The organism is Novosphingobium ginsenosidimutans, from assembly GCF_007954425.1.
Classification (GTDB): domain Bacteria; phylum Pseudomonadota; class Alphaproteobacteria; order Sphingomonadales; family Sphingomonadaceae; genus Novosphingobium; species Novosphingobium ginsenosidimutans.
In genome coordinates this window covers 666,619-885,113 of sequence record NZ_CP042345.1, presented here as the reverse complement: position 1 = coordinate 885,113, position 218,495 = coordinate 666,619, and the positions used below count along the sequence as shown (strand labels likewise).

221 protein-coding genes, 6 tRNA genes and 1 pseudogene (2 of these 228 only partly in view) are annotated in these 218,495 nt (G+C 65.3%); 130 read left to right on the top strand and 98 right to left on the bottom strand.

Annotation, left to right across the window (positions count from 1 at the left end; genetic code table 11):
- The 4 genes from ald to FRF71_RS04450 form a co-directional block, all read right to left on the bottom strand.
- Positions 1–359, bottom strand: the beginning of a protein-coding gene (gene ald, locus FRF71_RS04465) for an alanine dehydrogenase (protein ID WP_147089427.1). Its footprint begins 757 nt before the window's first position; 359 of the gene's 1,116 nt are visible here — the first part of the coding sequence; it begins with the start codon at positions 357–359; the stop codon falls past the left edge of the window.
- Between the two features lie 76 nt (positions 360–435).
- On the bottom strand, positions 436–1,305 hold the full coding sequence (locus FRF71_RS04460) for an MBL fold metallo-hydrolase (protein ID WP_147089426.1): 870 nt from the start codon (positions 1,303–1,305) through the stop codon (positions 436–438).
- 79 nt (positions 1,306–1,384) lie between these two features.
- A complete protein-coding gene (locus FRF71_RS04455) occupies positions 1,385–2,539 on the bottom strand; it encodes a BaiN/RdsA family NAD(P)/FAD-dependent oxidoreductase (RefSeq protein ID WP_147089425.1) in 1,155 nt (384 codons plus the stop codon).
- A complete protein-coding gene (locus tag FRF71_RS04450) occupies positions 2,536–4,146 on the bottom strand; it encodes an NAD(P)/FAD-dependent oxidoreductase (protein ID WP_147089424.1) in 1,611 nt (536 codons plus the stop codon). Before FRF71_RS04450 ends, FRF71_RS04455 begins: the two co-directional genes overlap by 4 nt.
- A gap of 376 nt (positions 4,147–4,522) precedes the next feature.
- Here FRF71_RS04450 and FRF71_RS04445 point away from each other — a divergent pair, with 376 nt between their 5' ends.
- Entirely contained in the window at positions 4,523–4,729 is a 207-nt protein-coding gene (locus FRF71_RS04445; protein ID WP_147089423.1) for a cold-shock protein, read from the top strand.
- Between the two features lie 4 nt (positions 4,730–4,733).
- Positions 4,734–5,000 carry a translation initiation factor IF-1 gene (gene infA / locus FRF71_RS04440; RefSeq protein WP_147089422.1) on the top strand — a complete coding sequence of 89 codons (267 nt, stop codon included), beginning with the start codon at positions 4,734–4,736 and terminating at the stop codon, positions 4,998–5,000.
- Between the two features lie 93 nt (positions 5,001–5,093).
- On the opposite strand, the gene FRF71_RS15405 is transcribed toward infA, so the two are convergent.
- On the bottom strand, positions 5,094–5,237 hold the full coding sequence (locus tag FRF71_RS15405; RefSeq protein WP_161597877.1) for a hypothetical protein: 144 nt from the start codon (positions 5,235–5,237) through the stop codon (positions 5,094–5,096).
- Here FRF71_RS15405 and FRF71_RS04430 point away from each other — a divergent pair.
- Complete coding sequence (locus FRF71_RS04430) at positions 5,236–5,448, top strand: hypothetical protein (RefSeq protein WP_147089420.1); 213 nt, start codon at positions 5,236–5,238, stop codon at positions 5,446–5,448. The two genes, FRF71_RS15405 and FRF71_RS04430, sit on opposite strands and share 2 nt — an antisense overlap.
- A gap of 7 nt (positions 5,449–5,455) precedes the next feature.
- Here the strand turns inward: FRF71_RS04430 and FRF71_RS04425 are convergent, their stop codons facing one another.
- Together FRF71_RS04425 and FRF71_RS04420 are read right to left on the bottom strand one after the other, a co-directional pair.
- Positions 5,456–7,804: a DNA translocase FtsK gene (locus FRF71_RS04425; RefSeq protein ID WP_147089419.1), complete on the bottom strand. Its 2,349-nt coding sequence runs from the start codon at positions 7,802–7,804 to the stop codon at positions 5,456–5,458.
- 82 nt (positions 7,805–7,886) lie between these two features.
- Positions 7,887–8,420 (bottom strand): thiamine phosphate synthase, encoded by a 534-nt coding sequence (locus FRF71_RS04420; RefSeq protein WP_147089418.1) that lies wholly within the window; start codon positions 8,418–8,420, stop codon positions 7,887–7,889.
- On the opposite strand from FRF71_RS04420, the gene FRF71_RS04415 reads away from it, so the two are divergent.
- Complete coding sequence (locus tag FRF71_RS04415; protein ID WP_147089417.1) at positions 8,419–9,081, top strand: YggS family pyridoxal phosphate-dependent enzyme; 663 nt, start codon at positions 8,419–8,421, stop codon at positions 9,079–9,081. The genes FRF71_RS04420 and FRF71_RS04415 overlap by 2 nt on opposite strands.
- Positions 9,082–9,126: 45 nt before the next feature.
- Entirely contained in the window at positions 9,127–10,875 is a 1,749-nt protein-coding gene (locus tag FRF71_RS04410) for a class I adenylate-forming enzyme family protein (protein ID WP_147089416.1), read from the top strand.
- A gap of 9 nt (positions 10,876–10,884) precedes the next feature.
- Here FRF71_RS04410 and pyk read toward each other — a convergent pair whose 3' ends face one another.
- On the bottom strand, positions 10,885–12,342 hold the full coding sequence (gene pyk / locus FRF71_RS04405; protein WP_147089415.1) for a pyruvate kinase: 1,458 nt from the start codon (positions 12,340–12,342) through the stop codon (positions 10,885–10,887).
- A gap of 174 nt (positions 12,343–12,516) precedes the next feature.
- Between pyk and FRF71_RS04400 the strand changes: the two genes are divergently transcribed.
- From FRF71_RS04400 to ruvB, 8 genes are all read left to right on the top strand, one after another.
- A complete protein-coding gene (locus tag FRF71_RS04400; RefSeq protein WP_147089414.1) occupies positions 12,517–12,852 on the top strand; it encodes a DUF1244 domain-containing protein in 336 nt (111 codons plus the stop codon).
- A 45-nt stretch (positions 12,853–12,897) separates the two neighbouring features.
- Complete coding sequence (locus tag FRF71_RS04395) at positions 12,898–13,134, top strand: DUF2312 domain-containing protein (RefSeq protein ID WP_147089413.1); 237 nt, start codon at positions 12,898–12,900, stop codon at positions 13,132–13,134.
- A 66-nt stretch (positions 13,135–13,200) separates the two neighbouring features.
- Positions 13,201–13,518, top strand: a complete 318-nt coding sequence (locus FRF71_RS04390) for a heavy metal-binding domain-containing protein (RefSeq protein ID WP_147089412.1) — start codon at positions 13,201–13,203, stop codon at positions 13,516–13,518.
- Between the two features lie 59 nt (positions 13,519–13,577).
- Positions 13,578–14,321 carry a YebC/PmpR family DNA-binding transcriptional regulator gene (locus tag FRF71_RS04385; protein ID WP_147089411.1) on the top strand — a complete coding sequence of 248 codons (744 nt, stop codon included), beginning with the start codon at positions 13,578–13,580 and terminating at the stop codon, positions 14,319–14,321.
- Positions 14,318–14,788 carry a crossover junction endodeoxyribonuclease RuvC gene (gene ruvC / locus FRF71_RS04380; RefSeq protein WP_147089410.1) on the top strand — a complete coding sequence of 157 codons (471 nt, stop codon included), beginning with the start codon at positions 14,318–14,320 and terminating at the stop codon, positions 14,786–14,788. The genes FRF71_RS04385 and ruvC overlap by 4 nt, the downstream gene beginning before the upstream one ends.
- Before the next feature lie 61 nt (positions 14,789–14,849).
- Positions 14,850–15,188 (top strand): hypothetical protein, encoded by a 339-nt coding sequence (locus tag FRF71_RS04375; protein ID WP_147089409.1) that lies wholly within the window; start codon positions 14,850–14,852, stop codon positions 15,186–15,188.
- A gap of 66 nt (positions 15,189–15,254) precedes the next feature.
- On the top strand, positions 15,255–15,854 hold the full coding sequence (gene ruvA / locus FRF71_RS04370; protein WP_147089408.1) for a Holliday junction branch migration protein RuvA: 600 nt from the start codon (positions 15,255–15,257) through the stop codon (positions 15,852–15,854).
- A 73-nt stretch (positions 15,855–15,927) separates the two neighbouring features.
- Positions 15,928–16,968, top strand: coding sequence for a Holliday junction branch migration DNA helicase RuvB (ruvB, locus tag FRF71_RS04365; RefSeq protein ID WP_147089407.1), 1,041 nt, complete (start codon positions 15,928–15,930; stop codon positions 16,966–16,968).
- 140 nt (positions 16,969–17,108) lie between these two features.
- Here the strand turns inward: ruvB and FRF71_RS15400 are convergent, their stop codons facing one another.
- The 3 genes from FRF71_RS15400 to FRF71_RS04350 form a co-directional block, all read right to left on the bottom strand.
- Complete coding sequence (locus FRF71_RS15400) at positions 17,109–17,942, bottom strand: hypothetical protein (RefSeq protein WP_161597876.1); 834 nt, start codon at positions 17,940–17,942, stop codon at positions 17,109–17,111.
- Between the two features lie 321 nt (positions 17,943–18,263).
- A complete protein-coding gene (gene acnA / locus FRF71_RS04355; protein ID WP_147089405.1) occupies positions 18,264–20,939 on the bottom strand; it encodes an aconitate hydratase AcnA in 2,676 nt (891 codons plus the stop codon).
- A gap of 139 nt (positions 20,940–21,078) precedes the next feature.
- A complete protein-coding gene (locus tag FRF71_RS04350) occupies positions 21,079–21,984 on the bottom strand; it encodes a DMT family transporter (protein ID WP_238339420.1) in 906 nt (301 codons plus the stop codon).
- A 115-nt stretch (positions 21,985–22,099) separates the two neighbouring features.
- On the opposite strand from FRF71_RS04350, the gene FRF71_RS04345 reads away from it, so the two are divergent.
- Both FRF71_RS04345 and FRF71_RS04340 read left to right on the top strand, forming a co-directional pair.
- Positions 22,100–22,867, top strand: a complete 768-nt coding sequence (locus FRF71_RS04345) for a cytochrome b/b6 domain-containing protein (protein WP_147089403.1) — start codon at positions 22,100–22,102, stop codon at positions 22,865–22,867.
- On the top strand, positions 22,864–23,619 hold the full coding sequence (locus tag FRF71_RS04340) for a molybdopterin-dependent oxidoreductase (protein ID WP_147089402.1): 756 nt from the start codon (positions 22,864–22,866) through the stop codon (positions 23,617–23,619). Before FRF71_RS04345 ends, FRF71_RS04340 begins: the two co-directional genes overlap by 4 nt.
- A gap of 16 nt (positions 23,620–23,635) precedes the next feature.
- Here FRF71_RS04340 and FRF71_RS04335 read toward each other — a convergent pair whose 3' ends face one another.
- Positions 23,636–23,938, bottom strand: a complete 303-nt coding sequence (locus FRF71_RS04335) for a putative quinol monooxygenase (RefSeq protein WP_147089401.1) — start codon at positions 23,936–23,938, stop codon at positions 23,636–23,638.
- A gap of 167 nt (positions 23,939–24,105) precedes the next feature.
- Here FRF71_RS04335 and FRF71_RS04330 point away from each other — a divergent pair, with 167 nt between their 5' ends.
- The gene (locus FRF71_RS04330) at positions 24,106–24,639 is read left to right on the top strand and encodes an FxDxF family PEP-CTERM protein (protein ID WP_147089400.1); all 534 of its coding nucleotides are present in this window, start codon (positions 24,106–24,108) and stop codon (positions 24,637–24,639) included.
- A gap of 207 nt (positions 24,640–24,846) precedes the next feature.
- Positions 24,847–25,383 (top strand): FxDxF family PEP-CTERM protein, encoded by a 537-nt coding sequence (locus FRF71_RS04325; protein WP_147089399.1) that lies wholly within the window; start codon positions 24,847–24,849, stop codon positions 25,381–25,383.
- 69 nt (positions 25,384–25,452) lie between these two features.
- Here the strand turns inward: FRF71_RS04325 and FRF71_RS04320 are convergent, their stop codons facing one another.
- Positions 25,453–25,833 carry a thermonuclease family protein gene (locus tag FRF71_RS04320; protein ID WP_147089398.1) on the bottom strand — a complete coding sequence of 127 codons (381 nt, stop codon included), beginning with the start codon at positions 25,831–25,833 and terminating at the stop codon, positions 25,453–25,455.
- Positions 25,834–25,928: 95 nt separating this feature from the next.
- Positions 25,929–27,161 carry a NupC/NupG family nucleoside CNT transporter gene (locus FRF71_RS04315; protein WP_147089397.1) on the bottom strand — a complete coding sequence of 411 codons (1,233 nt, stop codon included), beginning with the start codon at positions 27,159–27,161 and terminating at the stop codon, positions 25,929–25,931.
- Between the two features lie 116 nt (positions 27,162–27,277).
- On the opposite strand from FRF71_RS04315, the gene FRF71_RS04310 reads away from it, so the two are divergent.
- The 6 genes from FRF71_RS04310 to FRF71_RS04285 all read left to right on the top strand — a co-directional run bounded on the left by FRF71_RS04310 (position 27,278) and on the right by FRF71_RS04285 (position 31,424).
- The gene (locus tag FRF71_RS04310; RefSeq protein ID WP_147089396.1) at positions 27,278–27,925 is read left to right on the top strand and encodes a queuosine precursor transporter; all 648 of its coding nucleotides are present in this window, start codon (positions 27,278–27,280) and stop codon (positions 27,923–27,925) included.
- Between the two features lie 65 nt (positions 27,926–27,990).
- Positions 27,991–28,887 carry an acetylglutamate kinase gene (gene argB, locus FRF71_RS04305; RefSeq protein ID WP_147089395.1) on the top strand — a complete coding sequence of 299 codons (897 nt, stop codon included), beginning with the start codon at positions 27,991–27,993 and terminating at the stop codon, positions 28,885–28,887.
- Between the two features lie 29 nt (positions 28,888–28,916).
- Positions 28,917–29,210: a YggT family protein gene (locus FRF71_RS04300; protein WP_147089394.1), complete on the top strand. Its 294-nt coding sequence runs from the start codon at positions 28,917–28,919 to the stop codon at positions 29,208–29,210.
- Complete coding sequence (gene folD / locus FRF71_RS04295) at positions 29,207–30,106, top strand: bifunctional methylenetetrahydrofolate dehydrogenase/methenyltetrahydrofolate cyclohydrolase FolD (RefSeq protein ID WP_147089393.1); 900 nt, start codon at positions 29,207–29,209, stop codon at positions 30,104–30,106. Before FRF71_RS04300 ends, folD begins: the two co-directional genes overlap by 4 nt.
- 10 nt (positions 30,107–30,116) lie before the next feature.
- Positions 30,117–30,800: a hypothetical protein gene (locus tag FRF71_RS04290; protein WP_192900031.1), complete on the top strand. Its 684-nt coding sequence runs from the start codon at positions 30,117–30,119 to the stop codon at positions 30,798–30,800.
- A 3-nt stretch (positions 30,801–30,803) separates the two neighbouring features.
- Entirely contained in the window at positions 30,804–31,424 is a 621-nt protein-coding gene (locus FRF71_RS04285) for a MarC family protein (RefSeq protein WP_147089392.1), read from the top strand.
- A 6-nt stretch (positions 31,425–31,430) separates the two neighbouring features.
- On the opposite strand, the gene FRF71_RS04280 is transcribed toward FRF71_RS04285, so the two are convergent.
- Both FRF71_RS04280 and FRF71_RS04275 read right to left on the bottom strand, forming a co-directional pair.
- Positions 31,431–32,036 carry an LON peptidase substrate-binding domain-containing protein gene (locus FRF71_RS04280; RefSeq protein WP_147091521.1) on the bottom strand — a complete coding sequence of 202 codons (606 nt, stop codon included), beginning with the start codon at positions 32,034–32,036 and terminating at the stop codon, positions 31,431–31,433.
- Between the two features lie 8 nt (positions 32,037–32,044).
- Positions 32,045–32,941, bottom strand: coding sequence for a tetratricopeptide repeat protein (locus tag FRF71_RS04275; protein WP_147091520.1), 897 nt, complete (start codon positions 32,939–32,941; stop codon positions 32,045–32,047).
- Between the two features lie 191 nt (positions 32,942–33,132).
- Between FRF71_RS04275 and FRF71_RS04270 the strand changes: the two genes are divergently transcribed.
- The 5 genes from FRF71_RS04270 to FRF71_RS04250 all read left to right on the top strand — a co-directional run bounded on the left by FRF71_RS04270 (position 33,133) and on the right by FRF71_RS04250 (position 35,509).
- A tRNA-Gly gene (locus FRF71_RS04270) sits at positions 33,133–33,207 on the top strand.
- A 65-nt stretch (positions 33,208–33,272) separates the two neighbouring features.
- Complete coding sequence (locus tag FRF71_RS04265; RefSeq protein ID WP_147089391.1) at positions 33,273–33,824, top strand: hypothetical protein; 552 nt, start codon at positions 33,273–33,275, stop codon at positions 33,822–33,824.
- Between the two features lie 94 nt (positions 33,825–33,918).
- On the top strand, positions 33,919–34,377 hold the full coding sequence (locus tag FRF71_RS04260; protein WP_147089390.1) for a Dps family protein: 459 nt from the start codon (positions 33,919–33,921) through the stop codon (positions 34,375–34,377).
- Between the two features lie 38 nt (positions 34,378–34,415).
- Positions 34,416–35,036, top strand: coding sequence for a 6-phosphogluconolactonase (locus tag FRF71_RS04255; RefSeq protein WP_147089389.1), 621 nt, complete (start codon positions 34,416–34,418; stop codon positions 35,034–35,036).
- A complete protein-coding gene (locus FRF71_RS04250; protein ID WP_147089388.1) occupies positions 35,024–35,509 on the top strand; it encodes an NUDIX domain-containing protein in 486 nt (161 codons plus the stop codon). Before FRF71_RS04255 ends, FRF71_RS04250 begins: the two co-directional genes overlap by 13 nt.
- On the opposite strand, the gene dinB is transcribed toward FRF71_RS04250, so the two are convergent.
- Entirely contained in the window at positions 35,478–36,608 is a 1,131-nt protein-coding gene (gene dinB, locus FRF71_RS04245) for a DNA polymerase IV (RefSeq protein WP_147089387.1), read from the bottom strand. The two genes, FRF71_RS04250 and dinB, sit on opposite strands and share 32 nt — an antisense overlap.
- 66 nt (positions 36,609–36,674) lie before the next feature.
- Here dinB and FRF71_RS04240 point away from each other — a divergent pair, with 66 nt between their 5' ends.
- Positions 36,675–37,943 (top strand): multidrug effflux MFS transporter, encoded by a 1,269-nt coding sequence (locus FRF71_RS04240; protein ID WP_147089386.1) that lies wholly within the window; start codon positions 36,675–36,677, stop codon positions 37,941–37,943.
- 6 nt (positions 37,944–37,949) lie between these two features.
- On the top strand, positions 37,950–39,413 hold the full coding sequence (locus FRF71_RS04235; protein WP_147089385.1) for a glycerol-3-phosphate dehydrogenase: 1,464 nt from the start codon (positions 37,950–37,952) through the stop codon (positions 39,411–39,413).
- Here FRF71_RS04235 and FRF71_RS04230 read toward each other — a convergent pair.
- Positions 39,398–40,963, bottom strand: a complete 1,566-nt coding sequence (locus tag FRF71_RS04230; protein ID WP_147089384.1) for an acyl-CoA carboxylase subunit beta — start codon at positions 40,961–40,963, stop codon at positions 39,398–39,400. The genes FRF71_RS04235 and FRF71_RS04230 overlap by 16 nt on opposite strands.
- A 157-nt stretch (positions 40,964–41,120) precedes the next feature.
- On the opposite strand from FRF71_RS04230, the gene FRF71_RS04225 reads away from it, so the two are divergent.
- Positions 41,121–41,756, top strand: a complete 636-nt coding sequence (locus FRF71_RS04225; protein ID WP_147089383.1) for a c-type cytochrome — start codon at positions 41,121–41,123, stop codon at positions 41,754–41,756.
- Between the two features lie 61 nt (positions 41,757–41,817).
- Here FRF71_RS04225 and FRF71_RS04220 read toward each other — a convergent pair whose 3' ends face one another.
- Both FRF71_RS04220 and FRF71_RS04215 read right to left on the bottom strand, forming a co-directional pair.
- On the bottom strand, positions 41,818–42,477 hold the full coding sequence (locus FRF71_RS04220; protein ID WP_147089382.1) for an RlmE family RNA methyltransferase: 660 nt from the start codon (positions 42,475–42,477) through the stop codon (positions 41,818–41,820).
- The gene (locus FRF71_RS04215) at positions 42,474–43,685 is read right to left on the bottom strand and encodes a Ppx/GppA phosphatase family protein (RefSeq protein WP_147089381.1); all 1,212 of its coding nucleotides are present in this window, start codon (positions 43,683–43,685) and stop codon (positions 42,474–42,476) included. The genes FRF71_RS04220 and FRF71_RS04215 overlap by 4 nt, the downstream gene beginning before the upstream one ends.
- 130 nt (positions 43,686–43,815) lie before the next feature.
- Here FRF71_RS04215 and FRF71_RS04210 point away from each other — a divergent pair.
- Positions 43,816–43,889, top strand: a tRNA-Gln gene (locus FRF71_RS04210).
- A 99-nt stretch (positions 43,890–43,988) separates the two neighbouring features.
- The gene (locus FRF71_RS04205) at positions 43,989–44,861 is read left to right on the top strand and encodes an LOG family protein (protein WP_147089380.1); all 873 of its coding nucleotides are present in this window, start codon (positions 43,989–43,991) and stop codon (positions 44,859–44,861) included.
- On the opposite strand, the gene thiD is transcribed toward FRF71_RS04205, so the two are convergent.
- Genes thiD through glmM form a run of 3 tightly spaced genes read right to left on the bottom strand, consistent with a single transcriptional unit; the run spans position 44,846 to position 47,173 of the window.
- On the bottom strand, positions 44,846–45,601 hold the full coding sequence (gene thiD / locus FRF71_RS04200; RefSeq protein ID WP_147089379.1) for a bifunctional hydroxymethylpyrimidine kinase/phosphomethylpyrimidine kinase: 756 nt from the start codon (positions 45,599–45,601) through the stop codon (positions 44,846–44,848). The genes FRF71_RS04205 and thiD overlap by 16 nt on opposite strands.
- Complete coding sequence (locus FRF71_RS04195) at positions 45,598–45,822, bottom strand: DUF1272 domain-containing protein (RefSeq protein WP_147089378.1); 225 nt, start codon at positions 45,820–45,822, stop codon at positions 45,598–45,600. Before FRF71_RS04195 ends, thiD begins: the two co-directional genes overlap by 4 nt.
- Complete coding sequence (glmM, locus tag FRF71_RS04190; RefSeq protein WP_147089377.1) at positions 45,815–47,173, bottom strand: phosphoglucosamine mutase; 1,359 nt, start codon at positions 47,171–47,173, stop codon at positions 45,815–45,817. Before glmM ends, FRF71_RS04195 begins: the two co-directional genes overlap by 8 nt.
- Before the next feature lie 95 nt (positions 47,174–47,268).
- Here glmM and FRF71_RS04185 point away from each other — a divergent pair, with 95 nt between their 5' ends.
- The gene (locus FRF71_RS04185) at positions 47,269–48,528 is read left to right on the top strand and encodes a dicarboxylate/amino acid:cation symporter (protein ID WP_147089376.1); all 1,260 of its coding nucleotides are present in this window, start codon (positions 47,269–47,271) and stop codon (positions 48,526–48,528) included.
- On the opposite strand, the gene FRF71_RS04180 is transcribed toward FRF71_RS04185, so the two are convergent.
- Positions 48,525–49,691, bottom strand: coding sequence for an N-acetyltransferase (locus tag FRF71_RS04180; protein WP_147089375.1), 1,167 nt, complete (start codon positions 49,689–49,691; stop codon positions 48,525–48,527). The genes FRF71_RS04185 and FRF71_RS04180 overlap by 4 nt on opposite strands.
- Before the next feature lie 100 nt (positions 49,692–49,791).
- Here FRF71_RS04180 and FRF71_RS04175 point away from each other — a divergent pair, with 100 nt between their 5' ends.
- Positions 49,792–50,865 (top strand): fatty acid desaturase family protein, encoded by a 1,074-nt coding sequence (locus FRF71_RS04175; protein ID WP_147089374.1) that lies wholly within the window; start codon positions 49,792–49,794, stop codon positions 50,863–50,865.
- 4 nt (positions 50,866–50,869) lie between these two features.
- On the opposite strand, the gene lptG is transcribed toward FRF71_RS04175, so the two are convergent.
- Both lptG and FRF71_RS04165 read right to left on the bottom strand, forming a co-directional pair.
- Positions 50,870–51,967 (bottom strand): LPS export ABC transporter permease LptG, encoded by a 1,098-nt coding sequence (gene lptG, locus FRF71_RS04170; RefSeq protein ID WP_147089373.1) that lies wholly within the window; start codon positions 51,965–51,967, stop codon positions 50,870–50,872.
- Entirely contained in the window at positions 51,967–53,178 is a 1,212-nt protein-coding gene (locus FRF71_RS04165; protein ID WP_147089372.1) for an LptF/LptG family permease, read from the bottom strand. The genes lptG and FRF71_RS04165 overlap by 1 nt, the downstream gene beginning before the upstream one ends.
- Before the next feature lie 157 nt (positions 53,179–53,335).
- Between FRF71_RS04165 and FRF71_RS04160 the strand changes: the two genes are divergently transcribed.
- Positions 53,336–54,040: a VIT1/CCC1 transporter family protein gene (locus tag FRF71_RS04160; protein WP_202878094.1), complete on the top strand. Its 705-nt coding sequence runs from the start codon at positions 53,336–53,338 to the stop codon at positions 54,038–54,040.
- Between the two features lie 77 nt (positions 54,041–54,117).
- On the opposite strand, the gene clpS is transcribed toward FRF71_RS04160, so the two are convergent.
- The 3 genes from clpS to FRF71_RS04145 form a co-directional block, all read right to left on the bottom strand.
- Complete coding sequence (gene clpS, locus FRF71_RS04155) at positions 54,118–54,477, bottom strand: ATP-dependent Clp protease adapter ClpS (RefSeq protein WP_238339418.1); 360 nt, start codon at positions 54,475–54,477, stop codon at positions 54,118–54,120.
- Positions 54,478–54,690: 213 nt separating this feature from the next.
- On the bottom strand, positions 54,691–55,413 hold the full coding sequence (locus tag FRF71_RS04150) for a phasin family protein (protein ID WP_147089371.1): 723 nt from the start codon (positions 55,411–55,413) through the stop codon (positions 54,691–54,693).
- 139 nt (positions 55,414–55,552) lie between these two features.
- The gene (locus tag FRF71_RS04145) at positions 55,553–57,397 is read right to left on the bottom strand and encodes a PHA/PHB synthase family protein (RefSeq protein ID WP_147089370.1); all 1,845 of its coding nucleotides are present in this window, start codon (positions 57,395–57,397) and stop codon (positions 55,553–55,555) included.
- 116 nt (positions 57,398–57,513) lie between these two features.
- Between FRF71_RS04145 and FRF71_RS04140 the strand changes: the two genes are divergently transcribed.
- The 10 genes from FRF71_RS04140 (at position 57,514) to FRF71_RS04095 (ending at position 68,324) form a co-directional block, all read left to right on the top strand.
- Complete coding sequence (locus tag FRF71_RS04140) at positions 57,514–58,713, top strand: LL-diaminopimelate aminotransferase (RefSeq protein ID WP_147089369.1); 1,200 nt, start codon at positions 57,514–57,516, stop codon at positions 58,711–58,713.
- Between the two features lie 90 nt (positions 58,714–58,803).
- Positions 58,804–59,568: a helix-turn-helix domain-containing protein gene (locus FRF71_RS15590; RefSeq protein WP_238339416.1), complete on the top strand. Its 765-nt coding sequence runs from the start codon at positions 58,804–58,806 to the stop codon at positions 59,566–59,568.
- On the top strand, positions 59,556–60,365 hold the full coding sequence (locus tag FRF71_RS04130; RefSeq protein WP_147089368.1) for a crotonase/enoyl-CoA hydratase family protein: 810 nt from the start codon (positions 59,556–59,558) through the stop codon (positions 60,363–60,365). Before FRF71_RS15590 ends, FRF71_RS04130 begins: the two co-directional genes overlap by 13 nt.
- Before the next feature lie 144 nt (positions 60,366–60,509).
- Positions 60,510–63,236: a TonB-dependent receptor gene (locus FRF71_RS04125; RefSeq protein ID WP_147089367.1), complete on the top strand. Its 2,727-nt coding sequence runs from the start codon at positions 60,510–60,512 to the stop codon at positions 63,234–63,236.
- Between the two features lie 98 nt (positions 63,237–63,334).
- A complete protein-coding gene (locus tag FRF71_RS04120; protein WP_238339414.1) occupies positions 63,335–64,714 on the top strand; it encodes an RNB domain-containing ribonuclease in 1,380 nt (459 codons plus the stop codon).
- 83 nt (positions 64,715–64,797) lie between these two features.
- Positions 64,798–64,871: transfer RNA gene (locus FRF71_RS04115), tRNA-Cys, on the top strand.
- Positions 64,872–64,889: 18 nt separating this feature from the next.
- A tRNA-Thr gene (locus FRF71_RS04110) sits at positions 64,890–64,965 on the top strand.
- Entirely contained in the window at positions 64,940–66,955 is a 2,016-nt protein-coding gene (locus FRF71_RS04105; RefSeq protein WP_147089365.1) for a TonB-dependent receptor, read from the top strand. Before FRF71_RS04110 ends, FRF71_RS04105 begins: the two co-directional genes overlap by 26 nt.
- A gap of 48 nt (positions 66,956–67,003) precedes the next feature.
- Complete coding sequence (locus FRF71_RS04100) at positions 67,004–67,777, top strand: class II aldolase/adducin family protein (protein ID WP_147089364.1); 774 nt, start codon at positions 67,004–67,006, stop codon at positions 67,775–67,777.
- 10 nt (positions 67,778–67,787) lie between these two features.
- Positions 67,788–68,324 (top strand): (2Fe-2S)-binding protein, encoded by a 537-nt coding sequence (locus FRF71_RS04095; RefSeq protein ID WP_147089363.1) that lies wholly within the window; start codon positions 67,788–67,790, stop codon positions 68,322–68,324.
- A 432-nt stretch (positions 68,325–68,756) separates the two neighbouring features.
- Here the strand turns inward: FRF71_RS04095 and FRF71_RS04090 are convergent, their stop codons facing one another.
- Positions 68,757–70,850, bottom strand: coding sequence for a TonB-dependent receptor (locus FRF71_RS04090; protein WP_147089362.1), 2,094 nt, complete (start codon positions 70,848–70,850; stop codon positions 68,757–68,759).
- A 132-nt stretch (positions 70,851–70,982) separates the two neighbouring features.
- On the opposite strand from FRF71_RS04090, the gene FRF71_RS04085 reads away from it, so the two are divergent.
- Positions 70,983–71,327 carry an arsenate reductase family protein gene (locus FRF71_RS04085; RefSeq protein WP_147089361.1) on the top strand — a complete coding sequence of 115 codons (345 nt, stop codon included), beginning with the start codon at positions 70,983–70,985 and terminating at the stop codon, positions 71,325–71,327.
- Here the strand turns inward: FRF71_RS04085 and FRF71_RS04080 are convergent.
- Entirely contained in the window at positions 71,324–72,676 is a 1,353-nt protein-coding gene (locus FRF71_RS04080; RefSeq protein WP_192900030.1) for an MFS transporter, read from the bottom strand. The two genes, FRF71_RS04085 and FRF71_RS04080, sit on opposite strands and share 4 nt — an antisense overlap.
- A 99-nt stretch (positions 72,677–72,775) precedes the next feature.
- On the opposite strand from FRF71_RS04080, the gene FRF71_RS04075 reads away from it, so the two are divergent.
- The gene (locus tag FRF71_RS04075) at positions 72,776–73,402 is read left to right on the top strand and encodes a class I SAM-dependent methyltransferase (RefSeq protein WP_147089360.1); all 627 of its coding nucleotides are present in this window, start codon (positions 72,776–72,778) and stop codon (positions 73,400–73,402) included.
- Between the two features lies 1 nt (position 73,403).
- Here the strand turns inward: FRF71_RS04075 and FRF71_RS04070 are convergent, their stop codons facing one another.
- Entirely contained in the window at positions 73,404–74,219 is an 816-nt protein-coding gene (locus FRF71_RS04070) for a DUF7847 domain-containing protein (protein ID WP_147089359.1), read from the bottom strand.
- Positions 74,220–74,282: 63 nt separating this feature from the next.
- Here FRF71_RS04070 and lipB point away from each other — a divergent pair, with 63 nt between their 5' ends.
- A complete protein-coding gene (lipB, locus tag FRF71_RS04065) occupies positions 74,283–74,951 on the top strand; it encodes a lipoyl(octanoyl) transferase LipB (RefSeq protein WP_147089358.1) in 669 nt (222 codons plus the stop codon).
- Complete coding sequence (locus tag FRF71_RS04060) at positions 74,952–75,242, top strand: hypothetical protein (protein WP_147089357.1); 291 nt, start codon at positions 74,952–74,954, stop codon at positions 75,240–75,242.
- Here the strand turns inward: FRF71_RS04060 and FRF71_RS04055 are convergent.
- Complete coding sequence (locus FRF71_RS04055; RefSeq protein WP_238339410.1) at positions 75,239–76,156, bottom strand: DMT family transporter; 918 nt, start codon at positions 76,154–76,156, stop codon at positions 75,239–75,241. The two genes, FRF71_RS04060 and FRF71_RS04055, sit on opposite strands and share 4 nt — an antisense overlap.
- A gap of 68 nt (positions 76,157–76,224) precedes the next feature.
- On the opposite strand from FRF71_RS04055, the gene FRF71_RS04050 reads away from it, so the two are divergent.
- Both FRF71_RS04050 and FRF71_RS04045 read left to right on the top strand, forming a co-directional pair.
- Positions 76,225–77,325, top strand: coding sequence for an alkene reductase (locus FRF71_RS04050; RefSeq protein WP_147089356.1), 1,101 nt, complete (start codon positions 76,225–76,227; stop codon positions 77,323–77,325).
- Between the two features lie 19 nt (positions 77,326–77,344).
- Positions 77,345–78,217, top strand: coding sequence for an HpcH/HpaI aldolase/citrate lyase family protein (locus tag FRF71_RS04045; RefSeq protein WP_147089355.1), 873 nt, complete (start codon positions 77,345–77,347; stop codon positions 78,215–78,217).
- 3 nt (positions 78,218–78,220) lie between these two features.
- Here FRF71_RS04045 and nadA read toward each other — a convergent pair whose 3' ends face one another.
- The 4 genes from nadA to FRF71_RS04025 all read right to left on the bottom strand — a co-directional run bounded on the left by nadA (position 78,221) and on the right by FRF71_RS04025 (position 81,740).
- Entirely contained in the window at positions 78,221–79,207 is a 987-nt protein-coding gene (gene nadA, locus FRF71_RS04040; RefSeq protein ID WP_147089354.1) for a quinolinate synthase NadA, read from the bottom strand.
- Between the two features lie 6 nt (positions 79,208–79,213).
- Complete coding sequence (locus tag FRF71_RS04035) at positions 79,214–80,014, bottom strand: hypothetical protein (RefSeq protein ID WP_192900029.1); 801 nt, start codon at positions 80,012–80,014, stop codon at positions 79,214–79,216.
- 179 nt (positions 80,015–80,193) lie between these two features.
- Positions 80,194–80,835, bottom strand: a complete 642-nt coding sequence (locus FRF71_RS04030; protein ID WP_147089353.1) for a DUF4230 domain-containing protein — start codon at positions 80,833–80,835, stop codon at positions 80,194–80,196.
- Positions 80,817–81,740, bottom strand: a complete 924-nt coding sequence (locus FRF71_RS04025; protein ID WP_147089352.1) for an MBL fold metallo-hydrolase — start codon at positions 81,738–81,740, stop codon at positions 80,817–80,819. The genes FRF71_RS04030 and FRF71_RS04025 overlap by 19 nt, the downstream gene beginning before the upstream one ends.
- 163 nt (positions 81,741–81,903) lie before the next feature.
- Here FRF71_RS04025 and glpK point away from each other — a divergent pair, with 163 nt between their 5' ends.
- A complete protein-coding gene (gene glpK / locus FRF71_RS04020) occupies positions 81,904–83,367 on the top strand; it encodes a glycerol kinase GlpK (RefSeq protein WP_147089351.1) in 1,464 nt (487 codons plus the stop codon).
- A gap of 1 nt (position 83,368) precedes the next feature.
- Here the strand turns inward: glpK and FRF71_RS04015 are convergent, their stop codons facing one another.
- Both FRF71_RS04015 and FRF71_RS04010 read right to left on the bottom strand, forming a co-directional pair.
- On the bottom strand, positions 83,369–83,830 hold the full coding sequence (locus FRF71_RS04015) for a DUF1465 family protein (protein ID WP_147089350.1): 462 nt from the start codon (positions 83,828–83,830) through the stop codon (positions 83,369–83,371).
- 111 nt (positions 83,831–83,941) lie between these two features.
- Positions 83,942–84,139 carry a YdcH family protein gene (locus FRF71_RS04010; protein ID WP_147089349.1) on the bottom strand — a complete coding sequence of 66 codons (198 nt, stop codon included), beginning with the start codon at positions 84,137–84,139 and terminating at the stop codon, positions 83,942–83,944.
- A gap of 195 nt (positions 84,140–84,334) precedes the next feature.
- On the opposite strand from FRF71_RS04010, the gene FRF71_RS04005 reads away from it, so the two are divergent.
- From FRF71_RS04005 to tilS, 5 genes are all read left to right on the top strand, one after another.
- On the top strand, positions 84,335–84,490 hold the full coding sequence (locus tag FRF71_RS04005) for a YdcH family protein (protein WP_147089348.1): 156 nt from the start codon (positions 84,335–84,337) through the stop codon (positions 84,488–84,490).
- Between the two features lie 210 nt (positions 84,491–84,700).
- Entirely contained in the window at positions 84,701–86,974 is a 2,274-nt protein-coding gene (gene ptsP / locus FRF71_RS04000) for a phosphoenolpyruvate--protein phosphotransferase (RefSeq protein ID WP_147089347.1), read from the top strand.
- A 154-nt stretch (positions 86,975–87,128) separates the two neighbouring features.
- Positions 87,129–88,088: a helix-turn-helix domain-containing protein gene (locus tag FRF71_RS03995; protein ID WP_147089346.1), complete on the top strand. Its 960-nt coding sequence runs from the start codon at positions 87,129–87,131 to the stop codon at positions 88,086–88,088.
- 101 nt (positions 88,089–88,189) lie between these two features.
- Positions 88,190–89,248 (top strand): tetratricopeptide repeat protein, encoded by a 1,059-nt coding sequence (locus FRF71_RS03990; protein WP_147089345.1) that lies wholly within the window; start codon positions 88,190–88,192, stop codon positions 89,246–89,248.
- Positions 89,217–90,191: a tRNA lysidine(34) synthetase TilS gene (gene tilS / locus FRF71_RS03985; protein WP_147089344.1), complete on the top strand. Its 975-nt coding sequence runs from the start codon at positions 89,217–89,219 to the stop codon at positions 90,189–90,191. The genes FRF71_RS03990 and tilS overlap by 32 nt, the downstream gene beginning before the upstream one ends.
- Here the strand turns inward: tilS and FRF71_RS03980 are convergent.
- Both FRF71_RS03980 and FRF71_RS03975 read right to left on the bottom strand, forming a co-directional pair.
- Positions 90,188–90,838: a 2-hydroxychromene-2-carboxylate isomerase gene (locus FRF71_RS03980; protein ID WP_147089343.1), complete on the bottom strand. Its 651-nt coding sequence runs from the start codon at positions 90,836–90,838 to the stop codon at positions 90,188–90,190. The two genes, tilS and FRF71_RS03980, sit on opposite strands and share 4 nt — an antisense overlap.
- Entirely contained in the window at positions 90,835–91,878 is a 1,044-nt protein-coding gene (locus FRF71_RS03975) for an NAD(P)-dependent alcohol dehydrogenase (protein ID WP_147089342.1), read from the bottom strand. Before FRF71_RS03975 ends, FRF71_RS03980 begins: the two co-directional genes overlap by 4 nt.
- A gap of 93 nt (positions 91,879–91,971) precedes the next feature.
- On the opposite strand from FRF71_RS03975, the gene FRF71_RS03970 reads away from it, so the two are divergent.
- The gene (locus tag FRF71_RS03970) at positions 91,972–92,754 is read left to right on the top strand and encodes an SDR family NAD(P)-dependent oxidoreductase (RefSeq protein WP_147089341.1); all 783 of its coding nucleotides are present in this window, start codon (positions 91,972–91,974) and stop codon (positions 92,752–92,754) included.
- A 12-nt stretch (positions 92,755–92,766) separates the two neighbouring features.
- Positions 92,767–93,564, top strand: a complete 798-nt coding sequence (locus FRF71_RS03965; RefSeq protein ID WP_147089340.1) for an SDR family oxidoreductase — start codon at positions 92,767–92,769, stop codon at positions 93,562–93,564.
- 3 nt (positions 93,565–93,567) lie between these two features.
- Here the strand turns inward: FRF71_RS03965 and FRF71_RS03960 are convergent, their stop codons facing one another.
- Together FRF71_RS03960 and FRF71_RS03955 are read right to left on the bottom strand one after the other, a co-directional pair.
- Positions 93,568–94,233 carry a L,D-transpeptidase family protein gene (locus FRF71_RS03960; RefSeq protein ID WP_147089339.1) on the bottom strand — a complete coding sequence of 222 codons (666 nt, stop codon included), beginning with the start codon at positions 94,231–94,233 and terminating at the stop codon, positions 93,568–93,570.
- Between the two features lie 116 nt (positions 94,234–94,349).
- The gene (locus tag FRF71_RS03955) at positions 94,350–95,576 is read right to left on the bottom strand and encodes a glycosyltransferase (protein WP_147089338.1); all 1,227 of its coding nucleotides are present in this window, start codon (positions 95,574–95,576) and stop codon (positions 94,350–94,352) included.
- 68 nt (positions 95,577–95,644) lie between these two features.
- Here FRF71_RS03955 and FRF71_RS03950 point away from each other — a divergent pair, with 68 nt between their 5' ends.
- On the top strand, positions 95,645–96,775 hold the full coding sequence (locus FRF71_RS03950) for a phospholipase D-like domain-containing protein (protein WP_147089337.1): 1,131 nt from the start codon (positions 95,645–95,647) through the stop codon (positions 96,773–96,775).
- Positions 96,776–96,825: 50 nt separating this feature from the next.
- Complete coding sequence (locus FRF71_RS03945; RefSeq protein ID WP_147089336.1) at positions 96,826–98,223, top strand: M20/M25/M40 family metallo-hydrolase; 1,398 nt, start codon at positions 96,826–96,828, stop codon at positions 98,221–98,223.
- Here the strand turns inward: FRF71_RS03945 and FRF71_RS03940 are convergent.
- Positions 98,195–98,833 (bottom strand): TetR/AcrR family transcriptional regulator, encoded by a 639-nt coding sequence (locus tag FRF71_RS03940; protein ID WP_147089335.1) that lies wholly within the window; start codon positions 98,831–98,833, stop codon positions 98,195–98,197. The genes FRF71_RS03945 and FRF71_RS03940 overlap by 29 nt on opposite strands.
- 49 nt (positions 98,834–98,882) lie before the next feature.
- Between FRF71_RS03940 and FRF71_RS03935 the strand changes: the two genes are divergently transcribed.
- Both FRF71_RS03935 and FRF71_RS03930 read left to right on the top strand, forming a co-directional pair.
- Positions 98,883–100,073, top strand: coding sequence for an aromatic ring-hydroxylating oxygenase subunit alpha (locus tag FRF71_RS03935; protein WP_420359392.1), 1,191 nt, complete (start codon positions 98,883–98,885; stop codon positions 100,071–100,073).
- A 107-nt stretch (positions 100,074–100,180) separates the two neighbouring features.
- The gene (locus FRF71_RS03930) at positions 100,181–101,779 is read left to right on the top strand and encodes a phytoene desaturase family protein (protein WP_147089334.1); all 1,599 of its coding nucleotides are present in this window, start codon (positions 100,181–100,183) and stop codon (positions 101,777–101,779) included.
- Positions 101,780–101,930: 151 nt separating this feature from the next.
- Here FRF71_RS03930 and FRF71_RS03925 read toward each other — a convergent pair whose 3' ends face one another.
- Positions 101,931–103,229: an amino acid permease gene (locus FRF71_RS03925; protein WP_238339405.1), complete on the bottom strand. Its 1,299-nt coding sequence runs from the start codon at positions 103,227–103,229 to the stop codon at positions 101,931–101,933.
- A 70-nt stretch (positions 103,230–103,299) separates the two neighbouring features.
- Between FRF71_RS03925 and FRF71_RS03920 the strand changes: the two genes are divergently transcribed.
- A complete protein-coding gene (locus FRF71_RS03920; protein ID WP_192900028.1) occupies positions 103,300–104,910 on the top strand; it encodes a tetratricopeptide repeat-containing sulfotransferase family protein in 1,611 nt (536 codons plus the stop codon).
- 106 nt (positions 104,911–105,016) lie between these two features.
- Complete coding sequence (locus FRF71_RS03915) at positions 105,017–107,488, top strand: TonB-dependent receptor (protein WP_147089332.1); 2,472 nt, start codon at positions 105,017–105,019, stop codon at positions 107,486–107,488.
- 87 nt (positions 107,489–107,575) lie between these two features.
- On the opposite strand, the gene FRF71_RS03910 is transcribed toward FRF71_RS03915, so the two are convergent.
- The 5 genes from FRF71_RS03910 to FRF71_RS03890 all read right to left on the bottom strand — a co-directional run bounded on the left by FRF71_RS03910 (position 107,576) and on the right by FRF71_RS03890 (position 111,378).
- On the bottom strand, positions 107,576–108,043 hold the full coding sequence (locus FRF71_RS03910) for a YbaK/EbsC family protein (protein ID WP_147089331.1): 468 nt from the start codon (positions 108,041–108,043) through the stop codon (positions 107,576–107,578).
- Positions 108,040–108,504 (bottom strand): low molecular weight protein-tyrosine-phosphatase, encoded by a 465-nt coding sequence (locus tag FRF71_RS03905; protein WP_147089330.1) that lies wholly within the window; start codon positions 108,502–108,504, stop codon positions 108,040–108,042. The genes FRF71_RS03910 and FRF71_RS03905 overlap by 4 nt, the downstream gene beginning before the upstream one ends.
- Before the next feature lie 107 nt (positions 108,505–108,611).
- Complete coding sequence (locus tag FRF71_RS03900) at positions 108,612–108,890, bottom strand: hypothetical protein (protein ID WP_147089329.1); 279 nt, start codon at positions 108,888–108,890, stop codon at positions 108,612–108,614.
- A gap of 4 nt (positions 108,891–108,894) precedes the next feature.
- Positions 108,895–110,451 (bottom strand): 2-polyprenylphenol 6-hydroxylase, encoded by a 1,557-nt coding sequence (ubiB, locus tag FRF71_RS03895; RefSeq protein ID WP_147089328.1) that lies wholly within the window; start codon positions 110,449–110,451, stop codon positions 108,895–108,897.
- Positions 110,452–110,646: 195 nt separating this feature from the next.
- Positions 110,647–111,378: a class I SAM-dependent methyltransferase gene (locus FRF71_RS03890; RefSeq protein ID WP_147089327.1), complete on the bottom strand. Its 732-nt coding sequence runs from the start codon at positions 111,376–111,378 to the stop codon at positions 110,647–110,649.
- Positions 111,379–111,578: 200 nt separating this feature from the next.
- On the opposite strand from FRF71_RS03890, the gene mutM reads away from it, so the two are divergent.
- From mutM to dnaA, 3 genes are all read left to right on the top strand, one after another.
- Positions 111,579–112,394 (top strand): bifunctional DNA-formamidopyrimidine glycosylase/DNA-(apurinic or apyrimidinic site) lyase, encoded by an 816-nt coding sequence (mutM, locus tag FRF71_RS03880; protein WP_147089326.1) that lies wholly within the window; start codon positions 111,579–111,581, stop codon positions 112,392–112,394.
- Between the two features lie 192 nt (positions 112,395–112,586).
- Positions 112,587–112,847 carry a 30S ribosomal protein S20 gene (gene rpsT, locus FRF71_RS03875; RefSeq protein ID WP_147089325.1) on the top strand — a complete coding sequence of 87 codons (261 nt, stop codon included), beginning with the start codon at positions 112,587–112,589 and terminating at the stop codon, positions 112,845–112,847.
- A 491-nt stretch (positions 112,848–113,338) separates the two neighbouring features.
- A complete protein-coding gene (dnaA, locus tag FRF71_RS03870) occupies positions 113,339–114,766 on the top strand; it encodes a chromosomal replication initiator protein DnaA (RefSeq protein ID WP_147091511.1) in 1,428 nt (475 codons plus the stop codon).
- 85 nt (positions 114,767–114,851) lie between these two features.
- On the opposite strand, the gene FRF71_RS03865 is transcribed toward dnaA, so the two are convergent.
- Positions 114,852–115,406, bottom strand: a complete 555-nt coding sequence (locus FRF71_RS03865) for a TetR/AcrR family transcriptional regulator (RefSeq protein ID WP_147089324.1) — start codon at positions 115,404–115,406, stop codon at positions 114,852–114,854.
- Positions 115,407–115,472: 66 nt separating this feature from the next.
- Here FRF71_RS03865 and FRF71_RS03860 point away from each other — a divergent pair, with 66 nt between their 5' ends.
- Both FRF71_RS03860 and FRF71_RS03855 read left to right on the top strand, forming a co-directional pair.
- On the top strand, positions 115,473–115,853 hold the full coding sequence (locus FRF71_RS03860; protein WP_147089323.1) for a hypothetical protein: 381 nt from the start codon (positions 115,473–115,475) through the stop codon (positions 115,851–115,853).
- 12 nt (positions 115,854–115,865) lie between these two features.
- Positions 115,866–116,213 (top strand): hypothetical protein, encoded by a 348-nt coding sequence (locus FRF71_RS03855; protein WP_147089322.1) that lies wholly within the window; start codon positions 115,866–115,868, stop codon positions 116,211–116,213.
- Between the two features lie 27 nt (positions 116,214–116,240).
- Here FRF71_RS03855 and FRF71_RS03850 read toward each other — a convergent pair whose 3' ends face one another.
- The 3 genes from FRF71_RS03850 to FRF71_RS03840 all read right to left on the bottom strand — a co-directional run bounded on the left by FRF71_RS03850 (position 116,241) and on the right by FRF71_RS03840 (position 120,078).
- Entirely contained in the window at positions 116,241–117,512 is a 1,272-nt protein-coding gene (locus FRF71_RS03850) for a hypothetical protein (RefSeq protein ID WP_147089321.1), read from the bottom strand.
- Between the two features lie 101 nt (positions 117,513–117,613).
- The gene (locus FRF71_RS03845) at positions 117,614–118,384 is read right to left on the bottom strand and encodes an SDR family NAD(P)-dependent oxidoreductase (RefSeq protein ID WP_147089320.1); all 771 of its coding nucleotides are present in this window, start codon (positions 118,382–118,384) and stop codon (positions 117,614–117,616) included.
- Between the two features lie 2 nt (positions 118,385–118,386).
- The gene (locus tag FRF71_RS03840; RefSeq protein WP_147089319.1) at positions 118,387–120,078 is read right to left on the bottom strand and encodes a class I adenylate-forming enzyme family protein; all 1,692 of its coding nucleotides are present in this window, start codon (positions 120,076–120,078) and stop codon (positions 118,387–118,389) included.
- Positions 120,079–120,186: 108 nt separating this feature from the next.
- Here FRF71_RS03840 and FRF71_RS03835 point away from each other — a divergent pair, with 108 nt between their 5' ends.
- Positions 120,187–120,957 (top strand): HesA/MoeB/ThiF family protein, encoded by a 771-nt coding sequence (locus tag FRF71_RS03835; protein ID WP_147089318.1) that lies wholly within the window; start codon positions 120,187–120,189, stop codon positions 120,955–120,957.
- Here FRF71_RS03835 and FRF71_RS03830 read toward each other — a convergent pair.
- Together FRF71_RS03830 and FRF71_RS03825 are read right to left on the bottom strand one after the other, a co-directional pair.
- On the bottom strand, positions 120,954–121,292 hold the full coding sequence (locus FRF71_RS03830; RefSeq protein WP_147089317.1) for a GFA family protein: 339 nt from the start codon (positions 121,290–121,292) through the stop codon (positions 120,954–120,956). The genes FRF71_RS03835 and FRF71_RS03830 overlap by 4 nt on opposite strands.
- Entirely contained in the window at positions 121,289–121,987 is a 699-nt protein-coding gene (locus FRF71_RS03825; protein ID WP_147089316.1) for an NAD-dependent deacylase, read from the bottom strand. Before FRF71_RS03825 ends, FRF71_RS03830 begins: the two co-directional genes overlap by 4 nt.
- Positions 121,988–122,022: 35 nt before the next feature.
- Here FRF71_RS03825 and dapB point away from each other — a divergent pair, with 35 nt between their 5' ends.
- From dapB to nth, 4 genes are all read left to right on the top strand, one after another.
- Complete coding sequence (dapB, locus tag FRF71_RS03820; RefSeq protein WP_147089315.1) at positions 122,023–122,751, top strand: 4-hydroxy-tetrahydrodipicolinate reductase; 729 nt, start codon at positions 122,023–122,025, stop codon at positions 122,749–122,751.
- A gap of 65 nt (positions 122,752–122,816) precedes the next feature.
- Positions 122,817–123,731: a M48 family metalloprotease gene (locus FRF71_RS03815; RefSeq protein WP_272949958.1), complete on the top strand. Its 915-nt coding sequence runs from the start codon at positions 122,817–122,819 to the stop codon at positions 123,729–123,731.
- Complete coding sequence (locus FRF71_RS15685; protein WP_272949957.1) at positions 123,722–123,997, top strand: M48 family metallopeptidase; 276 nt, start codon at positions 123,722–123,724, stop codon at positions 123,995–123,997. Before FRF71_RS03815 ends, FRF71_RS15685 begins: the two co-directional genes overlap by 10 nt.
- The gene (nth, locus tag FRF71_RS03810; RefSeq protein WP_147089314.1) at positions 123,994–124,653 is read left to right on the top strand and encodes an endonuclease III; all 660 of its coding nucleotides are present in this window, start codon (positions 123,994–123,996) and stop codon (positions 124,651–124,653) included. Before FRF71_RS15685 ends, nth begins: the two co-directional genes overlap by 4 nt.
- Here the strand turns inward: nth and FRF71_RS03805 are convergent.
- Both FRF71_RS03805 and dapE read right to left on the bottom strand, forming a co-directional pair.
- Entirely contained in the window at positions 124,650–125,978 is a 1,329-nt protein-coding gene (locus tag FRF71_RS03805; protein ID WP_147089313.1) for a dicarboxylate/amino acid:cation symporter, read from the bottom strand. The genes nth and FRF71_RS03805 overlap by 4 nt on opposite strands.
- Before the next feature lie 66 nt (positions 125,979–126,044).
- On the bottom strand, positions 126,045–127,184 hold the full coding sequence (gene dapE / locus FRF71_RS03800) for a succinyl-diaminopimelate desuccinylase (RefSeq protein WP_147089312.1): 1,140 nt from the start codon (positions 127,182–127,184) through the stop codon (positions 126,045–126,047).
- Between the two features lie 53 nt (positions 127,185–127,237).
- Between dapE and FRF71_RS03795 the strand changes: the two genes are divergently transcribed.
- Positions 127,238–127,684, top strand: a complete 447-nt coding sequence (locus FRF71_RS03795) for a cupin domain-containing protein (protein WP_147089311.1) — start codon at positions 127,238–127,240, stop codon at positions 127,682–127,684.
- Here the strand turns inward: FRF71_RS03795 and FRF71_RS03790 are convergent.
- Together FRF71_RS03790 and FRF71_RS03785 are read right to left on the bottom strand one after the other, a co-directional pair.
- Positions 127,681–128,529 carry a S1/P1 nuclease gene (locus FRF71_RS03790; protein WP_147089310.1) on the bottom strand — a complete coding sequence of 283 codons (849 nt, stop codon included), beginning with the start codon at positions 128,527–128,529 and terminating at the stop codon, positions 127,681–127,683. The two genes, FRF71_RS03795 and FRF71_RS03790, sit on opposite strands and share 4 nt — an antisense overlap.
- A complete protein-coding gene (locus FRF71_RS03785) occupies positions 128,529–129,209 on the bottom strand; it encodes a glutathione S-transferase family protein (RefSeq protein ID WP_147089309.1) in 681 nt (226 codons plus the stop codon). Before FRF71_RS03785 ends, FRF71_RS03790 begins: the two co-directional genes overlap by 1 nt.
- Positions 129,210–129,267: 58 nt before the next feature.
- On the opposite strand from FRF71_RS03785, the gene trhO reads away from it, so the two are divergent.
- The 4 genes from trhO (at position 129,268) to FRF71_RS03765 (ending at position 134,895) form a co-directional block, all read left to right on the top strand.
- Positions 129,268–130,221 (top strand): oxygen-dependent tRNA uridine(34) hydroxylase TrhO, encoded by a 954-nt coding sequence (gene trhO, locus FRF71_RS03780; RefSeq protein ID WP_147089308.1) that lies wholly within the window; start codon positions 129,268–129,270, stop codon positions 130,219–130,221.
- Positions 130,218–130,640, top strand: a complete 423-nt coding sequence (locus FRF71_RS03775; protein WP_147089307.1) for a VOC family protein — start codon at positions 130,218–130,220, stop codon at positions 130,638–130,640. Before trhO ends, FRF71_RS03775 begins: the two co-directional genes overlap by 4 nt.
- A 65-nt stretch (positions 130,641–130,705) precedes the next feature.
- Positions 130,706–133,561 carry a DUF2339 domain-containing protein gene (locus FRF71_RS03770; protein ID WP_147089306.1) on the top strand — a complete coding sequence of 952 codons (2,856 nt, stop codon included), beginning with the start codon at positions 130,706–130,708 and terminating at the stop codon, positions 133,559–133,561.
- Positions 133,558–134,895, top strand: coding sequence for a DUF3999 family protein (locus tag FRF71_RS03765; RefSeq protein ID WP_147089305.1), 1,338 nt, complete (start codon positions 133,558–133,560; stop codon positions 134,893–134,895). The genes FRF71_RS03770 and FRF71_RS03765 overlap by 4 nt, the downstream gene beginning before the upstream one ends.
- Here FRF71_RS03765 and yihA read toward each other — a convergent pair.
- The 6 genes from yihA to FRF71_RS03735 form a co-directional block, all read right to left on the bottom strand.
- Positions 134,887–135,525 (bottom strand): ribosome biogenesis GTP-binding protein YihA/YsxC, encoded by a 639-nt coding sequence (gene yihA, locus FRF71_RS03760; RefSeq protein ID WP_147089304.1) that lies wholly within the window; start codon positions 135,523–135,525, stop codon positions 134,887–134,889. The two genes, FRF71_RS03765 and yihA, sit on opposite strands and share 9 nt — an antisense overlap.
- 4 nt (positions 135,526–135,529) lie before the next feature.
- Positions 135,530–137,305, bottom strand: coding sequence for a membrane protein insertase YidC (yidC, locus tag FRF71_RS03755; RefSeq protein WP_147089303.1), 1,776 nt, complete (start codon positions 137,303–137,305; stop codon positions 135,530–135,532).
- 56 nt (positions 137,306–137,361) lie between these two features.
- A complete protein-coding gene (gene yidD / locus FRF71_RS03750) occupies positions 137,362–137,571 on the bottom strand; it encodes a membrane protein insertion efficiency factor YidD (RefSeq protein ID WP_147089302.1) in 210 nt (69 codons plus the stop codon).
- Entirely contained in the window at positions 137,568–137,918 is a 351-nt protein-coding gene (rnpA, locus tag FRF71_RS03745) for a ribonuclease P protein component (RefSeq protein WP_147089301.1), read from the bottom strand. Before rnpA ends, yidD begins: the two co-directional genes overlap by 4 nt.
- A gap of 14 nt (positions 137,919–137,932) precedes the next feature.
- Positions 137,933–138,067, bottom strand: coding sequence for a 50S ribosomal protein L34 (rpmH, locus tag FRF71_RS03740; RefSeq protein ID WP_039336437.1), 135 nt, complete (start codon positions 138,065–138,067; stop codon positions 137,933–137,935).
- Positions 138,068–138,169: 102 nt separating this feature from the next.
- Complete coding sequence (locus FRF71_RS03735; protein WP_192900026.1) at positions 138,170–138,850, bottom strand: alpha/beta hydrolase; 681 nt, start codon at positions 138,848–138,850, stop codon at positions 138,170–138,172.
- Between the two features lie 139 nt (positions 138,851–138,989).
- Here FRF71_RS03735 and FRF71_RS03730 point away from each other — a divergent pair, with 139 nt between their 5' ends.
- The gene (locus FRF71_RS03730) at positions 138,990–140,498 is read left to right on the top strand and encodes a YifB family Mg chelatase-like AAA ATPase (RefSeq protein WP_147089300.1); all 1,509 of its coding nucleotides are present in this window, start codon (positions 138,990–138,992) and stop codon (positions 140,496–140,498) included.
- Here FRF71_RS03730 and FRF71_RS03725 read toward each other — a convergent pair.
- Entirely contained in the window at positions 140,495–140,998 is a 504-nt protein-coding gene (locus tag FRF71_RS03725; protein ID WP_420359391.1) for a winged helix-turn-helix transcriptional regulator, read from the bottom strand. The two genes, FRF71_RS03730 and FRF71_RS03725, sit on opposite strands and share 4 nt — an antisense overlap.
- A gap of 211 nt (positions 140,999–141,209) precedes the next feature.
- Here FRF71_RS03725 and FRF71_RS03720 point away from each other — a divergent pair, with 211 nt between their 5' ends.
- A complete protein-coding gene (locus FRF71_RS03720) occupies positions 141,210–141,551 on the top strand; it encodes a DUF8200 family protein (RefSeq protein WP_147089299.1) in 342 nt (113 codons plus the stop codon).
- Positions 141,552–141,656: 105 nt separating this feature from the next.
- Here FRF71_RS03720 and FRF71_RS03715 read toward each other — a convergent pair whose 3' ends face one another.
- From FRF71_RS03715 to galE, 4 genes are all read right to left on the bottom strand, one after another.
- Positions 141,657–142,268 (bottom strand): HAD family hydrolase, encoded by a 612-nt coding sequence (locus FRF71_RS03715; protein WP_147089298.1) that lies wholly within the window; start codon positions 142,266–142,268, stop codon positions 141,657–141,659.
- A 99-nt stretch (positions 142,269–142,367) separates the two neighbouring features.
- Positions 142,368–142,493, bottom strand: a complete 126-nt coding sequence (gene ykgO, locus FRF71_RS03710) for a type B 50S ribosomal protein L36 (protein ID WP_003046794.1) — start codon at positions 142,491–142,493, stop codon at positions 142,368–142,370.
- 95 nt (positions 142,494–142,588) lie between these two features.
- Positions 142,589–144,205 (bottom strand): M20/M25/M40 family metallo-hydrolase, encoded by a 1,617-nt coding sequence (locus FRF71_RS03705; RefSeq protein WP_238339403.1) that lies wholly within the window; start codon positions 144,203–144,205, stop codon positions 142,589–142,591.
- A 73-nt stretch (positions 144,206–144,278) separates the two neighbouring features.
- Positions 144,279–145,283, bottom strand: coding sequence for a UDP-glucose 4-epimerase GalE (gene galE / locus FRF71_RS03700; protein WP_147089297.1), 1,005 nt, complete (start codon positions 145,281–145,283; stop codon positions 144,279–144,281).
- 133 nt (positions 145,284–145,416) lie between these two features.
- On the opposite strand from galE, the gene FRF71_RS03695 reads away from it, so the two are divergent.
- From FRF71_RS03695 to FRF71_RS03685, 3 genes are read left to right on the top strand one after another with little or no spacing between them, the layout of a single operon-like run.
- A complete protein-coding gene (locus FRF71_RS03695; RefSeq protein WP_147089296.1) occupies positions 145,417–146,133 on the top strand; it encodes a DUF4136 domain-containing protein in 717 nt (238 codons plus the stop codon).
- A gap of 55 nt (positions 146,134–146,188) precedes the next feature.
- The gene (locus FRF71_RS03690; protein ID WP_147089295.1) at positions 146,189–146,782 is read left to right on the top strand and encodes a DUF4136 domain-containing protein; all 594 of its coding nucleotides are present in this window, start codon (positions 146,189–146,191) and stop codon (positions 146,780–146,782) included.
- On the top strand, positions 146,779–147,915 hold the full coding sequence (locus tag FRF71_RS03685) for a M14 family metallopeptidase (protein WP_147089294.1): 1,137 nt from the start codon (positions 146,779–146,781) through the stop codon (positions 147,913–147,915). Before FRF71_RS03690 ends, FRF71_RS03685 begins: the two co-directional genes overlap by 4 nt.
- Here FRF71_RS03685 and FRF71_RS03680 read toward each other — a convergent pair.
- Genes FRF71_RS03680 through FRF71_RS03670 form a run of 3 tightly spaced genes read right to left on the bottom strand, consistent with a single transcriptional unit; the run spans position 147,912 to position 149,560 of the window.
- Positions 147,912–148,334, bottom strand: a complete 423-nt coding sequence (locus FRF71_RS03680) for a cytidine deaminase (protein ID WP_147089293.1) — start codon at positions 148,332–148,334, stop codon at positions 147,912–147,914. The genes FRF71_RS03685 and FRF71_RS03680 overlap by 4 nt on opposite strands.
- A 19-nt stretch (positions 148,335–148,353) precedes the next feature.
- A complete protein-coding gene (locus tag FRF71_RS03675; protein WP_147089292.1) occupies positions 148,354–149,052 on the bottom strand; it encodes a glycoside hydrolase family 25 protein in 699 nt (232 codons plus the stop codon).
- A 25-nt stretch (positions 149,053–149,077) separates the two neighbouring features.
- On the bottom strand, positions 149,078–149,560 hold the full coding sequence (locus tag FRF71_RS03670; RefSeq protein ID WP_147089291.1) for a UPF0262 family protein: 483 nt from the start codon (positions 149,558–149,560) through the stop codon (positions 149,078–149,080).
- Positions 149,561–149,676: 116 nt separating this feature from the next.
- Here FRF71_RS03670 and FRF71_RS03665 point away from each other — a divergent pair, with 116 nt between their 5' ends.
- A complete protein-coding gene (locus tag FRF71_RS03665) occupies positions 149,677–151,185 on the top strand; it encodes a replicative DNA helicase (protein ID WP_147089290.1) in 1,509 nt (502 codons plus the stop codon).
- Between the two features lie 100 nt (positions 151,186–151,285).
- Positions 151,286–151,630, top strand: coding sequence for a DNA-directed RNA polymerase subunit omega (rpoZ, locus tag FRF71_RS03660; protein WP_147089289.1), 345 nt, complete (start codon positions 151,286–151,288; stop codon positions 151,628–151,630).
- Positions 151,631–151,699: 69 nt separating this feature from the next.
- Here rpoZ and FRF71_RS03655 read toward each other — a convergent pair whose 3' ends face one another.
- Complete coding sequence (locus FRF71_RS03655; RefSeq protein ID WP_147089288.1) at positions 151,700–152,065, bottom strand: hypothetical protein; 366 nt, start codon at positions 152,063–152,065, stop codon at positions 151,700–151,702.
- Positions 152,066–152,152: 87 nt separating this feature from the next.
- On the opposite strand from FRF71_RS03655, the gene FRF71_RS03650 reads away from it, so the two are divergent.
- Positions 152,153–153,226, top strand: a complete 1,074-nt coding sequence (locus FRF71_RS03650) for a DUF3667 domain-containing protein (RefSeq protein ID WP_147089287.1) — start codon at positions 152,153–152,155, stop codon at positions 153,224–153,226.
- A 22-nt stretch (positions 153,227–153,248) separates the two neighbouring features.
- On the opposite strand, the gene ftsH is transcribed toward FRF71_RS03650, so the two are convergent.
- Both ftsH and FRF71_RS03640 read right to left on the bottom strand, forming a co-directional pair.
- Positions 153,249–155,186, bottom strand: coding sequence for an ATP-dependent zinc metalloprotease FtsH (ftsH, locus tag FRF71_RS03645; protein WP_147089286.1), 1,938 nt, complete (start codon positions 155,184–155,186; stop codon positions 153,249–153,251).
- Between the two features lie 125 nt (positions 155,187–155,311).
- On the bottom strand, positions 155,312–155,479 hold the full coding sequence (locus FRF71_RS03640; protein WP_147089285.1) for a DUF1674 domain-containing protein: 168 nt from the start codon (positions 155,477–155,479) through the stop codon (positions 155,312–155,314).
- A 47-nt stretch (positions 155,480–155,526) separates the two neighbouring features.
- Between FRF71_RS03640 and FRF71_RS03635 the strand changes: the two genes are divergently transcribed.
- Both FRF71_RS03635 and FRF71_RS03630 read left to right on the top strand, forming a co-directional pair.
- A complete protein-coding gene (locus FRF71_RS03635) occupies positions 155,527–156,756 on the top strand; it encodes an RsmB/NOP family class I SAM-dependent RNA methyltransferase (protein WP_147089284.1) in 1,230 nt (409 codons plus the stop codon).
- 146 nt (positions 156,757–156,902) lie between these two features.
- The gene (locus tag FRF71_RS03630) at positions 156,903–157,409 is read left to right on the top strand and encodes a winged helix DNA-binding protein (protein ID WP_147089283.1); all 507 of its coding nucleotides are present in this window, start codon (positions 156,903–156,905) and stop codon (positions 157,407–157,409) included.
- On the opposite strand, the gene msrA is transcribed toward FRF71_RS03630, so the two are convergent.
- A complete protein-coding gene (msrA, locus tag FRF71_RS03625) occupies positions 157,406–157,936 on the bottom strand; it encodes a peptide-methionine (S)-S-oxide reductase MsrA (protein WP_147089282.1) in 531 nt (176 codons plus the stop codon). The genes FRF71_RS03630 and msrA overlap by 4 nt on opposite strands.
- A gap of 110 nt (positions 157,937–158,046) precedes the next feature.
- Here msrA and FRF71_RS03620 point away from each other — a divergent pair, with 110 nt between their 5' ends.
- From FRF71_RS03620 to FRF71_RS03605, 4 genes are all read left to right on the top strand, one after another.
- Entirely contained in the window at positions 158,047–158,898 is an 852-nt protein-coding gene (locus FRF71_RS03620; protein WP_147089281.1) for a class I SAM-dependent methyltransferase, read from the top strand.
- 32 nt (positions 158,899–158,930) lie between these two features.
- Positions 158,931–159,782 (top strand): N-carbamoylputrescine amidase, encoded by an 852-nt coding sequence (gene aguB / locus FRF71_RS03615; RefSeq protein WP_147089280.1) that lies wholly within the window; start codon positions 158,931–158,933, stop codon positions 159,780–159,782.
- Positions 159,783–159,785: 3 nt separating this feature from the next.
- Positions 159,786–160,280 carry a 2-amino-4-hydroxy-6-hydroxymethyldihydropteridine diphosphokinase gene (folK, locus tag FRF71_RS03610; RefSeq protein ID WP_147089279.1) on the top strand — a complete coding sequence of 165 codons (495 nt, stop codon included), beginning with the start codon at positions 159,786–159,788 and terminating at the stop codon, positions 160,278–160,280.
- A 25-nt stretch (positions 160,281–160,305) separates the two neighbouring features.
- Positions 160,306–160,381 (top strand) — tRNA-Lys (locus FRF71_RS03605).
- A gap of 165 nt (positions 160,382–160,546) precedes the next feature.
- Here FRF71_RS03605 and FRF71_RS03600 read toward each other — a convergent pair.
- The 5 genes from FRF71_RS03600 to FRF71_RS03580 all read right to left on the bottom strand — a co-directional run bounded on the left by FRF71_RS03600 (position 160,547) and on the right by FRF71_RS03580 (position 166,028).
- Positions 160,547–161,536: a class I SAM-dependent methyltransferase gene (locus FRF71_RS03600; RefSeq protein WP_147089278.1), complete on the bottom strand. Its 990-nt coding sequence runs from the start codon at positions 161,534–161,536 to the stop codon at positions 160,547–160,549.
- A gap of 433 nt (positions 161,537–161,969) precedes the next feature.
- Entirely contained in the window at positions 161,970–162,404 is a 435-nt protein-coding gene (locus tag FRF71_RS03595) for a response regulator (RefSeq protein ID WP_192900025.1), read from the bottom strand.
- Positions 162,401–164,335: a sensor histidine kinase gene (locus FRF71_RS03590; RefSeq protein WP_147089277.1), complete on the bottom strand. Its 1,935-nt coding sequence runs from the start codon at positions 164,333–164,335 to the stop codon at positions 162,401–162,403. The genes FRF71_RS03595 and FRF71_RS03590 overlap by 4 nt, the downstream gene beginning before the upstream one ends.
- A gap of 8 nt (positions 164,336–164,343) precedes the next feature.
- Entirely contained in the window at positions 164,344–164,979 is a 636-nt protein-coding gene (locus FRF71_RS03585; RefSeq protein WP_147089276.1) for a sigma-70 family RNA polymerase sigma factor, read from the bottom strand.
- 2 nt (positions 164,980–164,981) lie between these two features.
- Positions 164,982–166,028, bottom strand: a complete 1,047-nt coding sequence (locus FRF71_RS03580; RefSeq protein ID WP_147089275.1) for a sensor histidine kinase — start codon at positions 166,026–166,028, stop codon at positions 164,982–164,984.
- Between the two features lie 177 nt (positions 166,029–166,205).
- Here FRF71_RS03580 and FRF71_RS03575 point away from each other — a divergent pair, with 177 nt between their 5' ends.
- The 15 genes from FRF71_RS03575 (at position 166,206) to FRF71_RS03505 (ending at position 186,537) form a co-directional block, all read left to right on the top strand.
- Positions 166,206–166,802 carry a phosphoribosyl-AMP cyclohydrolase gene (locus FRF71_RS03575; RefSeq protein WP_147089274.1) on the top strand — a complete coding sequence of 199 codons (597 nt, stop codon included), beginning with the start codon at positions 166,206–166,208 and terminating at the stop codon, positions 166,800–166,802.
- A 130-nt stretch (positions 166,803–166,932) separates the two neighbouring features.
- On the top strand, positions 166,933–167,607 hold the full coding sequence (locus FRF71_RS03570) for an OmpW family outer membrane protein (protein ID WP_147089273.1): 675 nt from the start codon (positions 166,933–166,935) through the stop codon (positions 167,605–167,607).
- 175 nt (positions 167,608–167,782) lie between these two features.
- Complete coding sequence (locus FRF71_RS03565) at positions 167,783–169,726, top strand: hypothetical protein (RefSeq protein WP_147089272.1); 1,944 nt, start codon at positions 167,783–167,785, stop codon at positions 169,724–169,726.
- A gap of 165 nt (positions 169,727–169,891) precedes the next feature.
- The gene (gene zwf / locus FRF71_RS03560; RefSeq protein ID WP_147089271.1) at positions 169,892–171,331 is read left to right on the top strand and encodes a glucose-6-phosphate dehydrogenase; all 1,440 of its coding nucleotides are present in this window, start codon (positions 169,892–169,894) and stop codon (positions 171,329–171,331) included.
- Positions 171,324–173,138 (top strand): phosphogluconate dehydratase, encoded by a 1,815-nt coding sequence (gene edd / locus FRF71_RS03555; protein WP_147089270.1) that lies wholly within the window; start codon positions 171,324–171,326, stop codon positions 173,136–173,138. The genes zwf and edd overlap by 8 nt, the downstream gene beginning before the upstream one ends.
- Positions 173,138–174,109, top strand: coding sequence for a glucokinase (gene glk, locus FRF71_RS03550; RefSeq protein WP_147089269.1), 972 nt, complete (start codon positions 173,138–173,140; stop codon positions 174,107–174,109). The genes edd and glk overlap by 1 nt, the downstream gene beginning before the upstream one ends.
- Positions 174,106–174,720 carry a bifunctional 4-hydroxy-2-oxoglutarate aldolase/2-dehydro-3-deoxy-phosphogluconate aldolase gene (eda, locus tag FRF71_RS03545; RefSeq protein ID WP_147089268.1) on the top strand — a complete coding sequence of 205 codons (615 nt, stop codon included), beginning with the start codon at positions 174,106–174,108 and terminating at the stop codon, positions 174,718–174,720. The genes glk and eda overlap by 4 nt, the downstream gene beginning before the upstream one ends.
- The gene (locus tag FRF71_RS03540) at positions 174,717–177,491 is read left to right on the top strand and encodes a phosphoenolpyruvate carboxylase (protein ID WP_147089267.1); all 2,775 of its coding nucleotides are present in this window, start codon (positions 174,717–174,719) and stop codon (positions 177,489–177,491) included. The genes eda and FRF71_RS03540 overlap by 4 nt, the downstream gene beginning before the upstream one ends.
- 9 nt (positions 177,492–177,500) lie before the next feature.
- A complete protein-coding gene (locus tag FRF71_RS03535; RefSeq protein WP_147089266.1) occupies positions 177,501–178,748 on the top strand; it encodes a cation:proton antiporter in 1,248 nt (415 codons plus the stop codon).
- A gap of 95 nt (positions 178,749–178,843) precedes the next feature.
- Positions 178,844–180,208: an MFS transporter gene (locus FRF71_RS03530; protein WP_238339400.1), complete on the top strand. Its 1,365-nt coding sequence runs from the start codon at positions 178,844–178,846 to the stop codon at positions 180,206–180,208.
- Entirely contained in the window at positions 180,192–182,225 is a 2,034-nt protein-coding gene (locus FRF71_RS03525) for an alpha-galactosidase (protein WP_202878092.1), read from the top strand. The genes FRF71_RS03530 and FRF71_RS03525 overlap by 17 nt, the downstream gene beginning before the upstream one ends.
- The gene (locus tag FRF71_RS03520) at positions 182,222–183,250 is read left to right on the top strand and encodes a UDP-glucose--hexose-1-phosphate uridylyltransferase (RefSeq protein ID WP_147089265.1); all 1,029 of its coding nucleotides are present in this window, start codon (positions 182,222–182,224) and stop codon (positions 183,248–183,250) included. The genes FRF71_RS03525 and FRF71_RS03520 overlap by 4 nt, the downstream gene beginning before the upstream one ends.
- The gene (gene galK / locus FRF71_RS03515; RefSeq protein WP_147089264.1) at positions 183,247–184,383 is read left to right on the top strand and encodes a galactokinase; all 1,137 of its coding nucleotides are present in this window, start codon (positions 183,247–183,249) and stop codon (positions 184,381–184,383) included. The genes FRF71_RS03520 and galK overlap by 4 nt, the downstream gene beginning before the upstream one ends.
- Positions 184,384–184,507: 124 nt before the next feature.
- Positions 184,508–185,668, top strand: coding sequence for a glycoside hydrolase family 68 protein (locus FRF71_RS03510; protein WP_238339398.1), 1,161 nt, complete (start codon positions 184,508–184,510; stop codon positions 185,666–185,668).
- Positions 185,665–186,537 carry an ROK family protein gene (locus FRF71_RS03505; RefSeq protein WP_147089262.1) on the top strand — a complete coding sequence of 291 codons (873 nt, stop codon included), beginning with the start codon at positions 185,665–185,667 and terminating at the stop codon, positions 186,535–186,537. The genes FRF71_RS03510 and FRF71_RS03505 overlap by 4 nt, the downstream gene beginning before the upstream one ends.
- On the opposite strand, the gene FRF71_RS03500 is transcribed toward FRF71_RS03505, so the two are convergent.
- The gene (locus FRF71_RS03500) at positions 186,530–187,543 is read right to left on the bottom strand and encodes a LacI family DNA-binding transcriptional regulator (protein WP_147089261.1); all 1,014 of its coding nucleotides are present in this window, start codon (positions 187,541–187,543) and stop codon (positions 186,530–186,532) included. The two genes, FRF71_RS03505 and FRF71_RS03500, sit on opposite strands and share 8 nt — an antisense overlap.
- 187 nt (positions 187,544–187,730) lie before the next feature.
- Between FRF71_RS03500 and FRF71_RS03495 the strand changes: the two genes are divergently transcribed.
- From FRF71_RS03495 to acs, 5 genes are all read left to right on the top strand, one after another.
- Positions 187,731–190,202, top strand: a complete 2,472-nt coding sequence (locus FRF71_RS03495; protein WP_147089260.1) for a TonB-dependent receptor — start codon at positions 187,731–187,733, stop codon at positions 190,200–190,202.
- A gap of 108 nt (positions 190,203–190,310) precedes the next feature.
- Positions 190,311–191,807 (top strand): tryptophan halogenase family protein, encoded by a 1,497-nt coding sequence (locus tag FRF71_RS03490; protein ID WP_147089259.1) that lies wholly within the window; start codon positions 190,311–190,313, stop codon positions 191,805–191,807.
- Complete coding sequence (locus FRF71_RS03485) at positions 191,804–193,162, top strand: putative 2OG-Fe(II) oxygenase (RefSeq protein ID WP_147089258.1); 1,359 nt, start codon at positions 191,804–191,806, stop codon at positions 193,160–193,162. Before FRF71_RS03490 ends, FRF71_RS03485 begins: the two co-directional genes overlap by 4 nt.
- Positions 193,163–193,200: 38 nt before the next feature.
- Entirely contained in the window at positions 193,201–193,920 is a 720-nt protein-coding gene (locus FRF71_RS03480) for an energy transducer TonB (protein ID WP_147089257.1), read from the top strand.
- Positions 193,921–193,976: 56 nt separating this feature from the next.
- Positions 193,977–195,917: an acetate--CoA ligase gene (gene acs / locus FRF71_RS03475; RefSeq protein ID WP_147089256.1), complete on the top strand. Its 1,941-nt coding sequence runs from the start codon at positions 193,977–193,979 to the stop codon at positions 195,915–195,917.
- A 10-nt stretch (positions 195,918–195,927) separates the two neighbouring features.
- On the opposite strand, the gene FRF71_RS03470 is transcribed toward acs, so the two are convergent.
- Positions 195,928–196,482 carry a lipocalin family protein gene (locus tag FRF71_RS03470; RefSeq protein WP_147089255.1) on the bottom strand — a complete coding sequence of 185 codons (555 nt, stop codon included), beginning with the start codon at positions 196,480–196,482 and terminating at the stop codon, positions 195,928–195,930.
- A gap of 69 nt (positions 196,483–196,551) precedes the next feature.
- On the opposite strand from FRF71_RS03470, the gene FRF71_RS03465 reads away from it, so the two are divergent.
- The gene (locus tag FRF71_RS03465; protein ID WP_147089254.1) at positions 196,552–196,992 is read left to right on the top strand and encodes a DUF2721 domain-containing protein; all 441 of its coding nucleotides are present in this window, start codon (positions 196,552–196,554) and stop codon (positions 196,990–196,992) included.
- Here the strand turns inward: FRF71_RS03465 and FRF71_RS03460 are convergent.
- The 5 genes from FRF71_RS03460 to FRF71_RS03440 all read right to left on the bottom strand — a co-directional run bounded on the left by FRF71_RS03460 (position 196,989) and on the right by FRF71_RS03440 (position 201,516).
- The gene (locus FRF71_RS03460) at positions 196,989–197,282 is read right to left on the bottom strand and encodes a polyhydroxyalkanoic acid system family protein (protein WP_147089253.1); all 294 of its coding nucleotides are present in this window, start codon (positions 197,280–197,282) and stop codon (positions 196,989–196,991) included. The two genes, FRF71_RS03465 and FRF71_RS03460, sit on opposite strands and share 4 nt — an antisense overlap.
- Positions 197,279–198,019: a hypothetical protein gene (locus FRF71_RS03455; RefSeq protein ID WP_147089252.1), complete on the bottom strand. Its 741-nt coding sequence runs from the start codon at positions 198,017–198,019 to the stop codon at positions 197,279–197,281. The genes FRF71_RS03460 and FRF71_RS03455 overlap by 4 nt, the downstream gene beginning before the upstream one ends.
- A 1-nt stretch (position 198,020) precedes the next feature.
- Complete coding sequence (locus tag FRF71_RS03450; protein WP_147089251.1) at positions 198,021–199,232, bottom strand: toxic anion resistance protein; 1,212 nt, start codon at positions 199,230–199,232, stop codon at positions 198,021–198,023.
- A gap of 124 nt (positions 199,233–199,356) precedes the next feature.
- Entirely contained in the window at positions 199,357–199,614 is a 258-nt protein-coding gene (locus tag FRF71_RS03445) for a hypothetical protein (RefSeq protein WP_147089250.1), read from the bottom strand.
- 123 nt (positions 199,615–199,737) lie between these two features.
- Positions 199,738–201,516: a fatty acyl-AMP ligase gene (locus FRF71_RS03440; protein WP_147089249.1), complete on the bottom strand. Its 1,779-nt coding sequence runs from the start codon at positions 201,514–201,516 to the stop codon at positions 199,738–199,740.
- Positions 201,517–201,648: 132 nt separating this feature from the next.
- Between FRF71_RS03440 and FRF71_RS03435 the strand changes: the two genes are divergently transcribed.
- The 4 genes and pseudogenes from FRF71_RS03435 to FRF71_RS03420 form a co-directional block, all read left to right on the top strand.
- Complete coding sequence (locus FRF71_RS03435; protein ID WP_147089248.1) at positions 201,649–202,218, top strand: regulatory protein RecX; 570 nt, start codon at positions 201,649–201,651, stop codon at positions 202,216–202,218.
- Positions 202,218–202,691: a DUF192 domain-containing protein gene (locus FRF71_RS03430; RefSeq protein ID WP_147089247.1), complete on the top strand. Its 474-nt coding sequence runs from the start codon at positions 202,218–202,220 to the stop codon at positions 202,689–202,691. Before FRF71_RS03435 ends, FRF71_RS03430 begins: the two co-directional genes overlap by 1 nt.
- Positions 202,692–202,729: 38 nt before the next feature.
- On the top strand, positions 202,730–203,140 hold the full coding sequence (locus FRF71_RS03425) for an NADH:ubiquinone oxidoreductase subunit NDUFA12 (protein ID WP_147089246.1): 411 nt from the start codon (positions 202,730–202,732) through the stop codon (positions 203,138–203,140).
- Between the two features lie 2 nt (positions 203,141–203,142).
- Positions 203,143–203,538, top strand: a pseudogene (locus tag FRF71_RS03420) (DUF2155 domain-containing protein); the annotation flags it as partial.
- A gap of 35 nt (positions 203,539–203,573) precedes the next feature.
- Here the strand turns inward: FRF71_RS03420 and aat are convergent.
- Positions 203,574–204,353, bottom strand: coding sequence for a leucyl/phenylalanyl-tRNA--protein transferase (gene aat, locus FRF71_RS03415; RefSeq protein WP_147091505.1), 780 nt, complete (start codon positions 204,351–204,353; stop codon positions 203,574–203,576).
- Between the two features lie 86 nt (positions 204,354–204,439).
- Between aat and FRF71_RS03410 the strand changes: the two genes are divergently transcribed.
- The 4 genes from FRF71_RS03410 (at position 204,440) to nusG (ending at position 206,937) form a co-directional block, all read left to right on the top strand.
- Positions 204,440–204,515 (top strand) — tRNA-Trp (locus tag FRF71_RS03410).
- 36 nt (positions 204,516–204,551) lie between these two features.
- Entirely contained in the window at positions 204,552–206,054 is a 1,503-nt protein-coding gene (locus FRF71_RS03405; protein ID WP_147089245.1) for a hypothetical protein, read from the top strand.
- Positions 206,055–206,173: 119 nt separating this feature from the next.
- On the top strand, positions 206,174–206,368 hold the full coding sequence (gene secE, locus FRF71_RS03400) for a preprotein translocase subunit SecE (protein WP_147089244.1): 195 nt from the start codon (positions 206,174–206,176) through the stop codon (positions 206,366–206,368).
- A 32-nt stretch (positions 206,369–206,400) separates the two neighbouring features.
- Positions 206,401–206,937: a transcription termination/antitermination protein NusG gene (nusG, locus tag FRF71_RS03395; RefSeq protein ID WP_147089243.1), complete on the top strand. Its 537-nt coding sequence runs from the start codon at positions 206,401–206,403 to the stop codon at positions 206,935–206,937.
- Between the two features lie 21 nt (positions 206,938–206,958).
- Here nusG and FRF71_RS03390 read toward each other — a convergent pair whose 3' ends face one another.
- Together FRF71_RS03390 and FRF71_RS03385 are read right to left on the bottom strand one after the other, a co-directional pair.
- Entirely contained in the window at positions 206,959–208,014 is a 1,056-nt protein-coding gene (locus FRF71_RS03390; protein WP_147089242.1) for an aspartyl protease family protein, read from the bottom strand.
- A 95-nt stretch (positions 208,015–208,109) separates the two neighbouring features.
- The gene (locus tag FRF71_RS03385; protein ID WP_147089241.1) at positions 208,110–208,826 is read right to left on the bottom strand and encodes a CPBP family intramembrane glutamic endopeptidase; all 717 of its coding nucleotides are present in this window, start codon (positions 208,824–208,826) and stop codon (positions 208,110–208,112) included.
- A gap of 242 nt (positions 208,827–209,068) precedes the next feature.
- Between FRF71_RS03385 and rplK the strand changes: the two genes are divergently transcribed.
- The 3 genes from rplK (at position 209,069) to FRF71_RS03370 (ending at position 210,679) form a co-directional block, all read left to right on the top strand.
- Positions 209,069–209,500 (top strand): 50S ribosomal protein L11, encoded by a 432-nt coding sequence (rplK, locus tag FRF71_RS03380; protein WP_147089240.1) that lies wholly within the window; start codon positions 209,069–209,071, stop codon positions 209,498–209,500.
- Between the two features lie 4 nt (positions 209,501–209,504).
- Positions 209,505–210,203 carry a 50S ribosomal protein L1 gene (gene rplA, locus FRF71_RS03375; RefSeq protein WP_147089239.1) on the top strand — a complete coding sequence of 233 codons (699 nt, stop codon included), beginning with the start codon at positions 209,505–209,507 and terminating at the stop codon, positions 210,201–210,203.
- Positions 210,204–210,301: 98 nt separating this feature from the next.
- Entirely contained in the window at positions 210,302–210,679 is a 378-nt protein-coding gene (locus FRF71_RS03370) for a cupin domain-containing protein (protein ID WP_147089238.1), read from the top strand.
- 7 nt (positions 210,680–210,686) lie between these two features.
- Here FRF71_RS03370 and FRF71_RS03365 read toward each other — a convergent pair whose 3' ends face one another.
- From FRF71_RS03365 to FRF71_RS03350, 4 genes are all read right to left on the bottom strand, one after another.
- Entirely contained in the window at positions 210,687–211,448 is a 762-nt protein-coding gene (locus FRF71_RS03365; protein ID WP_147089237.1) for a hypothetical protein, read from the bottom strand.
- Positions 211,449–211,587: 139 nt separating this feature from the next.
- On the bottom strand, positions 211,588–212,133 hold the full coding sequence (locus FRF71_RS03360; RefSeq protein ID WP_147089236.1) for a hypothetical protein: 546 nt from the start codon (positions 212,131–212,133) through the stop codon (positions 211,588–211,590).
- Between the two features lie 7 nt (positions 212,134–212,140).
- On the bottom strand, positions 212,141–212,902 hold the full coding sequence (locus FRF71_RS03355; RefSeq protein WP_147089235.1) for a competence/damage-inducible protein A: 762 nt from the start codon (positions 212,900–212,902) through the stop codon (positions 212,141–212,143).
- 52 nt (positions 212,903–212,954) lie between these two features.
- Complete coding sequence (locus tag FRF71_RS03350; protein WP_147091504.1) at positions 212,955–214,439, bottom strand: flavin-containing monooxygenase; 1,485 nt, start codon at positions 214,437–214,439, stop codon at positions 212,955–212,957.
- A gap of 115 nt (positions 214,440–214,554) precedes the next feature.
- On the opposite strand from FRF71_RS03350, the gene FRF71_RS03345 reads away from it, so the two are divergent.
- The 3 genes from FRF71_RS03345 (at position 214,555) to FRF71_RS03335 (ending at position 217,303) form a co-directional block, all read left to right on the top strand.
- Positions 214,555–215,526 carry a magnesium and cobalt transport protein CorA gene (locus FRF71_RS03345; protein ID WP_147089234.1) on the top strand — a complete coding sequence of 324 codons (972 nt, stop codon included), beginning with the start codon at positions 214,555–214,557 and terminating at the stop codon, positions 215,524–215,526.
- Positions 215,527–215,633: 107 nt separating this feature from the next.
- Positions 215,634–216,281, top strand: coding sequence for a DUF47 domain-containing protein (locus tag FRF71_RS03340; RefSeq protein WP_147089233.1), 648 nt, complete (start codon positions 215,634–215,636; stop codon positions 216,279–216,281).
- Between the two features lie 23 nt (positions 216,282–216,304).
- Positions 216,305–217,303 (top strand): inorganic phosphate transporter, encoded by a 999-nt coding sequence (locus tag FRF71_RS03335; protein WP_147089232.1) that lies wholly within the window; start codon positions 216,305–216,307, stop codon positions 217,301–217,303.
- Here the strand turns inward: FRF71_RS03335 and FRF71_RS03330 are convergent.
- Positions 217,300–218,495, bottom strand: partial view of an alanine racemase gene (locus FRF71_RS03330; RefSeq protein WP_147089231.1) — the 3' portion only. 49 nt of this gene lie beyond the right edge of the window; 1,196 of the gene's 1,245 nt are visible here — the last part of the coding sequence; its start codon lies off the right edge, out of view; it ends in the stop codon at positions 217,300–217,302. The genes FRF71_RS03335 and FRF71_RS03330 overlap by 4 nt on opposite strands.

Below are 218,495 nucleotides of genomic sequence, written 5' to 3'. Positions count from 1 at the left end.
ACGGTTTCATAGGCGATTGCGGTGACGCCGGACTTGACCAGATCGGCGGTCTGTTCCGGATCGGGCGCAAGGTGGAGGTAGGTGTAGAGGATCTGCCCTTCGCGCAGCATGGCGCGCTCCCCGGCTTGCGGTTCCTTGACCTTCACGATCATCTCGCAGCCATCGAACACGGTCTTCGCGTCGGGCTTGATGCTCGCGCCAGCGGCGGAATAGGCCGCATCCTCGGCACCGATCCCAAGGCCCGCGCCGCTCTCCACCCAGACCTCATGACCATGGCTCACCAGCTCGCGGACCGATTCCGGGGTCAGGCCGACGCGGTATTCGTGGTTCTTGATTTCCTTGACGGTGCCGACGCGCATGGGGGCTCTCCTTTGCGCAAGTCGTTACAGATGTAACCGGTTAGAGGCAAGCACCCGGCTGATGGCGCGGCGCTCTTTAGACCTCGAACCGGAACACATCACCCTCACGCCGCACGTGGCCGGCGGTTGGCCCAGCGTAATGGGTGCCGATCACCAGCAGCTGCGCATCGGCCCATTCGCCGAACAGCCGCGCCCGGGTCTGCGCGGCGGCACCAGGGTCGCTGTCGAACAGCGGGGACCAGTCGGGATGGGCCAGTTGGCAGGGATGGTGCGTCATATCGCCGGTGATGACCGCGCGCTGCCCTTCGGATTCGATCCCGATGCTGACGTGCCCCGGGGTGTGGCCGGTAGTGGGAATCAGCTGCACCTCGTCCGAAATGCGGTGATCGAGCTCAACCAGTTCGGCCAGTCCGGCATCGAGGATCGGCTGGATCGAATCGGCCATGATTTGGCGCTGGTTGTCTTCCTCGAAGGCGTTCCAGTGGTCGAACTCGATCCGGCCAAACAGGTAGCGCGCCTTGGGGAAAGTCGGCACCCAGGCATCGCCCTCACGCATCGTATTCCAGCCGACATGATCGACGTGGAGGTGCGTGCAGACGACGGCATCGACACTGTCGCGGCTCCAGCCAGCCTCGGCCATCCGCTCAAGGAACGGTGTCGCCAGCCCGCGGCCGCCAAGCAGTGCGCGCGGCTTGTCGTTGCCGATGCAGGTATCGACCACCAACCGCAGCCCCGGTGCCTCGACCAAGAGGGCATGGATCGACAGCAGCATCTTGTCCTCGGCGCTGACGAAGTGCGGATAGAGCCAGGGCAGTTTGCGCAGTTCGGCGGCGGTCGCCTGGGGCAGAAAGGAATTGTCGGGTCCGGCTTCGACCGGCAGGATCGTCTCGACGATCCGGGTCACCTTGACTGCGCCGATCTGCCAGCTGAGCGGTGCCTGTTCCATCCTGCTGTACCTCCCTGTCGCCGCCTGTCAGGCTAGCCGCCCGCGCGCCGCGCGCAACTGCTATCGCTAGCGACAGCTGCTAAAACGCCGATCCCGCGGCGTGGGCGCTGGCCCAGGCCCACTGAAAATTGTAGCCGCCGAGCCAGCCGGTCACGTCGACCGCCTCGCCGATGGCGTAGAGACCGGGGACCATCTTGGCTTCCATGGTCTGGCTGGAAAGCTCCGCCGTGCTTATCCCGCCGGCGGTGACCTCGGCCTTGGCATAGCCCTCGCTGCCGTTGGGCGCGAAGTGCCAGTCATGCAGCTGCGCTTCGGCCGCGCGCAGCACCTTATCGGACTGGTTGCCAAGCTCGCCCGCCACACCAAGCCGCCAGGCCAGGGTCGTCGCCAGCCGCTCAGGCAGCGGCAGAACCTTGCGCAATGCGCTGCGCGGTTGGCTGCGCTTGGCCTCCAGCAACCAGCCTGGCGGTTGGTCGGGCAGGTAATCGATCCGCACGTCCTCGCCGCGCTGCCAGTAGGAGCTGACCTGCAGGATGGCCGGACCGCTGAGGCCGCGATGGGTAAACAGCGCTGCCTCGCGGAACGCGGCCTTGCCGCAGCGCGCCACCACGTCGGTCGCGACGCCCGTCAGCTCGGTAAACAGCGCATCCTCGCCGCTCAGCGTGAGCGGCACGAGCGCCGGGCGCGGCTGGACGACCTTGAGACCGAACTGGCGGGCCAGCTCATAGGCGAGGGTGGTTGCGCCTAGCTTGGGGATCGAAGGGCCGCCAGTGGCGATCACCAGTGCCGGTGCACTGGCACCCGCAACATGGAACTGCCCGTCACGATGCTCGGCCATGCCGGTTTCGCTGCCAAGCCGGACCGTGACACCGCCGCGCTCGCACTCCTCCAGCAGCATGGCAACGATCTGCCTTGCCGAGCCATCGCAGAACAGTTGCCCCAGCGTCTTTTCGTGCCAGGCAATGCCATAGCTATCGACCAGCTTGATGAAGTCCGCCGGGGTGTAGCGGGCCAGGGCCGACTTGGCGAAATGCGGGTTGGCCGAGAGGTAGCGATCGGGCGCGGTGTGGACATTCGTGAAGTTGCAGCGCCCGCCGCCCGAGATCAGGATCTTGCGGCCAACTTCATCATTGTGATCGAGCAGCAGCACCCGCTTGCCGCGCTGCCCGGCGGTAGCGGCGCAGAACAGCCCGGCCGCGCCAGCGCCCAGAACGATGGCGTCGAATTCGCTCAACCCGCGGCGACCAGCTTGGCCGCCAGCGCCTCGGCCACCTTGATCCCGTCAACCGCGGCCGAAAGGATGCCCCCGGCATAGCCCGCGCCTTCGCCAGCCGGGTAAAGCCCCACGGTGTTGATCGACTGGAAGTCCGCGCCCCGGCGGATCCGGATCGGGCTGGAGGTGCGGGTTTCGACCCCGGTCATTACCGCGTCGGGATGGTCGTAGCCCGGTACTTGCCGGCCAAATACAGGGAGGGCTTCGCGCAGCGCAGTAATCACGAAATCGGGCAGGACTTCGGCCAGATCAGTCGGCTTGACGCCCGGCTTGTAGCTCGGCTCAACCACGCCGAACCCGGTCGACGGCCGCCCTGCGAGCAGGTCTTCGACCCGCTGTCCCGGCGCATGGTAATTGGACCCGCCCGCAACAAAAGCCTGCTCTTCCAGCTGCCGCTGGAGCCGCACTCCGGCCAGTGGATCGCCGGGGAAGTCACGCTCGGGATTGATGTCGACCACCAGCCCTGAATTGGCGTTGAACTCGGCGCGCGAGTACTGGCTCATCCCGTTGGTGACGACCCGGCCTTCCTCGCTGGTCGCCGCGACCACGCGGCCGCCTGGGCACATGCAGAACGAATAGACCGCGCGGCCATTGCTGGCCTGGTGCGAGATCGCATAGGCCGCTGCCCCAAGGATCGGGTTGCCGGCATTGGGGCCAAAGCGCGCCTTGTCGATCCAGCTTTGCGGGTGTTCGATCCGCACGCCAATCGCGAAGGGCTTGGCCTCAACATAGACCCCGCGCTCGTGAAGCTTGAAGAAGGTGTCGCGGGCTGAATGGCCGACCGCGAGGATGACATGCTCAGCCGGCAGGAACTCCCCGGTCGAGAGGGTCAGGCCTTTGAGCTGCCCGTCCTCGACCGCGAAATCCTCGACCCGCGTGCCAAAGCGGTATTCGCCGCCCAGCTTCTCGATCGTCTCGCGGATCGACATAACCATGGTGACTAGCCGGAAGGTGCCGACGTGGGGGTGGGCCTCGGTCAGGATGTCCTCGGGCGCCCCGGCCTTGACGAATTCGGTCAGCACCTTGCGTCCCAGGTGGCGCGGGTCCTTGATCCGCGAATAGAGCTTGCCGTCCGAGAAAGTGCCCGCCCCGCCTTCGCCGAACTGGGCATTGGATTCGGTTTCCAGAACAGCCCGGCGCCACAGCCCCCAGGTGTCCTTGGTCCGCTCACGCACGGCCTTGCCGCGTTCGATGATGATCGGTTTGAGGCCCATCTCCGCCAGGATCAGCGCCGCCATCAGCCCGCAGGGGCCAGCGCCAATCACGACCGGGCGCGGGCCGCTCCACCCCTCGGGCGCCATGACCGGGAACTTGTAGGACAGGTCCGGCGCCAGCTTCACATGCGGATCGCCGTGGTGCCGTTCCAGCACCTTGGCTTCTTCACGAACCACGGCATCGATCGTGTAGATCAGCTTGATCGCGGTCTTCTTGCGGGCATCGTTACCGCGCCGGAACACGCTGAAGCGGACCAGTTCCTCTTGCGCAATGCCAAGCTTGGCCAGCACCGCCGCTTCCAGCGCGGGGGCTTCATGGTCAAGCGGCAAGGCCAGGTCGGTCAGGCGGATCATGGAGCTGCCTTTCGCCGGGTCGGCGCGCGATGGCAAGCGTTCAGAGGGAATGCGCACGGCGGTGATCCGCACCTTTCAGGCCGCCGGCACGTGCAATTGGTGACTGCGCAGGTGCTGCATCATCTAGGCTCAGGCGATTCGGCAGATCGCTTGGTGCTGCGGCTGGAAAGCCAACGCCCCCGCGGCCCAAACGGCCCCCGATTTGCGTCCCGACGCGGCAAAGTTTGCTATTTCCGCCGGGAAAGCGCATAGGGTTCGGGCTACGTCGCCTGCGACGGGACTTTCGGCAGTCGATGCCCCAACTCCCCTTACACGCCACATTGCCTCAGGTGCACGTTGTGCCTGGGTCCTGCAGGTTTCGTGAAAGGACCGCATTATGACTACTGGAACCGTAAAATTCTTCAATACCGACAAGGGCTTCGGCTTTATTGCGCCTGATGGCGGCGGCACGGACAGCTTTGTCCACATCACTGCCGTTCAGGCTGCTGGCATGTCGACCCTCGACAAGGATCAGCGCATCAATTTCGATCTGGAAACCGATCAGCGCGGCCGCACTTCGGCCGTGAACCTTTCGGCGGCCTGATCGAATGGCCAAAGAGGAGTTAATGACCCTCGACGGCCAGATCGATGATATCCTCCCCGACGGCCGGTTCGGTGTGTTGCTCGAAAACGGACACCACATCGTTGCCTATACTTCCGGCAAGATGCGTAAATTCCGCATCCGCTCGGTCGTCGGGGATCGGGTCAAGGTCGAAATGACGGCCTACGATCTCAGCAAGGGCCGGATCGTGTTTCGCGATCGCGGCCCGGGCTTCACCACCGGGGCACCGCCGCGGCGTCAACAGCGCCGCTAGGGGGCAACACCGAAGGATAAGCCGATGTCCGCTTCGACCCAGTTCTACCTCGACCAGGCCGCCGAGTGCGGCCGCAATGCCCAGTCGGCTACCCTACAGAACCAGCGCGAGGTCCTGCTCAAGGCCCAGGCTGCCTGGCAGGCCATGGCCGACCGTGCCATCCGCACCGCTACCGAGCGCGACCGTCGTGAAGACGAACGCCGCGAGCTGGCGCTGCTCACACAGGGAACACCGCATGTCCAGAGACCTGATCCGCCCCTTCCTGATTAGCCGCGATGCCGAAGGCAACGTCCGCCTTTCGGTGCGCGACGTGCGCTATAATTCGCAGGGCTACCCGCTCGTCACCGACGTGATGCAGGATACCCTGTTTGCAACAGTCAGCGCGGCGCGCAGCTTTGCCCGCCTGCATTTCAAGGCATTGGCCGGCCAGTACGAGCTGCGGGCCTGACCCAGCCTCAGAGCGGGTTGCCGTCACGGTCGCGATAGATGTCGCGGCGGCCGACGTGGTTGGCGGGGCCGACAAAGCCGTCGGCCTCCATCCGCTCGACCCACTTGGCGGCCGTGTTATAGCCCACGCCAAGCTGGCGCTGCAGCCAAGAGGCTGAAGCCTTCTGACTTTCGAACACGATCTGGCAGGCCTGGCGGTACTTGCGCTCTTCGGGGCTGTCAGAGGCCGTAACGTCAAGATCGTCGAAGCCGAAGCCGCCGTCCTCCGGCTCCTCGGTGACCGAATCGACATATTCCGGCTTGCCCTGGCTGCGCCAGAAATCGGCCAGCCGTTCCACTTCCTCGTCCGAAACGAAGGGGCCGTGCACGCGGCGGATCGGGTCGGTGTTGGGCTTGTAGAGCATGTCGCCCTTGCCCAGGAGCTGCTCCGCGCCCTGCTCGCCCAGGATGGTCCGGCTGTCGATCCGGCTGGTCACGGCAAAGCTGATGCGGGTCGGCAGGTTGGCCTTGATCACCCCGGTGATGACGTCGACCGAAGGCCGCTGCGTCGCCATGATCAGGTGGATGCCGGCCGCGCGGCTCTTCTGGCTGAGCCGCTGGATCAGCACTTCGACTTCCTTGCCGACCGTAACCATCAGGTCGGCCAGTTCGTCGACGATCACCACAATCTGCGGGAGCACCGGGTAGTCGAGCTGGTGCTCTTCATACAGCTCCTCGCCGGTTTCCGGATCGAAGCCGATCTGGATGCGGCGACCAAGCGGCCTGCCCTTGGCAATCGCGGTCTTCACCTTATCGTTGAAACCGGCAAGGTTGCGGACCGAAATCTCGCTCATCATCCGGTAGCGGCGTTCCATTTCCTCGACCGCCCACTTGAGCGCGCGAACGGCCTTGGCCGGCTCGGTCACCACGGGCGAGAGCAGGTGCGGGATGTCGTCGTAGGACTTCAGTTCCAGCACCTTGGGATCGACCAAGATCAGGCGGCACTGCGCCGGGGTCAGCCGGTAGAGCAGCGAAAGCAGGATCGTGTTGAGCCCGACTGACTTGCCCGAACCGGTCGTCCCCGCGACCAGCAGGTGCGGCATGGTGGCAAGGTCCGCCACGACTGGCTCCCCGGCGATGTCCTTGCCCAGGATGATCGGCAGCATGCCTTTCGATCCCGCGAAGGCCTCACTCGCGACCATTTCCTTGAAGCTGACCATCTGCCGGTCGGCATTGGGCAGTTCGATGCCCATTACCGTGCGGCCTGGGATCGAAGAGACGCGGGCCGAGATCGCGCTCATGTTGCGGGCGATGTCGTCGGCCAGGCCGATCACGCGGCTGGCCTTGATCCCCGGGGCCGGTTCCAGTTCGTACATGGTGACGACCGGACCGGTGCGGACTGCGGTGATCTCACCCTTGACGTTGAAATCGTCGAGCACGGTTTCGAGCAGCCGGGCGTTGCGCTCAAGCGCCAGCTTGTCGATCTTTTGCTTCGAATGCGGCGGCGGATCATTGAGCAGTTCTAGCGACGGCAGCTCGTAGCTGTCGAACAGGTCACCCTGCTTGCCCGAAGTCGCCAGCTGGGCGGGCTTGGCTGGGCGGGTCGGATCAGAGATGACCGGCGGCTTGCGCGGTTCGCTGGCGGTGAGCGGGGCCGGGCGCTGGTCCGCGGCAGGCTTGGCCAGGGGTTTGACACTGATCACGCGGTCGGTGTCGATCGACCGGTCGCGGCGCAGGAAGGCAGGCAGGGTCAGCAGGCTGCCCCAGTCGATCGCGAACACCCGTGCCGCGAGAATCGATCCGCCGGCGAGGCAGGCAAGCCCCGCGCCCAGGATCGCCCAGAAGCGGCTGGCTTCGGGCAGCAGACCCGCCAAGGCATCGATCACGCGGGCGCCCAACAGGCCGCTGATTCCACCCATCCCGGCTGGGAGCGAGCCGCCCGGGCCGGTGAAAACCAGCGTCATGACCGTGCCAAGCAGGGCCATGGCGAACAGCAGCACCCCGATCGGCCGCCACCAGGCATGGTTGGCGTGGGGCAGGTCACCGTCTTCCTCTTCGACCAAGCGCCATAGTTTGCGCGCGCCGACATAGAGCAACGGCAGGAACAGGACCGAGACGGGTCCAAACAGGAACAGGGCACGTTCGGCAATCCAGGCACCGGGCGTGCCCATCCAGTTAGCCGGCGGACCTCCGGCAGCGGTCGAGGCCGACGGATCGGTCTGGTGGTAGCTGATCAAGGCGAGCGCCAGGAAGACCATCCCCGCCAGCAGCAAGCCGGCTCCGCCGATCTCGGCGGCGCGGCGCGCGGCGCGGCGCAGGGTAGCGCGCCAGTTGACCTGCGCGCCGCGGGTTCCCGCGCTGACTGCCCGTGTTGCCATGGATGCTTCCCTTCGTTCGGCGCGCATAATGCGCCTGCCGGTGACTCCGCGTCAAGAATCCTTGGGAATCTAACGATTCGCTTCAGCGCAAAAAGGCGTCGATCCCGGCCCAGCGCGGCCATTTGAGCCGCCGCGCGCGGCCCGCATTCATCCCGCCGAGTGCAATGACCGGCACGGGCGAGCGGTGTGCCAGCAGCCGGAAGCGCAGCGGCCCCAGCGCCTTTCCGCCGGGATGCGAGCGGGTTGGAAAGACCGGCGAGAGCAGCACCGCCTCTGCCCGGTGGGCGCGGCCCAGTTCGTGCAGGGAGTGCGCCGCCGCCAGAGTGGCACCGGGGTGCACCCCATAGGATCCGTCCGCACCCCAGCGTCGCGCCATGGCCGGGCTGCCGGACAGCACCGCGCTGACCCCGCGTGACCGGGCCAGGCGAGCGAGCGTGTTCCAACGCCTGCGCCGCTGCTCTTCAGGCAGGTGGTAGTGTCGGAACACGAACCCGCTGCCACGTGGCAGCCGCTTCAGCGCGCGTTCCAGCACGGCATCGTTGCGCGCATCGCTCAGCAGCCAGATTTCGGGGAGGGGCTTCTTTCGCGGCACGGCATCGCTATAGCACCGCGCCATGACCGATCCAGCCACCGCGCTCGCCGACATCACCGCCCGCATTGCCCGCACCGCGCAGATCGCGGGGCGCAAGGCCGACGAGGTGACCCTGGTGGCGATCAGCAAGACCCATCCGGCCGAGCGGATTGCCCCACTGATCGCCGCCGGCCAGCGTGTCTTTGGCGAGAACCGCGTGCAGGAGGCGGCGGAAAAGTGGCCGGCACTGCGCGACACTAATCCTGACATCGCACTGCACCTCGTCGGCCAGTTGCAATCCAACAAGGCCGACGAAGCTGTGCGGCTGTTTGATTGTATCCACGCGCTTGACCGGCCCTCGCTTGTCAGCGCACTCGGCAAGGCGATGGACAAGGCGGGTCGGCAGGTGCCCTGCTTCGTCCAGGTCAATATTGGCGCCGAAGAGCAGAAGGGCGGCTGCGCGATTGCCGATCTGCCCGCCCTGCTGGATGAGGTCCGGACCGCGCAGATCCCGGTGATCGGTCTGATGTGCGTGCCGCCGCTGGGGATTGAACCAGCCCCGTTCTTCGCCCTGCTCGACAAGCTGGCGACCGACAATGGGCTTGCCGGACGCTCGATGGGGATGAGCGACGATTTCGAAACCGCGATCATGCTGGGTGCAACGCACGTCCGCGTCGGTTCCGCCTTGTTCGGCGCGCGCGGCTGACCTAGCCTGTCCGCCAAGGCGGCCTAGCGACCGCCGCGGAGGATCATGGGCGAAGTCAGCAGCGAACATCTTGGCGACAGTTTCAGGGAGTGGATTCCGGCCGGCTGGCCGGCGCGCAGCCTGGAGGAGTGCGAGGCGATCCTCTGCGCGCCGGGCGCGCGGTTCGAATATGAGACCATCGATATCCGCGGCGTGCCGACCCGTGTATGGAAGAATGCACCGGAGAACCTGGCGGTGCTGGCCCGGATCGGCCGCAGCCATGGCGATGCGACCTTCCTGATCTATGAGGAGGAACGGGTTTCTTACGAAGCCTGGTTCCGCGCGGTTGCCGCTTTTGGCCGGCACCTCCAGTCGCTGGGCGTGCAGAAGGGCGACCGGGTGGCCCTGGCCATGCGCAATCTGCCTGAATGGCCGGTCGCGTTCTTCGCAGCGGTCACCATCGGTGCGATCTGTGTACCGCTCAACGCCTGGTGGACCGGGCCGGAGCTGGCCTATGGCCTGGCCCACTCGGGCGCCAAGGTGCTGGTCTGCGATGGCGAGCGGCTGGACCGGGTCTTGCCGCACCGCGCCGAACTGCCGGACCTGGCCCATGTCATCGTTTCGCGCCGCGATGATCTGCCGGCCGGCGTGACCACGCTGGAAAGCGTGATCGGAGCCTCGTCAAACTGGGGTGCCTTGCCCGATCAGGATCTGCCGGATGTTGTCATTGCTGCCGATGACGATGCAACGATCCTCTACACCTCGGGCACCACCGGCAATCCCAAGGGCGCACTGGGGACGCACCGCAACTTCGTCACCAACATCTTCTCCAGCGCCTATGGCGCCGCGCGGCAGGTGCTGCGACGGGGCGAAGCTCTGCCTGACCCGGCGCGCAAGGTGCTGCTGACGGTCATCCCGCTGTTCCACGCGACCGCCTGTTCGGCGACGATGATGGGGGCGATCGCGGCCGGTCACACGATGATCTTCATGTACAAGTGGGAGCCGGAAAAGGCCTTCCAGATCATCGAGCGCGAGAAGGTCAATTCGACCGGCGGCGTGCCCACCATCGCCTGGCAATTGCTGGAGCATCCGGCGCGCGAGAAGTACGATCTCTCCTCGCTTGAAGCGATCGGTTATGGCGGCGCGCCTTCGGCGCCCGACCTGGTCCGCAAGATCCGCGAAGTGTTCGGCGCGTTGCCTGCCAATGGCTGGGGCATGACCGAGACCACTGCGACCGTCACCGGCCTATCCGCCGAGGACTATCTCAACCGCCCGACCAGCTGCGGCCCGCCCGTCGCGGTCGCGCAGCTCAAGGTGCTGGATGAGGAAGGCAACCCGCTGCCTCCCGGCCAGATCGGCGAGCTCTATGCCAATGGGCCGATGATCGTGAAGGGCTACTGGAACAACCCCGAAGCGACCGCGGCGACCTTCATCGACGGCTGGGTGCGGACCGGTGACCTCGCCTGGATCGACGAGGAAGGCTTCTGTTACATCGCCGACCGGGCCAAGGACATCGTCATCCGCGGCGGGGAGAACATCTACTCGTCCGAGGTCGAGAACGTCCTCTACGATCACCCGGCGGTGATGGACGCGGCGGTGGTCGGCATTCCGCACCGCACCCTGGGCGAGGAACCGGCTGCCGTGGTGCACCTGACACCAGGCCAGTCCGCGACCGAGGTCGAGCTGCAGGACTGGGTCCGCGCCCGCCTCGCCGCGTTCAAGGTGCCGGTGCGGATCCTGTTCTTGACTGAAACCCTGCCGCGCAACGCCAATGGCAAGATCCTCAAGAAGGACCTCAAGGCGCTGTTCGACTAGCCGCCGAAATCAACCTTTGTGCCGGTCCAGCTCGTCGCCTTGCAAGGTGACGACATGGAGCAGGTTGGTCGAACCCGGCGTGCCGAAGGGCACACCCGCCAGCGCGATCAGCTTTGACCCGGCCGTGCCGAAGCCATGCCGCAGCGCCATGCGCTTACCCTTGGCGATCATTTCCTCAAAGCTGCCGATGTCCTTAGTGGTCACGGCGTGCGCCCCCCACAGCAGGGCGAGCTTGCGGGCGATCTTCTGCGAAGGCGTCAGCACCAGCATCGGCGCGGCCGGGCGCTCACGTGCAACGCGTCGGGCGGTGCTGCCCGAACCGGTGAACACGATCACGCCCGAGATCGGCAGCGATTCCGCGATTGAGGCGCAAGCGTGGGCCAGCGCATCGGCCGTGGTGCGATCGGGCAGAACATCGGCAAAGCTGACCTGCTGGCGATAGCCGGGATCGCGCTCCACTTGCCCGGCGATGCGATGCATGATCGTTACTGCTTCGACCGGCCAGGCGCCGCTGGCAGTTTCGGCCGAAAGCATGACCGCATCGGCCCCGTCATAGACCGCATTGGCCACGTCCGAGACTTCCGCGCGGGTCGGGGCCGGGCTTTCGATCATCGATTCGAGCATCTGCGTGGCAACGACCACCGGCTTGCCCGAGCGGCGGGTCGCGGCGACGATCCGCTTCTGGATCGGCGGCACTTCCTCCGGATTGAGCTCAACCCCCAGGTCGCCGCGGGCGACCATGATCCCGTCGGCCAGCTCGATGATCTCGGCCAGCCGGTCAATCGCGGCGGGCTTTTCAATCTTGGCCATCAGCGAGGTGGCCGATCCGCCCATCAGCTTGCGCGCTTCGGCCACGTCCTCGGGCCGCTGGACGAAGGACAGGGCGATCCAGTCTGCCCCCTGTTCCAGCGCGAAAGACAGATCGCGGCGGTCCTTTTCGGTGAGCGCAGGCACCGGGACGACGGCATCGGGCACGTTCACGCCCTTGCGGTCCATGATTACCCCGCCAACCTCGGCCGAGCAGAGTATTGCATCCTGGCTTGCCTCGATCACTTTCAGCCGCAGTTTGCCGTCGTCGATCAGCAGGCGCTGACCCTTCTTGAGCACGGCGAACAGTTCGGGATGCGGCAGGCAGACACGGGTTTCGTCACCCAGCTCGGGATTGCGATCAAGCGTGAAGTGCCCCGAATGGCGGATCACCGCCTTGCCGTCCTTGAACTGGCCGACGCGCAGCTTGGGGCCCTGCAGGTCGCACAGGATCGCGACCGGCCGGTGCAGGTCCTTTTCGACCGCGCGGATCGCCGCAATAGTCTGGGCGTGGGTTTCGTGATCGCCGTGGCTCATGTTGACGCGGAAGGCGTCGGCCCCGGCAAGCAGAAGCTTCTCGATCATTTCAGGGCTGCGGCTGGCAGGCCCCAGTGTCGCTAGAATCTTGATCTTGCGCCCGCGCGGATCGAACTTAGCCATTGTGTGCCCTTTAAAATGCGATTGCATCACCGGCCCACGCCCCCGGCCCAACCACCCGATGAGGGTACCCTTGGGGCGGTTGGGCCGGGGGCGTGGGCCGGTGATGCTCTCCACGTTAGTGGAGAAATCCTGCAACCTATGGCAAAGGCGTCACCAAAACCCAAGGGTATGCCCATGAGCTGTTCCGAAAATACGAATGCGAACCCCGCAGATCCCCTCGAATCGCTCGACGATGCGGTTGCCGCGGCTGCTTTCCGGCGGCTGGTACGGCATCTGCGCCACCGCAGCGATGCCCAGAACCTCGACCTGATGGTCCTTGCCGGTTTCTGCCGCAATTGCCTGGCCGACTGGATCCGCGATGGCGGTGCGCCTTACGACAAGGAAGGCGCGCGCGAAGTGATCCACGGGATGCCGACGGCCGAATGGAAGGAACGTTTCCACAGGGAAGCGACGCCCGACCAGCTCGAAGCCATGGCGGAGAGCTTGAAGAAGAACGCCCCCGCCCCCTAAGAGCCGGTCAACCGATTCACCCTGTTACCGGAGCTACCCCCAAAGATGGCCGCAACCACCGACGACCGCCTGCGCCTGCTGATCGAGCGCGTGGAGCGCCTGGAAGAAGAGAAGAAGGGCATCGCCGATGACATCCGCGATGTCTATGCTGAGGCCAAGGCCGTGGGCTATGACGCCAAGATCATGCGCCAGATCGTCCGCCTGCGGAAGATGAAGCCCGATGACCGCGCCGAGATGGAAGCAATTCTGGATACTTACAAGGCTGCGCTCGGCCTCGGGTAAGCGCTTGATCGGCGGGCCTCATCACCTATCTCTGGTGCATCACCACCGGGAACAGGAGAGCCCCGCATGATCGTTACCACCACCCCCACGGTCGAGGGCCGTCCAGTCCAGCAGTATCTGGGCGTCGTTACCGGCGAAGTTATCGTTGGCGCCAACATGTTTCGCGACCTGTTCGCCAGCATCCGCGACATCGTCGGCGGGCGTTCGGGTTCCTATGAAGATGTGCTGGCTCGTGCCCGGATGCAGGCGCTGGATGAGATGAAGCAGTTTGCCGCTGGTATGGGCGGCAATGCCGTAGTCGGGGTCGATCTCGATTACGAGGTGCTTGGCGCCAATGGCTCGATGCTGATGGTCAGCGCCACTGGCACAGCCGTGGTTGTCTGATCGCGACCGGTCGGCTAGGGGGCGGCACGTTTTCCAAACCCTAGCTGACGGCGTATCCCATGGCAGGCCATTCCAAATTCAAGAATATCATGCACCGCAAGGGTGCGCAGGATAAGAAGCGCGCCGCGCAGTTCTCCAAGCTGAGCCGCGAAATCACCGTTGCGGCCAAGATGGGCATGCCCGATCCGGACATGAACCCGCGCCTGCGCGCCGCAGTCAACGCTGCCAAGGCGCAGTCGATGCCCAAGGACAATATCCAGCGGGCGATCGACAAGGCCAGCCGCGGCGATGCCGAGAACTATGAAGAGATTCGCTACGAAGGCTATGGCCCGGGCGGCGTCGCGCTGATTGTCGAGGCGCTGACGGATAACCGCAACCGCACCGCCACCAATGTCCGCACGGCCTTTGCTAAGAACGGCGGCAACCTGGGCGCATCAGGCGCGGTGAGCCACGGGTTCGAGCGGCTGGGCCTGATCGAGTATCCGGGCAGCGTCGGCGATGCCGACAAGGTGTTCGAAGCCGCGCTTGAAGCCGGGGCCGACGATGTCGAAAGCGACGAAGAGGCCCACGCGATCTGGGTGGCGGTGGAAAATCTCCACCCCGTCGCCCGCGAGCTGGAAAAGGTGCTGGGTGAGGCCGAGGGCGTGAAGCTCGCCTGGAAGCCCAATCTCAAGACCGAAGTCAGCGCCGAAGATGCGGCAACCCTGCTCAAGCTGATCGACGTGCTTGACGACGATGACGATGTCCAGACCGTCTGGGGCAACTACGAGATCCCGGATGCAGTGATGGAGAAGTTGGGCTGATCATAATCGGCCTCGATCCCTCGCTCAGCTGCACCGGCTGGGGGATCGTTGCGAAAAGCGGCAGCCGGTTGAGCCACATCGCCAATGGTCAGGTGAAGACAGATCCCAAGGCCCCACTGGCCGAACGGCTGGTTGTGCTTGATCGCGAACTGACCGACGTGCTGCTGCACTACCGGCCCGAAAGTGCTGCGGTCGAGGAAGTGTTCGTCAACAAGAACGCCCAGTCTACGCTCAAGCTGGGCCAGGCGCGCGGCGTCTGCCTGCTGGCGCTCGCCCGCGCCGGGCTGCCGGTGGCGGAATATGCCACCCGGTTGGTCAAGAAAGCGATAGTCGGAACCGGCGGGGCGGAAAAGACGCAGGTCCAGGCCATGCTCGGCGTGCTGCTGCCGGGGGTGAAACTGGCCGGAGCCGACGCGGCCGATGCGCTGGCCGTGGCGATCACGCATGCGCATCTGAACCGAGGATAGCAATCGGGGGTTAAGGCGTGGGGTCACACCATGCTGCTTTGGCAGCCAGAGGAGCTTCCCGATGCCTCTCAACCGAACCATTGCCTTCGCCGCGCTCACGGGTCTGGCCCTCTCGGGCTGCACGGCCAGCCGCTATCAGATCTCCGATGCCTTGCAGCGCTATGGCCTGAGCGAAAACCAGGCGAGCTGCGCCGCGGAATTCCTGCGTGGGCACCTTTCGACGAGCCAGGTCAGCCGCCTGACCAAGGCCGCGCGCTACTACGATCGCGACGGACCGCTGACCTTTGGTGACCTGGTGCGTGTCGCCGGCCGGGTCGATGATCGCGAAGTGCTGTTCCAGGTTGGCGCGGCGGCGCTCGCCTGCCGGGTTGCGGCGGATATCCCGATCCCGCGCTTCTAGTTCATAACTGTTCGCCACTTGTTCCTTTCGCTTGCCGAGTGCGCTGCAGCGGGTTAACCCGCGTGCATGATCGCCCGCCTGTCCGGCCTGCTTGACGATTTCGGTCCCGACTGGGCCGTGATTGACGTGAATGGCGTGGGCTACCTTGTCCATTGCAGTGCCCGCACGCTCGATGCCCTGGGCCTGAGGGGTGACCGGGTAACGGTCCACACCGAGCTGCAGGTTTCCGAAAACGATATGCGCCTGATTGGCTTTGCCAGCGGCGGCGAGCGGGAATGGTTTCGTTTGCTCACCGGGATCCAGGGTGTCGGGTCCAAGATGGCACTGGCGGTGCTGTCGGCGCTGACCGTCGACGAACTCCAGCGCGCCTGCGCTGGCGGCGATGCGGCGATGGTCGCGCGCGCGCAAGGCGTGGGGCCCAAGCTCGCCAGCCGGATCGTGAACGAGCTGAAGGACAAGGCCGGCGGCCTGCCTTCGGTCGCGGGGTCTGCAGTGTCCGCTGCCCCGCGCGGCTCGGCCAGCCAGGATGCGGTCTCGGCACTTCAGAACCTTGGCTTCAAACCCAATGTTGCGACCGAAGCCGTGGCGCGGGCGCTGGAGGAACTCGGTGAGGGCGCGGGGCTGAACGATCTGGTGCGGGTTGCGTTGAAAAGGGCGGCGGGATGAGTAAGTCCGCCGCGCCTTTTAGCCGTCATCCCGAGCTTGTTTCCCTATCCATCGGGCGGCAAGGCTTGTCGCAATGACCGACAACCCGCTCCTCTCCTCCACCCGCCAGGTTGAAGACGCCGACGCGGCGCTTCGGCCGAAGTCACTTGATGAGTTCGTGGGGCAGGCGGCGGCGAAGGATAACCTGCGGGTGTTCATCGAATCTGCGCGGCAACGGCGTGAGGCGATGGACCATGTGTTGTTCTTCGGCCCGCCCGGCCTCGGCAAGACGACGCTGGCGCAGATCGTGGCGCGCGAGCTGGGCGTGGGTTTCCGCGCGACCTCCGGCCCAGTGATCGCCAAGGCGGGCGATCTGGCGGCGCTGCTGACCAACCTGGAAGAGGGCGACGTCCTCTTCATTGACGAGATTCACCGGCTCAATCCGCAGGTCGAGGAAGTGCTTTATCCGGCGATGGAGGACCGCGCGCTGGATCTGATCATTGGCGAGGGGCCCTCGGCGCGCTCGGTGCGGATCGACCTGCCGCCCTTCACGCTGGTTGGCGCGACCACCCGGCAGGGGTTGCTGACCACACCGCTGCGCGACCGTTTCGGGATCCCGGTACGGCTGAACTTCTATACCGAACAGGAGCTGGAGCGGGTCGTGACGCGCGGCGCAGGCTTGCTCGGGATCGGCATTGAGCCGGCCGGCGCGCGCGAGATTGCGCGGCGATCGCGTGGGACGCCGCGGATCGCCGGGCGGCTGCTGCGCCGGGTGCGCGACTTTGCCCATGTCGAGGGTCATGCCGCGATCACGCAGAGCCAGGCTGACTCAGCGTTGACCCGGCTGGAGGTCGATAACCTCGGGCTTGACGCGATGGACCGGCGTTACCTCACCATGATTGCCGAATTCTACAATGGCGGGCCGGTCGGCGTGGAAACGCTGGCGGCCGGCTTGTCCGAACCGCGCGACACGATCGAGGATGTGATCGAACCCTATCTGATCCAGCTTGGACTGGTCGCGCGGACGGCGCGCGGACGTTGCCTCAATGCGCGGGCCTGGCAGCACCTTGGCCTGGCGCCACCTGCAGGGAACCAGGGCGGCCTGTTCGATTCCGCTGATCCGACAGACAAATAGCCTGCGTCCAACAGCTGACTGTTAGTACTTTTAGCTACATTCGGTTCCAGATTGGGACAGGTACCTTTCCCTGCTTGGGCCTTTTTGCCAATTCTTGCTCTGGGCTTGTCCGAAACAGGGTTAACACGATTGTCCCTTAATCATTCGTCTGCGCTTCTCTGCCTATAGGGGCATGATGGCGGCCACGGCGCCAGTTTTCCACCCCAGCCAGTGGCAAAGAGAGCAGAGCTTATGTCGGTACGGATGGCCCTTGTGAAATTGTCCGCCATTGCTGCGGGCGGTGCCGTCGTCGGAGGCGGAGCGGTGCATGTTGCCGAGGCTCCAGCGGCCCAAGTCCAGTACGTCAAGCATGCCAAGCCCAAGGCTATGAAGCGCAAGATCGCGCGCACCGCTCCGGCTGCGCCGCGAATGAAGAAGATCCGCCGCGTGGTGACCAAGTCGGTCGCCTGTGCCGCACCGGCTCCGCAGCAGCTGGCCATGATGCCGATGCCGCTCCCGCCGCTTCCGCCGATGCCGACCCCGCAGGGCGGTGGCAGCGAAGTGACCGTGATCGGCGGATCGGGCGGTTTCGGCTTTGGCGGCGGCTTCTTCGGCGGCTTCTTCGGCGGCGGCTCAGGCGGCGGCGGCAGCGTCGTTGTTTCAACCACCACTTCGGGCGGATCGACCTCGACCTCCACTTCCAGCGGCGGTTCTTCTTCCTCGACCTCGGGCGGCAGCACCTCCAGTTCGACCGGCGGCCTGACCAGCACGACCACCACGGGCGGCATTTCGTCGAGCTCGACCACTTCTACGGGTGGCTTGTCGACCTCGACTTCGACTTCATCGGGTAATGTCACCTCAACCAGTTCGTCGTCGGGCAACGTTTCGACCAGCACCTCAAGCTCGGGCAATGTTTCGACCAGCACGTCAAGTTCAACGTCTGGGAATGTAACGTCGTCGAGCTCGACCAGCACTTCAACTTCGAGCTCAGGCAATATCTCGTCCTCGACGACTACTACGAGTGGAGGCTTTCCACCCTCGCCGCCGCCGACTTCCACTTCAACCGGGGGCGATTTTCCGCCTCCGCCTCCTCCGCCACCTCCTCCCACTTCCACGGGTGGCACCGAAGTCCCCGCGCCGCCCATGCTGCTGCTGTTCGGCGCGGCCGCTGCGGCTCTGGTCGGGCGTCGTCGCCTCGCCGCCAGGCCGGCCTAGGATCGCGATTCAGTTGGAAGGGGGGAGGGCGGCCATGGTGCCGCCCTTCTTCGTTCAGGTGTGGAATTGGTCGGCCGTCCAATGAACGGCCGACCAATGGATCAGGCGGCCAGCTTGCGCAGTACGTAGTGCAGGATGCCGCCGTTCATGAAGTATTCGACCTCATTGGCGGTATCGATCCGGCACAGCGCGGTGAAGCTGAACTGGCTGCCATCCTTGCGGGTGACTTCCACCGTCACGTCCTGACGCGGAGTCAGGCTGGCAACACCCTTGATGGTGTAGGTGCAATCGCCGTCAAGGCCCAGCGTTTCGCGGGTTTCGCCGTCCTTGAACTGCAGCGGTAGCACGCCCATGCCAACCAGGTTCGAGCGGTGAATGCGCTCAAAGCTCTCAACAATCACTGCGCGCACGCCCAGCAGATTGGTGCCCTTGGCAGCCCAGTCACGGCTGGAACCGGTGCCGTATTCCTTGCCGGCGACGACCACCATCGGCGTGCCATCGGCCTTGTGCTTCATCGCGGCATCGTAAACCGGCATGACTTCGCCGTTGTACTTGCTCATCCCGCCTTCGATGCCGGGGACCATCTCGTTCTTGATGCGGATATTGGCAAAGGTACCGCGCATCATCACTTCATGGTGGCCGCGGCGCGCGCCATAGGAGTTGAAGTCAGCCTTCGCGACCTGGTGCTCCATCAGCCACTGGCCAGCCGGGCTGTCAGCCTTGATGTTGCCGGCCGGGCTGATGTGGTCGGTCGTGATCGAATCGCCGAGGATCAGCAGCGGCTTGGCTTCGATGATGTCCTGCACCGGGGCCGGGGTCATCGACATGCCTTCGAAGTAGGGCGGGTTGGCAACATAGGTGCTGCCAGCGCGCCACTGGTAGGTTTCCGAGCCGGTCACATTGATCGCCTGCCAGTGCTCGTCGCCCTTGTAGACGTCGGCATAGCGGGCCTGGAACATCTCGCGCGTCACGCAGGCGTTCATGGTTTCGGCGACTTCGAGGTTGGTCGGCCAGATGTCCTTCAGGAACACGTCCTGGCCATCCTTGCCGGTGCCGATCGGGGTGGTGACGAAATCATCGATCACCGTGCCCTTGAGCGCATAGGCCACGACCAGCGGCGGGCTGGCGAGGAAGTTGGCCCGCACGTCCGGTGAGACGCGGCCTTCGAAGTTGCGGTTGCCCGAGATCACGGCGGCGGCGACCAGCCCGTTATCGTTGATCGCCTTGCTGATCGGTTCAGCGAGCGGGCCCGAGTTGCCGATGCAGGTGGTGCAGCCATAGCCGACCAGGTTGAAGCCGATATTGTCGAGGTGGCTCTGCAGCCCGGCCTTGATCAGGTAGTCGGTGACGACTTGCGATCCTGGAGCAAGGCTGGTCTTGACCCAGGGCTTGGGCTTCAGGCCCAGCTCGTCGGCCTTCTTGGCGACAAGGCCGGCGGCAACCAGTACGCCTGGGTTCGAGGTGTTGGTGCAACTGGTGATCGCGGCGATCATCACGTCGCCATCGCCGATATCGAAATCCTTGCCCTCAACCGGCACGCGGGCGTTGGTCTTCTTGTAGGTTTCAGCCATGTCCTTGGCGAAGACATCGTCGACATCTTCCAGGTTGACGCGGTCCTGCGGGCGCTTCGGCCCGGCGAGGCTGGGGACTACGGTGCCCATGTCGAGTTCGAGCGTCGAGGAAAAAATCGGATCGGTGGCGGCCGGATCGATCCAGAAGCCCTGTTCCTTGGCATAGGCTTCGACCAGGGCAATCTGGCTTTCCTCGCGGCCGGTCAGGCGCAGGTAATCGAGCGTCTTGTCGTCGATCCCGAAGAAGCCGCAGGTCGCGCCATATTCCGGCGCCATGTTGGCCAGCGTCGCACGGTCAGCCAGGCTGAGCGAGGCGAGGCCGGGGCCATAGTATTCGACGAAACGGCCGACCACGCCGTGCTTGCGCAGCAGGTTGGTGCAGGTCAGCACCAGGTCGGTCGCGGTCACGCCTTCGCGCAGAGCCCCGGTCAGCTTGAAGCCGACCACTTCGGGGATCAGCATCGAAACCGGCTGACCGAGCATAGCCGCTTCGGCTTCGATCCCGCCGACGCCCCAGCCCAGCACGCCCAGGCCGTTGATCATCGTGGTGTGGCTGTCGGTGCCGACGCAGGTGTCCGGATAGGCCACGGTCGCGCCGCTCTGGTCCTGGCTGGTCCACACCGTCTTGGCGATGTTTTCCAGGTTCACCTGGTGGCAGATGCCGGTGCCGGGCGGCACGGCGTAGAAGTTGTTGAGCGACTTCGATCCCCACTTCAGGAAGTCATAGCGCTCCATGTTGCGGTGATATTCGATCTCGACGTTTTCCTGGAACGCCTTGGGATGGCCGAACTCGTCGACCATGACCGAGTGGTCGATCACCAGGTTGACTGGGACCAGCGGATTGATCTTGCTGGTATCCCCGCCCAGCTTGGCAATCGCATCGCGCATCGCGGCAAGGTCAACCACGCAGGGCACGCCGGTGAAGTCCTGCAGCAGCACGCGGGCGGGGCGGTACTGGATTTCCTCGGCCGATTCCTTAGGGTTCTTCTGCCAGTCGATCACCGCCTTGACGTGATCGGTCGAAACGGTGAAGCCGCCGTCTTCAAAGCGGAGCAGGTTTTCCAGCAGGACCTTCATCGAGAACGGCAGGCGGCTGATATCGCCCAGCTTGGCCGCGGCCTTCTTGAGCGAATAATAGGCATAGTCCTTGCCGCCGACGGTCAGCGTGCTGCGCGTCCCGAGCGTGTCCTGTCCGACCTGGGTCATCCCGCAAATACTCCTGTTGGTGGTGCCCGCCTGCGCGCACGCCCCTTTCGCGGGTGCAGCCGAGCCATATCGGCGCCGCCGATGCGCGGGTTTGGGCGGCGCGTCAAGTAGCTGGACCGGGAAACCGGCCCGGAGCGAACTAAAGCGTGGTCTGCTCGGTATGGGCGGGCACAGCCTTGCGCGCGGCGATCCAGCAGCCGATCACGATCAGCGCCACCCCGGCCAGCGTTTCGACCGTCACCGGCTCGGCAAAGACCAGCCAGCCCAGCAGCGCGGCCCAGATGAACGCGGTATACTCGATCGGCAGCAGCACTTGCGCCTCGGCCCGGGCATAGGCCCAGCTCAGCAGCATCAGTGAAATCGCGGCCAGCACTGCCCCGGTCGCGATTTCGCCCAGGACCGGCAGGCTTGGCGTTACCGCCAGCCAGGGGGCGGCCAGCGCCAGGAACAGGCCGGCAAAGCCCATCTGGAACAGCGCCACTTCCTGCGGGCTGGCGAGCTGCGCCTGCTTGCGCTGGAAAATCAGGTTGAAGGCATAAAGGACGGCCGAAAGCAGCACTGAAGCGATGCCCCATAAGGCATCCTCGCTCAGTGCCTCGCGTCCGAGCCGGCCTGCACCGATCACCAGCACCCCGGCAAAGCCCAGCAGCGAAGCGATCACGGCACCCCGGCCGATTTTCTCGCCCAGCATGACGGCGGCAAGGTACAGCGCGATCAGCGGGGCGATGAAGGACAGGGCGATCGCCTCGGCCAGCGGCAAGCGGATCAGGCCCCAGAAGAAGCTGGTGGCAAGGCCCGCGCTGATTGCACCGCGCAGCGCGTGCAGGCGCAGCGCCGGACCTTCCGGCCAGCGCCCGCCCGTCGCGCGCCACAGCGGCAGCATCAGCAGCACGCCGAAGCCTGAGCGAAACAGCATGGCGTTATAGGCGCCGACCTGCAGGCTGGCGCTTTTCATCACGGCATCCATCACGCTGAACAGCGCGATCCCGCTGGCGGCCAGCAGGAAGGGCAGAACAGGATGATGGCGTTGCTGGCCCGGCGGCACGAATTCTCTCCCCTTGCCTGCCGGGTAAGGGAGGGCGGCGGGGGTGGCAAGCTGCGGCTGGCTTTTTTGTATGAGGCTTGTAACCTTTTGCCTGTGCCCGCCGAAAAGGGATTTGATGGACCAGTATTCTCCGCCTGCTGATGACCTGTCGCAGCCCCGGGGCGGCGATTTCGTCCGCCGCCATGCGCTGGCCACCCGGCTGTGGCACTGGACCAATGCCCTGTGCATCCTGGTCATGCTGATGAGCGGGCTGATGATCCTCAATGCCCATCCCCGCCTATACTGGGGACATTACGGTTCGGAACACGACAAGGCCTGGCTGGTCTTGGCCGCGCTGGAAGATACCGCCTTTCCCGGCTGGATGACGATCCCGTCAGACTACAGCCTGGCCGATGCGCGGATTTGGCATTTTGCCTTTGCCTGGTTGCTGGTGCTGGCTTTCACCGGTTACCTGATCTGGGGCCTGGTGCGCGGCCATATTCGGCGGCGGTTGCACATCACGCGGACGGAATGGAACCCGCGTTACATCCTGCATGACCTGGCCGAGCACGCCAGGCTGCGCTTTCCGACCGGGCCAGAAGCGATCAACTACAACGTCCTGCAGAAGCTGGCCTATGGCAGCGTTCTGTTCGTGCTGCTGCCGGCGATCATTCTATCCGGTCTGGCCATGTCACCGGCGCTTGATGCCGCCTGGCCCTGGCTGGTTGACCTATTCGGCGGGCGGCAATCGGCCCGTTCGATCCATTTCCTGGCCGCATCGGGGTTGGTGCTGTTTTTCTTGGTTCACATTGCGATGGTGGTGCTGGCCGGACCAATCAACGAGGTGCGCTCGATGCTGACTGGCTGGTACCGCTTGCCGCAGGACAAGGAGGACCCGGCATGATCTTCACCCGCCGCAAGGCGCTGCAGGTTGGCGCGGCTGGTGCGGGCGGCCTGTTGCTGTCAGGCTGCGATGCCCTCAACGATAGCCAGTCGTTCAAGGATGGGCTTGCCGGCGTCGGCCGTCTGCATGAACTGACCCAGCGCACGATCATCGGCGACAGCCTGGCGCGCGAGTTTACCGAGGCCGACATGTCGCCGGTGTTCAAGGCCAATGGCAGCCTGCGGGTTGCCGATCCGGCCTATCGTGCGCTGCTGGTCGGCGGATTTGCGCAGTGGGCCTTGCGGGTCGATGGCCTGGTCCACCGCCCCCTGGCCCTGCCCCTCACCGCACTTCAGGCCATGCCGCAGCGCACCCAGATCACCCGTCATGACTGCGTCGAGGGGTGGAGCGCGATCGGCAAGTGGCAGGGGCCGCAGCTTGGTGCGATTCTGTCACAAGCGGGGCTGATGCCGGGCGCGCGTTATGTGGTGTTCCACTGCGCCGACAAGTTGGAAGGCAAGCCGTTTTACGAGTCGATTGATCTGGTCGAGGCTTTCCACCCCCAGACCATCCTGGCCTGGCGGATGAACGACGCGCCCTTGACCGAGCCGCACGGCGCCCCGATCCGGCTGCGGGTCGAACGGCAATTGGGTTACAAGCAGGCCAAGTACATCATGCGCATCGAACTGCGCGAAAGCCTGGCCGGGCTATACGGCGGCCGCGGCGGCTTCTGGGAAGACAATCGCGGCTATCAGTGGTGGGCCGGGATCTAGGACCCCGGCCGTATAGTCACATGATCCGGCGGACCGCTTCCCCGGAATAGAGCCACAGTTCCGCGCCTTCGCGCTTCACGCCGCCCATTGCCTTGTTGAAGGCGGCCATGTGGGCGCTCTGGCCGTGGGCGGCGAGCGCTTCGGCGGTTTCCCAGCGTTCGGCAATGCGGATCAGGTCCGGGTCGTTGATATCGCGGGAAAAAGCATAGGTCAGGCAGCCTTCTTCCTTGACCGTCTCAGCGACCATGGTGCGGGCAGCATCGACAACCTTGTCGAACTCACCCGTTGCCAGCTTCAACCAGCCTTCGATTATCAGCATTGCCGTCTCCAATTTTTTCGCAGTTTCCGGGAACTTTTTTGATTTTTCAGCCCGTATCAGAGGGGCCACGGACTGCCGCTCTGACGTTGTTAGAGCAAGCCGTGCGTCATAGAAACCCACGACCTGATCAGAGCCCCCAACCCGTCTGGAATCAGGAGATACGTCAAATGAGAAAATATGCCCTCATGCTCGGAGGGGCGTTAGCCCTTGCCTGCAGTTCGAATGCCAATGCCGCGTTGGTGGTCCTGGTCGGCGGCGATTCTGCCGGCACGTTCCGCAACACCGATGTGGTTTGCACGCCGGCACCGGCGCCCTGTACCTTCAGCGATACGGCAACTTTCATCACGCCGAAGGACTTTACGACGCTTAGCGCCACGATCTCTTCGATCCTGACCGGTGGTAACCTGGCCACCAACATCGATTTCACTTCGGTCATGATCAATGGCGTGGAATTCGCGATCGGTGCGACTGGCAACACCGAATTCCGGTTCCTGGCCGATTTGCTGCTTGGTCCCGGCAAGACTAACACCCTTACAATCACGGGCACGACTGGCGGTGACGCATCCTACAGCGGGACCCTGTCATTTGCTGGCGCGTCGGGCGTTCCGGAACCGTCGACCTGGCTGATGATGATCCTGGGCATCGGCTTTGCAGGGCTGGCGCTGCGCCGCCGTCAGACCGTTCGCGTGTCCTATAGCTAGTTGAACGGGCCGAAACAGAGAGCCCCGGCCTGCATGGTCGGGGCTTTTTGTTCCATGCAACTCAGCCTGATGCTCATTCTGTCCCATTGCGGGAAAGACTAAAATTTACCTTACACAATGACGGTTAATCTCTTTGCAACCACCTGCGAATCGACGTAGGTAGGCTCCACGGTAATTCCGGGTGGGAATCGGTTCAGGAGATAGAGAATGAAGAAGTTTTTGCTGGCGGCGACTGGGGCTGCGGCTCTTGCATGTAGCGCCAACGCTAACGCCGCGCTCGTTGTCAACATTTCCGGCTCGTCCGGTAGCTTCGGTAATGCCAGCGTAACGTGCGCGCCGCTCACCGCACCTTGCGTGTTCAAGGACGTTGTCAGTTTTGTCACCCCGGCTGGATATCGCTTGGTTTCGGCAACGATCACGACTGCGTGGACTGGCTCGACCCTGGCTGCCCAAAACCTGACAAACATCGATTTCACCTCGGTCAAGCTGAACGGCAACGCTTTCACTTTGAGCCCCACCGGTCGCAAGGAAGACGGGTACTTGTTCGACCTGCTTATTACGCCGGGCGGTAACAACACCTTGGAAGTGTCAGGCCTGTCAGGCGGTGGCGCTTCTTATGGCGGTCAGCTTTCGTTTGCTGCTGTGCCTGAGCCTTCGACCTGGCTCATGATGATCCTGGGCGTGGGTATTGCTGGCGCCGCGCTGCGTCGCCGCCGCCAGACCGTCAAGGTCAGCTACGCCTGATCCTAGCTGATCAAGCCCACTGAACCGCTTAAAGCCCCGGCATTGCCGGGGCTTTTTGTTTGTGAGCCATCAGTTGGCTGCTGCGCACCAGCTAGATGGCTGCCCGCGCCAAGGCTCCGCCAGCCCTTCCGCCACAAGTTGGCTGCCAAGGCTTTTGCCGCCGCGCAAGACCACGGCGAGCCGGCGGCCATAGCGATCGCGACTGCGGGGATCGTCCAGCAGTTCGACCGGACCCTGGTTGAGCAGGTCAAGCAGCCGCAGCTTCGCCGCCTCGCCGCGCAGGCGTTCGCTGGGGCATTGGGCCTGGCTGGTCTCGGGCGCATTGATATCGGCGATCCGCACCTTCTCCCCCGCCAGCCAGAAGGTATCGCCGTCAACCACGCAGGTCTGGCGCGGAGCGGCCCCGCAGAGTGTGAAGACAAGGGCGGCGGAGAAGGCGAGCGCGGGCATGGCCCGATAATTGCTTCGCCCAGCATTGGTCCGCTATCCGGACAAACCCGTGGTTTCCCTCGAAATCCGAGGGATTAGCGACCGGAAGATGAGCCCTAAAGGCTCAGGAACAGCCCGGCGAGCGCCGCGCTCATCAGGTTGGAGAGGCTGCCGGCGATCAGCGCCTTCAGCCCCAGCCGCGCGATCACCGGGCGCTGTTCGGGCGCAAGGCTGCCGGTAACTGCCATCTGGATCGCGATCGAGCTGAAGTTGGCAAAGCCGCACAGGGCAAAGGTCACCACCGCGACGGTCCGTTCCGACAGTCCCTGGACCTGGCCCAGGTCAATGAAGGCGACGAATTCGTTGAGCACCACTTTGGTGCCGAAAAATCCGCCCGCACGCAGGGCTTCAGCCCAGTCCGGTGCAGCCAGCAGCCAGAAGACCGGCGCAAAGACGTGGCCCAGCAGCATCTGGAACGACAGTTCGGGGTAGCCGAACCAGCCGCCGATGCCGCCCAGGATGCCGTTGGCCAGGGCCACAAGCGCGACGAAGGCCAGCACCATGGCACCTACCGCCACGGCCAGCTTCACCCCGGTCTGTGCCCCCTGCGATGCGGCCATAATGATGTTGGCCGGGGCTTCATCTTCAAGCCCCGCCACCTTGACTTCATCGGGTTCGACGATCTTCTCGCCCTTGGGGTCGGGCATGATGATCTTGGCCATCAGGATGCCGCCCGGCGCCGACATGAAGGCCGCGGCAACCAGGTAATCGATCCGGATGCCCATGCTGGCATAGGCGGCGAGGATCGTACCCGCGACCCCGGCCATGCCGACCGTCATCAGGCAGAACAGCTGGCTGGGGGTCAGCGCGGCAAGATAGGGCCGGATCACCAGCGGGCTTTCTGACTGGCCAACGAAGATGTTGCTGGCAGCGCCCAGGCTTTCGACCTTGCTGACCCCGGTAACTTTCTCCAGCGCGCCGCCGATCCATTTGATCACCAGCTGCATGATGCCGAGGTAATAGAGGATCGAGATCAGCGCGGCGAAGAAGATGATCACTGGAAGGGCGGCAATGGCAAAGCTGGTGCCGCCGATCTCGGGCTTGGCGAGCGGGCCAAACAGGAACTCGACCCCGGCATGGGCATAGCCGAGCAACGCGCTGACCCCATCCGAAGCGCCTTTGAGCATGTGCTTGCCGAAGGGGACATAGAGCACCAGTGCGGCGAGCCCGGCCTGGAGCGCAAAGGCCGCGCCAACCACGCGCAGCCGGATCGCCTTGCGATCGGAGGACAGCAGAATGGCCAGGCCCAGGATCAGCACGATCCCGATCAGGCTGTTGACGATCAGCATGGCAATGGCGCTCCCCCAGGTACTTCGGGGGCGAGTGGTAACGGGCATCGCGGCCTGCGCCTAGCCGTATTTGCCGGGCCTTCCACAAGCGTGGGAAGGTCGCTAAGCCTCTGCCGATGCAGACTGTCGCCATGCCCCGCTCGCTCTTTGTCTATTCGCTGCTTTACGGGGGGCTGTGCGTCCTGGCCGGGGTCATGGGGGTCAAGCTGGCCTCGCTGGGCACCTGGCCGGTGCTGGGCGAACTCGCGGTGGAAAGCGGGATCTTTGCCTTTCTGTTCCTGGTGATCATTTCGAGCGCCGTGGCAGAACTGTTTGGGCAGGACCGCGCGAACCAGTTGGTCCGCTTCGGCTTCGTGCCACTGATCGTCTCGATGGTGATGCTGACAGTGGTTATCCGCCTGGTGCCGCCAGCACCCTTCTGGGGCGATCAGGAAGCCTTCGCCAAGCTGCTGGGTCAGGGCGTGCGGATGCAGTTTGCCGGGCTTATCTCCTATGGCACTTCGCAGACGCTCAACGTCTATCTGTTCAGCCGGATCGCCGGCGGACAAGGCAAGGCGCTGGTCTTCCGGGCCTGGATTGCCAGCCTGCTGTCGCAGATTGTCGATACGATCCTGTTCATCACGATCAGCTTCTATGGCCAGGACATGCCCTTGGGGCAGATTATGGAAGGCCAGATCATCTCGAAGCTGGTGCTCTCGACCATCATGGTCCCGCCGCTGATCGTGGTCTTCGTCAAGCTGGGGCGCTGGCTTGACCGGGGCTGAGCCAGCCTGCCGCCTGCGACAAAAGGCTTCAATTCCGTGGCCAGCAGGCTAAAGGCCGCACCATCATGACCCAGTCCCACGATCCTCAGATGCTTACCAAGGCCGAAACGCTGGTCGAGGCGCTGCCCTATCTGCAGCGCTATGCCGGGCGGACCTTTGTGGTGAAGTACGGCGGCCATGCCATGGGCGATCCCGAACTGGCGCGCGATTTTGCCGAGGACGTCGTGCTGCTGAAGGCGGTGGGGATCAACCCGGTTGTGGTTCACGGTGGCGGTCCGCAGATCGGCGCCATGCTCAAGAAGCTTGGGGTTGAGAGCAAGTTCGTCGATGGCCTGCGGGTGACTGACAAGGCCACAGCGGAAATCGCCGAAATGGTTCTCTCCGGCGCGATCAACAAGGAACTGGTCGGCTGGATCGCCGGAGCCGGCGGCAAGGCGCTGGGCATTTCGGGGAAGGACGGTGGGCTCGTGATCGCCACCAAGGTGGAACGCACCACCAAGGACCCCGAAAGCAATATCGAGCAGGCCGTTGACCTGGGCTTTGTCGGTGAGCCGACCGCGGTCGACGTGACCCTGATCGAAACCGCCAGCGCTGCCGGCATGATCCCGGTCATCGCGCCGATTGCGCCGGGGGTCGATGGCGAGACCTACAATATCAACGCCGATACCATGGCTGGCGCGATTGCTGCGGCGCTGGGCGCGGCGCGGCTGTTCCTGCTGACCGATGTGGCCGGCGTGCTCGACAAGCAGGGCAACCTGCTGACCGACCTGACTCCGGCCGACATCACCAAGCTGCAAGACGATGGCACGATCAGCGGCGGGATGATCCCCAAGCTTGAAACCTGCATCCACGCGGTTGAGGCCGGGTGCGAGGCCGCGGTCGTGCTCGACGGGCGCGTCCCGCATGCCATGCTGATTGAAATCTTTACCTCGCGCGGGGCAGGCACCCTGATCCGCCGCTAACGGCCCTTTCTTTTCCAAGGACCAACCCGATGATCAACGAAGTGCTCGTCCCGATCCTGGTGCTGTTTGCCAACGTGATCACCACGGCGGTGATCGTGCAGTTCATCCTGGGGCTGCTGATCAGCTTCAACGTGGTGAACTATCATAACCAGCTGGTTTCGGCGCTGTGGACCGCGCTCAACGCGATCCTCGATCCGATCCTGGCGCCGATCAAGCGCCGCATGCCCAACACTGGCGGGATCGATTTCTCGCCGATCGTGCTGTTGCTGCTGATCCAAGTGGCGATCATCATCCTTTCCTACGTTGGGCGCCAGGTCGGATGAGCCAAGCCGAAGTAATCGACGGCAAGGCCTTTGCAGCTGGCCTGCGCGAGCGCGTAGGCGTGGCTGCCGCCGCGTTTGCGGCCAAGGCAGGGCGCAAGGCAGGCCTCGCCGTGGTGCTGGTCGGCGATGATCCGGCCAGCCAGGTTTATGTTCGCAGCAAGGGCAAGCAGACGGTTGAGGCGGGCATGGCCAGCTTCGAGCACAAGCTGCCCGCCGCGACCACCCAGGCCGATCTGATTGCGCTGGTCGAACAGCTCAATGCCGACCCGGCGGTCGATGGCATTCTGGTCCAGCTGCCACTCCCCAAGCATCTCGACGAACAGGCGGTGGTCGAGCGGATCAGTCCGAACAAGGATGTCGACGGCCTGACGCCGACCAGCACGGGCCGGCTGGCTCTTGGTCTGCCAGGGCTGGTGCCATGCACCCCGCTTGGTTGCCTGATGTTGCTCAAGGACAAGCTGGGTAGCCTTTCGGGCAAGGATGCCGTGGTAATCGGGCGTTCGATCCTGGTCGGCAAGCCGATGGCGCAGCTGCTGCTGGCCGAAAGCTGCACGGTGACCATCGCTCACAGCCGCACGCAAAACCTGCCAGACGTGGTGCGCCGCGCCGATATCGTGGTCGCCGCTGTCGGCCGACCGGAAATGGTCAAGGGTGACTGGATCAAGCCCGGCGCGACGGTGATCGATGTCGGAATCAACCGCCTCCCGGCGCTGGAAGGCGAGAATCGCGGCCGGCTGGTCGGCGATGTCGACTATGAGGACGTGCTGCCAGTCGCTGGTGCGATTACTCCAGTCCCCGGCGGGGTCGGTCCGATGACCATCGCGGTCCTGCTGCGCAACACGCTGGTCGCCGCGCATCGCAATGCAGGGGTGGCGCTGGAGGACCAAGCGCTTTAGGCTGCTGCCCATGAAGCGTTTCCTGGTCGCCGCCGCATTTTCGCTCGCTCTTGCCGCTTGTGCTTCCGGGCCAAGCCGGCCGCGCTATGGCCCGCCGCTGAAGCCGGTCGCCAATCCCAGCGAAGTGATCGCAGCCGAGCTCGCTTTTGCCCGGCTGGCGCAGGAGAAGGGTCAGTGGGCTGCCTTCCGCGCCACCGCGGCCGAGGGTGCGGAGATGTTTGTGCCGCAGCGTGTCAAGGCGGCGGACTGGCTGAAGGGCCGGGCCGAACCCGCCGTCGCCGTTACCTGGCAACCCCATGCCGTTTGGTCGAGCTGCGACGGCTCCTACGCCGTGACGCGCGGCGGCTGGCAAAGCCCCAACGCCAGCGGCACTTTCGCGACGATCTGGCAGCGGCAGAAGAATGGTGAGCTCAAGTGGATCGCCGACATGAGCCTGACCTCGGACGGTGCCTCGGCAGCGCCGGAAATGATCGCCGCGCGTGTGGCCGAATGCAAGGTCCGCCCGGTCCAGCCGCCCCTGATCGCGGTAGCCGATAGTGACTGGCAGACGGGCGCGTCGGTGGACGGTACCCTGCGGTGGGGCACTGGCGTGGGCCGTCTGGGTGGACGCACGGTGCGCGTCTCGCTGTGGAACGGGACGACCTTCGAAACCGTCCTCGAACAGACTGTCCCGGCCCCAGCTGCGGTGCGTTAGACCATGCTCGAGCTGTTCCTCTCCGCCTTTATCGCGCTGTTCGTGGTGATCGATCCGCCCGGCTGCGCGCCGATCTATGCTGGCCTGACCAGCGGAGCCAGCCACGCCCAGGCACGGACAATGGCGCTGCGGGCCTGCTTCATCGCCACGATTATCCTGCTGATCTTCGCCGTGTTCGGGGAAGATCTGCTCGGCGCGCTGCACATCGAGCTCGATTCCTTCCGGATTGCGGGCGGGATCATGCTGTTCCTCATCGCGCTCGATATGGTGTTCGAAAAGCGCACCCAGCGCCGTGAGGAACGCGCGGAGAAGATCAAGGGCACGCCCGAGATCGAGGATGTCTCGGTCTTCCCGATGGCCATGCCGATGATCGCCGGTCCGGGCTCGATCGCCACGATCATGCTGCTGACGGCGCGGGCCAATGGCACGAACGAAACGCTGGTCGTACTGGGCGCGCTAGCGGCAGTCATGCTGCTGACCTTGCTGGCGCTGGTCGCCGCCGGCCCGCTGATGAAGCTGCTCGGCGCGCGGGTGGAAGCGGTCATCACCCGCCTGCTCGGCGTGCTGCTGGCGGCGCTTGCGGCGCAGTATGTGATCGATGGCCTGAAGGCCACGCTGGCCTAGACCAGGCTATTGCAGCGTAACCCGGCCTTCGTCGCTGTCACGGCGGCCGAAGAACTGCATCAGCTGGACCAGCAGCTCGCACCGCGCGGCAAGGTTTGGTGCCTCAAGCAGCGCTTGCTTCGCCGCCGCATCGAACGGGGCGATCTGGCTGACCCCGTCGATCAGCGAACAGTCGTCCAGCGTTGTCACTGCTTCCCAGTCGACCCGGTAGCCCTGGGCCTCGGCAAAGCGCCGCGCCTCGCGCTCAAACCCGGCACGCTCGATCGGCGAGAGCGCCTGAAAGGGCGGCTCCTCGAGCAGCTCGACCTCGACCTGGCGGAAGGGGGTGATGACATCAAGTTCGCGCAGCAACCGAAAGCGCGATTCGCCTTCCAGCACCAGGTTGAAACGCCCGTCCTCCAGGGCCTCGACATCGGCGATCTTGCCAACGCAGCCGACGGTGAAGAGCGGCGCGTCATCTTCCGGGCGCTGGGGCTGGATCATGCCGATCCGGCGATCGCGGGCCAGGGCATCGGTTACCATTGCCCGGTAACGCGGCTCAAAGATGTGCAGCGGCAGTTGCAGCCCGGGGTAAAGCAGGGCACCGGTCAGCGGGAAGATCGACAGGCGCACGGGGCTGCTCACCCGAACAGGACCAGCGACAGCTTGCGGCGCGTGGCGGCGACCCACGGGTCTTCCAAACCGACGGCTTCAAAGATCTGCAGCAGCTTGGCCCTTGCGGCGCCTTCGTTCCATTCGCGGTCGGCAGCAATCATGGCGAGCAAAGTCTCTGCCGCCGCATCGCGTTCCCCGGCGGCGAAGGCAGCCGTGGCATAGGCCAGCTGGCCGTCGGGATTGTCTGCCGTCGCGCCAGCGCGGAGCGCGGCCAACTCATCGTCGGCCGGCCGGTCCTTGGCCAGATCGAGCGCGGCGCGGGCCCGGGCCACCTCGGCATCCTTGGCCAGGGCCTCGGGCAGTTCGGCCAGCACGGCCTCGGCTTCGGCAAGGTGCCCCGCCGCAATCAGTGCACGCAGCAAGCCGCCCTGGGCTGCGCCATTGTCGGGTGCGATTTCGGCGATCTGCATGAATATGTTGGCAGCCCGCTCGGCATCGCCGCCGGCCAGCGCATCCTCGCCCATGGCGATCAGCGGGCCGACATCCTGCGCCGGCGCGGCGCCGCCCGGCTGAACCGGCAGCTTGGCCAGCAACTGGTCAAGAATGCCCTTCAGCTGCGATTCGCTGCGGGCGTTGGTCAGGTCCGCCACCGGCTGACCCTGGAACATGGCATAGACCGTGGGGATCGGGCGGACCTGGAATTGCGCGGCGATGAACTGTTCCTCGTCGACATTGACCTTGGCCAGGACCACGCCCTTGTCGGCATAGTCCGCCGCGACCTTTTCCAGCATCGGGGTCAGCGCTTTGCATGGACCGCACCATTCGGCCCAGAAATCGAGGATGACGAGACTGGTCATCGACGGTTCAACCACGTCCTTGCGGAACCGGTCGACCGCCTTCTGCTCGTCGAGGCTAAGGCCCATGCTTGCCAAGGGTAAACTCCAGATGGATTTGCGCTTAGCCCCCAATGTGGGCTTTCGGGGGCATTTGTGAAGTCACAAAGCGCTGCTTTCACATTCTGCGCATTTTCCCCTTGGCAAGCCGGAAGGCCGATGCTAACCGCGCGCCTCTCCCCGGCCCCTGCCGCACTGGCACAGGGCTTTGGACGTTCAGAGCGGGCGTAGCTCAGGGGTAGAGCACAACCTTGCCAAGGTTGGGGTCGAGGGTTCGAATCCCTTCGCCCGCTCCAGAAACATCATTCAGAAACCATCGAACCGTCGTGGCCTTCGGCCTGCATGTTGCTATGCGTCATGCATGACCGGCTTGCTCTTCGCCCTCCTTGCCACGCTGCTCGTCGGGGTTGGCGCGCGCGACCAGGTGCTGGTGGCGCAGCTGGCCGAGCGGCAGGGCGCACGGCCCAGCTTGTTGCTGGTGGCAAGCGTTAGCGGCATGGCGGCAGCAGGGCTGGCGGCCTGGGGCGGGGCGCAGGTGGCTGGCTTGATGGTTGGCAATGCGCGCTGGTTTCTGGTTGCCCTGGCGCTGGGATTGGCAGGGCTCGAACTGATCGTGCTGGCTCCGCGCGCCGCCCCAACGGAGCCGACTCATTCGCTGGGCGCATTTGCCATCGTGATCTTCGCCATGCAGCTGACCGATGCAGCGCGCTTTCTGGTTTTCGCGCTGGCTGCGCTTACCCGGGCGCCACTGACAACCGGCCTGGGCGGCGCTGTGGGGGCGGCGCTGGTGGTCGGGGCGGGCTGGATGGTAATCGGTCAGCTCCCCTGGCTGGGCCGGGTACGGAGGGCGTTTGGCGCGGGACTGCTGCTGCTGGCAGCGGGTCTGGGGTTGCAGGCCAGTGGCCTGGTCTGATCCCAATGTCCGATCACACAGTCCAGATTATCCGGTTTTGTCGATTAGAGCGGCGGCGGTAGTAAGCCCTCATTCCAACCGAGGGGAACCGCCAATGACCCGTACCGACAATTCCCGTGCCGCGCTTGTCGCCAGCCTCAATGCCTTGCTGGCCGATTGCTTCGCGCTCTATCTCAAGACCAAGAACTTCCACTGGCACGTCGCCGGCCCGCAGTTCCGCGATCTGCACCTGCTGTTCGACGAACAGGCGACCGAGATTTTTGCCCTGACCGATCTGATCGCCGAACGCGTCCGCAAGAATGGTGCCGATACGCTGACATCGATCGGGGCAATCGCGCGCTCCAGCCGGATTGTCGATCAGGATGCGACTACGCAAGGCTCGGAAGCGATGATCGCCGAGCTCAAGGCCGATAACGAAGCCCTGATCCTGGCGCTGCGCGAAACCAAGGCGGCGGCCGGCGCAGCCGGTGACAATGCCACCGACGGCGTGATCGACGACTGGACCGACCAGGCGGAACAGCGCGTCTGGTTCCTGGGCCAGTTGCTCAAATAATCGCTCGCGGGTGAGGGCAGCGATGCTATGCGCTGGGCATGACCTCCCCGCGCATTGTTTCTGCCGCCACCGATAGCCAGATCGCCGACTGGCTGTTCGAACACTTGTCCGCCGCGCTGGCCGGAACCGGCGGCCCGGTTGCGATTACCGTGCCTGGCGGTTCGACCCCCTTCCCGATCCTGGCCGAACTGGCGCAGCGACCGCTCGATTGGAGCCGGATCGCCGTCTGGCCGGGTGATGACCGGATCGTCCCCGAGGATCATCCCGCCAGCAATGTCGGCCGGATCCGGGCCTTGCTGGAACCAGTGGGAGCCAAGGTCGTGGCGCTGACCGAGCACGCCGTGCCGCCGCACTTTGCCGTGGCCTGGCTGGGCATGGGCGGGGATGGGCACATTGCCAGCCTGTTCCCCAATACCGATCCCCAAGCTGACGATCCTCTGTCGCTGCGCCGCCTGACCCCTGATCCGCTCCCGCCCGAGGCGCCGTTTGACCGGCTCAGCCTGACCATCCCGGCACTGCTCGATGCCGATCAGGTGATCTTCGTGATCCGCGGGACGGACAAGGTCGCACTGTTCGAGGCGGCCACGCGCGGCGAGCATGACCTGCCGGTCGCGCGCCTGCTCCGCGCCGCCCGTCAGCCGGTGACATGCTTCGCCTGATTCCTCGGCCGCTACACCGGGTGCTGCTGGTCCAGGCGCACCGGGTGCGGCTGGTCTGGTGGCGGATCCGAAAGCCGCTCTTGCTCGGATGCCGGGTCCTGGCCTTCGACGATGAAGGGCGCGTGCTACTGGTCCGCCACTCCTATGGCAGCGGGCGCTGGATGTTACCCGGTGGCGGAATTGGCCGGGATGAATCGCCGGTGATTGCCGCGCTACGCGAACTGGCCGAGGAAACCGCCTGCGCGCTGGAAGACCCGCGCGAGCTGGCGATGATCGAGGAGCCGCTGGCCGGCACGGTCAACCGCGTCCATGTCATCACCGGCCGCGCGCGCGGCGTGCCGCAAGGCGACGGGCGCGAGATCGTGGCGGCGGAGTTTTTCGCCCCGGATGCCTTGCCCCCCAACCTGGCAGAGCAATTGCAGCGCAACCTGGCGGAGTGGATCAGAACAGCGAGAGTTGGCTCGCCGACCTGACCAAGGCGGGTGCTTCAGGCTCGTCCTCGATCAGTTGCGACAGCGTCAGCCCCATCAGCCGGACGGGCTGCGGCAAGGGCAGCAGTTCCTCGAGCAGGGCATGCCCGATCTCGGCAAATTGGTTGCGGTCCCGCACCGGCTTGGGGAGCGAGCGGGCGCGGGTCAGGCCGGTGAAGTCCTTGAGCTTGAGCTTCAGGGTCACGGTTCGGCCTTCGGACCGGCTGCGCTCGATCCGGTCCCAAGTCAGGCCGACGATCCGCTCAAGCTGTTCGCGCAGCGCTGCGCCAGAGGAAATGTCGTGATCGAAAGTCCGCTCGGCCCCGACCGACTTGCGTGCCCGGTCGGCCTTGACCTGGCGCAGGTCGATCCCGCGGGCGGCGCGGTAAAGGTAATCGGCCTGGCTGCCGAAATGCTCGCGCAGGAAGTAGATGTCCTTGGCGGCCAGGTCAGCGCCGGTCTCGATCCCCAGCTGCTTCATCCGCTCGGCGCCGCGCGGGCCGATGCCATGAAAACGCTTGACCGGCATGGCGGCAACAAAGGCTGCACCTTCACCGGGGCGGACTACGCAGATACCGTCTGGCTTGTTCTGATCGCTCGCCAGCTTGGCGATGAACTTGTTGTAGGAGACGCCTGCGCTGGCGGTCAGTCCGGTCTCGGCCTTGATCCGGGCGCGGATCAGCTCGGCAATGCGAGTGGCCGAGCCGATGCCCTTCACATCGGCGGTGACATCCAGATAGGCTTCATCCAGCGATAACGGCTCGACCAGCGGGGTATAGTCACGGAAGATGTCACGGATCTGGTGCGAGACGGCGGTGTAAACGGGAAAGCGCGGGCGCACGAAAATCAGCTGCGGGCAGAGCCGTTTGGCAGTGACCGAGGGCATGGCCGAGCGGCAGCCGAACTTGCGCGCCTCGTAGGAACAGGTGGTCAGCACGCCGCGCGGCCCATCGCCGCCGACCGCCACGGGCTTGCCGCGTAGCGCGGGGTCGTCGCGCTGTTCGACGCTGGCATAGAAGGCGTCCATGTCGACATGGATGATCTTGCGCAGCCCCTGTCCGGGCGCATCGTCAAAATCAGCCTCGTCGGCGGGTTCGGCCATGCTGGCAGCTTTACCCATGCGAATTCAGTCTGGCCAGCGCAGGCGGAACAGGCCAAGGGCAGGCGCATGCCATCCGTGAGTCCCCCTGCACCAGGCGCGAGCCTGGGTGAGCGCGAATTCGTCGCGCTGATGGCGATGATCATGGCGCTGCAGGCGCTGTGCATCGATTCGATGCTGCCCGCCCTGGGCATCACGGCCGAGGACCTGGGGGTGCGCGATCCCAACCAGCGGCAGCTGATCGTCGGCGTCTACCTGATCGCTGCCGGGGTAGGTGCGCTGTTCCCGGGCGCCCTGGCCGACCGGTTTGGCCGCCGTCCGGTGCTGTTTGTCAGCCTGGCGGCCTATGTCGCGCTGTCGCTGGCTTGCGCGCTGGTGACGGATTTTACCGTCATGCTGGTGCTGCGCGCCGCCCAGGCGGTGACCAGCGCCGGCCTTTCGGTTCTGCCCAACGCGATCATCCGTGACCGCTTTGCGGGCGACCGGATGGCACGGGCGCAATCGACCGTGGCGGTGATCTTCATGATCGTGCCGATGGCCGCGCCGAGCTTTGGCCAGGCCATTCTTGCGGTGGCGAGCTGGCGCTGGATTTTCGGCGGCATGGCGCTGCTGGGGCTGGCAGTCTGGCTATGGGCCTGGATTCGGCTGCCGGAAACGCTCGATCCGGCCAATCGCCAGTCGATCGCCCCGCGCGCAATCGTGGCCAATATGTGGACCGCCGCGAGCAACCGTGCCTCGATGGGTTATGTCATCGGCGCTGCGCTGTTGGTCTCCGGCCTGTTCGGCTATATCAATTCCGCCCAGCAGCTGGTGGCGGAACACTTTGGGGCCGGCGCGACCTTCCCGCTGATCTTTGCCGTGATGGCGGGCGGCATGGCCGTGGCCAACTTCTTCAACTCGCGGATCGTCGAGCGCTTCGGGGCGCGGCGAGTATCGCATACCGCCTTGCTGGCCTTTATCGTGGTCAGCTCGGTGCAGGTCTGGCTGGCGCATCAGCCGCATCAGACGCTGTGGCAGTTTGTACCGGTGATGGGCCTCAACATGTGCCTGATGGGCTTTCTCGGCGCCAACTTCGGTTCGATTGCCCTGCAGCCTTTCGCCCGGATTGCCGGTGCGGCCAGTTCGTTCCAGATGTTCGTGCGGATGGCCGTGGCGGCCAGTCTCGGCGCGATGATCGGCCAGGCTTACGATGGCACCGCGCGGCCCCTGGCCTGGGCGCTGCTGGCGGGAGGGATCGCCGCACTGGTGCTGGTGCTGTACAGCGAGCAGGGCCGCCTGTTCCGCCGCCTCACCCCGCCGGGGGTTGTGCGGCCCGTCCCGAACCCGGATGTGAGATAGAGCCACATGCAGTTTGACCTGGCAGTGATCGGTGGCGGTGTGAACGGCGCGGGGATTGCGCGCGACGCGGCCGGACGCGGCGCAAGGGTGCTGCTGCTCGAAGCGGGTGACCTGGCGCAGGGCACATCGTCGGCTTCGACCAAGCTGGTGCACGGCGGCCTCCGCTATCTTGAGCATTACGAGTTTGCCCTGGTGCGTGAGAGCCTGACCGAGCGCGAGGCGCTGTGGGCAATCGCCCCGCACATCATCCATCCGCTGCGCTTTGTCCTGCCGCACGTGAAGGGCCTGCGCCCGCGTTGGCTGCTGCGGCTCGGGCTGTTCCTTTATGACCATATCGGTGGGCGCAAGCACCTGCCGGCGACCCGCTCGATCAACCTGCACCGCCATCCGGCCGGCGCGCCGCTCAAGGGCGAGTTCGGCCCGGCTTTCGAGTATTCGGACGGCTGGGTCGATGATGCGCGGTTGGTCGTGCTGAACGCCCTCGATGCGGTGGCGCACGGCGCAGAGGTCCACCCGCGCACGCCGCTGACGGCTGCCCGGCGCGTTGACGGGGGGTGGGAGCTAGAGACCCCGCATGGCCGTTTCACCGCCGCCGCGTTGGTCAACGCGGCTGGACCGGCCGTGCTCAAGGTCGATGGCCTGCTGGGCGAGGCGCCCGAATATGGCATGCGGTTGGTGCGCGGCTCGCACATCGTGGTCCGCAAGCTGTTCGATCATCCTTACGCCTACTTCTTCCAGCTCGCCGATGGCCGGATCTTCTTCGCGATTCCTTATGAGCGCGATTTCACGCTGATCGGCACGACCGACCGCGACCACACGGTGGGCGAACCGATTGTCGCCAGTGAAGAAGAAATCGCCTACCTTTGCGAAGGGGCGAGCAATTACTTCAAGACGCCGATTACCCCGGCGGACGTGGTCTGGACCTATTCGGGGGTGCGCCCGCTGGTCGACGATGGCTCGGGCAAGCCTGAATCGGCGACGCGCGGCTACCGGCTCGACCTCTCGGATAAGGACGCCGGTGCGCCCTTGCTCAGTGTCTATGGCGGCAAGATCACCACCTATCGCCACCTGGCTGAGGAAGCGGTCGATCTGATGGCCGCGCGCCTGCCAGCCCTGACGGGCAAGGCCTGGACCCGGTCGCGGCCGCTGCCCGGCGGCGACTTCCCGCTCGACGGGCTCGAACCGCTTAAGGCCACGCTAACCGCGCGCTATCCGTTCCTTGATGCCGGCACGGTCGACCGGATCGCGCGCGCCTATGGCACCCGGGCGGAGCGTTGGCTGAATGGCGCCGAAGGCTGGCAGGCGCTGGGCAAGAGCTTCGGCGCCGGGCTGACTGCGGCCGAGGTCGATTTCCTCCGCCAAGAGGAATGGGCGGCAAGCGCCGAAGATATCCTCTGGCGCCGGACCAAGCTGGGTCTGCGGCTCAGCGCGGCGGAGCAGAAAGCGCTCGCGGACTATCTCGGCGGTTGATCCGCCCCCAAGCGCCGCCAGGCCAGTTCGGCAAATTCGCACAGCAAGGGCCGGGTATCGCGCGGGTCGATGATGTCCTCGACATTGAAGCGCTCGGCGCTGCGGAAGGGTGAGGTGACCTTTGCCAGCCGCGCGCGGATCGCTTCCAGCTCGGCCGCCGGGTCCTCGGCGGCCTCGATCTCCGACTTGTAGGCCACTTCCAGTCCGCCCGCGATCGGCAGACTGCCCCAGTCGCCCGAAGGCCAGCAATAGCGGTACTGGTAGGTATCGGCATTCGACATCGCGCTGCCAGCAATGCCATAGGCCCGGCGCAAGACCACTGAGGCCAGCGGCACGGTCGCCTTGTAGATCGCGTTCATCGCCTGGACGCCATAGCGGATCGTCCCGGCAATCTCGGCCTCGCGCCCGATCATGAAGCCGGGGTTGTCGACCAGGTGGACGATCGGCAGGCGGAACAGGTCAGCCAGCTTGACGAAGCGTTCCACCTTCTCGCTGGTCTTGGCGTCCCACGATCCGCCCAGGAAGCTGGGATCGCTGGCCAGGACCATCACCGGCCAGCCATCGAGCCGCGCCAGCGCGGTGATCGCGGCGCGGCCCCAGGCCCGCCCGATTTCGAACACGGTGCCCCGATCAAACACCAGGTCCATGGCCCGGCGCATCGAGTAGACTTCCTTGTCGCCGCGTGGGACCAGGCTGAGCAGCGCCTCCTCGCGCCGGCCCGCGGGATCGCCGCTTTCGATTCGGCGGGCAGGGGCCCCGACATATTCGGGCATGAAGCCCAGGAAGTGCCGCGCACGGGCAAAGGCCTCGGCCTCGCTGGCCACTTCGTCATCGACCACGCCGTTGCGGGTGTGGATCGCAGAGCCGCCTAGTGCTTCCTTGGCTTCCTCGTGGTTGACCGAGCCTTCGTCTTTCCAGGCCGTGCCCATTGCATCGACCACGGCCGGACCGGCGGCGAAAATCTGGGACAGGCCGCGCACCATCACCGAATAGTGGCTGGCCGCGATCCGGGCCGCGCCAAGGCCTGCCGTCGGGCCCAGCGCCAGCGCCACGACCGGCACGGTATCGAGATTTTTCACCACCTCGCCCCACATGTGGACGGCGGGAATGTAAGTGGCGCCGATCATCTCGAGCGTCTTGACCGAGCCTCCCCCGCCGGTGCCATCGATCATCCGCACGATCGGGAGCTTCAGCTCGTGGGCCATCTTCTCAGCCTGTTCCATCTTGCGGCCGATCCCGGCATCTGCCGCCCCGCCCCGGATGGTGAAATCGTCGGCTGTCGCCACCACTGGGCGGCCATTGATCGTGGCCTTGCCGAACAGAAACGGGGCGGGCAGCACGCCGGTCAGGTTGCCTTCCGCGTCGTAGGAGCCCTTACCGGCGATCTTGCCGATTTCGCGGAAGCTTCCTGGATCGACCAGCGCCGCCAGCCGGGCGCGGGCATCCATCTTTCCGCGGCCGTGCTGGCGCGCAACCTTGTCTGGTCCGCCCATGGCTTCGGCCAGCGCCTCGCGGGCGCGCAATTCCTCAAGTTCCCTGGCCCAGCTCATGTCAGATCGTGCCTCTCCTCGGCCGCATGGCGGGCCGACATCCCGCTCCATCGCTAAGCCCTGTGCGCGGGCGCTGCAATGCCCCTTGCGCTTGCCCCGCGCCGACACTAGAGCGACCCGCAATTCTCCTAGCCACATATCCCACGGGGCACGATTAATGGACGACCGTTTCAACACCATTGCCGGTTGGACGCTGTTTTCGGGCGTTGTTGCGCTTGGTCTCGCTTCGCTGAGCAGCCACTACTTCCGCGCGACCAAGGAAAACCGCCCTGAGAAGATGGGCTATGCGATCGAAGGCGTGGTCCAGGAAGGTGAAGGCGGCGCCGCTGCCGTGCCGCTGGAAACCCTGCTCGCCAGCGCCGATGCGGCCAAGGGTGAAGCCACTTTCAAGAAGTGCGCCTCGTGCCACACGATCACCCCGGGCGGTGCCAACGGCATCGGTCCGAACCTGCACGCCGTGATGGGTGAAGGCGTGGCCCAGGGCCGCGGCGGTTTTGCCTTCTCTGATGCGCTGAAGTCGCATGGCGGCAAGTGGGACTGGGCGACGATGGACGCCTGGCTCAAGAACCCCAAGGCCTTCGCCGCCGGCACCAAGATGAGCTTCGCCGGGATTGGCGATGCGGCTGAGCGCGCCAACCTGCTGGTCTATCTCAACGCCCAGGGTTCGAACCTGCCGCTGCCGGCCGCTCCGGCTGCCCCGGCCGCCGATGCTGCCGCCGCGCCGGCCGATGCCGCTGCGGCCCCGGCCGAAGGCGCTGCTGCCGCTCCGGCTGCGGAACCCGCCAAGAAGTAAGCTTTACCCGCAAGGGGGGAAAAGAGGGCGGCGGTCTGCGGACCTGCCGCCCTTCTTCGTTTCAGCCCTTGAAGCCCTGGGCGATCACGTACCACTCGGACGAATCCTTGCGGCTCGCCGGCGGCTTGGCGTGCTTCACCGTCGTGAAGTGGCGCTTGAGCAGGGCCAGCAGCTCGGTATCCGTGCCGCCCGCCAGGACCTTGGCGATGAAGGCCCCGCCAAGTGCAAGGTTTTCTATCGCAAAGTGCGCGGCGGTCTCGACCAGGCCCATGGTCCGCAGGTGGTCGGTGGCCTTGTGGCCAACGGTATTGGCGGCCATGTCCGAGATCACCAGGTCCGGCGCGCCGCCCAGCGCCTCTACCAGCAGGGCGGGCGCGGCATCGTCCATGAAGTCCATCTGGAACAGGGTCACGCCTTCCAGCGGCTCGGTTTCCAACAGATCGATCCCAACCACTGCAGCTTTGGGGGCCTGCTTGCGCACCACCTGGCTCCACCCGCCGGGGGCCACGCCGAGATCGACCACCCGATGGGCGTTCTTGAGCAGGGCAAACTTCTGGTCGAGCTCGATCAGCTTGAAGGCGGCGCGGCTGCGCCAGCCGGCATCCTTGGAGGCTTTCACATAGGGATCGTTGAGTTGGCGGGTCAGCCAGCGGGTCGAGCTGGCGGTCCGCCCTTTGCCGGTCTTGAGCCGTTCACCGGCAGGGCGGCCCGAACGGCTCATCGACTTGCTCCTTCACGCTTGCTGCGGCGCATGGCCGCGCGGGTCCGTTCCGCCATCCCTTCCGAAGCCATCAGGCTGCGCAGGATCCCTTCGCGGATGCCGCGATCTGCAACGCCCAGCCGGTCAGCCGGCCACAGATCGAGGATCGTCTCGAGGATCGCGCAGCCCGCTACCACCAGGTCGGCGCGCTCGCGGCCGATGCAGGCCAGCTCGCGCCGTGCCGGGATGGGCATTGAGGACAGGCGCGCGGAAATACCGCGCATCGCCTCGGCCGGCACGATCAGACCGTCGACCGCGCGGCGATCATATTGCGGCAGATCAAGATGAAGGCTGGCCAGCGTCGTGACCGTGCCGCTGGTGCCAAGCAGGCGCAGCGCCGTCTTGCCTTCGTGCTGTTCAAGCATGGCTGCCAGCCGGTCGGCAAAGGGGGCAAGGCTTTCGCGCACCCGGCGGCGCATGTCGGCATAGCGGGCAGCGCGGCCATCGGCGTCGATCGGTTCGACCCCGCAGGTCTCGGTCAGCGAGACGACGCCCCAGGGCACGCTCATCCAGTCGACAATCCGCGGCAGCGGAGCATCGCCCTGTTCGACCAGCACCAGCTCGGTCGAACCGCCGCCGATGTCGAAGATGATCGCCGGGCCATCGCCCTGTTCCAGCAGGATGTGACAACCCAGGACCGCCAGCCGCGCCTCTTCCTTGGCGCTGATAATGTCCAGCGCGATCCCGGTTTCCCGCCGGACGCGTTCGATAAAATCGGGGCCGTTCTCGGCCCGCCGGCAGGCTTCAGTCGCCACCGAGCGGGCAAGGTGGACGCGCCGCCGCTTGAGCTTTTCGGCGCAGACGTGGAGCGCCCCCAGGGCCCGGTCCATCGCCGCATCGCTGAGCCGACCAGACCCGGCCAGACCTTCACCCAGCCGGACCACGCGGCTGAACGCATCGACCACGACAAAGTTCTCACCCTGCGGGCGGGCAATCAGCAAGCGGCAATTGTTGGTGCCAAGATCAATCGCAGCAAAGCTTTGCCGCGGGTGGACCAAGGAATCGCGCCCGCCGCCCTGCGGGTCGATTCGTCCGGGTCGGCCGTCCGGCTGGCGGTTGGGCATAGCGGGGCTGATTTCGGAAGGGCTGGGCGCACCGCGCTGGTCCTGTCCGGGTTCGAACCCCTGTCCTGCCTCCTCGCGCATGGCCGGCGGAGTATTTTCCGCCATGACAATCACACTCTTATGTTTATCCCGCACGTGTGGCGGGTACCTGGGGCCATGGTAGCGGCCCCCCGCCGCAAGGGCAAGTCCAGCGGCTTGACGCGGGCGCAACCTGGGCCTAGAGGACCGCCCTCGTTGCCCGATCCTCTAATGGTAAGAGAGCGGACTCTGACTCCGTCAATCAAGGTTCGAATCCTTGTCGGGCATCCAACTCCTCGCTGAACGTAATGGCCCGTACTCGGCAACCGAGTGGCGGGCCGAACTGTTTTTGGGGGTTGGCAAGCAATTCGCCGCAAAGGAAAAGGCCTGATGACCGAACCGACCGAAAAGCGGCTAAGCCGCCGCCGCTTCTACAAGGCCGAGCAGGAAGCCTCCTTCGTCGAATCGCACCTGGCGTCTACCCCGCAGACCCGCAGCCCGGCCTACAAGCTGGCCTTCCGCGACACCGATTTTCTGCTGCGCGAGGAGCTGCGCCCGGTCCGCTTCCAGCTGGAATTGCTGAAATGCGAGATGATGCTGGATGAGGCGCGGATCGGTTCGACCCTGGTCTGCTATGGCTCGGCCCGCATTCCGGCGCCCGAAGAGGCCGAAGCGGCGCTGGCAACCGCGACCACCCCCGAACGCAAGGCTGTGGTTGAACGGCTGGTCGCCAAGTCGAAATATTATGACGAGGCGCGCCAGCTCGGCCGGATCGCCAGTGAATGCGGCGTGGTTGAAAAGGGCATGCGCCAGTTCGTGGTCTGCTCGGGCGGCGGCCCTTCGATCATGGAAGCGGCCAACCGCGGCGCGGCCGATGCCGGGGCGGATACGATCGGTCTCAACATCGTCTTGCCGCATGAGCAGGCGCCCAACCAGTACGTCACGCCGGACCTGGCCTTCCAGTTCCACTACTTCGCGCTGCGCAAGATGCACTTCCTGCTCCGCGCCCGCGCGGTTGCCGTCTTCCCGGGCGGGTTCGGCACACTCGACGAGTTTATGGAGCTGCTCACCCTGATCCAGACCGGCAAGATGAAGCCGATCCCGATCCTGCTGTTTGGCCAGGAGTTCTGGAACAAGGTCATCAATTTCCAGGCCCTGGCCGAGGAAGGCGTGATCAATTTCGAGGACCTCAACCTGTTCCACTGGGTGGAAACCGCCGAGGAAGCCTGGTCAAAGATCGCCGCGTTCTACGAACTCGATTGAACCGCCTGATGGCCCAGCGGGCCGCTGCCTGAACCGAAGCCGGGGGCGGCCTCAAGCGCAGCGCGAACGAAACGGCGGCCCTGTTCGATGGCGGCAACCAGGTCCAGTCCGGCGCCGAGGCCAGTGGCGATCGCGCTCGACAGGGTGCAGCCGGTGCCGTGGGTGTGGCGGGTGATGATGCGCGGCGCCGACCAGACCTGCGGCTCGGCGCCGGGCACAACCAGCACGTCCTCCACTGTCGGCCCCTCGGCGTCGCCACCCTTGGCGAGATAGGCAATGCCGCGTGCTGCCATGCCTTCTGGCCCGCCAAGGGCCTGAAGCTCCGGAACGTTCGGCGTGGTGAGCGCCGCCAGCTTCATCAGCCGTTCGAACCCGGCGATTGTTGCGGCATCGGCAAGGACCGAGCCGCTGGTCGCGATCATCACGGGATCGAACACCACCGGCACGTCCAGCAATTCCAGCCGCTCAGCCACCACGGCGGCGATCTGGGGCGAGCCCAGCATCCCGATCTTGACCGCATCGACGCCCACATCGCTGACGCAGGCATCGATTTGTGCGCCCACCATCTCGGGCGAGAGAGCTTCGACCATGGTCACACCCAGCGTGTTCTGCGCCGTCACCGCTGTGATCGCGGTCATGGCAAATCCGCCCAGCATCGTAATGGTCTTGATGTCGGCCTGGATCCCCGCGCCGCCGGATGAATCCGAACCGGCAATGGAGAGGATGCGGGGGGGCTTCACCCCTTGAACTTCCGCTCAGTCGAGGGCGGATACTTGGCCTGCAGCGGTTTGGCACGGGTCGGCCGGTCCATCAGTTCCCCGCCGCAGTTGGGGCAGCGCTCGTCCAGATCATCGGCGCATTCGGTGCAAAAGGTGCATTCGAAGCTGCAGATGAAGGCGCCAGGGAGTTCGGCCGGCAAGTCCGCGCCGCACTTCTCGCAATCGGGGCGCATCTCAAGCACTGGCCGCCTCCTTCACCGCATTGCAGATCGCATCGACGACCTGTTCGACTTCGCCGGCATCGTCGCCTTCGGCCATGACGCGGATCACCGGTTCGGTGCCCGAGGGGCGGATCACCAAGCGGCCCCGGCCGGAAAGCTGGGCCTCAGCTTCGGCGATCACCGCCTTGACGCGGGCATCGTCCAGCGGCCCCTTTGAAGATTTCTGGCCGCCAGCAAAGCGCACATTCTTGAGCAATTGCGGCACCGGATCGAACAGGTGCATCAGCTCGCTGGCCCGCTTGCCACTCTTGACCAGCGCGGCAAGCACCTGGAGCGCGGCAATCGTGCCATCGCCGGTGGTGGCGTGATCGAGCATGATCATGTGGCCCGACTGTTCGCCACCAACGTTGTAGCCGCCAGCCTTCATCGCCTCGAGCACATAGCGATCGCCCACCTTGGCGCGGACCAGGCTGAGGCCCTTGCCATCGAGGAAGCGCTCTAGCCCCAGGTTCGACATGACTGTCGCGACCACTCCGCCGCCGCGCAGCTCCCCGCGCGCGGCGAGCTGGCTGCCGATCAGGGCCATGATCTGGTCACCATCGACCGTCTGGCCCTTTTCATCGACCACGATCAGCCGGTCGGCATCGCCATCCAAGGCAATGCCGATATCTGCACCGCTGGCGACGACGCTTTCCTTGACGAGATCGAGATGGGTCGAGCCGCACTTGTCATTGATGTTGGTGCCATTGGGCGAAACACCGACTGCAACCACTTCGGCGCCCAGTTCCCAGACCGCCGAAGGGGCGACCTGGTAAGCCGCGCCATTCGCGCAATCGACCACGATCTTCAGGCCATCGAGGCGGATGTCATCGGGCAGCGAGGCCTTGACCGCGTGGATATAGCGGCCGCGGGCATCGTCGATCCGGCGCGCCCGGCCGATCTGCGGCGAGGGGGCGAGCGCCATGTCCTGTTCCAGCATGGCCTCAATCGCGGCCTCATCGGCATCGGAGAGCTTGAAGCCGTCCGGGCCGAACAGCTTGATACCGTTGTCCTCGTAAGGATTGTGGCTGGCCGAGATCATCACGCCGACATCGGCGCGCAGCTCGCGCGTCAGCAGGGCAACTGCCGGGGTCGGCATAGGGCCCAGCAGGATCACGTCCATGCCCACGCTGGTGAAGCCCGCAACCAGCGCGTTCTCCAGCATATAGCCCGACAGGCGCGTGTCCTTGCCGATCACCACGCGGTGCTTGTGGCTGCCGCGCAGGAAGCGGGTGCCCGCCGCCTGGCCGACCTTCATTGCCGTTGCCGCCGTCATCACGCCGGCATTGGTGCGCCCGCGGATCCCGTCCGTACCGAAATAGTTGCGTCCCATCACTTACCCTGTAGCACGCTAGACCTTGAAGAAATGCTATGTCGCGCGGCACAAGCAAAGTCACGCGGACATTGACCAGACCGGGGAGCCCCAGAATGCAGCACCAGTCCAGCGCGAGCGGCTTTCCCGAGATCAAGGTACCTGCGCTGCTGACCTTTCTGGCGCTGCTGCTGGGCTTTGTGATCGGCACGGTGTTTCGCGGACAGACCGGGTTCGCGCCGATTGAGGCTGCGGCCGGGGAACTGGGCAGCCTCTGGCTCAAGCTGCTGCAACTCACGATCCTGCCGCTGGTGATCGGGCTGGTGGTGACGGGTATTTCGCAGACCTTGGCCGCAGCTGGTGGCGGCCGATTGGCGCGGCGTGCGGTGCTGATGTTCGTCGCCGTGCTGCTGTTCGCGGGCACCATGTCGGCCGTTCTGGTCCCGCTGCTGCTTGAACTGTTTCCGATCCCGGCCGGTGCGGTTGCGGCGCTGAGTGGCGGCGGGGCAACTGATCCGGGCAAGGTTCCAGGCTTTGCCGAGATCCTTGAAGCGATGGTCCCCAGCAACATCTTCTCCGCCGCTGCCAATGGCGCGATGCTGCCAGTGGTGATCTTTGCCGCGCTGTTCGCACTCGCCTGCACCCGCATTGCCGAAGCGCCGCGCCGCTCGCTGCTGACCTTCTTCGAAGGGCTGGCCATGGCGATGATGGTGATCGTCGGCTGGGTGCTGATGCTCGCCCCGATCGGCGTGCTGGGCCTGGCGATTTCGCTCGGTGCAAAGACCGGGGCCGACGCGATCGGAGGGCTGGCGCACTACATCGTGATCGTCAGCGCAGCCGGGCTGGTCGTGCTGCTGGCTTCGGTGGCCATCGCCCTTGTGATTGGTCGCCGCCCGCTGGGGGCCTTCGCCAAAGCCATGCTGCCGGTCTATGCCGTGGCCATCTCGACCCAGTCCTCGCTGGCCAGCCTGCCCGCGATGCTGGCCGCTTCGCGCAAGCTGGGCGTGCGCGAATCGACGGCTGATTTCGTCCTGCCGCTGGCCGTGGCGATCTTTCGCGGGACCAGCCCGGCGATGAACATGGGGGTGGCGATCTATGCCGCCTACCTTACCGGCACGCCGCTATCGCCCTGGGCGCTGGGGGCAGGGGTGCTGGTGGCCTTCCTGGTATCGCTCAGCTCGGTTTCGCTGCCGGGTACGCTCAGCTTCGTGGTCTCGGTCGGGCCGATCGCCATGGCCATGGGCGTGCCGATCGAACCGCTCGCCCTGCTGGTCGCGGTCGAGATGCTGCCCGATATCATGCGCACCCTGGGCAATGTTACCGCCGACGTCGCGGTGACGGCGGCGGTTGACAAGCGGGGTGAGGCGGAGGCCTAGAGCCCCTTGCCGTAAACCATGTATTCCTTGTTCACGGTGGCATCGATCGCCTCGGCAATCGCGTTCATCCCCTGGTTGTCGTCCAGGATCCAGCCGATCTCACCGCGCTTGCCCTGGTAGCGGGTGACCGAGGCCTGGCGGATCGTCTCGATCATCATGAAGGCCAGCTGGCTGGCCATCCGGCTCGATTGCAGGCGCTTGACCACGCCCATCAGCGGCACGCGCATGTCGGCCGGCTTGGTCCGCAGCATCCACAGCCCTAGCTTGATCCAGCCAAGGATTGACGGCTTGCCGTTGCGGCCAACCGCTTTCAGCTGGATCTGGTTGGCATCGGGCAGGGTGATCATGAAGGCGACCGGCTCGCCATCGTACTCGGCGATCCGCACCAGGTCCGGCTTGACCAGCGGCTTCATCTTCTTGGCGGTATAGGCGATTTCGGTGGGGGTGAAGGGCACGAAGCCCCAGTTTTCCGACCAGGCATCGTTCAGGATCGCGCAGATGATCTCAACCTCGCGGTCGAAGTTCTTGAGGTCCACATCGCGGATGCGGATTCGCGCGTTCTTCTCACCCGATTGCACAATCCGCTGGATCAGCGGCGGGAAGGGCTTGGTGATATCGAGGTCAAAGGTCGCCAGCTTCTTGGCCGGGGCATAGCCGGCGCCTTCGATCCAGCCCTGCTGCTCGGGCGAGTTGTGGCCCATCATGATCATCGGCGGATGATCGAAGCCCTTGACCAGCAGGCCCGGCTCTTCCCAGACCGAAAGGGTCATTGGTGCCAGCACGCGGGACATCCCCTGGTCGCGCAGCCACTGTTCGGCCCGGTGGATCAGGGTCGCTGCCACTTCGCCGTCCTCGGCCTGGAGCGCCCCCCACATGCCGGTGCCGGGCCCCATCCCCTGCTCGGCTGGCTGGGCCAGCGCCAGCTCGTCGATATGGGCCGCGATCCGGCCGACCACCTGGCCACCGCGATTGGCCAGGAACAGCTGGCAACGCGCATGCTCGAAATAGGGATTGCCGCCGGGGGTATAGCGCTCAATCTCCTCAGCCCGCAGCTGCGGCACGAAATTGGGATCGGCGGCATTGAGCCGGTACTGGACATCGACAAAGGCCTCGCGCCCGGCCTTATCGCTGACTTCTGTGATCACAATTTCCGACTGGGCCACGATCTTGCCTTTGTTTTATAGCATTGGCCCCCACCTATGCCGCGCACGGCCCGGTAAGCCAAGCATGGCGGGCCACGGACAAGTGAATTACGGAACCAGCATGACTGCCTACGAAGCCATCACCGATACCACCAAGGGCGCCGCCCGGGGCGTGGGCATTCCCGATGACATGGCGATGCTGCGCGCTGCAGTTGAGCAGACGCGCGACATTTCGGCCGCCAAGGGCAGCATCTACTGGCCCGACATGCTGATTTCGGCCGCGATCGGCTATGCCGGGCTGGCCGGCGCGATCCTGCTGGACGTTACCTGGCAGGCGGTGCTGGCCGGGGCGGTCTCCGCGCTCGCCTTCTACCGCGCGCTGCTGTTCATTCACGAGCTGACCCACATTCACCGCGATGCCCTGCCGGGCTTCCGGTTCGGCTGGAACCTGCTGGTGGGCGTGCCGATGATGATGCCCTCGCTGATGTACGAAAACGTCCATACCCTGCACCATGCCCGCACCCGCTATGGCACGGTCGAGGATCCGGAGTACCTGCCGCTGGCGCTGATGAAGCCGTGGTCACTGCCGATGTTCATCCTGGTGGCGCTGCTGCTGCCGATCGGTCTGCTGATCCGCTCGGCGGTGCTGGTGCCGCTGGGCGTGATCATCCCGCCGCTGCGCCGACTGGTGTGGGAACGCGCCTCGGCCCTGTCGATCAACCCCGAATTCCGCCGCCGCCCGGCCGAGGGTGAGTTTGCGCGCCAGGTCTTCTGGCAGGAACTGGGCGCCTCGGTCTGGGCGCTATTCCTGGTCTGGTATGCGGCAACGCAAGACTGGCGGCCGCTGGCGATCGGCCTGGCGGTGATCTCGGCCACGGCGGTACTCAATCAGGTCCGCACGCTGGTTGCGCACCTTTGGCAGAATGAGGGCGAGCCGATGACGGTGACCGCGCAATACCTCGATTCCGTCAATGTCCCGCCGCCGGGCCTGCTGGCCGAGCTGTGGGCTCCGGTCGGGTTGCGCTATCACGCGCTGCACCACCTACTGCCCAGCCTGCCCTATCATTCGCTGCCCGAGGCGCACCGGCGCCTGCACGGCTTGCTTGGCCGGGAATCGACCTATGCCAAGGCGAACTATCCGGGGCTGCTGCCGCTGGTCGGCTATCTGGCCAAGAGCACGATGAAGCCGCGCTAAAGCGCTATTCCTCGGTCCGGACCAGCACGGTCTCGCCAACCAGTGCGAACAGCAGGAACGGCGCCCAGGCCGCGATAAGCGGCGGGTAGCCGCCGAAGTTGCCCATGGCGAGCGCGGCATTGTCGATCACGAAATAGGCAAAGCCCAGCGCCATGCCGATGATCGCGCGGATCAGTAGCTGACCTGAGCGTGCCAGGCCAAAGGCGGCCACGGCACCCAGCAGCGGCATCAGCAGCGCGGCGAGCGGACCGGAAAACTTGTGCCACCACTTGCCCTCCAGCTCGCTGGTGCGGCGGCCTTGCGCCTTGAGCGCCTGGATCGAATGGTAAAGCTCGATCACGTTCTGAGCATCGGGATCGACCTTGCTGATCGCGACCTGCGCCGGCGTGATACCCTGGGCGACGACCGTCGGCGCCAGTTCGACCCGGCGGGTCCCGGCCACATCGAAGCTGACCGGCTTGTCGAGCCGCCAGCCAGGGTTGGCATAGGTCGCGTGCGGCGCGCGAATCTGTTCGAGCACCATGCCGGCCCCATCGCGGCGATACCAGGTGACATTGTCCATCCGGGTCAGCTTGCCCGTGCCGCTGACCTGCCCGGCGGCCAGGATATGCGGCCCGTCGGGCAGGTAGACGTTGGGGCGAACCTTGGCATCGGGCGGGATCGGGCGGAACTCCGCCGCGGTCCAGGCCTTGAGCGTCGCGGTTGAACGCGTCACCACCCGCTCGTTGAAGGCAAAGCTGATGACTGAAATCACCGCCGCAGTCAGCAACAGCGGGGCCAGCACCTGGTGGGCCGAGAGGCCGGCGGCCTTCATCGCCACGACCTCGCTGTTCTGGTTGAGTGTCGCCAGGGTGATGATTGTCGCCAGCAGCACCGAGTAGGGCAGGAACCGCGCGATCAGCTGCGGGATGCGTAGCGAGACATACTGCCACAGCTGCGCCTCGCCATTGCCGGGCACGCCCAGGATCTTGCCGCTTTCGGACAGGAGGTCGAGCGTCTGGAGCACGAGCACCAGCATGACCAGCACTGCCAGGATGCGCACCACGAACAGCTTGGCGAGATAGCGCGTCAGCGAGGGCGAGGGGAAGAATTCGAGCTGCATCAGGCCCCTGCGATCCGGTTGCGATTGAACCGCGCCGCCAGCTTGCGACCCCACTTGCCAAGGTTATCGGCCAGCCGTTCGAGCGCGCCGATGGGCTGGCCGCCAGGGACATAGGCGATCCGCCAGTACATCCACAGGATCAGCGCCGAAAACAGCACGAACGGCCCCCACAGCGCCAGCAGCGGCGAAACCCGGCCCAGCGCGGAAACCGCCATGCCGTACTCATTCACCTTGTGATAGGCGACCACCATCACGATCGAGAGGAACAGCCCGAGCGCCGAGGTCGAGCGCTTGGGCGGGATCGCCAGCGCCACCGCGAGCAGCGGCAGCAGCAGCATCATCGCCACTTCAACCAGACGGAAATTCAGGCTGGCGCTGCTTTCGTTCTTCAGCTTCTCGCTCGCCCGGTCGCTCCAGGTGATCCGGAGCAGTTCGGGCAGGAAGTATTCGCGCTCCTTGCCGCCGCGCTGGCGAAACTCCTCGACCGCCGGAAGGTCGATCGGCAGGTCGTGGCGGGTGAAGCTCAGCACGCGCGGCGCCTGGCCGGGCGCGTCCTGCACGATCTGGCCGTCGGTCAGCCGCAGGATGATCGTGTCCGGGCTGTCCTTCAAGGCGAGGAACCGCCCCTCGCGGGCCGAGATCGAGAGGATCTGGCCCTTGGGTGAGGCTACACGGGCGAAGATGCCGATCAGCTGGCGCCCTTCTTCTCTGCTCTGCTCAATCCTGAGAGCCATCTTGTCCTGCAAAGTGGTGAACTCACCCACCTTGATCGAGGCGCCGAGGGCACCGGAACGGAGCTCAAACTGAAGCTGTTCGTAGTAGTAGCGCGATAGCGGCTGAAGGTAGCTGACGATCACCAGATTAAGCGCCGCCAGCACCAGCGTGATCATGTAGGGCACCCGCAGCAGCCGGGTATAGCTCAGCCCGACCGCGCGCATGGTGTCCAGCTCGCTGGTCGTCGCCAATTTGCGGAAGGCCAGCAGAATGCCCAGCAGCAGCCCCAGCGGGATCGCCAGGCTGGCATATTCGGGCAGCAGGTTGGCCAGCATCCGGAACACCACCGACACCGGTCCGCCCTCGGTCGCCACGAAATCGAACAGCTTGAGCATCTTGTCGAGCACGAGCAGCGAGGCGGCGATCACGAAGACGCCGCACATCGGCATCAGCACGAGCCGGAAGATATAGCGGTCAATGGCGGGAAGGGACTTCACGAAACGGCCAGCACTGATCCTTTTGGGCGTCCTGGTTCCTATCGGGGCCGCCGGGTAGGACTGTTCCATAGCCGGGGCGCGGCGGGGCTGAAAGCGGGAATTGCTTTGCGGGCCAAACCGGCACAGGGTGCGCTATGAAAAGGCAGGAGCAGCACCGATGTCGATGATTTCACACCATCCCGAAAAGCATGTGGTGGAACGGATCGGCTGGCTGCGCGCGGCGGTGCTCGGCGCGAACGACGGGATCGTATCGACCGCCAGCCTGATCGTCGGCGTCGCCGCCAGCAGCGCTGATAAGGGCCCGATCCTGGTTGCCGGCATGGCTGGCCTGGTTGCCGGGGCCATGTCGATGGCGGCGGGGGAATATGTCTCGGTCTCAAGCCAGGCCGATACCGAGAACGCCGACCTGGCCCGCGAACGGCGTGAGCTGGCCGAGGACCCGGAATTCGAGCACGAGGAACTGGCGGCGATCTATCGCGGTCGCGGCCTTGATGCGGAGCTGGCCGATCAGGTCTCAGCCGCGCTGATGGCGCACGATGCGCTGGGGGCCCATGCCCGCGACGAACTGGGCCTTGCCGAGATCACGCGCGCCCGTCCGGTCCAGGCGGCGCTGACATCGGCCGCGACCTTTGCGGTCGGTGCCGCCCTGCCGCTGGTGGCGGCCACAGTCCTGCCGCTTGCGCAGTTGGTGATCGGTGTGTCGGTCTCCGCCCTGCTGTTCCTGATGCTGCTTGGCGCAGTGGGCGCGCGGGCGGGCGGGGCACCAATCGGGCGCGGGGTCCTGCGCGTGGCCTTCTGGGGGGCGGCGGCGATGGCCGCGACCTGGGCGATCGGGCGGCTCTTCGGGACAGCGGTGGCTTAGTTTCCCTGGGCCAAGGAGAGCTCAGCCCCGGGATCAAGGCCGGACTGACAATTGACGGCTAGCGCAGGATCAGGCCTTCAAGCCTTCTCCAATGTGCACTGCAGCGGGTGCTGATTCTGGCGGGCGAAGTCCATCACCTGGTTAACTTTGGTTTCCGCCACTTCGTAGGTGAAGATCCCGCAAACACCGACGCCCTTTTGGTGGACGTGGAGCATTACCCGAGTCGCCTGTTCCAGATCCATGCTGAAGAAGCGCTTGAGGACCAGCACGACGAATTCCATCGGCGTGTAATCGTCGTTCAGCATCAGCACCTTGAACTGGCTGGGTTTCTTCGGTTTTGCGCGGGTTTTGGTGGCGACGCCAACCTGGTTCTGCCCGCCGGCATCACCATCGCCATCCTCCGCGGCGGCGCGGATGGCAAAAGCGGTGAAGGGCATGGGCTGAACCATCGGACAAATATCGCACTGTGGGTGGGGCAGGACAAGTCTCTGCGGGCCGAGCGCTTACCAAAAAGCGAAGGATTGCGCAAAAGCTGAAACGGCTGGCCGAAAAGCAGACGGGCCAGACAGCGCAGCGGCTGTCCGGCCCGTCAAATTCGGCTCACGGTCCGGTGGGGAGAGGGATCACCGCACCGTGAGGAACGGCCGCGCTCAGGCGGCCTGCTTGACCTTTTCGATCGCGATGCTGACGCGGTTCTGGACCGGCGCGAAAGCTTCGTTGGCCAGCTTGACCAGGGCTTCCGAGCGCTTCGAACCAGTCGCCATGGCGGTATCGAAGTTGCGACGCAGGATTTCACCCTGCAGCTTGAAGAAGTCAGCCGGCGACTTGACGGCGGCGAGTTCCTTGACGTCGGCGGTCATGGTTTCGAAGCCGGTCTTGGCGTCTTCGACATAGACCTTGCCGAGGTCCTGCAGGCCAGCGGCCAGGACCTTGCCCGATTCAACCAGGGCTTCAACGTTGCCCTTGGTGAATTCACCGGCATCGGCGAACACGGCAGTGCTCTTTTCCATGGCGGTCTTGGCGCGATCCTGAAGATCGGCAACGGCGTCCTTCACCTTGGCGGTGAAGTCTTCGGCAGCTTGCTGGGTCTTGGCCATGATGGTGGTGTCCTTCGACTTGAGGGGGGCAGCCTTCGCGACCTTCTTGGCGGCGGGCTTGGCAACAGTTTTGGGGGCAACAGTCTTCTTCACCGCGACCTTCTTAGCCGGGGCGACGGCCTTCTTGGCAGCCGGCTTCTTCGCAGCGGCAACCTTCTTCACGGGGGCGGCCGGAGCAGCCTTCGCTTCAGGGGCCGCAGCAGCGGCGGCATAAGCCTTCTCGGCCAGAACTTCGGCCTTGGCTTCGTCAATCTTGTTCACGGTGGCGTCGGCCATCGGTTTAATCCTTCGCAGGGTGCTGGAAACCCGATTCCAGCCTCATGTTGCAGTGCACAAAATAGATATTGCACCTGCGAAGTCAAGAGCTTTATGTTGCAGCGCAGCAAAAAACTGCAATCACGCCGAAAATGGCGGTTTAGCGCGCCTTCACGTAGCTGCCGGGGGCATCTTCGACCACCTTGTCGCCCTTTTCGCCCGGCACGCGCTTGCCCTTGGCGGGGACTTCAGCGCTGTCCTGGCCGCGCAGCCATGCGATCCAGTGCGGCCACCACGAACCCGGCGTTTCAGTCGCACCGGCGATGAATTCGGCCAGGCTTTCGGCCTCGGCCGGTCCGGTCCAGTACTGGTACTTCTTGGCCGCTGGCGGATTGACCACACCGGCTATATGTCCCGAGCCGGCGAGTAGGAAAGTCCTTTCGCCGCGCAGGTGATGCATGATCTGCCAGACGCTGGCGGCCGGGGCGATATGGTCCTCGCGCCCGGCCTGGATATAGGCCGGGGTCTGGATCCGGGTCAGGTCGATCGGGGTGCCATCAGCGGAAAGCGCATCGGGCACGACCAGCTTGTTGTCACGGTAGAGCTCGGTCAGGTACTGGCGGTGCCACTTGGCCGGCAGGTTGGTGACATCGCCGTTCCAGTGCAGCAGGTCGAAGGCCGGATAGTCGTCGCCCAGCAGGTAGTTCTTGACGACGTAGTTCCAGATCAGGTCGTTGCCGCGCAGCAAGTTGAAGGTTGTCGCCATATAGCGCCCGTCAAGATAGCCGTGCTCCTCGGCCAGCTTTTCGACCACCTGCAACTGCTGGTCATCGATGAAGACCTTGAGCTCGCCCGCCTGTTCGAAATCGACCTGGGCGGTGAAAAAGGTCGCGCTCTTGACCTTGTCCGCCTCGCCGCGCCGGGCCAGCACGGCCAGCGTCGCCGCCAGGGTCGTGCCCGCAACGCAATAGCCGATGGTATGGACGGCCTTGACCCCCAGCCGCTCGCGCACGGTGTCGATCGCCTCGATCTGGGCGCGGATGTAATCGTCCCAGGTCAGGTCGACCATGGTCTCGTCGGCGCTCTTCCAAGAAACGACGAAGACGGTGACGCCTTGCTCCACCGCCCAGCGGATGAAGCTTTTCTCCGGGCTGAGGTCGAGGATGTAGAACCGGTTGATCCACGGCGGGAAGATCACCAGCGGCGTTTCGAGGACCTTGTCGGTGGTCGGGCTGTACTGGATCAGCTGGAACAGCGGGGTCTGGTAGACGACCTTACCGGGCGTGGTCGCCAGGTTCTCGCCCAGCCGGAAGGCCTGCGGGTCGACGTGGGTCAGCTGCCCCTTCTTGAGATCGGCCAGCAGGTGCTGCATCCCCTTGGCCAGGCTCTGCCCTTTGGTGGCAATGGCGCGTTCGAGCACCAGCGGGTTGGTGACCGGGAAATGCGCGGGGCTGAGCGCCTCGACCAGGGTGCGGGCGGCGAAGCGCAATTGGTCCTGCTGATGCGGATCGACTCCCTCGACACTGTCGGCCAGCGCCAGGACCTGTTCGGCCAGCATCAGGTAGGTTTGGTGGACCAGGGCGAAAAACGGCTGCTCGCGCCACTTGGGATCGGCAAAGCGGCGGTCCTTGCGCGGCAGCTCCGGCGCCTCGCCCGCAGGCTTGCCGTCGATGCCGTATTGGCCCAGCACGGTCTGCCACAGCGCCATGCCATCGGCCCACAGCTTCTGCTGCACTTCGGGCCGGGTCAGCGGCAGGGCGCGGACCCAGCCTTCGTAGATGCCCAGCCAGTTGCCCGGATCGGTCAGCATGGCCGGGGCCTTGCCCGCCAGCGTGGCGGCCTGATCCTGCGCGAATTCCAGCCACAGCGCCTGCATGGTCTGCAGCGCGGCGGCCCATTCGCCCAGTTCGCCCTGCTTGACACCGCTTGGCACCAGTTGGTCCCACAGCTTGAGCGGTTCGGCGAACATGGCGTCGAAGGTGTTGGTCAGATCGTCGTCGCGCATGAAGGGTTCCCGATTCACCGGCTGGCTGCTTGCACCCTAACCCAATTGCGGGCAGGGCTTAAGCGTCTTACAGACGAACTCGCGACAATTCCGCCGCATTCAACGAAGTCGAGGTCATGGAAGAAGAGTTCTACCGCATCAAGCGCCTGCCGCCCTACGTCATCGCCGAAGTCAACGGCATGCGGGCCGCAGCACGCGCCGCCGGTAGGGACATCATTGATCTTGGCATGGGCAACCCGGACCTGCCGCCCCCCGCCCACGTGATCGACAAGCTGTGCGAAGTGGCGCAAAAGGCCGATGCCCACGGCTATTCCGCCTCGTCCGGTATCCCCGGCCTGCGCAAGGCCCAGGCCAATTACTATGGCCGCCGCTTTGGCGTGGAGGTCGATCCCGAGACCGAAGTGGTGATGACCATGGGTTCGAAGGAGGGCCTCGCCAGCCTTGCCACCGCAATCACCGCGCCGGGCGATGTGGTGCTGGCCCCTAACCCCAGCTACCCGATCCACACTTTCGGCTTCATCATCGCCGGGGCTACGATCCGCTCGGTTCCGACCACACCGGATGAGCGTTACTGGGAATCGCTGGAGCGGGCGATGGCCTATACCGTACCGCGCCCTTCGATCCTGATCGTGAACTATCCGTCCAACCCGACTGCCGAGACGGTTGATCTCGCTTTCTATGAGCGGCTGGTCGCCTGGGCGAAGGAGAACAAGGTCTGGGTAATCTCTGACCTGGCCTATTCTGAGCTCTATTACGACGGCAATCCGACTGTTTCGATCCTGCAGGTGCCGGGGGCCAAGGACGTCGCGATCGAGTTCACCTCGATGTCGAAGACCTTTTCGATGGCCGGCTGGCGGGTCGGTTTCGCGGTCGGCAATCCGCGCCTGATCGCAGCGCTGAAGCGGGTCAAGAGCTACCTCGATTATGGCGCCTTTACCCCGATCCAGGCGGCGGCCTGCGCGGCCCTGAACGGTCCGCAGGACATCGTCGAGATGAACCGCAACCTTTACCAGAAGCGCCGCGACGTGCTGGTCGAAAGCTTTGGCCGCGCCGGGTGGGAAATCCCCAGCCCCAAGGCCTCGATGTTCGCCTGGGCCCCGCTGCCGCCGGCGCTGAAGGACATGGGCAGCCTGGAGTTTTCCAAGCAGCTGCTGACCCACGCCGAAGTCGCGGTCGCGCCCGGCGTCGGTTATGGCGAAGAGGGTGAGGGCTTCGTCCGCATCGCCCTGGTTGAGAACGAGCAGCGCCTCCGTCAGGCCGCGCGCAACATCAAGCGCTACCTAGCCAGCATGGGGGTCAATTCCTCGGCGGCCTGAGCGTAGCGCGGTCCGGTCTTCGATCGGGCTTGCAGGACAGGTCGCAGTGCTGTCAGTCTGCCCCCGAAGGGTTTGTTTCGGGAGCAACTCTTGCTCGAGTTCCAATGGTTTGCGACGGGTCCGGTCCCGGACGGGTGCGATCTGCGCCGGCTGGGCTGGACCCTCGTCGAACCCGGGATCGAGCCACCCCAGGCCGAGGCGCCGCCGCTGATCGCCATGCCGCACCGCGCGGTGGTGAGTGACTGGGTGATGCTGGTGGGGGCCAGCGCCAAGCGCCGGCAGCGGGTTCTGGCAGTCGGGGTCGACGATGCCCGGGAGCGGGCAAGATTGCTGCGGCTTGGCTTTGGCGATGCGATCGGCGGAACAACCGATCTGGAAGAGATCGAAAGCCGCGCCTTGCGAATCAACACGGCGATGCGCGCGCTGCCGCGCGAACGCACACTGGGGCTGCTCAAGCTTGATCTCTTGCTGCGCGATGCCTTCGTGGCCGGGCGCGGGGCGGGGCTCCACCCGCGCGAGTTCCTGCTGCTGTGGCGGCTGGCCGAGGAGCCGGGCGTGACCGTGCCGCCTAGCGAACTGCGCAGCGATGTCTGGCGGCTGGCCTTCCGTCCCGAAACCAATAGTCTGGCGGTCCACGTCAGTCGCCTGCGCGCTAAGCTGCGGGTCGCGGGGCTGGACGGGCTGATCGAAACCCGGGCCGACGGCGGCTATCGCCTGGCCGATGAAATGCTCCGCCCCGCGCTGAACCTTACCGACGATCCGGCAATGGCAAATGGAGGACTGGACGCGCACCTGCGTTTGGGCAAGGAAGCGGCCAAGACCAACCAGCAGGACAATGAGCAATGCGCGAGCTGAAGCCCAACGATCGAGTCAGCATTTCGATGGATGCCGATGGCGTGGCCCAGGTGCGAATGATCCGGGCCGACAAGATGAATGCGCTCGATCCGGCAATGTTCGACACGCTGCTTGAAGCGGGCGAGGTACTTTATGCCATGCCTGGCCTGCGCGCGGTGGTGCTGGCGGGCGAAGGGCGCAGTTTCTGCGCCGGTCTTGATCTCACTTCGATGGCGCAGACCGATCGCCACGATGCCGTGCCGCTGACGGAGCGGACCCACGGCAATGCCAACCGGCCGCAGCAAGTGGCGATGCAGTGGCGCAAGCTGCCGGTGCCGGTGATCGCCGCGGTGCACGGCGTCTGCTTCGGCGGCGGCCTGCAGGTGGCCAGCGGTGCGGACATCCGGGTGGTTGCGCCCGATGCGCGGCTGGCGGTGATGGAAATGAAGTGGGGCTTGGTTCCCGACATGGCCGGTTATGCGCTGTGGAAGGGCATGGTCCGCGACGACGTGCTGCGCGAACTGACCTATACCAACCGCGAGTTCACGGGTGAACAGGCTGGCGAATATGGCTTTGCGACGATTGTCGACGCCAATCCGGTCGCCCGCGCCACAGCGATCGCGGCCGAGATCGCCAACCGCAACCCCCATGCCCAGCGCGCTGCCAAGCGGCTGTTCAACCGCTATCTTGAAAGCACCACCGACGAGATCCTGATGGCCGAAAGCGTCGAGCAGACCGCACTGATCGGCAGCCGCAACCAGATTGAGGCGGTGCGCAGCCAAATGGAGAAGCGCAAAGGCGAATTCGTCGACCCCTGAACCCAGGTCGGGCTTGTGGCGAAAGCGCCACAGCCTTCGACGAATGGCCATCTGGCCGTATTGTGAAACCGCATAGGTATGCGTATCTGCGCCCCATCGGGCGGCGCCCCCCTTGCCGTTCGTATTCACAGGGAGTGGATTTTCATGAAAACTTTCCGCCGCTCGTTCGGCCGTACCTTGCTGCGCTCTTCGGCCCTTGGCGTATCGCTCGCCATCGTTGCCTCGGCTGCCCCGGCTTTTGCCCAGGACGCCCCGCAGGCCGATGAAGCCGTTGACGAGGCTGAGATCATCGTCACCGCCACCCGCCGCAGCGAAGCGCTGTCGGACGTGCCGATCGCTGTTTCGGCCGTCACCGGTGAAACGCTGGCCAAGACCGGCGCCACCGACGTGCGCCAGCTCAACCAGGTTGCCCCTTCGCTGCTCGTTTCGGGCGCAACCAGCGAAGTGAACTTCACCGCGCGGATCCGCGGGATTGGCACCGTGGGCGAGAACGCCGGCCTTGAAAGCTCGGTCGGCCTGTTCATCGACGGCGTCTATCGCAGCCGCACCGGCGTCGGCCTGTCCGAACTGGGCGAGATCGAGCGCGTCGAAGTGCTGCGCGGGCCCCAGGGCACGCTGTTCGGCCGCAACTCGACCGCCGGCCTGATCAACATCGTCACCAAGGGCCCGAGCCTGTCGGACGGGTTCTCGGGCAATGCCTCGGCCACCTATGGCAATTACAATTTCTGGCGCCTTGATGGCGCGGTCAACGTGCCGCTTGGCAGCACCGCCGCTGCCCGCATCGATGCCGTTTGGCAGCAGCGCGACGGCTTCATCGAGAACGTCACCCCCGGTGAGCCCGACATCAACGACCGCGACCGCTGGCTGGTGCGCGGCCAGATCGCCTGGGAACCGACCGACGACATCAAGCTGCGCCTGATCGCCGACTATTCGAAGAAAGCGGAAAACTGCTGCGGCGGCGTGCTGCTGAACCCGGTTCGCAACCTCAGCCGCGGCACTGACGGTTTCCCCGTTGCCAGCGCCAACACGCTGCTCCCGCTGCTCCAGGCCTTTGGTGCCAACTTCCAGGTTGCCCCGGCCAACGAACCCTTCGTCCGCCGCCAGTCGACCACCCCGGGCGTGACCTATCGCACCGACAGCAAGGACTGGGGCCTCTCGGGTGAACTGACCTGGGATCTGGGCGGCGCCACGCTGACCTCGATCACAGCCTATCGCGATTACCTGAACGAGCAGGGCCAGGACGGCGATTTCCAGGCGATGGACATCCTGAAGCGGTTCGATCTCGATCGCCACTTCAAGCTGTTCACTCAGGAAGTCCGCCTGCAGGGCGAAGCGCTTGACGGCCGGCTCGACTGGTTGGTTGGCGGCTATTACGCCAACGAAAAGCTCTTCGTCGATGACGACATCGTCTACGGCGCGGACTACGAGCGTTACGCCAACTGCCTGGCGGCGACGGCAATCTCGGCGGCCAACGTCAACCCGGCCTCGGCCACCTGCTCTAACCTGCCGACCACGATCTTCCCGGGCTTCCAGGGCCTGGCGGCGGCAACCGGTTCGGCCCGCCTCAATGGCACCGGCAACAATGGCGCCAGCTTTGATCAGCGCAGCAACAACTGGGCGCTGTTCACGCACAACACCTTCGACATCGTCGAAGACAAGGTCAAGCTGACCGTGGGCGCGCGTTATACCCACGAAAGCAAGACGCTGGCTGCCGATGCCCGCTTTACCAACACGCTGTGCCCGGCAATCCTCAACACGCCGCTGCAGTCGCTGGCCTCGCTGGCCTGCGTCATCAACGGTTCGGCGCCTTCGTTCGCGCGTGGTGCCCCGGGTACCGAGTTCAGCGAGGGTCAGTGGACCGGTACCGCCGTGCTCAGCGTCAAGCCGTTCGATGACCTGATGGTCTATGCCTCGGCCTCAAAGGGCTACAAGGCGGGTGGCTTCAACCTGGACTTCTCGGCACTCGACCGGGTCTGCAATACCACGTTTGACGCAGCCTGCGCCGGCCGTTTGGCCCGCCCGGTCAACACCCAGGGTAACGGCCGCCCCGAAGCGACCGACCTGCAGTTCGCCAGCGAGAAGGTTGACGCCTTCGAAGTGGGCTTCAAGTACGATGGCGACGGGATCGACGTGAACTTCGCGGCGTTCTACCAGCGCTATTCGAACTATCAGCTCAACACCTTCAACGGGGTGAACTTCGAAGTCACCAATATCCAGGCCTGCCAGGACAGCCTGGGCGGTGCCGACAAGGATGGTTCGGCCACGACCGGTTCCTGCGCCGCCGATCGCCTGAAGCCAGGTGTGACCTCGAAGGGCTTCGAACTTGAAGCCTTCCTGCGTCCGGCCCGTCACTTCACGGTCAATGCCGGCCTGACCTATGTCGATACCAAGTATGCCAAGGACCTGGTCGGCACAGGCGGTCGTCCGCTCTCGCCGGTGCTGTTCCAGCTGCCGGGTAACGCCGTGTCGAACGCGCCGCAGTATGCGGTGACTGCGGGCCTCAGCTGGTCGCCGCCGATCGGTGACAGCGGCATGAGCGCGCTGTTCTATGTCGACACCCGTCTGCAGAGCGACACCAACACCGGCTCGGACCTTGACCTTGAAAAGGTCCAGGACAGCTTCGTGACGGTCAACGGCCGCATCGGTCTTTACGGTGCCGATCGCAAGTGGGGCATCGAAGTCTGGGCGCAGAACCTGCTCAACAAGACGTACTACATGATCGGTGCGGACATGCCGCTGCAGGGCAGCGGGACGTTCCGTGCGGTTGCCTCGCCGGCCTCGACTGGTCTGGCTGGGACTGCCAACCAGCTGTTCGTCGGCTTCCCTGGCGAACCGCGCACCTTCGGCGTGACGCTGCGCGGCAAGTTCTAAGCCGCTCGCGTTAAGCCAGACTGTCAGAAGGCCTCTCCGGGTAACCGGGGAGGCCTTTTGCTTTGCCAACTCAACCCGGCTAGCCTGACCGAATGCGGATGTTGCGTGATCCCGATTGCTTGCTGGCCGAGGGGCTGGCGACCCTGCGCACGCAGTTCCAGGTGCCCGGCAGCTTCCCGGCACCGGTCCTGGCGGCGGCCGAAGCGGCGGCGCGGCGCGCGCCGAGCGACCATGCCGACTGGACCGCGCGGCCGTTTGTAACGCTCGATCCGGCGGAATCGACCGACCTGGACCAGGCCTTTGCGATCGAGGCAGCGGGGGCGGACTGGTTGCTGCACTATGCCATTGCCGATGTCGGCTGGTTCGTCGCGCCGGGCGATCCGCTTGATGCCGAAGCCTGGGCCCGCGGGGTCACAACCTATCTGCCGGGCGGTAAGGCCGGGCTCTATCCACCGGTCTTGGCCGAAGGGGCGGCCAGCCTGCTGCCCGATGGTCCGCGCCCCGCCGTGGTCTTCACCGTCCGGGTCGATTCCGCTGGCGAGACCGTGCTCGATCGCGTGACCCGCGCGGTGATCCGCAGCCGCGCCAAGCTGGCCTATGAGAGCGTGCGCGATGCCGACTTGCCGCCGGGCTTTCTGGAGATTGCCGAGCGGATCGAGCTGGCCGAGGCGCGGCGCGGGGCGGCCCGGGTCGATCCGCCCGAGCAGCAGGTCGAGCGCGGCGCCGATGGCAAGTTCGCGCTCCGCTTCCGCCCGCTGCTGCCATCCGAAACGCGCAATGCCGCGCTCTCGCTGGCCTGCAACCTGGCCGTGGCGAAGCTGCTGCTGGAGCATCAGACGGGGCTGTTCCGCGTCATGGCCGGGCCCGATCCGCGCGCCGAAGCGCGGCTGCGCCAGACCGCGCGGGCCTTTGGCCTGACCTGGCCGGATGCCGCCCCGCTGGCCCAGTTCGAAAAGCTGCTCGATCCCGCCGATCCCCGCCACGCCGCCTTCATGCTGGCGGTCCGCCGCGCCGGGCAGGGGGCGAGCTACGCGCCCTATGCGCCGGGCAATCCGCCCTGGCACGCCGCGATCGCCGCGCCCTATGCCCATGCCACGGCCCCGCTGCGGCGGCTGGCTGATCGCTATGTGATCGAGGCCGCGCTGGCGCTGGCCAATGGCCGGCCAGTGCCTGATGCCATCGCCGCCGCCTTCCCGCTGCTCCCCGCCGCAATGCAGCGCGGCGATGCCCGTGCCGGACAGATCGAGCGCGCGGTGGTGGACCTGGCCGAAACGGCGATCCTGGCGGGCCGCGAAGGCGAACTGTTCGATGCGGTTGTTACGGACCTCGGCGAACAAGGCGCGCGGATCCAGCTGTGCGACCTGCCGGTGGTTGCGCGGACCACCGCGCGCGAGGTGGTTCCGGGTGACCGGGTGCGGGTCAAACTGGAGAGCGCCGATCCCGCAACCCGCCGGTTGGCCTTCCAGCGGGTGCAGTAAAGTGCGCCCGATGAATCGGTTGCACTGATCGGCCCGCTCGGCTAGTGGCGCGGCTCCCGGAGGGTTCGCCCAAGGGGATGGATGGCCCGATGGCGGAGTGGTTACGCACCGGACTGCAAATCCGTTTACGCCGGTTCGATTCCGGCTCGGGCCTCCACACACCACAAGGTGCAGCGCCGCTTTAGCTCAGTTGGTAGAGCACATCATTCGTAATGATGGGGTCACGTGTTCGAGTCACGTAAGCGGCACCACTTTTCCGCCCTCGCGCTGCTGGCCCTGGCTGGCCCGGCGCTGGCGGATACGCCCGATCCTGAAACGATTATCGTCACCGGCAAGGCGCTGGACCTCCCGGCTGGTCAGCGCGCCTTTGCCGGCGATGTTCTGACGGCGGAGGACGTCCGCACGCTCGCCTCGGGCCGGATCGAGGACTTGCTTGGCCGCGCGCCGGGGATCCAGCAGTTCCGCCGCTCGGACAGCCGCTCCTCCAATCCCTCGGCCCAGGGCATCACCCTGCGCGGGCTCGGCGGCAATGCCTCCAGCCGGACGCTGGTGCTGCTTGATGGCGTGCCGCTGGTCGATCCCTTCTTCGGCTACGTTCCGCTTGCCGCCCTGCCGCCTGAGCGGCTGGATTCGGTCCGCGTGCTGCGCGGCGGCGGGGCCGGGGGATTTGCCGCTGGCGCCGTGGCGGGGACCATCGACCTCACCTCGGCCGGGCCAGACACGCTGGGCCTGCTGTCTGCCTCGGCCCTGGTCAATGACCGGGGTGAGAGCGAGCTGTCCGCATCGCTCGCCCCGCGGCTCGGCAGCGGCTTTGCGGTGGTTTCGGGCCGCTGGGACCGGGGGCAGGGGTTCTGGACCACACCGCAAAACCAGCGGGTTCCGGCATCGGTCCGGGCGCGGTTCGATTCATGGTCGACCGGCCTGCGCGCCGCCGCGCCGCTGACACCGGACATTGAGCTTCAGGCCCGCGCGCTGCTGTTCGATGACCAGCGCACGCTGCGCTTTGCCGGGGCCGATACCGGGGCGAGCGGGCAGGATGCTAGCCTGCGTCTGGTCGGCCGGGGGGCCTGGCAGTTCGAGGCGCTCGGCTATGTCCAGGCGCGCGATTTCTCCAACGTGGTCATTTCCGCGACTTCGTTCCGCAAGACGCTCGACCAGCGGCGCACCCCGGCTACCGGCCTGGGCGCGAAGCTCGAGCTTCGCCCACCGATGGGCGACGGACAGACGCTGCGGCTGGGGATCGACTGGCGGCGCCAGCGCGGCGAGATGCAGGAAGAGGCCTATAGCGCTGTCACCGGCCTGGTCACCGCGCGGCGCAAGGCCGGCGGGGTCAATTCCGACCTCGGGCTCTATGCCGAACATGACTGGCGCTTTGGTCCGGCACTGCTGACGCTGAGCGCGCGGGCTGATCGCTGGACGGTGGCGGAAGGCTTCTTCCGTGAGGCCAATGCCGCTGGCACCGTCACCACCGACCGCCGCTTTGCCGACCGCTCCGGCTGGCAGGAAAGCCTGCGCGGCGGGCTGCTGGTTGAAGCGGCACCGGCGCTGTCGCTGCGCGCCGCCGCCTATACCGGGCTGCGCCAGCCGACGCTCAATGAACTCTACCGGCCCTTCACGGTCTTCCCGGTCACCACCCGCGCCAATGCCGCGCTCGAGAATGAGCGTCTGGAGGGCTTCGAGGGCGGGCTGGACTGGACCCCGCTGCCCGACCTGACGCTGCGCCTGACCGGCTTCGACAACCGGGTGAAGGGCGCGATCGCCAATGTCACGATCGGCCCGAACTTGCGCGAACGCCGCAATGTCGATGCCGTCCATTCGCGCGGGATCGAGGCTTCGCTTGCGGCCAAGCTGGGCGCGGTCAGCCTTGATGCGGCACTCTCTTGGCTTTCGGCCCGGGTCGAGGCGAGCGGGGCTTCGGCCGCGCTCGCTGGCAAGCGCCCGGCCCAGGTCCCGCGCCTGACCGCCAGCACGACCCTCGCCTGGCGACCGGCCGAACGCTGGCTCTTCGCCGCCAGCCTGCGCCACACCGGCGCGCAGTGGGAAGATGACCTTGAGACCGACCGCCTGCCCGCCGCGACCACGCTCGATGCAGTCGCCGAAGTGCCGCTGACCCAGCACCTGCTGCTGGTGCTGCGGGCCGAGAACCTGACCGACGCGCAGATCATCACCCGCAACCAGGCGGGCAGCATCGACCTTGGCGCGCCGCGCACCGTCTGGGCCGGTTTCCGCATTTCCATGTGAGCCAGCTTGGCTTAGGAAAGCCGCGCAAAGCACAACCGGAGGGATCAGATGGCCACCCCGATCAAGAACGCGCATGCCCGCAACCTCGATTGCAGCGAGGCCGAATGGGCGGCGCGGCAGGAACTGGCGGCCTGCTACCGCGTGTTCGACCATCTGGGCTGGAGCGAATCGATCTACAACCACATCTCGCTCAAGGTGCCGGGCGAAGACGGGGCCTTCCTGATCAACCCCTATGGCCTGCACTATTCGGAAGTCTGTGCCAGCAACCTGGTCAAGATCGACATTGACGGAAACACGCTCGACGGCAGTCCCTTTCCGGTCAACAAGGCCGGCTTCACCCAGCACGCCTACTTCCACCGCCATGTCGATTGGGCCCATGCGATCTGCCACACCCACACCACGGCGACGATGGCGGTGTGCTCGATGGAAGGTGGGCTCCAGCCGGTGAACTTCTATGCCTGCAACTTCATCGGCAAGCTCAGCTATCACGATTTCGAGGGCGTGACGGTGCGCGAGGAAGAGGGTGAGCGGCTGCTTGCCAACCTGGGCAACAACCGCATCCTGATGCTGCGCAACCACGGCCCGGTGATCCTGGGCCGCTCGATTGGTGAGATCTTTATCCAGCACTGGTCGCTGCAGCGCGCCTGCGAGATTCAGCTGGCGACGATGGCGGCGGGCAAGCCGGTCATGATTCCCGATGAGGTCGTGGCCGTGCACCAGCGCGATGTCGGCCAGGTCCGCCTGCCGGGCGGGCCGGGCAAGGCCGACTTCGATGCCTGGGTGCGGATCATCGACCGGACCGACCGCAGCTGGCGCGACTGATCCCGCCGCAATGCCCAGCCTGACAGTCAACGAACGGCCGCTGGCCTTCGACATGGACCCACAGACCCCGCTGCTGTGGGCGCTGCGCGATGCGGCCAACCTCACTGGAACCAAATATGGCTGCGGGGTGGGCGATTGCGGCGCTTGCATGGTCCTGGTCGATGGCGAGGCCAAGATGTCTTGCCAGATGAGCCTGGCCGAGGCCGAGGGCCGGGTGGTGACGACGATTGAGGGGCTTTCGCCCGATCGCTCGCACCCGGTGCAGCAGGCGCTGGTGGCGCAGCAGGCGATCCAGTGCGGGTTCTGCACGCCGGGCATCGCCATTGCCGCCGCAGCGCTGCTGGCGCGCAATGCCGACCCTTCGCCTGAAGACATCAGGGCGGCAGTGCCGAACCTGTGCCGCTGCGGGGTCTATCCCCGGCTGGTCGCGGCGATCCAGCAAGCGGGGCGCGTGCTGCGGCGGCTCGAAACGATTGACCCGGTGCCGGCCCCCGGCACCTCGGCCGAGGATGCGGCGCGGGCGGTGCCGGCGATTAAGGCGACTTGAGCGCCGGAACGGCGCGCACCACAGCGCCCGCCGGGTTGCGGCGGGGTTGCGTTGACGGGCAAGCGGACGACGGATGCGGCCGGTGCGAATGTACCCGTGAAGCCGATCGGGCGGGGCTTGCAGCCAATCGTTGCGAACGGCGGATGGGGTCGCTGCCAAGAACCATCCACTCGGCCCTGCGGTCAGTGGCGCTGGCGGGACGGGCTCGCTCCCCTGCCGCCTGGCGTTCAGGACCGTAAAGGTCCAGTTCCACGATCCGGGATCGGTGCCTTATCGCACCGGCCACTGCACGGAAGCAGGCGGCACGCGTAACCCGTCCGGCATCCGTCGGTGCGTCTATGAACCAAAACGGTTCATTTGTCAAGTTTGAACTAACCAGAACCCGTCATCACCGCGAGAGCGGGAATGACGGAAGGGGGGCAAACTGGCTGATCAGAACCGCAGCTTCACCCCCAGCCGCGCATTGAGCGGAGCGCCGGTGCTGATGTTGTTGTCGGTGTGGGCATTGGGGAAATAGTCGGTGTCGGTCAGGTTCTCGACATTGAGCTGGAGCTGCACCGCGTCCGAAACCTTGTAAAACAACGCCGCGTCGATCCGGGTGAAGCCGGGCAGGCGCACGGCATTGCTGATCGTGGCGAACTGCTGGCTCTGCCGCACCGCGCCCACGGCCACGCCGAAGCGATCCGTGAAGTCATAGCGGCCCCAGGCCGAGAACTGATGCCGCGGCACCTGGGCCAGGGTCCGCCCGGCCGGGGCCGCAGCCGTGGTGGAGACGATATCGCCATCCTGCAGCGCATAGCCCAGCGTTACCTGCAGGCCCTTGGTCAGCTGGCCGACCATGGCCAGTTCGAAGCCTTTGGTGCGGCTCTTGCCGGTCAGCACGGCCACGCCGGTGACCGGATCGTTGGCGCGGGTGTTGGTGCGATCGATCTGGAACAGTGCGGCGGTGAAGGCGAGACGCTCGGTCAGGTCCCACTTCACCCCGGCTTCGAGGTTGCGGAACTCTTCCGGGGCGAGCGTGGCCGTGGTCGCGTCAAGGACGGTGAACTGATCGCCCGACTGCGGCAGGAAGCTCTTGGCATAGCTCGCATAGAGCGAGACATTTTCGCGCGGCTTGATGATCAGGCCCGCGCGCGGACTCCACTTGCCGTCGCTGCGGCTGGCGGCAAAGCCATTGACCCGGTTGGTCGAGCTGATGCGGAAATCGTCATAGCGCAGACCCAGCACCACCTTGACGATCTCACCCAGGTCGATCTGATCCTGGACATAGGCCGAGACTGCGCGAACCTTGGACCGGCTGGAGCGGCTGCTGGCGCCGAAGGTGACGGTCGGCAGAGTCAGGCGTTCTGCAAGAGGCACCGTGATCCGGCTCGCCGCTGTCGCACCGAAGGCGGCCTCGCTGCGCTTGGCATCGGTCAGCTGGTCGCTGGCCTCGAAGCCGAGCAGCAGCTGGTGGCCGATCCCGGCGGTCTCGCCCTTCCAGACCAGGTTGCCCTGGATCATCCAGTTCTCGCGGATCGTATCGCTGTTGTACCCTTCCAGCTCGACCGTGGTCGCGGTGGCGGCGGAGCGCGCGTACACGTTGCCATAGTACTTGTCGTAATGGGCATACTGGCCGGTCAGGTTGACGCTCAGCGCATCGCTGAAATCGTGATCGAGCCGGGCGCGGGCGATGTGGGCCTGGACCGAGCTTTCGTTGGCGGTCGGGCTGCCGAACAGCGCATCGTCATAACCCTTGAGCGGGGTGCCGGCGAAGGAGGGTACTCCGCGGTCGGTGACGCGCTGATCGTCGGCATATTCATAGCCCAGCACCAGCCGGGTCGCTTCGCCCAGCTTCCAGCCCAGGGTCGGGGCGATCCCGACAAAGTGGCCGTCATAGAAGTCGCGGTGATTGGCGAAGTCTTCGTACGTGGCGTTGAGACGCGCGGCAAAGCTTTCACCCAGCGGCTGATCAAGGTCGGCGGCCAGCGACCAGCCGCCGAAGCTGTCGACGCCGCCAGCAAAGTCAGTGCGGGCCTTGGTGAATTCCGGTGCCTTGGAGACGCGGTTGATCACCCCGCCGCCACCCCCGCGCCCGAAGATCAGCGCATTGGCCCCCTTCAGTACCTCGATCCGGTCGATATTGTAGAGCGAGCGATAGTACTGCGCGTCGTCGCGCAGGCCATCGAGAAAAAAGTCTGCCGTGGTGCTCTGGCCGCGCAGGGTGATCTGGTCACGGTGGCCTTCGCCCTGGCCCAGCACTACCCCCGGGACATAGCGCAGCGCGTCGTTGAGCGATTCGACGCCCTGATCGTCGAGCTGTTCGCGGCTCAGGACCGTTACGGTCTGCGGAACGTCGATCAGCGGGGTCTCGGTCTTGGTGGCCGAGCGGGTCTTTTCGATGTCGTAGCCATCCGGCACGCCATAGACGATGATCGCCGGAGCATCGGCGGCTTCAGCTGCCAGCTCTGCCTGCGCCGGCGCCGCCAGCGTGAAAGCGGGCATGACGGTGGAAGCGAGCAGAGAAAGGCGCGCGGTAGTATTCATCAGATCCCCATCTTGCGAATGATTTGCAATAACGAGAATGCCGCTAATGCGAATCGCTCGCATTGACAAGGATCAAATTGCTCGGCTCGTCGTATTCGCTATGGAGCCGGGTGAACGCAAAGGACCCCGACCATGAAGGCAACGATCTGGCACAACCCGGCCTGCGGCACGTCGCGCAAGACGCTGGCGATCCTGCAAGAGACGCCGGGTGTGGAAGTGACTGTGGTGGAGTACCTGGTAAATCCGCCGACCGCCGCCAAGCTCGCCCAGCTCTACCGCGATGCCGGGATTACCCCGCAACAGGGCCTGCGGCTGCGCGGCACCGATGCGGAAGAGCGCGGCTTGCCATCGGCCGATGCTGACACCGTTCTGGCGGCGATGGCCGCAGCGCCCAGGCTGATCGAGCGACCTTTGGTGGAGACCGACAAGGGCGTGCGCCTGTGCCGTCCGCAGGACAAGGTGCTGGAAATCCTTTAGCGCCGCTCGATCAGGTCTTCGTCGCGGCCAAGGCCCTTGATGCCGAGTACCAGCACGGTCAAGCACAGCAGCTCGATCACCGCAAAGCCGATCCACGACGAGTGGCCATAGAGCCAGACCCCGATCGCTGGCGCGACGATATAGGCGGCACCATTGACCGAGGCGACGATGCCCGCCGACTGGCCCTGCTCTGCCCGGCTGACGGCCAGCGAGGCGCCAGCCGTGAAACCGGGGCGAAACAGGCCAAAGCCCAGGCAGGCGATGGCCGTGCCAAGGGTGATGGCGTGAAGGTCCTGCGCTACGGCCAGCAGGGCGACGCCCATTGCGGCGAGGCTCACGCCCCACAGCGCCGAAGCGCGCGGACCAAGTTTCCACAGCGGGATGATCCCCCACTGGGCCAGCAGCGTGGCAATTGCGCCCGACATCAGCACCAGGCCGGTTGGCCCGGCCCCCGCCATTGGCGTTGCGCGCAGGCCCAACCGGTCAAGGATCAGGAAACCGACGATCCCCATCACCATGGCCTGGGCGTGTCCGCCAAGCAGCCCGGCGATCAGCCAGGGGCGGAGCCGGCGGTCGGTCCACTTGAGGTCGGGGACTTCGGGCGGCAGCGTGCCGTCATCGGTCTCATCGTTCTCGCCGCGCATGCGCGAATCCGAATTGGCGCTGAACGGCGCGGCCAGCACCTCGCCGCGCGCGGCATAGGCCGGGGCGTCGTCGGGCAGCCGCAGTCGCAATGTCACCAGCACGATCACGGCGATCAGGGTGAAGGCAAAGAACGGGCTGACCAGGCCCAGGCCGGGCAGGATAAGCAGCGGCGCCAGCGCCGGGCCCAGCACCGTGCCGAGCCCAAAACTGGAGGAGATCAGCGAGAGCGCCTGGGTCCGCTCGGCCCGGCTGGTGCGGCTGGCGACATAGGCCTGGACCGCCGGCGGAGCAGCCGAACCGAACCCACCGTAAAGCGAGCGGCAGGCGGCAAACAACAGCAAGGTGCCCAGCGCGCCGAGATAGCCGTTGAGCCCCAGCCACAGCGCCATGCCGCACAGCCCGAAGCTGGAAATGAAGCCGGTCAGCCCCAGTGCCATCATCGCCTTGCGGCCGCGCCGGTCGCTGCGCCGCGCCCAGAACGGCGCGCACAGCATCCACAGCAATGCCGACCAGGTGTAGGCCAGGCTGATCCAGAAATCGTGGACCTTCAGCGCCGTGCCGATCGAGGGCATGACCGACTGCATCGCCGTATTGCCGGCCGCGGTCACCAGCATGACCGTGAACAGCAGCGCCACGCGGCCGCGCGGCAGGCTTGCCGTGACGGCGTCGGTGGGACTGGTCGGGGGCGTTGCGGGGGTGGTCATCGCCTTCTCCCCCTATGTTGGTCGCAACCGCCTTGCAATGGCCGGGCAAATTTGTGAAAGCGGTGTCCTATCCGGACAAGACAGGATTTCGTCCCGCGCATGACTTCGACCGAGCTTGCTCGCCAGCCGCTTACCGCCCGCATCAAGCGTCGCATCAAGCGCGCGATGGGCCCCTGGGGGGTCTTCTTGCAAGGCTTTATCGAGCATCCGGTGATGGTCGGTTCGATCATCCCCTCGTCGCGCTTTACCATCGCGCGGATGCTTGGCCCGGTAAAATGGGATGAGTGCAAGCTGTTCGTCGAATACGGCCCCGGCGTCGGCACCTTTTGCCGGCCCGTGCTGGACCGACTGCCCCGCGACGGGCGGCTGATCGTGATCGATACCAACCCGCTCTATATCGATTACCTGAAGGCCACGATTGCCGACAGTCGCTTCATCCCGGTGCTGGGATCGGCGGCCGACGTGGAGGATATCGTCCACGCCCACGGCTTCGATCATGCCGACTATGTTCTTTCGGGCTTGCCGTTCTCGACCCTGCCCGATGGCGTTGGCCCGGCGATTGCAGCCGCCACTCACCGCGTGCTGCGGCCGGGCGGGGCCTTCCTGGTCTATCAGTTCAGCGCCAAGGCGCGCGACTTCATGGCGCGGCACTTCACCCGGATCGACGCCGATTTCGAGCCGCTGAACGTGCTGCCCTGCAAGCTGTTCTGGGGTTGGAAGGACTAACCTATTCGATCGGGATGACCGCCGCCGGTGCTTCCGGGCGGGCGAGCTGGCGGTGGGTCGAAGCGTAGACCGCCATGAAGAAGATCGCCATCACGGCCTGCAAAGCCGCCGAGATCAGCGTGCCCAGCGCCGTGCCCAATTCCATCCCCAGCACCAGCCGCAGCAGCAGGTCGGCCAGCCCGCCGACCAGCAGGATCACGATGCCGAAGCCGATCAGCAGCAGAGCATAGAACAGCAGCAGCCGTCCGGCATTGCCGCGGGTGAGGGCCCACGAGCGCTTCAGCGCGATAACGGGATTGCGCTCCCCATCGACCATCACGACCGGGGCAACGAGCGAGATGCGCACGATCACATAGATCAATGCCACCAGGCACAGCGTAAGCGTCAGCCCCGCGAAAGCCTGGGAACCGGTCATCGCGGCAAGCGAGATCAGCACCAGCGCGACCCCGGCAAAGGCCATGCCTGCCAGGATCTGCGCCAGGATCACGGGCAGCGCACCGCGCAGCGCCAGCTTCAGTGCCTCGGCGACGGTGGGGCGGGTGCGGTCGGTGTATAGTGCCAACATCGCCAGCGTACCGATCACCTGGCACACCGCCATGCCCAGCAGCCACGGCCAGGCGCTGTTGTAATAGGCGGAGAGCATGGCCATCAGCTTGTCGCTGTCCACCCCGGCAGGAGGTTCAGGCGGCGGGGCGAGGATCCCGACGGCAAAGCTGGGCAGGACCAGGAAGACCCCGGCCAGTGCCCAGAGCACGTCACGGTTGGCCGATACCAGCGCAGTGGCCTCTTGCCAGGCCCGGTTGCTGTCAAACCGCATCGCTTGCTCTCCTTGGTTGTTGCCCCTTGATAACAGCAGCGATTGCCGCCACGCAACTTGGCGATGATTCAGGACCTCCCTGCCTCGATCGAATGGCGCCGCGATGAGGCGCAGGTGCCCTATCGCCACGCGCTCGATTTCATGACCGCGCGCAACGCCGCGATTGCCGAAGGCACTGCGGACGAACTGGTCTGGCTGCTCGAACATCCGCCGGTCTACACCGCCGGCACCAGCGCCGCAGCGGACGAACTGCTCGATCCGCGCTTCGAAGTGGTCGAGGCCGGGCGCGGCGGGCGTTATACCTATCACGGTCCAGGGCAGCGGGTCGGCTATGTCCTGCTCGACCTCAAGCGCCGGGCGCGCGACGTGCGCGGCTTTGTCCACGCGATGGAAGGCTGGGTCATCGCGACCCTGGCAGACTTTGGCGTGGAGTCCTGGCGCAGCGAAGGCCGGATCGGCATCTGGACCCGCGATATCGACGGGCGCGAGGCCAAGATCGGCGCGATCGGCGTCCGCATCCGGCGCTGGGTCACGATGCACGGCTTTTCGGTCAACCTGGACCCGGACCTGTCGCACTTTGGCGGGATCGTGCCCTGCGGGATCGAAGAGTTCGGCGTCACCAGCCTTGCGCGGCTGGGCCATGCGGTGGATATGCCGACTTGGGATGCGGCGCTGCTCGCCCGCGCCCCGGAATTCCTGGCCGCGCTCGAACGGCCTTGTCCGCAGGAGTGAATGGCCATGCGTAACCTGCCGATCCTGGTCCTGGCCCTGGCGCTGGCCGCCTGCGGTTCGGGCAAGAAGGACGAAGGTGCGGGCAAGGCCGCGGGCGAGATCCTGCCGGCCAGCGCCAGCGACGCGATGATCCCGCTCGATACGGTTCGCAGCCAGGCCCCGCTGGCCCCCAGGCCCGAGGGGGATGGCAAGGCCAAGGCCGCTGATCCGACCGCGACCGAAGCCGCCGCAGTGCCCACTGCCGAAGCGCCGGCCACCGCACCGGAACCGGCTGAAACGCCCGCGGGCTAAGGGCGCTCTTCGCCCTCGAGCGGCGGGGCAGCAGGGCGTTCCGCCACCCGCGCCAGCACCAGCCCGGCGGCAACCAACGCCATGCCGAGCAGATCAAGCGGCCCCAGCACCTCGTTGAACCAGATCCACCCGATCGCGACGGAAACCGTCGGCTGGGTCAGCAGAGCGAGGCCGATCACCAGCGGCGGGAAATGGCGCAGGGCATAGACCAGCAGCCCCTGCCCGATCAGCTGGCTGGTGATGGAAAGGGCGATGACCGGGCCCCAATTGGTCGGCCAGAACGGCTCACCCAGCAGCAGCGCGCCTGCCGCCATCACCGGCAGGCCGATCAGGCTGGACCAGAACAGCAGCGCCCAGCTGCCCAGCACCGCCCGTCCGCGCTGTGCGAGCAGGATGTAGAAGGTGTAGAGGAAGCCCGCCAGCAGGCAGAGCAGATCGCCGATCAGGGTGGTGTGATCGATCTGCAGGCTGCGCCCCAGCAGCACGGCCGAACCGATGATCGCCGCGGCAAAGGCCAGCCATTCGGGTGTGTGCGGCCAGCGGCGCAGCGCGATCAGGCCCCAGGCGGCGATCAGGATCGATCCGGCATTGCCGAACAGCGTCGCATTGCCGAGGCGGGTCAGCTCGATCCCCAGGTGCCAGCTTGAAAGGTCGAGCGCGAAGAACACCCCGCCGGCCAGCACGCCCCACAGTACAGCGCGCGGCGCACCGGTCAGCGGCTGGCGGTTCATGCGGGCGAGCAGGACGAAGAACGGCACGGCGAGCGCCAGCCGCCAGAACCCGGCCGAAACCGGGCCGCTATCGGCCAGCCGCACCCACAGCGGCCCCAGCGCCAGCGCGACATTGCCGCCAAGCAGGGCGGCAAAATGCCAGACCTTCGTGCTCCCGGTTGCCGCGCCCATTGCCTTGCTCATCGGGATGCCTTAGCCGCTCGGTTAAGAATGCAAAACGAAATGGTGCCAAATTCCCGCGGAGGATTCTAATGCACGACGCTCTGTTCCAGCCGGTTTCGCTCGGCGCGATTCAATGCCCCAATCGCATCCTGATGGCCCCGCTGACGCGCGGCCGCTCGGACCCGGGCTCGGTCCCCAATGCACTGATCGCTGAGTACTACCGCCAGCGCGCCGGCGCCGGCCTGATCATTTCCGAAGCGACCGGCATTTCGGTCGAGGGGCTGGGTTGGCCCGCCGCGCCCGGCGTATGGAGCGAAGCCCAGACCGAGGGCTGGAAGCTGACGACTGAGGCCGTGCACAAGGCTGGCGGACGGATCATCCTGCAGCTGTGGCACATGGGCCGGCTGGTCCACCCGGATTTCCTCGGCGGGCAGCCGCCGGTCTCGGCCTCGGCCACCACGGCGCCGGACCATGCGCATACCCCGACCGGTCGCAAGCCCTATGAACAGGCCCGCGCCGCGACGCTCGATGACATCGCCCGGATCGTCGATGACTATGGCAAGGCTGCGGCCAATGCCAAGGCCGCCGGGTTTGACGGGGTCCAACTCCACGGCGCCAATGGCTACCTGATCGACCAGTTCATCCGCAGCTCGTCCAACCTGCGCGAGGATGATTACGGTGGCTCGCCTGAAAATCGCGTGCGGCTGATGCGCGAAGTGCTGGAGCGGCTGATCGATGTCTGGGGCGCAGGCCGTGTTTCGATCCGGCTTTCGCCCAATGGCGAGACGCAAGGGTGTGACGATGCCACGCCGGCTGAGACCTTCGGCGCGGCGGCCAAGGTGCTGCAGGACCTGGACGTGGGCTTCCTCGAGCTGCGCCAGCCGGGGCCGGATGGGACCTTCGGCGCGACCGAAGTGCCCAAGCAGGGCGCGCACCTGCGCACGATCTACAAGGGGCCGATGGTGCTCAATAGCGATTACACCGCCGCCAGCGCCGCCGCCGAAGTGGCGAGCGGGGTCTGCGACGCGATCAGCTTTGGCCGGCCCTATATCTCCAACCCGGATCTGGCCGAACGCATCCGGGTCGGGGCCGAATGGGCGCCCAATGTCGATGTGCCCAAGTCGTGGTACCTGCCCGGACCGGCCGGCTACACGGACTATCCGACGCTGGCAGAAGCTGCGGCGGCCTGAGCCGGAAAGGGACGCAACCATGCAGCAAAGGTCGTGGCTGTTCGTTCCGGGTGACAGCGAGAAGAAGCTGGGCAAGGCGGCCGATACCGGGGCCGACGTGATTATCGTCGATCTTGAGGACTCGGTCGCCATCGCCAACAAGAACCAGGCCCGGCAGCTGGCCTGCGCCTGGTTTGCCCGCCAGCGGCACGTGGCCCCATTCGGGCGCTGGGTGCGGATCAACGCGCTCGACAGCCAGATGTGGCGCGATGATCTGGCCGCGGTCATGCCCGGGGCGCCGGACGGCATCATGCTGCCCAAGTCGGCCGGGCCGGAATCGATCCAGACCCTTGCGGCAGAACTCTACGAGCTTGAGGGGCGCTGCGGCATCGCTTCTGGCTCGACCCGAATCCTGGCCTTGGTCAGCGAGACAGCTGAAGCCGCGATCACAATTCCCAGCTATGCCACGGCATCGCTGCCGCGCCTCCACGGGCTGGTCTGGGGCGGAGAAGACCTCTCCGCCGCGATCGGTGCTGCGCGCAAGTATGATGCTGCTGGCCGCTGGACCGATGCCTTCCGCTATGTCCGTGTCCAGACGCTGCTGACGGCCCACGCCAAGGGCGTGCTGCCGCTCGATACGCTCCACGCCGATTTTGCCGACCTCGAAGGCCTCAAGCGCCTGGCCGAGGAAGCCCGCGCCGATGGCTTTGGCGGGATGCTGGCGATCCACCCGGCGCAGGTCCCGGTGATCAACGCCGCCTTCACGCCGAGCGAGGAAGAGCTGGTCCACGCCCGCGCGGTGATCGCCGCCTTTGCCGCCCAGCCCAATGCCGGGACGCTGCAGATCGACGGCAAAATGATCGACCGCCCGCACCTAGTGCTGGCGAAGCGGCTGCTCGGGATAACGGATTAGGGGTCAGGCGGGCCCCAGATCGCCCTTGCCCACAGTGCCGCTGGCCATCGCCAGCATGGCGTCGAGGCTCTTCTTGGCGGCGAGGCGCAAGGACTCTTCGATCTCGATCTGCGGCTGGAGGTCGCGCAGGGCGACGTAGAGCTTCTCGAGCGTATTGAGCGCCATGTAGGGGCAGATGTTGCAGTTGCAGTTCCCGTCGGCCCCAGGGGCGCCGATGAAGGTCTTTTCGGGGATCGCCAGCTGCATCTGGTGGATGATGTGCGGCTCGGTCGCGACGATCAGGGTATCGCCGGGGAAGGTCTTGGCGAACTGCAGGATGCCGCTGGTCGAACCGACATAGTCAGCGTGGTCAACGATGGTCGGTGGGCATTCGGGGTGGGCGGCAATCGGCGCACCGGGGTGCTGGGCCTTGAGCTTGAGCAGCTCGGTTTCGCTGAATGCCTCATGGACGATGCAGACCCCCGGCCAGAGCAGCATATCGCGCCCGAACTTGCGATTGAGATAGCCGCCAAGGTGCCGGTCCGGCCCGAAGATGATCTTCTGCTCGGGCGGAATCTGGGCAAGGATCGTTTCGGCGCTGGAACTGGTGACGATCACGTCGGACAGCGCCTTCACCTCGGTCGAGCAGTTGATATAGGTCAGCGCAATGTGATCGGGGTGCGCCTCGCGGAAAGCCTTGAACTTCTCGGGCGGGCACGAATCCTCAAGAGAGCATCCGGCGTCGAGATCGGGCAGGATCACGATCTTCTGCGGGCTCAGGATCTTGGCCGTATCGGCCATGAACTTGACCCCGCAGAAGGCGATCACATCGGCATCGGTTGCCGCAGCCTTTTTCGACAGCTCCAGGCTGTCCCCCACGAAGTCCGCCAGGTCCTGGATTTCAGGCTTCTGGTAATAATGCGCCAGGATCACCGCGTTGCGCTCCTTGCGCAGGCGTTCGATTTCGGCGCGGACGTCGATTCCGGCGAGGTTCGTGGGCTGTGCTGTCATACCCGCCTAAGTGGCGGGTCCGCGCCCCGTGCGCAAGGTGCTATCCGGCGGCGGCGGGAATTCCAGCCCGGCGACATGTTCGCCCGGATAGCCCGCGACAACCGCTTCATAGACTGCGTTGCCGATCGCCGAGTGGGCCAGCAGCTGGGCGCCGACCAGATTGACGGCGAGGCCGGCAAAGCCGAACCACCAGGCCGGGTGGATTGCCTTGCTGACCCGCCAATCGCGGATCATGCCGGCAATCAGGAACACGGTAGTCGCCAGGCCTGCCGCTTCGAAGGCATAGGGAATCAGCAGCGGCATCGGCAGCAGGCGGCCAAAGGCCGGTCCGGTCAGCAGGGTCATGGCGCAGATGTGCAGGCGCGCGTGCCAGTCCGTCTCGCGGCGCTTGCTTACTGCGAAGGCCGTCAGCGCGATAAAGCAGATCAGCGTCAGCGGATCGGCGAAGAGGAAGTGCTGCGGCTGAAAGAAGAACGGCACAGTGGCGTTGCGGGTCATGGCCACGATCACCACCATCGCCGCCGCCATCATCGCCGCGATCCAGAACAGCGCCAGCCAGCCAAGTGTGCGGTGCAGGGCGATTGGCCCGCGTGTGGCGAGCCAGCTTTGCGTGACGAAGATTGCCACCCAGCCCATGAACAGGACAGCGTGGGCGTGGACTCTGAGCGGCGAGGCAAAGGTCGATCGTCCGGCCAGGAACTGAACCGAAAAGCCCAGCACCACGGTCAGCGCCATGATGATCGCCAGGGTACTGAAGAAGCGTTCGCCCTTCGCGGGCTCGTCATATGTTGCGGCAGCAGTAGCCATGGAATTCTCCCCATCCATGTCGCGCGACCAACTGCGGGGCAGTTTGCCACGGAATGGCAGGAGGGGGAAGAGGCCCTACAAGGCGTCGTCACCCCGGACTTGATCCGGGGTCCCGCTTTTTTGCTCGCTCGGGAAGGTCAGCGGGACCCCGGGTCAAGCCCGGGGTGACGGGTGTGAGTTTACTGCTGCGCTTCGCCTGCAAACCGCACGACGACCGTTGCCGCTGGGTGACCGCTGACTTGCAAGGGCGCCGAAAGGTTCTGCCGCACGGCATCCTTGGCGGCGGCGCGGGCCAGGTTCATCAGCACCGGGTTGGCCGCCTGCTGGACCGCCTGCTGCTCAGCCAGTTTGGTGTTGGCGCGGGTCAGGTCATCCTGGGCGGTGCGGGTGATCCACACGCCTTCGCGCAGGTACTGGGCGCGGCCTTCATCGAGGTTGGGGCGCGAGACGGTGAGCGGCGGCAGGGTGACGGTCAGCCGCTGAGCGGCCTCGTCCCAGGCCATGCTGGCGCGGGTCATTTTGGAGAGGTCGAGCGTGTAGTCGACCCTGGCCGGGATCACCGCGATCTGGCGGCTGGTAAGCAGGCCCAGCAGGCGCTCGTCGTCCGACGCGACCACCGGGGCAAGCTGCGCCGAAAACACCGTCAAGCGGTTGGCTTTCTCGAATGCAGCCAAGCTGGTTGCCAGCGGATCGCCATAGGGCGAGGGTCCGAATGCGCGCCACAGCAGCCATGCACCAAGCGCCAAGTTCGCGAGGATCAACCCCAGCGGCAGCCAGGACGGGGTCTTGCGCGCCAGTTCGGTCAGCTCGCCATCCGCCATGTCTCGTCCTCGCAAGTAACGCGCCCCTGCCGCTCCAGATCGACCAGGTGTGCCAGGACCGAGCGGCCCGCCGCGCCGGTCAGCCGCGGGTCGAGCCCCTTGTACATCACCGCAACCATCGCCGGGATCTGCTGCGGTCCGGTGGCCAGCAGCTTTACGATCTGCGCTTCGCGGCTGCGGCGGTGGCCCAGCATCCCGCGCACCAGCTGGCGCGGCTTGTCGACTGCCGGACCATGCGCCGGGTAAAGCCGCGTGTCATCGCGGTCATAGAGCTTCTGCAGGCTCGCCATATAGGCGCTCATATCGCCATCGGGCGGCGAGACCACGCTGGTCGACCAGGCCATGACATGATCGCCGGTGAACAGCGCCCTGCTTTCTACCAGGCTGTAGCACAGGTGGTTGCTGGTATGGCCGGGGGTGGCCACCGCCTCGATCGTCCAGTCGGGGCCGCTGATCCGCTCGCCATCGGCAAGGATGCGGTCGGGCGCATAGCTATGATCGAATGCAGAGTCGGCACGCGGTCCGTCATCGTTGAGGCTCAGCGGCGCACAGCCGATGATCGGCGCGCCGGTCAGCGCCTTGAGCGGAGCGGCGGCGGGGGAATGGTCGCGGTGGGTGTGGGTGCAAAGGATCGCGGTGATCTTTGCTGCGCCAACGGCCGCCAGGATCGCTTCGACATGACCGACGCCGTTAGTGTCCGCTCCCTTGAACGGGCTCGGCTCGCTGCCGATGCTGCCATCGGCCGGGCCGGGATCGATCACAGCCACCTCGCTGCCCGCGCCGACGATATAGGTCTGCGTACCGGTGAAGGTATAGGGCGAAGGGTTGGGCGCTAGCACGCGCCGCACCAGCGGTTCGCATTGCTCCGAAAGGCCGGTCGGCCAAGGCTTGGCGGGAATGTCCATCGTGGGGGATATGGGCATTCGACCCGCAGGTGTCGACCCTTGTTCTCCCCTCCCGCTTGCGGGAGGGGTCGGGGGAGGGCATGTTAGGCAAGCAGGAGGGCACACCTGACAGACCCTCCCCTGACCCCTCCCGCAGGCGGGAGGGGGATTTGTGTGAGAGAGCATGACCGATCTGATCCTTGTCCTCGACGCCGGCACCACTTCGACCCGCGCAATGCTGTTCAGCCCAGATGGGGCGCTCAAGGGCGTCGCGCAGCAGGAGCTGACCCAGTACTATCCGCAGCCGGGGTGGGTCGAACATGACGCCGCCGAGATCTGGGACAAGACCCTGGCCTGCGCGCGCCAGGTGGTCGAGGCGGCCGGTGGGGCCGCCCACGTCGCCGCGATCGGAATCACCAACCAGCGCGAAACGGTCGTGGCCTGGGACAAGACCACGGGCCAGCCGCTGCACAATGCGCTGGTCTGGCAGGATCGCCGCACTGCCGATTTCTGCGCAAACCTGCGTGATGCCGGGCAGGAACCGGTGGTCCAGGCGGCGACCGGGCTGCTGCTCGATCCCTATTTCTCGGGCACCAAGATGCGCTGGGTGGTCCAGCATGTACCGGCCGTGGCGGAAGCAGCAGCAGCCGGGCGGCTGGCGCTGGGGACGGTCGAATCCTGGCTGACCTGGAAGCTGTCGGGCGGCGCCCACGTTACCGACGCCAGCAACGCCAGCCGCACGCTGTTGCTGCCGCTCGCGGGAAGCACTTGGGACGCGGGCCTCTGCGACCTGTTCGGTGTGCCGCAAGCCGCGCTGCCCGAGGTGGTCGACAACGCCGGGCGGTTTGCGGCCACCACCCGCGACCTGTTCGGCGCGGCGATCCCGATTGCCGGCCTGGTTGGCGATCAGCAGAGTGCGACGATCGGCCAGGGTTGCCTCAACCCCGGCGAGACCAAGGCGACTTATGGCACCGGGGCTTTCGTCCTGGCCAACATGGGGCAGGAAGTGCCGCGCTCGGGCCACCGGCTGCTCGGCACCGTGCTGTGCCAGCTCGGCGGCACTCGGACCTATGCGCTCGAAGGCTCGGTTTTCGTCGCCGGCAGCCTGGTCCAGTGGCTGCGCGACAGCCTGGGCATCATTGCCTCGGCGCCCGAGACCGAGGCGCTGGCGCGTTCCGTGCCGGACAGCGGCGGGGTGACGATCGTGCCGGCGCTATCCGGCCTTGGCGCCCCGCACTGGCGGCCAGATGCCCGTGCGGCGATCACCGGCATGAGCTTTTCGACCACCCGGGCCCATGTTGCCCGCGCGGCGCTGGAAGCCATGGCGATGCAGACGGCGGACCTTGCCGCAGCCTTCGCTGCCGATGGCGCCGGTTGGACCGCACTCAGGATCGATGGCGGGATGAGCGCCAACGACTGGATGGCGCAGGACCTGGCCGACGTGCTGCGCGTGCCGGTCGAGCGGCCGGAATTTGTCGAGACGACGGCATTGGGGGCGGCAATGCTGGCAGCGGTCGGGGTTGGCCTGCATGGCTCGTTGGGCGATGCCGCCGCGGCCATGCGCGGCGCGATTCAGCGGTTCATGCCGGGGAATGAGCCCGGTGCGGAGCGGCGCGCTGCCTGGGACCGCGCGTTGCTGGCAACTTGATTTAGCCCCGCGCGCTGCGGGTCAGGCGCTCGCGCAGCGCGGCAACCGCGCTGGGGGCATTGGGATCGCGTTCGCGCCAGCTCGCGTCGATCCGCTTCAGGCGCGCATGGAACCGTTCGGTCGCCTCGATCAGCGACCGCGTTTCAGGTTCGATCAGGGCCAGCCGGGCCGGATCGCTTTCGGGATGGTCGACCAGCTTGCCATAGCGATGAAGCTGGAATTCCGAGAGCTCGCCATTGAAAAAGGCACGATGGTTCAGCAGCCAGGCGACCGAATGCATCATCCTGGTGGTCGTGCGCAATGCCTCACACGACAGGGCGATGGTCGCGGCATCTTCGTAGCCGCTGACAGCCTCAAGCCGGCCCGACAGGCTAAAGGCTTGGCGCACCTCGTCCGACAGAACCAGAGCCTCGCAGTACAGGCCTTCCACGATCCGCGGGTTTATGTTCGTTGGCGAACCCATGACTGCCCGCGTAACTCCGGTGTCTCGCGTTTGTCACCGTCAATTAATATCGTTTTGGTGCGCAATTCTGCACTGTCCCGACGGGGGACGCTTTCGTTTGCTGGCGACGGGTCACGCAATGATGTCGGGGATCAGGTAATCCTCCAGCATCGCGATCTGGTCCTTGAGGCGCAGCTTGCGCTTCTTGAGGCGCGCGATCTGGAGCTGGTCGGTGCCGCCGGCGCTGCTTAGCGCATCGATCGCCGCGTCCAAGTCGCGGTGCTCGATCCGCAGCATTTCCAGCCGCTTCTTCAGCTCCTCTTCGCTCACCAATACCTCCCTTTACCCGGCCAGGCGCGGCGGGGATGCGCCCTGCCGCAAGTGCCTCAACTGAGTGCTTCGCAAGATAGGCTTAATATGCTTCCATGACAATTGCAGTGACCCCCGACGGCTACCGAGTCGGGAAAGCGATCTCGGTCCGGAAGATGGTCCTGCCCCCTGGGGGCATACGGAGGAGTATCGCCAATGGAAACGTCGCATGTCAGTGCCTTGCAGCTCAAGCACGCCGGCCTTGAACGGCAGATCCAGGATGAGCTGAACCGACCCTTGCCTGACCTTGCGATGATCCAGCAACTCAAGCGTCGCAAGCTGCGCATCAAGGAAGAGCTGGCGCACATCTAGCCCAATCTGCCCTCGCACGCGATCGGTGGCGGTTTGGCCCGCCGCCGGTCAGCGTGGCCGGAAAGAAGCCCGGTGGGCCAGCGGAACGCGATCAATGTGCCGCAACTGTTGCCAGCGACAGCATGGCTGAATGGGCCTGTTCGCAGGAAATACGGTTGCGGGACATCGCCGCGCGTTTGCTTGGCGTGCAGTTTGGGCTAGCACTGCGTCATGCCTGCTTCCGCCGCCTCGGCCGCCCGCACGATCCTGACGCGCCTGCACGATGTCATGGCGTCGCGCAGCCATGCCCAGGCGAAGCTCAACACCGTGGTCGAAGTGATCGGCGAGGGCCTCGATAGCGAGGTCTGCTCGGTCTACCTGCTGCGCGAAGGGATGCTGGAACTGTTCGCCACGCGCGGCCTGGCGCAAGAGGCGGTCCATGTCACCCGCATGGCCGTGGGGGAAGGACTGGTCGGCACGATCGCCCAGAACACCGAGATGCTCAACCTGGCCGAAGCGACGGCCCACCCGGACTTCTCCTATCGCCCCGAAACGGGCGAGGAAAAGTTCCACTCCTTTGCGGGGGTGCCGATCGTCCGGCGCGAGCGGGCAGTGGGCGTGCTCTGCGTCCAGCATGCCGAGCCGCGCCGTTATGAAGAGGTCGAGATCGAGGCGCTCCAGACCGTCGCGATGGTGCTGTCCGAAGTGATCGCCAACGCCGGCCTGGTTGACGAGGAAGAGGCCCTGCTCAGCCCGGCACTGACCGGGCCGCAACGCCTGCCCGGCCTGGCGCTGGTCAAAGGGCTGGCAATCGGCGCGGCAGTGTTCCACCAGCCGCGGATCACGATCGAACATGTCATGGCCGAGGACCGCGATGCCGAGCTGAGCCGCGTCTACCTCGCCTTTGACAAGATGCGCGAACAGATTGACCGGATGGCCAGCCAGGCCGAATTCGGCGTGGGCGGCGAGCACGAGGAAGTGCTCGAGACCTACAAGATGTTCGCTTACGACGAAGGCTGGAGCCGCCGGATCATCGAGGCGATTGACAGCGGGCTGACCGCCGAGGCCGCGATCGAGCGGGTTCAGCAGCGCACCCGGATGCGGATGCGGCAGATCGACGATCCGCTGCTGGCCGACCGGATGCACGACCTGGAGGATCTCTCCAACCGCCTGCTGCGGATTGTCTCGGGCCAGATGGGCACGGCGGCGACCATGGGACTGAAGCAGGACGCGATCCTGATCGCCCGCAATCTTGGTCCGGCTGAGCTGCTTGAATATGACAAGCGCCGCCTGAAGGGCGTGGTGCTGGAGGAAGGCTCGCTCACCGCGCACGTGGTGATCGTGGCGCGGGCGATGGGTATTCCGGTGCTGGGCCGGGTGCGATCGCTGCGCGGCGCGATCCGCGAGGGCGATCTGCTGCTGCTCGATGCCGATGCCGGGCACGTCACGGCGCGGCCGCAACCGGCCGTGGTCGATGCCTTCGAAGCGCGCTTTGCCAAAAGCAAGGAGCGCCAGGCAGCCTATGCCAAGCTGCGCGACGTGGAGCCCTTCACCCGCTGTGGCACGCGCATCACGGTGATGATGAATGCCGGCCTGCGCGACGATATGCCGGGGCTGGCGCTGACTGGCGCCGACGGGATCGGGCTGTTCCGTACCGAGTTCCAGTTCCTGGTTTCCGCCACCCTGCCCGCGCGCGAACGCCAGACCCGGCTCTATCGCGACGTGCTGGACGCGGCTGGCGACAAGCCGGTGGTATTCCGCACGGTCGACATCGGCGGCGATAAGGTCCTTCCGTACCTGCGCCACAACGACGGCGAGAGCGAAGAGAACCCGGCGATGGGCTGGCGCGCGCTGCGCGTAGCGCTGGAACGCGGCGGGCTGCTCAAGGTCCAGGCGCGTTCGCTGCTCGAAGCGGCCGGGGGGCGGACGCTTAACGTCATGTTCCCGATGGTCACCGAACCCTGGGAGTTCGATGCCGCGCGCGAGGTGTTCGAAAGCCAGCTGGCCTACCTCAAGACCCAGAAGAAGCTGCTGCCCGAAGCGATCCGCTATGGCGCGATGCTGGAAGTGCCGGCGCTGGCCGAACAGCTTGACGTGCTGGCCCCCAAGCTGTCGTTCCTCTCGATCGGCACCAATGACCTGACCCAGTTCCTATTCGCCGCCGATCGCGCCAATCCCAAGCTGGCCGAGCGCTATGACTGGCTGAGCCCGGCGATCCTGCGCTTCCTGAAGCGCGTGATCCAGGGTGTGGCCGGGCACAGTGTCGACGTTACCGTCTGCGGCGAAATGGGCGGGCGCCGGCTCGAGGCGCTGGCTCTGCTCGGGATCGGCATCCGCCGCCTCTCGATCACCCCGGCGAGCGTCGGCCCGATCAAGGAGCTGGTCCGCAAGATTGATCTGGACGAGATCGGCAAGGCGATGAACGGCTGGCTGATGGCCCCACCGCCTTCACTGCGCCAGGCGCTGGTCGATTGGGCCCAGCAGCGCGGTATTGACTGTGACTAGGGCAGCGCTGTCCCCGGCTTGCCGCAGATAGCCGCCAGACTGTCGCTCTCTTTATTCCGGGCCAAGCAATTTCCGTTGACTTGGGGCAGCAAAGCGGGATGGTCCCCTTCGCGGGGCACAGATCGCAAAAGACAGTACTGCTGCCGGGGTCGTAATGATTGATGATGAACAGCAAGAGGCTGAATTGCCTCTGGAAAGCGCCGGAGCGCAGCTGACACGCGCGCGCCAGGCGGCGGGCAAGTCGCTGGCCGATATCTCCAAGGTCACCAAGATCTCCGAACGGCAGCTCGCGGCGATCGAGGCGGGCAATTTTGCCGCGCTGCCATCGCGCGCCTATGCAGTTGGCTTTACCCGGACTTACGCCAAGGCGGTTGGCCTCGACAGCGCGGCCGTGATCGATCTGGTGCGCGAAGAACTGGCCCGGCTCGACCCCGATCATGCCCGCCGGACCGTGCCAGCCTTCGAACCCGGCGATCCTGCACGCCTGCCCGGCCGGCGGGTGGCCTGGTATGCCGCAGCCGGTCTGGCGGTGGTCATGCTGGTCGGGTTCCTGGTCTGGCCCAATCTCTATGCCCCGGGCGGCTCGCTGCCTTCGATCCTGCCAAGCGCAACGCCCAGCGCCGCCGCGCCGGTGGCGGCACCGGCTCCAGCGCCGGCCAACGGTCCGGTGGTATTCACTGCAACGCGCGATCAGGTCTGGGTGCGCTTTGCCGATGGCAACGGTCAGCAACTGCTGCAAAAGGTCCTGGCGCTGGGTGAAAGCTGGACCGTGCCGGAGAATGCCGGGGCAGTCACCCTGACCACGGCCCGACCCGATGGTCTGGCGGTGACCATTGCCGGCCGCATCGTGCCCCCGTTGTCGGATCGCGAACAGACCATGCGCGACGTGCCCGTAACTGCTGCTGCCCTGCTGGCGCGAGGGACCGGGCCAGTGGCGGCTCCGCTTGCGAGCCCGGCACCGGTAACCACCAGCGCGGCCAACCCGCCGCGGCGCGAGAGCCGCCCGGTCGCCGAACCGCGGACCGAGGCGCCGGGTGCCGCTGTCGCCAACCCGGTTGCTGCGCCGGCTTCAGCTCCGCCAGCAGGCACCGGAACTGCGGATACTCAGGGCTGACGCCCTCGACAGGGTTAATTCAGCACGGCTATGCAAATCGAACCCACCGGCAGAAATGCCGGCTTTTGTCGCAAAGCCGCTCGTTTGATGGGAAGAGGTACATGAAGACCTTCGCCGCGATGCACCGCCCGCTGTTGGCCGCACTCGCCGTTGCACTTGCCGCGCCAGTTATCGCGCAAAGCAATGCTACTGATCCCAACGCCGAGGCGCGGATCCGCAAGTTGGAAGCCGAAGTGCGCGCGCTGCAGCGGCAGGTGTTCCCCGGCGGCGATGGCAAGTTCTTTGCGCCGCTGACACAGCCCGGTCAGCCGACCACGGCCGCTAGCGGCACTCCGGCCTCAACCCCGGTGGCCGATCTGCTGGTCCGCGTCGATGCGATCGAGGCGCAGCTTGCCCGCCTGACCGCCCAGCAAGAGGAAGGCGGCAACAAATTGGCTCAGCTGGAGGCCAAGGTTGCAGCGCTGACCCCGGCAGCACCGGCTTCGGTCGCGGCCGTGCCGGCGGAGGTTTCCTCAGCGCCTGCAGCTGTAACCGCCACCAATGGTGCGACCACCAGCGGCAACCTGGCAGCGATGACTGGCGGCGCCTCGGCCCCCAAGCCGACTGTTGCAGTGCCGACTGCCACCGTGCCGACTGCAGCCGCCACCCCAACGCCAAAGCCGGCCGCGACCAAGCCGGCTGCGACCAAGCCGACCGCCACTGCAAAGCCGGCCGTGCCATCGGCTGCGCGACTTGCCGCTGTCCGCGCGATCGAAAAGCCCAAGACTGCCGACGTGGGGGATGACGAATACTCCTATGGCTTCCGCCTGTGGGAAGCCAAGTTCTATCCCGAGGCGCAGCAGCAACTTAAGCTGTTCCTGGAAAAGTACCCGCGTCACCAGCGCCGCTCGTTCGCGCGCAACCTGCTGGGACGCGCGCTCCTTGACGAAGGCAAGCCGGATGAGGCGCAGAAGTGGTTCCTGGAAAACTACAAGGATAAGCAGTTCCGCGACCGCGCGGCTGACAGCGTGCTGTTCTTGGCCGAGGCGACCAAGCGCCAGAAGGACACCGCGCGTGCCTGCATCGCGCTGGCCCAGTTCGTTGACGAGTTCCCCAACGAAGCCGCTGGCCGCCTGAAAGGGCAGTATGATGCCACCCGCGCCGGGCTCAAGTGCGATTGAGCTGTCAGTCAGCCTGACCGCCCGTTTCGCGTCGGACATTGCTCCGCTGTGGCCGGGCGAGGGGACCCTGGGCCTCGCCGTTTCCGGCGGGCCTGACAGTATCGCGCTGCTGCTTCTGGCCCATGCTGCACTGCCCGGGCGGATCGCCGTGGCCACCGTCGATCATGGGCTGCGCCCTGCCAATGCCGATGAGGCCGCGATGGTCGCGGCCTTGTGCACTCGGCTGGGCGTGCCGCATGCGACTTTGCCGGTGACCCTGGCTGAAGGCAATATCCAGGCCGAGGCCCGCGCCGCGCGCTATGCCGCGCTCGCGGAGTGGATGGGGCTGCAGTCGATCGCCACGCTGGCGACGGCGCACCATGCCGATGATCAGGCAGAAACGCTGCTGCTGCGGCTAAACCGGGGCAGCGGGGTGGCGGGGCTCGCCGGCGTCCGGGCGCGCGGCCAGGTCCCGGGGACACGGCTGCCGCTGGTGCGCCCGCTGCTCGGCTGGCGGCGTTTTGAATTGAGCCAGGTGGTTATGGCAGCGGGCCTGGTTGCGGCGGATGACCCCTCGAACCGCGATGACCGGTTCGATCGGGTGCGGCTGCGCAAGGCGCTGGTCGAGGCCGATTGGATCGATGTCCCGGCCCTGGCCGCCAGCGCCGCGCATCTTGCCGATGCCGATGCCGCGCTGGACTGGGCCACCGTTCGCGAATGGCAGGACTGCGTGACCCGCGCGCCGCTAGGGCTGGTCTATCGTCCGCAGGCCCCGCGCGCGATCGCGCTCAGGGTGATGGCCCGGATCATCACCGAACTGGATGGCGAGATCCCGCGCGGCAGCGCTGTGGCCCGGCTGTTCGAGCGCCTGGTGGCGCGTCAGCCGGCCTCGATCGGCAACCTTGTGGCACGGCCCTTGCCCGAGGGCTGGAGCTTTTCCCGCGCCCCGGCGCGGCGGGCCTAGCGCCGCGCCATCCCCTGCTGCTCCATCCGCCAGACCAGCTGGTCATAGCGGTCCTGGCCGAAGAAAGGTTCACCCTGATAGACCATCAGCGGCACACCATAGTGTCCGCCCAGTCGCTGGTCGGCCTCGTTCTGCTTGATCACTGCGTCAAGCCGCTCGGCCTCCGCTTCCTGCGCTGCATCCATCTCGGCCAGATCGCAGCCGGCGCTGGCCAGGGCCTTGGCAAGGTGGTCACCTTCGTGCCAGCCGTCGGTCTCACCCGACCAGATCAGGTGGCTGATTGCCCGCAGCACCGGCAGGCCCTTGCCCCGTTCCGCCGCCAGCACGCCAAGGCGGGTCAGGCGGTGGATATAGGGCTGCTCCTTGGGATAGGTCCGCGTGGCATAGTCCATGACAACCGGATCAGGCCGCGGCCAGCGCAGGGTCAGCCCGGCAAATTCGGCGCTGCGCACGCAGTCGCGCATCAGGTAGCTGAACCACAGCGGGTCAGCCTGGGCGAAAAAGTCCGGCTGGCGCACGGCAATGGGCAGGACGGGGCGAACATTGACCTGCGCGTCCCAGTCGCGCTCCAGCTCGATCAGCTTGGGCACAACGATATAGGAGTAAGGCGAACGGAACGACCAGTAGAGGTCAACAGTGTGGGTCATAGCGTGCTCATGTCGATAACGAAGCGGTACTTTACGTCGGCCTTTTCCATCCGCTCATAGGCGCGGTTGATCTCGGCGATCGGGATCACCTCGATCTCCGCCAGGATGCCCTTCTCGGCGCAGAGATCGAGCATTTCCTGGGTCTGGGCGATCCCGCCGACGCCCGATCCGGCAACGGCCTTCTGCCCGCCCAGCAGCAGGCCGGAATGGAACGGTTCGACCGGCTCGATCATGCCGACGATACACAGTGTGCCCTTGCGGTCGAGCAGGAACAGGTAGCGGGTCAGGTCGTGCTTGACCGGGATCGTATCGAGCAGGAAATCAAACGAGCGGGCGGCTGCGCGCATCGCCTCCTTGTCGGTCGATACCAGCACGTGATCGGCCCCCAGCTTCTTCGCGTCCTCGCCCTTGGCCGGACTGGTGGTGATCATCGTCACCTCCGCCCCCAGCGCCTTGGCGAACTTCACGCCCATATGGCCAAGGCCGCCGAGGCCGATCACGCCGACCCGGCTACCGGGGCCGACGTTCCAGTTCTTCAGCGGACTATAGGTGGTGATCCCGGCGCATAGCAGCGGGGCGGCGGCGGCCATGTCGAGGCTTTCGGGCAGGCGCAGGACATAGGGTTCGGCCACGACGATATTGGCCGAATAGCCGCCATAGGTCGGGGTGCCGTCGATCCGGTCGTGGCTGTTGTAAGTGCCAGTGGTCCCCTCGCGGCAATAGTTCTCCTCGCCATCGTGGCAGGCATCGCACTTGCGGCAGGAATCGACCACGGTGCCGACGGCGACCCGGTCCCCCACCTTGAAGCGGGTGACGCCAGCGCCGACCGCGCTGACCGTGCCGACAATCTCGTGCCCGGGTACGAAGGGATAGGTCGTCCGGCCCCAATCGTTGCGCGCGACGTGGAGATCGGAATGGCAAACCCCGCAGAAGGCAATGTCGATCGCCACGTCCTCGTCGCGCAGCGCCCGGCGATCGATGGTCAGGGCGTTGATACCGGAATCGGGGGCAGTCGCGCCCCAGGCTGCTGTGGCTGTCATCGTCGCTCTCCTGGCAAGCCGTCTGGTCTTTTTGTGGGGGTTGCCGCCCACCTGCTCTCCCGGCATTAATCGACCGATTAAAGGGAGAGTCAAATGAAGATCGATTCGAGCATTGCCGCCGTCGTAACCGGCGGCGCATCGGGTCTGGGCCGGGCTACTGCCGAAGCTCTGGCAGCAGCCGGTGCAAAGGTCGCGATTTTCGACGTGAACAGCGAAAAGGGTGAGGAAGTCGCCCAGGCGATCGGCGGGCTGTTCTGCCATGTCGACATCACTTTGGAGGATTCGGTCGTCGCCGGCTTTGCCAAGGCACGCGCGGCGCACGGGCAAGAGCGGATCACGGTGCACTGCGCCATGACCAGCCGCCGCGGCAAGACGCTGGCCTTCGACAAGGAAGCCGGCAAGCTCAAGCGCTTGCCGACCGAAGACTATGAATACGGGGTCCAGGGCATCCTCGTCGCCTCTTACCGCATCGCCTCAATCTCGGCTGAAGGGATGGCCGGGCTGGAGCCGCTCGAAGATGGTGAGCGGGGCTGCATTACGCTGACCGCTTCGGTCGCTGCCCAGGACGGGCAGATCGGCCAGGTGATCTATGGTTCGGCCAAGGCCGGGGTGAACGGGCTCGTGTTGCCGATGGCGCGCGACCTGTCGGACCTTGGCATTCGCGTCAACTCGATCATGCCCGGGATCTTCGCCACCCCGCTGATGCTGGGGGCCAAGCCGCAAGTGCTCGAAAGCCTGGCGGCCTCGGTGCCCTTCCCCAAGCGGCTCGGCAAGCCGGAGGAATTCGGCAGCCTTGCGCTCGAACTTGCCCGCAACACCTATTTCAACGCCCAGTGCATCCGCCTCGACGGCGCGATCCGCATGGCCCCGCGCTAAGGAGTGACCGATATGACCCAATCACCGTTCCGTGACGGCATCCTTGACGGCAAGGTCGCCTTCGTCGCCGGGGGCACTTCCGGCATCAACCTGGGCATCGCCAAGCGCTTTGCCGAACTCGGGGCCAAGGTCGCGGTCTGCGGCCGCAACCCGGAAAAGGCGGCCAATGCCGCCGCCGAAATTGGGCATGGCGCGATCGGCCTGTCCGCCGATGTGCGCGACTATGGCGCGATCCGTGCGGCCATGGAGCACGTTCGCAATGAGTTCGGGCTGATGGACATCGTCGTCTCCGGCGCGGCGGGGAACTTCCTTGCCCCGGCCCTGGGGATGAGCGCCAATGCCTTCAAGACTGTGGTCGATATCGACCTGCTTGGCACCTTCAACGTGTTTCGCGGCTGCCACGATTTGCTCAACGTGCCCGGCGCCTCGCTGATCGCCATCACGGCCGGCCAGGCTGTCAATGCCGTGCAGCTTCAGGCCCACGCCTGTGCGGCCAAGGCCGGGATCAACCAGCTGGTCCGCGTGCTCGCGCTCGAATGGGGTTCGGACGTGCGGGTCAACGGCATCTCGCCGGGGCCGATCGCCAATACGGAAGGCATGGCCCGGCTCGCGCCTGATGCGGATACCCGCCAGAAGCATTACGACCGGATCGCGATGAAGCGCTGGGGCGAGATCGAGGAAATCGCCGAAGGCGCAGTGTTCCTCTGCTCGAACGCGGCGCGATATATCACCGGGACGATCCTGGACATTGATGGCGGCAGCCAGCTGGGCGACGCCACCCCGCGCAACCTGGAAAAGGGGCTGGCCTGACGGTCAGCCTCCGACGAGGGAGTCGCCCTTGCCGATCCGCTTGCCGCGGGTGATGTAGACCACGTCCCCCACCTTGGTGACGGCGAACAGCTTACGGCCAAAGTCGTTCGGCACGCCGATGCAGCCGTGGCTGGCATAGCCTTTTTCCACCTTGGTCCCGTGGATCGCCACGCCATCGTTGGTCAGGCGGTGGGTAAAGGGCATCGGGGCGCCGTCATAGGTGCTGGAATAGTGATCGGCCTTCTTCCAGATCACCGGAAACTTGCCCAGCGGAGTCGGCTTTTCGGTGGTCCCGAGGAGTACCGCAGTCGCGCCGATCTCATAACCGCCGCGGAAGACTGAGAGGACCCGCGCGTCAAGATCGACCGTCATCACCAGTGGGCCGTCGGCGGGCACGCCCGTTTCGTCCCAGTGCCATTCGCCGTACTTGATCGGGCCGGTGATCGGCAGGATCCGCTTGATCACAAAACGCTCGTCGCGCGGCTTGGCGGCCGGGGAGGCGGTTGGCTGCGCGGCGGGCTTGGCAAAATCGGCTCCGGCGACCGGCTTGCTCGATTGTTCGGCAACGCCTTTGGCGCGGTGTGCCGGGTCCTGCACCAACAGGTAGCCAGCCGCGCCGACCAGCGCGACGAAGGCCGCCACCATCCCTGTCAAGGCATTGAACTTCATTGACCTTTTGCGCCTTTGCTCGCCAAATCCGCAGCCTGCGTGTTAGCCAAAACGCCGTCCAGCGCCAGCGGGCTGAAATGGCTGTTTTCCGTTCGAGACCGGATAGCGCAAAAGGGTTAACGCGCTGGAACCGGGGCGAATTCCTCGAACAGGGTGGCGTACTGCTCGACCATCTCGTCTATCGCGAAGCGTTGGACCCGGGCAAAGCCGGCTTCGCGCAGCGCGGCACGGCGCTCGGGCGCGGCGATCAGATCTGCCATCCCGCGCGCCAGGGCATCGACATCGTCGACTGGAACCAGCTCGCCAGAAACGCCGGGTTCGATCACGTCGCGCGGGCCAAACTTGCAGTCGGTCAGCAGCAACGGCGCGCCGCAGGCCAGTGCTTCGGCCGCGACAGTCGGGAAGCCTTCCCAGCGCGATGGCAGGACGAACAGGTCGGCCTTGGCCATCCAGGCATAGGGGTTGGCGACAAAGCCGATGAAACGGACATGCTCGCCGATGCCAAGCTGCGCGGCCAGACGGTGGAGCTCGTTCAGACGGCTGCCCTTGCCCAGGATCACCAGGGCGTGGCTGCGCCACAAACCGCTCTGCGCAAAGGCTCGCAACAGCACTTCGTGGGCCTTCTGGTACTCCAGCCGCCCGGCGGTGATGATGTAGGGCCGCTTCGGCGCCCCCGGAACCGACTGATCCTTGGCAGCGGTGATCGTGCCGAGATCGATCGGATTGTTGATCATCCGCATTTTTGCGCGGCTCAGCGACAGATCGGCGATCAGGGTTTCGGCCATGTCGGTGGCATTGGCCAGGACCGCATCGGCGCGGTTATAGGCGCGGCTGGTGAGGCCAAGCGAGACCTTGCGGACGAATTCGTTGGGCGCTTCCTCGTTCACCACGGCCAACACGTTGTTGCCCTCGCGCGCGATCCAGCGCGGGCGGTGGCGGCCCAGGCCCATCAGCGAAAGCCAGGCGAGCAGGTTGGTACCCTTAAGGAAGCTCATCACCACGTCGGGCTGGGTTTCCTTGACCATTTGCCGGAAGGCGAGCGGCGCCCGCACCGCGCTGCTGACCAGCTTGCCGGGGGCATACTGGTCCGAGTTCGGACCATCATAGTTGAAGTGCGTCTCACCGTCGGGGGCAACCAGCAGCCGGCTCTCGTCCTCGACCAGGTTCACATAGGGTCCGGCCTTGCGCAGCAGGCCCATCCGCGCATCGATCCGGCTGGGATCAAGGCCGTTGAGCAGGTGCACGGCGACCCGCTCTGCCCCGCCGCCATGGAGCGAGGAGAGCAGCAGCAGCACCTTGAGCGGACGACCGATCGCAAGGTGCGGAGGAGCTGGAGCGTGCATATACCACCTTCCTCGCGACCGGGGCTGGCCTTGCCATTGTCATTCCCGACTGGCAAGGCCTTGTCGCCATGGGCAATCCTCCCTTGCCGAAAGATGAACCGTTGGTGGCCGAATTGCTGGTCGGTTCGGCCGCGTTCTGGGGGCGCTGCCGGACGGACATCCTGGGCGCCCAGCGCCGCGTGCTGATCCAGGCAATGACGTTTGAGGGTGATGCCGCCGGGCTCTCAGTGGCCGAAGCGATCGGCCACAGCCACGCACCGGACCGCCGGGTGCTGGTCGATGACTATACCCGCCAAGTCATCAACGACACCTTCCTAGCGCTTACCCGCAAGCCCGCAATCCATGCCGAGGCGCGCGCCACGGCGGCCATGTTTGGCCGCCTGCTGCGCCAGGGTGCGGGGGTGCGGGTGACCAATCCGATCGGCCGCAATCCGCTGCGCTACGCCTTGCGCAACCACAAGAAGCTACTGGTGATCGATGATGTCGCCTGGCTTGGCGGGATCAACTTCTCCGATCACAACTTTGCCTGGCACGATATGATGGTGCGGGTCGAACATCCGGGCCTGGCCGATTGGCTGGCCGGGGAATTCCACCGCGATTGGCTTGGGCAAGGCGGCAGCGCTTCAGCCGAGATCGGCGGGGCCACCGTGCTGAGCATGGACGGGGCCGATAATCCCGCCGGTTTCGCCCCGCTGATCGATGCTTTTGCCGGGGCGCGTCAATCGCTCGAAGTGGTCAGCGCCTATCCGACCTTTCCCTTTGTCGAGGCGATGGGCCGGGCCGCGCGGGCCGGGGCAGAGGTTACGCTCTATACCCCGCGCCCCAACAACAAACCGATCATCCGCGACTATCTGCTGGGCGTGGCCGATGCGGCGGGCATTCGCATTCGCCTGACCCCGATGATGACCCACGCCAAGGCCGCACTGATCGATGGCGAAGCGCTGGTGGTGGGATCGAGCAATTTCGATTTCGTCTCCTACCGCGCCAATGCCGAATATGTCGCCGTGCTGCGCGATGCCGCGCTGATCGAAGAGTTCCGCGAACACGTGCTGTTTCCGTTGCAGGCCGGGAGCACCGCGCCGATGGCCAGCGACCGTTCGGCCTTTCGGTCGTGGGGCGCGCGAATGGCGCTGGGTGCGGCGGATCGCGCGATTGCGCTGCTCAGCCACGGTCCGCGCATCGCCGACTGGGCAGACTAGTTTGCAAATCCGGATCGTTGCTCTAGGCAGCGGTCCAAAGGAGAACCCCCATGCGCCGCTCTGCCCTGCTGCTTGCCGCCACTCTTGCCGTCCCCGCCATGGCCGCCCCGCCCAAGGTGCCGAGTGCCACGGCCGAAGCCCAGGTGCTGGAGCTGTCCAAGCAGTCGATCGCGCTGCGGTCGGTCCAGGGTGGGGGCAACCGTACGATCGACGTTGCCAAGCTCTACAAGACCGCGCTGCTCGGCGCCGGTTGGGCGGAGAAGGATATCGAGATCACCCCGGTTGATGACACGGCCTATCTGGTCGCGACCTGGCAGGGCAGCGATCCCAAGCTCAAGCCGCTGATCATCTCGGGCCACATGGATGTGGTTGAGGCCAATCCCAAGGACTGGACTCGCGATCCCTTCACCCCGGTGGTTGAGAACGGCTACCTCTATGGCCGCGGCGCGAGCGACCAGAAGTTTTCAGAGATCCTGGCGATGGTCGGGCTGATGGAACTGCGCAAGGGCGGCTTCAAGCCCAAGCGCACCATCATCATCGCTTTCTCGGGCGACGAGGAAACCACGATGAAGACCGGCCGGATCCTGGCCGATCGCTTTGCCGATGCCGACATGGTGCTCAATACCGACGGTTCAGGCGGCGCGCTCGACGAGGCGACCGGCAAGCCGCTGTACTGGACCTGGGACGGGGCGGAGAAGACCTATGTCGATATCCAGCTCGAAGTGACCAATGCCGGCGGCCACAGCTCGGCTCCGCGCGCCGAGAATGCGATTGCCCAGCTCTCACAGGCCCTGGCCAGGATTGGCGACTATCGCTTCAAGGCCGAGCAGAACCCCTTGACCAAGGCCTATTTCGAAAAGGCCGCGCAGTTCGAAAGCGATCCCAAGCTGGCCGCCGCGATGCGTGCCTTTGCCGCGAACGTGAATGACGAAGCGGCCGTTGCCACCTTGCGCACCAGCACTGGCTATGTCGGCAAGGTAGGCACGACCTGCGTGCCGACCATGGTCCACGGCGGCCACGCCGTGAACGCGCTGCCGCAGCGCGCGACGGCCAATGTGAACTGCCGCGTATTCCCCGGCCACACCCGCGCTCAGATCATCGCCGAGCTGGAAAAGGTGGCGGGCGTGCCGGAGGTGAAGTTCACCGACGTGACCGGCGAAACGGCAACCGAAAGCAATGCCTCGCCGATGCGGCCGGATTACCTGGCAGCGGTGGACAAGGCGATGGCGGCGGCCTGGCCCAAGGTGCCGGTGATCCCGGCGCAAAGCTCGGGCGCATCGGATTCGATGTGGTACCGCGCCAAGGGCGTGCCGAGCTATGGGATCAGCCCGATCTTCATCAAGGACAGCGACGATTTCTCGCACGGCCTCAATGAGCGGGTCGAGCTGCGCAATATCCGTCCCGGCCTGATCTATTACTTCAGCCTGCTGCCGGCGCTGTCCAAGTAAGTGCTGTCGAAGTAAGCGCGGCCAACGCATCGCGGGCAATGGCGGCGGCTTCGTCTGCCGCCAGCTCGCGGGGTGAGAGGCATAGCTCCAGCCACAGCCCATCGACCAGCGCAGTGATGGCGATGGCTGTGCGGCGCAGCGCCGTGGCGGGCAGGCCGCAATCGGCCAGCAGCCCTTCCAGCTGGCCGCGGAAGCCGCCGTACTGCTCGTCATGCAGCGCGGCGATCTCTGGCCGGGCGCGAACCAGGCTCCAGAAGGCGATCCAGGTCGCCAGCAGCTCGGGATCGGCGATCGGCGCGGCGAAGCTGGCAGTGACGAAGGCTTCCAGCCGCGCGCGCGGGTCCTCACCCGCCGCTCTAACCGCCGCCTCCAGCGCCGCGTCAACCCGCGCGCCGGTATGGGCATAGGTCGCCGCGATCAGCGCATCGACGCCTGCGAAGTAATGCCCGACCAGCCCGGCCGACACGCCCGCCTCGACTGCGATGGTCCGCACGCTCGCCCCGGCGATCCCCTCGCGCGCCAGCACGCGGGCGCAGGCCTCGATCAGGCTCAGGCGGCGCGCATCGGGTTCTGACCGGCGGAAGGCGGGCTGGGTGGTCACTTGCGGCATCCTAGCACTTGTTGTACGAGCGTCCAACAAGGTTTGAGGGAGTCGTGACTTGGGCAAGCTGGAAGCCATCGTCGCCGAGATCGACGGGCCCGAGGTCGATCCCGATGCCGATTTCAGCCTGCCCGGCTGGATCTATCACGACCGCGAGTTCTTCGACCTTGAGATGGAACGGGTGATCCGCCCGTCGTGGCAGATCGTCTGCCACGTCAACGAGATCCCAAGCCCCGGCGATTACCAGACGATCGATTACCTGGGCGAAAGCGTGGTGGTGATCCGGGGTGACGACGGCGGGGTGCGCGCCTTCACCAATGTCTGCCGTCACCGCGCGATGCGGCTGGTCGAAGGGCCGATGGGCTGCGCCAGGAAGCTGGTCTGCCCTTATCACGCCTGGGCCTATGAGACCGATGGGCGCCTTTCGGGCGTGCCGATGAAGAGCGAATATCCGGCGCTGAAGCTGGAAGAAAATGGGCTGGTGCCGGTCGCGACCGAGGTCTGGCACGGCTTCATCTTCGTCAACCTGGCCCCCGGCGGCTTCCCGACCGTGACCGAGATGATGGCGCCGTTCGAGGGCGAAGTCAGCCAGTACCGCTTTGAAGAGATGGAGCGGATGGCCCCGGTCCGGCTGCGCCCGCGCGGGGTCAACTGGAAGAACGTGGGCGACAACTATTCGGACAACCTGCACATCCCGGTCGCGCATGACGGCCTGACCCGGCTGGTCGGCAAGACCTATCGGATCGAGGCCCACGGCTGGGCCGACCGGCTCTATGGCGACGTGGTCAAGAACGAGAAGCAGAACTTCTGGGAGCGCTTCTATCGCAGCCACCTGCCGCGCGTGGAGCACCTGCCCGAGGAAGCCCACGGCCGCTGGCTCTATTACAAGCTGTGGCCGAACATGGCCTTCGACATCTACGCCGACCAGATCGACTTCATGCAGTGGCTGCCGATTTCGCCGACCGAGTGCCTGCTGCGCGAAGTGGCCTATGCCCTGCCAGACAGCCGGCGTGAGATGAAGCTGGCGCGCTATGCCAACTGGCGGATCAACCGGGTGGTCAATGCCGAGGATACCTGGCTGATCACCCGCGTCCAGCAGGGCATGCAGAGCAAGACCTACGGCAACGGCCCGATCGGCAAGAGCGAGGTTTGCCTGCGCAGCTTTGCCCGCAAGATCCGGGCGCTGATCCCGGAGGCGCGCCAACCGTTCCAACCGGCGCCGGGATGGAGCAAGACGAAGCACAACTAGCAGGTCCCGTCACCCCGGGCTCGACCCGGGGTCCCGCTTCTTCCTGAGGCGGAGTGGCAGCGGGACCCCGGATCGAGTCCGGGGTGACGAAACTGGGGAAGAACGAAGTGACCAAGACTTACGACGCACTGATCATCGGCGGCGGCCACAACGGCCTGACCTGTGCCTTCTACCTTGCTCGCGCGGGGATGCGAGTGCGGGTGCTGGAGCGGCGCCACATCGTCGGCGGGGCGGCGGTAACCGAGGAGTTCCATCCCGGCTTCCGCAATTCGACCGCCAGCTACACGGTCAGCCTGCTGCGGCCGAAGGTAATCGCCGACATGCGACTGCACGATTACGGCTACCGCGTGATCGAGCGGACGATCAGCAACTTCTTCCCGTTCGAGAACGATTACGTGAAGCTGGGTGGCGGCCCCGGCCGGACCGAGGCGGAGTTCGCGCGCTTCTCCAAGCACGACGCCAAAGCCTATCCCAAGTACGATGCGGCATTGGAAAAGGTCGCCAACGTGCTGCGTGACCTGTCCTTGCAGATCCCGCCCAACGTCGGCGGGGGCCTGGCCTCGCTGGTCGCGGCGGCCAAGCAAGGCTGGCCGATGGCCAACCTTGACCTGTCGGTCCAGCGCGACCTGCTCGACATCTTCACCAAGTCGGCCCGCCAGTTCCTCGATGGCTGGTTCGAGCATGACTATGTCCAGTCCGCCTTCGCCTTCGATGCCGTAGTCGGCAACTATGCTGGCGTCTCGACGCCGGGTTCGGCCTATGTCCTGCTGCACCACGTGTTCGGCGAAGTGAACGGCAAGCTGGGTGCCTGGGGCCACTCGGTCGGCGGGATGGGCGCGATCACTCAGGCCATGGCCCGCGCCTGCGAAGACCAGGGCGTCGAGATCAGCCTTGAGGCACCCGTTGCACAGGTCCTGGTCAACAACGGCAAGGTCCAGGGCGTGAAGCTGGAAAGCGGTGAAGAGCTGATCGCGCCGATCGTCGCCTCCAATGCCGGCCCCGCGCTCCTCTATCGCCAGCTGGTTGACCAGAGCGATCTGGATGAGGACTTCCAGCGCCGGATCAAGGGCTTCAAGACCTGCTCGGGCACCTTCCGGATGAACGTGGCGCTGTCCGAACTGCCCGACTTCTCAGTGCTGCCAGGCAAGGAGCAGGCCGAGCATCACACCGCCGGGATCATCATCGCCCCGGGCATGGATTACATGGACCAGGCCTTCATCGATGCCCAGCAGCATGGCTGGTCAAAGAAGCCGATTGTCGAGATCAAGATCCCCTCGACCGTGGACGACAGCCTCGCCCCGCCGGGTTGCCACGTCGCTTCGCTGTTCTGCCAGCAATTCGATCCGACGGTCGATTGGGATGCCAATCGCGAGAAGGTGGCGGACCTGATCATCGACACGGTCAACGATCACGCGCCGAACTTCAGGAAAAGCGTGATCGCCACGCAGATTCACTCGCCGTGGGATCTTGAGCGCAAGTTCGGGCTGATCGGCGGCGATATCATGCACGGCACGATGGGGATCGACCAACTGTGGGCGGCGCGCCCGGTGCTGGGGCATGGCGACTATCGCGGGCCCATCAAGGGCCTCTACATGTGCGGCGCGGGCACCCATCCCGGCGGCGGCGTGACCGGCGCGCCCGGCCACAACGCGGCCCATGCCATCCTGGCCGACCGCCCGCTGATCAGGAAGCTCTTGCGTTCCTGACCCTTCCCCCTTGATGGGGGAAGGATACGCAGACTTGCGAGCTTGCTCGCTAGTCGTAGTTGGATGGGGGTGTGTTCACCCGCAGCGTAATGGTTAGCGGCAAGATCACCCCCACCCAAGCTGCGATAGTCTGCCATGCAGCCAAGCTTCGCTATCCCTCCCCCATCGAGGGGGAGGAGGCTAGCTGGCGGTTCTTTTGCACTGCCCAGTACACCGGCAGACCCGCGCCGATCAGCAGCGCGGCATAGGTGATCGCCTCGCCGCCCAGGCCATATTCGGCCCAGCAGAAGAAGGCGACCGCGACCAAAGCGGCCAGCAGCGTCAGCGTGTTGTCGCGCGCCAGCCGCAGCGCGGCCAGCGCGGCCATCAGGTAGGCGACGAGGCCAGCCGAAAGACTGACCGAGGCGATAAAGCCGAACAGGTCGGTCATACCCTTCTGGTAATTGAGCAGGGTGATGCCGCTGAGCAGTCCGCTTGACACCAGATGCGAGCGGACCGGGGTGCCGTGCTTGCCTTCCACCCCGAACCAGGCCGGGAAAACCCCGCCTTTGGCCATGGCCCAGGGCATCTCGGCCTGGACCAGCACCCAGCCGTTGAGCGTGCCGAAGGCGCTGATCGCGGCGAATAGCGCGACTGCAATCGCCACGTCGCTGCCCAGGTACCTGCCCAGGAAGCTGGCAATCGGGGCCGGGCTGGCGGCGGCCTCGCTCACCGGCATGAAGAGGGCAAAGGCGAAGGAAATGCCGAAGTAGACCAGGCCGGTCAGGATGACGCCCATCACGGTGGCGCGGGCGATATTGCGGCCGGGGTTCTCGACCTTGTCGGCGGGAACCGTGGCTGCCTCAAGGCCAAGAAAACCCCAGAAGGTCAGGCCTGCGGCCAGCGCGACATTGTCCGCAGTGAAGGGCACGCCGGGATCGGGTGCACGCGGCGAACCGGTCAGCCACAGCCACACCGCGATGCCGATCAGCGCGACCAGCGGCAGCAGCTTCAGCACCACGGTCACTTCCTGCAACCGTCCCGCCTCGCGCACGCCGCGGATATTTATGAAGGTAACGATCCAGACACAGCCAACCGCCAGCAAGGCAGGCGCGCCGGTCGTCGTGCCGAGCGCCGGGAAGATCAATGACAGGGCGCTGACCACGGCGACGGCGACGGCGGCATTGCCGACCCAGCTCATCACCCAATAGGCCCAGGCCGTGGTGAAGCCGGCCAGCGGTCCGAAAGCCGCCGTGGCATAGGCATAGGGTCCGCCAGCGAGTGGCAACCGCGCGCCGAGCGACGCAAAAACCCGCGCCAGGGCCAGCGCGCCGACGATCGTGATACCCCAGCCGGCGAATTGGTTCCAGCCGAGCGGGGCAAGCTGCGCGGGCAGGATATAGATCCCCGATCCCACCATGTTACCGATGACGAGCGCCAGCAGCGCCCAATACCCCAACTTGCGTTCCATCGGCCTTATCCCCTTCGCCGGGCAACCTATCGCTTGATCGCGCCGCGTCACCATGTTTCTTGGGCGCTGCATGAGCACGCAGATCAATCAATCCTGGCTGGCCCGCGCTGGCCGCTATCATCCGCGGCTGATCCAGGCCGCGATGGCGATGAACGAGAACGATCTGCCGGTTGCCGAGCCGTTGCTGCGCGCGCACCTGAAAGAGGATCCGCTCGACGTTTTCGCGATCCGGCTCTTCGCCGAACTCGCCGGGCGGATCGGGCGCTATGGCGATGCGGAAAACCTGCTGCGCCGCGCGTTGGAACTGGCCCCGGCCTTCACCCCCGCGCGCGCCAACCTGGCGCTTGTGCTCTATCGCCAGAACCGCCCGGCCGAGGCGATTGCCGAGCTGAACCGGGTGACCGAGGAAGAGCCCGATAATCCCGGCCATGCCAACCTGCAGGCGGCGGCGCTTGGCCGGATCGGTGAGTTTGACGAGGCAATCACGCTGTATGACCGCGTTCTGGCCCAGGCGCCCAACCAGCCGCGCGTCTGGATGAGCTTTGGCCATATGCTCAAGACAGTGGGGCGGCTGGATGACGGGATCGGCGCCTATCGCAAGGCGATCGAACTGATGCCCACCCTTGGCGAAGCCTGGTGGAGCCTGGCCAATCTCAAGACCGTCAAGTTCACCGAAGCCGATATCGCCGCGATGGAAGCGGCGCTCGAGCAGGGCGGGGTGGCCAAGGAAGACCGCTTCCACCTCGATTTCGCGCTGGGCAAGGCGCTTGAGGATCGGGGCGAGGCCGAGGCGAGCTTTGCGCATTACGCGGCCGGCAATGCCCTGCGCCGGACTGAACTGGATTATGACGCGGATGAGACCACCCGCTTTGTCGATCGGCTGATCGAACTGGCGACTCCGGAATTCTTTGCCGCGCGCGCCGGGCAGGGCTGCGATGCGCCGGACCCGATCTTCGTGCTTGGCATGCCGCGCGCCGGTTCGACCCTGGTTGAACAGATCCTGTCGAGCCACAGCCAGGTCGAAGGGACAACCGAATTGCCCGACATCCCGGCGCTGGCCCGGCGCGAGGGCAATTATCCACTGAGCCTGCCCGAACTCAGTCACGAGCAATTGGCCCGGCGCGGCGAGGAGTTCCTGCGGCGCACCCGCATCCAGCGCAAGACCGAGCGGCCGTTCTTCATCGACAAGCTGCCCAACAACTGGATGCACGTCGTGTTCATCATGCTGGTGCTGCCGAACGCGAAGATCATCGATGCGCGGCGGCACCCGCTGGGCTGCTGCTTTTCCAACTTCAAGCAGCACTTCGCCCGGGGCCAGGCCTTCAGCTACAGCCTGGAGGATATGGGGCGGTACTATCGCGACTATGTTCGGCTGATGGCACATCTGGACCGTGTCGAGCCGGGCCGCGTGCACCGCGTGATCTACGAGAGCATGGTTGACGACACCGAGGCCGAGGTCCGCGCGCTGCTCGACTATTGCGGCCTGCCGTTCGAGCAGGCCTGCCTGGAATTCCACCGCACCGAACGGGCTGTGCGCACCCCCAGCTCGGAACAGGTCCGCCGCCCGATCTTCCGTGAAGGGACCGAGGCGCATTTGCCTTATGAGCCCTGGCTGGGTCCGCTCAAGGCCGCGCTCGGGCCGGTGCTCGCGGCCTATCCGGCGGTTCCCGAAGCGTTGTAATTCTGCCACGCGGCGGACCTGATCGACGAACGTCTAGGTGGCCCCGCTTGACCTGCGCCGCGTACGGAATCAGACAGTCCGGATTGCAATGTTGGATGGGGTATCGATGACGTTTTCTGTTCGCCGCACCGCTGGTGCGCTGTTGCTTGCTTCCACCGCCCTTACCGCCATGCCGGCGCTGGCCCAGGAAGCGGAAGAGGCCGATGGCAACGAAATCGTGGTGACCGCGCAGAAGCGCTCGGAAAACCTTCAGAACGTTCCGATCTCGATCCAGGCGCTCGGCACCGCCAAGCTTGAGCAGCTCAACATCTCGGACTTCAAGGGCTATGCCCAGCAGCTCCCCTCGGTCTCGTTCCAGTCGGGCGGCACTCCGGGCACCAACGTGGTCTACATGCGCGGCGTCGCATCGGGCGGGGACGGCAACCACTCGGGCTCGCTGCCTTCGGTCGGCGTTTATCTCGACGAACAGCCGGTGACGACGATCGGCGGCAACCTTGACGTCCACATCTATGACATCGCCCGGATTGAGAGCCTGTCGGGCCCGCAGGGCACGCTTTACGGCGCCTCGTCGCAGGCCGGCACGATCCGCATTATCACCAACAAGCCCAGCACTGCCGGGTTCGAAGGCTCGCTCGATGGTGAGATCAACACCGTCAAGGGCGGCGCGATCGGCGGCAAGTTCGATGGCATGATCAACGCGCCGATCAATGACATGATGGCCCTGCGCGTGGTCGCCTTCTACCAGCGCGATGCCGGCTATATCGACAATGTCGCGGGCAGCCGCTGCTTCCTGCCCCAGCCGGGCGGAATCTGCGTCAACAACAACGCTTTTGTCGAAGAAAACTACAACGAGACCGAAACCTTCGGTGCCCGCGCGGCGCTGAAGATCGACCTTGACGATAACTGGACGGTGACCCCGGCGGTTACCTACCAGAAGATGCTCAGCCAGGGCTCCTATGCCTATGATCCCAGCGTCGGCGATCTCAAGCTGCAGCGCTTTGCGCCGGAATACCTCAACGACAAGTGGATCCAGGCCGCGCTGACGATCGAAGGCAAGTTGGGCAGCTGGGACGTGACCTATGCCGGTGCCTACCTCGACCGCAAGCGTGACAGCTCGAGCGACTACACCGACTATTCGGAAGCCTATGACCAGCTCTACGCTTCGGTTGGCGGCCTGGCTTCGTACTTCTACTTCCTCGATTCGGTCGGCAACACGATCGATCCGCGCCAGAAGGTGATCGGCAGCGATCACTTTAAGAAGCTCAGCCAGGAACTGCGCATCGCTTCGCCGGCCGACAAGCCGCTGCGCTTCGTGGGCGGCGTGTTCTACCAGCGCCAGTCGAACGACATCTATCAGGACTACAAGGTTGCAAACCTCGGGCCGCTCGTCTCGGTCAACGGTTCGCCCGGCACGCTGTGGCTGACCAAGCAGGAACGCGTTGACCGCGACTATGCCGCCTTTGGCGAACTCAGCTACGATCTGCTCCAGAACGTCACGCTGACCGCCGGGGTGCGCGCTTACAAGTTCGACAATACGCTGATCGGCTTCTTCGGCTTTGGCCGCAATCCCAACGGCAACTACTCTGACACGCCCTACAATGGCGCCGGTTCCTCGCGCACCGGCGTGGCTGGCTGCTTCACCACCACCGGTTCGCGCCTGCGCCCCGTGGCCGGCACGCCCGGCGTCACGCTGGCTCCGGGCGTGGTCGATGGCACGCCCTGCACCAACCTTGGCGTCTGGAACGGCTCGGGCGTCGATCCAGTTCGGGTGAAGGACGATGGCTTCACCTGGCGCTTCAACCTGTCGTGGAAGGCCACCAGCGACCTGATGGTCTATGCCACAGCCTCGAAGGGCTTCCGTCCGGGCGGCGTCAACCGCCGCGCCGACGTCGGTCCGTACGATGCCGACTTCCTGATCAATTATGAAGTGGGCTGGAAGTCGACTCTCGCGCGGGGCCTGCGCTTCAACGGCGCGATCTATCAGCAGAACTGGAATGATTTCCAGTACTCCTACCTTGGCGCCAACAGCTTCACCGAGATCAAGAACGGCCCCGATGCCCGCATTCGCGGCGTCGATGCCGATCTGAGCTACAACGGTGGCGGCCTGTTCCTGCAGGTGGCCGCGGCTTACACCGATGCCAAGACCACCAAGAACCTCTGTGCGATCGCCGATCCGACCTTCACTTGTGCCGGGGCGGGTAACTCGATCCAGTCGCCCACGGGCACCCGCCTGCCGATCACGCCGAAGTTCAAGGCCTCGGGCACGATGCGCTACACGGCCGACATGGGTGACAAGAAGCCCTATGGCCAGATCAACGTGGCATACCAGGGTTCGGCCAGTGGCGACGTTCGCGCTGCCCAGGCTGCCCAGCTGGGCGAGCTGCCGGACTTCACCACGGTGAACCTGGCGCTCGGGATCGAGTGGGACAGCTTCAATATCGAACTGTACGCCTCGAACCTGCTGGATGAACGGGGCCAGTCCTCGCGCTTTGTCCAGTGCGGCCAGTGCTATCAGCGGCCCTACATCGTGCCGATCACCCCGCGCACGATCGGTCTGCGCGCCGGCACCAAGTTCTAGAGTTGGAGAGGAGGCCCCGGGAGCCGACAGGCTCCGGAGAAGGCTGACTTGATGGAGGGCGGTAGGGGCAACCTTGCCGCCCTCTTTTCATTCGGGAAGCTTGCAGATCTCGACCCAGCGCGCTCCGACCAGATTGACGAGGCGCTGGGGTTCCAGTTCAACCGAAGAGGTGCGCGATCCAGCGGCCGGGAAGACGGTCGGATAGGCCAGTAGCGAGCGGTCAGCCAGGATCGGCAATTCCGTCGCCAGGCCAAAGGGGCAGACCCCGCCCACGGCGTGGCCGGTCAGCGCCAGCGTCTCATCGGGATCGAGCATGCGCGGCCGTCCGCCCAGTTCGGCCTTGCAGCGCGCATTATCCAGCCGCGCATCGCCGCGTGTCACCAAGAGGTAAGGCATATCGCCCACCCGGAAGGCCAGAGTCTTGGCTATTCGGCCCGGTTCGACCCCCAGGGTCGCTGCGGCTTCAGCCACGGTGGCGGTTGACTGGGCCTGGTCGATCAGCCGGATGTCCGGCGCGTGCTGCGCCAGCCAGGCGACAACACTTTCGTGACTCATCGTCGCAGCGCCTCGACCAATGCGGCTGCTGCCTGGCTGACATCGGCCCAGGTGTCCTCGAAATGCTCCTCGCCGCCGTAATAGGGATCGGCCACTGCTGCGCCTGCGCGGCCCGGCACCAGATCAAGCAGCAACTGCGGCTGCGTAATTGCATCGTCCGGCACGATCGCCTGGGCGTTGGCGAGGTTGGAATGGTCCATCACCAGCACGTGGGTGAAGCGGCGGAAGTCCTCGGCGACAAGTTGCCGTCCGCGCAGGCCGCCGATCTCGGCCCCATATTTGCGCGCCGTTTCCTGCGCGCGGGGATCGGGTGGATCGCCAACGTGATAGGCGGCGGTCCCGGCGCTATCGATGCGGATGTTCAGGCCGGCTGCCGCGGCGGCGGCGCGAAAGGCGCCCTCTGCCATTGGCGAGCGGCAGATATTGCCCAGGCAGACAAACAGCACGGCTGGTTCAGTCATCGATCACCCCTCCCGCTTGCGGGAGGGGCCGGGGGTGGGCCCTTCCCGCTACAATAACAGGGCCCACCCCTAACCCCTCCCGCAGGCGGGAGGGGGACAGGAAGCGCCTAAGCTTCTTCATCCCCATGGCGCTCCATGCGGAAAGCGGCTTTGAGGTAGTCCTCCGCGGCAGCCTTCAGCAGCGGTTCCTGGGCAAAAGCCTCGGCCGGCAGCGGCGCCACGCCCAGCGCCTCCATTAGCGTCCACAGCGCAAACTTGCGGCCTGGTTCGCGCTCAACCCCAAAGCCGATCTTCAGCTTTTCCAGCGCCCGGTCATAATCCGCCTCGGTCAGTTCGGCCGGGTCTTCGGTCCCGAAGAAGTGCAGGATCAGGGCGTCGAGGTCCATGGCCTCAGAGCCAGCCCGCGAGGCCTGCGCCCCAGACCGCCGCACCGCCCGCCAGCAGCGCCAGCAGATAGCCGCCCCAGCCGCGCCCTGCGCTTGCCTGCCGGCGGTCCCAGACCAGTTCGATGTCGGGCAGCGGCGGTTGTTCGGGGGCACCGCCCTTCGGCGGGAACTGCTCCTCCAGCCGGCGGAGCAGGCCGGGCAGCCGCAACAGGGTTTCGCCGTCTTCCTTGAGCCGGTCGGCCAGTGCTGCCTCGGGGCCCAGCTCGTCGCGGATCCAGTTCTTTACGAAGGGGCCGGACGTGTCCCACATGTTGATGCCAGGGTGCAGCGCCGTGGCCAGACCTTCAACCATCACCATGGTCTTCTGCAGCAGCAGCAAATGCGGCTGGGTCTGCATGTCGAAATCGCGGGTGATCGCGAAGAGGCCGTCCAGCATCTGCCCGACCGACAGTTCGCTCACCGGCTTGCCGCGCATGGGTTCGCCGACGGCGCGCAGCGCGGTCGCAAACTCGTCGACCGAATGATAGCTCGGCACGTATTGCGCCTCGAAATGGATTTCGGCGACGCGGCGGTAATTGCCCGTGGTCAGGCCATAGAGGATCTCAGCCAGCCAGTAGCGTGCGCGTCGGTCGATCCGGCCCATGATGCCAAAGTCGATCGCGGCGATGGTCCCGTCCGGCTGTACGAACAGGTTGCCCTGGTGCATGTCGGCATGGAAGTAGCCATAGCTGATCGCCTGGGTCAGAAAGGCGATAACGAGGCGGCTAGCGAGTTCCGGCAGGTCCACCCCGCTGGCCTCCAGCGCCGCGCGGTCACTGATTTTGATCCCGTCGATCCACTCGATCGTCATGACCCGGCCGTTGGTCCGATCCCAATCGATCGCGGGAATGCGATAGCCTTCGAAGCCCTTCATCGCATCGGCGAGTTCGGAGGCGGAGGCCGCCTCGCGCCGCAGGTCCAGCTCGCGCATGGTCCAGCGCTTGAGGTTGGCAATGACCAGGCGCGGGCGCAGGCGTGCAGCTTCGCCGCCCAATGCCTCGAGATGGGCTGCGGCCCATTCGTAGGTCTCGATATCGGCGGCGAATTTCTCACGGATGCCGGGGCGCAGCACCTTGATGGCGACGGTGCGGCCATCGGTGGTGACGCCCTTGTGGACCTGTGCAATCGAAGCCGCCCCCACCGGGACCGGGTCGATGCTGGCGAACAGGGCATCCAGCGGCTTGCCGAAGCTGGCCTCGATCTCCGCGCTGATCGAGGCGAAGGGCACCGGCGGCAGGCTGTCCTGCAGGCTCAGCAGGTTATAGGCGGCTTCCTCGCCGACCAGGTCGGGCCGGGTCGCCAGCGTTTGGCCCAGCTTGATCGCTGCCGGGCCGATCGCCTGAAACGCCCCGGCATAGTCCGGTACGCGCGGCTGGAACGTACCGAGCCGGGCCAGACGGAACAGCCGCTTGACCGGCGGCGGCGTATTGCGGTCCTGCTCGATCCCGCGCAGCGCGCCGTGGCGGGCCAGGGTTCGGCCCCAGCGCAGCAATCGCAGCAAATGAGTCGCCGGACGGGTCATATCTTTGCCCGCCTCACGGCGGGAGCATCACCGGCCCGCTCCCCCACCCAGCCACCCATAGGGTAACCTAGGTTTTGGGAGGCCGGCCCCTTCGGCGAAAATGTCCCCCGGACATTTTCTTGCACCTCGGACGGGAGCGGGCCGGTGATGCGCGGGCGCACAGCTTTGCTGGGCGCGATCATCGCATAATCCACGTCAAATCTTCCAGCCGCTGTGAATGGCTACCAGGCCGCCCAGGATCGGTTCAACCTTGGTGCGGGTAAAGCCGGCCGCGCGGATCATTTGCTCGAATTCGGGCATGGTTGGGAAGCGGCGGATCGATTCGATCAGGTAGCGATAGGAATCGGCATCGCCGGCAATCGCCTCACCGATCTTCGGCACCAGCTTGTGCGAATAGAGGTCATAGACCTCCTTGAAGCCGGGCCATTCGGTGGTCGAGAATTCCAGGCAGTAGAACCGCCCGCCATGCTTCAGCACGCGGTGCGCCTCGGCCAGAGCGTGATCGATCCGGGTGACATTCCGGATGCCGAAGGCAATGGTATAGGCATCGAAGAAACGGCTGGGGAAGCTCAGTTCCTCGGCGTTCTGGCGCGACCAGACCAGGCCATCAAGGCCGCGCTCCATGGCGCGCTCTATGCCAACGTCCAGCATGTCCTGGTTGATGTCGGAAACGGTGACCTGCGCACCCTGGGCTGCCAAGCGGAAGGCGATGTCACCCGTGCCGCCTGCCATGTCGAGGATCTGCTCACCCGGGCGGGGCTTCACGCGGCGGACGAACTTGTCTTTCCACAGCCGGTGCATCCCAACCGACATGGCATCGTTCATCACGTCGTATTTCTTGGCGACGCTAGAAAACACCGCACCGACGCGCTCGGTCTTCTCCTCGGGAGAGACCTCTTCGTAGCCAAAGGAAACCTGTTCGCTCATGGGCTGGCCCTTAGGGTAGTTTCGGCGCGGCGGAAAGGATGTATGCAGCGACTTGTCCGCCTCACGGCGGATGCATCGCCAGCCCGCTCCCCCACCCGGCCTCCCAGAACCTAGGGTATCCTATGGGAGGCCGGGTGGGGGAGCGGGCTGGTGATGCCAAGCCCATGACGGATGTCATGGGCGCACTCGCAAGGAAACCAATGCCTGAATTACCTGAAGTTGAAACCACGGTTCGCGGCCTGGCGCGTTATCTCGACGGCGCGCGGCTGGTGCGGGTTGAACCACGCCGGGCGGACCTGCGCAGGCCCTTTCCGACTGACCTGGTCCAGGCGCTGACCGGAGCCACGGTCAGTGGGATGGGACGCCGGGCCAAGTACGGCTTGATCCATACCGATCGCGGACGGAGCCTCGTGTTCCACCTTGGCATGTCGGGGCGGTGGCGGATCGACCCAGAGGATATCGGTGCGCACGATCACCTCGTGCTGGAAACGGCCTCAGGCCATGTGCTTGCGCTCAACGACCCGCGCCGGTTCGGTTCGGTTGACCTCGTAGATGAAGGGGCTCTGGAGGAATGGCCGACTTTCGCCGCGATGGGGCCAGAGCCGCTGGGTGAAGAACTTACTGCGGCGCACCTCAAGTCGGCCCTGGCGGGGCGTAGTGCGGCGATCAAGCTGATGCTGCTCGATCAGCGGATCGTCGCTGGATTGGGCAACATCTATGTCTGCGAGGCGCTGTTCCGCGCCGGAATCGACCCGCGCAAGGCCGCAGGCCGGGTCAGCGGACCCGCGCTGACCCGACTGGTACCCGCCATCAAAGCGGTAATTGCCGAGGCGATCGAGGCAGGCGGATCGACCCTGCGCGACTATGCGCAGCCGGATGGACAACTCGGCTATTTCTCCAAGCAATTCGATGTCTACGACCGGGCGGGAGAGGATTGCACGCGGTGTGGGGCCCCGGTGCAACGCTTTCCGCAGGGCGGTCGCAGCACCTGGCACTGCGCCAAGTGCCAAAAGTAGGGTTTTGTCCGCATGACAGCGGGCGGTGATGCACGGGCCTGGTCTACGTCGGTCACTCTCTTCGGTTGACGATTCGGCTTTGCCCGGTTAAGGGCCGCGCTTTCCGCGGGCATGACTCGTTCAGGCCCCGCGATTTTGTGCGAAATTCTAACCAGAATCGGGCTGCGCCTGGCAGCCACAAGAAGGACTGACATGGCCAATACGCCGCAAGCCAAGAAGCGCATCCGTCGCAACGAGAAGCGCGCAGAAATCAACGGCAACCGTCTGGGCCGTATCCGCACCTTTGTGAAGAAGGTCGAAGCCGCCCTTGCCGGTGGTGACAAGGCAGCCGCAGCCGAAGCGCTGAAGGCGGCCCAGCCGGAACTGCAGCGCGGTGTGGCCCGCGGCGTGCTCCACAAGAACACCGCTGCCCGCAAGTTTGCCCGCCTGACGAAGCGCGTTTCGGCGCTCTGATTCGGGCCGCCGATTCGCGGATCGGCAGCACGAAATAGGAACAACCTCGCAAAGGGGCCGGTGGTTCAGCCACCGGCCCTTTTGCTTTGTGTCAAAGCAAGATTTTGCGGCAGCGCAACAATCGGCGGATTCCCGCGATTCGCACTAAGCTCCGAAAAATTACTTATTCTTAACAAAAACTTAGCATCATCCTGCGGGATTGCCCCGAGCATTGCTGAGTCAAGGCCATTTATTTCAGTTTTTTTGCAATCCGCGCCTTGCTCTGTGCGGTGAGCGGGGCATAACAGCACCCAAGCCCAGCGCAGATTCTGCAACGGGCCTTGCACACAGATTAAGCGACCTAGCCGGTTTTTGGGGGCCGGTAATGGGCGAACGTTGCCCTCGGTTGAGGCGCGCGGCGGGGATGTATTTTCGGGGGTCTAGGGGTGTCGGGACCAAACATTGGCAATTCGCGCGGCCCGGCCGCGCAGGGCGGAGCTGACGCAGAGCGCATGATGGAAGAACAGGAAGCGCTCGATCTCGCTGCCGACTGGGCTGATATCAGCCGCGGTCTACGCAAGGATCTGGGCAATCAGCTATACAGCCAGTGGATCAAGCCGATCCAGCTCGGCTCGCTCTGCAAGCAGAGCGGGACGCTCGACCTCTATCTGCCGAACGAGTTCGCGGCCAACTGGGTGTCGGACCGGTTCGCCGATCGGCTCTCGCTCGCGTGGAAGATCGCCCGGCCCGATATCCGCACCGTCAAGATCTCGGTCTTGCCAGGCCGCCGCGCAATGCCCGGCCTGCGGCTCGGCCGCGAGGATGGCCGCCGCGCTGCCAACGATGGCGCGCCGATTACTCAACCTGGCGATGCCCTGGGCATGGGCGCGGCCGAACTGGGTGCCCTCGGCCAGGGCCCGATCGGGCTCGATCCTTCGCTGACTTTCGCCAGCTTCGTGACCGGTGCCGCGAACATCCTTGCCAGCAATGCCGCCCAGCGCATGGCTGCAACCGAAACGCCGCAGTTCGCCCCGCTCTATCTCAAGGCGGCGACTGGCCAGGGCAAGACCCACCTGCTTCACGCGATCGGCCATGCCTATCTGGCCAATCACCAGCGCGCGCGGATCTTCTACTGCTCGGCTGAGCGCTTCATGGTCGAATTCGTCCAGGCGCTGCGCCAGAACCAGACGATCGAGTTCAAGGCGCGGCTGCGCGGGTTCGATCTGCTGCTGGTCGATGACATCCAGTTCATTATCGGCAAGGCCTCGGCCCAGGAAGAACTGCTCTACACGATCGATGCGCTGCTTGCCGAAGGCAAGCGGCTGGTCTTCGCCGCCGACCGCGCCCCACAGGCGCTGGACGGGGTTGAGCAGCGGCTTCTCTCGCGCCTGTCGATGGGCTTGGTTGCCGATATCCAGCCGGCTGACATCGAACTGCGCCGCTCGATCCTGGAGCATCGGCTCCAGCGCTTTTCGCCCAGCCATGTTCCGGGCGACGTGGTCGAGTTCCTCGCCCGCACGATCAACCGCAATGTTCGCGAACTGGTCGGCGGGCTCAACAAGCTGATTGCCTATGCCCAGCTGACCGGCCAGGCCGTGTCACTGCAGTTGGCCGAGGAACAGCTGACCGATATTCTCTCGGCCAATCGCCGCCGCATCACGATCGACGAGATCCAGCGCACCGTATGCCAGTTCTACCGGGTCGATCGGACCGAAATGGCCAGCAAGCGCCGCGCCCGCGCGGTGGTTCGCCCGCGCCAGGTGGCGATGTATCTCGCCAAGGTGCTGACGCCGCGCTCCTATCCCGAAATCGGCCGCAAGTTTGGCGGGCGCGATCACTCGACCGTGATCCACGCCGTGCGCCTGATAGAAGACCTGCGTACCCGCGATGCCGACATGGATGGCGATGTGCGCAGCCTGCTGCGCCAGCTGGAAAGTTGAGCATCTTCCACCGCTGATTGGCATTGTTTCAACGCCCCTTGCACAGACTTGTGCACAGGGTGATGCACTGCCATTGCGCGCGGCGTTATTCGGCGAGCAGGGCTGACAATGCCGCGGCCATGCGCGGGGTAATCTCATCGTCGCTGCAGATGTCGACCAGGGCGAGGCCGTCGATCACGGCGATGATTGCCGCGGCCGTGCCCTCGCGATCAGCGCCCGGGGGCAGGTCCAGCCGCGAATCGACCCACAGCCTAAATCCGGCCATGACCTGTGACACGATGGCCGGGAAGGGCACCTCTCCGCGGGCGGCAGCGGCGACAACCTCGACCCACAATCCCATGAAGCGCCGCATTTCCGGCCCCGTGGTAAAGGCTGCGGCGCGGCGCACCAGTTCGGCCGGCCGCAGCGGCGCACCATCGGGAATCGCTTCCGCCAGGCGCAGCGAAAGCTCGCCTGCCACGCGCGCCATGACGGCGGCCAGCACCTCGGCTTTGTCGGCAAAGTAATAGAGCAGCATCCGGTCGCTCACGCCGGCAGCCTGGGCCAGCTGGCGCAGGCTGGTCCGGGCGAGGCCGTGCGCGAGCAGATGCCCGGCCAGCCGTTCGATCACCGCTTCGCGCTGTGCGTCCCTGATGCTCATCTTGCCTCTTGTAGCACTCGTTACATTCGGATACCATGTAGCAGTTGCTACAAGGAGTCGTTCACCATGGACGCGCTATATCCGGTCCTACCGATCGCTGCACTGGTGCTGTTTCTATTGACAACGATCCGCGAAGGCCTGCGCGCCTCGAATGGCTGGCAATTTGCGGCGCTGGTCTGCGGGGTGTTTCTGGTCTGGTCGCTTTACACCGTAGCCGCCGAGGGGCCGCTGGGCTTTTGGCCCAATCACACCCAAGACGCCTGGGGCAACCAGGTCTGGTTCGATCTGCTGATTGCCATTGCGATTGGCTGGACCTTGCTGCTGCCGCGCGCTCGCGCTGCCGGCATGCGCCCCTGGCCCTGGCTCGCCTTGATCTGCGCCACGGGCTGCATTGGCCTCGCCGCAATGTTCGCCCGCTGCCGCTACCTTGAAACTCGCACCCTCTGAGGGAGATCGATCATGACCCTGTTACGCCTGTTTCTGCTCACCTGCCTGATCGTGATTGCCAGCTACACCAGCGTGACGATCGCAAATCATGGCTGGAACCTGCTGCCCGTGTTCCTCGGTGACATGGCCGAAATGGGCTGGCCCGGTCAGTTCAATCTCGATTTCATGTGCTTCCTCGCGCTCTCCGCGCTGTGGGTCTCTTGGCGCCACCAGTTCAGCGCCGGCGGGCTGGCGCTGGGGCTGATCGCCTTCTTTGGCGGAATGCTGTTCCTGTCGATCTACCTGCTGGTCCACACCGGCCGTGCGCGCGGCGACATGAAGGTGCTGCTGCTTGGCGAAGGGCGGACTAAGGCGGGCTAATCAGCATACTCGCCGCAAGTTCCAGTCTCATTGCAAGACTAGCCGGGATTCCATGCCTGGCTCCCACGCTTCGAAGTGGGTAGCCGCTTTGGCATCTCGCGTTGTCACCAGATAGTCGAAGCCGAGCAGCATGAACCGCGCGAACTCGGGTAGCTCACGGCGGACCTTGCCGCTCATCCGCTGGCGGATCGGTTCGAGCGGGATCAGGGCGAGGCCTTGCGCGGGCAGGCTGTCGAGCTCGATCCCTGCGCCGGCGAGCAGTTTTGCCACAACGTCCTCATCATAGGCTGAAACCTTGGTCAGGCCCTGCGGACCCGGTGCGATCGCGCGCACCTGACCCGCAATTGGGACGACTGCGATGTGCAGCGAACGCTTGCCCGAGGCCGCCGCAAGGCCCGGCAGCAGCGAACCGAGATCGAAGATCGAAGTCGGGGTGATCCCGCGCCCCAGGTGATAGGCGCCCATCTTGAAAAGCACCCGCGGAGGCGGGCCCTTGGCGGCGCGGTAGCGGGCGAGAAAATAGGCCGCCATCAGCTTGCCGCGCTCGTCGTTGTTCTCGAAATAGCGCTCGACGTCGTTGTACTGATAGATTCGCGCGCTCTCGGCCAGCGCATCGACCATTTGCAGCGCCTCCGGATCGTCGCTGAAACCCTGCCGTAGCCGCGCGAAGTCAGCCCGGGCGAGCGAACTAAGCGAGACCTTGTCGAACTGCCCCGCAGCCAGCGCGGCGCGGTCGGAATCGCGCCAGGCGCCCAGCGTCCGGCGCAGTTCAGGATCGTGGGCGCGCGCGGCGAGCAGGGCGTAGAGCATCGGTCCCGAGCCTATGAATTCCTGGTCGATCCCCCACAGTCGCCCGGCGCGGGCATAGGGCAGCGCCAGCGAAGCGTCGTCGAGATTGGCAAGGAACGGCATGATCGACGGCTGGTCGTCAACGATCGCGTCGAGCCCGACGAGGCCTTCTGCACGCAGTACGTTGGCGACTTTGTCGACCGTGTGCGGTCCGACTTCCACCGCGTGATGGACCGGGGCGCCCTTCGTTTGGGCAAGCTCCTGCCCCAGCGCGGCGGCCAGTCGCGGCGGCTCGGCAAAGCCATGATCCTCGCCCACCGCCACGAATTGGACATCGCTCAGCTCACTGCGCAGCCGCTCCCCGCCCGCGCCGCCGAGGCCTTCGATGGTGATCTCCAGCGGCAAGACCTCTACTGGCGCCTGCGGTGGCAGCATCGGCTCCGCGCCTGCCGGCTGGGCGAGGCCGAGCACCAGCCCGAACATCGCACCGTAGAATCTCCGTCCTGCCATAGCTCATGACCTCCTGGCGTAAGCAGCCAGGTGACATAGATATGTAATACAGTCAACAGCGGCGCGTCGAGCGCCCGCGCCGCTCTTCCCGCTTCTGGAGCCTAGGACGTCATCCCGCCGTCGACGATCAGTTCGCTGCCGGTGGTGAAGGCCGCGCGGTCGCTTGCCAAGAATACCACCGCATCGGCCACATTCTGCGGCTCGCCCAGGTGGCCAAGCGGATGCAGCGCCGAGACCGCCGCAAGGCTTTCATTGTTGCCGACGCCTTGCGCCCCGGCGAAATCGTCAATCAGCTTGCGGCCCATATCGGTATCGATCACGCCCGGATGGACCGAATTGACGCGGACCCGCGCCGCTGCCAGTTCCCGGGCGCAGCCCTTGGTGAAGAGCCGGACGGCGCCCTTGGTGCTGTTGTAGCAGGTTCCGCCGGCTGCCCCTTCGATCCCGGCGACCGACGAGAGATTCACGATCGCCGTGCCGCCGCGCCACAGGTGGGCGCGTTCGGCCAGAAGCGGGATCGCCGCGCGGGTGCCGAGGAAAACGCCTTCGACATTGACCGCATGAAGCCTGCGCCAGTCATCCAGCGTGGTTTCGAGGATCGGCTTGAACAGCCAGAGGCCGGCGTTGTTGACGAGCACGTCCAGGCCGCCAAGCTCGGCCTTGATCCAGTCCATTGTCGCGGCCCAGTCGGACTCGCTGGTCACGTCCTGCGCGCGGGCGATCCCGCCGATCTCGGCGGCGAGGTCTTCGGGCGCAGACAAGTCCGTCACCGCCACCTTGGCGCCAGCCGCCGCCAGAGCCCGCGCCGTTGCCGCGCCAAGCCCGCGCGAGGCACCAGTGACCATAGCGATCCGTCCGTCGAGGTCACCCATGATCAGGCCTCCTCGGCCTGGCGTGACAACTCGTCGCGCAGTTCACGCCGCAGGAACTTGCCGTTGGCGTTACGGGGCAGGGCCTCGTCGCGGAACCAGACGAAGCGCGGCACCTTGTGCTTGGCCATGACCGCCAGGCAGTGCGTGCGCAGCCCTTCAGAATCAAGCGACTCGCCAGGCTTCAGCACGACGGCGACGCCCACTTCCTCGCCCAGCCGCTCGTCCGGCACGCCGAACACGCAGCACTCGGCCACGGCCGGGTGGCGGTAGATGCCAGCCTCAACTTCGGTACAATAGACGTTCTCCCCGCCGCGCAGGACCATGTCCTTCTTGCGGTCGACGATATAGATGAAGCCGTCCTCGTCGATCCGGGCGACGTCGCCGGTGTGGAGCCAGCCATCGGTGAACGAGGCTTCGTTTGCATCGGGCCGATTGAGGTAGCCCTTGATCACCGAGGAGCCCTTGACCCAGAGCTCTCCCACTTCGCCCTGCGGCACGGTGTTGCCGTCATCATCGACACACTTCACCTCGAAGTTGGGCATGGCCGGGCCGGCGCTGTTCGGGCGGTCGACGAAGAAATCCCCGCCGACTGAGGTGATGATCCCGCAGGTCTCGGTCATGCCATAGCCGGTTGAGGGGCGGGCCGAAGGGATCTTCCGGTCAATCGCGCCGACCTGATCCGGCGGCACCTGTGCCCCGCCGCCCGACATGTTGAGCAGGCTGGAGGTATCGTACTTGTCGAAATCCGGGTGGTTGATCAGCTCGCGCGCCATCACCGGTACGCCTGAGAGGCCGTTGCAGCGCTCGGCCTCGATCAGCTTGAGCGCTTCACCGGCGTCCCAGCGGTACATCAGCACCATCTTCCCGCCCTGGGCCGTTGCGGCATAGGCGGCGCAGTTATTGGCGGTGACGTGGAACAGCGGGGTGGTGACCAGGGTCGCCGGGATCGGCGGTTCGGCCGGGATTGCCGCGCCGCCGCCGCGCTCGGTCGCCATGCCGCTCGAAGCGCCGGCGTAGAGCAAGTTCATCAGGTTGGAAATGCAGCCGCGATGGGTCAGCTGCGCACCCTTGGGATGGCCGGTCGTGCCGCTGGTGTAGAAGATGCAGGCATCGCTATCGGGATCAACCGTCACCGCTGGCATGGCGCCGGGGTGGGCGATCACATCCTCCCACGGGACTGTGCCGGACCCCTGGGCGCGAACCGCGACGGTGGTGACCTTTGCCGCATCCCCCGTGCATTCGGCCAGCCGCGCCAGCCGCTCGGCATCGGCGAAGATCACCTTCGGGGCCGAATCGGCCAGCGCATAGTCAAGCTCTTCGGGCGTCCACCAGGCATTGGTGCCAACCGCGGCGACACCAATGCACAGGCAGGCCCAGTAGATCAGCATCCATTCGGGATAGTTGCGCATGGCGATGGCAACCCGGTCACCAGGACGGACGCCCTGCTCCCAGAGCCAAGCTGTCACGGCCCGGACCTGGTCGTGCGCCCGGGCGTAAGTCAGCCGTTCACCTTGATAGACAATGTAGTCGCGCGGGCCAAAGGCAGCGGTGGAGAGCCAGAACTCGCGGCCCGAGGGCGGCGCATTCTTGTAGACCTTCATCTTGTGGCCCAGCACCTGGGCTTCGACGATTTCAAAGGGGCCACCCGGCCCGGTCAGCTCCTCGCGCACCTGGCGCAATTGTGCGTAATGCATTCCTCGTCCCGTAATCGTTTTAATTGATCGATTAGGTGCCGCATCGATGCGGACGGGGCAAGAGACTTCCTTTGCGACGCGGGCCAATCGACCCTAAGGAACGCCGGTATGACGCTCGCCCCCAAACGCCTGGACCGCTTTGCCCGCCATATCGTGTTGCCTGAACTTGGCGGGGCCGGGCAGGTCGCCCTGAGCCAGGCGCATGTCGTGCTGGTGGGCTGCGGCGGAATTGGCTCGCCGGCGCTGCAATACCTTGCCGGAGCGGGTGTAGGGCGGCTGACGCTGATCGACGATGACGTGGTCGACCTTACCAACCTGCAACGCCAGACGATCTTCACCGAGGCAGATCTGAACCGCCCCAAGGCCGAAGTCGCTGCAGACTGGGTCCGGCGGTTCGACAGTGCCATCGAGGTGCGCGCGATCGCAGGGAGGTTGGGGGGGCTAAACGCCGCGCCGCTCCTCGAAGGCGCTACCCTTGTGCTCGACGGGTGTGACAACTTCGCGACTCGCCTGGCCGTGTCGGATGCCTGTGTAAAGCTGGGCGTGCCACTGACCAGCGCGGCGCTGGGCCGTTTCCAGGGGCAGGTGGCAAACTTTGCCGGGCACCTGGAGGGCCACAGCTGCTACCGCTGTTTCGTGGGAGATGCCTTCGATGCCGAGGATTGCGACACTTGCGCTGCCGATGGCGTATTGGGGGCGATGGCCGGCTGGGTCGGTACCTTTGCGGCGATGCATGCGGTGCGTGTGCTAACCAGCGGCCACGCCGCCATGGGCGATCCGCAATGGGGCAAGGTCCACTTGCTTGATGGTCTGGCCCCGGCGCTGCGGACCATGCGGATCGTCAAGGATCCGGAGTGCCGCGGCTGCTCAGCCGCTTAGTAGCTGGCGCTGTCGATCATTTTGCGCGGAAGGTCCTGCCACAGCGCCGGATCGAACAGCCGCAGGTTTACCCCGACCCTGGGGTAGTCCGGATCGAAAGCAGTCCAGTGCGTAACATTGCCGCAATTGGCGCAGCGCCAGGTGGTCAGCGTCCGGTCACCCTGGACATAGCCAGCCAGGTCACCGGTCACCCGAAGCTGCGACGGCGGGCAATAGTGCCAGAGCGCGGCGACGCGGCGGCACAGCGAGCAATTGCATTCCGCGGCATTTTCCGGCTCGCTATCAAGCGCCAGCCGAACTGCGCCGCAATGACACGACCCGGAATGGATGGTCACTGGATCATTTCCGCCACCCAGGCCGGCACCACTTCGGTCGCCGGGCCAAGCCTGGTTTCATGGAACAGCGCGGATCCTTGCGACCGCTCAAGGTTGAGCTCCAGCGTCTGCACGCCCAGCTCACGCGCATTCTGCACGAAGCCCGCAGCGGGATAGACTGCACCCGAAGTGCCGATTGAAACAAACAGGTCCGCCTCGCGCAGTGCGCCATAGATCTCACCCATGCGATAGGGCATCTCGCCGAACCAGACCACGTCGGGACGCAGGGTGCGGGCCTGGCACACCGGGCAGGGCGGGCGATCAAGCAGCGTTCCGCGCCAGTGCGAGCGGACATCGCACGAAGTGCACCAGGCCTTCAGATGCTCGCCATGCATGTGCAGCACGCGGCGCGCGCCGCCACGCTCGTGCAGGTCATCAACGTTTTGGGTGACGATCAGCAGGTTGCCCTGCCACTTGGCGTCGAGCTCGGCGAGGGCGAAGTGGGCGGCGTTAGGCAGCTTCTCCTGGATTGCCTCGCGCCGCATGTCATAGAACCGCAGCACCAGATTGGGATCTCGGGCGAAGGCTTCTGGCGTGGCCACATCCTCCACGCGGTGCTGCTCCCACAGTCCGCCGCCGCCGCGAAAGGTGTCGATGCCGCTTTCGGCGCTGATCCCGGCGCCGGTCAGGATCACGATGTTGCGGATTTGGCTCATGTCGCCCATGAAGCACGCCTCGAGTGGGGACGGCAATGGCAAGAATCGGGATTATCGGCAGCGCGGGGCGCATGGGTCAGGCACTGGCTGACGCGATCGCGGCGGCGGGCCAGGAACTGGCTGGCGGGGTCGACAAGGGGGGCGATGTCGCGGCGCTGGCGGCGCAGAGCGACGTGCTGGTCGATTTCTCGGCTCCGGCTGCACTCGAGGGTAATCTCGACGCAGCAATGGCGGCTGGCGTACCGATCGTGGTTGGCACTACTGGTCTGGAAGAGCGCCACCACTGGCTCTGCGACAATGCCGCCGGGCAGATCGCCGTGCTTCAGACCGGCAATACCTCGCTGGGCGTCACCTTGCTGGCGCATCTGGTGCGGGAGGCGGCAAGCCGGCTGGGCGAAGACTGGGACATCGAGATTTCTGAAACGCACCACCGCATGAAGGTCGATGCGCCCTCCGGCACGGCCCTGCTGCTGGGCGAGGCTGCTGCTGCTGGGCGCGGGCTTGATCTGGCGGGCCACAGCGCGCGCGGACGTGACGGCGTCACCGGAGCGCGCCAGTCCGGCGAGATCGGCTTTGCGAGCCTGCGGGGCGGATCCGTCGCTGGCGATCACACGGTCCACTTCCTCGGCGCGGATGAGCGCATTTCGCTGACGCATCTGGCCGAAAACCGCACGATCTTCGCCAAGGGTGCGGTGCGCGCGGCGCAATGGCTCGTCGGTAAGCCAGCGGGCCGTTATCGGATGGGCGAAGTGCTGGACCTCTGATCTTGTGTGCTTTCCGGCTTTCTGTATTGTCCGATTAACACAGTCTCATGGGGGGAGAGCCGATCATGACCGTTACCCTTTCGCCGGCCGCTGAGACTGCCCGCTATATCGACAGCCTCGGGCCTGAGGCACTGGCCAAGGCCCATGCCTATACCACCGGCAATCACTGGCTCTTGCTGGCCGGTCTTTGCGTCTCGCTGTTGGTCGTCTGGCTGATCGTCCGTTCGCGGCTGCTCGACCGGCTGACGGACCGGCTCTCTGGACGCAGCTGGGCGCTCATGACCTTCACGGTCAGCGCTGCTGCCTTTGCCCTGGGCGACCTGATCGCTCTGCCCTGGACCATTTATACCGACTGGCAGCGGCAGCACGCCTATGACCTGTCGAAGCAGCCGCTGGGCGATTTTCTGGGGCAATGGGCGCTTAGCGAGGCGATCTCAGTCCTCCTGGCTGGCCTGTTCATGCTCGGCATCTATGCTCTGATCCGCAAGACCGGTGCACGCTGGTGGATGTGGGGTGGCGGGTTGGCGGCGGTCAGCATGGCGCTGATGGTCATGGCCGCGCCGAGCGTGATCGAGCCGATGTTCAACGATTACAAGCCGGTCCCGCCCGGCCCGGTTCGCACTGCGCTGGAACAGATTGCCGACGATGTTGGCATCCCGCACGACCGGATCTTCATGTACGACGGCTCGCGTCAATCCGAACGGTTTACCGCCAATGTTTCCGGCATCGGCCCGACTGCGCGGATCGCGATCAGCGATGTCGCCTTGAAGGAAGCTTCGCTGGCCGAGGTCCGGGCCGTCACCGGGCACGAGGCCGGCCATTACAAGCTGGGCCATATCTGGCGCTACGTGGTGATCTTCCCGTTACTGGCGATGATCATGTTTTTCCTGCTTAACCGCCTGTTCCCCCCGCCGCCCGGTTGCTGGGCAGCGATGCACAACTGGGCGAAGCACGCGGTCTGCCGGTGTTCATGGCGGTAACCGCCGTGCTGTCCCTTCTGGCACAGCCGCTTACCAACAGCCTGACCAGGATCGGCGAAAGCGAGGCCGATGCTTACTCGCTCGCGACGGTGCGCGAACCTGATGCCCTCGCCAGTGCCCTGGTCAAGACGGCAGAGTACCGCTACCCGCGCCCGACCCGGCTTCAAGAGATGCTGTTCTACACCCATCCGTCGGTTGAAAATCGGGTCCGCGCGGCAATGGAGTGGAAGGCGGCGAACCAGGGCGCTAAGCCACCGGCGCAATGAAGCGCGACCAGATCTTCGAATTTTTCCGCCGCCTGGCCGAAGACAACCCCTCGCCTGAAACCGAGCTGGAGTTCGGCAATACCTATCAGTTGCTGGTGGCCGTGACGCTGTCGGCCCAGGCAACCGACGTGGGCGTCAACAAGGCGACGCGGCGGCTGTTCGAACTGATCAAGACCCCGGCGCAGATGGTCGCACTGGGCGAGGCCGGGTTGAAGGAGCACATCAAGACGATCGGCCTGTTCAACACCAAGGCCAAGAACGTCATTGCCCTGTCGGAAATCCTCGTCCGCGATTACGGCGGTGAGGTGCCGGACGACCGAGATGCCCTGACCGAATTGCCGGGCGTTGGCCGCAAGACCGCGAATGTGGTGATGAACTGCGCCTTCGGGGCCGAGACTTTCGCGGTCGACACCCACATCTTCCGCGTCGGCAATCGCACCGGCCTCGCCAAGGGCAAAACCCCGCTCGCAGTGGAGCAGCAGCTTGAGAAGAAGGTGCCGCAGCCGTTTCGGCTCGGCGCGCACCACTGGCTGATCCTGCATGGGCGCTACATCTGCAAGGCGCGCACGCCCGAATGCTGGCGCTGCCCGGTGGCGGACCTGTGCGGCTACAAGCCCAAGACGCCCGCCCCGAAGGGCAAGGCGAAGGCTGCCTAGCGCTTATCCTCGAAGTTCGACGGGTCGAGATCCAGCCCCGCCCGGCCATCGGCAGCGGTATGGGCCCGGGCGTGGGGATGTTCGACGAATTCGGGCTCCTCGACCTCAAGCATGCCTTCCCACTTGGTGATGACCGAGGTGGCAACCGCATTGCCGACCACGTTCGTAGCCGTTCGGCCCATGTCGAGGAATTGGTCGATCGCCAGGATGATCGCCACGCCTTCGACCGGCAGGCCGAACATGGCGAGCGTGCCGGTGATCACCACCAGGCTAGCGCGCGGGACTGCGGCAATGCCCTTGGAACTGATCATCAGCGTCAGCAGGATCATGACCTGGGTCGAGATCGACAGATCGATGCCATAAGCCTGGGCAATGAAGATCGTCGCGAAGGACATGTACATCATCGAGCCGTCGAGGTTGAACGAATAGCCCAGCGGCAGAATGAAGCCCGAGATCCGGCGCGGCACCCCGAACCGGTCAAGCTGCTCGAACATCTTGGGCAGCGCCGCCTCGCTCGACGCGGTCGAGAAGGCGATCATCAGCGGCTGGCGGATATACTTGATCAACGTCCAGATCCGCTCGCGCAGGAATATCGCGCCGACGGTCAGCAGGATCACCCACAGCAGGATCAGCGACAGGTAGAACTCGAACAGCAGCTCAAGGTAAGTCTCGAGGATCGCAAGCCCGCTGACCGCCACCACCTTGGCGATCGCGGCAAAGACCGCGATCGGTGCATAGCGCATGACATAACCGGTTACCTGCAGCATCATTTCGGCCAGGGCATCGGCGCCGCGCACCAGCGCCGCACCCTTTTCACCAATGGCCGAGAGGGCCACGCCCGCGAACAGCGAGAAAACCAGAATTTGCAGGATATTGTTGGTAGCCAGCGCCTCGATCGCGTTCTTGGGGAAGATCGAGAGGATGAATTCGGTGGCCTTGAGTTCCTTGATCTCGCCCACGGCGGCGGTTGCAGCGGCGGCATCGGGGATCGGTGCGCCCACGCCGGGCTGGAACAGGTTGACCATCACCAGGCCTAGCCCGATCGAGATCAGGCTGGCGAGGATGAACCAGGTAATCGCGCGGAAACCGATCCGGCCCAGCGCCGAACTGTCACCCATATGGGCGATGCCGACGACGATGGTGGAGAGCACCAGCGGCGCGACCAGCATCTTGATGAGATTCAGAAAGATATCGGACAGCAGCTTGAGCCAGGGCACGACCTGGTCCTTGACCACTGCGCCGTCGACCTGGGTATAGAGCACCTGGCCGACGATCACGCCCAGCACCATGCCGATCAGGATGTAGAGTGTCAGGCGCCGGTCCATGGCGTGGGCTCCCCGGTTTGAAAGATTGTTTCCAAGCAGCCTAACAGGCTGTCGCAGCTATCGCAATCAGCCCGCCAGCGCCGCAGTTGCGATGCGGGCATAGATCCGCGCCAGCGTGTCGAGGTCAGGCACGGCCACGGCTTCGTCGCGCTTGTGCATGGTGGCGTTGCACAGGCCGAATTCGATCACTGGACAAAGCGCCTTGAGGAACCGCGCGTCGCTGGTGCCACCTGTGGTGCTGGCTTCGGGCGTCACGCCGGTCTCGGTTTCGACCGCGCGTGCGACCATGGCGGAGAAATCTCCCGGCGGGGTCAGAAAGGCTTCACCCGAAATGACCGCGCGGGCCGTGCCGCCATGCTTCTCGGCAATGGCGCTGACCATGTCGACCAGGCCCTGACCGGTGTGGAGATCGTTGAAACGGATCGACAGGCGGGCGTGGGCCCGCGCCGGAATGACATTGGTGGCCGGATTGCCGACAGTGATGTCGGTGATTTCAAGGTTGGAAGGCTGGAACCAGTCGCTCCCCTCGTCGAGCACCAGCGCGTTCAGTTCGGCCAGCATATTGACCAGCGGACCGATCGGATTGTTGGCAAGGTGCGGATAGGCAACGTGGCCTTCGCCGCCTTCAACCGTCAGCCAGATGTTGACCGAGCCGCGCCGGCCGATCTTCATCATGTCGCCCAGACGGTTCACGCTGGTTGGCTCGCCCACCAGGATCAGGTCGGGAATGGCACCCGCCGCGCGCATATGATCGATCAGCGGCACGGTCCCGAAGCGCGCCGGGCCTTCCTCGTCACCGGTGATGATGAAGCTGATCGTACCGGCGTCCCGCGGCACGCCAGTGGCGGCGGCGACCATCGCCGCGATCGAACCCTTCATATCGACCGCGCCGCGGCCATAAAGCAGCTCGCCGCGCACCTCAGGCGCAAAAGCGCCGGTGGTCCAGCCCTCGCCGGGCGGCACAACATCGAGGTGTCCGGCAAAACCGAAGTGGCGACTGCCCTCCGGCCCGCGGCGGATCGCGAACAGGTTCTCGACCGGCCCGTCGGGCGCTTCGCCCGCCAGGAAGCGATGGACCGCGAACCCCAGCGGCGCAAGCAGGCCTTCCAGGCAATCGAACACCATTCCCGTCGCCGGGGTTACGCTGGGGCAAGCGATCAGCGCTTCGGCAAGCGGCAGGACGGGAGGCAGGGCGGTGCTGGTCATGACTGGACGCGGCATATGGTGTATCACCAAGGCCTGCAAGCCGGAGCGCGCCCATGCCCAAGCTCGATCTTGATGCCATCCCCCAGATCAACGCTACTGGCTATCCGCCAGAGCATGCCGACAAGGTCCAGGGCCGCTGGTATCGACGCCTGGCACCTGCTGCGGGGCTGGCCGATTTCGGTGCCAGCCATGTGGTGCTTCAGCCTGGCGCCTGGTCGAGTCAGCGCCATTGGCATGAGGGCGAGGATGAGCTGGTAGTGATGCTGGCGGGCGAGGCGGTGCTCGTCGACGACAGCGGCGATACGGTAATGCGCGCAGGCGATGTGGCGGCTTTTCCGAAGGGTGATGGCAACGGCCACGTCCTGCAGAACCGCTCCAGCGAGCCCTGTGTCTTCGTGGCGATTGGCCGGCCACAGGCCAGCGACTGTCACTATCCCGATATCGATATGCACCTGTTCGTCGGCGAAGGCTTCCGCCGCAAGGACGGTTCGGCCTTCTAGCGTGCCAACGCCCCGTCCAGCAGCCGCGCCAGCCGCAGTCCGGCCTGGCTGATCCGCTGGCGCAGGGCGGGCAGGCTGGCTTCGATGTCTTCCTCGCTCCAGACCACGTCCTTGGGCGCTTCGCCGCCGGCGCAGGGATCGCGGTCAAAGGCCTTGGCATAGACTAGGCCCCGCGCCAACTCCCAGCTCTCGCGGCCCCAGTCGGAGACCTCGCCGGTGTCGAGCGCCGCCCGCTCCCCTGCGGCGTAGCGGCGGATCAACGGCGGGACCGCGCTGGTGATGCCGCGTTCCGCCATGGGTCCGTCCCACACCGCGTGCAGGTTGCGGCCCGGGGCGATGCCATATTTGGCCGCCACCTGGTTGCCGCCAAGATCGTTGTTGTCGCCTGAATGGAGCGGCATGTGCAGATCGCCAACGAAATGGGTTAGCCAGGCCAGGGCTTCGAGGCGCTGGGCGGCGGGCAGGGTCTTGTCGGCCAGGATGCGGCTGTTGCGCTCGATCTGGCCGGTCACGCAGTTCCCGCCAGAGCAATTGGCGCGCGGGTCATACGGTTTGCAGATGTTCATCGTCTGGTAGTGCCAGGCGAATGAATAGGCCCAGCGCCAGCTCTCGCGCCGGATGCAGTCTGGCCAATAGCTTGCTTCCTCCAGACTGCGGACCCGGCAATAGGGGGTGCCAAGGCCCTTCTCCGAACGCAGCAGTTCGCGCACGGCCGCGCGGGTCTGCGGCGAGACATTGGCCCAGGCGATGCTGGCGGTCGAACGATGGCCGAATTCGCCCCAGGCAAAGGCCGGACGTGCCACCAGCGCCGCCAGTGCGGCCAGCATCACAGCAATCCAGCGCATCACTTTGCCTTCCTGCTGCGACCCGAAATTTCCCATTGCTCGATGACCCAGTCTTCTTCTGCGGCGGCGGCGACCCAGGCCTGCAGCCATTCGTGTTCCCAGACCGCTTCCATATAGGCGAGGGCAAAGCCCGGAACACCTATCCCATAGGTCATGAAGCGGCTGACGATTGGCGCATAAAAGATGTCGGCCGCACTGAAAGTGCCAAACAGGAAGGGCCCGCCGCGTCCGAAACGGGCGCGGGCTTCGGCCCACAATGTTAGGATGCGGACCACATCGCTGCGGGCATCCTCGTCGATCTCCCACCCTTCGACCTGGCGGCGAATGTTCATCGGACACTGACGGCGCAGCGCAGCAAATGATGAATGCATTTCTGCGACCATTGAGCGGGCCATGGCGCGGGCATCGTCAGCCTTGGGCCAAAACCGGTCACGTCCAACCCGGTCGGCCAGGTATTCGACAATCGCCAGGCTGTCCCAGACCACCGCGTCGCCATCCCACAGCACCGGCACCTTGCCAGACGAGGGCGCGATCTCATCATGCTCCTTCTTCCGGTGGTCCCAATCCTCGCCATATAGGGGGACTTGGATCTCCTCGAAGCTGAGGCCCGACTGCTTGCACGCCAGCCAGCCGCGCAGCGACCAGGAAGAGTAGTTCTTGTTGCCGATGATCAGCTTCATGGCTCCCGGCTAGCCGTTCAGCTTGACGCTGTCGAGCCTGAACGGTTAGGGCCGCGCCATGGAATCCGCCAACCTGCCGATCTGCGTTGCGGCACTCTACCGGTTCACGCCCTTTGCCGACCACGCGGCTCTTCAGGCACCGCTGCTGGCCGCTTGTCGCGCGCAGGGCGTGAAGGGCACGCTGCTGCTGGCGCATGAAGGGATCAACGGCACGATCGCCGGCAGTGATGCCGGGATCGCGGCAGTGCTCGATCACATCCGCGGCCTGCCCGGATGCGCTGACCTCGACGTCAAGTTCTCGCGCGCGCCGGCCATGCCGTTTCACCGGATGAAAGTGCGGCTGAAGGCCGAGATCGTGACGATGGGCGTGGCTGAGATCGATCCGCTGGCCTCGGTCGGGACCTATATCGCCCCGGCGGACTGGAATGCGCTGATCGCTGATCCGAGCACGATCGTGATCGACACTCGCAACGATTATGAAGTGGCGATCGGCACCTTCCAGCGCGCGATCGACCCGCAGACCGCCAGCTTCCGCGATTTTCCCGCGTGGTTCCGCGCCCAGCGCGATAAACTGCTGGGGCAGGGACAGGCACCCAAAGTAGCGATGTTCTGCACCGGGGGGATCCGCTGCGAGAAATCGACTGCCTTCTTCAAGGCTGAGGGGGTGGAGCAGGTCTATCACCTCAAGGGCGGGATACTGAAGTATCTTGAGGACGTTCCAGCCGAGGACAGCCTGTGGCAGGGGGAATGCTTCGTCTTCGACCAGCGTGTCAGTGTCGGCCATGGGCTCGTTCCGGGCAGCCACGCGCTTTGCCATGCCTGCCGTCGGCCTGTCAGTCCGGAGCAGCAGGCCATGCCGGAGTTTGAGGAAGGCGTTAGCTGCCCAGCCTGTTTTGCCGAGCGGACCGACGAACAACGCGCCGGCTATCGCGAGCGCCACCGCCAGGAACAACTTGCCGCCCAGCGCGGCGCAGCCCATGTCGGCGCGGTAATGTTCGAGGAGAGCCCATGAGCCTGCGCCCCTTCCACCTTGCTTTCCCGGTCCATGACCTGGCCGCCGCCCGCGCCTTCTATGGCGAGGTGCTGGGCTGCCCAGAGGGGCGCTCGTCTGAACAGTGGGTCGATTTCGAATTCTTCGGTCACCAACTCGTTGCCCACCTCGCCCCGGATAATGCCGGGCGCGATGCGGCGCGCAACCATGTCGACGGCCACGGGGTGCCGGTGCCGCACTTCGGCGTGGTGCTGACGCTGGAGGATTTCGATGGGCTGGCGGAACGGATGCGCGGCGCGGGTGTGAAGTTCGAGATTGAACCCTACACCCGCTTCAAGGGCCAGACTGGCGAGCAAGCGACCATGTTCTTCCGCGATCCCAGCGGCAATGCGATCGAAATCAAGGCTTTTGCCGATCTGGGGCAATTGTTTGCGTCCTGATTGATCGCGCGTGACCTTCCCGCCCGGATATGGCTTTATGCCGGAATGCGGGTTGGGAGCAGACGATGAAGCTGTGGGGTGCGGTAATCGGCGGGCTGTTCGGCTGGGCGCTGGCGGAGTTTGAAGTCTACGGGCTGGTGCTCGGCGGAATGTTCGGGCTGGTCGCCGGCTTCTGGGCTGACAGCGCGGTCCGCCGCCTGGCGCGCGAAACGCTGGCACAGATGCTCGACCGGGAACTGGGCGATGTTGTCGCCAGCCGGGTTGCTGCTGAGTTGGCCGCAAGGGACACCGCTCCTGCCGCCCGCGAACCGGCAAAGGAACCGCCGTCCGCCAGCGTACCGCGAGTTCGCGCGGCAGCGCGGATGGTTGCGCCGCCACCGGCCACCAGTGCGGCGCTGCCCGAGCCAGCCTTACCAACTGCCAGGCCCGAGCCGAACGAGCCGCCAGCGCGCAGCAATGCTCCGGCCGAACCGGACCTGCTTGAACGTGGCCTTGCCGCCGCGCGCGACTGGCTGTTTGGCGGCAACACGATTGTCCGTGTCGGCCTGGTCATCCTGTTCGTCGGCCTCAGCTTCCTCGCCCGCTACGCCGCCAATGCCGGGCTGTTCCCGATCGAGTTGCGGCTCGCTGCGGTCGGCGCGGTTGGCGCAGCACTGCTCGGGGTCGGCTTTAACCGCCGGATTCAGCGACCGGAGTTCGGTCTCGCGCTCCAGGGCGCGGGCGTGGGTGTGCTCTACCTGACCGTCTTTGCGGCCGCCAAGATGTTCGAGGTCATGCCGCCGGGCGCAGCTTTCGCGCTGATGATCGTGATCGCGGCGCTCGGTTGCGCGCTGGCGCTGCTGCAGGACTCCAAGCTGATGGCGCTGGCGTCCTTCGCTGGCGGCTTTGCCGTGCCGGTGCTGCTGGGCGGGGAAAGCCCGACGCCGCTGCCGCTGTTCACCTATGGCACCATCCTCAACCTGGCGATCCTGTTTATCGCCCGATGGAAATCGTGGCGCGAGCTCAACCTGCTGGGCTTTTTTGCTACCTTCATCATCGGCGGGGCCTGGGCCGCCGCGCGCTATGGGCCAGAGCAGTTCTGGCTCTGCCAGGTCTTCCTGGCGCTGACGGTGGCGATCTATTTGCTGACCGCGCTCCTTTACGCTCACAACACTCCGGGGCGGTTCGGACTTGTGGCAGATTCGACGCTGCTGTTCGGCACGGCGATCGTCGGCTTCGGGTTCCAGACCCAACTCGTAGAGCAGATTCCCTATGCCCAGGCCTGGGCTGCGCTGGCCTTTGGCGCCGTCTATGTCGGGCTGGCAGCTTGGGTCTGGCGGACGCCACGGCCCGAGACGCGGCTGCTGGGTGAATGCCTGATTGCCATCGGGGTCGGCTTTGTCACCCTTGCGATCCCGCTCGCGCTGGATGTGCGCTGGGCGGGCGCGGCCTGGGCGCTTGAGGGGGCGGGGGCCTTCTGGGTCGGCATGCGGCAAGCGCGGTGGATGCCGCGCGCTTTCGGGATTGGCCTGGTCGGCGTCGCTGCGATGATCATGCTGGTGACGATCGAACCGAACGTGTCGGCGCTGCCGGTGCTCAACACCGGCTTTGTCGGTCCGCTGCTGATCGCGTTGCCGCTGCTGGCGGTGGCCTGGTGGCTGCGGCGTCCGCTGGCACATAGTGGGTCGCATTGGGCCCAGGCCTACGCCCCGGTCGAGACACGGCTTGAGCAGCCGCTGTACCTTGCCGGTTTTGCCTTTGCCTGCATTGCGCTGGTCCGCGAAGTGACGCGGCAGTTGCCGGCAGTGACGACTGAACTTGGCCCCGTGCCGGTGTTCCCCGGCATGATGCAGCAATTGCTGGTCGCGCTGGTCGTGACGGCAGCGATGTGGCTGTCGCTCAAGGCCGCGCGTCGATTCGATTGGGCCGTGGCGGGCTGGCCCGCGCTGTTCAGCCTGCCTTTGCTGGGTGTAACGCTGCTGGTCCAGGCTGCGGCCGGCCAATTCGTGCTGATCTGGCCGGACGTCCTGCCGTGGGCCGCAGCACTCGCGCTGCACCTTGATATTGTCCGCACCCGCGATGCCCTGCCATTGCGCAAGCAGGGCGAGGTGCATCGCTACGCGCAGGACTGGATCCACGCCGGAACGGTCTGGCTGCTGACCGGGGTAGTGGCGAACAGCCTGTACCTTGGCGTCGACCGGGCCGACCTGTGGAACACGTCATGGGCAGGCGTTGCCTTCCTCGTCGCCGCCACGCTGGTGCTTCTGCTGCTGACCCGGATCGGCAATGCGCCGCGGGCGGGCAAGGTGCAACACTGGCCGCTGGCCGGGCGGACAATCGCCTATGCCTGGACGGCCGCGGTACCGCTCGCACTGCTGGTTTTTGGCGGTGCATTGGTTACCGCGATTGCTGCAGAAGGGATCACAGCGCCGCTCCCTTACGTGCCCCTGCTCAACCCGGTCGATCTGTCGGTTTTGCTCGCACTTACCGCACTGGCGCTATGGCACCGCATGGCCAGCACGATGGTGCCCGCACCCGATGGGGCCGATATGCTGCGCGGCCCGCTCGCCCCGGCGCTCGCGGCCACGCTCGGTTTTGTGGCGATCAACGCCGTGTGGCTGCGCACCGCCCATCACTGGTTGGGGGTGAACTGGAACCCGGACGATCTTGCCGCCAGCAGCGTGGTCCAGGCCGGGATCTCGATCTTGTGGACCCTGCTGGCGATGGCGCTGATGGTCTTGGCCCAGCGCCGCGCGCTGCGGCCGTTGTGGCTGGTCGGCGCGGCGCTGCTCGGGCTGGTGGTGGCCAAGCTCCTGCTGGTCGACATGTCGAGCGCCGAGGGCTGGCAGCGGATCGTCACCTTCATCGCGGTGGGCATCCTGATGCTGGTGATCGGCTATTTTGTGCCGCTCCCACCGCGCAAGGAGGAGGCCAAGCCATGATCCGCCAGACGTTGATCGGGATGGCGGCGCTTGCCTTGCTGGGCGCCTGCGCCAAGGAGGCTCCGCGCGATCCGGCCAAGCCGGAAAGCTATGCGGCAAGCTTTGCCGTAACACCGGCGGAGGGAGGGCCTGAACAGCGGATCACCGTGCCAGTCCAGGCGTTGCTGGCGCTGCGCAACCCGACCAATTCCGACTTGCGGTTGTTCGACGCCAACGGCCGATCGCTGCCGCTGGCCATGGTCTGGCCAGCGGCGCAAGAAACCACGGCCCAGACGGTGCCGGCCTACCCAGTGCTTGGACGCGCGACGCCAAGCGCGGACGGGGTTGCGCTGACCATCGGGGCCGACCGGGTCGCTCGCGTCGTGCCGCTGGCAGGTGCGGCCGGGCCCGAGCGGCCGGTTGCGGCGCTGATCGATACGCGCGGCGTTACCGCGCCGGCCAGCGCGCTCTTGCTCGATCTCGGCTATCCCGAAGGACAGTTGGTCAAACTGACCATCGCCGCCAGCGCTGACCTGGCGACATGGGACGTGCTGCGCGGCTACACCGTGTTTCGCTCCGGCGGTGAAGATGTGGTAGGGCCAGCCCGCATTCCCTTGGGCGATGTTTCGCTGAAAGACCGCTACCTGCGGGTGACCTGGGGCGATGCCCAGGGTGTCGCGATCCGGCAGGCAAAGGTGCAAGTCCGGACTGGCAAGGCGCAGCAGTCGATCCCTGTTCCGGCTAGAGGTGCCAGGCTGGTGGGCACGCATGACTTGCAGCTTGCGCTCCCGCCCGGTGAAGGCCCGGTCGCGCTGCGAATCCAGCTGGCCGGAGGTGAAGGCCTGATCCCGGTGACATTCGCCACACGAGTTGGCCGGGAGGATCCCTGGCAGCCGTTGGGCGCTGCAACTCTCCGGGGGGAAAACTTTGCCGTACTCCCGCTCAGCGATGCAAGACCGGCAACGGGCATGGTTGGAAGCGATGTCCGGATCGAGGCGGACAAGCGCACGCCGGGGTTCGCCGCGCCGCCCAAGGTCGAACTGCTTTACGCGCCGGTCGAACTGGTGGCCCGGTTCAGCGGCAAGCCGCCTTACCGGCTCAGCGCAGGCCTCGCGAATGCCGAAGGGGTGTTCTTGCAACTTGAAGATATCGTGGCGGCCGGCGGCGTGGCGAAATTGCCGCTGGCTGCAGTCGAAACCGGATCGGTGCCAGTGGTTGGCATTGCTCCAGCCCAGACCGGCGGCCCCTTCGCGGGACGTAAGGTGGCGCTGTGGCTGACTTTGCTCGCTGGAGTGGCGACCTTGGCCTTTGCGGTGCTGCGGCTGCTGCGCAAGGCGCCGCAGGCGTCAGAGTAGCGCGTCCTCAAAGATCGCGCCGCGCAGTTCGGCGATGCCCATGCCCTTTTCGCTGCTGGTCACGTGGACCAGCGGGTAAGCGGCCGAATGCTTGCGGGCCTCGGCCTCGGTCGCGGCGGTGACCGCGGCGAGCTCACTGGCCTTGATCTTGTCGGCCTTGGTCAGGACAATCCGGTAGCTGGCCGCAGCTTCATCGAGCATTTTCATCATGTCGATGTCGACCGGCTTGGGGCCGTGGCGACTGTCGATCAGCAGCAGGGTGCGCTTCAACACCACGCGGCCGCGCAGGAAATCACGAACCAGCCGCTTCCACTGCTCAACCACTTTTAGCGGGGCCTTGGCAAAGCCATAGCCCGGCATGTCGACCAGTCGGAAGACCAGCGGATCGCCAATGTCGAAGAAGTTTAGTTCCTGCGTGCGCCCCGGCGTCACCGAGGTGCGCGCGAGTGACTTGCGGCCGGTGAGGGCGTTGAGCAGCGAACTCTTCCCCACGTTCGAGCGCCCGGCAAAGGCGATTTCCGGCACGTCTGGATCGGGCAGGAACTGCAGCCCCGGCGCGGACTTCAGGAACTCGACGCGCCCTGCGAACAGGCGGCGCGCCCGTTCGACGGGGTCATCGTTCTGGTCCATCGGCTTACTTGGCCTTTTCCCGTTCGCGGGTCCGCTTGGCATCGGCGGCGTCCTTGTTGGCCTGCTCCTTCAGCTGCGGGTGCTTGGAATAGAGGTAGCTTTGCTGGGCAATGGTCAGGATGTTCGATGTGATCCAGTAGATCAGCAGGCCAGCCGCGAAGGGCGCCATGACGAACATCATCATCCACGGCATGATCGCGAAGATCTGCTGCTGGACCGGGTCCATCTGCGCCGGTTGCAGCTTGAACTGCAGCCACATGGTGATGCCCAGCAGGATCGCCAGCACGCCAATGCCAAGGAAGGCCGGCGGGGTGAAATCAAGCAGACCGAACAGGTTCAGGATGTGCAGCGGATCGGGCGCGGAGAGGTCCTTGATCCACAGCGCGAAGGGCTGGTGACGCATTTCGACCGCCAGGATCAGCACCTTATAGAGCGCGAAGAACACCGGGATCTGCAGGAAGATCGGCAGACAGCCCGCAAGCGGGTTGACGCCTTCCTTCTTGTAGAGCGCCATGATCTCTTCCTGCTGCTTCGGCTTGTCGTCCTTGTAGCGTTCCTGCAGCGCCTTCATCTTCGGCTGGATCGCGCGCATCGCGGCCATGCTGGCGAACTGCTTCTGGGCGATCGGGAACATGATCCCGCGCACGATCAGCGTCATCAGGATGATGGCGACGCCGAAGTTGCCGACCGCCTTGAACAGCGCATCGAGCAGCATGAACAGCGGACGTTCGAACCAGCGGAACCAGCCCCAGTCGATTGCCAGGCTGAACTTGGCAATGCCGTCCGCCTCGTAGCGGTCGAGCACCTTGATTTCCTTGGCCCCCGCGAACAGCCGCGTGGTGCGGGTAAGGTTCTGGCCCGGGGCGACATTGCTTTCCGGGTAGAACAGGTTGGCCAGGAAGATGTCCCGGCCGGGCGTGCGGAAATCGGCGCTGGCCGGAACCTTGCTTTCGGGGATCAGGGTCGACATCCAGTAGACGTCGGTGAAGCCAACCCAGTCAGTCCGGCCGTCCTTCGTCACTTTCCCGGTTTCGCTGACGTCCTTGTAGTTGGTGCCAAAGTCGACGACTTCATCGAAGGCACCGAAGGGGCCGGCATGAACGTTGAAGCTGTCCAGAGCAGCGGTTTTGTCGGTGCGATTTAGCTGAGCAACGGGTTCAACCGTCAGCGGCGCGGTGCCTGCATTGGTCACACCCTGCTCGACCGTCAGCATGTAATCGGCGTCGATCTTGTAGGTCAGGGTAAAGGTCGCGCCGGTCGGGTTGGTCCAGCTCAGCGTCACCGGGGTTTGGGGTGTCAGCTTGGCGCCGGCGGGGGCGGTCCAGACGGTCTGCGGTCCCGGAACCGAGCCCTGCGCACCCAGCCAGCCGAACTGGGCATAGTGCTGGGCCGGAGTGCCGGCCGGCGAAAAGATCCGCTGCGGCCCGCTATTGGGATCAATCGCGGCCGTATGGCGCACGGTCACCAGGTCATCGACCACGCCGCCAACCGGGTTGAGCGACCCGTTCAGGCCGGGAGCGGCAATCGGGATCCGGCCTGGGGCAGCCAGGATCGTCTTGATGTCGCGCGCTTCCTCGGCAATGTCGGCGGCGTTCGTCAGCCCGCCCTCCCGGGTTGGCTTGACGGTGCCCGATGCGCTGGCAGTTGGGGCCGCGCTGGCCACCGGCTTGGGCTTGCCGGCGTTGGGATAGAAATAGCGGACGCCCGCATCCCAGCCGAACAGCAGCAGTGCGCTCAGCACCACGGCCAGGATCAGGTTGCGCTGGTTCTGGTTTTCCAAGGAAAGGCCCCTAGTCGTCTTGATAGTGTTGGAGGTGGCGAGCGATGCAGTGCAGTTCAAGGCACCGGGTCATAGCCATGCCCACCCCACGGATGGCAGCGCATTAGCCGCTTCGCTGCCAGCCAGCCACCCTTAATCGCGCCGTATTTCTCAACCGCCTGAATCGCATATTCCGAGCAGGACGGGGCGTAGCGGCACGAGGGCGGCAGGATCCGCGACGGGCCCAGTTGCCAGCCGCGGGCAATCAGGATCAGCAGGCGCTTCACCGGCGTTTGCGGGGCGGATCGCCCTTGCCCTGGGCGGCGCGGGTCAGCGCGGCGGTCAGCTCATCCCGCAGCAGGCCGAACTCGCGCTCAACCCCGCCTTCGCGGCCGATCAGCACATGATCGTGATCTGGCAGGCCAGCAGTGGGCAGCATTTCGCGCAGCAGGGCACGGAAGCGGCGCTTCATGCGGTTGCGCACCACCGCATTGCCGATCTTCTTGGTAACGGTGATGCCATAACGCAGGCCCTGGCCATCATTCGGGCGCGCCAAAAGCACAAAACCGGGGCGTGCTATGCGCAAACCCCGGTTGGCAGCCAGAAAATCAGCCCGCCGCGTAAGGACGGACATGATCGCTGATTCGCTCAGGCAGAGAGCTTCTTGCGGCCACGCGCGCGGCGGGCGGCAAGCACCTTGCGGCCGCCGACAGTGGCCGTGCGGGCGCGGAAGCCGTGGCGACGGGCGCGGACAAGGTTGCTGGGCTGGAAGGTGCGCTTCATGATAACCTCGAAAACTCGAACAAAAAGGGCCGCCGCGTGGGCGACCGCATCACAGGGGCGGGCCGTTAAAGCGCGCCGGGGTGGGAGTCAAGGGATTCGCGCTCAGTTCAGGCTGACCCAGTGCGCCATTTCCGCGCCGCTGAGCCACTTGGCCTGGCTGAATGAAACCGAGTTGGTCATGGCATAAAAGGCCTGGGCCTGTCCGGACGCCATTCCCATCTCCCGATAGTAATCGATATAGGCGCGATTCTCTGGCGCATCGGCGGGATAGTCACGTGCTTCACGGCCGTCCTCGTCGGCCCAGGAATGGACCGCGAACTCGGCGGCCGGATCGGCCATGCGGCGCGCGCCGGCCAGGAACAGCTCGACCCCGCCGGAGCGGACCGAGCCGCCCGCCGGGACCAATGTCGTCATGCCGCGCGCACGGATCATCCGTCCCAGGCGCAGGTTGGCGCGATCATCCTCGGTGCCGGGGCACTCGATCATCTCGATCAGCGCGATGCCGGGATAGGCCTTTACCATGGCGGCAAACTGGGTCGGGCTGGCGCTGTCGGTCACATCGACCAGCGCAGCGCGGGTGGCATCGAGCACGCGGAATGGGCCGAAAGTGGCGATGCCTCCGGGCGTTTGCGGTTCAACCGCGCTGACGAAGCGTTCCGAACCCGCCGGCTCGGGGATCGCTTCCTCGGTCACCGTCTCGACCACGGCAACCTCGGCAGCGCGCAGCGGCTGGGTGGCAGCGGCAAGCAGCGCAAGGAACAAGGCTAGGCGGCGCAGGATCATGCCCTCTCATCGCGCGCGCGATCTTGCTGCTTTGCCAAGGCAATCGGTTAAGTTCGGGTAACCACCGGTCCAGAGCGGCTTTTGCTCGACAGGCGGGCACCTTCAGGGCATCACCTAAGTGTTTGTAAAGGGGGTGTCTTTGGTCGCGCTCGTCCAGACGGTTGCCTATCTTGGGCTTGAGGCGCGCGCCGTGGAGGTGCAGTGCCAGATCGCGCCTGGCCTGCCGCGCTTCAACCTCGTCGGCCTGCCTGACAAGGCGGTCAATGAAAGCCGCGAACGGGTTCATGCTGCGCTCGCCGCCATGGGCCTGGCCCTGCCGCCCAAGCGGATCACGATTAACCTTTCGCCAGCCGACCTCCCCAAGGAAGGCTCGCACTATGACCTGCCGATCGCCCTGGCGCTGCTGGCGGCGATGGGCGTGACCGATGCCGAGCAGATCACCGATTTCGTCGCGGTGGGCGAACTGGCGCTTGATGGGCGGATCGTGCCGACGCCCGGCGTGCTGCTGGCGGCGCTGCACGCCTCCGGTGCCGATAAGGGCCTGATCTGTCCGGCGGCGCAGGGCGGGGAGGCGCGCTGGGCCAACGGCATGTCGATTGTCGCGGCGCCGGACCTAATCAGCCTACTTAATCACCTCAAAGGCACGGCGCGCTTGCCCGATCCCGTGGCGGGTGAGGTTGAAGCGGCCGCCCACGGCCCCGACCTCAGGCAGGTCAAAGGCCAGGAAGTGGCTAAGCGCGCGCTCGAGATTGCCGCAGCTGGCGGGCACAACCTGCTGATGATCGGTCTGCCGGGAGCGGGCAAAAGCCTGATGGCAGCCTGCTTGCCGGGGATCTTGCCGCCGCTGACCCCGGCCGAGGCGCTGCAGGTGTCGATGGTGGCCTCGGTGGCGGGTACCCTGGAGGAAGGACGGATCAGCCGGACCCGGCCGTTTCGCTCGCCGCACCATTCGGCGTCGATGGCGGCACTGACCGGCGGCGGTCTGCGCGTGCGCCCCGGCGAAGTCAGCCTGGCGCACCTGGGCGTGCTGTTCCTGGATGAGTTGCCAGAGTTTCAGCGCGCAGTGCTCGATTCACTGCGCCAGCCGCTGGAAACCGGAGTTGTCGATGTGGCGCGGGCCAATGCCCACGTCACCTATCCGGCGCGGGTGCAGCTGGTTGCAGCGATGAACCCTTGCCGCTGCGGCTATTTGGGTGATCCGGCGCTGGGCTGCAGCCGGGCGCCGCGATGCGGGGCCGATTATCAGGCCAAGGTCTCGGGGCCGATGCTCGACCGCATTGACCTGCATGTTGAAGTGGATCCGGTCAGCGCCGCTGACCTCGCCCTGCCGCCGCCGACTGAAGGCAGTGCCGAGGTGGCGGCGCGGGTCGCTGCTGCGCGGGGGCTTCAGATCGCGCGGCTTGAAGGCACCGGCAAGTCCAGCAATGCCGAGCTCGATGGCGACCTGCTCGAACGCCATGCAACGCCGGATGAGGCGGGGCGCAAGCTGCTGCTGAAGGCCGCCGAGGCGATGCGACTATCGGCGCGCGGCTATACCCGGATGCTGCGGGTGGCACGGACCATCGCCGATCTTGCGGGCAGCGAAGGGATCGGGCGCATCCATGTGGCGGAAGCGCTCAGCTACCGCCGGGTGGCGGGTCGCAGCTAAAGCGCGCGCAGCTTCCGGCCGGCGGCGTCAGTCGGCCAGTTCACGTCGGCCTGGTCGCGCCACTCCAGTTCCTTGGGGCCAAGCACCCGACCATCATGCGCGTGAATGCCGATCGGCAGGATCGGCATCCCGTCGCGCTCGTCACACAGCACCGGATTTGAAGGCACGCCGGCACCATACTTTTCGCCCCACTGGCGCAGTGCTAGCATGGCAGGCAGCAGGTCCAGCCCCTTTTCGGTCAGGCGATATTCGATCTTGCGGCGATCATCGGGCAGGGCCTGGCGCTTCATGATCCCGTGTTCGACCAACCGGGCCAGACGGTTCGACAGGATGTTGCGGGCAATGCCCAGCGCACCGAGGAACTCCTCGAAATGATACATCCCATTGAAAGCGGCGCGCAGGATCATAAATGACCAGCGCTCACCCATCACCTCAAGCGCGGCGGGCAGGCCACAATTGTTGATCTCGTCGAGCGGCTCACGCAGGCCCATCGTCGTCATCCCCTTTGTCCCTAGGATCATACCCTAGCCCAAAACTGGCTCGCTTGCCGACAAGAAAATCTTTGCTGCGCTGCACAGTTTCTAGTTGCAACTGAAAACCTATCGAGATAAGTAGTGATTCGCAACGCAAATCGTGCCTCCCTCCCAGGACCCTTCGATCCCTGCGTGCAGACCAAGATGTGACGAACCAGAACGCATAAGGGGAAGAACCATGATTGCCACCGCCAACCCGTTTTCGCGCACGCTGCTTGCCGCCGGCCTGGCCGTAGTCGGCACCATCGCCAGCTTTGCTGCGACCACCAACACCGCCCAGGCCCAGACCGCCTCGCGCTACAGCGCCACCCTTGCTGCTCCGGCTGCCGAAGCCGCCAAGGTCGTGAATGGCGTGAACTGGACCTGCAACGGCACCGAATGCAGCGGCCGCATCGATGGCGCCGCTCCGATCAACACCTGCACCCGGGTCGTGAAGGCCTTTGGTCAGGTTACCAAGTTCGCCACCCCCAAGGGCGAATTCGACGCCGACAAGCTCGCGCGTTGTAACGCGGCCGCCTGACGCAATACCGGCAGGCGCGCCTCACTCCGGGCGCCTGCTGCAGGCATTCCTTACAGCCCCCCAATAGCTGGGCCTCCGTCGCAAGACGGGGGCCCTCTTTTTTGTTCAAAGCAGGCCGCGGGTCCGCAGCTCTTCGGCCAGCAGTTCGGCAGAGATGAAGTGGTGAGCGTGCCAGCCGCATTCGCGGGCGGAGGTTACGTTGGGCAGGCTGTCATCAATGAACAGCATGGTTCCCGGATCGCGGCCAAAGCGCTGCGCGGCCAGCGCGTAGATCGCCGGATTGGGCTTGGCGAGCTTCTCTATGCCCGAGACCACGATGTCCCGGAAGCGATCAAGCAGCGGGAAGGTGGGCCGGAAGTTGGCCCAGGTGTCGGCTCCAAAATTGGTGATCGCATACAGCGGCAGGCCGTTTTGGTGGAGCTGCTCCACCAGATCTCCGCTGCCGGGGACCGGGCCGGGGATCGTTTCATTGAATCGCTCGGCATAGGCGCGAATCACTTCGGCATAGCGCGGAAACTCGGCACTGCGCTCTGCCACCATCTCGGCGATCGGCCGGCCAGCATCGTGCTGACCATGCCAGGCCTCGGTCACCACGTTATGATAGACCCATTCAACCTCGGCCTCATTGTCCAGCAATTTGCGGAACAACAGGCGCATGTCCCACTGCACCAGCACCCGGCCGATGTCGAAAACCACGGCTTCGATTCGCTGGGTCATGCAGACTTTCCGACGGCTAGAAACGGGTTCGGCCCGCACCCCTGGACGGAGGCGGGCCGATCAGACTTCAGCGCAGGGCTATGGCCCTGCCGCACAGGTTTAGCCCTGGCGCGCCTTGAAGCGGCGGTTGGTCTTGTTGATCACATAGGTCCGGCCACGGCGGCGGATCACGCGGTTATCCCGGTGGCGGTCCTTGAGCGACTTGAGGCTGTTGCGAATCTTCATGATGTCCTCGGGTGCGGCTTAACCGCGGAAAACTGAAGCCGGGCCGTTACGGGCGACTCATCGGGAAGTCAACCAATGAGTCGCCCCTAACTGGCTTATTCGTCCGGATCGCGGACCTTGAACGGGTCGGTCGGTACCGGCTTGGACGGCAGCGGCATGCGCGGCAGGTCCTTGTCGCTGTTGGCGGCCTGCAACAGCATCGCCGCCATGATCGTCGCCGCCTGGCGCAGGTCATCGCCGCGCAGGTGATCAAGCGTGTCGAGGTTCGAATGGTGGACCCGGCTGTCGTAATCGAGCGGGTCCTGGATGAACTGATAGCCCGGCAAGCCGATCGCCTGCAGATAGACGTGGTCGGTGCCGCCGGTCTTGCTCGTCACCACGCGGCTGGCGCCCATGCCTTCGAACGGGCTGAGCCACTTCTTGAGCATTGGCTCGGCCGCGATGTTGTTTTCGGCATAGATACCGCGCACCTTGCCGCCGCCATTGTCGAGGTTGAAATAGGCCTTGAGCTCCGCATAGCCAGGCTTGGGCGCAATCGGCCAGGCCTGCGACCAGGCGCTGTAGGCGGCGATGCCGGTCAGCTTGGGATCGACCGGGCGGGTTGCCAGGTAGCGCTCGATGTAGGCGCGGCTGCCAAGCAGGCCTTGTTCCTCCCCGGCCCAGAGGGCGAAACGGATCGTACGGCGCGGCTTGACGCCCAGTCGCTGGAGAATGCGCGCTGCTTCGAGCACCACGACGCTGCCCGCGCCATTGTCGGCTGCGCCATCGCCGGCGATCCAGCTATCAAAGTGGGCGCCGGCCATGACATAGCCGGCCTTGGGGTCGCTGCCCGTGATATCACCAAAGAGGTTTTCGGCCTGAAGCGTGCTGTCATCGAACCTGGCATTGAGTTGCAGCTCGATTTCCGGGGCAGGGCCCCCGGCGGCAAGACGTACCAGGCGGCGATAGTCTTCGGCCGCGACTTCGAAAGCCGGCAAGGCCAAGGTCTCGCCGGGGCGATAGTTGTAACCCTCGCCATGGACCAGCATGCCATCGCGGTAGCTGATCCGGATCATCGCCAGCGCACCTTCGGCCTTGAGGAATCGGCTCAGCTCCAGCGGAAAGTTGGTGCGCTTGGCCCGGCGATCGGCGGTGGCAGGATCGAAACTGGGAAGGTCATAGCGATCATATTCGCTGATCTGCTTATCATCGAAGCGCTGGAACACCGGCTTGGTGGATTCGCTGGTCGCGCCCGGCAGGCTGATCATCACCACCTTGCCAGCGAGCTTGCCTTTCCAGGCGGCAAAGTGTTCGACCTTGCTCATCGGCGCGACCACCACGCCGGCGCGCAGCACGCCGTCGGTGGGCGGTGACCAGGCAACCGGGATCGCCATCAGGTCGATCCTGCGCGGGCTGACCATCGTCGCGCGATAGCTCTCGATGTTCCAGCCCAGGCCAAAATCAAAGCCTTCGCGGTGCACGTTCTGCAGGCCGATCGCGGCCATCCGCGCCGTCGCCCAGTCAGCCGCGCGACGATAGTTCTGCGAATTGGTCAGGCGCGGACCGATCCCGTCCATTAGCTGCGACGCGGTCACCATGGCCTCGCTGCGATTGAGGCCTTCGTCGATCACGGCGGCGACCTGGGCATCGCTGGCATCGGCCCGCAGCGGAGCCGGGGTTGCGGCCACCAAAGCCAACGCGGTCGCACTGCCGAGCAAGGCATTTCGGATCATCAAGTCATCTCCCCCATCTGGTCAGGCCAGCTTGCTGGCACAGCCACCCGGTCAGGCCAAGGGGATCGAAAGACTATCCGCCGCGGATTTCGTCCAGTCGCCGTTCCCAGGCCAGCGCATGCTGCACGATTGTGTCCAGGTTGGCGTACTTTGGCACCCACGGCAGGGTGGCCTTGATCCGGGCATTGTCCGAAATCAGCGAATCGGGATCGCCCGCACGGCGCGGCCCCAGCACGCGGTTGATCTTCTGGTTGGTCACCCGGTCGACCGCGTCGAGCACCTCCAGCACCGAATAGCCCTGACCATAGCCGCAGTTCATCGTGAGGGAGCGCTGCGGCTGCTCGATCAACGCTTCCAGCGCCAGCACGTGGGCATTCACCAGGTCGGAAACGTGGATGTAATCGCGCACCCCGGTGCCGTCGGGCGTGTCGAAATCGGTCCCGAATACGTCGACCTTGGCCCTTTTGCCCAGCGCCGCCTCGACCGCGACCTTGATCAGATGCGTTGCCCCGGCAGTTGACTGGCCGGTGCGGGCCAGCGGATCGGCGCCGGCCACGTTGAAATAGCGCAGCGCACAGAAGTTGATCGGGTGCGCCTTGGCGACATCGCCCAGCATGATCTCGGTCATCAGCTTGGACATGCCATAGGGATTGATCGGTGCCTTGGGGCTGTCCTCGTGAACCGGCGAAACCTCGGGCACACCATAGGTCGCTGCAGTTGAGCTGAAGATGAAGTGCGGCACGCCGGCCGTAACCGCAGCCTCAATCAGCGCGCGGCTCTTCGCCGTGTTGTTTGAATAGTACTTCAGCGGGTTCTCGACCGATTCCGGCACGATGATTGACCCGGCGAAATGCATCACTGCCGCTATGCCCTGGTCGGCGAAGATCCGCGCGAGCAGGTCGGTATCGGCGATATCGCCTTCATAAAGCGGCACACCATCGGGCACTGCAAAGCGGAAGCCAGTGGTCAGATTGTCGATCACGGTGACCGGCCATCCGGCGTCCGTGAGCGCGAGGACGGCATGGCTGCCGATGTAGCCGGCGCCGCCGGTAACCAGGACGGGTAGTTTCTGCGGCATCGTTCGCGCCCCTAGCACAACCGCGCGATCAAGTGGTTAACCATAGCGCGCGTTCAATCGTATTCAGCCCTGCGCAATGTTGCCAGCGCGAAAGCCGGTGCAGAGGCAGCCTGCCCGTCTGCCAAGGATTTTCATGCCGCACACTCGCTTTTCGCTCGCCGCCGCAGCTATCGTGCTCGCCCTGGCGGGAACCGGAACCACGGTGCTGGCTCAGCGGACCGGGCCATCCGGACCGGGCTGGGACGAGCCGCGCTGGGGCGAAGGCCGCGATGTGGAGCGCTCGTTGCGGCGCGCCGCCGCCGCGCGCGAGGGCAAGGTCGATGTCGCTCGGTTCCGCGCCGAAGGTGACGCTGCCGGCGCGCTCAGCCATGGGGCAATCGCCGTGGTCAGGCCGGCCGATCAGGATCCAGTGCCAGACAACCGGATCGCCGCGACTTTTGAGGCTGCGGTCGAAAGCCAGCTGGCCGGAGCCGGTTACGATACGCTCGGGTCCGCTTCAGGCGGCCAGATCGCCGAAGTGCGGTTGGTCCGCAGCGAAGCCGAACCGGCAGAACAAAAGGGCAAGCCGCTTAGCGGTGCAATGGAAGTGGGCGTTTCCAACCGCGGCACCTTCTTTGGCGGTGCGCTGCGTTATGATGCTTCAAAGCCGCGCAGCGCGCTGATCTCGACCCGGCTTGAGACCCGCATCCGCGACCGCGCCAGCCGGCAGGTGCTGTGGGAGGGCCGGGCCGAGATCTTGACCCGCGAGGGCGACGGCCGCTGGGGCGATCAGGCGATTGCCACCAGATTGGCCGCCGCGCTGTTCGATGGCTTCCCCACGCGCACGGGCGAACCGCTGGCTGCGCGTTAGGCGCTTGCCTATGGGCGGGAACGAATTCACACTGGCTGCACGAAAGGGTCGTCAGATGAAGCGCCTGCTACTCCCCGCCATGATCCTCAGCCTGGCCCTGACCGGCTGCGTCGCGCCGACCGGCCCGGTCGAGGTGACGCGGTTCCACGCGCAGGATATTGCGCCGCTGGGCAAGGGCACGATCGCGGTCGAGCCGGCGCCGGGCCATGATGGCGCCTCGCTTGAATGGAAAGCCTATCAGGCGGCGATCGAGCGCCAGTTGGCGCTGATCGGCTACTCCACTGTTCCGGCCGGTACGGCCAGCACCCAGGTGGCTCAGCTGCGGCTGTCGCGCGAAAGCTACCGGCCCGAGCGTTCGGGCGGTCCAGTCAGCGTCGGGGTCGGCGGTTCGACTGGCTCCTATGGCTCGGGCCTGGGCGTCGGCATCGGCATCAACCTTTCACCGCGTCCGTCGGAGCAGGTCCGGACCGATCTGGGCGTGATCATCCGCGACCGGGCCAGCGGCACGGCATTGTGGGAAGGCCGCGCGAATTTCACGGTGCGCAGCGGCTCCCCGCTGGCTGCTACCTCGCTTGGGGCAGCAAAGATGGCGGAAGCCCTGTTCAAGGGCTTCCCCGGACAATCGGGTGAGACTATCGCGGTCAAATGACCGCACCTGATATCCAGATCGACGCCGCTTTCGATAGTGGCAACATCGAAGTCCTTGCCATCGCCGGTGCAACCGCACGGCTGGCGATCCGCAAGGATACCAATTCCGACTTCTTTCAGTGGTTCCACTTTCGCGTCGGCAATGCTGCCGGGCGCGCCTTGGAACTGAAGCTGACGGGCCTTGCCGCCTCGGCCTATCCCGGCGGCTGGCCGGGCTATAACGCCGCGGTCAGCGAGGACCGCGAATACTGGGGCCGCGCGGCCAGCAGCTATGATCCTGATGAGGACGGCGGCACGCTGACGATCCGTTACCAGCCAGCCGGCGATCTTGCCTGGTTTGCCTATTTCGCGCCTTATTCCTGGGAACGGCACCAGGACCTGATCGCCAGCACGGCCCTGGCCGATGGTGTTTCGCATCGCGTGCTCGGCCGCAGCCATGACGGCCGCTCGATCGATTGCCTCGATTTCGGTACGGGCCCCAAGCAGGTCTGGCTCTATGCTCGCCAGCATCCGGGCGAATCGATGGCCGAATGGTGGATGGAGGGCGCGCTCGATTGCCTGACCGATCCGGCCGACCCGGTTGGCCGTGCGCTGCGTCAGCACTGCACGTTTCATGTCGTGCCCAATGCCAATCCCGATGGCTCGGTGCGCGGCAACCTGCGCACCAATTCGCTGGGCGTGAACCTAAACCGCGAATGGAACAACCCGACGGCCGAGCAATCGCCCGAGGTCCTGGCGATCCGCGCCGCGATGGACGCGACCGGTGTCGATTTCGCAATGGATGTCCACGGCGACGAGGCGATCCCGGCGGTGTTCCTTGCCGGGTTCGAAGGTATTCCTTCGGCCAACTCTGAGCAGCAGGGCGGGTTTGACCGGTACAAGGCGATCCTGGATCGGCGTACGCCCGATTTCCAGACGAAGCTGGGCTATCCGGTTTCCGGGCCTGGCCGGGCCAACTTGGCGATGAGCACCAACCAGCTTGCCGAACGCTTCGGCGCGGTTTCGATGACGCTGGAAATGCCGTTCAAGGACAACCACGACCTGCCCGATCTGGCGCAGGGCTGGTCGCCCGAACGCTCGGCCCAGCTGGGCCGCGATTGCATGGCGGCGCTGCTGGAGTGGCTTGACGCTTAGCCTAGGTTCGCAGGGCCGAAGGCGTGGGGCAGCAGGGCTGAAAGCTTGAGTTCCAGCACTTCGTCCTGGCCCGAGCACCAGATCACCGGGTCAGTCTCGCCCAGTTGAGCGAGCTCGTTCAGCACCTGGCGGCAGCGACCGCAGGGGGTGACGGTGGGGCCGGGGTTCCCATGCATCCCGCCAACCACGGCAACGGCTTCCAGTCCGCCGCGCCGGCCCTCGTTCATCGCCTTGGCGACGGCATTGGTTTCGGCGCAGAGCGCCAGGCCATAGCTGGCGTTCTCCGCATTGGCGCCGGTTACCACGCTGCCATCGGCAAAGCCCAGGGCGGCGCCGACGTGGAAGTTCGAATAGGGCGCATAGGCCTTTGCCTGAGCGGCCTTGGCGGCGGCGATCAGGGTGTCGCGGTCATGGGTCATGTCGGACGCTATAGCCGGGTCAGGGCTGCACCACCACCCAGCGCACCCCGCCGGTCAGGGCCGGAACGGAGAGCCGATCATTGGCGGTCCACAGCGCCCAGGGCCGGCCGGCATAGTCAGGCTGAAAGCGCAATTGCTCCAGCCATACATTGCGATCGACCCGCGCGGCGATCTTGTAGCGGCGCTCGAAACTGCGTGAGACCTTGAGGATCGCGGCCTTGCCGGTGTGGGTCTCGATCTGGTTGAGGAAGGTGGTGAGCTCGCTCTCCACTGCGGCGTCGCTGACCTTGATCGGGCAATCGTCGGCCAATTGGTCAAGCCATACGGCCGCCGGAAGCATCGCGCTGTCGCGCGGGACGACGGTGACAAAATTGGCCGCCTGCTTGTCAGCCGGCTGGCAGGGATCATAGCGGTGCACCGCCCCCCATTGCAGCTTGGCGGCCTTGGCACCTTCAAGGTTCTCGACGAACTGGGGATCGCGGGCAAAGGCGCTGGCCGAGGCATCGAGATAGGCAAAGTCTGCCCCGACGGCCTTCAGCGCCACCCAGTCAACCGGGCCATCCTCGCCGCCCACTTCCACGCCCTGGACGGGAAATTCGGTGCGCGACGGGGTCCAGCCTGCCAGATGCCACCAAGCCCAGCCGCTGCCTGCCAGGGCCAGCAGCAGTACGACGCCGACCAAGCGCAGCCGCAGCCGGCCGTTCTTCTTTCTTGCCATATTACCCGCTGACCCTTTTGCCCTGCTAGCCCCTGATATGCAGGACGCAAATCAGGGTGAACAGCCGCCGTGCCGTGGCAAAATCGGTTTCGACCTTGCCCTCCAGCCGCTCCAGCAGCAGTTCCGCTGCCTCGTTGTGAACCCCGCGGCGGGCCATGTCGATGGTCTCGATCTCGGCCGCGGTCGCCTTGCGGATCGCCTGGTAATAGGAATCGCAGATCGCGAAATAGTCACGGATCGGGCGGCGAAACCGGCCGAGGCCAAGGATGAGCGATTCGAGCTGCTGGCCATCCTCGCTGGCGATTTCCAGCGCCAACCGCCCATCGGCGACCGACAGGCGCAGCCGGTAAGGGCCCTGGTGCCCGGCCTCCCAGGCGCGCAGCGGCTTGAAGGTATTTTCCTCGATCAGGTCGAAGATGGCGATCCGCCGTTCCTGCTCGATATCGGCGTTGCGCCACAGGATTGTGGCCTCGTCGAGCTCGATATGGATGATCCGTGCGTCCCCCATGGCGGGGCATCTTTCGCAGATGCGAAATGGCGCGGCAAGTCTCCACAGGCTGTGGATGAAAACCGTTCACCGCACTGCTTGCACTGACTCCGGTCCCGGCGCATTGATCGCCTCCCATGGCCGAACCGATCCCCTTTGCCCGTCCCGATGAAGCCGCCGCCCGCGCGCTGCCCGCCAACGTGGAAGCCGAGGCGGCGTTTCTGGGCGCGGCCTTGATCGACAACCGGGTGATTGAAGAACTGGTTACGCCGCTCAGGCCCGATCACTTCTTCGAGCCGGCCCATGTCCGGATCTATGACCGGATCCTGCAGCTGCTTGATCGCAAGGCGGTGGTCACCCCGGTCACGCTGAAGCCCTATTTCGAGGCGGATGAGGCGCTGAAGGAACTGGGCGGCGCCTCCTACCTCGCGCGGCTGACCGCCGATGGCCAGGGTCTGCTCGCGCCGCGCGAGCTGGCCGAGCAGATCTATGACCTGGCGCTGCTGCGCGAACTGGTTTCGGTTGGTCGCACGCTGGTCAACGATGCGCTCGATACCTCGGAAAGCGTCGAGCCGCTGGAACAGGTCGCCCGGGCCGAAGCCGCGCTTTACCGGGTGGCCGAAGGGGCCTCGGTCGGTAGCGAGGCGCAGACGTTTCGCAGCTCAAGCCTGGCCGCGATCACCCAGATCGAAAAGGCGCTCAATTCAGGCGGCCACATCTCGGGCCTGACGACCGGCCTCGACGATCTCAATTCCAAGATCGGCGGCCTGCACGATTCGGACCTGATCATCCTCGCTGGCCGTCCGGCGATGGGCAAAACCTCGCTCGTCACCAATATCGCCTTCAACTGCGCCGAGCGTTACCTGCGTGACCTTGCCGACGGGATCGATCCCAAGAAGTCGGTCGGCGCGCCGGTCGCCTTCTTCAGCCTGGAAATGAGCGCCGACCAGCTGGCCACGCGTATCCTGGCCGAACAGGCCGAGATCAGCAGCGAGCGGCTGCGCATGGGCAAGATCAGCCGCGAGGATTTCCAGAAGATCTCCTTCGCCAGCCAGCGCCTGGCCGAACTGCCGCTCTACATCGACGATACGCCCGCGCTGTCGATCGCCGCGCTGCGCACCCGTGCCCGCCGGCTAAAGCGCAAGCACGATATTGGCCTGATCGTGATCGACTATCTGCAGCTGCTGCAAGGATCGGGCCGGGCCAATGACAATCGCGTCAACGAAATCTCGGAGATCAGCCGCGGTCTCAAGACCCTGGCCAAGGAGCTGTCGGTCCCGGTGATCGCCCTGTCGCAGCTCAGCCGCGCGGTCGAAAGCCGCGAGGACAAGCGCCCGCAGCTGGCGGACCTGCGCGAGAGCGGCTCGATCGAGCAGGACGCCGACATGGTCTGGTTCATTTTCCGCGAGGAGTATTACCACAACGCGGCCAAGCCCGACGAGCCGAGCGAGACCAGCGGCAGCGATGCGATTGCCAAATACGATGCCTGGATGCAGCGCCACCTCGAAGTGGTGAACAAGGCCACCGTGATCATCGCCAAGCAGCGCCACGGCTCGACCGGGAACGTCTACCTGCACTTCCAAAGCGAGTTCACCAAGTTCGGCAATCTGGCGCCCGATTCGCGGAGTTACGAGTCCTACGAATAAATATTAGAAAACAATAATTTAAATGTTTTTTTCTTGACTTGCGAATCGCGCGGCGCGTAACAGCCGATCATTCCCGGATTTCACTGAACTGGAGTGCCCGATGGCGCGCGTTACCGTTGAAGATTGCGTCGACAAGATCCCGAACCGTTTCGACCTGGTGCTGATGGCTGCCCAGCGTGCCCGCGAAATCTCGGGCGGTGCGGAACTGACCATCGACCGCGATCGTGACAAGAACCCGGTCGTCGCCCTGCGCGAAATCGCTGAGCAGACCGTACGTCCTGACCTGCTCAAGGAAACCGTCATCAACTCGCTGCAGCGCGTCCTGCCCGAAGACGATGACGAGGTGGATGACATCGGCTCGCTCAGCCAGTCGGCCGAAGCGCTGCGGATCACCGCCGCGGCCCCGGTCCGCAATACCTCGCTGGGCGGCGATTACGACGGCTGATTTCAGCCACGCATGTTGCCCGCAAACGGCCCGCTTCCAGACTGGAAGCGGGCCGTTTTGCTGTGACGATCAGTTACAGGGATAGGTCTTGATGAAGTAGTCGGCCATCGCCGCCTTCATCGTCATATTCGCCCGCTTGGCAGCCGGATAAGTGCGCAGGTGGGCCAGCACTTCGTTTGACGATGGGCGCGCGCCCTTGGGCGGGCAGGAGCTGGGCTTGCCGGCGGCGCGTTCCTGCTGCAGCCGTGCGCCATAGGCCATGCCCGCAGCCTGACCCTCGGCCCGGAGCAACTTGATGTCGGACGAGCCGAGCGCCATCAGCCCCTTGGCCTTGAGCGCATCGGCCTTGGACAGAAAGGTCGCGACCGACATATCGCCGGTCGTCGCCATGGCCGGCGTGGCCATCAGCAAGGCAAAAAGGGCAAGACGGCGCATTTAATTCTCCCAGATCGTTTTGCACTGGATGGCTTGACCGCGCGCGGCTGACAAGACCATGAACAACCGGGCGGTGGAGATAAGGCGATGAGCGGCACGGACTTTATTGGTGATCTGGCCCAGGGCGTACTGACGGCCCGGGCCGTGGAACCAGCGCATGGCGAAGGGCCGGATGATGGCCATACCCACGAGCAGGCCTGCCTCAACTGTGGTACCGTGCTGATTGGCAGCCACTGTCATGCCTGTGGGCAGCCAGCGCATGTCCACAAGACGCTTGGTGCCTTCTTTCATGACCTGCTGCACGGCGTGTTCCATTTCGAGGGCAAGATCTGGCGGACCTTGCCGCTGCTGGCCTGGCGTCCAGGACGGCTGACGCGCGAATACATCGATGGGCGCCGCGCGAGCTATGTCAGCCCGATCGCGCTGTTTCTGTTCGTGGTCTTCCTGACCTTTGCGGTCTTCAACCTGCTCGGCAGCCCGATTGGCTTCAACAACCAGGGCCAGAACAAGGGCATTGAACAGGGGATCAGCGAGGCCGAGCAGGAAGCGATCCAGGCCCAGGCCACGGCTGAGGCCAAACTGGCCGATGCCAAGGCCGGGAAAGGCGGGGACCTGGCACGGCTGGAGAAGGACGTTGAGGGCGCACGCAATGCTGTCAAGGTGATCCAGGTTGCCAAGGGCGGGGAGCTGCCGACCGATATCGCCTCCGCCAATACGGCAGCGGAAAAGTCTGCTGCCGATGCAATCAATCGCGCCTGGCAGCACGCGCGCGAGAACCCCGAACTGACGATCTACAAGCTGCAGAACAGTGCCTACAAGTTTTCGTGGCTGCTGATTCCGCTATCGGTGCCGTTCATGTGGCTGCTGTTCCCGTTCAGCCGCCGGTTCCACCTTTATGATCACACGGTCTTCGTGACCTATTCGCTCAGCTTCATGCTGCTTTTGCTGGCCGCTATCAGCGTGCTAACGGTATGGGGCGGGGCCGGCGTCCTGGTGGGCGCGCTGTTCTTCTATGCGCCGTTCCACATCTATCGCCAGTTGCGCGATGCCTATGGTCTGGGCCGGTTCGGGGCCTGGTGCCGCACCTGGTTCCTGGCCGCCTTCGCCTTCACGGTATTGGGGCTGTTTGCGACGGTACTGACGCTGCTGGTGGCGGTCTAAATCACCACCAGCGCATAGTGCATCAGGCGCCCTGGGCCGCCGCGTCGCCGCCGTTGAAGCGCTTGCCGGCCTTGGGGATGGCCGAACCCTTGACTGGGCTGGGTGAAGCCGGGCCGCTTGGCCGATCGGGGCGATCAAGCTTGCCGCTATCCATCAGCTGGTTGATCTCGTCGCCGGTCAGGGTTTCGTACTCCAGTAGGGCATTGGCCAGCAGGTGCAGCTTGTCCTCGTGGGTCTTGAGGATGTCCGTGGCGCGCTTGTGCGCCCCTTCGACCAGGCCCTTGATCTCGGCATCGATCAGGTCGTTGGTCTTGCCCGAGCGGAAGGTCCGTTGGCTGCCGCCATAGCCAAGGTAACCTTCCTGGGTTTCCTCATACTGCAGTGGGCCAAGCTTGTCCGACATGCCCCACTGCGTGACCATGTTGCGGGCCAGGCTGGTGGCATACTGGATGTCCGAGCTGGCGCCTGAGCTGACCTTGTCATGGCCGAAGATCAGTTCTTCCGCCACGCGCCCGCCCATCGCGACCGAAAGGTTCGCGTGCATCTTGTCACGGTGGTAGGAATAGCTGTCCCGCTCCGGCAGGCGCATCACCATGCCCAGCGCCCGGCCGCGCGGGATGATAGTCGCCTTGTGGATCGGATCGGACGCCGCTTCCTTGACCGAGACGATGGCATGGCCGGCCTCGTGGTAAGCGGTCATCCGCTTCTCGTCCTCGGTCATGACCATCGAACGACGTTCGGCGCCCATCATGACCTTGTCCTTGGCGTCCTCGAACTCCTGCATCGCAACCAGGCGCTTGTTGCGGCGCGCGGCCAGCAGGGCAGCCTCGTTGACCAGGTTGGCAAGGTCCGCACCCGAGAAACCGGGGGTGCCGCGCGCAATCACGCGCGGGTTGACGTCCGGCGCCAGCGGGACCTTCTTCATGTGGACGGCCAGGATCTGCTCACGCCCATCGACATCGGGCACCGGTACCACGACCTGGCGGTCGAACCGGCCAGGGCGCAGCAGCGCCGGGTCGAGTACGTCGGGGCGGTTGGTCGCGGCGATAATGATGATGCCTTCGTTGGCCTCGAACCCGTCCATCTCGACCAGCAGCTGGTTCAGCGTCTGCTCGCGCTCATCGTTCGAATTGCCCAGGCCATGGCCGCGGTGGCGGCCGACCGCGTCAATTTCGTCGATGAAGACGATGCACGGCGCGTTCTTCTTGGCCTGTTCGAACATGTCGCGGACGCGACTGGCGCCGACGCCGACGAACATTTCGACAAAGTCCGAGCCCGAGATGGTGAAGAACGGCACGCCGGCTTCACCCGCAATGGCGCGGGCCAGCAGCGTCTTGCCGGTACCCGGCGAGCCGACCAGCAGCGCGCCCTTCGGAATCTGGCCGCCAAGCTTGGAAAAACGCTGCGGATCGCGCAGGAATTCGACGATTTCCTGTAGCTCTTCGCGCGCTTCGTCGATCCCGGCGACATCGGCAAAGGTCACGCGGCCCTGGCGTTCGGTCAGCAGCTTGGCCTTGGACTTGCCAAAGCCCATGGCCCCGCCGCCGCCGCCCTTCTGGACCTGGCGCAACGCGAAAAAGGCAATGCCCAGGATCAGCAGGAAGGGCAGGGTCTGGACCAGGATGTAGACCAGCAAGTTGCCTTCCTCGCTCGACTTACCTTCATACTTAACGCCGTTGTCCTGCAGCAGCGGCTGCAAGGTCGGGTCGTTTGGCACCGGAACGGTCGAGAACGTACCGCCGTTCTTGTATTTGCCGAGGATCTTGGTTTCGCTGATCTGGACGCTGTCGACAGTTCCTTCGGCCACCCGGCTGCGGAAATCGGAATAGCCGATCTGCGGCCCCGGCGCGTCCCCGCGCGAGCCCAGCATGGTCACCACCAGCAGCAAGGCCAGGAAAATCCCGCCCCACACCAGCATGGTCTTGATCCACGGATTGCCGCTCGGCTGATCGTCATTCATGCGTATCGCATCCTTTCGTCACACCTATGTAGGCGCGAGAACCTTAAGCGCAAGTTTGCGGCGACTTGCAGAAAGCCGTTTGCGCCGGGTTGCCGATTTCAGAAATCGGGCGCTGCGGCGGCAATTCAGAAATCGACCGCGATCCCGTTCCGTTCCCAATCGCCGTAGCGGGTTGGGGAAAGGCCCGCCGGGTCCTCTTCTGCCTTGGCTTCCTGCGGCTGGGGCGCGGGCGCATCGCTCCAGTGGGCCGGCTTGGTGAAGGTTTGCGGACGATGGGTGGCGCGCTTGGTCATGGTGCCTATCTGGCTATTGCAGACGCCTGCGTCTAGGGGCAGCAGCAATGGATATTCCCGGTCTCCCCGCGCGCAAGGCTGCGCTGAAGCTGCTCGATGCCGTACTGCGCCGGGGCGAGACGCTCGATCAGGCGGCACAACCGGCCTTGCAGGGCGTTCGCGCCTATGCCGACCGCGCGCTGGCCCGCGCCTTGGCTGGCGAGGCGCTGCGCTGGCTGATCGATCTCGACGCCCTGATTGATAGCGCCACGCGGCAAATCCTGCCCGAAGATGCCAAGCCGCGCATGGCACTGCGGCTGATGCTCGCCGGTTGGTTGCGACTGGAAACCCCGCCGCATGCCGTGATCGCGACCGGCCTGCCGCTGCTGGCGGGCGGGCCGCGACGGCTGGCGCACGGGGTCTTTTCAACCTTGGTAAAGCGCGGGGTGACCTTGCCCGCCGTGCCCACCCTGCCCACAAAAGTGCTGGAGCGGTGGGGCGAGCGAGCCGGAGCAGTTGCGGCAGGGTTGGCCGTGCCGCCGCCGCTCGACCTGACCTTGCGCGATCCAGCAACGAGTGCCGAATGGGCCGAGCGGCTCGGCGGAACCAGCCTATTGCCGGGCCATGTCCGGCTGGAACGCGGCACGGCGGTCGAACGGCTGGAAGGCTTCAAGGATGGCGCCTGGTGGGTGCAGGACCTGGCCGCCAGCCTGCCGGCGCGTCTGCTTGGTCCGGGTGAAGGGCGGACGGTGCTTGATCTGTGCGCCGCGCCCGGCGGCAAGACCATGCAGCTAGCCGCGGCGGGCTGGCAGGTCACCGCGCTCGATGCCGGGGCCAAGCGGCTTCAGCGGATGCAGGAGAACCTGACGCGCACCGGCCTCTCGGCCGAACTGGTCCAGGCCGATGCCTTGCAGTGGGAACCGGCAGGACCGTTCGACGCGGTCTTGCTCGATGCGCCCTGTACGGCAACCGGCACCTGCCGCCGCCATCCCGACGTGCTCCACCGCATCGGCCCGCGCCAGGTTGCCGAACTGGCCCAATTGCAGGCCGCGCTACTCGAGCGGGCTCAGCGTTGGGTCAAGCCCGGTGGCCATCTGGTCTATGCTACCTGCTCGCTCGAACGCGAGGAGGGCGAGGATCAGGCGGTCACGGTTACGCTGACGCCTGACCCGATCCGCGGGGAGGAACTTCCCGCCAATCTGACCGCGACCGACGAAGGCTGGCTCCGCACCGATCCAGGCCTGCTCGCCGATCTCGGCGGATTGGACGGCTTTTTCATAGCGCGATGGCAGTGTTAGCCGACCGGCCTGGGCCAATATCAGCGCCAGCGTGACTGCGTTCGCGACTGGGGATGCACCCAGCCCGGCTGGGAACAAGTCTTGGGATGGCAGGTTAGCCGTTGGTGCTTGAAGACGAGAAGAGGCTGATAGCGCACGTGGAGCGCATGGCTGAGGAGTTACTCAGTCTGACCAACCAGCTGAGTTCCTTCACCAATTCCCGAACAGTTGGCAGCACGCGCAGTCCATTCAAGTTCGACGGTGCCGATCGAACCGAGCCGGGTGCCGTCACCGAAGCCCAACTTGCCCATAACTTGGTGGATCCGCTGCCTGATCCACGCTTGGTCCGCCGGATCATCCGCTATCGCCAGATGCGCGCGCAGCATTTCGGACCAGATCTCTTCGCCGATCCGGTCTGGGACATGCTGCTCGATCTGGCGGCAGCGAGGGCCGAACACCGGCTGGTCTCGGTCACCTCGCTCTGCATTGCTTCGGGCGTGCCCAGCACGACCGCGCTGCGTTATATCGGGGTGCTGGAAGAACTCGGTCTGATCGAACGAACCGCCGATGCGCGCGATCGCCGGCGGCGCTTTGTCGGCTTGTCGCGCAAGGGTGCCTTGGCCATGGCCCGCTATTTTGCCGATGTCGCGCGGCAGGCTGGCGGATCGCCCTAGCCTTTCAGCTTTTCGGAAAAGCCCTTCTGCAGCTTGGCCAGCTTGGGCGGGATCACAGCCAGGCAATAGGGGTTCCGCTGGCCTTCGCCCTGCCAGTACTCCTGGTGATAGTCCTCGGCCGGATACCATTCCGCCGGCCCCTCAATCGTGGTGACGGCCTGCTCCCCCGGATGGGCCGCATTCCAGCGCGCGATCCCGGCCTCGCATTCGGCGCGCTGCGCTTCGTCGAGCGGGAACAGCGCGGTGCGGTACTGGGTACCGATATCGTTGCCCTGGCGATTGAGCTGCGTCGGATCATGGGTGCCCATGTGGATGTCGAGCAGGTCGGCGAAGGACACCACGGCCGGATCGAAAGTCAGCTTGATCGCTTCGGCATGGCCGGTCGTGCCGGTGCAGACCGCCTTGTAGGTCGGGTGCGGAACGGTCCCGCCGATATAGCCGCTTTCCACCGCGGAAACCCCCGCGATCGAGCGGAACACCGCCTCGGTGCACCAGAAGCATCCACCTGCAAAAATTGCTTCAGCCATCAATCATGCCTTTCGTCTGTGAGCGCGGAGATAGGAACGAAGGACCGCCTTGTCATCTGGGCTTTGGACCCTAACTTGCCGGCAGTTTCCCCCGGAGAGGACTTCCCCCCATGCGCCGTGCCATCTTGCTGCTGTCTGCTTTCGCTTTTGCCGCCCCTTCGGTTACCGCCGCGGCTCAGACCGCCCCCGCCCAGACCAAGGCAATCAAGGCCGAAATCGCCGCCGCGGTCGCCAGCCCGCTGCGCGACAAGGACAAGGCCCGCGACCAGTATCGCCGTCCGGCCGAAACGCTGGAATTCTTCCAGGTCGCGCCGGATATGAAGGTGGGTGAATATGCCCCCGGCGGTGAGTGGTACTCGCGCCTGCTGGGCCTTTATCTCGGCCCCAAGGGCAAGCTGGTCGGACTCTATTTCGATCCCACGTCCGGCGCATTCAGTGAAGCCGCTCAGAAGGGCATCCGCGATGGTGCGGCCAAGTACCCGGCCGATGTCGCCGCCGCCTCCGGCCTCCCGGCCGAGCGTTTCTCGGCGATGACGCTGGAGAAGCTGCCCGATGCCGAAAAGGGCACCTTTGACCGCATTCTGGTGATGCGGATGATGCACAACCTGCTGCGCTGGAACATCGCCGACCGCGAAATCAAGGCGATGCGCGAACTGCTGAAGCCTGGTGGCATGATCGGGATCGAACAGCACCGCGCCAAGCCGGACGCGCCCTATTCCTATACCGATGGCAGCAAGGGCTATCTGCGCGAGGCCGATGTGATCAAGTTCATGGAAGTGAACGGCTTCACCTATGTCGGCAAGAGCGAGGCCAATGCCAACAAGAAGGACCCGGCCAACTGGGAAGGCGGCGTCTGGACCCTGCCGCCGATGCTGCGCGGCGCCAAGGAAGAGGACAAGGCGCGGCTCCAGGCGATCGGCGAGAGCGACCGGATGACGCTGCTGTTCCGCAAGCGTCCTTGATGAGCAGCGCTTCGTAACCTAAGTGCGGCGGCATGAGCATGCTCACTGTCGCCGCCCTGCAATTGCCGCTTGGCTCCTCTGACGAGGCCGAGAATATTGCCGCTGTCACCGCACTGGTGGAGCAGGCGGCCGGGCAGGGCGCGCAGGTGATTCTGCCGCCCGAGCTCTTTTCCGGCCCCTATTTCTGCAAGCAGGAGGACGAGGCGCTGTTCGCTCTGGCGCGGCCGAAGACCGAGCACCCCTCGGTCGTGGCGATGCAGGCCCTTGCCGCAAAGCTGAACGTCGCGATCCCGACCAGCTTCTTTGAGCGCGACGGGCACCATTATTACAACACGCTCGCCTGGATCGATCCCGATGGTCAGATCCAGGGGACTTACCGCAAGAGTCACATCCCCGACGGGCCGGGCTATGAAGAGAAGTACTATTTCCGCCCGGGCAATGATGGCTTCAAGGTCTGGAACGCTTTCGGCCACAAGCTGGGCGTCGGTATCTGCTGGGACCAGTGGTACCCCGAAACCGCCCGTGTCTTGGCGCTGCTTGGGGCCGAAGTGTTATTCTATCCCACCGCCATCGGCAGCGAACCTTATGATGCCGATCTCGACACCAGCCGGATGTGGCGGCGGGCGATGCAGGGCCATGCGGTGTCGAACTGTATGCCGGTGGTCGCCGCCAACCGGATCGGCACCGAAGACGGGCAGCGGTTCTACGGCCATTCCTTCATCACCGACGAATGGGGTGATCTGGTAGAAGAGTTTGGCGCTGACGAATCCGGCGTGCTCGTCCAGCGGCTCGACCTGACTCGCGCGGCAAGACACCGCGCCGGTATGGGCTTCTTCCGTGATCGCCGCCCCCAGCTCTACGGCCGGATCGCGCAGGACATCTGAACTTTGCGCCAGCGCTATCTGATCGCGCTGGGTTCGAACAAGCGCCACCACCGCCACGGCTCGCCGCCGCAGGTGCTGCGTGCGGCGCTGGCCGCGCTGGCCGAGGCGGGCGTGGAAATTGCGGCTGCTGCGCCGGTTCTGGCCAATGCCCCGCTAGGCCCCTCACTACGCCGCTACGCCAACAGCGCCGCGCTGGTCGTGACCGAACTTGCGCCTGATGAACTGTTGAACCTGCTCAAGACCATTGAGCGCCAATTCGGGCGGCGGCCAGGCGGGCAGCGCTGGGCCTCCCGAGTACTTGATCTCGACCTGGTATTGTGGAGCGGCGGCGCCTGGTCCTCGCCCGGGCTTACCATTCCGCACGCTGCATTTCGCGAACGCGATTTCGTGCTGACCCCGGCCCTGGCCCTGGCACCCGTCTGGCGCGACCCGCTGACCAATCTTTCGCTGCGTCAACTCAAGGCCCGCTTGACCCGCCCCCGCCCCATGCCTAGGTGAGCGCTCCCGTCCGCAAGCACGGTAGGGGCCCTTAGCTCAGTCGGTAGAGCAACTGACTTTTAATCAGTAGGTCGCTGGTTCGAACCCAGCAGGGCTCACCAACCCTTCGATCATGACGCTCCCGCGAACCAGGTAATCCCCGAGGACTTGCTGCGAAACGCAGCTACCGCCGCGTTGCCACCATCAGCGCCTTCACCCAGGTCGGTTCCAAGGATTGCCGGCGCTGGCGTGCGAAGCGATCGAAGCAAAACTCTGGCGCTATGGCCCTAGCTTGGCTTTCTGATGGTGCCGATAATCTGCGGCTGACCGACACTTAGCATGCCGTAACGGGGCGTGGAGGCATCCAACTCTACCCGCAGTGATACCCGCTCTGGCCTGGAAGTCAGAATGTCCGCAGCCGCATCGAACTTCTCAACGCCTTCGTAAGCGATGAGGCCCGAGATATTGGAAAGGGCTATCAGGTCGCCAATAGAGTGTCCGTAAAGTCTTGTATCTTGACGCTCTACTGTAATGCTCGCCCCTGCGAAAACCGGCGCGGAACCGATGCTTGCATGCGGCTTATCGCCAAGCAGCGATAACCGCTCCGCGCAAGCGCGCTTGTGCGCTTCCAAAGTCTGGCGATCATAGCGCTCAGTATAAGCTTCAAAACAGGCGCCAGTAAAAGATACCGTCTCATCCGCAAATATAACTATCATCACCCCGTCGGGTCTTAGCTTCTCATAGAGAAATGCAAAGTCAACGAAGAGGTCAGGGAAAAAATAGAGGGAATGAACGACAAAGATGATATCATAATCGTCTGAAATTCGGATTTTTCCGCTATCAATTTTGTCGCGCGGAGAAAAATCCTCTGTAATGCTCTGTCGCAGAGTTATATTGTCCCAATTGCGTAATCGCATTGTGTACGCATCGATGTAATCCGGGTTTGGATCAAGTATATCGATTTTTGAACCTTGCGGGATGCTATCGGAGAATAGCTCAAACGTTGCTTCATCGCCGCAGCCAATATCGAGAATGGTTTTCGGTGCTTCGCCCATGTCAGCAAGAATGCGCTTTATTGCTGGGATCATCTTGTCTCGTTGATCGGTACCCAACATTAAAGTCCTGTTGAGTGGATCTTTTTTCTGCAGCCGAGCATATGCATTGAAGTATTGTTGATGGATGTCGAGGTTCGAAAACTCGTTCCTAATCAATAGCCTGGCTTCTTGCATTACCAGTGGAGCAGTGACGCGATCTGTTGGCATCGGATCATCTGGCATCTTTTGTCTCTTGTTGGTTTCTTATGGTCCGGATTGTTCGATTTATCGCATTGAAAGATCGAGGAAATGCCGTGATCGGCGATGTCGAACTCTGCTGATGATCCTGCTCCAGGGCACACCCATCTGCTTCTCCAAGCGGGAGCTCGGGCTGCGCGGCGGGACCGGTGCGGGCTCTCGCAAGGATAGAACAAACGCTGCGGGCCGGCGTCAACGATGCGGCGGCAGGGCAGTCCTGAATGACAATAATCGGACTGCTATTCGCAGTCCGAGCACAAGTGACAGCGCATCAAGGAGCTGTCGATTGCCGCTCTGGCCGGGACAGGAGGCCTCGGCGTTTGGCCTGTTACCCCTGTCCTTCGCGAGCCGTGTACCGACCGGCTGTTGGTCAATCAGCAGGAAGCAGGTTCGAACCCACCTGGGCTGACCATCACACTCAGCCGCGCAGCCGCTGATAGAGGATGCGTGTTTCCAGCAGGTTCGCAATCCGCAATGCGATCTCGATCACGTCGAAGGGTTTTGAGACAAAGTCCTTAGCCCCCAGCGCCAGGGCGCGCCGGCGGGCGGCGATGGTGCTGTCGGCGGTCAGGACCAGCACCGGACGGAACTCGTCCGGGCGGTCATGGCGCTTGAAGGCTTCAAGCAGCTGGAAGCCGTCGACCTCGGGCATCATCAGGTCAAGCAGCACCAGGTCGGGCTCAAGCTGAACAAAGGCCTCGAGCGCGGTGGTTGGATCGGTGATCGCGTGAATGTCGGTATAGCCCTCGCGCTCCAGCACGCTGGCCAGCAAGAGGACGTTGGCGTCCTCGTCATCGACGATCAGGATGCGCCGGCTGCGGATCTCGGCGCTATCGATCAGGTTGCCGCTCATGCCCTCTGCTTTCCTGCCTTGCTCCGGGCCGAGCTGGAGCGGGCGCGGCTGGGGAGTGTGAACCAGAACCGCGCCCCCTGTTCCGGCGCTTCGTAGCCAATCTGACCACCCATCGATTCCACCAGCCGTTTGGAGAGCGCGAGGCCCAACCCGGTGCCATCAACTTTCGCCCGGCTCTGCTGGCCCAGCCGGTCGAACGGCGTAAACAGGCGCGATACTTCGCTGCTGGCGACGCCCGTGCCGTCATCTTCCACCTCGACCCGGATGTCGCGACCCTTGGAGGAGCAAGTGAGGCGTACCTGGCTGCCCGTGCGATTGTACTTGGCGGCATTGGAGACCAGGTTGAGCATGACCTGGACCACACGCCGCCGATCAGCCCAGGCGACCAATGGCTCGGCCGGCTGCTCAAGCACGAATTTGAGGCCGGCCGTGGCGACAATCGGGGCGGCGAGGCCGTGGACTTCCTGCAGCAGCTCACCAAGATCGATCTGCTCAAGGTTCAGCTCAGCTCCGCCGGCCTCGATGCTTGAGATATCGAGCAGGTCGTTGATCAGCGAAAGCAGGTGGCGCCCCGCCTTCATGATCTGGCTCAGCGCCTCGCGGTGGCGGGGCTCGAACTGGTCCTCGTCCAGCTCGAGCAGTTGCCCGAAACCGAGGATCGCCGACATCGGCGTGCGCAATTCGTGGCTGGTGCGTGAGAGGAACTCGCTCTTGGCGAGATTCGCGGCGATCGCTTCTTCGCGGGCAAAGCGCAGCGCTTCCTCGCTGCGGCGGCGCTCGGTCATGTCGCGGGTAACCTTGGCAAAGCCGCGCAGCGCGCCGTGTTCATCGTGCAGGGCAGTGATTACCACGTTGGCCCAGAACGGGCTGCCATCCTTGCGCAGCCGCCAGCCCTCGTCCTCGGCTGTGCCATCGCGGCGGGCACGTTCCAGCATCTGCGCGGGCAGGTGGCCGCGGGTCTCTTCGGGATAGAACCGGCTGAAGTGGTGGCCCAGGATCTCCTCGGCTTCCCAGCCCTTGATCCGCTGCGCGCCGAGGTTCCAAGAGGTGACCACGCCCTGGGGATCGAGCGCGAAAATGCCGTAGTCCTGCACTTCCTCGATCACCAGGCGGAAGCGCTCCTCGCTCTCACGCAGAGCCTGCTCGCGGCCACGGAGGAGGGCGCTGGCCCGAGCCATGCGCTGCGCCAGACGGCCGATCTCGTCGGCATCATCGGGCATTTCAGCCAGTTCCTCGCCCCGCGCGAGCAGTTCGGCATTGGCTTCGAGTATCTGGACGCGGCGCACGATCCCGGTGGAGAACAGGTAAACCGCCGCCAGGCTGCCGAGCAGGCCGACCACCGCGCTGATCGCAGTCAGCAGCAGGAAGCGGCCGCGCACTTCGTCCACGCGCGCCCGGCGCTGATCGAGCAGCACGCCTTCGCGGCGCTGAATCAGCTCGATTTCCTGGCGCATGGCGTCGAGCACGATCTTGTTGGAGACCAGCGCCGGTTCGATCGCGGCCCGGTTGCCATTGCGGGCCAGGTCGACAATGCTCTTCAGACCTTCGCGTTTGCGGGCGGTCAGTTCGTTGATCCGGTTGAAGCGTTCGCGCACCTCGCGGTCGCGGATCGCCTGGTCGAGCCGGACCATGGTGGGCGGCAGGCTCGCCTCGGCCTTGCGATAGGGTTCAAGGAATCGCTCCTGCCCAGTCAGGGCATAGCCGCGCACGCCGGCAGCGGCCTCAGCCAGCAGGGCATGGACCTGATAGGTATCGCGCTGGATCGCGAAGGCGCGGCGCACGTCGTTTTCAGCTCGAACCTCGGCATTGCTGGCGATGTAGAGCGAAACCAGCGCGCCGAGCAGGATCGCCAGCGGCAGTGCGATCACCACCAGACCCTTCAGCGCCAGGCGGCGGTCAGCCCAGAAGCGGGTCATGCGGCGCGCAGGCATTGGCCGGGTCATGCCGGACCAGCCCGCGCGACAAGCACCGCCGCCTGGGTCCGGTCGGCGACGCCCAGCTTGGCGATGATCCGCTCGACATGGGCCTTGACGGTCGCCGGGCTGACGCCAAGCTGGCGGGCGATTTCCTTGTTGGTCAGCCCCTCGGCGATCTGCGCCAGCACTTCACGCTCTCGCGGAGTGAGCGTGTTCAGCGCATCGGCAGGGCGGACCTCGCGCTCGTTCTGGCGCAGTGCGGCATTGATCAGATTGAGCGGCATCACGCTCTGCCCGGCCATGACCTGGCTGACGGCGCCGCGCAGCTCGGCGATCGAGGCATCCTTCAGCACATAGCCTGCTGCCCCTGCGGCCAGCGCCTCACGGACATAGGCCGGCATATCGTGGAGCGAGAGCATCAGCACCCGGCTGGGCAGGCCTAGTGCGGCAATCCGGCGGGTGGCCTCCAGCCCATCGATCCCAGGGCCTAAGCGGACATCCATCAGCACCACGTCGGGCTGCAAGCGGGCGACCAGGTCAACGGCTTCCTCACCGCTGGTTGCCTCGCCGACCACTTCCAGGCCGTCACCGGCCAGCACCGATTTCAGCCCCTCGCGCGCGAGCTGGTGATCGTCAACGATCAGGATTCGCACAGTCATGCTCAGGCGACTTTCGGAAACCGGGCAAGAACCGTGACGCCGCCTTTGGCCGGTGCCTGCCAGTCGAGCGTGCCGCCGATCGAGACCATCCGCTCGCGCATCACATCGATGCCGAAATGCGGCGTGCCGGCATCTTCCACCGCGCTGCGGCCCTGGCCCTGGTCGGCAATCCGCAGATAAGGCCGTGCGTCGCCATGCCGCGCGGCAAGCTCAAGGCTGACCGGGCAGGGCCCGCCAGCGTGCTTGCGGACATTGGCCAGGGCTTCCTGCGCCACCCGGTAGAGGGCGGTTTCGATATGGGTGGGCCAGCGGGCCACGTCGCTGGCGATGCTGACCTGCACCTTGTAACCCTCGGCCTCCAGCGCCTCGGCCAGGGTGCGCAGGGCAGCTTCTAGGCCCAGATCGTCGAGCACGGTCGGTCGCAGCCCGCGGATCACGCCGCGCAGCTCACCCACCAGGTCGCGGGCAATAGCGGCCAGCTTGGCGCGGTCAGCCGTGCCGGCCCCGCCCTCGAGCAGGCGGGCCAGGGCAGTTGCCGTCTGGGCCACGCCGTCATGCAGTTCGTGGCTGACCCGGCGGCGCTCTTCCTCCTGCGCCGAGAACAGCCGCCCGACCACGAATTCCAGCCGCGCCTCGCGCTCCTGCAGTTCGCGGGCGCGGTTGATCCGGTCGATCGTCGCGCCGAGCATTTCGAGCTGCAGCCGCACGGCTTCGCGGTCCTCGGGATCGGAAATGTCCTCAAGCCGCAGCAGTCCGTCGATCGCCAGGACCGCCAGCACCCGGCCTTCGCTGCCCGGCGCCGGGATCGGCAGGCCTTCGCCCGCCCCGGTCTGAACGGTCCCGCCGCGCCGGCCCAGGAAATACCCCAGCCGGTCGGCGCAGCCCTGCAGGATCGCATCGAGCGTCGCGGCCTCGGCCAGGGCGAGCTGGCGGCCATTGGTGGACAGCAGGCGCAGCCGCGCGGCCCGCGCCTCGGCCGCGCGATAAAGCTCGCGCAGTTCGGCGACGGTTTCGACCTCGGGGGCCAGGGCCGGATTCCCGCTCTGCATGGCCCCCCTCTAGGGCCTGGCGGCAAATGTGCATAGGCCATCCGGCCTAGGCCGCGCGGCCCGCCATACGGCCAATTCCTGCTGCCTTTCCCGAAGCCTAGTTAACCCACGACGATTGGCACACTGCCCTGCCGGGCGGCCAAACGATCAAGATAAAGGTTCACGAGGAGTACACCCATGAAGAGCTTCAAGATCCGCAGTGCTGCCCTGGCCGCCCTGCTGCCGCTGGCGGCGATCGCCACTCCGGCCGTTGCCCACGATCACGCCGCGCCCAAGGCTGCCGCCGCCGCGATCTATGCCCCGATCACCCAGGCCGAAGTCGAAGCCGCGCAGCAGGCCTGGGGCAAGGCCCTGGTCGCCATCTCGACCGAATACGACACCAAGGGCTTTGCTGCCGCCAAGACTCTGGCTGGCCAGGTGCTTGATGGCGCCTATGGCTATGGCATGGGTCCGGTGCTGTTCAAGCCGACCCTGACTGTCGCCCCGCAGACTTTCCGCACGAGCCGCGACGGCGCGCTGGCCTACTTCGTCGGCGGCGACAAGGCCTATCCGGCCGACACCGGCTTTGCCCTCAAGGGCTGGCGCAAGTTCCAGATCGACAATGCCGGCATCGTCATCACCGGCAATTCGGCCATCTCGATGGGCAATGTCACGCTGTGGGATGCCAAGGGCAACATGACCAAGGTCGACAAGACCTGGGCCTGGACCCGCGGTGCCGATGGCCAACTCAAGATCGTCCTCCACCACTCTTCGCTGCCGTACTCGGCCAAGTAAGCGAAGGGTCGCGGGCAGGCGGCTGTCGTCCCCCATCCCGGCAGCCGTCTGTTCCCGCACCTTTCCTGACCGGGCATCAGAACCGGCAGGCTTTAGTCTCCCGTCCCTCCCAACTGCGAGATATCCCGAAATGACCAAGCGCATTGCCGCAGCCCTGGCGGCTGCCAGCACCCTTGCCCTCGCCACGCCTGCCTGGGCCGGCGATTCCGAAGGCAAGATCCAGATCAAGGCCTTTGCCACTGGCGTTCTGCCCAATGGCGAGATCACCGAAGTGCGTACCAACCTGGTCGGCGCACCGGCCACCAGCGACAGCCAGGCCAGCGATTCGGTCGTGCCGACCCTGGCGATCGAATACTTCTTCTCGAAGAACGTCTCGGTCGAGACGATCTGCTGCGTCACGCCGCATGATGTGACCGGCAAGGGCGGTCTGGCTGGCGCGGCGCTGGTCAACGATGCGATCATCCTGCCCGCGACGGTGACGCTGAAGTATCACTTCGATCTGGGCGCAGTGAAGCCTTACATCGGCGCCGGTCCGGCCCATTTCTTCATCTTCAGCGAAGGTGTGGGCGCAAGCGCAGCGGCGCTCGGCGCGACTCGCGTCAACCTGTCCAACGAGTTCGGTCTGGCGCTGCAGGCCGGTTTCGACCTGCCGCTCAACGACAAGGGCCTGGGCTTCAGCCTTGACGCCAAGCGCTACTTCGTTGGCACCACCGCCAGCTTCTTTGCCGGCAACACCCTGGCGCTGCAGACCAAGCACAAGCTGGATCCGTGGGTCGTCAGCGGCGGTCTGAGCTACCGCTTCTGATCGGGACAGCCTGACAGTTCGAGTTAGCGCGAGCCAGGGCCCAGTGCCCTGGCTCGTTGCGTTTGGCCGGATAGTGTCCCGAATCCCGTGGCGCACAAATCGGCTTTGCATTTGCCGGGGGATTGTCCGAAACACCCGGGTGTTTCCGGCTGAATCCATAGGTATGCCACCGCCGATGTCCATCAGCGCGCCCTTGCCGCCCCCGATCGCCTTGTCGATCGGCGTCACCGGCCACCGGATCGGCAATGCCGCGTTTAGTGCCAATCGCGCCCGAATCGAGCGCGTCCTGGCGGATGTCATGGACCGGATCGATGCGGCCGCTGCCGCTGCAGCGGCGCCGATCCGTCTCCACAGCCTGCTGACCGACGGGGTTGACCAGATCGCCGCCCGCCATGCGCTGGACCATGGCTGGGAACTGGTCGCGCCGCTGCCGTTTGGCCGCGACCTCAACGTTGCAATCAATGCTCTTCCCGAAACAGTCGCCGATGGCCAGGCGCTGGCAGCAGGGCGCGCGGCGTCTGACCCGGTGACCGAAGCCCGCGCCGCAGCGATCCGCGAGCTGGCCGCTTCGGCCCGGCTGTTCGAACTGGCTGAGCGTGACGCCCTGCTCAACCGGCTGTTTATCGATAAGCTGGCCGCGCCGACCGACCTTCATGCCGCCCAGGCCTTTGCCGCACGCTGCTCAGCCCGGGTTGCCCTGGCCGGGCGGGTGCTGATCGAGCAGTCGGACTTGGTGATCGGCGTGTGGGACGGGATCAGCCGTGCTTTCCTGGGCGGTACTGGCCACACCATTTCGGAAGCACTGGAGCATGGCACGCCCGTGATCTGGATTGATGCCAATGCGCCCGAGGACTGGCAGATCCTGCGCGCGCCTGAAGCTTTGGCAGCCAGCGGCCAGGTCGATGTCGACCAGCGCGAAGCGGCGCTGGTCGAGCTTGTCGGGGCCGCACTGAAGCCGCCCGGAGAGGATCGCACCCCCGGTCTGGCCAACGAACGCTGGCGTCCGCACAGCAACCGGATTGCGACGTCCTACCGCCGGATCGAGGCGCTGTTTGCGGGCGAAGGGCACCGCTTCCGCTCACTGCGCCAGGTCTATGAAACGCCTGAAGCCATCGCCGCGGGCAGCGGCGCAAGCCTGCTGGCGCTGGCGCGGGATCTGCCCGGCGCCGATCCCGCTATGCCCGCAGCGATCGAGCAGCAGGTGCTGCGCCGCTTCGCCTGGACTGACGGTGTTTCGGCCTGGCTATCCGATGCCTATCGCGGCGGGATGATCGCCAACTTCATATTCTCTGCGTTCGCGGTGGTGGTTGGCATTCTTTACGATCCGCTGGGGCTGGCTGATCGCAAATGGCTGTTTGCCAGCACCGAACTGCTGCTGCTCTCCACCATCCTGTTGATCACATTTGTCGGCAGCCGGCTGCGCTGGCACGGCCGCTGGTTCGAAACGCGCCGGGTTGCGGAGTATCTGCGTCATGCCCCGATCCTGCTGCTGCTGGGAGTGGCGAGGGCACCGGGACGCTGGCCACAGGGCGCCGATGTTGCCTGGCCCGAATACCATGCCCGCCGCGCGCTGCGCGCGGTGGGGCTGCCGAGAGTTGCGCTGAGCCCGGCCTATTTGCGGCAGGCCCTGTCGGATCTGCTCGATCGCCACGTCGTCAGCCAGCGCGATTACCACTGGGGCAAGGCCCGCCGCCTGACTGCGGTGCATCACAACCTCGATACCTTCTCAACCCGGCTCTTCCAGCTGGCTGTGGCCTCGGTCACGGTCTACCTCGTGGTCAAGGCGGGATCGGTGCTGGGGCTGGTGCCGCATGGCTGGCCGCAGGCCCTCTCGAAGCCCGGCACCTTTCTGGGCGTCGCCTTGCCGACCTTCGGCGCGGCGATCGCGGGCATCCGCTACTTCGGCGATTTCGAGCGGTTCGCCGCCATCTCGGAAGTGACCGCGGCGAAGCTGGACGGCCTGCATTCGCGCATCACGCTGCTGCTGGCGGCACCGGATGACCGGATTGACTATGCCCGCGTCTCCGAACTGGCCCATGCCGTCGACGACGTGGTGGTGAGCGAGATCGAGAACTGGCAGGCCGTGTTCGGCGGCAAGCATATCGCAGTCCCGGTCTGAACGCGGCGCCCTGGCGCGCCGCAGGGCCTGCATACGTTTTCCCAGCGTCCAGCGGGTTGCGGGGGTGGTATGGGGTCACTACGCCAAACTCGTCGCAGGGGACCGAATCCGGTATCCTGCACCGTGCTTGACGTAATTTCGTGACCCGAGGGGAGGCGCAGAACCATGAACCGCGGATCGGATAGCCTGCTGCTGTTCGGCGCGACCGGGGATCTGGCGCAGCGGATGCTGCTCCCCTCGCTCTGCGCGCTCCATGCCGACAAGCTGGTTGCCGAGGATCTGCGGATCATCGGCACGGCTCGCCAGGACATGGACGATGCCGGCTATCGCAACTTCGCCCGCGCCGCGCTGGAAAAGTTCCTGCCGGCCGAACGGCGCGGCGGGATGGGCACTTTCCTAAACCGCCTGCATTACCAGCCGCTCGACGCCACGGATCAGGCCGGCTTCACGACTTTGGCCAAGAAGGTCGGGCCGATCGACGAAGGACTTGCGATCTTCCTCTCGACCGCGCCCGCACTGTTCGAGCCGACGATTGCCGGCCTCGCCGCTTCGGGCCTGGCCAGCGACAAGGCGCGGATCGGTCTCGAAAAACCGCTTGGCACTGATCTCGAGACCAGCCGCCAGATCAACGATGCCGTGGCCAGCGCGTTCAGGGAAGAGCAGATCTTCCGGATCGACCACTACCTCGGCAAGGAAACGGTCCAGAATCTGCTGGCGCTGCGCTTTGCCAACATCCTGTTCGAGCCGCTGTGGAACGCGGCGCATATCGATCATGTCCAGATCACGGTCGCCGAAACGGTCGGGCTGGAATCGCGGGTCGGCTATTACGATGGTTCGGGCGCGCTGCGCGACATGGTGCAGAACCACATGCTCCAGCTGCTAGCGCTGGTGGCGATGGAGCCGCCCAGCAGCTTCGATGCAACCGCCGTTCGCGATGAGAAGGTCAAAGTATTGCGCTCGCTGCGGCTGGTCGGGCCGGACGAGACCGTTACCGGTCAATACCGCGCCGGGGCGATCGGCGGGCAGGCCGTGCCGGGCTATGACGAGGAACTAGGCAAGGACAGCGACACCGAAACCTTCGTCGCGATCAAGGCGCACCTCGACAACTGGCGCTGGAAGGGCGTGCCGTTCTACCTGCGCACCGGCAAGCGTCTGCCAACCCGCCGGACTGAGATCGTCGTCCAGTTCCGCCGCGTGCCGCATTCGATCTTTGCCGGGAAGGGCGCACGCAGCGAACCCAACCGGCTCGTAATCGGCATCCAACCCGAAGAAAACATCACCCTTTCGCTGATGGCCAAGGTGCCGGGGCTGGACCGCGAGGGTCTGCGCCTGCGCGAAGTGCCATTGGACATCCGGATGCAGGATGCCTTTGCCGGCCCGACCAAGCGGATCGCCTATGAGCGGCTGCTGCTCGACCTGATCGAGGGTGACCAGACCCTGTTTGTCCGCCGTGACGAGGTGGAAGCGCAATGGGACTGGATCGACGCAATCCGGGCCTCGTGGGGTGAACACGGGGTTACACCCAAACCTTACACCGCCGGGACCTGGGGACCCTCGGCCGCAATCGCGCTGACTGAGCGCGACGGAGTTCATTGGCATGAGTAATCTTCACCCCGCGATCGAACGCGTCACTGCGCGGATTATTGAAAAGTCGGCTGACAGTCGCCGCCGCTACCTCGACCTGATGGACCGTGAGGCGGAGCGGTTTCCCAACCGGAATGCATTGTCTTGTTCTAACCTCGCCCACGGCTTCGCCGCGGCGCTGGAGGACAAGGGTGCGATCAAGAGCGGGCGCGGCGCGAACCTTGCCATCGTCACCGCTTACAATGACATGCTCTCGGCCCATCAGCCTTATGGCCGCTATCCCGAGGCGATGAAGATGTACGCCCGTGAAGTCGGTGCGACCATGCAGGTCGCGGGCGGCGTTCCGGCGATGTGCGACGGCGTGACCCAGGGCCAGGATGGGATGGAGCTGTCGCTGTTCAGCCGCGACGTCATCGCGCTGTCGACTGCGGTTGCGATGAGCCATGCGATGTTCGATGGCATGGCGATCCTTGGGATCTGCGACAAGATCGTGCCCGGCCAGGTGATCGGTGCGCTTCGTTTCGGCTACTTGCCGGCGGTGTTTGTGCCTTCGGGGCCGATGCCATCGGGCCTGGCCAACAAGGAAAAGCAGAAGGTCCGCCAGCTCTATGCCGAGGGCAAGGCGACGCGGGCCGACCTGCTCGAAAGCGAGAGCGCCAGCTATCACTCGCCTGGCACGTGCACCTTCTATGGCACGGCCAATTCCAACCAGATGATGATGGAGCTGATGGGACTCCATGTCCCCGGCGCGGCCTTCGTTCCGCCCAATACGCCGCTCCGCTCCGCGCTGACCCGCAAGGCAGTGCACCGCCTGGCCGAGATCGGCCGCGAGGGACAAGACTATCGCCCGATGGCGCGGGTGGTGGACGAAAAGGCGATCGTCAACGCCTGTGTCGGCCTGTTGGCAACGGGCGGCTCCACCAACCACGCGCTGCACCTGCCGGCCATGGCCCGCGCCGCTGGCATCAAGCTGGACTGGCAGGATCTGGACGAGTTGTCCGCTGCCGTGCCGCTGATCGCGCGGGTCTATCCCAATGGCGCAGCCGACGTGAACCATTTCCATGCCGCTGGCGGGATGGGCTATGTCGTGCGCGAGCTGCTGGGTGCCGGCCTGATCCACGGTGATGTCCTGACCGTGGCCGAGGGCGGAATGGGCGCCTATGCCGAAGAGCCGGTGCTCAATGGCGAAGCACTGACCTGGCAGCCCGCCCCTGAAGCCAGCGGCGACGAGGCCATTCTTGCGCCGGTCAGCGCGCCGTTCCAGGCCGATGGCGGGATGCGGCTGGTCAACGGCAACCTTGGGCGCGGGACCTTCAAGACGTCTGCCGTCGATCCCGAGCGCTACACGATCGAAGCGCCGTGCCGCGTGTTTGACAGCCAGGACGGCGTCCAGGCTGCGTTCAAGGCCGGCGAACTCGATCGCGATGTGGTCGTGGTCGTCCGCTTCCAGGGGCCGCGCGCCAATGGTATGCCCGAACTTCACAAGCTGACCCCGCCGCTGGGCGTGCTGCAGGACAAGGGCTTCCGCGTGGCTCTCGTCACCGATGGCCGGATGAGCGGCGCTTCGGGCAAGGTCCCTGCGGCAATTCACGTTACGCCCGAGGCGCTCGGCGGCGGCCCGCTGGCGCTTGTCCAGGACGGTGATGTCGTGCGGCTGTGTGGCCATACGGGCAGTCTTGAAGTGCTGGCCGACCTCTCTGGCCGCGCACCGGCCACACCGCCCGCCGAAGCCATGGGCATGGGCCGCGAGCTGTTCGGCATGTTCCGCCGCTTCGCCGACGGCGCTGAGCAGGGCGGTTCGGCGATGCTGGCCGAAGGCGGCCTCTGATGCAGCTCGTCACAGTCGATATCGGCGGAACCCATGCGCGCTTTGCCCTGGCCACGGTGACCGGGGACGGCAGCATTGCGCTGGGCGAACCGGCGACGCTGCATACCCGCGATCACGCCAGCTTCCAGACCGCCTGGGAGGATTTTGCCCGGATGCAGGGCGGCAGCCTGCCCGATGCCGTGGCGATTGCCGTGGCCGGTCCGGTTGGCGGCGAAGTGATCCGCTTTACCAACAATCCCTGGATCATCCGCCCGGCGCTGATCCCTGAAAAACTAGGCGCCAGCCGCTACACCGTGGTCAACGATTTCGGTGCGGTCGGCCATGCTGTGGCCCGCGCGGGGGCCGAGCATTTCGTCCACCTCACCGGGCCTGATCAGAGCCTGCCCGCCAGCGGCACCCTTTCAATTGTCGGCCCCGGTACGGGCCTTGGCGTCGCCCATATCTGGCGCGACGGGCAGGGCGGCTACCGCGTCCAGCCGACTGAGGGTGGCCATATCGACTTTGCGCCACTCGATTCAATCGAGGACGCGATCCTTGCCCGCCTGCGCCAGCGCTATCGCCGGGTTTCGGTCGAACGCGTGGTGTCTGGCCCGGGGCTGGTCGACATTTACGAGGCGCTGGCCGGCATGGAAGGCCGCGCGATCCAACCGAGCGATGACAAGACGCTGTGGCAGCTTGGCCTGTCGGGCGAGGACAGCCTGGCTGCCGCTGCGGTTGACCGGTTCTGCCTCTCGCTGGGTGCGGTTGCAGGCGATATTGCCCTTGCCCAGGGGGCCAGCGGGGTAGTCATCGCTGGCGGGCTCGGCCTGCGGATTCGCGATACCCTGCTGCGCTCCGGTTTTGCCGAGCGGTTTCGCGCCAAGGGGCGCTTCAGCGAACTGATGGCGGTCCTGCCGGTCAAGCTCATCACCCATCCCCAGCCCGGCCTCTACGGAGCCGCGGCCGCCTTTGCAGCGGAACATCTGTCATGAAATCGATCGAAGAGGTCATGCGTCTTGCCCCGGTCATCCCGGTCCTGGTGATCGAGGATGCGGCCCACGCCGTGCCGGTTGCCGAAGCGCTGGTGCGTGGCGGCCTGCCCGTGCTCGAAGTGACCTTGCGGACTGCCGCTGCGCTCGACGTGATCCGGGCAATGAAGACGGTGCCGGGCGCCCTGGTCGGCGCGGGCACCGTGCTCAACGAGTACGCGCTCGACGATGCGCTTTCGGCGGGGAGTGAATTCATCGTTTCGCCGGGCCTGACCAAGCCGCTGGCCCGCGCGGCCGAAGCGGCCAAGGTGCCGTTTCTGCCCGGGATCGCCACCCCGTCCGACATCATGCGCGGGCTTGATCTTGGGCTGGACCGGTTCAAATTCTTCCCGGCCGAGGCCAATGGCGGCATTCCGGCGCTGAAGGCGATCTCGGCTCCGTTCGGTTCGGTTCGATTCTGCCCCACGGGCGGGATCACTGCGACCACTGCAGCAGATTGGCTCGCGCTCGATGCCGTGCTGTGCTGCGGCGGTTCCTGGCTGGTCGGTAAGGGTGAGCCCAACGTGGCGGCGATCGAGGCCGCCGCCCGCTCCGCCGCTGCGCTGGCGCGATGAACCGGCTGGCCGAGCTCGACCGGCGGCTACAAGAGCTGCACGTTCGCACGGCCGAAACGCCGCTGTTCAATCCGGTATTCCAGCTTGGGCTGGAGCTGTCGCGCGAGCTTGAAAGCGGCCAGTTGACGCTGGGCGAGCTCGAAGGCCTGGTGGCCGAACTGGAATGCCAGGGCCTGCAAGCCCGGGCGACGCGGCTCGCGCGATTGGCCGGGCCGGTCGATCCCACGGTAAACGACGCCAGCATTGCCCGGCTGGCCGGCGAGGAAGCCGACTTTCCCGCCTTCGCCGCGCGCTGGGCCAAGCCGCTGGCCCACGTGGTGTTCACCGCACACCCGACCTTCCTGCTCTCCCGCGCTCAAGGTGAAGCGGTTGCGGCTTCGGCCTCGGCAGAAACCATCGGCGAAGCGACTACCTGCGTTGCCTCTTCGGTGCGCGAGCCGATCACGCTCGACAGCGAACATGCCCAGGCCATGGAGGCGCTGGCCCGCGCCCAGAATGCGCGCGATCGGATCACCGGCCTGCTGTTTGCGGCGGCGCGGAAACGCTGGCCCGATCAGTGGCGTTCGCTGTCGCCAGTGCCACTGCGGCTGGCGAGCTGGGTCGGCTATGACATGGATGGCCGCACCGACATCACCTGGGCGACTTCGCTGCGCTACCGCCTGTCGGAAAAGGCCCAGCGGTTGGCGGGCTATGCGGCGGCGCTGGAGCCGGTCGCGCCCGATCTTGCGCAGCAGCTTTCGCGCGCTTCGGCCTATGCCGCAGGGCAAGCTGCCGTCTTTGCAGCAGACCTGTCAGCTCCCGCCGCGCTCTCCGCCGCAGCCAATGCCTTTACTGCCGATGATCCGGACAAGCTGACCAGTCTGACCGGTACGATTGCCGCGCTGGAACAACGCGCGGCGACAGCTGATGACGATACGGCCGAGTCCTTGCTGCGCGTCGTCGCGGCGATGCGCGCGGATGGCCTTGGCATGGGCTGGATCCACTTCCGGGTGAACGCCAGCCAGCTGCAGAACGCGATCCGCCGCCGGATCGATCCCGATGGCAAGCTGGACCTAGCCAGCCAGGCCGCGTTGGTGCGGCTGCGTGAGCTGTTGGGTGCGGTAAAGCCGCTGCGTGCCAACATGGCCGCGCTGGCGATTGAGAACAGCACAGCAGTCCGCCAGTTCCTGCTGATCGCGCAGATCCTGCACCACATAGATGCCGATACGCCGATCAGAATGCTGGTGGCGGAATGCGAGCAGCCGACCACGGTGCTGGCCGCGCTCTATTTCGCCGAGCTTTTCGGGGTGGCCGACAAGGTCGATGTCTCGCCATTGTTCGAAACGGAGTCGGCGCTAGAGCATGGCGGGCGGTTCCTTGATGCCGTACTGTCGGAGCCGCATTACCAGGCCTATGCCCGCCGCCGCGGGCGGGTGTCGATCCAGACCGGCTTTTCGGATGCCGGCCGCTTTGTCGGGCAGATCCCGGCTGCCCTGGCGATCGAACGGCTGCAAGGCCGGCTGTCCGAAGCGATGGCAGCCAATGGCCTGACCGACGTTGCCGCGCTGATCTTCAACACCCACGGCGAATCGATGGGCCGCGGCGCCCATCCGACCAGCTTTGCTGACCGGCTGGAGTGGCCGCTATCACCCTGGGCGCGGCGGCGGTTCGTGCGGGCCGGGATCGCGCTGGAGCCCGAAGTGAGCTTCCAGGGCGGCGATGGCTACCTGTTCTTCGGGACGCCCGAGCTGGCCTATGCCACGCTGACCCGCTTTGCCGAGCTGGCACCGGCCCAGGCCGATCCCGATGCGGCGCCCGATCCGTTCTACCGCCGCACCGACCTTTCCCTCGACTTCTACCGTGCGATCCGCCGCGTGCAGCAGGGCTATCTGGCCAGCGCAACCTATGCCCGCGCGGTCACGGCCTTTGGCCTCGGCCTGCTCAACGAGACCGGCAGCCGCAAGAGCCGCCGCCAGTCGGATCTTGCCGCCGACCGGACGATGAGCCTGCGCCAGATCCGCGCCATCCCGCACAATGCCGTGCTCCAGCAGCTGGGCTACCCGGTCAACGTGATCGCGGGCTTCGGCACGGCGGCAGACGGGAATTACGAAGCGATCGCCGCGCTGCTGCGCGATAGCCACCGCGGTCGACAACTGGTGCGGCTGGTGCGGGCAGCCAACTCGCTCGCCTCAATCAAGACCGTTGCCGCTTATGGCGAGCTGTTCAATTCGGCCTATTGGGCCAGCCGCCCCTATCGCGGCGACGAGGAGGGCATTGCCGATGCCTGTCTGGCGCTGGCCGAATATCTTACCAAGGATGACCGCACGGGGGTCTATCGCCGCTTTGCCTCGCGCCTCCGGGTTGATGCGCTCAAGCTGCACAAGCTGTTAGCGCTGATCCCGGATGAGGCCCCGCTGGCAGGCCGCGAGCAGGTGCGGCGCGAACTGGGCGTGCTCCAGGCGCTGCGCCTTGCCCTGTTCCAGCACATGTTCATCCGCGCCGTCTCGGTGCCGACCTTCAGCCGCGCCAACGACATCAGCCGCGATGACGTGCTGGAGATGGTCTTCACCTTGCGGATCGACGAGGCTCTCGCCCAGCTGCGCCGTGCTTTCCCGGCCAGCGCACCGGGTGTGGACGATTTCGCGGTCAGTGAGCCGAGCGACTATCCCGACGAGGGCGCAGTCGGCTATGGCGCGATCCACCGTGATAATATCGAACCGATTGCCGCTGCTCATGCGCTGGTCCTGCGTATCACCACGGCAATTGCCAACCAGTTCGGCGCGCACGGCTAGGGAGCCTGAATGACCCCGACGCAGCTTTCCATCGCCTTCTTCCTGCAAGTGGCAGTGATCCTGGTCACCTGCCGCCTCGTCGGCACAGCCGCGCAGCGCTGGTTCGGCCAGCCGCGCGTGGTGGGAGAGATGATCGCAGGGGTCCTGCTGGGTCCCAGCCTGTTCGGGGCACTCGCGCCCGAAGTCCAGGGCTTCCTCTTCCCCAAAGAATCCAAACCGATCCTGTTCGTGATCGCCCAGTTCGGGGTGGGGCTCTACATGTTCCTGGTCGGGCTGGGGTTTGATCGCGAAGAGTTCTTCAAGGGTGCCAAGGGCGCGGCGGCAGTATCTTTGGCGGGTATGGCGGCTCCTTTTGCCGTGGCCGTGGCCATTGCTCCTTGGCTGCTCAACCACGGTGATCTGTTCACCCCCGAAGTCAGCCAGTTCGAAGCCACGCTGTTCATGGGCGCGGCGATCGCGATCACCGCCTTTCCGATGCTGGCGCGGATCATCCATGAACGCGGCCTGTCGGGCACTGCGCTGGGCACCCTGTCGCTATCGGCCGGGGCGATCGACGATGCTGGCGCCTGGGTCCTGATCGCGCTGGTCCTCGCCAGCTTTGGTGACGGGCCGCAGGTCGCGGTGCTGGCGATTGGTGGCGGCTTTACCTTTGCGCTGTTCATGATCCTGTTCGCCCCACGACTGCTGATGGTGCTGAATCGCCGGATCGAGGTGACCGGCATGGATGAGACGCTGCTGGCCATTGTCCTGATCCTTTACCTGCTCTGCGCCTGGGCGATGGACGCGGTCGGAATCCATGCCGTGTTCGGCGGTTTCCTGCTCGGTACGGCCATGCCGCGCGGACGCCTGACCGCGGCAATCCGTGAGAAGCTGGAGCCGGTCACCGTCGTGCTTTTGCTGCCGTTTTTCTTCACCTACTCAGGCCTTCACACCGAACTGACGCTGCTGGGCGATCCGGCGTTGCTGGCGGTCGCAGCGCTGATCCTGGTGCTGTCGATCGCGGCCAAGGGCGGTGCCTGCTACCTTGCCGCCCGCCTGTCCGGGCAGGACCACGCCACGGCTTCGGGGATCGGCGCGCTTATGAACGCGCGCGGGCTGATGGAGCTGATCGTGATCAACATCGGGCTGCAACGCGGGATCATCACCCCTGCGCTGTTCGCGATGATGGTGGTCATGGCGATCGTTACCACGCTGATGGCCTCGCCGCTGTTCGAAGCGCTCTATGGCCGTCGGGCGCGGGCGGAAGGACGGCTGTAAAGCGGCATTGCAATCGATTGTTGCGGAGTTGCGTCGCAGGGCCTAGACCGGGCTGCGACAGGTGCCAAAGGCATCGCGACGAGGGGATTGGATCGATGACTGCAGCCACGATACCCGCCGCAAGCAGCGCCTACGCCGGACCGCGCCCGCAGTTGAGCGTGGCGCAGATCCTGCAGATGAACCTTGGCTTCCTGGGGCTGCAATTCAGCTTCGGCCTGCAACAGGCCAATATGTCGCCGATCTGGGGTTACCTGGGGGCTGAGGAAAAGAACTTCGCCTGGCTCGGCATCGCCGGGCCTTTGACCGGGTTGATCGTCCAGCCGATCATCGGCTCGCTGAGCGACCGGACCGCTTCGCGCTGGGGGCGGCGCACGCCGTATTTCCTGGCGGGTGCGGTGATGTGCGCACTGGGCTTGTTCCTGATGCCGCTCTCGGCCTCGGTGCTGATGGCCTTTTCACTGCTGTTTCTGCTTGATGTCGGCAACAACGTGACGATGGAGCCCTATCGGGCTTATGTGAATGACCGGCTGGAGGCTGATCAACGCGGCTTCGGCTTCCTGAGCCAGAGCGCCTTTACCGGCCTGGCCCAGTGTCTCGCCTATCTCAGCCCCACGCTGCTGGTGACCTGGTTCGGGCTCAGCAAGGATGCGACGGCAGGTGGCGGCATCCCGACTTTCACTCTCGTTTCGTTCTGGATCGGGGCCGTTCTCTCGCTTGGCACGATCTTGTGGTCGATCACGCGCGTGCCTGAGCTGAAGCTGCCTGACGCCGAGCGCGCCCGCCTTGCCGCCCTGCCAAAGAACCCGGCCGCCACCCTGGGCGAGATTGTCAGTGCGATGCGCGAGATGCCCAAGGCGATGAAGGCGATGGCCTGGATGAGCCTGTTTCAGTGGTATGCGATGTCGGGTTACTGGGGCTACGTCACCAATTCGATCAGCCGTTCGGTCTATGGCACCGCCGATGCCAGCACCGCCGCCTATCGCGATGCGGTGCTGACCAACGGCCAGATCGGGGCTTTCTTCAACCTCATTGCCTTCGTGTCCGCGCTAGCCATGGCGCCGATGGCGCGGCGGGTGGGGGCGGGTCGGCTCCATGCCTTCTGCCTGACGCTGTCGGGCTTTGCGATGCTGGCCATGCCGCTGATCGGGGTGAAGGAACTGCTGTTTGTCGCTGCGATCGGGATCGGGCTGGGCTGGGGCTCGATCATGGGCAATCCCTATATCATCCTTGCGGATACGATCCCGCCCGAGCGGACCGGGGTCTACATGGGGATCTTCAACATGTTCATCTGCGTGCCGATGCTGGTCTTTGCGGGCACGATGACCTTCGCTTATGAACCGCTGCTAGGCGGCGATGCGCGCAATGTGCTGCGCGTGTCGGGCGTCTGCATGCTGCTGGCCGCGATCGCGGTCTGGCGGATCAAGGAAGGGCGGGGAAGCGCAGTTGCCGCAGCCGGATAGCTGGATCGTTCTCAATGGCCGTGCCTCCACCCTGGTGCTCGAGGTGGTGCCGGGTGAGGCGCCGCTGTGGCGTTACTGGGGGCCGCGCCTGCCCGATGGGGTAACGCCGCCCGCAAGCCTGCGCAGTACGCGCCCGACCCCCAGCTTTTCGCCTGATTTCGATCAGCCGCTCAGCCTTGTTCCGGGCCTGGGGCAGGGGTGGTTTGGCGAGCCTGGGCTCAAGGCGCACCGTGAAGGCCGAGACTGGACCTTCCAGGTGACAGACTGTGCGGTGCAGCAGGATGCGCGGCGCGCAACGGTATCGCTCACCGATCAAGTGGCGCGGATTGCCCTGACGGTAACCCTTGCACTCGATCCGGACAGTGATGTCCTGACTGTCTTCACCACCCTGACCAACCAGGGCGAGACGCCGCTCGATGTCCACTGGCTTGCCGCCGCGGTTCTGCCATTGCCGGATTGTTCCAAGTCCGTCCGTTCCTTCTCCGGCCGTCACAACACGGAGTTTGTCCCAGTCGAAGATGCACTGACCCGCAGCCAGTGGCGGCGGGAGAACCGGCGCGGGCTGACCTCACACGATTGCGTGCCGGGTGCGGTGGTCCTCGCCGACGGCTGTGCCTATGGCGCGCAACTCGCCTGGTCGGGCAACCATTGCCAGCTGATCGACTGGGTCGATGATGGCCGCTGGCAATGGCAGCTGGGCGAGGCGCTGATGCCCGGCGAAGTGCGGCTCGGTCCCGGGGAGACGCTTACTTCGCCCGAAGTGCTCACCACTTGCGCCGCCGATGCCAATGGTGTGGCGCAGAACTTCCATGCCGCGATCCGCGCGCGGATGGATTGGCCCGGCAGTGCGATGCGCCCGCGCCCGGTCCACCTCAACACCTGGGAAGGTTTCTACTTCGATCACGACGAGGCCGCGCTGAAGGATCTGGCCGATGCCGCCGCCAAAGCCGGGATCGAACGCTTCGTGCTTGATGACGGCTGGTTCCACCGCCGCGGCGACGACACCACCAGCCTGGGTGACTGGTGGCCGGACAATGTGAAGTATCCCAATGGTCTGGGCCCGCTGGCCGACCATGTGACCGGGCTCGGCATGGAGTTCGGGCTGTGGGTCGAGCCAGAGATGATCAACCCGGACAGCGAGCTCTATCGTGCGCATCCCGAGTGGACGCTGCAGATCGCCGGCCGCCCGCTGATCACCGCGCGCAACCAGCTGGTGCTCGACATGGGCCGGATTGACGTGCGCGATTACCTCTACGAGCGCCTGGCCGGACTGCTGAACGAGTTGCCGATCCGCTACCTCAAATGGGACCACAACCGCGACCTCACGGCTGCTGGCGAACGTCCTTCGTTCCGCAAGCAAGTGCTCGGTGCCTATGACCTGCTCGCGCGGCTGCGGCGCGATTTTCCGGCGGTCGAGATCGAAGCCTGTGCTGGCGGCGGCGGGCGGATCGACGCTGGGATCGCGCGCTATACCCATCGCTTCTGGACCAGCGACAATATCGATGCGGTCAGCCGGGTCAGCATCCAGCGTGGCTACCTGCAGTTCTTCCCGCCCGAACTCATGGGTAGCCACGTCGGCGCCGCACCCGCGCACGCCACCGGGCGGATCCAGACGATGCGCTTTCGCAACCACGTTGCCCTGCCCGGCCACTTCGGGGTCGAGCTCGACCTGCGCAAGCTGAGCGACCGCGACCTGGCGCGGCTGGGCGAAGGTATCTCCCGCTATAAGGCGCTGCGTGACCGGCTGCACCAGGGCCACGTCTGGCAGGGCAAGGGTGCTGACGGGCTGCTGTGGCAGGCCCATGGCAGCGTCGAAGCCTTGGTACTGCTGATCACTCGGATCGATCCGCAGACCCAGCGCCATGCTCCGGGACTGCGCCTGCCGATGCTTGACCCGGCGCGGCGCTACCAGGTTGGCGAGACGGATTACGACGGTGCCTGGCTGGTGCAGCAGGGCCTACCGCTGCCGCCGCTGCGCGGTGAGGACGGGCTGGTGCTTGAGGTGACGGCGCTATGAGCTTTGACCCCAACCAGCACCCGCATCGCCGCTACGATCCGCTGCGGGACGAATGGCTGCTGGTCTCGCCCCACCGCGCGCGGCGGCCGTGGCAGGGGCAGGTCGAGGAGCCGGATCTTTCGGCCCGCCCGCACCACGATCCGGACTGCTACCTCTGCCCCGGCAATGCCCGCGTAACGGGCGAGCGCAATCCCGACTACTCGGGCACCTACGTCTTCCAGAACGATTTCGCCGCGCTGCTGCCGGATAGTCCTGCCCCGGTGGATGACGATCCGCTGTTCCGGGCGGCTGGCGCGCAGGGTGAGAGCCGGGTGATCTGCTTCTCACCCGATCACGCGCTGACCCTGCCCGAGCTTCCCGTGGCGGCGATCCGCGGGGTAGTCGATTGCTGGGCGGAGCAGGTAGCCGAATTGTCGGCGCGCTATGCTCACGTCCAGGTGTTCGAGAACAAGGGTGCGATGATGGGGTGCTCCAACCCGCACCCACATGGCCAGGTCTGGGCGACGAGCTATGTTCCGCAGGAACTGGCAACAGAGGCCCGCACACAAGATGCGTGGGCCGGCGAAGCGCCAATGCTGCTTGAACTGGCGCAGCGCGAAGCTGATGGACCGCGCGTAGTCGTGCAGAGCGGCCACTGGCTGGCAATCGTGCCGTTCTGGGCAGCCTGGCCGTTCGAGGTGCTGCTGCTGCCGCGTTTTTCCGTGCGACGTATGCCCGAACTTGACCCTGCCCAGCGCGATGATCTGGCCGCTGTGCTTAAGGACCTGACCACCCGCTACGATAACCTGTTCCAATGCAGCTTTCCCTATTCGATGGGTTGGCACGGCGCGCCGGGGCAGGGGGAAGGGCATCCGCGCTGGCAGCTCCACGCGCATTTCTATCCGCCGCTGCTGCGCTCGGCCTCGGTCCGCAAGTTCATGGTCGGCTATGAACTGCTGGCCGAAGCCCAGCGCGACCTGACGCCCGAGCAGGCGGCAGAACGGCTGCGGGCGTCGGGCAGCGTCCATTACCGGCACGGCCAATGATCGGCGCATTGCACAGGCTGTTTCGGGAGAGCTTTGGCGCGATGCCGGAACTGGTCGCGCGCGCGCCGGGCCGCGTCAACCTGATCGGCGAGCATACTGATTACAACGACGGCTTCGTCCTCCCCTGCGCCATCTCGCGGCAAACCATGGTTGCGGCACGGCGGCGCGATGACCAGCAGGTGCGGATTGTCGCGGGCGATCTTGGCGGGGCGACGACCAGCTTCTCCCTGGCTGAACCGGTCACACCGGACAGCGCCGCGCCTTGGAGCAACTATGTGCGCGGCGTGGTTGACGGGCTACTGGATGCAGGGATCGACCTGCCCGGTGCGGATCTGGCGATCATGGGAGATATGCCGCAGGGGGCAGGCCTCTCGTCCTCCGCCGCGCTCGAGAATGCCGCAGGTCTGGGCCTGGCGGCATTGGCGGGTCAGCCGAACTTCGACCGCACACGACTTGCCCTGATCGGTCAACGCGCCGAGCATCGCTTTGCCGGTTGCCAATGCGGAATCATGGACCAGTTGGTCAGTGCACGGGCCGTGGCCGGATCGGCGCTGCTGATCGATTGTCGCTCGCTGGAATGCAGTCCGGTGCCGCTGCCCGATGGGCTGGCGGTGATGATCGTTCATTCGGGGATCGAGCGCGGGCTGGTTGACGGTGAATACAACCTGCGCCGCCAGCAGTGCGAGGCGGCAGCGCGCCATTTCGGCGTCGCGGCGCTGCGTGATCTGGACATGCTGCCGGACCCGGGCGGGCTTGATCCAGTCACATATGCCCGGGCGCGCCACGTGGTCGGGGAGAATGCGCGGACTGTTGCAGCAGCTGACGCCTTGCGGGGCGGCGAGCTGACCCGACTCGGTGAACTGATTGCAGAGAGCCACGCTGCGATGCGCGATGATTTTGCGATCACGCTGCCGGCAATCGATGGACTGGTAGCCTTGTTGCAGGATGCAATCGGCAGCCAGGGCGGTGCGCGGATGACGGGCGGGGGCTTTGGCGGCGCTGTTGTCGGGCTGCTGCCGTTGTCCGAGGTGGAGCGAATACGCGGCGCGGTGCTGGCGGGTTACCGCACCCCTGATGGGCAGCCGCCGCTGGTGATGATCGAAGCCCCAGCTGCCGGCGCAAGCCTGATCTGACGCGCATCGGCGAATAATCCGAAATCGTCACGAATTACATTTTGCAATCGATTGCCGTTTCGGATAGCAACGGCCCCAAGGGTGGCAGGCAGGTCCTGTCCCAAAACCAATGCCGGGGTATCGGGTGCCAGATTCTACGACCGTTACGCGCGTTACCACTGCCTGGTCGCGGCAGGCTGTTGCCGCCATTGGCGGGCAGCAGGTGCGCAGCATTCCCGTGATCGGGCCGGATGATCTGCATGATGCCCTGCCAGGCTACCAGCTATGGGATTCCTGGCCGTTCGAAACGCTGCAAGGTGCGACTGTCGTACTCGGCGGCTGGACGCCGTGGGTTGTCATGTGCGCGCCGCGCGACATTCATCCCGATCTGCGCCACGACATTGCCCGGCTGCGGCTGATGCTGGAGCGCGGCGGCACCTGGCGCGATTGCGGCTATCTCCTGCCCGAAGATCTCAATCCTGGCTCGCGCGAATGGGCCGGCTCGACCGTCTATGACGCTGCAAGTGGACGAGTGACCCTGTTCTACACGGCCACGGGCCGGCGCGGTGATAGCGGTCGCAGCTTCGAGCAGCGCCTGTTCCAGACCAGCGGCAAGCTGGAAGTGTCGGCCGATTCCATTCGAGTTACCGGCTGGAGCGAACCGGCTGAGAGCCTGGCCGCCGATGGCAAGACCTATGTCATCGTCAACCAGACGGTAGGCGAACCGGGCTTCATCAAGGGTTTTCGCGATCCCTTCCATTTTCGTGATCCGGCCGATGGGGCGCATTATCTGCTGTTCACGGCTTCCGATGCCGCGGCGGAATCCGCCTTCAACGGGGTCGTCGGCCTGGCTCGCGCTACTGGAAATGACCTTAATGGCTGGTCTCTGCTACCGCCGCTGGTTAGCGCCAATGGCGTCAACAACGAGCTGGAGCGGCCGGTGCTGCGAGTTCGGGACGGGCGCTATTACCTGTTCTGGTCAACCCAGCGGCGCACCTTTGACCCTTCGGGACCAACCGGGCCGAACGGGCTCTACGGCATGGTCGCCGACCGTCTTGCCGGGCCGTGGCGCCCGCTCAACGGCACAGGGCTGGTTGCGCCCAATCCGGCCGAAGAGCCGGTCCAGACCTATAGCTGGTGGGTGATGGATAACCTTGAGGTGGCCGGCTTCGTCGACAACTGGGGCCTCAAGGGGCGCAGCGTTGCCGAACAGCCGGAATTGGTCCTCAGCACCTTTGGTGGCGTTCCGGCGCCGCGCTTCCGGATTGCGCTCGATGGGGAAACGGCGCAGATCGTTTCGGAATGAGCAAGCCACTTTACGGACTGGTTGAAGCCGGGGGCACCAAGTTCGTGCTTGGCATCGCACATGGTCCAGACGAGGTGCTCGCCACCACCCGAATCCCGACGACCACGCCCGACGAGACCATCGCCGCCATGTGCAACTGGCTGGCGGGCCAAGGACCGCTCGTGGCCGTTGGCGTTGCCACTTTCGGCCCGGTCGAGGTGGACCGGACCTCCCTGCAATGGGGCCATATCCTCGCCACTCCCAAGGCTGGCTGGTCGAACACCAACCTGGTCGGGCCTTTGGTTCAGCGGCTCGGTTGTCCAGTGGGGCTGGATACCGATGTCACTGCGGCTGCCCTTGCCGAATACCGCTGGGGGGCGGGGCAAGGGCAGCCTTCGGTGCTCTATTTCACGATCGGCACCGGGGTCGGCGGTGGGGCAGTGATCGGCGGCAAGCCGCTGGCCGGCATTTCGCACCCGGAGATGGGCCATATTCGCTTGCCCCTGCACCCCGAAGACGTGGGCTTTGGCGGGGTCTGTCCGTTCCATGGCACCTGCCTGGAAGGGCTGGCGAGCGGCCCAGCGGTCAAGGCGCGCTATGGCGTTTCGCTGTCAGAGCTGCCGGGCGATCACATCGGCCATGACGTCGTGGCCTGGTACATTGCGCAGGCGGCGGTCACGGCCCAGGCGATGTTCGAACCGGGCCGAATCGTGCTGGGCGGCGGGGTCATGGACACGCCCGGATTGATCGACCGCGTCCGCTGCACGGCAGAGCGGCTGGGTAATGGCTATTTCCGAAGCCGGGCCGGCGAAATCGTCACGCTGCCGGGCCTCGGCGACCGGTCCGGCCTGCTCGGTGCCCTCGCCCTTGCCGAAGCGGCGCTCAGGTAGAAAGTCGCGCGACCAGTTCGGGCATCATCACGACCGAGCTGGTGTCCTCCCCTGCAATTCGGCGCAGCAGCAGGTCAACCAGGTTGCGCGCCCCGGTGGTAAGGTCCTGCTTGACGGTAGAGAGCCGCGGGACGGTATGTTCGCCCAGCGCCAGACCGTCATAGCCGATCACCTTCACCGCATCGGGGACCGCCATGCCCAGTTCGGCCAGAGCGCGCAGCGCGCTCATCGCGATCACATCAGAGGCGGCGAAGATCCCGTCCGGGCGCTGTTCGGCATTGGCGAGATAGGCGGTGATGTCGCTGTCATCGAGGCCGGCGGCAAGGTGCGCGGGGAAGACCGTCAGCGCATCGCCAAGGCCAGCCCGGGCGAGGGCCTGGCGGCAGCCTTCCAGCCGCTGCGCAATTTCCAGCGGGGTCGGATCGCCGAAGAAGGTGATCCGCTTGCAGCCGCGCGCGATCAGGTGGCTGGTGGCAATATCGCCACCGGCGACATTGTCCGAGCCCACCGAGCAGTGCACCTGCCCGCGCGAGTGTCCGCCCCAGACGACCAGCGGGCGATAGCGTGCGGCAACGCGATCGAGCACGGCCGACTGGTCCGACTGGCCAATGACGATGATTCCGTCGACCCGGCCCGAATCGGCATAGCGTTCCAGCCAGTCATCGTCGGTCGGAATCACCCGGCTGAGCACCAGGTCATAGCCGCGTTCGGTCAGCGAATCGGCGAGTAGGCCCAGCATGGTGATGAAGAATGGATCGGAGATGTGCTGGCCGGTCTCGTGGCCCAGCGGAATCAGCACTCCGATCGCCCCGGTGCGCTGGATCCGCAGGTTGCGGGCCATGATGTTGGGGCGAAATTCGTGTTCGCGGGCAAGGGCCTGGATCCGCTCGCGGGTTTTCTGGCTGATCAGCCCCGCCCCCGAGAGCGCCCGCGATACGGTGCCTGGGGAAACTCCGGCGATTTTGGCGAGATCGGCGATGTTGCGAATGCGTGGCCGGTCGGTCATGGCGCCATTTTCCTGCAATCACCGGCAAAGGCAATGGGCAATCCGCCAATTTTTCGGCGCTGAAATGCAGATTGGCACTTGTCATTGCAATCGATTGCCGTATGTGTGCAATCGATTGTCGGGGTAGAGCCATAGCTTGCCTGCGGCAAATGTGCCCCACAAAGGGGTGTTCGAGGGGAGGATACCCATGAAGAAGTCGCAGTTGCGTAGCGTTGCCTCGGTCCTGGCGATTGTCGCCGGTGCCAGCTTCGCCGCTCCCGCCATGGCGCAGGATGCCCCGGCGGAAGAGGCAAGCGGGCTTGATGAAATCGTTGTTACGGCATCGGGCCGCGACAAGACCCAGATCGACAGCTCGATCTCGGTCACTTCGGTCAGCGCCGACCTGATCCAGGATTTCAAGCCGAGCTCGGAAGCCGAACTGTTCCGCATGCTGCCGGGTATCCAGGTGGCTGGGACCTCAGGCCCGGGCGGCAACTCCAACATCGCGGTGCGCGGCCTGCCCGTGGCGACCGGCGGTGCGCCGTTCGTTCAGCTGCAGGAAGATGGCCTGCCGACCGTGCTGTTCGGCGATATCCAGTTCGGCAACAACGACTACTGGACCCGCTTCGACGCGACCACCCAGAAGGTTGAAGCCGTGCGCGGCGGTACTGCCGCCACCTTCGCTTCGCAGGCGCCGGGCGCGGTCATCAACTACATCAGCCACACCGGCAAGCAGGAAGGTGGCTACATCCAGCTCAACAAGGGCCTGGGTTTCAACGAAACCAAGGTCGATTTCCGCTATGGCGGCGCGCTGAACGAGACGATGTATTTCCACGTCGGTGGCTTCTACAAGGTCGGCAAGGGCCCGCTGAAGGCCGGCTTCAACGTCTCAGACTCGGTCCAGATCAAGGCCAACGTCACCAAGGAGTTCGACGACGGCAAGGGCTATATCCGCTTCCTGTTCAAATATGCCGACACGCGTGAGCCGAACTACACCGGCGCCCCGGCGCTGGGCACCGTGGCTGGCGGCAAGGTTACCAACCTGACGCCGTTCCCCGGCTTCGATGGGCGTGATCAGTCGAATTATTCGACGCTCAATCAGTCGTTCCTGATCTACAACCGCGAAGGCGATCTCGAGCGCGTCGCGATGTCTGGCATCACCACCAATGCCAAGTCGATCCAGAACCAGTTCCACTATGAGTTCTCGGACGCGATCACGGTCGACAACAACATGCGCTGGACCGACATGAGCGGCGCCTTCACTTCGCCGTTCCTGGGCGTCGGGCGCACCTCGGCAGTGATCGGCTCGACGGTCAACGGCGGTGTCGTCGCCACGGCGCGCTATGCCAGCGGTCCGAAGGCCGGACAGGTCTATACCGGTACCTACATCGACACGAACACCAATGTCCGCACCAACATCCGCGACATTGGCAGCTTCGCCAACGATCTGGGCCTGACCGGCAAGTTCGAAGGCGGCTTTGCCACGATCACCGCTCGCGCGGGCTGGTTCTACATGAACCAGAAGATCAACATGGATTGGCACACCAACAAGTCCTACCGCGAAGTCAGCGGCGACAACCCGGCACAGCTTGACCTGTTCACCGCTGCCGGCGCCCGTCTGACCGCCGAGGGCATTGCCGGGTTCAACAACAACTGGGGCAACTGCTGCGCCCGCGATTACGAACTGTCGTACACCGACAACGCGCCCTACGTCGGGCTTGATCTCGATAACGACACCTTCGCGATCGACGGCTCGGTCCGGTTTGAAATGCTGCGCGCCTCAGGCTGGACGATTGCCGGTAGCGCGGTGGAGTTCAACACGCCCGTCACCTTCAACGGCGTGACCACCCAGATCCCGACGATCACTGCCAACGGTGCCCGCGAAGTGCTGGACTATGGCCGCAACTACACCACCTGGACTGCCGGTGCGCTGTGGAAGGTCAACCCGGATACCTCGCTGTTCATCCGTGCCTCGCGCGGCGGCCGCTTCAACTCGGACCGCCAGACCGTTTCGGGCAAGTTCACCGCTTCGGGCCAGCTCAACCAGAGCGGGCTGGTTCCTTCGGTTGACTTCGTGAAGCAGTACGAACTCGGTCTGAAGAACCGCGGCGGCCTGGCTGGCGGGCGCTATACGGTCGAACTGACCCTGCTGAAGGGCAGTTTCAGCCGTAGCGACTATGAGCCGACCGTCACGGCGCAGTGCCCCACCGGTGGCTGCATCATCGATACCAAGTACAAGTCGTCGGGGGCCGAACTGTTCGTCACCTACCAGAACGGCGGATTCAACCTTGTTGGTACGGCCACCTACACCAAGGCCAAGCGGGCTGCGGCGGCCTCGACCGTCTACAACCGCGCCGATGGTATCCCGGATCTATCGTACACGGTCTCGGCCAATTATGACATCAACGACATCGCCACGATCGGCCTCTCGACCACCGGCCAGACCGCCGCGATCGACGGTGCCGGCCTGGAATACCCGGGCAAGGCCGTGTTCAACGGCGTGCTGCGAGTCCGTCCGGTCAAGAACCTCGAACTGGGTCTGCAGGTCTACAACCTGTTCGACACCTTCGACTTCCGTGGCAATGGCGGCGTTTCGGACATCACGGCCAATCCGGCCGTGCTGGGCGGTGCACCGGCGCTGGGTCGCACCTTCACCGCTTCGGTGCGCTACAGCTTCTAAGGCGTTCTTCCGAAGGGCCTGCAACACCTAGCAGGCCCTTCCACTATACGGGCGGGAACGGCGTTGGCTGCTTCCCGCCCGCTTTCTTTCATGGCAAGCGAGCGTGCAATGGCTTCACAGGCGCAACCCATCCGCAAGATCCTGATCGTCGGCGGCGGCTCGGCTGGTTGGATGACCGCAGCCGCGCTTTCCGCCAACCTGGCCCAGGGCTGCGAGATCGCCCTGATCGAAAGCGAAGAGGTCGGCACGGTCGGCGTGGGCGAGGCTACGATCCCGCCGATCCGCACCTTCAATCAGATGCTGGGCATCGACGAAGCCGAATTCATGAAACGCACCCAGGCGAGCTACAAGCTGGGGATCGAGTTCGTGAACTGGGGTCGGGCGGGCCACCGCTATTTCCACCCCTTCGGTCCGCACGGCCGCGCGTTCGACGTGGTGCCGGTGCATCAGCACTGGCTGCTGGCCAAGGCAGCAGGCGAAACCGCCGGGTTCGATGAACACTCGATGGCCTGGCACCTTGCCAAGGCCAACCGTTTTGTACGGCCGAGCGGGGATCCGCGCTCGGTCCTTTCGACGTTCGACTATGCCTATCACTTCGATGCCGGGCTCTATGCCCGCTACCTGCGCGCCTATTCTGAGCAACGCGGCGTGGTGCGGCATGAGGGCAAGATCGGCTCGGTCCAGCAGCATGGCGAGACCGGCTTCGTTACCGGCGTCACCCTGGAAGATGGGCGCAGTCTTGAAGCCGAGCTGTTTATCGATTGCTCGGGCTTTCGCGGCCTGCTGATCGAGGGCGCGTTGCAGGCCGGCTATGCCGACTGGACGCACTGGTTGCCCTGCGACCGAGCCGTGGCGATCCCCTGCGAGAAGGCGGGGGATTTCACCCCCTATACCCGCTCAACCGCGCGCGAGGCTGGCTGGCAATGGCGCATCCCGTTGCAGCACCGCACCGGCAACGGCCACGTCTATTCCAGCCAGTTCACCAGCGACGAAGCTGCGCTCGACGTGCTGCTCAGCAATCTCGATGGCAAGCCGCTGGCCGAGCCCAATCGCCTGCGCTTCACCACCGGCATGCGCCGAAAGTTCTGGGACAAGAATGTCATTGCGGTCGGCCTCTCCAGCGGATTCCTCGAGCCGCTGGAATCGACCAGCCTGCACCTGATCCAGGCCGGCATCTCCAAGCTGCTCGCGCTGTTCCCGGACACCAGCTTCGATCCGGCGGTGATCGCCGAGTACAACCATATCGCCGCCACCGAGATGGAGCGGATCCGCGATTTCATCGTGCTGCACTACAAGCTGATGGACCGCGATGAGCCGATGTGGCGGCACACGGCGGCAATGGAGGTGCCGGATAGTCTGGCCTTCAAGATCGATCACTTCCGCCGCTATGGCCGCCATATCCCGCGCGATATGGACCTGTTCGCCCCGCCCAGTTGGCACGCGGTCCATATCGGCCAGTTCAACCTGCCCGAAGGTACCGATCCGCTGGGGGCCTATCGCCCGAGCGGGCGCGAGTGGCTGGGCAAACTGCGCAGCGCCATGGCCAATGAGGCGGCGCGCCAGCCGAGCCACCAGGCCTTCATCGACCAGCATTGCAAGGCATGACCGATACTGCGCAGCGCGTCAGCCGGGCGGCAGCATTGCTGGCCGAACAGGATATTGACGCCGCGCTCGAGACGATCAGCGAAGCCGCACGGCGCGATCCCAACAGCCCGCAAGCCGCCTTTGGACACGCCCAGATCGCCTTTGAAGCCTGGCAGCCCGCCGCCGCCCTGTTCGAGCGGGCGGCCGCCTTGCTCCCCGGCCAGCCCGACCTGATCCGCAATCGTGCGCTGGCGCTGGCGGCAGAAAGTGCGGACGACCAAGCCGAAGCCCTGCTTGAGAGCGTGCTGGCGCAGCACCCCGGCTGGCTCGACGGGCACCGGACGCTCTGTGCCATGCGGATCACCAGGGGGGAGACCGAGGATTGGGATCGCTCCTATGCTGCGGCGGCCGCGCGTGAACCGGTCAACACCGCAGTCCGGCTCAGCTGGTTCCAGCAACACGCCACGCGCAAGGACTGGACCGCCGCCCGCGCAGTCCTGGCTGGCGCAGAGCAGGCCTGCGCACCCTCGCAGGGCCTGGCGCTGTCAGCCCTGTTCCTGATTGCCGAGAGCGGCGAGGGCATCCCGGATTTCGGGCCATTCGCCGCGCTGGCCGATCCTGGGACTGACCTGTGCCATGTCCGCTACTTGCTGCGCACGAGTCAGCCGGAAGCTGCGCTTGCCGTCGCCCAGCGGCACCTTGGCGGAGCTCAGGCGCGGATGTTCTGGCCCTATGCCGGGCTGTGCTGGCGATTGCTGGGTGATCCGCAAGCTGGTTGGCTCGATGGCGATCGGCTCCACGCGGCGGCAGTCGATCTGGATTTCACGCCGCAAGAACTGGCTGACCTGGCCGAAGCCTTGCGCCGCTTACACCGGATGAAGGCGCCCTATCCAGAACAGTCCGTGCGGGGCGGCACGCAAACCGACCGGCAGCTGTTCTTTCACCCCGATCCGGCGATCCGCCTGGCGCGCGACAAGGTGCTGGCGGCCGTGGCGGATTTTGCGGCGGCCCTTCCGCACGAACCGGGTCACCCGCTGCTCGAACGCGGCAGCAGCACGCTTCGCTTTGCGGGGAGCTGGTCGGTGCGGCTGGCTGGGGCAGGGTTCCATGCCAGCCACACCCACGTGCGCGGGTGGATCAGCTCTGCCTGCTATGTCAGCCTGCCAAAGCCAGACCAGCTTGGCGCACCGCCAGCCGGCTGGCTCTCGCTCGGCAGCCCGCCGCCCGAGCTCGGGCTTGACCTTGGGCCACTCAGGCAGATTGAACCGAAGCCAGGCCGCCTTGCGCTGTTTGGCTCGACGCTGTGGCATGCAACCGAACCATTCGCCGCAGGGGAGCGGCTGACCTTCGCGTTTGACATTGCCCCACCACGCTAAGCCGTTGAAGCGCAGCGCTGACCTGTCATAACGGGCCTATGGACGAGGACGATCTGGACCTCACCCCGCCGCGCCGGGTCAAACTGGGCGTGATCGTGCTGGTGGCGCTGCTGCATCTGGTCGCGATCCTGGCGCTGATCCGGGCCTTCGCGCCGGACTTCACCGCGCAGGCGGTAGAAACGATCACCAAGACCTTTACCGTCACCATCACTGCGCCCCCACCGCCGCCCGAGCCACAAGCCGAGCCGAAGCCCGCGGGAGCCGCTGGCGAGTCAGGCAAGAAAGCGATCCCGCGGGAGGTGAAGGCAGAACAGCCCAAGGTGGACATCGCCAAGGTCCCGGCACCCCGAGCCTCCAGCACGGGCAGCGCCGATACCTCGGGCGCGCGTGATAGTGGCAGCGGCACGGGCGCCGGCGGGACAGGTTCCGGCACGGGCAGCGGTGCCGGTGGCAACGGCCAGGGCGGCGGCGCGAGCAAGCCGGTCCATATCTCGGGCCGGATCGACAGGGCATCAGACTTCCCAATTCCGACCGGCGGGCGCGAGGCGCGGATCGGTAAGGCGGTGATCCTGGCGTTGACGATCAGTCCCGAAGGGCGCGCTACGGGCTGCCGGATCTACAAGTCGAGCGGGCTGCCCGATACCGACGAGGTCACCTGTCGGCTGGCGAAAGAACGGCTGCGCTTCAAACCGGCGCTCAATGCGGCGGGGGAGCCGGTGACCGGGACCTTCTACTGGCAGCAGAAATTCTTCTTCTGACCCGCTTGATCGCGGCCCCATGGGACGGCAAGGGTGGGGCAAAGGGAGAGTTACCGATGGCCACTGTCCACCCCGTCCCAGCCGAATGGGCCGCCCGCGCGCAGATCACGGCGGAGGTCTATGCCGAGAAGTACCGCGCCGCGCTGGAAACGCCCGAAACGTTCTGGCGCGCGGAGTCGGCCCGGATCGACTGGATCAAGCCGTGGACCAAGCTGAGCCAGTGCTCCTTTGACGAGGCCAGCTTCGGGATCGAATGGTTCTCCGACGGCACGCTCAATGTCTCGGCCAATTGCCTTGATCGCCACCTGGCCGAACGCGGCGATGTCACTGCGATCATCTGGGAAGGTGACGATGCCAGCCAGCAGCGCCGCCTGACCTACCGCGAGCTGCACGAAGAAGTCTGCCGCATGGCCAATGCGCTGAAGGCGCTGGGCGCCCAGCGCGGCGACCGGGTGACGATCTACATGCCGATGATCCCGGAGGCGGCTGTAGCGATGCTGGCCTGTTCGCGGATCGGGGCGATCCACTCAGTCGTCTTCGGCGGCTTCAGCCCCGAGGCGCTGGCCGGCCGGATCCAGGACTGCGACAGCAACCTCGTCATCACGGCCGACGCCGGGATGCGCGGCGGCAAGCTGGTGCCCTTGAAGGCCAATGTCGACGAAGCCTTGTTGCAGTGCCCAGGGGTTGGCGCAGTGCTGGTGGTCCAGCATGTCGGCAATCAGGTCACCGTGGCGGCGGGCCGCGATCACTGGTGGCATGAGCAGCGCGCGGCGGTTTTGGCCGATTGCCCTTACGAGGAAATGGGCGCGGAAGATCCGCTATTCATCCTCTATACCTCAGGCTCTACCGGTAAGCCCAAGGGCGTGCTCCACACCACTGGCGGCTACCTGACCTGGGCGGCGATGACCCACCAGTACGTGTTCGATTACCGCCCGGGTGAAATCTATTGGTGCGCGGCCGATGTGGGCTGGGTCACGGGGCACAGCTATGTCGTCTATGGCCCGCTGGCCAATGGGGCGACGACGGTGATGTTCGAAGGCGTGCCGAACTATCCCACCCACAGCCGCTTCTGGGAAATCGTCGACCGGCACAAGGTTGAGATCTTCTATGGCGCGCCGACCGCCTTGCGAGCGCTGATGCGCGAAGGCGACGATTGGGTGAAAGCAACCAGCCGCCAGAGCCTGCGCCTGCTTGGCTCGGTCGGCGAGCCGATCAATCCAGAGGCCTGGGAATGGTACTGGCGCGTGGTCGGCGATGGGCGCTGCCCGATCGTTGACACCTATTGGCAGACCGAAACCGGCGCCTGCATGATGACGCCGCTGCCTGGCGCCCATGCGTTAAAGCCCGGCGCGGCCAGCTTCCCGATGTTCGGCGTGGTGCCGCAGATCGTCGACGGCGATGGCAATGTGCTGCCAGAGGAGCCGGGTGTCGCCGCAGAGGGTAACCTTTGCATCACCCAGTCCTGGCCGGGCCAGATGCGCACCGTCTGGGGCGATCACGAGCGCTTCTTCCAGACCTATTTTACCACCTATCGCGGCAAGTACTTCACCGGCGATGGCTGCAAGCGCGACGAAGACGGCTATTACTGGATCACCGGCCGGGTCGATGACGTGATCAACGTTTCGGGCCACCGCATGGGCACAGCCGAGGTCGAGTCCGCCCTCGTCGCCCACGCCAAGGTGGCCGAGGCGGCGGTCGTCGGCATGCCGCACGAGATCAAGGGGCAAGGCATCTATGCCTATGTTACTTTGAATGCCGGCGAGGAGCCGACCGACGACATGCGCAAGGAACTTGTTGCATGGGTGCGGCACGAGATCGGCCCGATCGCCACGCCCGACGTGATCCACTTCGCACCCGCCCTGCCCAAGACCCGCAGCGGCAAGATCATGCGCCGGATTCTGCGCAAGATTGCGGAGGGGGATGTCTCGAACCTGGGCGATACTTCGACGCTAGCCGATCCTAGCGTGGTCGACAGCCTGCTGACCAGCGGGCGCTGAGACCGCCTGGTCAGGGCTGCTTGGTGCGGATCAGCATCGACGTGTCATAACCCAGCGCCTTGGCGCGGGCGATCTGAGCCTCGATCTTATCCGGGGCGGGAGTGGCTTGGCGCGCCAGCAGCCAGAGATACCGGCCCGACGGCTCGCCGACGATTGCCCAGGAATAGTCATCGGCACGGTCTAGCACCCAGTAATCGCCATAGAACGGGCCAAAGAAGCTGACCTTGAGCTTGGCATTGGTGACCGGGTCGCAGATCTTGGCCTTGCCGTTGGCGATCGAGATCTTGCCATCGGGCTTGCGGCAGGCATTGCGCACTGAAATCTTGCCGTCTTCGCGCAAGGCATAGTCGGCGCTCACGCCTTCGCAGCCCTTCTGGAACGACTGTTCATAGCGGGCAACCTCGTACCAACGACCCAGGTACTTGCTCAGCTCGACCGGCTTGGCTGGTTCCGGCACGGCGCTGTTGCCGACGGGGTGCTTGGGCCCCAGTGCGGCGCAGCCGGCCAGCAGGGCGGTTGAGGCAATGGCGAGGACGGCGATCTTGATCGGGCGATAGTTGGTCATTTGCGATTGTCCGTCCGGCGGCAGTGCCAGCCATTGAATCTGGGGGGTGAACGCCCCTATGCAAGGGGCATGATCGCCCAGACCATCCAGCTCGCTCTGGCCCCCGTCTTCGTGCTGGTGGCAATCGGCAACATCATGAACCTGCTTTCGACCCGGCTGGGGCGGATCGTCGACCGTTCGCGCGAGTTGCAGAAGCAGCACATGGCGACGAGCGGGCCCGAGCATGACGTCGTGGTGATCGAAATCCGCGCGATTGCCACGCGAATCCACCTGATCACCCGTGCCATTTTCCTGATGGTGCTGAGCGGCCTGACCATCGGGTTGACCGTGGCCGTGCTGTTCCTGGAGGAATTCGTCGCCGTCCGCCTGCAACTCGTGGCGGCCGGGTTGTTCCTGCTGGCAATTGCCCTGCTGATGTGGGCGCTGCTGCTGTTCCTGCGCGAGACGCGGGTCGCCTCGGCGCAATTGCGCATTCCGAAGAACCTGCTCGAACTGGAACGCGAGCTTTAGCTCAGCAGCTTACGGCCCTTGGCCTCGATCTGGCTGCGGATCATCGGCTCGACGAAGCTCAATGCCGCGGGCAGTTCGACGGTGAAAGCCACTTCGCTTTCGCCGACTTCGATCGCGCCGGTCATTTCCTGGCCCATCGCGCCGACTGTCAGGTCCATCTTGTCCTCGCTCTGCCAGTTGGTGCTGACCGAGGCGAAACCCGGAACGAAATTGGCAATCTCGCCCGAGCGCTCGCGGATGCGGCGGCGGGCCTCATCCTTGCCGATCGAGTGGGGGATAGCGATTCTCACTGGCCATTCTCCCCTTCGGGTCCAGCACCGTACTTGTAATCGAGATAGCGGGTCTTGATCGCAAGGTTGTCGATCGCACCGCTCGCCAGCTGGCGGGTCACGCTATCGATCTCGGCGCTGATCTTACCAAGGCTGTCGACCAGGTGCTGGTCCGGGCTTCCGCCGGCCTGGGCCTCACCGCGCAAGTGGCGCGGGATCGCGGTGTAGCTGGATATCAGCTCGGGCAAATGATCGCCGACCAACTTGCGAACTTCGAGCGCGGCGGGAGCATTGTCGGTCAGTCCGTCAAGCTGCGTCCCCAGCGCATCGAGCTGCAGCCCGATCGTATCAACCAGTTGCACTGCCGGGGCGGGGAGCGCCGGGCGCTGGTTCTCCAGCCACAGTTCGGTCCGCCCGACCAGCGACTTTACGTCACTGCCGCGCAGCGCTTCGCGGGTGGGGATTTTCACTTTGGGCACGGCAGCGAAAAAGGCCACGGCACTAAAGATTGCCATCATTGTCACCAGCACGCCGGTGATCCCGATCCCGTCGATGATCAGTCCGGCGACCATGGCGGCAAAGACAATTGCGCCGACGGTTGCCAGCGCCCGCTTGACCTGCTTGGCGGCATGCTCGCGCTTGATCGCGGCCGAGCGCCGTCCGATCGAATTGCGGCGCCCGCCATAGTCGCGGTTGTTGACCAGCGAGCGCTTGGCTTCGCGCAGGATCACGTCCGAATTGTGCGCCTCGCCGGCCAAGTCAGCCCTCCAGGCTCAGCAGGCTGGGTGCGTCCGCCGCCTTGGCGGCCTGGGCGGCCCCTTCGGCGCGGGCAATATAGCCCTTGGACTTCTCCACCTCGGCCGTCAGCGTGGTGACCGTCTGCTTCATGTTTTCGAGCGCCTTCACCTTGAAGGTGTCGATGTTGTCCATCGTATCATAGATGTTCTGGAAGGCGCGCTGCAGTGTTTCCAAGGGGATCGTGCTTGATGCCGCCATCTCATGGATCTTGCCGGTCTGGTCGCGCAGCAGCGTGCCGGTCGAATCGATCAGGCCTGCGGTGGTCTCGTTGAGCGCAGTGACCTGCTGCAATACCAGTCGCTGGTTGGCCATGGCCTGGGCCACGGTGACGGCTGTGCGCAGCGCGGCGACGGTGGTGGTGCTGGCGCGGTCCACACCCTTGACCAGTTCGATATTGTTCTTCTTGACGAGGTCCAGCGCCAGGTACCCCTGCACCGTCACGGCCATCTGCGTCAGCAGATCCTGGGTGCGCTGGCGGACATAGAACAGCGCCGTCTCGCGGATTGCCTTGGCCTTGGCCGGGTCGGTCGCGTCGAGATCGGCGGCCTTTTCCTCCAGCTTGGTGTCGAGCGCGCGGCTGATGTGGATCATCTGCTCCAGCGCGCCCATCGCTTCCCACAGCTTCTGCCGCTCCACGTCGATCGCGGCATTGTCCATCAGCAGCTCGTCCTTGCCGGACGAGAGGTGGCCCAGCACGGCCTGGATATGGCCCTGCGCGCTTTCATAGGAATGGAAATAGCGCTTCAGCGAGTTGCCGAAGGGGATGATGCCCAGGATCTTGCGGCCCTTGGAAAGCTTGCCCTGCTTGCCGGGATCAAGCTGTTCGACCGTGCGGCGCAGTTCGGCCAGATTGGCGCCGACGCCCGAATCCTTGTCCATCGCGCGAACCGGACGGTCGAGGAAGCGGTTGCTCATACCCGCGGCCGCCATGATTTCCTTGCGGCCCATATTGGTGATCTGATCGACCTTTTTGCCGAATTCGGGCGAGTTCGCGTCTGAGGCTAGCAGATCGTTGACGAAGGCATCGACGCGCTGGTCGAGCTTCGATTTGGCATCGTCGGCCACTGGAACCAGACCCACCGCCTGTTCGGGCGCAACCACGGGTACCGGATCAGGCGGCGTCAGGGTGATCGTCGGGGCGGCAGTCTCGGTCGAAGTTGGCGTGCTGGCCATGGGGCAATTCCGTGTTTGCAAAAGCTACCGCCAACATGGGGCGGATTGCCGCACAGTTCAAGCTGTGTTGTGATGCTAATACAGGAACACGGATTTTTGCCATGCACCAACTATTTGCGGTCGATCAGCCACCCAGTAGCCGCGCCAATCGGCCGGGCTTCTTGGAGGGCGGGGTCTGGCCGGTGATCTGGAACAGGTAATTTGCCAGCAGCACGGCCTGGCTGGCGGTCATCACAATATGGTGGTTGTCGACCTCATCGCCCTTGAGCTGGCGTGTCGACTGTACGGTCTGGAGCTTGAGGTCAAGTTTGTCGGCAAAGCTGGAGTGGGACCAGCCCACCAGGATGCCATAATCATGCCGATCTTGCGGATCGCGATTCATCGCGGTGTTCCCCCGTGCCCCCTGCGCGACCTTGCCTTAGCCTAATTGGCCAACCGCGAAATGCAAAGCGCCGCGCCGCCCCGAAACGGGACAGCGCGGCGCGATTGCCGCCGGTTTGACGGCTTAGGCGGCGAGCTTGATCGGGGCGATCTCGCCCGAGAGGTACTGCTTCTTCGCCTTGGCGCGGCTGAGCTTGCCCGAGCTGGTGCGCGGCAGGGTGCGCGGCGGGACCAGTTCGACGATCGCCGGGTGGCCCAGGATCGAACGAACCTTGTCGCGGATCGTATCGTGCAGCTTCTGCCGTTCAACCGGATCGGAGACGCGGCAGTGCACCAGAACGGCGACTTCTTCCTCGCCCGTTTCGCTCTCGACCGAGAAGGCGGCGATGTCGCCATGGTTGAAGCCCGGCAGCTGTTCCACGGCCCATTCGATGTCCTGGGGCCAGTGGTTCTTGCCGTTGATGATGATCATGTCCTTGGCGCGGCCGACGATGAACAGATAGCCATCGACCATATAGCCCATGTCGCCCGTGTCGAGCCAGCCATCGACCAGGCAGGCTGCAGTCGATTCGGGATCGCGGAAATAGGAGTGCATGACCGACGGGCCCTTGCACCAGACCTTGCCGATGTGATGATCGGGCAGGGCTTCGCCGCGCTCGTTACGGATCGCCAGATCCATGTCCTTCACGGCCTTGCCGCAGTTGACGATGGCACGGTAGCGGGCGGGGCGGCTGAGATCGCGGGGGGTGCCCGACAGGCGCTCTTCCTCGACCAGTTCGACGCGGATCCCCTCGCCCGGCGGCATCAGCGTGACCGCCAGGGTCGCTTCCGCGAGGCCATAGGACGGAAGGAAGGCGCTCGCCTTGAACCCGGCGGGGGCAAAGGCGTTGACGAAGTTCTGCATCACGTCGGGCCGGATCATGTCAGCCCCGTTGCCGGCGATCCGCCAACGCGACAGGTCGAAGCGTTCGGCAACGTTGCTCTGGCTCGAGATGCGGCGGGCGCAGATATCATAGCCGAAGGTTGGCGAATAACTGCACGAGACGCCCTTGTTGCGGGTGATAAGGTCCAGCCAGGCCAGCGGACGGCGGGCGAAATCCTCGGTCTTGAGGTAATCGGCCGAAACCTGGTTGGCGATCATCGACAGGAAGCAGCCGACCAGGCCCATGTCGTGGTACCACGGCAGCCACGAGATGCAGCGGTCTTCCTGCGTGAACTGCATGCCGTGGGCATGGCCGCTCAGATTGTTGAGCAGCGCCTCGTGCGTCACTGCCACGCCATGCGGGAAGCGGGTCGAGCCGCTGGAATATTGCAGATAGCAGATGTCGTCCGGGCTGGCCTGCGGCAGCTCGCACGGCACGGCGGGCTTCTGGGCAAAGTCTTCCCAGGCGATGCCGTCGCACTTGCCGGTCAGCGCTTCCTGGCGCTTCGCGGCGGCACCCGCCATCTCGGCAATCTCGGCCGGATAGAACAGCACCTTGGGGTCGGAACTTTGCAGCTGGACCGCCAGCTGGTCGATATAGCCTTCCTTGCCGCCAAAGCTGGTCGGCAGCGGCAGCGGCACTGGCCAGGCGCCGGCATAGACCGCGCCGCAGAACAAGGCAGCAAAGTCAGGGCCGGTTTCGGCGACCAGCGCCACGCGGTCACCCTTGCCAATGCCCAGCGCGATCAGGCGATAGGCCATGTCGATGGCATCGCGGCGCAGTTCGCTGAAGGGATAGACCCGGATCAGGGTGCCGCGCGGATCGTGAAAGTTCATGCCGCGCTGTCCTTGCGCCGCATAGTCGATCGCATCACCAAAGGTGGCAAAGTCCGAATAGCGGCGCGGGTGCGCGTCGTAATTGGGCGTCGGCACAAGGCCTTCGGCCGTCGCGGCACTCGCCAGAGTGGCGGCATCAGTCATTAAAATAACCCGTCTTTCCAGTCGGATGCGCCGTTTTTCGGCGTCACACGCGTCCCCAATTGTCTGGGTGGTTCCCTGATAGCCCACCCGCACCCTTCCCCAATCGCCCGACAGTGTGGCACGATTAGGGCAATGGTGCCCCCATCCGCCTCACGATCGGCCCGCAGGCCGCGCGAACGCCGCCCGCCCAAGCCGCTCGACAAGGCGCGGCTGAACGAGCTGGCGCTGGCCTATCTGGCGCGGTTTGCGACCTCGGCGGCGAAGTTGGAAGCCTATCTGCGCCGCAAGCTGCGCGAGCGCGGGTGGGAGGGGGAAGGCGAGCCGCCAGTGTCCGCGCTGGTCGAACGCTGCGTTGAGGCTGGCTATGTCGACGATGCCGCCTATGCCCACTCGAAGGCGGGCAGCCTGCGCCGCCGCGGCTATGGCGAGCGGCGGGTCGATCAGTCGCTCGGTGCCGCCGGAATCGGCGCGGACCTGCGCGAAGAGGTGCGCGGCACTGCGTCTGAAGCCCGCCAGGCCGCCCTGGCCCTGGCCCGCAAGCGGCGCTTGGGCCCGTTCGGACCCCCACCGGCCGATCGCCAGGCCCGCGAAAAACAGATCGCGATACTGCTGCGCGCCGGGCACCGACTGGACATCGCCCGGCAGGTGGTGGAAGCTGACACCGTGGCCGGGCTGGAAGTCTGGGCCGAGGAGGTAGATTGATGCGTCACCTGTTGTTCGCCCTGCTGGCCGCCACCTTGGTCGCCTGTTCGCCCGGGGCGGGCGGCGCGGCCTCTGCGGCGGCCAAGGTAGTCCATCCTGAATCCGGGCTGGAGGTGATCCCGCTGACCGTGACCAGCGCCAGCGGCACGCATAGCTTCAAGGTCGAGGTCGCCCGCTCCGCCATGGAGCAGGCCAGGGGGCTGATGTTCCGGACCAAGCTGGGGCCGGACGAAGGCATGATCTTTCCGATGAGCCCGCCACGCGGGGCTTCGTTCTGGATGCGCAACACGGTGATCTCGCTTGACCTGATCTTCATCGCGCCGGACGGGCGGATCAGCAACATCGCGGCCAAAGCCGTGCCCTATGACGAGACCCCGCTGCTCTCGATCGGCGCGGTTAAGGCGGTGCTTGAGATCCCCGGCGGCCGGGCCGCTGAACTCGGCATCGCGCCGGGGGACAAGGTCGCATGGTAGTGCTTGCCCGGCCCGGCTTCCAAGGCTAACGCGCGCCCATGGGAATCCTTGGCAAGATCTTCACCTGGTGGGACGGCGCGACGATCGGGACGCTGTTCAATTCTGCGCTGACCGGCGAGCACGTCGGCACCGATGCGCAGGGCAATAGGTACTATCGCTCGAAGAAAGTCCGCAAGGACGGCCCCTTTGCCGGGACTGAGCGCCGCTGGGTGATCTACAACGGTGCCAACGATGCCAGCCGCGTGCCGTCCGAATGGCACGGCTGGCTTCACCATTCCTATGACGGGGTGCCGGAAAGCCATCTGCCCCCGCCGCGGATCTGGGAAGTCGATTATACCCCCAATGCCACTGGCACGGTCCAGGCCTATCGTCCGCAAGGCGCGCTGGAACGCGGCGGCAAGCGCGCTGCGGCGACTGGGGACTATGAGGCGTGGAGCCCGGACGCCTGACCATGCGGCGCCTGCTTGCGCCCGGCCTGGTCCTGCTGCTGGCGGCCTGCAACGGCAGCGGCAATCCCGACGCTTCGGCGACTGACATTCCCGAAGGGGTGGCGGCGCAGGCCAGCGTTCCCGCTGTAGAGAGCGAATATGGCACCCCGGTCAAGGACCGCGTCGCCACGCTCGGCCTGCTCAACAAGCGCAACAACATTACCCAGGATATCGTGCTCAAGTCGGGCGAAGCGCGCCGGGTGGGCAATGTGGTGGTCCGGCTGGCAACCTGCGAGCGGACCTTGCCGTGGGAACGCCCGGCCGAGACCGGCGCCTTCGTTCAGGTCTATGTCGAGGAGCGGGCAGATACCGAGAGCGCGCTCGCGTGGCGCAAGGTCTTTTCCGGCTGGCTGTTCAAGAATGCGCCCTCGCTCAACGTGGTTGAGCACCCGGTCTATGATGTCTGGGTCAAGGACTGCGCGATGAAATTCCCGGGCGAGGAAGACAGCCCCGCTTCCGCAGCATCGCCGAGCAGCGCGCCGAAGGCGGCGGGCAGCGCCAGTCCTTCACCGTCGCCATCGGCCTCCCCCTCAGCCGCGCCGACGCCAACGCCAGCGGCCAAGACGGCTGCGCCCTCGATCGATCTCTGAGCGGAGCGCAGCAGGGCCAGATAGCGGGCCTGGCTGATCTCGATCGCACCTAGCGAGGCGAGGTGATCGGTCATGAACTGGCAATCAAGTAGTTCCGCGCCTCCCCGCCGAAGCGCCGCGACCAGCCAGGCCAGCGCCACTTTCGAAGCATCGGGCACCCGGCTGAACATCGATTCGCCGCAGAACACCCGGTCAAACCCGACGCCATAGAGCCCGCCAACCAGTTCCCCTTGCTGCCAGCATTCGATCGAATGGGCATGGCCGAGCGCGTGTAGTTCGCGGTAACTCGCCTCGATCCGGTCGCTGATCCAGGTCTCACCCGATTCGCGGCGCGGCGCCGCGCAGGCCTGCATCACTGCGCCGAAATCGGCATTGCAGGTAACGGTAAAGCGCCCGCGCCGCAGGGTGCGGGCCAGCGAGCGCGAACAGTTAAAGCCATCAAGCGGCAGAATCGCCCGGCGCCGCGGCTCAACCCAGAAGATCTCCGGATCGTCGCGTGCGTCGGCCATCGGGAAGATCCCGCTGCGATAAGCCATCATCAGCAGATCTGGCTCGATGGTCTGGAGTGGCACCGGCGCGTGCATGAAACGCATTATAGCAGATACCGCGTCGCGCGGGGACAAGTTCCTTGCCAACCGGCTTCGCCTGACCTAAGGGCCAGCGCGCCTGCAGGAGTGTAGCTCAGCTGGTAGAGCATCGGTCTCCAAAACCGAGGGCCGCGGGTTCGAATCCTGCCACTCCTGCCACCGTCTCTTCCACCCATTAAGCCGAGCGACGAGCCGATGTCCGCCGAACTGACCTTCGCGCCCACTGCCGTTCGCCGCACTGGCGTTGCGGCCTGGCTGGCCGCGCGGCCGACTGCCCGCGAGGGGTTGCTGCTGGGCCTGGCGCTGGCGCTGATCGCCTGCCTGCCGGTGCTGGTCGCAAAGTACCCGCAGATGGTGGACTATCCGGCACATCTGGCGCGCTATTACGTGATGCTGGAGCGCGCCGATAACGCCTTCCTGCAGCGCTATTACGAATTTGACTGGAAATGGTCGGGCAACCTTGGCGCGGACCTGCTGGTCCAGCCGCTGGCCGCCTTGTTCGGGCTGGAAACCGCCGGGCGGATCATTTCTGGCCTGGTGCCGCTGCTGACCGCGCTGGGCATCCTCGCGGCCGAGTGGAGCCTGCGCCGACGGATCGGCCTGGGATCGCTCCTGGCGCTGTGCTTTGTCTGGTCGCCGGGGCTGATCCTGGGCTTCCTCAACTTCGGCCTTGCCCAGGCTGCCGCGCTGTTCGCCTTCGCCGCCTGGGTGCGGCTGGAAGGCAAGGCCTGGCGGCCCTTGTTGTTCATGCCAGTCGGGATCGCCGTCTGGATCATGCATGTCTCTGGCTGGGGCATGCTCGGCATCCTGGTCTTCGGTTACGAGTGGTCACGCCACAAGGGCATATCCGCTTTCCTCGCACCCTGGCCGCTGTTCCTGCCGTTCCTGGCGCTGGTCGGCGGCGATCATCCCGGCAGCCTGCCCAGCTATGGTCCCAATGTCTGGATCTTCAAATGGGCGATCTGGAAGCAGGCGATGCGCGATGGCGTGGTCTGGCTCGATCATGCCAGCCTGATGCTGGTCGGCGCGGTGCTGTTCTTTTCACTGTTGCTGCGGCGGATCGATGGCCGGCTTGGCTGGGCCGCCGTCATCCTGCTGCTCGGCTCGATCCTGATGCCGCGCCATATCTTCGGCGGTGATCTTGCCGATGCGCGGATGATCTACTCTGGCTTGCTGGTTGGCTGCCTGGCGCTGAGCTGGCAGGTGCCGCGATGGCTGTTCTGGGTCGCCCCGGCGCTGTTCCTCGCGCGGATCAGCGTAACGACCGAAAACTGGGAGCGCGGCTCAGCCGAGACCGAGCGCTTGCTGGCCGCGCTCGATCACCTGCCGCAGGGGGCACGGGTAGCGAACCTGGTGGTCACCAACGGTGCCGTCTGGGGCTACAATGCGCAGGAGCACATCGGCGGCTATGCCGTGCTGCACCGCAATGTCCTGATCAACGCGCATTTCGCCGTGCCCGGGATCCACATGATCCGGCTGAAGCAAGGCGGCCCGAACTTCCGCGACCCCAGCCAGCGGATGCTGTGGCGGCCGGGCAAGCCGATCGACCTGTCGAACTGGGCACCGGCCAAGGACATGGACTGGCTGTGGTACGTCGGCCCGCGCGAGCCCGACGCTCTGCCGGCGGGGGCGGTCGTCGTCTACCGTGCGCCCGGCACTCTCGTGGCGCGGCTTGCAAAAGTTCCGGGCGATAGCTAAGTGCGGCGGTGTCTTCCGACATAGGAGTACACATCGCCCCTCCCGGCCACTGCGGCCGGGGCGGCGATGAGCCCTTGGCGGAAGGCGGGAACGAAACTCAAGTGACAGGCTAGGAAGCCATGGCCAAGATCAATCCCGGCGAATTCATGCGCCAGGTTCAGGCGGAAGCACGCAAGGTCGTGTGGCCGACCCGGCAGGAAACCACGACCACCGCGATTTTCGTGGGAATCATGATGCTTATCCTGGCGCTGTTCTTCCTCAGCGTGGACACGGTCTTCGGCGCAATCGTCAGCTGGCTGCTCTCGCTCGCCTGACCTGTCGCACTCACCAGATACGGAAATTCACAATGGCTCGCTGGTACATCATCCACGCCTACTCGGGCTTCGAGAACAAGGTGCGCGAATCGATCTTGGCCGAGGCAGAGCGCCTGGGCCTGGCCGCGCTGGTCGAGGCGGTCGAAGTGCCGTCCGAAACCGTCACCGAAGTAAAGCGTGGCAAGAAGGTTCAGGTCGAACGCAAGACCATGCCAGGCTACGTCCTCGCCAAGCTGGCGATGAACGACGATGTCTACCACTTGGTCAAGAACACCGCCAAGGTTACCGGCTTCCTCGGCAACAACAACAAGCCGCAGCCGATCTCGGATCGTGAAGCCGCCCGGTACTTCGGCGCCCGCGACGCCGCCGCGGCTGAACCCAAGAAGCACATCAGCGTCGATTACGAAATCGGCGATTCGGTCAAGGTGCTCGACGGCCCGTTCAACTCGTTCACCGGCGTGGTGGAAGAACTCGATTTCGACAAGAACCGCGTCAAGGTCTCGGTCTCGATCTTCGGCCGCGCCACCCCGGTCGAACTTGACTTCGAGCACGTCGAACTGGTGAAGTAAGTCGCCTTCGTCTGCCGCTGCCTAGCGGCTGCAGACCGCCGCATTGCCTTTTTCCGCGCCGATCCGGCTGTTGCCGCGCTGTGTGTTGATCATGATGCCCTGCGCCGCGCAGCTGCGCAGCTGAAAGCGGACTTTTCGGGCCTTGAAGTCCAAGCTGATCTTGCGGAAGTTTTCCATCAGGTCGGTACCCAGCAGCAGCGCGGGCTTCGCCTCCAGCCCGAAGACTTCGAACGGCGGCACGTCGGCGAAGGCGACTGGCACGTTGTTCATGATCACGCCGCCAACGCGCAGCTCCCGCACTGTCGCCATTTCCAGCTTGATCGCCTTGCCAGTCACCCCGATCACCTCGATCGGTTCGAGCACAGCCTGATGCCGCCGGACGATCTGGTTGCGCAGCGCCATGTTGCCGATCGTGATCTCGGAGCCGGTATCAACCACGGCATCAAGCGGCAGGCGGTTGGCGCTGACTTGGGTTAGAATCAACTGTCCGCGCTTCAACCGCGCTGTGACGACAATCTCGCCATCCATCCGCGGAGCCGGCTTCTTGGCATCGTCGACGCTGATCTTGCGTTTCTCGAAATCAAGCATCAGCCGCTGCTCGACCAGCGCATCGAGCCCGATCATGCCCGTCGCGCCGATGTCACGCTCATCAAGCCTCGGTAGTTCGAGATCTCTGAACGCCGAAGGCCCCAATTGCAGTGCATCAACCAGCACCCGCTCGACCCGGCGGCTCTCGGTAATGCCGTTGAGCAGCGCAGGTCGGCCTGGCGGCAGGCGCAGCGCGGACGCAAGGCGTGAGCCGATCACCGAACTATCTGCCCCGCTATCGACCACGAAGCGGTAAGGTCCAGTGCCGTTAACTCCGACCTCCACCGTCAGGCGCGAGCGCAGCTTGCGCGCGGCAATCTCCTCGCCGCCGATGTCCAGGTTGTCGTCAATCACCGCGGGGGCCAGCGGCGGCATCTTGTAAGCGGGGTCGATCGGCTTGCGCTCACGCGCAGCACTGGCTTGGACGGCCGCGATCGATGCGACCAGCGCGATGGCTCCGAAGAATGTTGTGCGACTGCGGTTTTGCATGGTGGCAATAGGTTTAGCGGGTTGGCCAGAATTCGGCCACCTTGGCTCGACGAGGGTCGGTCTGCTGCTGCCCAACGGGCCAGCCCCTTGGTTGGTCAGAGCGGTAGCAAGCCGTGGCGAGCAGCATAGCCGGCTATCATCATGGACGAATCGACCAAGCCATGACCAAGGATCAACGGCCACAGATTCCACCCGGTGCGGGTGCGCAGCCACCCGAAATAGACGCCGACCACGGTCGTAACGATCACGCCGCCCCAGCCTTGGTAGGCATGCGGCAGGCCGAACAGCACGGCCTGAATGGCGATGGCGAGCCACAGTCGCCCCTTGATGCCGCGCAGGCGGGTCAGGCGATCCAACAGGAACCCGCGCCACATCATTTCCTCGCCAAAGCCAGCAGCGAACCAGGCAACCAACACGACCCAGAGCATAAGCGAGAGCGGGCTTGCGGTGACCTGCGTCATCACGGCGCTGACGTCGACCTGCGCAAAGCCGGCCCACTGCACCAAGCGAACCCCGATCTGGAACCAAAGGACGATGGCTCCTGCGCTGGCCAGCCCGATGGCCCAGGCCTGGAGCCAGCTTCGGGGCCGGTGCAATGCAAAAGCCGCCGCCAGAGCACCATCACGGCGCAGCCACCACCAGGCCAGCAGCAATCCGCCGCCGACCCCGGTTGCGGCAGAAAGCGCCAACCCGGCAGAGGTTTGGCCCAGGATCAGGATGGGGGGAGCCGAGCCTGCCAGATAGATCGCCGCGACGGTCAGGAGCTGAACCAAGAAGCGACCCCATCCCAGCGGCCGCGCAGTATCGGTCATGGTTCCTCCTTACCCGTCTGGCGTCGTGCAGAATCTCTATGGACCGGATGGCGTTGGTGCAATCAGCGTTACTGCGTTTGCACCAGCAAAAAGCTTGCATTTCCGGTGCGGAGGGCTAAGTGGCGGCGCTTCGGCGGGCCCCGGCCCGGCGATTCCGTGCGGGAGAAGGGCCTCGGCCCTTCGTTTGACCGCTTACTCTGAAGCCCGGGTTTCCGGGCTGATAGGAAGAAAGGAGGCCCATCGTGGCCAAGAAGATTGAAGGCTATATCAAGCTGCAGGTTCCTGCAGGCAAGGCGACCCCGTCGCCGCCGATCGGTCCGGCCCTGGGCCAGCGCGGCGTGAACATCATGGAATTCTGCAAGGCGTTCAACGCCGCCACGCAGGACCTTGAACCCGCCATGCCGATCCCGACCATCATCACGGTCTATGCGGATCGCAGCTTCACCTTCGTTACCAAGACCCCGCCTGCCACCTTCCTGATCAAGAAGGCGATCAACCTGAAGTCGGGCTCAAAGGAGCCGGGCAAGGTTTCCGCCGGAACGATCAAGCGCTCGCAGCTGGCCGAGATTGCCCAGGTCAAGATGGCCGATCTCAACGCCAACGACATCGAAGCGGCAACGAAGATCATCGAAGGCTCCGCGCGCGCGATGGGCCTGCAGGTCGTGGAGGGCTAATCACATGGCACAAACCAAGAAGCAGAAGATGCTGGCCGAAAAGCTGGGCGACAATCAGGCCGTGCACGGCTTTGACGATGCGCTGAAGCTGCTGCGCGAGCTGAAGACCACCAAGTTCGACGAAACCGTCGAAGTCTCGCTCAACCTTGGCGTCGATCCGCGCCACGCTGACCAGATGGTCCGCGGCATGGTCGTGTTGCCCTCGGGCACCGGCAAGGACGTGAAGGTTGCGGTCTTCGCTCGCGGTGACAAGGCGGAAGCCGCGCTCGCCGCCGGGGCCGACAAGGTTGGCGCCGAAGACCTGCTGGAAGACATGCAGAACGGCAACCTCGACTATGGCCGCGTGATCGCTACGCCTGACCTGATGGGTCTGGTTGGCCGTCTCGGCAAGGTGCTGGGTCCCAAGGGCCTGATGCCGAACCCGAAGCTCGGCACCGTCACCCCGAACGTCGCCGAAGCGGTCAAGGCTGCCAAGGGCGGCCAGATCGAATTCCGCGTCGAAAAGGCCGGCATCATCCACGGCGGTATCGGCAAGATGAGCTTCAGCGACGAAGCCCTGAAGGCCAACTTCGACGCTTTCGTCGATGCTGTGGTCAAGGCCAAGCCGTCGGGCGCTAAGGGCAAGTACCTGCGCAAGGCCGGTCTGTCCTCGTCGATGGGCCCGGGCCTCAAGCTCGACGTTGCGCAGGTCCACGGCGCCTAAGCCGAACCTGAGCTTACCAGATCAGAGGGGCCGGGAGGGTAAGCCTTCCCGGCCCTTTTGCTTTGTGCCATCCTGCCCGGGTCAAAGGGGAGGATGCGATGCGACTGGCGATGATCATGGCCCTGGCCGCCGGAACGGCTGCCGCGCCGCCGGCCGCGCCCCCGCAGACCCATGCCCAGATCGACGTGCCGCGCGCCCGCGCGCAGCAGGTGATCGTGCAAAGCCGGGAGTTCCCGGTCGGCGGTGAGAGCGGGTGGCACGTCCATCCGGGGACAGAAGTGGCCTATGTCACGGCCGGCCGGCTCGAATTGCGGATCAAGGGTAAGACGACGGTGCTGGAGCCGGGTGACAGCTTCACGATGCCGCGCGGGGTGGCCCACAATGGCGCAAACCACGGCGCGGAGCCCGCGCGCGTGGTCATTACGCTGGTGGTCGACAAGGGCGTGCCACCGCGCCAGAGCGTGGCGGCACCCTGATCGCCGGTTATACGGCGTCGAAAAGTTCGATTGTCTGCGCGGGCAGGCTGATGCCGAGCTCGGTCTGGTTCATCCAGACGATCCGGCCCTTGATCGGTGCGAAACCTTCGAACTCAACTGGCACCTTTTCGCCAATTTCGCGGTCGAGCACATGCGGCATAAAGGCCCGCAGGCCGCTGGCCGAGACATTGCGTACCGAACCGGAATCGCCATCGATGAGCACCTTGCTCGGGCCCTGATGAAGGTTTTCGCCATAGCGCGGCTCGGTGCGGTGGTCGGCATTGCGGACCGTCATCCGCGTGATCTTGCCCAACATTCCCAGCCCGCTCGGCTGCTTGCGGCGCTGCAGCGGCGAGAAGTCTGAGGCCGCAATTCCGGCCATGATCTGCTCCCGCCGCGACATCAGGCGGTCGTTGGCTGCCGGATGCGTGGCGGCATAGACCGCGGCGTGACTGCCGGCGGCGGGGAGATAGCGTTCGGCCACGCTGGGATGCAGCGGGTATTCGAATTCGACACCGATATGCTGGCCATTGTTCCAGATCACCGTCACCGACTGGCTCTCGAGGCCGGGGAGCTTGAGCCAGGCCTGGTGATCGGCCGCCGCTGGGTAAAAGCCAGCAATCTGACAGCCGAAAGCAGAGAAGGTCAGCACCTTCACGTCAAAGGCGGTGCGGCCGCGCTCGCGCATCGTGGCATCGATACCCAGGGGCGCGCGAGCGGCGCGGCGCTTTTCGACGATGCCGGAATTGCGGGCGAAGTTAATAGCCACGGTGAAAGCTCCTTGCTGAGATCCAAACAGGTGCGACCCCGGATGCGCCAGCCGTTACCACCTGGTTGAATCGCCTCAACGATGCATTCGGCATTGTCCCATCGTGGGGTTAAGGAGCGTGGTTAAGTTAACGTGAAACTTAGAGCGCAGAGGCAGCATAGCATTCAAGCACGTGGGCCAGTGGGCGGCCATCGGGCAGGCGCAGGACAGCGCGCTGGAACAGGACCGTGCCGGCCGGGCAATCCAGCCCCGCGCCGCGCCGCGTCTCGATCAGTTCGCGGCGGAAACCCAGCGGGGCGGCGACCTTGCCAAAGGGCGTGGTGCTGCTGGCCAGAACCGCGTTCATTTCCGGCGTCAGGCGGCTCGGCACGTACCAGTTTTGCGCCTGGCTCAGCAGGCGATCGCCGCAGGTTAGTCGGACATGGCGGCTGCCAAGCGGTTCGCTGGCCGGAACTGCGAGCAGACTGCGCAGGTCACCCGGCTCCTCGAGCAGTTGTCCCGGCACCTGCTCGGCAATCACGCGGGCCGGGTTGGCAAGGCCCTGCTGTTCGCACCATTGCTCCAGCGCGGCGGTGGCGCTGTCATGGCTGGCAAGCATGCGCTCCAGCCCCTCAACCGGAGCGGCTGGCTGGATTGCGCAGGCGGTCAGCCCGGCCAGCGCCGCCGAAGGGAGGATGCGGTTCATGGGTAGCTCAGATCCCGCCGGGCACGGCCTCGCGGCCGGTCGCTGCCAGACCCGCCGCCAGCGCGGCGGAGCAGGTTTCGAGCTGGGCAGCATCGGTGCTGCGGATCACGAAGTTCGCGCCGACCCGGCCTTCGCGGAAGAAGGGATAGGAGCCGATCGCGACGCCTTCGTGGTCCCTCTCGGTCTGGCGCAGCAGATCGGCGATCTCGCTTTCGGGGACCCAGCAGCCAACTGTCGCCGAGAGCACGGGCAGGCCGCCCTCCAGCGTCCCGGTCAGCGCATCAAGCATGCCGGCCGTGATCGAAGGGACGCCGGCCATGATGAACACGTTGCCGATCTTGATCCCCGGCGCGCCTGACATCCGGTTCGGGATCAAGTCGGCCCCAGCCGGCACGCGGGCCATGCGTAGCCGGGCATCGTTGAGGCCGCCGCGGGTTTCGTAATAGCGTTCCAGGATCGCGCGGGCATCGGGGTGGATCACCACGTCCACACCCAGCGCGGCGGCGATGGCATCGACGGTGATATCGTCGTGGGTGGGGCCAATGCCGCCGGTGGTGAAGAGGTAATCGTTGCGCGCGCGCAGGATGTTGACGGCTTCGACAATCGCCGCCTCGTCATCGGCGACGACCCGCACTTCCTTCAGCCGGATCCCCTGGACGTTGAGCCAGGCGGCAACCTGCGCCACGTTCTTGTCCTGAGTCCGGCCAGAGAGAATCTCGTCGCCGATAACCAGCAGGGCGGCGGTCCAGGTACGCGAAGTGTCAGCCATGTCGGCGGGTTAGGCGAAAGCCGTCCCTCGCGCAATCGGGCCTTTGGTCGACTTAGGCGTCAACCGTTTCGCGCACGCGGCGGAATTGCAGGATCCCGTCGTCAAGCGGGGCCTGCCGCATGTCCAGCCGGTCCTTGCGGTATTCCTGGTTGATCCGCCACGGCAGGCTCGGCGCGTTCCGGGGCAGGATGTGCTTGCTGCGCTGGAAATAGCCCGACGAGAAATCGGCGAAGATGTCCTCGGCCTCCGGCTCGTCTTCCTTGGCCAGGACCGGGATCGCGACCTGGGCATGGATCGCATCCAGTTGCTTGACCAGCCGGGTGACGAATTCACCGACGATGTCGACCCGCAAGGTCCAGCTCGCGTTGACATAGCCGAACACCGAAATCAGGTTCGGCACGTTCGAGAACATGCAGTTGCGGTAATAGTAGTGCTGCGAGAAATCGACCGGCGCGCCATCCACCGCAACCGCGATCTTGCCGGCCATCGCCAGCTTCAGGCCGGTCGCGGTGACAATGATATCGGCATCAAGGTGCTGGCCCGACTTGAGCTGGATCCCCGTCTTGTCGAACTTTTCGATGTGGTCGGTTACAATGCTGGCCTGGCCGGCCTTGATCGCTTCGAAAAAGTCGGCATCGGGCACCAGGCACAGCCGCTGCTCCCACGGATTGTAGGGCGGGGTGAAATCGGCGGCGTTGTATTGCGGGCCAAGGTGTTCCTTGAGCTGCTTTTCGAGGAAGTCCTTGACCTTGTCAGGGGCCGAACGGGCGCGCTTGAAGGTCAGGTCCTGCAGGAAGATGTTCTTGGCCCGGGTGATCGCATAGGCGACCTTCTCAGGCAGGAATTTGCGCAGAGTGTTGGCAAAGCGGTCCTTGGCCGGGCGGCTGACCATCCAGGTCGGCGTGCGCTGCAGCATGGTGACATGGCCCGCGCCGGACTTCGCCATGGCCGGCACGATCGTCACCGCCGTCGCACCAGAGCCGATCACCACCACCTTCTTGCCCTGATAGTCGAGATTGTCCGGCCAGAACTGCGGGTGGATCACCTGGCCCTTGAAGTCCTTGCGGCCAGGGAAATTGGCATCATAGGGCTCATCGTAATCGTAATAGCCCGCCCCCAGGAACAGGAAGCGGGTCAGAACGCGGCCTTGCTTGCCGTCCTTGTCTTCGGTCACCACGGTCCAGCGCGCGGCTGCGCTGTCCCAATCGGCGCTGACCACTTTCAGGCCAAAACGCATGTTGGGGCGCAGGCCATATTCGTCGGTGATGCTGTTGAGGTACTCAAGAATCGCCGGGGCATCGGCGATCGACTTTTCGTGCTTCCACGGCGCGAACGAGAAGCCCAGCGTGTGCATGTCGCTGTCCGAACGGATACCGGGATAGCGGAACAGGTCCCAGGTTCCGCCCAGCTGGTCGCGCCGGTCAAGAATCGCATAACGCTTGCCTGGGCAGTCCCTGGTCAGGTGCACCGCCATGCCAATGCCGGAGATTCCGGCCCCCACGATCAGGAAATCAAGCACTTCTTCAACCGGCGACATCGCGTTCATGAACCTGGTCTCCCACCAGCAATTGACATCTTTGTCAGTTTAACCGCCCGCTTAACTCAAGTGAGCCGGGATTGCCAGCATCATGCCGCTTTGGCAGAGCTTGGCAATGATCATCGCATCGCGCCGTTACGCCGGAGGGCGGGTTGCCCTCTCCGATCTGCCGCTCGACGGCAAGCCGCGCGGCGATCTGCCCGCCGGGACCTTTGACTGGATTGGGCTCTATGCGCCCGATGCGGCGGAAATGGCGCTGCTTCAGGCGCAGTTCGGGCTTCACCCGCTCGCCGTCGAAGATGCGCTTAACCCGATGCAGATGCCCAAGGTCGATGCCTATGGGCAGCAGCTGTTCATCGTCGCCCGCACCGCCGCGATCGAGGAGGGCGACAAGATCGCCTATGGCCAGACCGCGTTGTTCCTGGGCCGCGATTTCATTGCCACGGTGCGGTTCGGATCAGAGCGCGATCACAGCTTGGTCCGCAACCGGGTGGAGGCGGCGGCCGAGCATCTGGTCGAGGGGCCGGACTATGTCGCTCATGCCATTCTCGACTTCGTGGTCGATGGCTATCACCCGATTATGGAGCGACTGGAAGAAGCGGTCCAGACGATCGAGGAGCGCGCGATCGACGCCTTCCCCGAGCCTTCGACCATTCGCCGGATTTTCCGCCTGCGCCGCCAGCTGCGCCGCTTTGTCCGGATCGTCGGGCCGATGGAGGAAGTTTGCGAGCGGCTTTCCACCACCGATCTGCCGGTGATCGATGTCAGCGCGCGGGTCTGGTACCGCGATGTGCTTGATCACATGCACCGCACGATGCGGCGGATTGCGGGGCTTAATGAAACGCTCGCCTCGGTGGTTGAAACCGCCAGCCTGCTCGAGCAGCATCGCCAGGGCATGATGACCCGGCAGCTTGCCGCCTGGGCCGCGATCCTGGCGGTGCCAACCGCGATTGCCGGGATCTATGGCATGAATTTCGACTATATGCCCGAGCTGCGCCAGCCGTGGGGCTATCCCGCGGTTATGGCCGTGATCGCCGCGATCTGCGGCGGCTTGTGGCTGCGTTTCCGGCAGATCGACTGGCTTTAGCGCTGCCCGCGCTGTGGACAGCGGCACGGATACAACCAAAAGCCGCTGTTACGGTTGTCGCACGCCTGTCATAGAACGGTCACAATCGGATCGGGGGATTCGCGGAAATGTTTGGCTGGTTCCAGCGCCTGTTGCCCAAGTCGGGCGACTTCTTTGTCCTGTTCGAACGCCATGGCGCGACCATGGTCAGTGCGGCCCAAGCGCTGGTCAGCCTGACTGCCGGTGAAGGCGATCGTGCGCAGCTGCTGCGCACGATCCGCGACCAGGAACACGCCGCGGACGAAGTGATCCGCGAAGTGCTGCACGAGGTGCGTCACACTTTCCTGACGCCCTTCGATCGCGGCGCGATTACCGCGCTGATCGGGGCGATGGACGATACCATCGATGAAATGAATGCGACCGCCAGCGCGATCGAACTGTTCGAGGTGACGACCTATGACAGCCAGATGCAGGACATGGCGCGGGTCGTGCTCGATGCCTGCAGGCTGATCGCCGAATCGCTGCCCTTGCTGCGCGATGTCGAGCGCCAGGGGCGCCGCCTGCACGAACTGACCGCGCGGATGGTCCAGCTGGAAGGCCAGGTCGATGGCCTGCACGATGCCGGGATGCGCGCCGCGTTCCAGGCGCAGAAGGCCAAGAGCGATCCGCTGGCCTTCATGGTCAGCCGCGAGATCTACAAGCATCTCGAACGGATCGCCGATGCCTTCGAGGATGTCGCGAATGAAATCGACAGCCTCGTGATCGACCACGGCTAAGGCCCGGACAAGGAACCTTCGCCATGCATGAGCTGGCCTATCCGCTGCTCGTCGGCCTGATTGTCCTGGCCCTGGCGTTCGACTTTCTGAACGGCCTGCACGATGCGGCCAATTCGATCGCCACCGTGGTTTCAACGCGCCTGCTCAGTCCGGTGACCGCGGTGCTGTTCGCGGCGGCTGGCAACTTCCTGGCCTATTGGCTGGTCCCGCTGCATGTAGCCGATACGATTGGCAAGGGCATTATCGACAAGGACATGGTCACTCCGGCCGTGGTGTTCGGCGCCTTGATCGGGGCGATGTTCTGGAATGTGGTAACCTGGATCAAGGGCATTCCCTCGTCATCCAGCCATGCCCTGATTGGCGGGTTGCTGGGCGCTGGCATGGCGCACGGCGGCTTTGGCGTGGTGGAAAGCTCGGGTACCACCAAGACCATCGTTGCGATCTTCCTGTCACCGATGATCGGCTTTGCCCTGGCCATGCTGATGGTCCTGATCACATCCTGGCTGTTCAAGGGATTCCAGCCGCGACGGGCCGAAGGGGTGTTCAAATCGCTGCACCTGGTCAGCTCGGCCGCCTATTCGATCAGCCACGGCGGCAACGATGCCCAGAAGACCATGGGGATCATCACCGTCCTGCTCTATTCAACCGGCAACCTGAGCGGGGACTATCACACGCCAACCTGGGTGGTGATTGCCTGCTACCTGGCGATCTCGCTGGGCACGATGTCCGGCGGCTGGCGCATCATCAAGACGATGGGGACCAAGCTGACCAAGCTCAACCATCACACCGGCTTCTGCGCCAGCACGGCGGGCAGCATCGTGGTGTTCAGTGCCAGCGCGCTGGGTATTCCGGTTTCAACGACCCACGCCATTACTGGATCGGTGATCGGCACTGGTGCTGCCCGCAAGGCCAGCGCGGTGCGCTGGGGCGTGGCGGGCCGTGTGGTCATAGCCTGGTTCATCACGATCCCGGCCAGTGCCGCCGTCGGCGCGCTGTTCTATACCCTGACGCACATGTTCTAGGCGCTGATCGGCAGCGTCGGCCAGGTTCCGCTGATGTCGCCGCCATCGTAAAGCACTATGTCGCCGAACTGCAGGAACAGCGCCTCGCTCTGGTCGGGGCGCAGGAAGACGTGGTCGTCAACCTTCAGCTCCACCTTGCGCGATCCGGTCAGCAGTTCCTGATTGGACGAGCGGCCGAATAGCTTGGAATACTCAAGCCCCGGCGGGGAGACCGGCTTGGCCAGCCAGTGCCCGCCGTGGATAAAGAACCCGCGCTGGGTATTCGGGTCCCACCAGTGGAGCGGGCCGGACATGGCCGAGAGCCCGGGCAGGTTCTGATCGGCGCTGGCCTTGATTACCGGCGTGGCGATAAAGGCGGCGGGTTGGAGCGCGCCCAGATCGTCGTAATCAAAGTCCCCCGGCTTGACGAAGGCCGAGCCGACCGAAACCTCGTTCGCCACGGTCCCGGCGCAGTGGCGTGAGAAGGTCGGGCTGCCGGCGGTGTTGAGCGTCAGTTTGGCGGGATCAAGCCCGGCTTCACGCAGTGCCGCGATCATCGTGCGATACACTTCCTGCGCGCTGGCGAAGGCACCATCGGGGCTGGGCATCTTAGGGACATGCGGGTCATAGCCCATCAGCCCGGCGATGGTTGCGCCGTGGCTGGCGGCCGAAGCCGCGGCCGCCTTGACTGCCTCTGGATTGGTGAAGCCGCCGCGATGCAGGCCTACATCGATCTCCAGACTGGCGCGCCAGTTCAGGCCGCGCGCCTTGGCCACTTCGCCATAGGCCTTGAGCCGCTCGGGCGTGTCGATCAGCCACTGGACCTTGGAACCAGCCCCGGCTCCGCCCTTGTCGATCACCCGCGCGAATTCGGATGCCGGCAGCGGCTTGCCCATCAGGTAGTCGGCTTCAGGGTGGAGCGGCAGCAGTTGCAGCAGCATCTCGGCGCTGAACACCATCATCCGCTGGGTGCCCATCCCCGCCATCACCGCGCCGAGCAGGCCCGGCGAGGGCAGCGACTTGGCGACGACCCGCAAGGGCAACTTGCCCGCCGTCACCCGGCTGCGGATCGCCGCAATATTGGCGGAAAGGCGCTGCCGGTCGATCACCAGCACCGGGTGCATCAGCCCGGCGCGCTTCAGCGCGGCGGACAGCCCCGCAAAATAGGCATCGTGCATTCCGCCTCCTTCCGCCGGACGCAGCGCGATCAGGC

What these genes read in the sequence shown, in the direction of transcription:
- FRF71_RS04460 (WP_147089426.1), bottom strand. Translation starts at nt 1,305, where the DNA reads ATGGAACAGGCACCGCTCAGCTGGCAGATCGGCGCAGTCAAGGTGACC.
- FRF71_RS04450 (WP_147089424.1), bottom strand. Translation starts at nt 4,146, where the DNA reads ATGATCCGCCTGACCGACCTGGCCTTGCCGCTTGACCATGAAGCCCCC.
- FRF71_RS04445 (WP_147089423.1), top strand. Translation starts at nt 4,523, where the DNA reads ATGACTACTGGAACCGTAAAATTCTTCAATACCGACAAGGGCTTCGGC.
- infA (WP_147089422.1), top strand. Translation starts at nt 4,734, where the DNA reads ATGGCCAAAGAGGAGTTAATGACCCTCGACGGCCAGATCGATGATATC.
- FRF71_RS04430 (WP_147089420.1), top strand. Translation starts at nt 5,236, where the DNA reads ATGTCCAGAGACCTGATCCGCCCCTTCCTGATTAGCCGCGATGCCGAA.
- FRF71_RS15405 (WP_161597877.1), bottom strand. Translation starts at nt 5,237, where the DNA reads ATGCGGTGTTCCCTGTGTGAGCAGCGCCAGCTCGCGGCGTTCGTCTTC.
- FRF71_RS04425 (WP_147089419.1), bottom strand. Translation starts at nt 7,804, where the DNA reads ATGGCAACACGGGCAGTCAGCGCGGGAACCCGCGGCGCGCAGGTCAAC.
- FRF71_RS04415 (WP_147089417.1), top strand. Translation starts at nt 8,419, where the DNA reads ATGACCGATCCAGCCACCGCGCTCGCCGACATCACCGCCCGCATTGCC.
- FRF71_RS04420 (WP_147089418.1), bottom strand. Translation starts at nt 8,420, where the DNA reads ATGGCGCGGTGCTATAGCGATGCCGTGCCGCGAAAGAAGCCCCTCCCC.
- FRF71_RS04410 (WP_147089416.1), top strand. Translation starts at nt 9,127, where the DNA reads ATGGGCGAAGTCAGCAGCGAACATCTTGGCGACAGTTTCAGGGAGTGG.
- pyk (WP_147089415.1), bottom strand. Translation starts at nt 12,342, where the DNA reads ATGGCTAAGTTCGATCCGCGCGGGCGCAAGATCAAGATTCTAGCGACA.
- FRF71_RS04400 (WP_147089414.1), top strand. Translation starts at nt 12,517, where the DNA reads ATGAGCTGTTCCGAAAATACGAATGCGAACCCCGCAGATCCCCTCGAA.
- FRF71_RS04395 (WP_147089413.1), top strand. Translation starts at nt 12,898, where the DNA reads ATGGCCGCAACCACCGACGACCGCCTGCGCCTGCTGATCGAGCGCGTG.
- FRF71_RS04390 (WP_147089412.1), top strand. Translation starts at nt 13,201, where the DNA reads ATGATCGTTACCACCACCCCCACGGTCGAGGGCCGTCCAGTCCAGCAG.
- FRF71_RS04385 (WP_147089411.1), top strand. Translation starts at nt 13,578, where the DNA reads ATGGCAGGCCATTCCAAATTCAAGAATATCATGCACCGCAAGGGTGCG.
- FRF71_RS04375 (WP_147089409.1), top strand. Translation starts at nt 14,850, where the DNA reads ATGCCTCTCAACCGAACCATTGCCTTCGCCGCGCTCACGGGTCTGGCC.
- ruvA (WP_147089408.1), top strand. Translation starts at nt 15,255, where the DNA reads ATGATCGCCCGCCTGTCCGGCCTGCTTGACGATTTCGGTCCCGACTGG.
- ruvB (WP_147089407.1), top strand. Translation starts at nt 15,928, where the DNA reads ATGACCGACAACCCGCTCCTCTCCTCCACCCGCCAGGTTGAAGACGCC.
- acnA (WP_147089405.1), bottom strand. Translation starts at nt 20,939, where the DNA reads ATGACCCAGGTCGGACAGGACACGCTCGGGACGCGCAGCACGCTGACC.
- FRF71_RS04345 (WP_147089403.1), top strand. Translation starts at nt 22,100, where the DNA reads ATGGACCAGTATTCTCCGCCTGCTGATGACCTGTCGCAGCCCCGGGGC.
- FRF71_RS04340 (WP_147089402.1), top strand. Translation starts at nt 22,864, where the DNA reads ATGATCTTCACCCGCCGCAAGGCGCTGCAGGTTGGCGCGGCTGGTGCG.
- FRF71_RS04335 (WP_147089401.1), bottom strand. Translation starts at nt 23,938, where the DNA reads ATGCTGATAATCGAAGGCTGGTTGAAGCTGGCAACGGGTGAGTTCGAC.
- FRF71_RS04330 (WP_147089400.1), top strand. Translation starts at nt 24,106, where the DNA reads ATGAGAAAATATGCCCTCATGCTCGGAGGGGCGTTAGCCCTTGCCTGC.
- FRF71_RS04325 (WP_147089399.1), top strand. Translation starts at nt 24,847, where the DNA reads ATGAAGAAGTTTTTGCTGGCGGCGACTGGGGCTGCGGCTCTTGCATGT.
- FRF71_RS04320 (WP_147089398.1), bottom strand. Translation starts at nt 25,833, where the DNA reads ATGCCCGCGCTCGCCTTCTCCGCCGCCCTTGTCTTCACACTCTGCGGG.
- FRF71_RS04315 (WP_147089397.1), bottom strand. Translation starts at nt 27,161, where the DNA reads ATGCTGATCGTCAACAGCCTGATCGGGATCGTGCTGATCCTGGGCCTG.
- FRF71_RS04310 (WP_147089396.1), top strand. Translation starts at nt 27,278, where the DNA reads ATGCAGACTGTCGCCATGCCCCGCTCGCTCTTTGTCTATTCGCTGCTT.
- argB (WP_147089395.1), top strand. Translation starts at nt 27,991, where the DNA reads ATGACCCAGTCCCACGATCCTCAGATGCTTACCAAGGCCGAAACGCTG.
- FRF71_RS04300 (WP_147089394.1), top strand. Translation starts at nt 28,917, where the DNA reads ATGATCAACGAAGTGCTCGTCCCGATCCTGGTGCTGTTTGCCAACGTG.
- folD (WP_147089393.1), top strand. Translation starts at nt 29,207, where the DNA reads ATGAGCCAAGCCGAAGTAATCGACGGCAAGGCCTTTGCAGCTGGCCTG.
- FRF71_RS04290 (WP_192900031.1), top strand. Translation starts at nt 30,117, where the DNA reads ATGAAGCGTTTCCTGGTCGCCGCCGCATTTTCGCTCGCTCTTGCCGCT.
- FRF71_RS04285 (WP_147089392.1), top strand. Translation starts at nt 30,804, where the DNA reads ATGCTCGAGCTGTTCCTCTCCGCCTTTATCGCGCTGTTCGTGGTGATC.
- FRF71_RS04275 (WP_147091520.1), bottom strand. Translation starts at nt 32,941, where the DNA reads ATGGGCCTTAGCCTCGACGAGCAGAAGGCGGTCGACCGGTTCCGCAAG.
- FRF71_RS04265 (WP_147089391.1), top strand. Translation starts at nt 33,273, where the DNA reads ATGACCGGCTTGCTCTTCGCCCTCCTTGCCACGCTGCTCGTCGGGGTT.
- FRF71_RS04260 (WP_147089390.1), top strand. Translation starts at nt 33,919, where the DNA reads ATGACCCGTACCGACAATTCCCGTGCCGCGCTTGTCGCCAGCCTCAAT.
- FRF71_RS04255 (WP_147089389.1), top strand. Translation starts at nt 34,416, where the DNA reads ATGACCTCCCCGCGCATTGTTTCTGCCGCCACCGATAGCCAGATCGCC.
- FRF71_RS04250 (WP_147089388.1), top strand. Translation starts at nt 35,024, where the DNA reads ATGCTTCGCCTGATTCCTCGGCCGCTACACCGGGTGCTGCTGGTCCAG.
- dinB (WP_147089387.1), bottom strand. Translation starts at nt 36,608, where the DNA reads ATGGCCGAACCCGCCGACGAGGCTGATTTTGACGATGCGCCCGGACAG.
- FRF71_RS04240 (WP_147089386.1), top strand. Translation starts at nt 36,675, where the DNA reads ATGCCATCCGTGAGTCCCCCTGCACCAGGCGCGAGCCTGGGTGAGCGC.
- FRF71_RS04235 (WP_147089385.1), top strand. Translation starts at nt 37,950, where the DNA reads ATGCAGTTTGACCTGGCAGTGATCGGTGGCGGTGTGAACGGCGCGGGG.
- FRF71_RS04230 (WP_147089384.1), bottom strand. Translation starts at nt 40,963, where the DNA reads ATGAGCTGGGCCAGGGAACTTGAGGAATTGCGCGCCCGCGAGGCGCTG.
- FRF71_RS04225 (WP_147089383.1), top strand. Translation starts at nt 41,121, where the DNA reads ATGGACGACCGTTTCAACACCATTGCCGGTTGGACGCTGTTTTCGGGC.
- FRF71_RS04220 (WP_147089382.1), bottom strand. Translation starts at nt 42,477, where the DNA reads ATGAGCCGTTCGGGCCGCCCTGCCGGTGAACGGCTCAAGACCGGCAAA.
- FRF71_RS04215 (WP_147089381.1), bottom strand. Translation starts at nt 43,685, where the DNA reads ATGGCGGAAAATACTCCGCCGGCCATGCGCGAGGAGGCAGGACAGGGG.
- FRF71_RS04205 (WP_147089380.1), top strand. Translation starts at nt 43,989, where the DNA reads ATGACCGAACCGACCGAAAAGCGGCTAAGCCGCCGCCGCTTCTACAAG.
- glmM (WP_147089377.1), bottom strand. Translation starts at nt 47,173, where the DNA reads ATGGGACGCAACTATTTCGGTACGGACGGGATCCGCGGGCGCACCAAT.
- FRF71_RS04185 (WP_147089376.1), top strand. Translation starts at nt 47,269, where the DNA reads ATGCAGCACCAGTCCAGCGCGAGCGGCTTTCCCGAGATCAAGGTACCT.
- FRF71_RS04175 (WP_147089374.1), top strand. Translation starts at nt 49,792, where the DNA reads ATGACTGCCTACGAAGCCATCACCGATACCACCAAGGGCGCCGCCCGG.
- lptG (WP_147089373.1), bottom strand. Translation starts at nt 51,967, where the DNA reads ATGCAGCTCGAATTCTTCCCCTCGCCCTCGCTGACGCGCTATCTCGCC.
- FRF71_RS04160 (WP_202878094.1), top strand. Translation starts at nt 53,336, where the DNA reads ATGTCGATGATTTCACACCATCCCGAAAAGCATGTGGTGGAACGGATC.
- clpS (WP_238339418.1), bottom strand. Translation starts at nt 54,477, where the DNA reads ATGCCCTTCACCGCTTTTGCCATCCGCGCCGCCGCGGAGGATGGCGAT.
- FRF71_RS04150 (WP_147089371.1), bottom strand. Translation starts at nt 55,413, where the DNA reads ATGGCCGACGCCACCGTGAACAAGATTGACGAAGCCAAGGCCGAAGTT.
- FRF71_RS04145 (WP_147089370.1), bottom strand. Translation starts at nt 57,397, where the DNA reads ATGCGCGACGACGATCTGACCAACACCTTCGACGCCATGTTCGCCGAA.
- FRF71_RS04140 (WP_147089369.1), top strand. Translation starts at nt 57,514, where the DNA reads ATGGAAGAAGAGTTCTACCGCATCAAGCGCCTGCCGCCCTACGTCATC.
- FRF71_RS04130 (WP_147089368.1), top strand. Translation starts at nt 59,556, where the DNA reads ATGCGCGAGCTGAAGCCCAACGATCGAGTCAGCATTTCGATGGATGCC.
- FRF71_RS04125 (WP_147089367.1), top strand. Translation starts at nt 60,510, where the DNA reads ATGAAAACTTTCCGCCGCTCGTTCGGCCGTACCTTGCTGCGCTCTTCG.
- FRF71_RS04120 (WP_238339414.1), top strand. Translation starts at nt 63,335, where the DNA reads ATGTTGCGTGATCCCGATTGCTTGCTGGCCGAGGGGCTGGCGACCCTG.
- FRF71_RS04100 (WP_147089364.1), top strand. Translation starts at nt 67,004, where the DNA reads ATGGCCACCCCGATCAAGAACGCGCATGCCCGCAACCTCGATTGCAGC.
- FRF71_RS04095 (WP_147089363.1), top strand. Translation starts at nt 67,788, where the DNA reads ATGCCCAGCCTGACAGTCAACGAACGGCCGCTGGCCTTCGACATGGAC.
- FRF71_RS04090 (WP_147089362.1), bottom strand. Translation starts at nt 70,850, where the DNA reads ATGAATACTACCGCGCGCCTTTCTCTGCTCGCTTCCACCGTCATGCCC.
- FRF71_RS04085 (WP_147089361.1), top strand. Translation starts at nt 70,983, where the DNA reads ATGAAGGCAACGATCTGGCACAACCCGGCCTGCGGCACGTCGCGCAAG.
- FRF71_RS04080 (WP_192900030.1), bottom strand. Translation starts at nt 72,676, where the DNA reads ATGACCACCCCCGCAACGCCCCCGACCAGTCCCACCGACGCCGTCACG.
- FRF71_RS04075 (WP_147089360.1), top strand. Translation starts at nt 72,776, where the DNA reads ATGACTTCGACCGAGCTTGCTCGCCAGCCGCTTACCGCCCGCATCAAG.
- FRF71_RS04070 (WP_147089359.1), bottom strand. Translation starts at nt 74,219, where the DNA reads ATGCGGTTTGACAGCAACCGGGCCTGGCAAGAGGCCACTGCGCTGGTA.
- lipB (WP_147089358.1), top strand. Translation starts at nt 74,283, where the DNA reads ATGATTCAGGACCTCCCTGCCTCGATCGAATGGCGCCGCGATGAGGCG.
- FRF71_RS04060 (WP_147089357.1), top strand. Translation starts at nt 74,952, where the DNA reads ATGGCCATGCGTAACCTGCCGATCCTGGTCCTGGCCCTGGCGCTGGCC.
- FRF71_RS04055 (WP_238339410.1), bottom strand. Translation starts at nt 76,156, where the DNA reads ATGAGCAAGGCAATGGGCGCGGCAACCGGGAGCACGAAGGTCTGGCAT.
- FRF71_RS04050 (WP_147089356.1), top strand. Translation starts at nt 76,225, where the DNA reads ATGCACGACGCTCTGTTCCAGCCGGTTTCGCTCGGCGCGATTCAATGC.
- FRF71_RS04045 (WP_147089355.1), top strand. Translation starts at nt 77,345, where the DNA reads ATGCAGCAAAGGTCGTGGCTGTTCGTTCCGGGTGACAGCGAGAAGAAG.
- nadA (WP_147089354.1), bottom strand. Translation starts at nt 79,207, where the DNA reads ATGACAGCACAGCCCACGAACCTCGCCGGAATCGACGTCCGCGCCGAA.
- FRF71_RS04035 (WP_192900029.1), bottom strand. Translation starts at nt 80,014, where the DNA reads ATGGCTACTGCTGCCGCAACATATGACGAGCCCGCGAAGGGCGAACGC.
- FRF71_RS04030 (WP_147089353.1), bottom strand. Translation starts at nt 80,835, where the DNA reads ATGGCGGATGGCGAGCTGACCGAACTGGCGCGCAAGACCCCGTCCTGG.
- FRF71_RS04025 (WP_147089352.1), bottom strand. Translation starts at nt 81,740, where the DNA reads ATGGACATTCCCGCCAAGCCTTGGCCGACCGGCCTTTCGGAGCAATGC.
- glpK (WP_147089351.1), top strand. Translation starts at nt 81,904, where the DNA reads ATGACCGATCTGATCCTTGTCCTCGACGCCGGCACCACTTCGACCCGC.
- FRF71_RS04015 (WP_147089350.1), bottom strand. Translation starts at nt 83,830, where the DNA reads ATGGGTTCGCCAACGAACATAAACCCGCGGATCGTGGAAGGCCTGTAC.
- FRF71_RS04005 (WP_147089348.1), top strand. Translation starts at nt 84,335, where the DNA reads ATGGAAACGTCGCATGTCAGTGCCTTGCAGCTCAAGCACGCCGGCCTT.
- ptsP (WP_147089347.1), top strand. Translation starts at nt 84,701, where the DNA reads ATGCCTGCTTCCGCCGCCTCGGCCGCCCGCACGATCCTGACGCGCCTG.
- FRF71_RS03995 (WP_147089346.1), top strand. Translation starts at nt 87,129, where the DNA reads ATGATTGATGATGAACAGCAAGAGGCTGAATTGCCTCTGGAAAGCGCC.
- FRF71_RS03990 (WP_147089345.1), top strand. Translation starts at nt 88,190, where the DNA reads ATGAAGACCTTCGCCGCGATGCACCGCCCGCTGTTGGCCGCACTCGCC.
- tilS (WP_147089344.1), top strand. Translation starts at nt 89,217, where the DNA reads ATGCCACCCGCGCCGGGCTCAAGTGCGATTGAGCTGTCAGTCAGCCTG.
- FRF71_RS03980 (WP_147089343.1), bottom strand. Translation starts at nt 90,838, where the DNA reads ATGACCCACACTGTTGACCTCTACTGGTCGTTCCGTTCGCCTTACTCC.
- FRF71_RS03975 (WP_147089342.1), bottom strand. Translation starts at nt 91,878, where the DNA reads ATGACAGCCACAGCAGCCTGGGGCGCGACTGCCCCCGATTCCGGTATC.
- FRF71_RS03970 (WP_147089341.1), top strand. Translation starts at nt 91,972, where the DNA reads ATGAAGATCGATTCGAGCATTGCCGCCGTCGTAACCGGCGGCGCATCG.
- FRF71_RS03965 (WP_147089340.1), top strand. Translation starts at nt 92,767, where the DNA reads ATGACCCAATCACCGTTCCGTGACGGCATCCTTGACGGCAAGGTCGCC.
- FRF71_RS03960 (WP_147089339.1), bottom strand. Translation starts at nt 94,233, where the DNA reads ATGAAGTTCAATGCCTTGACAGGGATGGTGGCGGCCTTCGTCGCGCTG.
- FRF71_RS03955 (WP_147089338.1), bottom strand. Translation starts at nt 95,576, where the DNA reads ATGCACGCTCCAGCTCCTCCGCACCTTGCGATCGGTCGTCCGCTCAAG.
- FRF71_RS03950 (WP_147089337.1), top strand. Translation starts at nt 95,645, where the DNA reads ATGGGCAATCCTCCCTTGCCGAAAGATGAACCGTTGGTGGCCGAATTG.
- FRF71_RS03945 (WP_147089336.1), top strand. Translation starts at nt 96,826, where the DNA reads ATGCGCCGCTCTGCCCTGCTGCTTGCCGCCACTCTTGCCGTCCCCGCC.
- FRF71_RS03940 (WP_147089335.1), bottom strand. Translation starts at nt 98,833, where the DNA reads ATGCCGCAAGTGACCACCCAGCCCGCCTTCCGCCGGTCAGAACCCGAT.
- FRF71_RS03925 (WP_238339405.1), bottom strand. Translation starts at nt 103,229, where the DNA reads ATGGAACGCAAGTTGGGGTATTGGGCGCTGCTGGCGCTCGTCATCGGT.
- FRF71_RS03920 (WP_192900028.1), top strand. Translation starts at nt 103,300, where the DNA reads ATGAGCACGCAGATCAATCAATCCTGGCTGGCCCGCGCTGGCCGCTAT.
- FRF71_RS03915 (WP_147089332.1), top strand. Translation starts at nt 105,017, where the DNA reads ATGACGTTTTCTGTTCGCCGCACCGCTGGTGCGCTGTTGCTTGCTTCC.
- FRF71_RS03910 (WP_147089331.1), bottom strand. Translation starts at nt 108,043, where the DNA reads ATGAGTCACGAAAGTGTTGTCGCCTGGCTGGCGCAGCACGCGCCGGAC.
- FRF71_RS03905 (WP_147089330.1), bottom strand. Translation starts at nt 108,504, where the DNA reads ATGACTGAACCAGCCGTGCTGTTTGTCTGCCTGGGCAATATCTGCCGC.
- FRF71_RS03900 (WP_147089329.1), bottom strand. Translation starts at nt 108,890, where the DNA reads ATGGACCTCGACGCCCTGATCCTGCACTTCTTCGGGACCGAAGACCCG.
- ubiB (WP_147089328.1), bottom strand. Translation starts at nt 110,451, where the DNA reads ATGACCCGTCCGGCGACTCATTTGCTGCGATTGCTGCGCTGGGGCCGA.
- FRF71_RS03890 (WP_147089327.1), bottom strand. Translation starts at nt 111,378, where the DNA reads ATGAGCGAACAGGTTTCCTTTGGCTACGAAGAGGTCTCTCCCGAGGAG.
- mutM (WP_147089326.1), top strand. Translation starts at nt 111,579, where the DNA reads ATGCCTGAATTACCTGAAGTTGAAACCACGGTTCGCGGCCTGGCGCGT.
- rpsT (WP_147089325.1), top strand. Translation starts at nt 112,587, where the DNA reads ATGGCCAATACGCCGCAAGCCAAGAAGCGCATCCGTCGCAACGAGAAG.
- dnaA (WP_147091511.1), top strand. Translation starts at nt 113,339, where the DNA reads ATGATGGAAGAACAGGAAGCGCTCGATCTCGCTGCCGACTGGGCTGAT.
- FRF71_RS03865 (WP_147089324.1), bottom strand. Translation starts at nt 115,406, where the DNA reads ATGAGCATCAGGGACGCACAGCGCGAAGCGGTGATCGAACGGCTGGCC.
- FRF71_RS03860 (WP_147089323.1), top strand. Translation starts at nt 115,473, where the DNA reads ATGGACGCGCTATATCCGGTCCTACCGATCGCTGCACTGGTGCTGTTT.
- FRF71_RS03855 (WP_147089322.1), top strand. Translation starts at nt 115,866, where the DNA reads ATGACCCTGTTACGCCTGTTTCTGCTCACCTGCCTGATCGTGATTGCC.
- FRF71_RS03850 (WP_147089321.1), bottom strand. Translation starts at nt 117,512, where the DNA reads ATGGCAGGACGGAGATTCTACGGTGCGATGTTCGGGCTGGTGCTCGGC.
- FRF71_RS03845 (WP_147089320.1), bottom strand. Translation starts at nt 118,384, where the DNA reads ATGGGTGACCTCGACGGACGGATCGCTATGGTCACTGGTGCCTCGCGC.
- FRF71_RS03840 (WP_147089319.1), bottom strand. Translation starts at nt 120,078, where the DNA reads ATGCATTACGCACAATTGCGCCAGGTGCGCGAGGAGCTGACCGGGCCG.
- FRF71_RS03835 (WP_147089318.1), top strand. Translation starts at nt 120,187, where the DNA reads ATGACGCTCGCCCCCAAACGCCTGGACCGCTTTGCCCGCCATATCGTG.
- FRF71_RS03825 (WP_147089316.1), bottom strand. Translation starts at nt 121,987, where the DNA reads ATGAGCCAAATCCGCAACATCGTGATCCTGACCGGCGCCGGGATCAGC.
- dapB (WP_147089315.1), top strand. Translation starts at nt 122,023, where the DNA reads ATGGCAAGAATCGGGATTATCGGCAGCGCGGGGCGCATGGGTCAGGCA.
- FRF71_RS03815 (WP_272949958.1), top strand. Translation starts at nt 122,817, where the DNA reads ATGACCGTTACCCTTTCGCCGGCCGCTGAGACTGCCCGCTATATCGAC.
- FRF71_RS15685 (WP_272949957.1), top strand. Translation starts at nt 123,722, where the DNA reads ATGGCGGTAACCGCCGTGCTGTCCCTTCTGGCACAGCCGCTTACCAAC.
- nth (WP_147089314.1), top strand. Translation starts at nt 123,994, where the DNA reads ATGAAGCGCGACCAGATCTTCGAATTTTTCCGCCGCCTGGCCGAAGAC.
- FRF71_RS03805 (WP_147089313.1), bottom strand. Translation starts at nt 125,978, where the DNA reads ATGGACCGGCGCCTGACACTCTACATCCTGATCGGCATGGTGCTGGGC.
- dapE (WP_147089312.1), bottom strand. Translation starts at nt 127,184, where the DNA reads ATGACCAGCACCGCCCTGCCTCCCGTCCTGCCGCTTGCCGAAGCGCTG.
- FRF71_RS03795 (WP_147089311.1), top strand. Translation starts at nt 127,238, where the DNA reads ATGCCCAAGCTCGATCTTGATGCCATCCCCCAGATCAACGCTACTGGC.
- FRF71_RS03790 (WP_147089310.1), bottom strand. Translation starts at nt 128,529, where the DNA reads ATGCGCTGGATTGCTGTGATGCTGGCCGCACTGGCGGCGCTGGTGGCA.
- FRF71_RS03785 (WP_147089309.1), bottom strand. Translation starts at nt 129,209, where the DNA reads ATGAAGCTGATCATCGGCAACAAGAACTACTCTTCCTGGTCGCTGCGC.
- trhO (WP_147089308.1), top strand. Translation starts at nt 129,268, where the DNA reads ATGGAATCCGCCAACCTGCCGATCTGCGTTGCGGCACTCTACCGGTTC.
- FRF71_RS03775 (WP_147089307.1), top strand. Translation starts at nt 130,218, where the DNA reads ATGAGCCTGCGCCCCTTCCACCTTGCTTTCCCGGTCCATGACCTGGCC.
- FRF71_RS03770 (WP_147089306.1), top strand. Translation starts at nt 130,706, where the DNA reads ATGAAGCTGTGGGGTGCGGTAATCGGCGGGCTGTTCGGCTGGGCGCTG.
- FRF71_RS03765 (WP_147089305.1), top strand. Translation starts at nt 133,558, where the DNA reads ATGATCCGCCAGACGTTGATCGGGATGGCGGCGCTTGCCTTGCTGGGC.
- yihA (WP_147089304.1), bottom strand. Translation starts at nt 135,525, where the DNA reads ATGGACCAGAACGATGACCCCGTCGAACGGGCGCGCCGCCTGTTCGCA.
- rnpA (WP_147089301.1), bottom strand. Translation starts at nt 137,918, where the DNA reads ATGTCCGTCCTTACGCGGCGGGCTGATTTTCTGGCTGCCAACCGGGGT.
- rpmH (WP_039336437.1), bottom strand. Translation starts at nt 138,067, where the DNA reads ATGAAGCGCACCTTCCAGCCCAGCAACCTTGTCCGCGCCCGTCGCCAC.
- FRF71_RS03735 (WP_192900026.1), bottom strand. Translation starts at nt 138,850, where the DNA reads ATGATCCTGCGCCGCCTAGCCTTGTTCCTTGCGCTGCTTGCCGCTGCC.
- FRF71_RS03725 (WP_420359391.1), bottom strand. Translation starts at nt 140,998, where the DNA reads ATGACGACGATGGGCCTGCGTGAGCCGCTCGACGAGATCAACAATTGT.
- FRF71_RS03720 (WP_147089299.1), top strand. Translation starts at nt 141,210, where the DNA reads ATGATTGCCACCGCCAACCCGTTTTCGCGCACGCTGCTTGCCGCCGGC.
- FRF71_RS03715 (WP_147089298.1), bottom strand. Translation starts at nt 142,268, where the DNA reads ATGACCCAGCGAATCGAAGCCGTGGTTTTCGACATCGGCCGGGTGCTG.
- ykgO (WP_003046794.1), bottom strand. Translation starts at nt 142,493, where the DNA reads ATGAAGATTCGCAACAGCCTCAAGTCGCTCAAGGACCGCCACCGGGAT.
- FRF71_RS03705 (WP_238339403.1), bottom strand. Translation starts at nt 144,205, where the DNA reads ATGATCCGAAATGCCTTGCTCGGCAGTGCGACCGCGTTGGCTTTGGTG.
- galE (WP_147089297.1), bottom strand. Translation starts at nt 145,283, where the DNA reads ATGCCGCAGAAACTACCCGTCCTGGTTACCGGCGGCGCCGGCTACATC.
- FRF71_RS03695 (WP_147089296.1), top strand. Translation starts at nt 145,417, where the DNA reads ATGCCGCACACTCGCTTTTCGCTCGCCGCCGCAGCTATCGTGCTCGCC.
- FRF71_RS03690 (WP_147089295.1), top strand. Translation starts at nt 146,189, where the DNA reads ATGAAGCGCCTGCTACTCCCCGCCATGATCCTCAGCCTGGCCCTGACC.
- FRF71_RS03685 (WP_147089294.1), top strand. Translation starts at nt 146,779, where the DNA reads ATGACCGCACCTGATATCCAGATCGACGCCGCTTTCGATAGTGGCAAC.
- FRF71_RS03680 (WP_147089293.1), bottom strand. Translation starts at nt 148,334, where the DNA reads ATGACCCATGACCGCGACACCCTGATCGCCGCCGCCAAGGCCGCTCAG.
- FRF71_RS03675 (WP_147089292.1), bottom strand. Translation starts at nt 149,052, where the DNA reads ATGGCAAGAAAGAAGAACGGCCGGCTGCGGCTGCGCTTGGTCGGCGTC.
- FRF71_RS03670 (WP_147089291.1), bottom strand. Translation starts at nt 149,560, where the DNA reads ATGGGGGACGCACGGATCATCCATATCGAGCTCGACGAGGCCACAATC.
- FRF71_RS03665 (WP_147089290.1), top strand. Translation starts at nt 149,677, where the DNA reads ATGGCCGAACCGATCCCCTTTGCCCGTCCCGATGAAGCCGCCGCCCGC.
- rpoZ (WP_147089289.1), top strand. Translation starts at nt 151,286, where the DNA reads ATGGCGCGCGTTACCGTTGAAGATTGCGTCGACAAGATCCCGAACCGT.
- FRF71_RS03655 (WP_147089288.1), bottom strand. Translation starts at nt 152,065, where the DNA reads ATGCGCCGTCTTGCCCTTTTTGCCTTGCTGATGGCCACGCCGGCCATG.
- FRF71_RS03650 (WP_147089287.1), top strand. Translation starts at nt 152,153, where the DNA reads ATGAGCGGCACGGACTTTATTGGTGATCTGGCCCAGGGCGTACTGACG.
- ftsH (WP_147089286.1), bottom strand. Translation starts at nt 155,186, where the DNA reads ATGAATGACGATCAGCCGAGCGGCAATCCGTGGATCAAGACCATGCTG.
- FRF71_RS03640 (WP_147089285.1), bottom strand. Translation starts at nt 155,479, where the DNA reads ATGACCAAGCGCGCCACCCATCGTCCGCAAACCTTCACCAAGCCGGCC.
- FRF71_RS03635 (WP_147089284.1), top strand. Translation starts at nt 155,527, where the DNA reads ATGGATATTCCCGGTCTCCCCGCGCGCAAGGCTGCGCTGAAGCTGCTC.
- FRF71_RS03630 (WP_147089283.1), top strand. Translation starts at nt 156,903, where the DNA reads ATGGCTGAGGAGTTACTCAGTCTGACCAACCAGCTGAGTTCCTTCACC.
- msrA (WP_147089282.1), bottom strand. Translation starts at nt 157,936, where the DNA reads ATGGCTGAAGCAATTTTTGCAGGTGGATGCTTCTGGTGCACCGAGGCG.
- FRF71_RS03620 (WP_147089281.1), top strand. Translation starts at nt 158,047, where the DNA reads ATGCGCCGTGCCATCTTGCTGCTGTCTGCTTTCGCTTTTGCCGCCCCT.
- aguB (WP_147089280.1), top strand. Translation starts at nt 158,931, where the DNA reads ATGAGCATGCTCACTGTCGCCGCCCTGCAATTGCCGCTTGGCTCCTCT.
- FRF71_RS03600 (WP_147089278.1), bottom strand. Translation starts at nt 161,536, where the DNA reads ATGCCAGATGATCCGATGCCAACAGATCGCGTCACTGCTCCACTGGTA.
- FRF71_RS03595 (WP_192900025.1), bottom strand. Translation starts at nt 162,404, where the DNA reads ATGAGCGGCAACCTGATCGATAGCGCCGAGATCCGCAGCCGGCGCATC.
- FRF71_RS03590 (WP_147089277.1), bottom strand. Translation starts at nt 164,335, where the DNA reads ATGCCTGCGCGCCGCATGACCCGCTTCTGGGCTGACCGCCGCCTGGCG.
- FRF71_RS03585 (WP_147089276.1), bottom strand. Translation starts at nt 164,979, where the DNA reads ATGACTGTGCGAATCCTGATCGTTGACGATCACCAGCTCGCGCGCGAG.
- FRF71_RS03580 (WP_147089275.1), bottom strand. Translation starts at nt 166,028, where the DNA reads ATGCAGAGCGGGAATCCGGCCCTGGCCCCCGAGGTCGAAACCGTCGCC.
- FRF71_RS03575 (WP_147089274.1), top strand. Translation starts at nt 166,206, where the DNA reads ATGAAGAGCTTCAAGATCCGCAGTGCTGCCCTGGCCGCCCTGCTGCCG.
- FRF71_RS03570 (WP_147089273.1), top strand. Translation starts at nt 166,933, where the DNA reads ATGACCAAGCGCATTGCCGCAGCCCTGGCGGCTGCCAGCACCCTTGCC.
- FRF71_RS03565 (WP_147089272.1), top strand. Translation starts at nt 167,783, where the DNA reads ATGTCCATCAGCGCGCCCTTGCCGCCCCCGATCGCCTTGTCGATCGGC.
- zwf (WP_147089271.1), top strand. Translation starts at nt 169,892, where the DNA reads ATGAACCGCGGATCGGATAGCCTGCTGCTGTTCGGCGCGACCGGGGAT.
- edd (WP_147089270.1), top strand. Translation starts at nt 171,324, where the DNA reads ATGAGTAATCTTCACCCCGCGATCGAACGCGTCACTGCGCGGATTATT.
- glk (WP_147089269.1), top strand. Translation starts at nt 173,138, where the DNA reads ATGCAGCTCGTCACAGTCGATATCGGCGGAACCCATGCGCGCTTTGCC.
- eda (WP_147089268.1), top strand. Translation starts at nt 174,106, where the DNA reads ATGAAATCGATCGAAGAGGTCATGCGTCTTGCCCCGGTCATCCCGGTC.
- FRF71_RS03540 (WP_147089267.1), top strand. Translation starts at nt 174,717, where the DNA reads ATGAACCGGCTGGCCGAGCTCGACCGGCGGCTACAAGAGCTGCACGTT.
- FRF71_RS03535 (WP_147089266.1), top strand. Translation starts at nt 177,501, where the DNA reads ATGACCCCGACGCAGCTTTCCATCGCCTTCTTCCTGCAAGTGGCAGTG.
- FRF71_RS03530 (WP_238339400.1), top strand. Translation starts at nt 178,844, where the DNA reads ATGACTGCAGCCACGATACCCGCCGCAAGCAGCGCCTACGCCGGACCG.
- FRF71_RS03520 (WP_147089265.1), top strand. Translation starts at nt 182,222, where the DNA reads ATGAGCTTTGACCCCAACCAGCACCCGCATCGCCGCTACGATCCGCTG.
- galK (WP_147089264.1), top strand. Translation starts at nt 183,247, where the DNA reads ATGATCGGCGCATTGCACAGGCTGTTTCGGGAGAGCTTTGGCGCGATG.
- FRF71_RS03505 (WP_147089262.1), top strand. Translation starts at nt 185,665, where the DNA reads ATGAGCAAGCCACTTTACGGACTGGTTGAAGCCGGGGGCACCAAGTTC.
- FRF71_RS03500 (WP_147089261.1), bottom strand. Translation starts at nt 187,543, where the DNA reads ATGACCGACCGGCCACGCATTCGCAACATCGCCGATCTCGCCAAAATC.
- FRF71_RS03495 (WP_147089260.1), top strand. Translation starts at nt 187,731, where the DNA reads ATGAAGAAGTCGCAGTTGCGTAGCGTTGCCTCGGTCCTGGCGATTGTC.
- FRF71_RS03490 (WP_147089259.1), top strand. Translation starts at nt 190,311, where the DNA reads ATGGCTTCACAGGCGCAACCCATCCGCAAGATCCTGATCGTCGGCGGC.
- FRF71_RS03485 (WP_147089258.1), top strand. Translation starts at nt 191,804, where the DNA reads ATGACCGATACTGCGCAGCGCGTCAGCCGGGCGGCAGCATTGCTGGCC.
- FRF71_RS03480 (WP_147089257.1), top strand. Translation starts at nt 193,201, where the DNA reads ATGGACGAGGACGATCTGGACCTCACCCCGCCGCGCCGGGTCAAACTG.
- acs (WP_147089256.1), top strand. Translation starts at nt 193,977, where the DNA reads ATGGCCACTGTCCACCCCGTCCCAGCCGAATGGGCCGCCCGCGCGCAG.
- FRF71_RS03470 (WP_147089255.1), bottom strand. Translation starts at nt 196,482, where the DNA reads ATGACCAACTATCGCCCGATCAAGATCGCCGTCCTCGCCATTGCCTCA.
- FRF71_RS03465 (WP_147089254.1), top strand. Translation starts at nt 196,552, where the DNA reads ATGATCGCCCAGACCATCCAGCTCGCTCTGGCCCCCGTCTTCGTGCTG.
- FRF71_RS03450 (WP_147089251.1), bottom strand. Translation starts at nt 199,232, where the DNA reads ATGGCCAGCACGCCAACTTCGACCGAGACTGCCGCCCCGACGATCACC.
- FRF71_RS03445 (WP_147089250.1), bottom strand. Translation starts at nt 199,614, where the DNA reads ATGAATCGCGATCCGCAAGATCGGCATGATTATGGCATCCTGGTGGGC.
- FRF71_RS03440 (WP_147089249.1), bottom strand. Translation starts at nt 201,516, where the DNA reads ATGACTGATGCCGCCACTCTGGCGAGTGCCGCGACGGCCGAAGGCCTT.
- FRF71_RS03435 (WP_147089248.1), top strand. Translation starts at nt 201,649, where the DNA reads ATGGTGCCCCCATCCGCCTCACGATCGGCCCGCAGGCCGCGCGAACGC.
- FRF71_RS03430 (WP_147089247.1), top strand. Translation starts at nt 202,218, where the DNA reads ATGCGTCACCTGTTGTTCGCCCTGCTGGCCGCCACCTTGGTCGCCTGT.
- FRF71_RS03425 (WP_147089246.1), top strand. Translation starts at nt 202,730, where the DNA reads ATGGGAATCCTTGGCAAGATCTTCACCTGGTGGGACGGCGCGACGATC.
- aat (WP_147091505.1), bottom strand. Translation starts at nt 204,353, where the DNA reads ATGCACGCGCCGGTGCCACTCCAGACCATCGAGCCAGATCTGCTGATG.
- FRF71_RS03405 (WP_147089245.1), top strand. Translation starts at nt 204,552, where the DNA reads ATGTCCGCCGAACTGACCTTCGCGCCCACTGCCGTTCGCCGCACTGGC.
- secE (WP_147089244.1), top strand. Translation starts at nt 206,174, where the DNA reads ATGGCCAAGATCAATCCCGGCGAATTCATGCGCCAGGTTCAGGCGGAA.
- nusG (WP_147089243.1), top strand. Translation starts at nt 206,401, where the DNA reads ATGGCTCGCTGGTACATCATCCACGCCTACTCGGGCTTCGAGAACAAG.
- FRF71_RS03390 (WP_147089242.1), bottom strand. Translation starts at nt 208,014, where the DNA reads ATGCAAAACCGCAGTCGCACAACATTCTTCGGAGCCATCGCGCTGGTC.
- FRF71_RS03385 (WP_147089241.1), bottom strand. Translation starts at nt 208,826, where the DNA reads ATGACCGATACTGCGCGGCCGCTGGGATGGGGTCGCTTCTTGGTTCAG.
- rplA (WP_147089239.1), top strand. Translation starts at nt 209,505, where the DNA reads ATGGCACAAACCAAGAAGCAGAAGATGCTGGCCGAAAAGCTGGGCGAC.
- FRF71_RS03370 (WP_147089238.1), top strand. Translation starts at nt 210,302, where the DNA reads ATGCGACTGGCGATGATCATGGCCCTGGCCGCCGGAACGGCTGCCGCG.
- FRF71_RS03360 (WP_147089236.1), bottom strand. Translation starts at nt 212,133, where the DNA reads ATGAACCGCATCCTCCCTTCGGCGGCGCTGGCCGGGCTGACCGCCTGC.
- FRF71_RS03355 (WP_147089235.1), bottom strand. Translation starts at nt 212,902, where the DNA reads ATGGCTGACACTTCGCGTACCTGGACCGCCGCCCTGCTGGTTATCGGC.
- FRF71_RS03350 (WP_147091504.1), bottom strand. Translation starts at nt 214,439, where the DNA reads ATGTCGCCGGTTGAAGAAGTGCTTGATTTCCTGATCGTGGGGGCCGGA.
- FRF71_RS03345 (WP_147089234.1), top strand. Translation starts at nt 214,555, where the DNA reads ATGATCATCGCATCGCGCCGTTACGCCGGAGGGCGGGTTGCCCTCTCC.
- FRF71_RS03340 (WP_147089233.1), top strand. Translation starts at nt 215,634, where the DNA reads ATGTTTGGCTGGTTCCAGCGCCTGTTGCCCAAGTCGGGCGACTTCTTT.
- FRF71_RS03335 (WP_147089232.1), top strand. Translation starts at nt 216,305, where the DNA reads ATGCATGAGCTGGCCTATCCGCTGCTCGTCGGCCTGATTGTCCTGGCC.